Below are 223,278 nucleotides of genomic sequence, written 5' to 3'. Positions count from 1 at the left end.
TGCTGTCGCTGCTCCCGCGGATGACCGGCTCCGACGCCGCGTCGAGCCCCACGCCGACCGTCGTGCTGCCGACGCTCTACCCGACCACCTCGCCCGGTGCGACGCCCGGCGCCGCACCCGCCTGCTCGGCCGACTCCGTCGCCGTCACCGCGGTCACGGACGCCACGAGCTACGCGCCCGGCGAGGATCCGCAGCTCTCGCTCTCGCTGGCCAACATCTCGAGCACCGACTGCGTGATCGACGCGGGCACGAGCAAGCAGGTCTTCACGATCACGAGCGGCTCCGAGCAGATCTGGACCTCCACGGACTGCCAGACCGGCGCGGCCGATCTGCCGGTGCTCCTCCAGGCGGGCCGCTCGGTGATGGGCAGCGCGCTGACGTGGGACCGCACCCGCTCCTCCGCCGACACCTGCTCCGGCGGACGCGAGGCGGTCGAGGCGGGCGGCGCCGCCTACAACCTGTCGGTGTCGGTCGCCGGCATCCCCTCGGGCTCGCCCACTCAGTTCCTGCTCCAGTAGTCCGCCCGGGGGACGTGCCGGGTGCGCGGCGGCGCGTAGCATCGCAGGCATGTGGGGGCTGCTCGGCACGATCCTGTCCGCCTCGACCGGCCGGGCGGGGGTGGTCGCGCGGCGCGCGGCGGCCGTGGCCCTCGCGGTCCCGCTGCTGGTCGGCGGAGCGGCGGCGCAGGCCGTGGCGGCTCCGCAGCCCGTCGCGGGTGTCGTGCGCGCGGATGTGGACGGCTTCCGGTTCTCGGAGTACTCGGCCGACTTCCGTCTCGACCGCGACGAGGAGGGCCGCTCGACGCTGACCACTGTCGAGACCTTCGTCGCCGAGTTCCCGCCGTCGCAGAACCGCGGCATGCAGCGCGCGATCCCGCTCGACTACGAGGGGCACCCGACCGACGTCGACCTGGTGTCCGTCACCGACGGCCACGGGGCGGCGCGGCCGGTCGACACCGAGCGCGAGGACGGCTTCCTCCTGGTCACCAGCGCGGCGGACGAGTTCGTCAGTGGCAGCCAGACCTACGTCTTCACCTACACGCAGCACAACGCGACCCTGCCTGGATCCGGCACGCGCAGCGGCGAGGACGAGTTCTACTGGGACGTCAACGGCACGGGCTGGCGCCAGTCCTTCGACCGCTACGACGTGCGCGTCGAGCTCGCCGGGTCGCTGGCCTCCGCCGCGACGGGGACCGTCAGCTGCTACCGGGGACCGGAGGGCTCGACGACGCCCTGTCCGATCGGCCGCGACGGCGCGGTCGTCACGGCATCGGGGGAGTCGCTGGCTCCGGGGGAGAACGTGACCGTGGCGATCGGCTTCGCTCCCGGGACCTTCACGCCGCGCGACGACCGCTACCTCGCCTCCGGCTGGTCCTGGGTGCAGCTGGGCGGCCTCGCCGCGGTCCTGATCGGCCTCGCGCTCGCCGTGCACCGCCGCCGGACCGTGCTCCGCGACGCTCCCGGCCGCCCGACCGTCGTCGCCGAGTACGACCCGCCCGCGGAGGGGCTGTTCCTCTCCGCCGCGCTGCTGCGGAAGACGTCGAAGGCCCCCGCGGCCGGACTCCTGGACGCCGCCGTCCGCGGTCTCGTGCGCATCGAGGAGACGGGGGAGGGGCGGAAGCAGGAGTACGCCGTGCGGGTGCTCGACCCTGCGACGACGCCGACGCGACGCGCGGGACGCCCGCGGCCCCTCGCCTCCGACGACCGCGAGTTCCTCGACATCGCCCTCGGCCGGGCGCCGGGGACGGTGCGTGAGCTCTCGGGCAAGGACAAGGCGTTCGGCAAGGCCGTCGGACAGTTCCAGACCGCGCTGGGCAACAGGGTGACCGAGGCGGGACTGAAGAAGGCCGGGACGATCGGCGGCAGCGTGCTCGTGATCGTCCCGCTGCTGCTGGGTGTCATGGCCGCCTTCCTGGGCGCGATCCTCCTGATGACCGGCTCCTTCGGCGGAGCGCTCCCGCTCGTGCTGATGCTGGTCGCGATCGTCGCGGCCGTCGTCGGGACGATCCTGGTCTCGAGGGTGCCGCTGACGGCCGCGGGCGCGGAGCTGCGCGACCATCTGCGCGGGCTCGAGCTGTACATCCACCTGGCCGAGGCCGACCGGATCGCGATGCTGCAGTCGCCCCGCGGGGCGGACCGGCGCGCGGTCGGACCGGTCGAGGTGGTCGAGGTGACGGAGCGCCTGCTGCCGTGGGCCGTGCTCTTCGGTCTCGAGAAGGAGTGGTCGGCGGAGCTCGCGTCGGCCTACGAGCGCACCGGCGAGGAGCCGGTCTGGTACTCCGGACCGAACGGCTTCCACGCGGCGGCCTTCGCCGGCAGCGTGTCCTCGTTCTCGTCGTCGACGTCGAGCTACGTCGGATCCTCGTCGAGCTCCTCGAGCGGCGGCGCGGGCGGCGGCGGCAGTTCAGGTGGGGGCGGCGGAGGCGGCGGCGGAGGCGGCGTCTAGGGGCAGGCTGCGACGGGCGGCCGCGGCGGAGCGGACGCGCGCGTGGTCGGGCGGAGCTGTCGGGCAGTGCCCATCGAGCCCGTGTTCGCCTCCGGTGGCGATCCTCGACCATGCGGTGGACGGGGGCGCCGGCGGCTCCGAGCGGTGGACGGGTGCGTGTGCAGCGTGCCGGGGACGCGGCCGTCAGTGCGTGGGCACCCGCTCCGGACGGATGCGCTCGGGAACGGGGACGAGCGCGTGGGTGATCGCGCTCGAGAGGGTGAAGGCGCTGGAGTCGAGGTGCGAGGAGTGCCCGAGTCGTGTCGCTTCGGAGGCGCGCTGCTTCGCTCCGGAGGCGGGCCGGATGTCTCCCGAGAGGCTGATCTCGCCGAACGCGGCGATCCCGGGCCGCAGCGGCGTGTAGGCGTGGGCGGAGGCGATGGCGACCGCGATCGCCAGGTCCGCCGCCGGCTCCATGAGCTTCACGCCGCCGACGGTCGACACGTAGACGTCGCAGCGCCGCAGGGGGATGCCCGCCTGCCGCTCGAGGACCGCGAGGATCATCGCGACCCGGGACGCGTCGACTCCGTTCGTGACGCGGCGGGGGTGCTCGCCGTCGTTCGCGATCACGAGCGCCTGGATCTCGACGGGGAGCGCGCGGCGTCCCTCCATCGCGACCGTGACGCAGATGCCCGGGGTGGGGAAGCGGGTGCGGCTGAGGAACAGACCGCTCGGGTCGGGGATCTCGGCGATGCCCTCGGCGGTCATCTCGAAGCAGCCGACCTCGTCCGTCGGGCCGAAGCGGTTCTTGAGCGAGCGGACGAAGCGCAGCGCCGTCTGCCGGTCGCCCTCGAAGTGGCAGACCACGTCGACCAGGTGCTCGAGCAGGCGCGGCCCCGCGATGGAGCCGTCCTTCGTGACGTGTCCGACGAGCACGAGGGGGAGCGCCCGCTCCTTGCAGACGCGGATGAGGGTCGCGGCGACCTCGCGGACCTGGCTGGGACCGCCGGGCAGGCCGTCGACGGTGTCGCTCGCGACCGTCTGCACCGAGTCGACGATGAGCAGGTCCGGCCGGACCTCGTCGATCTGGCCGAGGACGGTGGCGAGGTCGGTCTCGGCCGCGAGGAAGAGGCTGTCGTGCATCGCGCCGGTGCGCTCGGCCCGCATGCGCACCTGCGCGGCCGACTCCTCCGCGCTGACGTAGAGGACCCGCTGGCCCTCGGCCGCGGCGCGGCTCGCGACCTCGAGCAGGAGGGTCGACTTGCCCACGCCGGGCTCTCCAGAGAGGAGCACGACCGCACCGGAGACGATCCCGCCGCCGAGCACGCGGTCGAGCTCGCCCACGCCGGTGGGGCGGTGCGCCGCCGACGTGGTCTCGATCTCGGTGATGGGCCGCGCGATGCGGCCGGCGGCCGGAGCCACAGCGGCGACCGCGCGGACGAGGCCGGTGCGCTCGGTGCTCTCGATCACGGAGCCCCACTGCTGGCACTCGCCGCAGCGGCCTACCCACTTCGCGGTCGTCCATCCGCACTCCGAGCAGCGGTACGGGGCGGTGCGCGTCTTCGAGGAGGCCATGAGGTCCTTTCGGGGCGGAGGAGGGGGACGAGCGCGACGCTACGGGGGACCCCCGACACCGCCGCTCGTTCGAACGTGTCTTCGACAGTACAGTCCACCACCGACGCCGCGAGCGGGGCGCGCCAGGCCGGGGGAGAGGTCGCGTGGAAGCCGTCTGTTGAGGAGCGTCGTCGCGGGGGAGCGGAGGCGGAGGATCGCGCCTCGGAAGACGACTCCCGAGCGCCGCTCCGTCGGCGTCGGACGTCTGCGGGAGACTGGGGGACATGCCCTCGACAGTGCACGTCCTCAAGTCCGGCCGCCCGCTCGGAGTCAGCTGGTCCGGCCCCGAGGGCGCCGAGCGGGTCGTCGTCCTGGCGCATCCCGCTCCCGGCTCCTCGGACTTCGACCCCGACCCGGAGGCGACCGCGCGCCACGGGGTGCGCCTGCTCTCGTTCGACCGCCCGGGCTACGGCGCCTCCTCCCTCCTGACCGACCTCGACCCCGCCGGAGCGGGCGTCGGCGCCAGCCCCGAGCAGGCCGCCGCCGACATCGCCGAGTACCTCGCGACCGTCGGCATCGCCTCCGTCAGCGTCGCCGGCTGGTCGGCGGGAGGCCGCGTGGCCCTCGCGCTCGCCGCGAACTACCCCGGCCTCGTGGAGCGCGTCGCCGTGATCGGGACGCCCGCTCCCGACGACGCCGTGCCGTGGGTCGGCGACGACAACCGCGCCGAGCTCGCCCGCCTCGCCACCCTCCCTCTCGACGAGGCCGTCCGCTCGCTCACCCGCACCCTCGAGGGCGCCTTCGGCCCGACCCCCGCCCTGGACGCCCTGCTCGGGATGCTCGGCTCCGGCGACGCCGACACCGCGGTGCTCGAGGCCCCCGGAGTCCGCGAGCGGCTCTCGCGCATGCTCGAGCGCGCCGCCGCCCAGGGCGCCCTCGGCATGGCCGCTGATCTCATCGGCTACGGCGTGCAGGAGTGGGGCTTCGCCGTCGAGTCCGCCGAGCCGCCCGCGCTCCTCCTCTACGGCGCCGAGGACGCGGTCGCCGGTCGCCGCCACGCCGAGTGGTACGCCGCCCGGCTGCCCGACTCCCGCCTCGAGGTCGTGCCCGGCCGCGGCCACCTGCTCGCGATCCCGGAGTGGGACCGCGTGCTCGGCTTCCTCCTCCCCGCCTGACGGCGGCCCGTCCGCTCGATTGGCGCGACTTCCGGCCGTCGCGTACACTCGACCCCGGTACCGTGTCCGAGCGGCCGAAGGAGCATGTCTCGAAAACATGTGTGGGCTTGCGTCCACCGTGGGTTCAAATCCCACCGGTACCGCCAACGAGAAGGCCCCCCGCTTCCACGGAAGCAGGGGGCCTTCGTCGTTTCCGGCGTCGTGCGGCGGTCGCGACGTGCGGGTCAGCCGGCGCGGAGCAGCCAGGAGCCGCCGGCGCGCAGGGCCCGGTACAGGCGCCTGACCGCGTGGTCGGCCTCGGCCGAGCCGACGTCCGAGAAGGAGCCCGCCCCGCCCCAGAGCTCGAGCGCGTCGGCGGCCGCCGCCCGCACCTCTCTGCGGGTCGTCGCTCCGGCGAACAGCTCGTCGAGCCGGTCCGCGACGCGGGCCCGCGCGCCGTCCTGTTGCGACCGTGCGACGTCGCGCACCTCGGCGACGGCCGCCGTGATCTCGGCGAGCACTGCGGGGATCGTGCGGTCCATCCTCCTGAGCCTAGGAGCGGGAGCGCGAGCGCTGCGAGGCGGCGTGGGTCAGGAGCGTCGCCACGACTCCGACGAGCACGCCCAGCGCGGTCTCGAGCGCCCGGTCGCGCAGCAGCACGAGCTCGTCGACGGGATGCGCGAGCTCGACCATGAGGATCGCGAGCGGAGTGACGAAGGCGAGGGTCAGGCCGTAGTTGCGGCCGACGACGAGCTCGGCGGTCATCTGGAGGAGCACCACCACCACGATCACGGCGAGCGGGGAGAGCGGCAGGGCCAGGAGCGCGGCCGCGATCAGCACTCCGACGATCGTGCCGAGCATCCGGTGGCCCGCGCGCACGAGCCGGGCGCCGGCGTCTGCTCCCGAGACGGCTGCGACGGCGGAGACCATCGCCCAGTAGGGGTGGCCCAGGCCGGTCGCGGTCGGGACGGTGCCTGCAACCAGGACGACGGCCCCGAAGCGGAGCAGGGCGGCGCGCGTCGCCGGACGGGCCGCCGCCGCGCGGAACGAGGTGCGCCACGGCGTCGGGGCGAGGCGGCGTGCGCGGGGGAGCGCGAGACCGCTCAGGCCGACGACGAGCGAGAAGGCGGCGGAGCCCGCGGCGAGAGCGACGGCGAGCGGGATCCGCGAGGGCTCGGACGGGACGGACGCGCACGCCGTGACGGCGAACACCGGGAACAGCGGGCCGGGCGGGTGCCAGTGCAGGGCGTCGCTGAGATAGGCGGCCGCGACGGTCACGGCGACCACGACGGGGATGATCTGCCAGTCGCGGTGAGGAGAGAGGGAGACGACGGTGCCGAGGGTCACGGTGGTGACGAGGAACGCGGCTGCCGACAGCTGCATCAGCAGGCGCGGCCGGTGCGTGTGCTGGCGACCGTAGAGGGCCGTGAAGGCGCCGAAGGTCGCGTAGAGGGCGAGATCGGTGCGGCCGAGCGCCCAGAGGACGAGCAGCGGGACGGCGATCGAGACGCCGGCGCGCAGGGCGACGCGATGGGCGCCGGCGTGCGGGCCGAAGACGAGGAGCTCGCGGGGGTGGGGCAGAACGGGGGTGGCGGCCATCGGGTCCTCTGATCGGGTCCGAGCGGCGGCGGCCGGAGAAGTGTTTCACGGGTGAAGCAGATATACTTTACGTGTGAATGACTCTGAAAGCCAGCCGGGCGACGCGGTCGACGAGATCAGGGCGGGCTGGGCGGTGCTGCGGCCCGAGCTCGACACCTCCGCCGTCGACGTCGTCGGGCGGGTGATCCGCGCCTCCGCGCTGATCGTCCGGGCGACGGAGGAGCTGCTCGCCGCCCACGGGCTGACCCGCGGCGAGTTCGACGTGCTCTCCACGCTGCGTCGCGCCGGCGCTCCGCAGTCGCCGACGACCCTCCGGACGATCGCCCTCGCCTCCGCTCCCGCGATCACCAAGCGCGTGCACTCGCTGGAGCGTCGGGGCCTGGTGCGGCGCGCCGCGAACCCGGCGGACGGGCGCGGCTCGCTCATCACGCTGACTCGCGAGGGGGAGGAGCTGGTCGACCGGGCCTTCCCCGAGGTGCTCGACGCCGAGCGGGCGCTGCTCTCGGGGGTGCCCGCCGATCTGCGGGCGGAGGCGTCGCGCTCGCTCCGCGCGGTGCTCGCGAGCGTCGAGGCGGCCGCGAGCCGGTGATGCGCGCGGGGACCGCGAGGCGGCGGGCGCTCGCTACCGTGGTCCCATGCGCCTGACCTCGAGCTTCACCGTGCCGACGCGGCCGCCGGTGCTGCAGCTGGTCAAGACGGCGGCCGCCACGGTCGTCACCTGGCTCCTCGCCGGCGTCGTCTTCCCGGGGACGCTGCCCGTCTTCGGTGCGATCGCCGCGCTCCTCGTCGTCGCGCCGAGCATCAACCAGTCGTTCTCCAAGGCCCTCGAGCGCTCGGTCGGCGTCATCATCGGCGTGATCGTCGGATCCGTGATCGGCACGGTGCTCGGCGGCGAGAGCATCATCGTGCTCCTCGCGATCGTGGCCGCGATCGCCGTCGGGTGGGCCGTGCGCCTGACTCCCGCCTCCGCGGTGCAGATCCCGATCAGCGCGATGCTCGTGCTCTCGGTGGGCGCGGTCACGCCGAACTACGCGCTCGACCGCATCCTCGAGACCCTCCTCGGCGCGGCCGTCGGAGTCGTCATCAACGTGCTCATCGTCCCTCCGGTCGTGCTGGCACCGGCCGAGCGGGCGATCGGAGACCTCACCGCTCAGCTCGCCGCTGCCCTCGACGACCTCGGCGACGCCCTCCAGGCCCCCGTCCCGCGACGTCGGCTCGACGAGCTGCTCATCAACGCCCGGCTGCTGCAGACCATGCAGAGCAAGGCGGAGGAGGCGATCGCGACCGGCGAGGAGTCCCTCCGCCTCAACCCGCGCCGCTCCGCCCACCGCGACCGGCTGCTGGCCCTCGACTCCGTCGTCCCGCGGCTGGGGCGCATCGTGACCCGGGTCCGCGGCATGACGCGGACCGTGCACGACCTCTACGACGACGAGCTCGTCGGGGAGCCGACGATCGCCGACATCGCCGTCCAGCTGCACCGGGCCGCCCACGATCTGCGGCTCCTCGTGCAGTCCTCGGTCGACGTTCCCGAGCCGGAGGCGATCACGGACGAGCTGCCCGCTCTCACCGCGCCGCTCGTGATCGCGACTCCGCATCCGCAGCACTGGATCCTGCTGGGGGCGCTCGCCGAGGACCTGCGGCGCATCCGCGAGGAGATCGTCGGCGCGGAGTCCTGACGGGCGGTCGCCGAGTGGCGTCGGCGGGAGGGCTGCTCTTGCTGCGCTCGGCGTCTCGCGCCGCGCGACATGCGGCTCGTGGTGGCCTGCGGTGGTCAGCCGTCCTGCTCGCCGTCCTTCCTCGGTCCGCCGCCCTCGACGAGCTCGCCGTCGCCCGGGTCGGGAGCGACCTGGTGCAGTGCCTCGGGATCGCTCGCCTCGGCGTGGAGCGTCTTGCCCTCGGCGATGAGGGAGTCGTCGTCCACGAGGATCCCGGCCAGCTCGGTGATGCGTCCCCGGAGAGCGCCGATCGGGTCCTCGGTGGGCGCGTCCTCCTCGGAGTGGTCGACCTCCGAGTCGGGGTAGCGGCGGAGGGCGGCCTCGTCCCGGTCGGGCTGCGGCGCCCGCGCGTGCTCGACGCAGAGGCGGGCGACCTCCTCCGCGTGCGCGTGCATCACGGAGTGGGAGGCGTCGGGGATCTCCCAGGCCCGCGCGTGCGGCATCGACCGGGCGATCTCCTCCGCCCACTCGCGCGGCACGAGCCGGTCGAACTCGCCGCGGATGACGAGGGCGGACGCGCGGATCCGGGGGACGGTCTCCTCGATCCGGTAGTGCATCATCTCGGGCAGCACACGGGAGAACCAGCGCGGTCCGCAGAGGAGGTAGGCGCCCGCGGCGAGGATCGCGACCATGAGCGGCTCGCGGACGCTCGACTGGGCGAAGCGGAGCGCGGCGGTCGGGAGGCGGCGCTCGTGCCGGTTCATCACGGGTCCGAGCAGGACGATGGTGGTCAGCTCCGGACGGCGCGCGGCGAGCTCGGCCACCACCTGCGTCCCCATCGAGTGGCCGAGGACGACGGGATCGTCGAGGCCGAGCTCGTCGATGACGGCGCCGACCAGCTCGGCGTAGTCGCCGATGTCCATGCGCCGCGCGTCGATCGGGTGCGGTACGCCGCCGAAGCCCGGCAGGTCGAGAGCGTGCACCGGACCGAACTCGTTGAGTGCGGGCGCGAGGCGCTCGAAGTAGGTGGCCGCGACTCCGATCCCCGGCACGAGGACGAACGTGCGCTCGCCGTCGCGCCCCACCGTACTCACCCGCGCCCAGACGTCGCGGTGGTGCACGCGCTGGACGGAGACGTCGGTGCTGCGGGTGCGGCGGTGAGGATCCCGCCCCCGGGAGCGCGTGGTCGCGAAGACGTCGCGGACTCCGCGCCGCAGAGTCGTGGCGAGAGTGGGGAGGAGGTCGCTCGGGCGGAGCACGGGGCCTCCTTCGATCGGGGGAGTCGGTCGCTGCGAGCCTAGGCGCTCGCCGCCGGGCTCAGATCAGCATGTCGTCCGACCTGTGGAGGATCAGACGGGCCGGCCCGGTGTGGAGGACGCCGTTGGTCAGGGGGGCGGTCCGGACGCCGCCGCGCCTCCGCATAGCCCGGAACGCCCCGAGGGCGAGCACGACGTCCATCCAGGCGCAGGGGTTCGCCGGTCGTCCGCCCTGGAACTCGATCCGCTCCCCGCCCTGCTCGATCGCGAACGTGCGGCCGGCGAGCGCATCGACGTCGGCGCCGCGGACGATGATGTTGCGGCGGGCGTCGGCGGGGTCGAAGGGCCCTGCGCCGAGCTCGGCGGCGATGTGCTCGAGGGTCTCGACCGCGAAGAGCGTGATCGCCGCGGGGCGGTGCGCGCGCTGGGCGAAGAAGCGGTCGCCGACGATGCCGAGGCCTGCGCGGATCTCGATCCGCTCGGGCTGCTCGTTGCCCTCGGACGGCACCGGGCCATCGGCGGGGCGGCCCTCGTAGCGGTGCAGCGGAGAGACGACGAAGCCCACGAGCTCGATCGCGGCGGCCTCCATGAGCCCACGGTACGCCGTGAGGGGGAGCAGCGGCGTCCGCCCGTCGGAGGCTCTGCGGCGCGTTCCGAATTGCCAGGGAGGAAGGGGCGCCCGGGCGCCACAGGAGCGTCCAGGGAGGGAGCCCTCGCTGCCGCCGCCGCCGATTCGCGGAGGGGGCTCCCGGCATGTATAGTCGTACCTCGTTGCGTGCGCCTCTGGCCCACGCGATGGACTGCGCCCGTAGCTCAACGGATAGAGCATCTGACTACGGATCAGAAGGTTGGGGGTTCGAATCCCTCCGGGCGCACTCTGGTTGAGACAGAGCAGAACGGTCCGCTTCGGCGGGCCGTTCTCGTTTTAACGGTCGCTCGTTCCGGTGGCTGTCGGCGTCGGTCTCCCGGTGAGTGCAGGGCGAGGGAACAGCCGGTTCTCCGCCTCGCAGGACGCCTCTTCGCGCCGTCGACGACGTCGACCGTCTTCCGCCCGCATCCGCGATCAGTCCGCGCCCGCGCTCGCCCTCAGTCCTCGCAGGCTCTGCGATCACGTGTCGCGAACACGCAGCTCGGCTCTTCTCGCGCGCCGTTTCCTCCTCCACAGCGCCCATCTCGCGCCGTTCTCCACGGATGCAGCCGTCCCGGCCGCGGTGACGTCGAACCGAGCAATACTCTCCTTCCGTGGGGCTGAACGGTCGCCGCCGACGCAGTGCGCTCGGTCGGCAGAGGAGAGGACATCGGATGAGTCGAACGGAACAGTCGGGGCGGGACGAGCGCGGACGACCCCGAGCGCGGACTGCGCGAGCGCTGGTCGGCACGACGGCGGGCTGCGTGCTCGTGAGCGGGCTGCTGGGCGGAGGCCTCGCGCCGCCGCCCGCCCTCGCCGCCGACGGTCCTCACACGACGATCGAGAACACCCTCCTGCAGGGAGGCGCGACGAACGCCGGCGTGACGACCGTCTCGGCCTGGGTCCAGAAGGGCGAGACGCTCCGGGTGGACCTCCACCCGCTCCAGGCGGGCTCGGGCACCGGCGAGGGCGAGACCGGCGGCGGTACCGCCCGGGTGACGGCTCCGGGCGGAGCCGTCCTCGACGAGCAGGACTTCGCGCCCGGAGCGGCGCCCTCGGTGTCCGCCGGCGGCTCGTTCGTGGCGGACGAGACCGGGGTCTTCCAGATCCGGGTGTCCGACGACGACGTGACGGCGCCGGTGAACCTCGTCTGGAGCATCGGCGTCCAGGACGCGCGGGGCGCGGCGGTCGCGGGCCGGGTGTGGTCCGAGTCCTATGCGATCCAGTCCGGGGCGAAGGAGTCCTACTCCTCGCCCGAGGAGCGGCGCTCCTCCTTCACCCTCCACGCCGTCACGGAGACGGGCGCCCGCTACGAGCTCGGGCTGCGCGGCTACGACGGGGTCGCCTCGACGGTCCAGGCCACGAACAAGGGCAACGTGAAGGTCGGGTCGTCCGATCCGTCCTACCTCTCGGTCCCCATGCCGCAGTCGAGCGAGGCGGGCGGCATCGGGGCGCAGTACGTGCAGGCGTCCGGACGCTCCGGGATCGACGGCCTGCAGACCTACAAGCTCTTCCTGGACCCGCCGTCGTCCGACCTGCCGGAGTCGATCGCTCCGGCCTACCGCGCGCCGACGATCGAGGGCCTCGCCTTCCGCCGGTCGACCGCGGGCTCCGACGCGGGCACGCTGACCGGCGTCCTGGGGACGCAGCCGGGCACCGTCGTCGTGGACGTCGATGCGGACGGGGACGGCTCCTACGACGGCGAGCGCGACGTGCACCTCACCCGGATCGCGGGGACGACCGGTCCCTTCTCGGTCGATTGGGACGGACGGGACGCGAAGGGCGGGACGGTCGACGTGACCGACCCCGACGTCACCTTCCGCGCCTCCATCGGCCGCACGAACGAGTTCCACTTCACGCGGGTCGACGCCGAGACGTCCGCCGGCGGCGTATCCGTCGTGAGGTCGACCGGCGGCGGCGACGACCCGTCGATGGTCCACTGGGACGACTCGCTCCTCGCCGGATCGAACTCGGAGCGGTACTCCGGCACCTCCGCGGTGACGTCCGGCGACGGCGGCACCGACTCGTCCGGCGGGGTGCACCGCTGGGAGGGCGACGACTCCGGGCGAGGCCGCATCCCCAACGCCAACGACTCGGTGCACGGCTCCTACGGCGACCTGCGGGCGATCGACGACTGGGCCTACGGCTCGGACGGTGCGGTCGCGGTCGCACGCCTCGATCCGCTCGCGCCGCACGTGACCATCGCGAAGACCTCGTCGGTCGACTCCGCCACTCCGCTGCTCCGCGGCGCCCGCGTGCCCTACCGGGTGACGCTGACCTCGGACGGGACCGGGGACTACTCCGACGCCGCCGTCATCGACTACCTCGACAAGGGCGTGCTCGACGACGCCGAGCTCGACTCCGGCTCCCTCCGCGCCTCGCAGGGCACGGCCACGATCGATGCGGAGACGGGCCGCATCTCCTGGGCGGCCGGCAGCCTGCCGGTCGGGGCGACGGCTGAGCTGACCTTCGACGTGATCGTGACCGGCGAGGGGGACCGCGCGCTGACGAACACGGCCTGCCTCGCCGATGCGCCCTTCGCTCCCGCCTCGTCCGGCACGGGGACCGACGCGAACCCCTGCGCCACCGTCCCGCACGACATCGGCGAGGGGTCGCTCCTGATCCGGAAGACCGCGTCCCAGGCGAGCGCCGAGCACGGCGGCACGGCGGGCTTCGACATCGTCGTGGCGAACACCGGAACGGTCGACGCGACGGACGTGACCGTGACCGACGTTCCGACGCTCGACCACCTGCTCGAGGCGACCATCGAGAACGGCGCCGGAGGAACGCAGCCGGCCACGGAGCCCGTCACGGGTCTCGACATCCCCGCCGGCGGCCAGGTATCGCTGCACGTCAGCGGCCGGGTCGCCGACGGGTACGACGCCGCGACCCTGCCCAACCGCGTCTCGATCACCCACCAGCCCGAGGGCTTCGACCCGCCGACGGTCGAGAACGCCTGCGCTGACGATGCGACGTCGTCCTGCGCCGAGATCCCGGTACCGCCCGTCGAGGGCAGGCTCTCCATCGAGAAGACGGCGATCGGGAATCAGGTCGACCACGGCGGGCGTGCCGGGTTCCGGATCGTGGTCGCCAACGAGGGGGCTCGGCCGGCGGACGGGGTGACCCTCACCGACGTCCCCGAGCTCGCGCACCTGAGCGACGTCACGATCTCCCGGGACGGCGGCCCGGCGTCGTCCGACCTGACTGTCGAGAACCTGTCTCTGGCACCGGGAGCGTCGACGACGTTCACCGTGACCGGACGGGTCGCCGACGGCGTGGACGCGTGGACCATCCCCAACCGGGCGCGCCTGACCGAGGTCCCGGAGGGCTTCGATCCGACGACCGTCCTGCACCCGTGCGCGGACGACGGTGGAGCCAGCTGCGCCCAGGTGGCGGTGCCTCCGGTCGGACTCGTGCCGACGGTCCTCGCCTCGACGGGAGCGGCGGCCGGGCCCCTCGCGGCCGGAGCCGGCGCTCTGCTCCTGGCCGGCGGCGCCCTGACGGCGCTGCGCCGTCGCTCGACCCGCACCTCGTGAACCGGAGCCCGGGCCGCTGCAGCGCGGCCCGGGCTCCCGGATCCTCTCCTCGAAAGGCACTACTGCATGACCGAGCACGGCCTCCCGTACCGCATCACCGAGCGCTTCCCTCTCCCCGATGGACGCGTCGGTGTCAGCACCTGGTGGTCCGCCGACCCGGAGCAGCTGGAGCAGCAGCTCCGCACGCGGTCCGGGCATCCGCATCCCGAGAGGGAGCCGGTCCGGAGACTGCACCTCGCGACCGCGACGATCGTGCTGATCGAGGAGCGGACCGCGGGAGGCTTCCGCCCGCTCGACCCCCACCTCCGAGCCCGCACCGATCCGCGCTGGCGCCGGGCTCTCCTGCGGTCGCGCAGGTCGGCCCGGCTCCGACGGGTCATCGGCCCGCGGGACCTGCCGAGGACGGATCCGCCGTCGAGCGTCCACCGATCGGTCAACTGAGACCCATCGGTCGGAGCACGAGTTGTGGCACTTTCCGAGCGCCCTGCTTGGGACCTAGTGTCGCATTGTGACTGCCCCCGCCGCTTGGTACCCGGATCCGACAGATCCCACCCTCCTTCGATACTGGGATGGTTCCGCTTGGACTGACCACACGCATCCGCTAGCGGCAGTGCAGCAAGAGGCTCGGGAGTCGCAGAGTTCGGCGTCGCAGCCCTTGTCCCGTCGCGAGCGGCGGGCCGCGGAATCCCAAGAGCAGGCGGAGCGGGAACAGATTCGCGGAGGCGTTGACCGACAGGAGGAGCAGCGCGGCGAATCCTCCGAGGTGACGAGAGAAGGAGCCGCGCCGGTCCGACCTCCTTCCGGCGGGGATACGAGCGAGGCCCGCTCCGGCGGAGACGTGCCGTTCTTCGGGGCTCGGAAGATCGCCAGAGAACTTCAGGCGCGAGTGGCGGAACTCGAAGCATCGATGGACCGCTACGGTCTGCTGGAGCTCGCGGCACTCGACACGGAGAAGAGACGGCGACGAGAGGAGATCGCAGCGGATCAGCGTGCACACGAGGTCGAAGCGGCGCAGGTCGCCGCCGCGGCGCACCGTCGAGAATCGGAACTCGAAGCTGCGCTGACCGCTCTACAGGCCGAAATCGCCGCGCGGAGGACGGAGTTGGCGGATCTGGATCGCGAGATCATCGGGGTCCGTCACTCGATCGAGGTGCAGGAGCTCGGCCTCTACGACTACGAACACCCCGCCGAGTCGTCCGCCGACCTCGCCACTCGATTGGAAGCGCTGCGCTCCGAGATCAAGAGCGCCGTTCGAGAGGAGCGGGCTGCCCACGCGGCGAGCAATTTCACCTTCAACAACTCGCAGGCGCAGGGGCGCAAGTTCGTCGGTGACATGACCAAGATCCTGCTGCGGGCGTACAACGCGGAGGCGGAGAACTGCGTGAAGTCGGTTCGAGCCGGAAATCTTGCAACGGCTCAAGCCCGCCTGAGCAAGGCTTCGGAGATGATCGAGCGTCAGGGCTCGATGGTGTCGCTCACGATCGATCCGCAATACCACCACATGAGGCTCACTGAGATCCAGCTCGCCAACGACTATCTCCAAGCACTTCAGCGGGAGAAGGAACTGGAGCGGGCGCGACGCGAGGAGCTCCGCGAGCAACGCAAAGCGGAGCAGGAGCTGGCCCGTGAACACGAGCGTCTCGATAAGGAACGCGCGCATTACATCGCGACGCTTTCCGCCCTCGAAGCGAACGGAGACGTAGACGGCGCAGCCAGGCTGCGCGCCCGGATCGAGGACGTGGACAGGGCGCTACACGACGTCGACTACCGCGCGGCGAACATTCGAGCAGGGTATGTGTACGTCATCTCCAACGTCGGCGCGTTCGGCGACGAGGTCGTCAAGATCGGTATGACGCGTCGACTCGAGCCGATGGACAGAGTGAACGAACTGGGCGACGCCTCCGTTCCCTTCCGCTTCGACGTACACGCGCTGTTCTTCGCAGACGACGCCGTCGGCATCGAGGCGATGCTGCATCAGACGTTCGCGGACCGACGCGTGAACCGGGTCAACCTTCGCCGGGAATTCTTCTACGTCAAGCCGGAGGAGGTACTGGCGCAACTGAAGATGCATTCCGTCGAGATCGTCGAATTCCGGACCGATGTCGCTTCGGAGGAGTATCGGGCGAGCGTCGCGCTTGCCGCGCCTGCTCGCTGACGCGCGCTCCGCTTATCAGGCGGCAGCGGTGAGGTCGAGGTCCCCATCGTCCGCCGAGCGGTCTCCATGAGCGTCGTCCTCGGCCGGGGGCGCCGAGGCCGCGATGCGCGAGCGCTCGAGCCCGGCGAGGAGCACGGCGAAGGCCTCCTCGAGCTCGGCGGTGTCGCGGAGCAGGACGCGCTCGCCGCTCGTCGGGTCGAGGCGGACCGTCCGGTAGGCCGGGCGGGGGAGATCGGAGACCAGGGTGATGATGCCGAGGACGACGCCGCTGCGGCGGGCGCGCGCGGTCCAGCGGTTGGCGTGGGTGCGGAGAAGGATCATGACCGGGGCCGTCCTCGGTGACGTGGTGCAGGAGCGGGGGGAGGGGGGTGTCGCTGGCGGTGCGGGGATCCTCTCGAAGCTTGCTGCACGAAGGGCCTCCGCTTCCTGTGCTTGACAGCAGAGCCGAGCAGCGGTCACCGGCGCCGGGCGGCCGCCGCGGCGTGCAGGGCCCGCAGGAACTCGGGGACGACCGGGTTTCCGGTGTCGCGGGCGAGCACACCGATCTCACGGCTCGCGCCCGGATCGTCGATCGGGATCTCGCGGACGTCGTCGTCGACCGAGGACGGGCTCGGCGGCAGGATCGTGAGTCCGAGGCCGGCTGCCGCGAGTCCCCGGGCGGCGCGGTAGTCGCCGACCTCGAACGCCGGCACGGGGTCGCGGCCGTCCACGGCGAGCAGGCGCCGGGCCGACTCGTGGAGGCCGTAGCCGGGCGCCAGCATGATCAGGTCGAGGCCGCGGAGGTCCTCCACCGTGACCGAGCGCCGCGAGGCCAGCGGATGACGGGGGTCCACGACCGCGAGAAGAGGCTCCGAGTAGAGGGTCGTCGTGGTGGTTCCGGGGAGATCGGGCGGATCCGCGACGATCGCCAGCTCGGACTCGCCCTCCGCCACGGCCCTCAGGCAGAGGGCTCGGGAGCCGTGACGGAGCCCGAAGCCCACCTGCGGCCAACGTCGGCGGAACCGGCGGATCACATCCGGCACGAAGCTCTCCCCGAGGAGCGTCTGGAAGGCGAGGTCGATCCGGCCGTGCTCCACGTCGCCCGCCTGCCGCACCTCCGCGAGGCCGGCGCGGATCACCGACATGCCGTCCTGAGCGACCTCGGCGAGACGGGTCCCCGCCTCCGTCAGCACCACCCCGCGGCCCTCCCGGCGGACCAGGGGAGTGCCGACCAGGCCGGACAGCCGGGCGAGCGACCGGCTCGCGGTCGGCTGCGGGATCCCGAGCTCGGCGGCCGCCGCCGTGACGCTCCCGGTCTGGGCGACCGCGACGAGCAGGGGCAGGAGGCGGAGGGTCGCGGGCCAGTCGTCGGACACGCCACCACCCTAGATCCGGACATGACCAGAACGCATGAACAGTACGAGAAAGGGCATTAGTGATGCACCCGCAGGCGGTCTACCGTCGGAATCATGAGCACCGCCGCACGCACCCGACCGATGCGCGCAGCGGCACCCTTCTCGCAGCGGCGGCTGACCATCGCCCTCCTCGCCGCCGGGGTCGCGACCTTCGCCGAGCTCTACGCCGTGCAGAGCGTCCTCCCGCAGCTCGCGCGGGAATGGGCCCTCGCCCCGTCCGACGCCGCGCTCACCGTCTCGGCCGCGACCCTCGGACTGGCGCTCTCGGTGCTGCCGTGGGCCTCGGTGGCCGAGCGCATCGGACGGCTCGAATCCATGCGGATCGCGGTCCTCACGTCCGTGGTCCTGGCGCTGCTCGCCTGCGTCGCCCCGACCTTCGAGCTCCTGCTCGTCCTGCGCTTCCTCGGGGGAGCAGCACTGGGTGCCGTCCCGGCGCTCGCCGTCGCGGCGATCCACGACCGGGTCGGAGGCGCCGGAGCGACGGCCGCCGCGACCGCCTACGTCTCCGGGACCACGATCGGCGGTGCCGCCGGACGCCTGCTCGCCGGACCGCTCGCGGCGGCGCTCGGATGGCGCGGAGCCCTGCTCGTCGTGACGGCCGTCTGCGCAGCGGCGGCGATCGTCTTCGCGGTGCTCGCGCCCCGGGGCGGCGGCGCGCGCGAGACTGCTCCCGGCGGCTGGCGAGCAAAGACGGCGCAGGTGCTCCGCGATCCGATGCTCGTCGCGATCGCGCTGCAGACCTTCATCGCGGTCGGCGTGTTCGTCGCGGTCTACAACTACCTGGCGTTCCGGCTCGAGGCGCCCCCGTTCGCACTCGCGCCCGCGCTCGTCTCCCTCCTCTTCGCCGCCTACCTCGCGGGAACCGTCTCCTCCCGGCTCGCGGGGAGATGGGGGCCGCGGATCGGCCCCCGCCTCGTCATGCGGATCGGCGTCGCCCTGATGATCGTCGGACTGCTGGTGATGCTCGCCGAGAACGTCGCCGTGGTGATCGCGGGACTCCTCGTCTTCACGGCCGGCTTCTTCGCCCTGCACGCGACCGGCGCCGCCTGGACGGGAGCGCGCGCGGCTCCGGCACTCCGTGGGCACGCCGGCGCGGTCTACACGATCGCCTTCTACGCGGGCTCGGCCGCCGGCGGCTGGCTCCTCGGCCTGGCCGTCGGAGCCGGAGGCTGGTCGGCGCTGACGGCGGTGACGATCGGCCTGCTGCTGGTCGGAGCGGGGATCGTCAGCCTCCCGTCGCGCACCACCGCGGCCGGGCGCTGAACCCCCGCCTCCGTCGACCGCCCCCCGAGCTCCGCCCGGCACCTCCCCGCAGCGGGCGAGGTGCGACATGATGGCCCGACTGCACGAAGCGGGGGACGGCATGGCGCGGAGCACCGGAGCGGACGGCTCCCCACGCGAGAGCGGTGGGACGGACGAGGGCGGCACCGACCCGCGCTACCACGCGGGCTTCCAGCGCGGCTACGACGGACGCGGCGCCGAGCGGCGCGGCAGCGGAGAGGAGCGCCTCCGCTCCCCGTTCCTGTCGGGCGGCGCCGCGGGCACCGGGCGCTCGGCCGGCCGGAGAGGCGGCGGGTCCGCTCCCGAGCACGAGGACGTGCGATCGGTCGGCGGCCCGACGGGCTCCCGAGTCTCCGGCCGACTCACCGCTCCGGAGCGCGCGAGAGCGGCGGTGCGGGCCGTCCCGACACCCGCGGAGCCGACCGCGCCCCGACCCGCGGAGCCGACAGTCCCACTCCCGACCGAGCCGACCGTCCCGCTCCCCGCCGAACCCGACTCCGCTCCCCGCGACGCGGCACCCGGCTCCGGTGACCGTCGCGACGCGACCGACGCCGACCCCCGCCCCGCCGTCCCCTTTCGCCGCATCGCCGGAGCCCTGGGGGTCGTCGGCGCCGTGAGCGTCCTCGTCGGACTCCTCGCCCTCTGGAACAGCTCCCACAGCTGGTACGACTACTCGCCGTCGCAGAGCGCCTTCGGGCCCGAGCAGTACCTCCGCGTGCTCAGCGACAACGCGATCGGACCGTTCCTCACCGTCGGCCTGATCGCCCTCGGCCTGGCGGTCGTGGTCCCGCTGCTGAGGGCTCCCCGCCGATGAAGCGGGTCCGCCTGCTCTGGGCCGCCGCGATCGCGGTGACCGTCGTCCTCTGGGCCGCAGTGCTCGCGCTCCCGGTCGTGGTCCTCCTGCTGCCGAACCAGTACCAGGGCGATTCGATCACGGTCCCGCCGGAGCTCTACGTGCGGCAGGCGCTCGCGATGGTCGCGCCGCCGCTCCAGACCGCCGCCCTGGTGATGCTGGGAGCGCTGATCGTCGTCGCGGTCGCGCGGCGCCCGCCGGCGAAGGCCCGTACGACGGACGCGGCGAGCGGCTGGGACGACGCCGTGCTCCTCGACCCGGACGGCCGCGAGCAGCGCGGGACGGGCCCCGCAGGCCGCTGAGCATCCGCTGCTCGATCGGAATCCGCCTCCCGGGAGCACCTGCTGCTCCCCGGTCGGAAGCCGCTCCTCCGGACGCACCCGCCCCTCACACCGGCAGCAGCTGGAACCGCTCCCGCGCCGCCCCGCCGGCGACGAGGTCCGCGAGCAGCTCGCCCAGGACCGGACCGAACGTGAAGCCGTGCCCCGAGAACCCGGTCGCCAGAGTCACGCGGCCCACGCGGTCGAGCACGAAGTCCTCGTCGGGCGTGCTGTCGTAGAGGCAGCTGATCGGAGTGGCGCTCGCCGCGTCCACGCCCGGAATCCACTCCGCGACGTAGCCGACGAGGCGGGCGAGCGCTCCGGGCTCGGGCTCGAAGGAGCGCTCGTCCGGATCGACGACGACTCCGGTGCTGTGCTCGCCCACCTTCACCCCGACTCCGGGCGTCGCGAGCCCGTAGACGACGGGCAGGCCGACGCGGTGGTGGGCGAAGCTCGGCCAGGAGTCGAGGGGCAGGTCCGTCGCGAAGTGCGCGGGCTGCTCCTGCGTGACGCGCAGCGGAGGGAGGCGTCGGCCGGCCGCGCGGACGAGGCCGTCCACGAGCGGAGGCGTCCAGGATCCGCCGGCCACGACGACCGCGTCGGCTTCGATGGCGCCGTCGGTGGTCAGCACGCGCACGTCGTCGGCGCGCTCCTCGATGCCCAGCACGCGCGTCCGCGTCCGGAGGACGGCGCCGCGTCCGAGGGCGGAGTCGAGCATCGCGTCGATCGCGGCCGCCGCGTCGAGGCGTCCGCCCTCGGGGTGCAGCAGGACGTCGGTCTCGAAGCGGAGTCCCGGCCAGCGCCGCTGCGCCTCGTCCGCCTCGATCCGCACCACGGGGATCCCGTCGCGCAGGAGGACAGCCTCGACGGCGGCCAGGACGGCGGGGTCGCCGTGGTCGATCGCGCCGACCGGGTGCAGCAGGCGGCGGCCGGTCTCGGCCTCCAGCCGTGCCCAGGCGCGCCCGGCCCGTCCGGTGAGGGCGCGGTAGTCGTCCTCGAGGTAGCCGCGGCGGAAGATGCGCGTCGCGCCGTGGGACGAGCCGCGGTCGTGGCCCCGCTCGAACTGCTCGACGAGCACCACGCGATCGCCGCGCTCGGTGAGGGCGCGGGCTGTCGCCGCTCCGACCAGGCCGGCTCCGACGACGACGACCTCACGGGTCACGGGGTCTCCCGGGAGGCGCGGCGCACGCCGAGCAGGACCACCAGACGGAGGAACCCGACGAGTCCCATGCCGATCAATGCGGCGATCAGCATCAGCACGGCGACACCGGCCACCCAGGTCGTGTCGCCGGTCACCGACTGCGCCGCGAACTCGGTGCAGAACAGCGCCAGCCCGGCGTAGCTCAGGATGAGGACGGTGATCGTCCCGGGACGGCGGAGGCGCTGCGCCGGCGTCCGCCAGAGGGCCGGCGGCTCGAGCCAGCGGCGCAGCAGCCGGATCACGAGGGTGCCGACGAGGCCGAGGAAGCCGGCCGCGATCAGGATGATGCCCGCACCTCCCAGCCCCGACGCCTCGACGCCGGCCAGCTCGAGGGCGATCCCGATCGCGACGCCGACGGCTCCGGCGCCCCCCGCGATCATGGCCGCCCATACTCCGAAGCCGCCGCGGAGGACGCTCTCACGCTCGGGACGTGACGGGTCGGCGTCCATCGGACGCTGCTGACGCGGACGGATCGGCGCAGGGGGAGCCGACGCCGGCGCTGCTGCCGGAGCGGCCGCGGACTCGGACACGCCCCAGACCGGAGCGGCGTCCGGCGTCTGCGACTCGATCACGTTCTCCCGCACCGGCACGTAGCGCAGCGGCGCGTCGATCCGCACCTGCGGCCGCCCGCGCACGACGATCGTCGCCCCCAGGTCGGCCCCGCGCTCCAGCGCGACGGGTCCGAGGAGGAGCCCGACCGCCGGATCGATCCGCCACGCGTCCGACCGGGGAGCCGACCCGTACCACTCCGCCGACACGGCCCCGCCGAGATCGACCGAGATCGGCCGCCCGTCGCTGTAGCTCGTCACCGGCACGAGCGAGCGGCCGGAGTTGCGCACCCGCGCGCCCACCCGCCACCAGTCGTCCCCGGCGTGCGTCAGCCGCACCTCGACGTCGACCAGCGACGCCGGCACCGCCCGCCGCCGTCCGATGACCACCGCGACAACCGCGAGCCCGGCGATGACCAGCCCGCCGAGCAGGCCGACCACTCCGATGAAGATCTCCATGGGAGCAGTCAAGCAGGCGCGGGTCGACGGCGCGGGCGCGACGAGGTGGCCTCCGCGACGCTCGATCCCGGCCGTCGACGCCGTCGCTCCGCGCGGCCGCCACCCCTGTTCCCGACCCTCCGCCCGACCGTCGAGCCCGGAGCGGGTCACTCCGCATACTGAGGAGGCGCGTCGCGTCGACCGCATCGCGGGTCTCGTGGCAGGAGGGGTCGATCATGCGCCACTGGCCTACGTCCCCCGTGCGCCGGCGCCCTCGTCGACGGGCCGGCGCGATCCTCGCTCTGCTGGGGGCCGCGGCGCTCGCCGCCGCAGCCGTCGCACTGTCGGACACGGCGGGAGGAGGCGGACCGGAGGCGGTGTCCTCCTCGGCCGGTGCTTCTGCGGCGTCGAGCAGTCCGGCTGCTCCCGCGCCGAGCAGCCCCTCGGCGGACGTCGAGCCGTCCGCTCCGGAAACGGAGCCGTCAACTCCGTCCCTCGCGACGCTGGCCGCTCTCCCCTCGGTCGAAGGCCCCGCCGCCGTCCCCTACGACCGCGACCTCTTCGGACAGGCGTGGTCGGACGTCGACCGCAACGGCTGCGACACCCGCAACGACGTCCTCGGCCGCGACCTGCTCGCCCCCGTGTTCAAGCCCGGCACCCGCGACTGCAAGGTCCTCACCGGCACCCTGATCGACCCCTACGACGGCGCCTCGGTCGCCTTCGTCTCCGGGACCGACACCTCCCGCCTCGTGCAGATCGACCACGTCGTCGCCCTCGGCTGGGCGTGGCACCACGGCGCCTGGTCGTGGACGGACGAGCAGCGCCTCGCCTTCGCGAACGATCCCGCGAACCTCGTCGCCGCCTCCGAGCAGACCAACCGCGCGAAGAGCGACGCCGGCCCGGGGGAGTGGCTGCCACAGGCCGCGGAGCTGCGCTGCGGGTACGTGGAGCAGTTCGTGGAAGTGCTCAGCGTCTACGGGCTCGGGATCGACGCGCGGGACCGGGCGGCGTCGGAGGCGGTGCTGGCGGGGTGCGGGGAGTGAGGGGCCGGTCCGGCCGTCGCGAGCGGAGCGTCGGCGACGGATGTCGGTTGCGCCGGCCAGAATGGCTGAGCCGAGAGGGGGCCCGATGACCGGGAGCGCGTACGAGGACTTCGACTACGAGGGGGAGCTGCCGATCGTCTGGAGGCGGGCTCTCCCCTGGCTCGAAGGGCACGCGACCGCCGACAGGGCGGAGCTCCGCTCCGTGCTCGCGGAGGCGGACCCCTCGGATCCGAGCGCGCGCTCGGCCGTCGTCGAGCACATCGTCGAGCACAGGTCCGCTTCGACCATGGGCGAGCTCTTCCCGTCCGTCCGGGTCCGCGGCCTGCCCGAGCGCATCGACAGCGTCCGGCTCGCCAACGTCCTCCTGAGGGAAGGACTCGTGGACTTCGAGGCACTGGCGCCGATGCGCGTCCGGGGGCTCATGGTCGTGCGCGGCATGGGCGCCCGCAGCCTCACGGATCTCCTGAGCTGGTACGTCGGAGAGGCTCTCCGGACCGGAGAGGACCGTGCGGCGCCGCTCGCCGAGCAGTCTCCGCCGTCTCGACGTTCCCGTCAGGCGGCCGAGGCCACCCCGCGCACGCGGCTCCTCGATGCGCTCCACCTCGCCTCCGCCTGGAACGAGGCGCTCGGCCTCAGCGACGAGCCGCTCCTCGCCGGTTCCCGGGACACGGCGAACGCTCCGGCCGAAGTCGTCGAGGCGTGGTCTCTGCTCGACTCGCTCACCTCTGCGGACTGGAGCGGAGGAGCGCCGGCAGCGACGCTCGCCGAGCAGCTCGGAGTCCACCTGTCGGAGCTGGACGACCGTCAGCGGGTGATCCTGCTCGAGCGGCACACAGCCGGTCGCCGCGCGACCCTCGACGTTCTCGGGGAGCGGTTCGGCGTCACTCGCGAACGGGTCCGCCAGCTCGAGGTGCGCCTGCGCGCCGCTCTGCCCCTCTGGCTCGAGCGCGATCAGGCGCTGGCCTTCCGCGCCTCCGCGGTGAGGGCCCGCATCGGAGCGCTGTCCCACCTCGACGGGCTGTCCGACGTCCCCGGACTCCTGGACGAGATCGACGACGACGGCACGTCGGCGCTCGCCGTGCTGGACGCCGTCGACGACGGTTTCGAGGGCGACGGCGCCTGGTTCGCCGCGCCCTCTCTCGGGGCCGCACGCGCCGAGACGGCCGTCCGGTTCGCCGACCTCGTCGATCCTCACGGCGGAGCGACCCACGCGGAGGTTGTCGCCTCCTTCGCCGAATGGACGTCGCTCAGCGAGAAGAGGGTCGTCGAGTGGATGGCGATGCTGGGCCACGTCCGCATCGGGGACGTCTGGACGAGTTCGCGTCGGAGGTCGATCGGCGATCTCGCAGTCGTCCTGCTGAGCAGCGAGGGCGAGCCGAGGTCCGTCGACTGGATCGAGGCCGCTTTCGAGGGCGAGCGCGAGGTCCGGTCGATCCGCAACGCCCTCGCAGCCGACGCGCGTCTGGTCCGGGTCGGCCGCGACGACTGGGCGCTCGCCGAGTGGGGCGGAGAGGCCTACACGAGCATCAAGGACGCCATCGCCGCAGAGGTGCGCCGCAACGACGGAGCGGTCGCGCTCGACGCGCTCCTGGAGGATCTACCGGAGCGGTTCTCGATCTCGGCGAACAGCATCAGGACCTACGCCGGAGGCTGGCCCTTCGTCGTCCAGGCCGGAGTGGTGCGCTTCGCGGAACGCAGAGCAGTCGTCCGGACGAAGCCGGGGATGACCAGGAACCTGTACTTCCTCGACGAGGGGCGCATCGCCTTCCGCATCGACGTCACCGGGGAGCACCTGCGGGGGAGCGGGACCATGCTCTCGTCCGGAGTCGCCCTCGCGCTCGGCGTGGCCCCCGGGGAGACCAGGCAGTGGAGCGGGGACGGGTGGGGTCTGACGATCACCTGGGCCCGCACGCAGCCGATGATGAGCACCCTCCGCGCAGGGCTCGCGACCATCGACAGCGCGGCCGGAGACAGCGTGCGGCTCGTCTTCGACGGCGAGCACGTGACCGTGGCCGGCATCGAACGGCCGGACGACCTGCTCGCCGTCATGGGCATCACCACCGCGGACTCCTCGACGATGGCCCGCGCGGTCGGCCTGCCCGAGGAGGCGAGCCGTGAGGAGCTCGAGGCCCGGCTGGAGGATCGGGGCGAGGGGGAGCTCGCGAGCGGGCTGGCTGAGGCCGGCCTGGGCTGAGGGGAGGGCGGCGGGGCGACCGCCTCAGTAGGCGTCCGCGGCGATGAGCCCGTGCTCCGCTACACGAGCCAGTGCTGCGAGAGCCCTCGTGGCCTGCCGCTCGGTCGGGGGCTTCCCCGGAGCAGTGAGGCGCTCGATCTGGGCGCGCTCGATCGGGCTGACGATACCCCGCTCGACGCCCTCGCCTAGGGCAGTCGTCCACACCGCCGACGGGACGTCGAGCACGCGCTGGACAGGATCCGCCTGAGGTGCCGGGTCCAGATCGGACTGGGGGGCCTCTGCGGCAGCATGCGCTCCTCCCACCTCGACCAGCTCGTCGACAAGGGCGGCAGGCAGGACGAACCGTCTCTTCTTGGCCGAGTCCCAGCACGCGACCTGCTTCGCCCACTGCGTCACGTTGATCTGCAGGCGGTAGGGGTCGGTAAGCACTCCGTGCATGGCATGCGCGAGGTCGAGGAGGACAGCCTCAGTGCGTGGTCCGAGCCGTTGCTCGCGCCAGACCCGCTCGAAGTCGAATCGGTAGCCGGGCATCTGTCGTCCGAGCTCGTAGGCGAACTTGGATATGGCGTAGGCGACGATGTTCGCGAGGTAGCCGGTCGAGTACCAGTCCGACTGCATGACCGCGGCGCGTAGCCGGTTGTACATGATGACCTTCGCGATGCTGTGCCGGAAGTACTCGTCGTCCACGGCGTCGGAGGCCTCTTTCCAGAGCCGGTCCGTCTCGGCGGCGAATGCCACGAAATTGCTCTGCGCACCCCTGCTGACCTCGTGGGGCTTCTGGTCCCAGGAGAAGGCGAACTTCGCCCAGTCCGTCTTCGCGATCACCTGGGCCCGGGGGAACTCGAGCTCGAACCGCTTCTGCTCCGGCGCCGAGCGCGCATTCTTCGAGTTCTCGTACTGCCCGCGGGTCCGCTCGTAGAACCAGCCGGTCGTGAACTGTGCACCGTCCTTCGCCGGTGCCTTGACTCGGAGACTGATCTGCTCGAGCTTCACGTGGTACGGGCTGTTCGAGAAGAAGTCGGCCTCGCTGACCTTGTTCTGACTGTTCGCGTAGCGGGAGACCTTCGCAACGAGTTCCTGAGCCTTGACAGGGGCAACCTTGACGAGCTTCATCTGGACGAAGACGCCGTCGAGCGACCTGTCCTTCGCCTGACGCACGAAGTGAGCGAGGGAGGACGTCGTCTGGCCTCCGTTGACGATCTGCCAGTTGTCGATCGCGGTCAGGTACGTCCCCCCGTCGCGCTGCTCGACGGTCACGTCGGAAGCGGTCGTGGTCAGGCCGTTGTTGTAGGCAAGGAACATCTCGGGCTCCTCAGCCAGCGTGGTCTGGATCCCCTTGTTCACCTTCCCCCGCGCACTCAGGAAGGTCCTCACATTCGATTCCAGCAGCTGGCTGCCGAACCGCTGGAAGGCGTCGGCGAGCACGCGGCCGGGGAGGACGGCGAGGTAGCTCTGAGCCTCCGCGCCGTTCTCCGCTCCGACCAGGCAGGGGAGGCCCTCGGGCATCCACTCCGTCAGGTCGAGCCGGATGTCATCCCGGCCGCTCTCCGAGGCGGCCAGCTCCTCGAAGCGGCGCAGATCCCAGATCGAGTAGGACGCAGGCCTGTCGAGGACGACCTCATCGTTGATCGTCGTGACCCTGGCGCTCAGAGTGGCATCGGTCACGAGGAGGAATTTGAAGCGCTGGAATCGGGCCAGATTGTCCCTCAGATACGCGGCATAGTCAGCCTCTCGGGAGCTGGGCTCGAGGTGCTCGGTGAGCCATCCGTCGAGTGCGTGCTCCAGGAAGGCGGCACCAGCGCCGAAGATCTTGTCCGACTCGGACTTCGTCAGCACGGCGCCCGTCGTCCCACGGAACGTCCCGACGATGATCACCAGCGAGTCGTCCGCGGAATCCTCTGCGGAGCCGAGGAGCTCGAGCTTCCTGCCCCGTCGCCCGATGCACCGCAACGGCTCGACCGTGGCATCGAAGACGACCTCGGCGTCCTCGAGACGCTCCACGAGCTCCTCGCCGAAAGCCTGGACTGCGAAGGAGGACGAGCCGGCGGCGCGCAGGGCGATCTGCTCGCGGAGATCTTCCTCGAATGTCATTGGTGCGTACCTCGTGTTGCTGATCAGTGCAGTCGGAGACTGGCGGTGAAGTCGGACAGCGACGTGATGTCCAGGCGGTAGCTGACGCTCCTGACGGCGGCCGGCACCGAGTGCGCGCGGATGCGCGGGAAGCCCTCCAGGACGTCGAAGGCGAGCATCTCGCCGAGGCGGAACCACCAGTCGGCGTAGTACGCATCGTCGCGGTCGAAGCCCAGCGTCTCGACCGCGTCCCGCCACAGCTTCCGGGAGACAGGATCAGCATCGGCGGCCTCTGCGAGCGCGTCGAAGAGCTGAAGGAGATTCCTGGCCTCGCCGTCGTCGGCGTTCGAGCGCTCCATCGGAAGGACCGCGAGCTGGAGAGTCGTGTTCGCGGGCTCGAGCTGCTGAAGACTCGAGATCGTCACCTCCATCGACGGCAGGCGTGCTGACTTCACCTCGACGCAGTGCCCCGAGGGGAAGATGAAGTCCTTGCTGTTGCCGTAGGGGCCGCTCCAGGCGCGGAGAGCGCCCGACAGGGAGTCCGCTTCGTCTGCAAGGCTCTCGAGCATCGAGAGCTCGGCCATCAGTCCGCGGAGCGCATCCTCTCCCAGACGACCCCGGGGCCTGGCGAGGAGGTCCCGGAACGACTCCAGGCTACGCGCGAAGATGTCCACGCTCGCTGAAGCGCCGTCCGCTCTCCCGCTCTCGTCCAGGAGGTACTGGCACAGCGCCAGGAAGGCCGGCTGCACCTCTGAGTCCGACGAGCTGATCCTGAGGTAGCTCGTCGCGGAATGCACGGACTGCGTGAGCTGGACGTTAAATCCTCGACCGCCGTCGATGAAGTAGGCCGGCATAGACGGAAGCTCGAGGACGAGCGCAGGTTTCTGCTGGCTGTTCTGCGCGAAGACGCGCAACCACAGGTGCCGAAGCTTGACTACCTGGCCATCCGTCCCTCTCAATACCGCAGCGAATGCCTCGTCGAGTCTCACTCCTCGTCCCCCGCGAGCTCCTCGTCGTCGGGAAGTCCCAGGTTGAGCCGGGCGAAGACGGTGTTCGCGACGAAGCGAGCGACTCGATGCTTCTTGCTCCCAGCCCGCTCGGCGTCGTCGGGTGAAACAGGAAAAGCCACCACTACAGCGATCAGGGGGTCCTCCGGGGTGAACTGCAAGTCTGACTTGCGATCGCCGCCAGCTTCATGCTTCGACAGCATTTCAGAAGAGGAGTTCTTGTTGATCACAGAGAAGACGAGGAGAAGGGGGCGTACCAGCGCGCCCCTGATAACGTCCTGGTCGGACAGGCGCCTCTTCTTGCCCGAAACGTCGACCTCGAGCCCGTCCTCCAACTCGAGGATGCGAGCCGTGTCCATCGCGTTACGAATATCTGCGCCAGCTGCTACTCGCCGATTCCCGAAGCGCACCGAGCCGCCTGAGGCCGCCTCGAGGTTGTTGCGAATGCTCGGTTTAATCGCCCGGGGCAGTCCGAGCACGTTCGTCGTCTCATCATGCCGGCCTTCAACGAAGCCGACGTCCCAGGTCTCCGAGTTGACTGCATCGGCCAGGTGCGCGGCGAGCTGGGCCTTCCCACCGCTCTTGTTCGTCCTCCCGAAGAAGGTCTCGCTGTCGTGGCCGCGGAAGCGCGAGAAGAATCGCGCAACCACCTCGGCAGGCACGTTCGACCACACCATCGAGGAGCGCGTCTCATCCGGACCGCTGCCCGCATCCTCCTGCAGCGTCTCGGCCAGCTCCCTCGCCGCGTCCAAGTTCCTCTTCCTGTCGAGGGGATCGTTCGACAGCACATGAGACTCGAACGATGCGCCGTCGATGTCGACCTCCCCCTCGATCTGCGCGGCGTGCTTCTGCTTGTTCGCTGCGGTGATGAGGAACGCCTCGGGATGCCGTCGCATCTTCAGGCCGAACTGCTGAGGCGTCATCTTCAAGGAGTTCATCAGCCGCAGCGAGCCCCGCAGGTCGTCGGAGACGTCGGCGACGTACTTGAAGAGATCCACCACTGTGGAGTCGATCCAGACTCGGACAAGGTCCTCGTAGCCCGGACGGTAGCCGAACCACCGCCCCATCTGGAGGAGCGTGTCTGCTGCGGCGGCCTTCCGCACGAAGTAGCTGACCTGGAGCCCCTCGAGGGTGAGACCTCGAGCCAGCACATCGCCTCCGACGAAGATCGTCGGGAGCCGGGACTCGGCCTCCCGATCCTCTCGGGACATCTCGCTCAGCCGCTTGTTGCGCGGGCCCATCGTCCCGCTGTTGACGAGCACGACGCTCACCTCCTCGACGATTTGGAGGAGCAGCGGTCGCAGCTCGGCCCAGGAGGCTTCGTCGGCGAACTCGCCGTCGAAGGTGTCCTTCAGGATCGAGGCGGCTGTCGTCGTGTCGCCCTCCTCCTCCGGCATGGCGTACTCAGCCAGCACCGCCCGCCGGACATCGTCCACGAAGTTCTGGACCTCCGCGGTCACATTCGACTGGACGTCGTTGAAGCGCGAGACGTTGATCATCATCGATGCCGGTCGCACTGATCCATCGCGCCGGCGCCGGATGGCTGTCCCGACGAGGAACGCGCTGATGGCCTCAATCAGCGTGCCGGGGAGCTCGTCGAGCTGCGCCGTCCGCTTGTGAGTGAAGGGCAGCACCTCCAGGCAGTCCTGGACGTCGGTCCTGATCCGCGGGTCGGAGCCCCCCGCGTCGCGACCGAAGTACGCCTCGACGCCCGTGTAGTTCGAGGGGCTCTCCAGGGCCTGGATGAAGTCGCGAGGGAAGAGGTCCTCCTCGACAGAATCGTCGATCAGCACATTCGCGAAGGGCGTCGCCGTGATGCCGAGGTAGGAGCTGCGGCTGGAGGTGGCGAGCAACCGGCGGATGACGCGGTTGACTGCCGCCGCGTCATCCTCGGTCTTGGTGTTGACTGACGCCCAGTCGGCCTCGTCGTCGACGACGACGAGCGGCGCGGTGAGCTTCCCCTGGTGAGCCTGTCCGACGAGGTAGTTGGCGAGGTTCGCGAGCACTCGGGCGTTCTTCTTCACGACGAAGATCGTCGGAGTGTCGCCGCCCAGCGCTACGACCCCGGCGTTCTTGCTCGCCGCGCTGAAGTCGGAGCGGGTCGTCGTGAGTATGTTGCTCTGGATGGACCCGTCGATCGCTCCGACCCCGATGCGCATGTTGGCGTAGCGGGAGTCGATGTTGTCGGCGATGTACACCGAATCGACGCCGGTCATGTCCTTGTCGAGGCGCTGCTGCGTCTGACGGCGGAGGTCCTCCGTGTGTCCGCCGATGACGACGACGATCTTGTAGCCGTAGTCGATGGCCTTGTTGAGGATGCCCAGATAAGTCGCTGTCTTCCCCGACTGGACCTCGCCGATGACAAGTCCGCGACGGGCCCACTCGCCGCCCACTTTGGGATCGCCCATGCGCTCGAGGATGATGTCCGTCTGCTCGTCGAGCTTCCTGATGACGGTCGGGCCCCACTCCCGGTTGACGAGGAGCTGCTGGTACGCGTTCCAGCGCTTCGTCTCAATCGTCTTCTTGCGCTTCTCCAGCCACTCCGTGAAGGTCGTCGGGTCGACGACGACCGGCCCGATGATGATTGTGACCTCGTGGAGCTCCGTCACTCGTGCGATGACGGCGTCGACATCCCCTGGTTGCAGGTGCGGACCGACGATCGGCGCGAACAGGCGCGCCTTCGTCTCGAGCTCGTCCAGCTCGATTGAGTCATCGTTGACGAGCAGACCGGTGAGCATGTCCAGGAGCTTCTTCTTGTCCTTCTCGACGGCGGTGGTCGTCATGCGGGTGCGCTCCAGATCTGAGTGATGAGTCCGTCGAGGTCCTCGACGCGGTCGAAAGGCTCCGTGGCGCGGAGAGTGGAGGCCACCTGCGCCGGAGGAAGGTCGCCGAAGCCGCCCGAACGGCGGAGTGCCGCGAGCTGCGCGAGAACGTCGGCGGTAGCTGCCGCCGGTGCGGTGCTCGTCTGGCCCTTGGCGGCTTCGATGTAGAGATCCGCGGTCGGGAAGGTCTGGGCGAGATCGGTCAGCAGCCGGGAGAGCTGGCGCTTCTGCTCGTCGGTCATCGTCTCCTGCAGGGCCGCGACGAGCGGGTGCTCGGCGTTCACCTGGTAGCGGGAGCCCTCTCGATCGGTGATCTTGTCCCACATCCTGGCGATGGTCTCGCCGGACACGCGCCTTCCTCGGAACGTGTGGACCCGCTTGCTGCGATCGATGACCTTGTCCATGACCCGCCGGAAGTGGAGGCGGAAGGCCTGAGGCGGCTCCGCACGTGACTTCTTGATGTCGAGCTGCCAGAGGTGGTCGACGGTGTTCGGGATGTCGACCATCACGCGGGACTGCTTGGAGAGCTCCTCGCGACGGGAGAGCCCGAACCAGTGGCCGTAGGAGATGAGGCGGCGGTTCCGGTAGATGTAGAAGCCCTGGCGCTCGCGCATCCCGGCGCTCAGATCCCAGCGCTCGCGGTCCTTCTTCGAGAGTGCCGACGGGTGCGGGAGCGTGTAGGCCTGGAACTCGATCCTCTGCCCCTCGATCGTGAGCGGCTCGCGGTGGGACTGCTGCGTCCGAGGGTTCTTCGACAGGAAGGGATCGAGCGCCGGAACGTCGAGGCCGTTGACGCTGATGACGAGGGGGCTGCGCGTTCCGTCGTCGAGGAACCGGTGGAAGGTGAGGGAGAGGTGGCCCCTGAGGTCGGCCAGCCGCTCCGCCATGACGAGATCCGGCCGTGACGCGGCGCCGAGCATGTAGTCGAGCTCCTGCCACACGATCAGCGTCCCCGACGGTCGGGAGAGAAGCGCATCCGCCCGGGGAAGCGACGTGTACTCGTTCTCGGCAAGCACGCTCAGGGACCATTCACCCGACGAGAGGACGTGGTCGATGTCCCACTGGAGAGCCGTCGTCTGAGCGTTCTTCCGGGTGAGCACGGTCAATCGCCGCGCCTGCGAGAGCGATGCGGTCTTGAGGCCGAGGCCGAACCGTCCGAGGTCGTTTCCCGCTCTCGTCGTCGTGCGCGCGCTGCCGGCGAGCTGCAGTGCTGTCCGAGCCTCGTCGGGGCTCATCCCCGCGCCGTCGTCCAGGACGGTGAGGAATGAGGAGTCCACCGGGTCGCCGACGATCTCGACTCGGACCGCCCCAGCGCTGATGCTGTTGTCCACCAGGTCTGCGATAGCCGCGTGGAACGAGTACCCGACGGAGCGCATCGATTCGAGCAGCTCCACGCCGGGAACAAGAATCTCGTGCTGCAAGCCGCCCCCTCGATGAACTCATCGACAGCCTAAGGGCAGGAAAGGACACTGAGTTCTCCGCGGAATGCCGAGGCCGGGTGCGATGAAGCAGGAGATGAGGCGCAAGCTGGTGGGCCTTCGGGCATTCCCGCACCCGTGCAGCCGACTCCTCCGGGAACGGTAAGCTGCTCCTGGCCCGACGGGGCATCGCGCGTGCTCAGCGGGGAACGCTCGCGCGGCGGTGCGCAGCTGCTCCGCTCTGCGCATGTCAGTGGCAAGCCGCACACTGTGTCGGGGTCGAACGAGAGGCAGCACGTGGACTTCAAGATGGGTGAGCTCTTCTGCGGACCGGGCGGGATGGCACTGGGTGCGCATCGCGCTGCGCAGGGGCTCGATGTTGGCCTCGAGCACGTCTGGGCCAACGACTACGACGCGGACACCTGTGAGACCTACCGTCTGAACATCCCCGGCGCCAGCCGGGAGTCCGTGATCCACGGCGACGTCCGCACCCTCGACACCGCTGCGCTCGACCCGATCGACGGCTTCGCCTTCGGATTCCCGTGCAACGACTTCAGCCGTGTCGGCGAGCGCAAGGGGATGATGGGGCGCTTCGGGCCGCTCTACAAGTACGGCGTGAACGTGCTGAACGAGCACTCGCCGTCCTGGTTCGTCGCCGAGAACGTGGGCGACCTGAAGGGCGCGAACGACGGCCACTCCTTCCGTCGGATCCTCCGCGAGCTGGAGGAAGCGGGGGACCAGGGCGGATACGTCCTGACTCCGCACCTGTACAAGTTCGAGCAGTACGGGGTGCCCCAGCGCCGGCACCGCATCCTCATCGTGGGCATCCGGAGGGACCTCGACGTCGAGTTCCGCATCCCGGCGGTGGAGCCCTATGCGCACATCGACAACTCGGCGGGCAATCGGCTCGAGAACCCGCCTATCGGCCCCGACGTGACTCAGAACGAGCTCGCCAAGCAGAAGCCCTGGGTCATCGAGCGGCTCACGCACATCAAGCCGGGGCAGAGCGCGTTCACTGCGGAGCTCCCTGAGCACCTCCGACTCAACGTCACAGGCGCGACGATAAGCCAGATCTACAAGCGTCTCGAGAGGGACAAGCCCTCGTACACCGTCACTGGTTCGGGCGGCGGCGGTACCCACGTCTACCACTGGGATGAGCCGCGAGCGCTGACGAATCGCGAGCGCGCCCGACTCCAGACGTTCCCGGACCAGTACCAGTTCGTCGGGGGAAGGGACAGCGTGCGACGCCAGATCGGCATGGCCGTGCCGGTGGAGGGGGCGGAGGTCGTCTTCTCCGCGCTCTTCAAGTCATTCCTCGGGGTGGACTACGAGACGACGCACACCAACCTTCCCCGCTCTGTCGCGAGCGTCCTGAGCTGAGGCCGGACCGCGGAGTGGGGGCAGAGTCGTGGGCGAGCACGCCCGGCTCCCGCCGGTCCATGCTCGGCAACAAGCGAAGGGACACCCGTCCTGAGCTCGAGGTGCGCCGTCGACTCCATGCCAGGGGGCTCCGCTACAGGGTCGATCACGCTCCGCTGCCGGGACTGCGGCGGCGTGCAGACGTCGTCTTCACCGCTCGTCGGATCGCGGTCTTCATCGATGGCTGCTTCTGGCACAGCTGCCCCGAGCATGCCACGCAACCGAAGCGGAACGACGGCTACTGGACGGCCAAGCTGCAGGCGAACACCGCGCGGGACCGCGACACGGATGAGCGCCTGACTGGAGCGGGATGGCAGGTGCTCCGCTACTGGGAGCACCAGGATCCGGATGAGGTAGCGGCAGATGTGGAGAGCGAATGGCGCAAGGCGGTCCTGCGCGGTGCGCGACTCAATCCAGGTGGAATGCCGTGATCAGGACCTCGATGAGTTCGCGCGCCATCTTCTCGTCGAGCTGGAGGGTCTGACTGCTCTTGGGGCCGGACTTGCGGTCATCTGATCCGAAGGTCGACAGATGGACGTAAGTCCGGCCGTCATCGGACTGGATCTCCTGGAAGGTGCAGTCGACCTCGGTCGGATGAACGGTGACCCGCTGGTCGCCGCGCTCCAGCGATCTGATCCTGGCCATTGTTTGCTCTTCTCCATGCTCATCCGGATGAGGTCGACGACTACTCTCGCACCGACGCGGCAGAATGATGTTGTCCCGCTCTTAGTGACGAAGGCTCGTGTCGGTCCGATGAATGATTGCGCTCACCCGTACACCCCCCCTCTTTGACGCCCCACCCACCCCCGTGTTACGTTCGCTCTCGGACATGTGACTGGTCGTGCAGGCAGGATCCGACGAAACGCGTAATGAGCGTCGTCGGGTCCTTTTTTTGTGCCCGGACGCCTCCTGACGCTCCGCCGGAGCACCGATGACGGTGCCGGAGGGGGCGGGGACGGCGACGGACGGCCGGGCAGCACAGCGCAGGGAAGCGCGCGTCCCCCCACACCCGGAGGAGTACCGATGAGTACCCAGGAGAGCGCGAAGGCGATCCTCGAGCACGTCGGCGGCGCCGCCAACGTGGCGAAGCTGCAGCACTGCTCGACCCGTCTGCGGTTCGCGCTGGCGGACGACGCGAAGGCCGACGTCGAGGCGTTGAAGGCGGTGCCCGGCGTGATCGGCGTCGTCACCGGCCCGCAGACGCAGGTCATCGTCGGCAGCGGCGTCAGCGAGATGTACGCGGCGGTCGAGAAGCTGCGCGGCGGCACCACCGCATCCGCGGAGCAGGCGAAGCAGCCGCGGTCCCTCAAGCGCCTCGGCGCGACGATCATGGACTTCGTGGTCAGCGTGTTCACGCCGATCATCCCGGCCATCGCGGGCGCCGGCATCTTCAAGTCGTTCCTCGTCCTCGCCTCGGCGCTGGGCTGGCTCGACCCGGCCTCCGACAACTTCAAGCTGCTGTCCGCCATCCCGGACGCGGTGTTCGGCTTCCTGCCGCTGCTCGTCGCCTACACGAGCGCGAAGAAGCTGGACGTGAACCGGCCGCTGGCGCTCGGGCTCGTCGGCGTCCTGGTCTTCCCGGCGTTCACGACGCTGCTCAACCAGGAGGGCGGCGTCGCCCTCTTCGGCATCCCGGTGCCGGTCATCGCCTACAACGCGCAGGTGTTCCCGGCCATCCTGGCCGTGCTGCTGCTCTCGGTCGTCGAGCGCTTCTTCACGAAGCACTCGTGGGGCCCGATCCGCACGTTCTACGTGCCGCTGATGTGCCTGGTGATCGTCGCTCCGGCCACGATCTTCCTGCTCGGCCCCCTCGGCTACTGGCTCGGCTCGATGCTCACCGGCGCGATGATCGGCCTCTACGGGGCGCTCGGCTGGGTGGCCGTCGCGCTGCTGGCCGGCGTGCTCCCGCTGATCATCTCGGTCGGCATGCACAAGGCGTTCATCCCGCCGACCATCGCGACGATGGCCAGCGCGGGCAAGGACACCTTCTACCTCGCCTCCTCGCTCGCCCACAACGCGGCGGAGGCGGGCTCCAGCCTCGCGATCGCCCTGCGCACCAAGAGCGCGACCCTCCGCGCCACCGCCTTCTCGGGCGGCCTCTCGGCCCTCTTCGGGATCACCGAGCCGGCGCTCTACGGCGTCACGCTGCAGAACAAGCGCGCCCTGGTCTCCGTCATCACGGGCAGCGTCGTCGGGGGCGCCTACATCGGCGCCACGCAGGTCGCCGCGTTCGCGCTGGTCAGCCCCGGCGTCGCGAGCATCTCGATGTTCATCGACGGGCTGAACCCCTGGAACCTGCTCAACGCCGTGATCGGCCTGCTGATCTCGGTCGCCGTCTCGTTCGTGGTCTCCTTCGTCATCTGGCGCGACGACGCCTCCGCCAGCGTCCAGGCGCTCGGCGACGTGGCGGCCGACGCCGGGAGCCCGCTCGCGCTGCAGGCGCCGCTCACCGGCTCCGTCATCCCCCTCTCGGAGGTGCCGGACCCCGTGTTCTCGGCCGGCGTACTCGGCGAGGGGCTGGCGATCCGCCCCACCGACGGAGCCGTCCGGGCGCCGTTCGCGGGCGAGGTCATCGCGCTGCTCTCCTCCCGCCACGCCGTGGGGCTCCGCCGCGCGGACGGCGTCGAGGTGCTCATCCACGTCGGCATCGACACGGTGCAGCTGGACGGCGCGCCGTTCGAGGCGCACGTCGCGGTCGGCGACCGGGTCGAGGCCGGGCAGCTCCTCCTCACCGCCGACCTGGCCGCGATCACCGCGGCCGGCTACGACACCACGACCCCGGTGCTCGTGACCAACTCCGCCGAGTACACCGTGCTCGTCGAGGCCGCCGAGCGGATCACCGCCGGCGACCGGATCATGACCGTGACGCAGAGAGAGAAGGAGCTCGCCGATGGCGCTTCCTGACGGATTCCGATGGGGCGGCGCCCTCGCCGCCAACCAGGTCGAGGGCGCGTGGCGCGAGGGCGGGCGCGGCCCGGCGGTCAGCGACGTCGCCTCCTACAAGCCGAAGGCGGACCCGAAGGAGTACGCGATCCACCACCGCAACACGGTGGAGAGCATCACGGCGGCGATGTCCGACGACGACACCGAGTACTACCCCAAGCGCCGCGGCATCGACTTCTACCACCGCTACCCCGGCGACCTCGCGCTGTTCGCCGAGATGGGCTTCACCACCCTCCGCGTCTCGATCGCCTGGACCCGCCTCTACCCGACGGGGGAGGAGGCGGAGCCGCTCGAGGAGGGCATCGCCTACTACCTCGCCCTCTTCACCGAGATGCGGCGCCTCGGGATCGAGCCGCTGGTCACGCTCTCGCACTACGACCCGCCGCTCGCGCTCGCGCTGAAGCACAACGGCTGGGTCGACCGCCGCACGATCGGGCTGTTCGAGCGCTTCGCCCGGACCTGCTTCGAGCGCTTCGGCCACCTCGTCGACATGTGGCTGACCTTCAACGAGATCGACGGCATCATCCGCCACCCGTTCACCTCGGGCGGCATCATTGAGGAGACCGTCGAGGGCAGCGTGGAGCAGGCCTGCTACACGGCCCTGCACCACCAGTTCGTCGCCTCCGCCTCGGTCACGAGGACGCTGAAGGAGCTGTGGCCCGAGTCGCGGATGGGCTGCATGCTCACGATGCTGACGACCTACCCCAACACCTGCCACCCCGACGACGTCGCGGCGACGCAGGCGAAGGAGCGGATGCTCTACCTCTGCACCGACGTCCAGGCGGGCGGCGCCTACCCGCGCCTGGCGCTGCGGGCGCTCGAGAGCCGCGGGGTCGAGATCCCGTTCGAGGCGGGCGACGTCGAGCTGCTGCGCGAGCACCCGGTCGACTTCATCTCGTTCAGCTACTACATGTCGATGACGGAGTCCGTGCGCCCGGACGCCGAGCGCACACCCGGCAACACGGTCCTCGGCGTCAAGAACCCGTTCCTCGAGTCGAGCGAGTGGGGCTGGCAGATCGACCCCGTCGGGCTGCGGATCTCGCTGATCGACCTCTACGACCGCTACGGCAAGCCGCTGTTCATCGTCGAGAACGGGCTCGGTATGCGCGACGAGCTGACCGAGGACGGCCGGGTCCACGACCCGTACCGGATCGACTACTTCCGCGCGCACTTCGAGCAGATGATCCAGGCGGTGGACGAGGGCGTGGAGCTGCTCGGCTACGTGAGCTGGGCACCGATCGACCTGATCAGCGCCTCCAGCTCGCAGATCTCGAAGCGCTACGGGTTCGTCTACGTCGACATGGACGACCTCGGCCACGGCAGCACCGAGCGCTACCGGAAGGACTCGTTCTTCTGGTACCAGAAGGTCATCGCCTCCAACGGCGCGGATCTGGGATGATCCTCCTCTGCCCGGAGGCGCCGTCCGGCTCTCCGGGCAGAGGCCCCGCCACCCCCACCCCAGCCCTGACGCGGCCGTCGACGGAGACACGCATGCAGACCATCAAGAAGGTGCTCAACTCGAGCGTCGTCCTCGTCGTCGACGAGCGCGGCGTCGAGCGCGTGCTCCTGGGCAGGGGGATCGGCTTCGGAGCGAAGGCCGGCGAGGCGATCGAGCCCTCGAGCGTCGACCAGGTGTTCGTGGCGCTGGACGACTCGGATCAGCGCAACCTCGTCGAGCTCCTGGCGCAGATCCCGCCGGAGTTCGTCGAGCTCACCCGCGCGGTCGTCGCCGACGCGGAGGAGCAGGGGCTGAAGCTCGACCCGCACGTGTACCTCGCGCTCACCGACCACCTGCACTTCGCGGTGGAGCGGCAGCGGCGCGGGCTCTCGGTCGCCAACCGGCTGGCCTGGGAGATGCGGACGGTCTACCCCGTGCAGTACGCGGTGGGGGAGCGGGCGGTCGAGCGGATGCGCGAGCGCCTGGACGTGGAGCTGCCCGCCGACGAGGCCGCGAACGTCGCGTTCCACCTCGCCAACGCGGAGCTCGGCAAGGTCGGGATCGACTCGCTCCGGATCGTGCAGCTCATCCGCTCGGTGACCGCGATCATCCAGCACTCCAGCGGAGCCGCGCTCGACCGCGACGACCTCCGCTCCGCCCGCTTCGTGGCGCACCTGCAGTACTTCGCCGAGCGCTTCTTCTCGGGCGGCCTGCTCGAGAGCGAGGACGACTTCCTCTTCACCAGCCTCAGCGCCCGCTACCCGCGCGCGATCGCCTCCGCCGAGCGGGTCCGCTCCTTCGTGGCGGCCGAGTACCAGGCCGCCCTGCCCAACGAGGAGGTCGCCTTCCTGGCCCTCCACATCGCGCGCGCCGCTCCGGAGTAGCGCGCTGACCCCGGAGAACCGCATGCACCGCACCACCCCCGCCCGCCCGACGACGCCCGCGAGCGAGCGCCCGTGAGCGGCACGATCCACCTCGTCCGCCACGCCGAGACCCTCTTCAACGTCGCCGGCCAGCTGCAGGGCTGGTGCGACTCGCCCCTGACCGAGCGCGGCGAGCGCCAGGCGGCGGCCCTCGGAGAGCGGATGCGCGACGTGCCGCTCGTCGCGGCGTTCACGAGCGACCTCACCCGCACCCGCACCACGGCGGCGGCGGCGCTCGCCGGGCACCCGTCGCTCGAGGCCGAGCCGATGGTCGAGCTCCGCGAGTGGCACTTCGGCGCCTTCGAGGGGCAGCCGAACGCCTCGCTCTGGGAGCCGGTGTTCGCCGACCACGGCTACTCCTACGTGCCCTCCTCCGCCGACTGGCCGCGGATGACCGACGCCGGGCTCGACTCGGTGCTCGACGCGATCCACCGCCACGACCCCTCCGGCCGGGCCGACAGCGGTGCCACCGTGCGCGCCCGCGTGGAGGCCGCGATCGCGCGGTTCGCGCCGGCGGCGGAGCACGGGGACGTGCTGGTCGTGACCCATGGAGCGGTGCTGGGGAGCATCCTCCGCGCGCTCGACCCCGCGCACCGGCCGCAGCGGGGCTACCCGAACTGCGCGGTCGTGTCGGTGACGGACGGCGTCATCGGCGAGGTCGACGGGAGCTGCGCGACGGCCTGACCCCGCCCCTCCTCCTCCACGGACGCCCCTGTGCGCTCCGGTCGCCGACCGGACGAGCACGGGGGCGTCCGTCGTGCTCGGGACGCCGGCGGCCCGCACCCGAGCCGCCCCGGACCTGCACGCGCGGCCGCCTCGGGACCTGCACGTCCGGTGATCCGGGACCTGCACTTTCGGCCACCTCGGCGCTGTACCGAAGTACAGGAGCCCGTCGCGAGAGCGTCCGTAGCGTCTGAGGAGTCAAGAGAAACGACTTCGAGGAGATGACATGCGAGGGCTTCAGCTCAGCGGCGTGAGCCGTGCATTCGGCGGCCACCGGGTCCTGCACGACGTGGACCTGTCCGTGGGCCGCGGCGAGATCGTCGGCTTCATCGGCGGCAACGGCGCCGGCAAGACCACGACGATGCGGCTGATCCTGGGCCTGCTCACCCCCGACACGGGGACCATCACCTGGGACGGCGCGCCGATCACCGCCGAGGACCGCCGCTCGATCGGCTACATGCCGGAGGAGCGCGGCCTCTACCCGCAGATGCGGGTCCGCGAGCAGGTGATCCACTTCGCTCTGCTCGAGGGGCACGACGCCCGGGGAGCCCGTGAGACCGCCGAGGAGGTGATCGACGCGCTGGGCCTGGCCGAGCGGGCCGACACCCTGGTGCAGGACCTCTCGCTCGGCAACCAGCAGCGCGTGCAGCTGGCCGTGTCCCTGGTGGGCGATCCGTCGCTCCTGGTTCTGGACGAGCCCTTCTCGGGGCTCGACCCGGTCGCCGTGGAGACGATGGCCGGCCTGATCCGGCAGCAGTCCGCCCGCGGCGTCGGCGTGCTCTTCTCCTCCCACCAGCTCGACCTGGTCGAGCGCCTCTGCGACACCGTCTGCGTGCTCGACTCCGGCCGCGTGACCGCGAGCGGAGCGGTGGCCGAGCTGCAGGACGACGGCCGCAGCCGCTGGCAGCTGCAGTTCTCCCGCCCCCTGGACGACCTGCTCGTCGCCGAGCTCGGCGTCACACCGGGACTGTCGGCCGAGCCGGTCCCCGGTGAGCCGGAGTCGCTGCTCGTCTCGATCGAGGGCAGCGGCCGGGACGTCCCCGAGCAGGTGCTCGCGACCCTCACCCGCCACGGCGGCCTCCGGAGCATCCGCACCGCGCAGCGCTCGCTGACCGAGCTGCTGTCCGAGCGGCTCACCGCCGCCACCACCCCTGCGGCCGAGCGCCGCCTCGAGATCCAAGGAGCAGGACGATGACCACCACGCACCCCCGCGCCGCCCACGCCCGGACCGCCGAGAGCTCCGCTCCTCCGACGCCGGCCCGGGGAGCCGCGACGATCGTCCGCCGCGAGATCCTGACCCGCACCGGGAACCGCACGATCCTCACCGCGACCCTCGCGCTGGCCGCGATCGCCGGCCTCGGCGCCGGGATCGGCGGCTGGTTCCTGGTCGACGCGACGAGGGAGGCGGGGACCGTGGTCCTCGACACCCGGATCCTGTTCGCGACCGCGATGATCAGCGCCCTGCTCGCCGCGATGGTCTACTCCTCGTCGAGTCTGGCCTCGGGGGTGGTCGAGGAGAAGTCGTCCCGGATCGTCGAGATCCTGCTGACGAAGATCGGCGTCGCCCCGCTGCTCGCCGGGAAGATGATCGGCGTCGGCCTGGTGACCCTGGCCCAGCTGCTCGTGATCGGCGGCGCCGTCGTCGGCGGGTTCAGCGTGGTCGGCGGGTGGTCGGTCCTCGAGATCGAGCTCGGCCCGAGCCTGGTCTGGTTCCTCGTCTGGTTCCTGCAGGGCTACGTGCTCTTCGCGCTCCTCAGCACCCTGCTCGCCTCGACCGTGTCGAGGCAGGAGGACCTGGGCACCGCCGCCATGCCGCTCTCCGTCGTGCAGATGGCGCTGCTGATCATCGCGCTCTACGTGGTGCCGGCGAACCTCGACGAGGCCTGGGTGCACGCGCTCTCCTTCGTCCCCCTCTTCTCCTCCTACCTGATGCCGATGCGCTTCGGCCTCGACTCGGTCGGCACCCCCGAGATGGTGATCGCCGCCGTCGTCGCCGCGATCACGGTGCCGCTGCTGTTCCGCCTGGTCGTCCGCATCTACCGCAACAACGCGCTCCGCACCGGCTCCCGCGTCTCGCTCCGCGCCTCCCTCAAGGCCGCCGACGCCTCCTAGGCCCGGCTCCCGATATCCACCACCACCACCCCTCGGAAGGACACCACCATGACCACCTCGCGCACCGCCTCGACCCGCCCCTCGCCCCTCAAGAAGCTGCTCGTCAACACCGCCCTCCTCGTCGGGGGAGCGGGCGGCGCCTACCTCGTCGTCACCTACCTCTTCTGATCCGCTCGACCGACCGAAGGACACGATCGTGACTCTCCTCGCGACTCCCGGGCTCCGCCCCGCGACCCCTGGGCACCGCCCCGCGGATCCGGCGGCCCTCCGGGCGGCGGCCTCGACCGAGCGGCTGCTCGGCGGCGGACGCCACCGCGTCGCCGCGATCGACCGCCCCGCCTTCGCCGGCCGGAACGCGTCGTGGACGATGACCCTCGACGACGGCGCCCGCGTCTTCGTCAAGCACGTCTCGCCCCGGACGGCGGGCCCCGCGGCCTTCCGCCGCTCCAGGGACTTCGCCGGCTTCGCCGCCCGGAGCCCCGAGCACGCCCCGGCCGGACCCCGCCTGCTGGCGGCCGACGAGGACGACTCCCTGCTGGTGTTCGAGCACTGCCCCGGCACCAGCCTGGCCCTCCTGCTCGTGGAGGAGCGCGTCCCCGCGGACTTCCCCGAACAGGCCGGCCGGCTCCTGGCCCGGCTGCACGCCGGCCCGGTGGCGGGCCTCACCGCGACCTCGCACCCCAGCCCTCCCGTCGAGATGCTGCGCGTCGGCATCCCGCACACCCGCTACGTCGACCTCACCCTCGCCGAGCTCGCCTTCTGGGGCGACCTGCAGCACGACGAGCAGCTCGTCTCGGCCACGGAGGATCTCCGCGAGTGGGAGAGCGGCAACCGCACGGCCCCGATCCACGGCGACCTCCGCCTCGACCAGTTCCACCTCCGCGACGGGCGCCTCCAGCTGCTCGACTGGGAGGAGTTCGGGATCGGGGATCCGGCCCGCGACCTCGGCACGCTGGCGGGGGAGTGGATCCACCGCGCGGTGCTCGACACCGTGACCACCCGGGAGGGCGCCTCCGCTCCTCCCCTCGCCTTCGACACCGCGGCCGCGGACGCCCGCATCGCGGAGCGGATGGCGGCACTGGTCCCGAGGATCCGGCGGATGTGGCTCGCCTACGCCGCCGAGACCGCCGGCGCGGACGACGCCCTCGCCGTCCGCGCCACCGCCCACCTGGGCTGGCACCTCGTCGACCGCACCCTCGCCCGGGCCTCGATGGTCTCCCGCCTCCCCGGGATCGAGCGGGCCGCCGCCGGCATCGGCCGCCGCGTCCTGCTCGCCCCCTCCGCCTACTCCACCGCCCTCGGATTCGACAGGAGCCCGCGATGACCGCCCTCACCACCCGCTCCGTCCTCGGCGAGGCCGTGATCAGCGTCGACGCCGCCCGGCTGCGGGCCGAGGTCGACGGGACCGTGATCGAGGCCACCGGGCCGATCGAGCTGCGGGCCCGACTCGCCGCCACCGTCTACACCCACCTGCACCTCCGGAACCCGCTGCTCGGCGAGACCGCCGGAGGCGACGGCCAGGACCTCGCCCCCCGGCTGATCGACGCGATCCCGCACCGCACGGTCCTGCAGCCCGCTCCCTCCGGGGTGCTCGGCTCCGCCACTGTGCAGGGGGAGGAGCGCCGGGTCGTCGAGCTGGGCCGCGTCCGGGTCCTCGTGCCCGAGGTCGATCTCGTCCGCTCCGCCGACGGGGCCGTCGCCGGCGTCCGGCTGCCGAGCTGGCGCACCCGCACCACTCCCGGCTACCTCCTCGCCCTCGGCCCGATGGGACTCGATCCCGCCGACCGGGTCGTGCGCCTCTCGCTCGTCGCCGACTCGGCGGAGGACGCGCTCGCCCTGTGGGGCCCGCTCCTGGAGGCGCTCGCCGCCTCCGGAGCCCGCCACCAGGCCAAGGCGCTCTCGGACCCGCGGGCCTTCCCCCGCTCCGACGCCCTCGTCGTCTACCTGCCCGCCGACTCCGCCGACGACGTCGCCCGGAGGATCACTCCGCTGCTCGATGCCCGGCCCTCGCCCCGCACCGCCGTCTCGGCCTTCGCCGAGAGGCTCGCCGACGGCCTCGCCTACGCCGAGGACCCGGCCGACGAGCGCTCCTCCTACCGCGGACTGAGCTTCGGCCAGCACCGCTCCCGCGTCCTCGCCGAAGCGCTCCTGCGCTCCTCGGCCGAGACGATCCCCGCCGCCGACGCCTGGGCCGACGCCGCCCGCGCCGCGCGCATCGACCCGGACCGCCCGGGACTCACCGCCCGCTAGGGCCCCACGAACCTCCCCTCGATCCCGAGGGGACCACCACCTCAGCCCGAGGTACTCCACGAAAGGGACACATCATGACCACCATCTCCACCGACGCCCAGTCCGCCGACCTCACCGCCCTCGCGGGAGCGCATGACACCTTCGCCACCGTCGACGAGCTCGGCTCGGACGCCGCGACCGAGGCGCCCGCCACCACGCCCCTGTGCGTCGGCATCATCGTCGGCGCCACCCTCGGCGCGGGCTGCTGACCCGGCCCTCCTCCCGCCCGGGTGCTCCCGCAGCACCCGCTCCCCGGCCCTCCGGCCGGACCACCCGCACCACTCCCCGCACGACCCGGCGGATCCGCCGCCACCACTCATCCAAGGAGAACACCATGTCGACCATCACCGCCCAGACCGTCCAGCCCGCCGACCTCGCCGAGCTCGCCACCGCCCACGACACCTTCACCGCCGCCGACGAGATCGGCACCGACGCCGCCTCCGAGGCGCCCGCCACCACCCCGTTCTGCGCCGGCGTCATCATCGGCGTCACCCTCACCGCAGGGTGCTGACGGGCACGGGGCGACCGGTCCTCGACCGCGTCGCCCCGGCCCCTCCCGGGCGCGTGCCGTCCGCTCGCGCCGTCCGCCCATCCCCGTCCGCCCTTTCCGCGGGCACGGTCCGCCCGTCCGCCGCCGTCCTCACCGCCGGCCGTGACCCGATCCGCCCTCCCGCCCGCCGCCCTCTGAGGAGACCGCCATGACCACCCCGCCCGGTGCGCAGAGCGCCGCACTCTCCGACCTCTCGCTCGGCCGCTTCGGCTACTCCCGGGTGGCCCTCGTCCTGACCGGCTCCGCCATGACCCAGGTCATGCCCTACTGGATCCAGTGGGCGCGCGCCGCCGCTCCGGCGACCGAGTTCCGCGTGCTCGTCCGCGACTCGGCCTACCGCTTCACCACCCGGCACAACCTGGAGTCGCGACTGCGCGGCCGGATCCAGGACGACCGCTGGGACGACGAGATCGTCGTCGCCCACGTCGACCTCGCCGAGTGGGCCGACCTCATCCTGATCTACCCGGCCACCCTCGACTACGCCTCGCGCCTCGCGCACGGCATCACCGACTCCCCATCGCTGCTCGCGGCCCTCACGACGGAGGCGCCGGTGTGCATCGCTCCGTCGCTCCCGCCGCGGGCGCTCGGCAACCCGGTCGTCGAGTCCACCCTCGCTCTGCTGCGCGAGCCGGCCAACTTCACCGTCATCGACCCCGTGCCCGGGCCGAGCGAGTCCAGCGACACGGCGCTCGCCTGGGTGCCGCCCGCGTTCCCCGCGGTGCTGCGCCACCTGGAGTCGCTGCGCACGGCACCGGCTGCCGCGGAGGAGGCGAGGTCGGCGTGAGCACCACTGCCCCTCCGCGGGCCCTCGTCACCGGGCTGCTCGTCACCGAGCTCTCGGCCGGACCCGACGGGACCACCGTCTGGACCCGCCGCCTCGGAGAGCAGGCGCCGCTGCCGTTCTCGCCGGTGCCCGTCCGCCTCGCAGCGCCCGATCCCCGGATCGTGCCGGGAGGCGCCGACCCGTCGATCCGCCGCTACCGCACCACCGCCCGCGCCCTGCTGCCCGCGCTCCTCCACGAGCTGTCGGAGGAGGCGCTCGTCTCCGTCGGCCGCGAGTGGAAGGGCGCGCTGGACGCGCTCCACGGCGCCCGGCCCGCCGGGGAGCCGCTCCCTCCGCGTCCGCTGCAGCGCGCCCGCGGCTGGCTCGCCGGTGGCTGGGCGCCCGCCGCCGAGGAGCTCGGCGCCGGCGGTCTCCTCGAGCTCGCCGACTGGGCGGAGGCGGTCGTCGCCTCGCCGGCCGCGGTCGTGGTCCACGGCCACCCCGGCCTCGCCCACCTCGTCGTCGACGGGACCCGCGTCGCTCTGCTCACGGGCGAGGACGTCGGGCTCGCCGACCCGGTCTGGGACGCCGCCTGGGTGCTCGGGGAGCTCGCAGAGCTGCACGCCTTCCACCCCGCGCTCCGCCCGGCCCTCGACGCGCTCCGCCGCGGACTCTCGCTCGAGGAGGACCACGACGCCGAGCTGCTGCGCGTCGGCACCGCGTTCCGGCTGGCCCAGCACGCCGTCGACTGGCACCGCTCCGGGGGCGCCAGCAGCGATCAGGCGCGGCTGCTGCTGCGCCTGTCCGCCGCACAGCTGGGGGAGCGGGCGGAATGAGCGCCCGCGACGTCCCGACCCTGTCCGCCGCCCTGCCCTCCGGCGCCCGCGCGCTCGTCGTGCACCGGCCGGAGGTCCGCAACGACTCGGTCGCCCTCGCCGTGCCCGCCGGCATGCGCCACGAGCGCGACGGCGAGGAGGGGATGCTGCACCTGATCGAGCACCTCGTCTACCAGGACAGTGAGGGGGTCGCCGGTCTCGTCCGGCAGACCCGCGTCGCCGAGAGCGGCGGCGTCCTCGGCGGTCACACGCACCTCGACTACTCCGAGTTCTTCGAGACGGGTTCTCCCGGGTCGGCCGCCGTGATCGCGGAGCGGCTCGTCGAGCAGGTCTTCCGCCCCGCCTTCCGGCCGGAGCAGATCGCGGAGCAGATCCGCGCGGTCGCCTCTGAGCGGGCCGCGCGCCTCGCCCCCGCTCCGGGCGGCGTGCTGCCGTGGCCGCACCTGACCGCCCGCTACTGGGCCGACGCCCCGAACGCGCACGACGGCAGCGGCGACCTCGACCTCGAGGGCCGCGCGACCGAGCCCGTCCTGCGCGCGCTGCACAGGCGCCACTACCGCCCGGCCGGCTCCGTGCTGGTCGGCGTCACGGCCGACGACCCCGCCCGGCTCCTGGACCGCCTGGTCGCGGCCCTCGCGGAGACGCCCGATCGCGCGGCAGGACCGGTCGCCGTCCCACCTGGGACGGCCCGCCCCGAGTACCGCGCCGAGCCCGCCGCCCGCCGGCTCGCCGCGACCGCCGCCGCGCCGTCGACCCGCGTCTCCGACGAGCTGCTCGGCGACCTGATCGCCGCCGAGGCGCTCGCTGCGCAGGCCGGACTCGACGCGAGCGCCGGACTCTTCGGCCCGGGCGACACCGTCGCCGACGACCTCTTCGTGCTGGTCGACGACACCGCCGTGCCCGTCGATCCGTGGCACCGCCTCCGCGCCCTCGCGGTGAGCGACGACTCCGCCCTCGAGCACGCCCGGCACCGCGCGGTGCTGCGTGCGGAGCGGCTGGTGCACGACGACGAGCGTCTGGCCCGCACCGTCGCCCGGGATGCCCTGCTGCGCGGTGCGCCCGGCTTCGCGGGCGAGCTCGTCGACTCCCTCGCCGCGCGGCCGCCGCGCCCGCTGCTCGCGGACGCCGCGGCCCGCCTCGCCGAGCAGCCCTTCGCCGCACTGGGCGTTCCCGCCGCCTCCACCCGTCCCGGAAGGAGGAGCCCATGACCGCCGCACCCCCGCTCGCCGTCGTCGACGAGCGCTCCCGCTTCGCCGTCGTCGCCCTCGGCTGGCGCGACCCGGCCGGAGACGACGGGCCCGACCGCGCTGCCCGCCTCCGCTCGGCCGTTCCCCCGGGAGCGGTCTCGCTCGCGTGGACGGCGACGGCCGGGGCGCAGAGCCTCACCGCGGTGCTCCCTCCGGAGGGCGCCGCGGCCTGGACCGCCCTGACGCTCGAGCGCGCCCAGGGAGCCGGGGATCCGGTGCTCGCCGTGGTCGGGCCCGAACGCGCCGTCTGCGAGACGTCCCGGCCCGTCTCCGTGCCCGCCGCGGCTCCGCTGCCGAGCGCTCTGCACCAGTCCCGCGAGCAGGGCTACGAGAGCACGATCGTCACCGGCGCGGACCCGTCCGGCGAGGTCGGCCACGCCGCGACATTCCTGGCGCTGTGCCGCCTCACCGCGGGGGCCGAACCGCTCGTCCCCGCCGCACTGCGCTCCGCCGGCGGCGATGCGGTCGCCCAGGTCGCGCGGGGCCTGCGCTCGAGCCGCCCCTCCCTCACCTGGCAGGTCGTCTCCCCGGCCGGCCAGGGCATCCCGACCCTCGAGACCGTGCTGCGCACCGTCCTCGACGGCCGCGCCGCGCACGGGGAGGGAGCACGCGCCGCGCACGCGTTCGCGCGGGCGAACCTCCTCCGCGCCTGGCGGTCGCCCGAGACGCTCGCGCGCACCCTGGTGGAGTACGAGGTGATGGGCTGGGGCGGCGCCCTGGTGCTCGATCCGGAGTCGGCGCTCGCCGCGGTCGACGAGAGTGCGCTCGAGCGGGCGGTCGCGGGGCTCGTGCGGCCCGTCGCCGACGTGGTCGGCTGGGGCTGAATCCGGCGGGCTCGATCAGCTCCGGCCGGGACGCGTCCCCAGGTCGACGAGCCCGTGCTCGATCGCCGAGACCAGGATCTGCACCCGGTCGCGCACGCCCAGCTTCTCCATCACCTTCACGAACCGCGCCTTCACGGTCGACTCGGTGACGAACAGCTCCTGCGCCATCTCGCGGTTGCTCATCCCGCGGGCGAGCAGGCGGATCACCTCGAGCTCCTTCTCGGTGAGCGCCTCGAGCAGATCGGGGTCCGGCACCGTCTCCGCCGGCACCGACTCCTCGAGCCCCTTCACCACGTGGCGCGTGACCTCGGCGGAGAGCACGGACTCGCCCGCGAGCACCGCGTGCACCGCCGCGATGATCTCCCGCGGCTTCGTGTCCTTGACCAGGTAGCCGGAGGCGCCCGCGCGGAGCAGGTCGACGACGTAGCGGTCCGTGGTGAACGTGCTGAGCCCGAGGATCGCGATGCCCGGGTGCTCGGCGTGGATCCGCTCGGTCGCAGCGACGCCGTTCATGACCGGCATCTGCATGTCCATCAGGATCAGGTCGGGCTGGAGCGTCGCCGCCTGCTGCACCGCGATCCTCCCGTCGGAGGCCTCGCCCACCACCTCGATCGCCGGGTCCTGCGAGAGGTAGTCGCGGAGGATCTCGCGGGTCATCGATTCGTCGTCCACCAGCAGCACGCGGGTCATCGCTCTCGTCCTTCGTCGGTCGCCCCCGCGACGAGCGCACCGGACGCCCGGCCCTCGAGGGGGATGGTCATGGTCGTAGTCCAGCGGCCGCCGCGGGCTCCCGCATCCAGCCGCCCGCCGAAGACGGCGCAGCGGGCCGACATCGCCTCGATCCCGAGGTGCGAGGAGACGATCGGAGCCGCGGAGGCGATCGCGTTGGAGGAGCTCAGCTGCACCTCGCCCCCCGACACCTCGAGCCGGAGCTGCACCTCACCGGCGGTGTCGCCGTGCTTGAGCACGTTCGTGCCCAGCTCCCGGACCGTGCGCCGCAGCACCTGGCGGAGGCTCGCGGGCACCTGCGCCACGGAGCCCGCCACGTCGAGGCGGACTCGGAAGCCCGCGCGCTCGATCGCGTCGGCGACGTTCCGCACGTCGTGGACGAAGCCGACGGCGGTGGTCGTGGCGCCCGAGACCTCCGGGGTCCCGAGCAGGTCGGAGTCGCCGCGGGCGGGAGCGCCTGCCTCGTCCTCGTCCTCGTCCTGGAGGAGCGTCACGAGGCTCCGCAGATCCTGCAGCGCCTGCTGCGCCGCGTCGCCGATGCTCTCGAGGATGCGCTCGGTCTTGGCCGGGTCCTCGACCGAGGTCGCGCGGCGGGCCTGCATGGCGATGATGGTCACCTCGTGCGCGACGATGTCGTGCAGCTCGTGCGCGAGCCGGGTCCGCTCCTCGTTGCGGATCCGCGCCTGCTCCTCCTGGATGCGGTCGGCCCGGCGCTCGCTCCGCTCGCTGCGGCCCCGGAAGGCGTTCAGGCCCAGCCCGGCGGTGCCGCCGAAGAGGACGAACGCGCCCAGGACGTAGACGGCCGTGCCCATGGCGCGGTCGACGAGCAGCACCGCGGGCAGGAGGACGAGGGTGCCGAGCACGAAGACGAGCCCCGCGCGCCAGGGGAGGAGGAAGGTGACGAAGCCGACCACCACGATGGTCGGGAAGATCAGCGCCGCGAGCAGCAGCGGCGGGGCGCCGAGCATCAGGACGACGGCGTAGACGAGGTAGAGCGAGACCGCCGCGGGGATCGCGCCGGCGAGCAGCGCCAGGAGCGGCAGGTAGGGGAGCGCCAGCTCGATCCAGCCGCGGACCGACGTGAGGTCGACGCTGCCGCCCATCAGGTCGATGACGACGAGGAGCGTGAAGGAGCCGAGGAGGAGGGACCGGGTGATCCAGCCGCCGGGCAGCGTCCGCACGTCGTTCGTCCACCGCGTCGTCCCCACCACGGGACCAGGGTACCGAAGCCTTCTCCGAGCCCCGTCGGCCTTCCGTACAAGGGCGGACTGGTCTTTCGTACAGGAGCGGTGCGACGGGGCGTCGCCATGCTGGTGGAGCGGTCGAGCCGATCGCACCCCTCGATCACAGGAGAACGACCATGGCCCCGATCCTCGCCGCCGCCGCACTCGCCCTCGGAGCCGTTCTCGCTCCCGCCGCTGCTCCTGCCGCCGCTCCCGTGCAGGCCGCCTCGTCCGCCGGCGTGCAGACGGTCGCCGCCTCCTACGAGCTGCCGAAGGTGCAGAAGCCGGGCGGCATGGAGTCGATCCAGGACCGCGGCGCCCTCTGCAACCTCTTCGGGATGTGCTGAGCGCAGCTCTCGGACCGGGTCAGCCCTTCAGCGGGTCGTTGCCCCAGTTCATCAGGGAGTAGCGCCACTTCGTCTCGGTGACATCGCCCGAGGGACGCTGCTTCGCGTGCCGGTGCACGTAGCCGACGACCTTCGTCATGTGGGCGTAGTCGTCGTCGCTCAGGTCGGCCTGCTTCGTGCCGAGCAGGTCGACGATGCGGCGCCCGCTCTCGTGGCCGACGGACTCGCCGCCGCCCTCCGGCTTCTGGCCGACCTCCTTCGACTCGTCGGTGCCGAGCCACTCCTCGAGCTCCTTCGCGGTCATGTTCACGGCGTCGTGGAACTCGTCGCGGGTCGTCCGCTTCTCGTCGTCGGTGGGCATCGCGGGGCTCCTCGGGTCGGTCGGTCCGGGTCGGTCGGTGACCTCCAGCGGAGCGTGTCGGAGGGGGAGAGGTCAAGCCCCGTGCGCGGTTCCAGGGCGCGCGTAGCGTCGGAGGAGTCCGCACCAGCCGACCACCGCCGACGTCCGCCGCCGGCAGAGAAGAGGCCCACATGCCCTCCCGCAACACCCTCGTCCGCAGTCTCCACGACCTCGGAGCCGCCGCCTGGTTCGGCGGCTCGCTCATGGGCGCCGTCGGCCTGAACGGCGCCGCGTCCACCTCGTCCGACCCGGCGGAGCGCCTCCGCCTCTCCTCGAACGGCTGGGCCCGCTGGACCCCTGTGCAGCTCGCCGCGATCGCCGCCCACGGCGTCGGCGGCATCGGACTCGTCCTCGCCAACAAGACCCGCCTGGCCAACCAGCAGGAGAGCCGCACGAACACCGTCGTCAAGACCGTCGTGACCGGGCTCGCCGGTGCCGCCTCGGTGATCGCCGCGGTCGCCGGAGCGACGCAGGCCAAGCACGCCGACGAGGGCGCCCCCGGCGTGACCGAGGCGTCGGAGCACAACTCACAGGAGCTGACCACGGCCCTCCGCGTGCAGAAGGTCACCCAGTGGGCCATCCCCGTGCTGACCGCCGTCATCATCGTCCTCGGCGCCCAGCAGGGCGAGCAGCAGCGCCCCGTGAAGGGCCTCTTCGAGACCACGGCGCGGATGTTCCGCAAGTAGTCCCCGCGCTCGCGCGCAGACCGTCGGCCGAGAGTGCCCGCCGTCCCCCGAGGGTGGAGGCGGCTGCTCTCGACCGACGTTCTGCGTGCGGGGTCCGGCTAGCGGCAGTGTCCGCGGCTGCTGCGGGGTCGCCGTGGGGATCGCCGAGGCGGACGCGCCTGTGCTGATCTGCTCGGCGACCACCCCGCCGTGAAGGGTGATGCGGCAGCTGATCCCGCCCTGGTCATCGGAGTATCAAGGCGCCGATCCCGCCGATCAGGGAAGCGGGGGCGGGGCCGACGCCGGTCCTCCTCGGACGGGGGCGGCGCAGTCGTCGAACGTTTGAGGGCCCGACCGAGGCCGAGGAGTGGCGTGGGATCGCCCGGACGCAGGATGGCGGTCCGATTGACCCCGCTATCTCTACATAGGTAGCGTCATCCGTGTGCAGCCACTCCCTCGCCTCACGTCCGCCACCACGGACGTCCTCCGGACCCTCCTCGACGCCGACGGCCCGACCTGGGGCATGGTCGTGATCAAGGCCACCGGGCGACCGGCGGGCAGCGTCTATCCGATCCTGGAGCGGCTCGAGGGAGCGGGCTGGGTGGTCTCGGAGTGGGAGGCCGCGAGCGAGCGGAGCGGCCCGCGTCGCCGGCTCTACGAGCTGACCGCGGAGGGCGCCCCGGCAGCCCGGGCCGCCGTCGAGCGGATGCGGTCGACCGCGCGGACGGCGCCGCGAGCGGCGGAGGCGACCGCATGAGCGCGCTTCTGCGGCTCCTGTCGCTGCTGCTGCCCCCGCTCGCCCGCGAGCGCTACCTCGAGGAGTGGCGGGCCGACCTGGCCGGGGCCGCCGAGCTGGGACTGCCCCGGCGCGGCGTCGTCCTCGGAGCGCTCGCCCTGCTGGTGAGCGTCGACCGCGACCTGCCCGCGCACACCGGCGAAGCGCGGGGCACGCTCCCGCGCCGCCTCGCCCGCCGCGGACTCGCGCTCTTCGCCGCGGCCGCGCTGATGCTCAGCGGCATCGCGCTGACCGGCGGCGGGATCGTCCCCGAGCCGGGTGCCGCCTCCGACACAGCCCTGGCCGCCGTCGGCGCCGTGCAGACCGCGGTGCTCGTCGCCGCCGTCGCGGTCGCGGTCCTCGGCGCGGTCCACCTCCTCGGCGCTGCGGCGTCGGCCCGCACGGTGCTCGCGCGGATCTCCCTGGTCGCCGCCGTCGTCGGCCCGGTGCTCACCGCGGCCGGCCTCCTCCTCCCCGGACCCCTCGCCCTCGTCGGCCTGCCCGTCTCCCTCGCCGGACTCGTCTGCGGGGCGATCGTCCTCGGCGGCTCGAGGACCATCGCCCTCGCACCGCGGACGGCGACCCGCGCTCAGCGCCTCCCCGTCGCCCTCGCGGGCCTCGCGCTCGTGGCGGGCGTCACGGTGGTGGGTGCCGTGGATCTGCTGGTCTGGAATCCGCAGGCGAAGGTCCCCGGCGTAGCCCTGGCGGAGATCTACGCGACCATGTCCGAGCGCGACGGCTTCGAGTTCGGCTCCCACGCGATCTGGGTCACCGGGTGGGCCGCGTTCTGGACGGCCGCCGCGATCGTCGTGACGGTCGGCGCCCTCGTCGGCCGGAGGTCGCCGCTCACTCCGCGGCGGATCGCGGTGCTCATGCTCGCCCTGGTCGCCGGCGCCGTCGTCTTCCGCTTCTTCGCCGGGTTCGGCTTCGGGATGTCGGTCGCCGACACCTTCGTCACCTCCGGCGGCGACGGCTCCCTGGTCTCGGCGATCCTGCCGCCGCTCGGACAGCTCGCGCTCGCCGGCGCCGCGATCGCGGTGGGCTGGGCGCCCCGGGTCGCCCGGCCGGCGGCGGCCTCCGCGGCCTGACAGTGCTCGTGCCGGCGGAGACTTTCGCCCTGGCGGCTCGGGATCCGCGAGAACGGGACTGCCTGCCGACGTACTTCCCTTCGTGGTGAACACGAACGGCCCGTTCCGGCGCGGCCGAGCGCCCTCCGACCTACTCCAACCGGCGCAGGAAGCGGGCCGGCTGGTCGAGGAAGCCGCGCCAGGTCCGCACCAGGTCGAGGTCGTCGTAGCGGCAGGGGCGCAGGCCCGTCTCGTCGAGCTCGTAGAGGTCGGCTCCGGGGAGGGCCGCGAGGATCGGCGAGTGCGTGGACAGGACGACCTGCGAGCCGCCGGCGACCAGATCGCGCAGCTGCCCGATCAGGGCGAGGCAGCCCGACACCGAGAGGGCCGACTCCGGCTCGTCGAGGAGCCACAGCCCGCTGATCCGGGAGCGGTTCGCCACGATGTCGAGGAACGACTCTCCGTGGCTCCGCTCGTGGTACCCGCCGTCGATCCCCACCTCCTCCAGGTAGCTGAAGAAGCCGTGCATCGTCTCGGCGCGGAGGAAGAAGCCGCGCTTGGACGCCCCGGCCCCGCGGACCAGCTGGAGGTGCTCGGCCAGGTCCGACTCCGAGGCGCGGGAGGAGTGCATCGCACCCGTGGATCCGCCCTCCGCGTTCAGCCCGTAGGCGAGGGCGACCGCCTCGAGCAGCGTCGACTTGCCCGAGCCGTTCTCGCCGGTGATCACCGTCACCTGGCCGAGATCCCAGCCCTCGGCCAGCACCTGCCGCACGGGCGCGAGCGTCGCGGGCCACCGCGCGAGGTCGGCGGGGTGCTCGGGTCGGGCCTGCACGCGGCGCACCGGGAGGGTCGAGAACACCCGGTCAGTCAAGCAGGTCGACGCTCCAGCCGGCCTCGGCCAGCGCGCGGGCCGTGTCGACGCGGGGGGAGTAGGGGAGGTCGTCGGCGCCGACCACGCGGTAGTCGGTGTCGCCGGGGCCGACCCAGAGCACGGAGTCGGACGGGCCGGCCCGGTGCAGCGCGGCGCGGACGGCGTCGGCCGGCTCCGCGATCTCGAGCACCTCGCAGCGCTCGACGCGGCGCGCGCCGTCGACCAGGGCGCGGCGGATCCGCGCCGGGTCCTCGAAGCGCGGGTGGTGGTCGGTGACGATCACCAGGTCGGCGCGCTCGGCGGCGGCCCGGCCCATCGGCGCGCGCTTGCTCGGGTCGCGGTCGCCGTCGGCGCCGAGGAGGACGAGCACGCGGCCGGGCGTCACCTCGCGGAGGGCGTCGACAGTGCGCGCGACCGAGTCGGGTGTGTGCGAGAAGTCGAGGAACACCCGCGGCCCGTCGGCGCCGGACACGAGCAGCGTCCGCCCGGGCACAGTGACGTCGATCCCGGAGCCGACCGCTGCGGCCACCCGGTCGCGCGCGTGGCCCGCCTCGATCAGCATCACCAGCGCGAGCGCCGCGTTCGAGGCCATGTGGCGTCCGAGGAGCGGGACGGAGGTGGTCGTCGACCAGCCGTCGCGGGCGGTGAGCCGGAAGCGGGTGCGGTCGACCGCGGTCTCGAGCACGTCGATCCGCCAGTCGGCTCCGTCCCCGGCCGAGAGCGTGACGACCGGGACGGAGGCCTCGCGGGCGACCCGGCGCCCCGCCTCGGTGTCGACGACCACGACGCCGCGGCGGCTCCGCTCGGGCGTGAACAGGCGCTGCTTGGCGCGGAGGTACTCGTCCAGGTCGCCGAAGTCGTCGAGGTGGTCGTGGCTGAGGTTGGTGAAGCCGGCGACGTCGAGCACGATCCCCTCCATCCGCGAGCGCACGAGCGCCTGAGCGCTGACCTCGATCGCCGCCGCCTCGACGCCGTCCTCCGCCATCCGGGCCAGGAGCGCGTGCAGCTCGGAGGCCTCGGGCGTGGTGAGGCGGCTGGCGACGACGTGGTCGGCGCTGCGGCGCTCGGCGGTGGAGCTCAGCCCCGAGACGACGCCCAGCTGCCGGAGCACCGCGTCGAGGAGGTGCACGGTGCTGGTCTTGCCGTTGGTGCCGGTCACGCCGAGGAGCACCGGTCCGCTCCTCGTGCCGTACACCCGCGCCGCGACCGGGCCGAGAGCCGTGCGGGGGTCGTCGCTGAGGAGGACGGGCAGTCCGGAGGCGCGGGCCTCGTCGAGCCCGCCCGCGTCGGTGAGCACGGCGACAGCTCCCGCTGCCGCTGCGTCGGCCGCGAACCGGGCCCCGTGGCTCCTCCTCCCGGGGAGCGCGGCGAAGAGGGCGCCGGGGCCCGCCTCGGTGTGCGCGACGGTCACCGCGGTGATGCGGACGTCGGAGCCGTCGCCGTGGAGGCGGAGCCGATCGCTCGCGAGGTCGGCGAGCGCGACACCGGCGGCGTGGAGCGGTTCGAGGAGCCGGAACACCGGCATGCGGGCCTCCTGCGGGGCGGGCGGGGCGGTGTCGCCGAGGGCCCGCGGGCGCCGCCGGGCGACCGGAGGGGGAGGGCCGGGAGGCCCATGCCCCAGCCTGCGCGCCGCTCCCCCCGATCGGGGAGGCCCTTGCCACCGCCCGCCCGGGCCGCTACCCGCCTCCGCCTACTGCCGCGAGAACGCCTCCTGGTACAGCGCCGCGAGCTCGGGGGAGCTCTCGCCGCTGAGGCCGCAGGTCAGGATCGTGTCGCCGTCGGCCGCGACCAGGTAGTCGACCCCGGTCTCGAAGACGATGGGGGCCCCGTCCACCGCCGTCTCCCTGCCCTGGGTGACCGTGACGCCGTCGCCGACCTCGCCCGCGTAGCGCTCGAGCACGTGCAGGGCGACGGTGCTCCCGTCGATCGAGCGGACCTCGGCCCGGAACGCGAGCTGAGCGGGGGCCAGCGCGGCGGCCGTCACCGGCGAGCACGCGGCCATCGGCCCGCCCGTGCTCGGCAGGATCAGCGTCGAGGTGCTGCCCCCGCCCACGCCGAGCGCGAAGGGCAGCAGGAGGGAGGCGGCGGCCCCGGCGCTCAGCGCGCCGACTCCCACGATCAGCCAGGGGGAGCGGCGGCGGGAGTGCACCGTCCGCGTGCCCTCGCCCGTCGCGGCGGCGATCTGCTCGGCGAGCTCGTCGCGGTCGAGCGCGGGGAGGCTCCGCGCGGGGTCGACCGTGCGGAGGAGGCGGCGGACGTCCTCGTCGTCGGTTCCGGTCATCGGAGTCCCCCTTCGGGCGCGTGCGGGTCGGTGGAGTCGTAGAGCTCGGCGAAGCGGCGCCGCGCGCGATGGAGGCGGATCGAGACGGCGTTCGCCGTGACTCCGAGGACCGCGGCGATCCCGCGGACGTCGAGCTCCTCCCACGCCCAGAGGCGCAGCAGCTCGGCGTCCTGCTCGCGCATCCGGGCGAGCACGAGGCGCACGGTCTCCTCCGCGCCCGACGCCTCGCCCTCGTCGATCTGCACCTGGGGCGGATCGACGACCGCGATCCGCTGGGCGAGCATGACCTGGCGGCGCTGCATCCGCCGGGCGTTCTGCAGCTGGAGCCGGGCGACGCCGATCGCCCACGGCACCGGGTCGTCCTCGGGCACGTCGGCGCTGCGGCGCCAGAGCGCCGAGAGCGTCGCGGCGAGCACGTCGTCGGCGGTGGCGGAGTCGGTGCGCCGCCAGAGGTAGCGGCGGACGGGATCGGCGACCGCGGCGGCGACCGCGGCGAACCGGTCGGGACCCGCGAGGGGAGCTGGCATGTGCCTCATGCTCCCTCCTGTCCGGGATCGGCGCACATCTTTCACCGGCGCGCCGGGCGGGACTCCGCGCTCTCCCAGCAGCGCGGGAGCGCGGGTCGTGGCTCAACGCCGCGAGGCGCCGACGAACTCCAGCCAGCCGGCCACGAACGGCTCGATGTCGTCCACCTCGTCCAGCGCGAGAGCGTCCAGATCGACTCCGCGGCACTCCAGCGTGAGGACGTGCCCGCGCACCCACGCGGCCGCGCGCACGGCCCCGGCTCCCTCCCACACCTCGAAGGGCTCCGGAGCCCCGTCGACCGGGATCTCCGCGATCCGCGTGGGAGCGGGCAGCGCCTCCGGCTGCACGAACGAGACGGGCGCCTCCTCCCGGCAGCAGAGCAGCGCGACGTCGTGCCGCGGATCGCCGAGGGTCGTGCGGATCTCGACGGAGGGCCCCGGCCCGCCCGGGACCGCCTCGTCGGCGAGGAACGAGAGCCCCCGCGGGCCGCCCGTCAGCGTCCACTCCGCCAGCAGCCGCGGACCGTTCCAGCCCGAGACCGCCCAGAGCGGGAGGTCGCCGAACGACCCGCGGATCCGCGCGACCCGCTCGGCGAGGTGCGCGGAGAACTCCTCCTCGCCGAGACGCCGCGCTCCGTCCATGGCCCGATCGTAGGTCGGGTGCCGCGGCACGGCCAGACCCCTCGCTACTGTGAACGTCGACCCCCGCCTCCCTTCCCCGCCGAGGAGCCCCATGCCCATCTGGACCCTGCACGGAGACGGCCGCACCGTCGAGCCCGGCGCCGTCGTCGCCCCCGGCGAGCGGCTCGCCTGGCCGGCGACGATCGCCATCGGCATCCAGCACGTCGTCGCCATGTTCGGAGCGACGTTCCTCGTGCCCGTGCTCACCGGGTTCCCGGTCGCCACGACCCTGCTCTTCTCCGGAGTCGGGACGCTGCTGTTCCTCTTGATCACGCGCAACCGGCTCCCCAGCTACCTCGGCTCGAGCTTCGCGTTCATCGCGCCCGTCACGGCCGCGACCGCCGTCGGAGGGACGGGGTCGGCGCTCGCCGGAGTCGTCGCCGTGGGCCTCCTCCTGGCCGCCGTCGGCGTCCTCGTGCAGGTCGTCGGCCTCGGCTGGATCGACAGGCTGATGCCGCCGGTCGTCGCCGGCGCGATCGTGGCCCTGATCGGGTTCAACCTGGCTCCGACCGCGTACCTCAGCTTCAAGCAGGCACCGATCACCGGGACGATCACGCTCGCCGCGATCATCCTGTCGAGCGTGTTCCTCCGCGGCTTCCTCGGCCGCGTCTCGATCTTCCTCGGCGTGGTCATCGGCTACGTCGTCGCCCTGCTCCGGAACGAGATCGACTACTCCGCGGTCGGTGCGGCCGACTGGTTCGGGCTGCCGCCGTTCACCTTCCCCGACTTCGCCTCCGGATCCACGTGGTCGGGCATCGCGATGTTTCTGCCGGTCGTGCTCGTCCTCATCGCCGAGAACGTCGGACACGTCCGCGGCGTCGCGACGATGACCGACGCCTCCGCCAACGCCAGCACCGGCCGGGCCCTGATCGCGGACGGTATGGCGACCACCCTCTCCGGCGCCTTCGGCGGCTCCGGCACCACGACCTACGGCGAGAACATCGGAGTGATGGCGGCCACCCGCGTGTACTCGACGGCCGCCTACTGGGTCGCCGGCGTCACCGCGATCCTGCTCAGCCTCTCGCCCAAGGTCGGCGCCGTCTTCAACTCGATCCCGGCCGGAGTCCTGGGCGGCGCGACCACCGCGCTCTACGGCCTGATCGGCGTGATCGGCATCAAGATCTGGATCGACAACCGCGTCGACTTCTCGCGCCCGGTCAACCAATACACCGCCGCGGTCTCCCTCGTGATCGCCATCGCCGGCTTCTCGTTCTCCTCCGGTGGCTTCGAGCTCGGCGGCATCGTCCTCGGCGCCGGCGCCGCCCTCGTGATCTACCACCTGGGCAACGCCATCGCCCGCTGGCGCCGCACCGGCGCCGACGACGGCGGCCCCCTCCCCGCCATCGGCCAGCTCGGCGGCGACCCGCAGGACCGCTGACCGCGGCCTGCTCCGTCCTGCCGCTCCCGAGACGCCGCCGTGCCGTCCGGACGCCGCCCTCCCGCGGACGTCCCGGCGCGCACGGCGGCGTCTCGGCACCCGACGGAGCCGTCCCGGCGCGCGCACCGCAGCACCGCCTCCGCTTACCACGTTCGGGTCAGTCCGCAACCCGGTGCGCTCCCAGGCGGCTCCCGCCTAACGTCGAGCGTGACGACCGCAGCAGCGGAACGCCGCACACCGAGTGAGACAGCAAGGAGCACCACCGTGCCGCAGATCATCGAGACCGTCGACGTCAACGTCCCCGTGTCCGTCGCCTACAACCAGTGGACCCAGTTCGAGGAGTTCCCGCGCTTCCTCGACGAGGTCGAGTCGATCCAGCAGGTCACCGACACCCTCACCGTCTGGAAGGTGAAGGTCGGCCCCGTCGAGCGCGAGTTCGAGGCGAACATCACCGAGCAGCACCCCGACGAGCGCGTCGCGTGGAACAGCACCGGCGGCGAGACCGACCACGCCGGCGTCGTCACCTTCCACAAGCTCTCCGACACCGAGACCCGCGTCACCGTGCAGCTCGACTGGGAGCCCAAGGGCTTCCTCGAGACGCTCGGCTCGCTCGTCGGCGCCGGCAGCCACGCCGTGAAGAAGGACCTGAACAACTTCAAGGAGTACATCGAGAAGCAGGGCACCCCCGACGGTGCCTGGCGCGGCGACGTCGAGGCCTGAGCCGTGACCGACGCAGCCACCTCGTCCGAGGGCGAGAAGAAGGCGAACGGTCTCGGCGACGACAAGACCATCCCGCACTCCGAGGACGGGCTGGCGGTGGGGGTCTCCGGAGACTCGCACTTCAACCCCGAGGAGGACGCTCCCGAGGAGCCCTCCGAGAGCTGACGCTCTCCTCCGGGGAGCCCGACCGCTCTCCTCCGCGAGATGCCACTTGTGCACACGACACGCCGCGAGGCGTGCGCACAGGTGGCATCTCGCGGTTGAAGGCTCAGCGCCAGGCCCGGGTGTACTGCGGGGGCACCGGCAGGTCCGCGCCGAGCTCGTGCGCCATCCGCACCGGAGCGTTCGGGTCGCGCAGCAGCTCGCGGGCGAGCAGCACGACGTCGGCGTCGCCGTTCGCGACCACGCCCTCCGCCTGCTCCGCCGTGGTGATGAGTCCCACGGCGCCGACCAGCGCACCGGTCGCCTTCCTCAGGTCGCGCGCGAACGGCACCTGGTAGAGCGGCGCCACCGGGATGCTGGCGTGCACGAGTCCGCCGGTCGACACGTCGAAGAGGTCCACGCCCTCGGCGCGCGCCCACTCCGAGACGGTGATCGTCTCCTCCAGTGTCCAGCCGCCCTCGGCCCAGTCGGTCGCGGAGAAGCGGACGAGCAGCACGAGCTCCCCGATCTCGGCGCGGACCGCGCGGACGACCTCGAGGAGCAGGCGCGCCCGGTTCTCGAGCGAGCCGCCGTAGGAGTCCTCGCGGGTGTTCGAGAGCGGCGACAGGAACTGATGGAGCAGGTACCCGTGCGCGGCGTGCAGCTCGATCACGTCGAAGCCGGCGTCCGCGGCGCGGCGGGCGGAGGCGCGGAACGCCTCGACGAGGCCGGGCAGATCCTCCGCGGCCAGCTCGCGCGGCTCCGCGTAGCCCTCGAACGCGACGGCCGAGGGAGCGACGGTCGGCCAGCCGCCGTCCTCCAGCGGCACGGATCCGCGTCCGCTCCACTCGCGGTAGGTCGACGCCTTCCGGCCTGCGTGGGCGAGCTGCACGCCCGCGAGCGCGCCCTGTCCGTGCACGAAATCGACGATCGGAGCCCAGGCGTCGCGCTGCTCGTCGTTCCACAGCCCGGTGTCCCAGGGGCTGATCCGCCCCTCGGGGACGACGGCAGTGGCCTCCGCGATGACGACGCCCGATCCGCCGCGCGCGAGCCCGCCGAGGTGCACGAGGTGCCACGAGGTGGGCACGCCGTCCTGCGCCTCCACCGAGTACTGGCACATCGGTGCCGCCCAGAGGCGGTTGCGCGCGGTCCTCGAGCGGAGCGTCAGCGGCTGGAACAAGGCGGTGTCGGTCATGTCTCTCCTGTCGTGCTTCTCCGCGGAACGCCGCTTCGGTACGCGATACGCCGGTGAGGGCGTACGGCGGCGGCATCTCGCGGAGGGGGTCACGTGCTCCAACCGGGAGAAGAGCCCGGCTATGCCCGGATCAGCGCGGCCAGGTCGCCCCGGGCGCGTCCTGCCAGACGGTGCTCGGCGGAGCGAGCGACTCCAGCTCCTCGAACAGCGCGTCGGGGATCTCGAGCGCGTCGTCGGCCACGAAGGAGTCGTAGTGCTCGGCGGAGGTGGCGCCGACGACCGTCGTCGTCACGCGGGGGTCGCGCGTCGAGAACTGCAGCGCGGCGGCGGCGAGCGGCACGCCCGCCCGGTCGCAGGCCGCTCCCATCGCCGCGACGGCGTCGACGATCTCGCGCGGCGCCGGCTGGTAGGCGTAGGAGGCGACCGGCTCCGGCCAGCGTGCGAGGGCGCCTCCGCCGTAGACCGCCGCGTTGACCACGATCACGCCGCGGTCCACGGACGCGTCGATCAGCTCCTCGGAGGAGCGGTCGACGAGCGTGAAGCGGTTGTGGGTGATCACGGCGTCGAACAGGCCGGTGTCGACGTAGTGGCGCAGCATCGGCGCGGGTCCGCCCGAGATCCCGATCGAGAGGGCGACGCCCGCCTCCTTCATCGCGACGAGCGCGCGGACCGGGCCGTCCTCGGCGAAGGCCTCGTCGTACGAGATGCGCTCCGGGTCGTGCAGGTAGAGCAGGGGGAGGACGTCCATACCGAGGCGCTCGCGGCTCTCGTCGAGGCTGCGGCGCATCCGCTCGGCCGAGTAGCTGCCGGTGCTCGGGTCGCGGTCGAGCTTGGTGACCACGGTGATCCCCTCGGGGACGCCGCCGCGGGCCAGCAGGGCCTCGCCGATCAGGCGCTCGCTGTGGCCGCCGGCGTACTCGTTGGACGTGTCGACGACGGAGACGGCGCGGGTGGCGGCGTCGGAGTCGAGGACGCGCTCGAGGGCAGGCACCCGGTCGAGGTCGGCGACGCGCTCGGGGCGCCAGGAGGTGCCGAGGGTCAGCCGGGTGACGGTGGCGCCGGACGGGCCGAAGGGCCGGAGGCGGGAGGACTGCGGAGTCATCCGCTCAGCCTGGCAGCGCCGGGGTCCTCCCGCATCCCGCGGCGGATGAACGGTCAGTGGACGGGAGGGCTCTGCCCGACCACGCCGAAGCCCTGAAGCGTCGACGCGAGCGTTCCGGCGGAGAGGTGGGCGATCCGGAAGACGGTGTCGGAGCGGCGCGGCCGCCTCCGAGGTCGACGAGGTGTCGCGCTCGACGGGATCCCTCCGCGGGGCCTTCCGCGGGGCTCGACGACCGGGCGGCGGACCGGCCCGAGGCCGCCCTCACGGCGGGACGCGGGCCGGTGGTGCGGCCTAGGCTCGGCGCGTGACCGTCGATACCGCCGCCGCCGACTCCTCCGCCCGCTCCGCCGCGCTCGATGCTCTCGCCACTCCGGCGCTGGTGCTCGACGAGGCGGTGCTCGACCGCGACATCGCCGCCGTCGCCGCGGCTGCCCGCGAGCGGGGCCTGGCGCTCCGCCCCCACGCGAAGACGCACAAGTCGCTCGAGATCGCCCGCCGCCAGCTCGCCGCGGGGGCCGTCGGCCTCACCGTCGCGACCGTCTCGGAGGCCGAGGTCTTCGCCGCGGGAGGGATCCGCGACCTCTTCATCGCCTACCCGCTCTGGCTCGACGCCGAGCGCGCCGGGCGGCTCCGCCACGTCCTCGCGAGCGCCCGTGTGCGGGTCGGCGTCGACTCGGCGGAGTCGGCCGAGCGCCTGGCCGCGGCCCTGCCCGAGCGCGAGGGGCTTGAGGTCGTCGTCGAGATCGACTCCGGCCACCACCGCAGCGGCGTGCTCCCCGCCGAAGCCGGCGCGATCGCCGCGGCCGCCGTCTCGGCCGGGCTCGACGTCGCCGGCGTCTTCACCTTCCCCGGCCACAGCTACGCGGCCGGCAACGGAGCGGCGGCCGCCCGCGACGAGGCGCGCGCGCTCGCCGAGGCGGTCGCGTCGCTCGCGGCGTCCGGAGTCGAGGCCCGCGTGGTCAGCGGAGGCTCGACCCCGTCGGCCGCGTTCGCCGACTCCTCGGTGCTCACGGAGCTGCGCCCCGGGGTCTCGGCCCTCGGCGACGCCCAGCAGTGGGAGATCGGCACGACGACGCCCGAGGACATCGCCGTCACCGTCCTCGCCACGATCGTGTCCCGCCGCGGCGACCACCTGATCGCCGACGCGGGCAGCAAGGTGCTCTCCTCCGATCGTGGCGCGGCCTCGAGCGGCTTCGGCCGCCTCCCGGAGCACCCGGAGGCGCGCATCCCGGTGCTCTCGGAGCACCATGCGACGATCACCGGTGTCGACCTGCCCGTGGGGACGCGGGTGCGGATCGCGCCGAACCACGTCTGCGTCGCGGTGAACCTGGCCGACGAGTACCGCGTCCTCCTCCGCGACGGCGGCGGCGCCGTCTGGCCCGTCGACGCCCGCGGGCGGAACAGCTAGGCGATCCGCGAGCGCGGGATCCGCAGGCCGAGCAGCGCGCTCGCCGCCAGCAGCACGAAGGCGGAGGCGAAGGCCGCGGTCGGCGATGCGGCGTCGGCGAGAGCGCCTGCGAGCAGCGGCCCGATCACGCCGCCCAGGTCGGACGCGGCCTGGAACACCGAGACCGGCTTGCCGCCGCGCTCGCCCGCGGCGTCACCGACCAGCGCACCCGGGGCCGTGCCCATGAAGGCGGCCGCCGCTCCGTAGACGCAGAGCAGCACGACGAGCAGCCACAGCTCCGAGACGAACGGCATCGCCAGCATCGCCACCGCCGCGACGGAGAATCCGCCGATCAGCGCCGGGCGCCGACCGACCGTGTCGACGAAGCGGCCGGCGGGCGCTAGCGCGATCGTCTGCACCACCGCGGCGATCGCGAACGCGATGCCGGTCCAGGCGGGCTGCCCGCCGAGCCCCTCGACGACGAGCACGGGGACGAGCGTCGCGCGGACTCCCATCGCCGACCAGCCGAGGGCGAAGTTCGCCAGCACCGCGCTCTGGTACCGGCGGTCGCGGGCGACCTCGCGCAGGGGCTTCGTCCTCGCCGCGGCGGACGGTGCCGCGTCGCGCTCCGGCCGCTGCAGCAGGATCAACCCGACGAGCCCCGCGATCGCGAGCGTGCCGGCGTAGAAGAAGAAGGGGGCGGTGAGCGAGATCGCCGTGAGCACGCCGCCCACCGCGGGGCCCGCCATGCCGCCGAGCAGGAAACCGCCCTGGTAGAAGCCGATCGAGCGGCCGCGCCGCTCCGGGCTCGCGGTGCGCAGGAGGAGCGTCATCGCCGCGACGGAGAACATCGCGGAGCCGATGCCGCCGACTCCGCGCAGCAGGAGGAGGTGCGGGTAGTCGGAGGCGAAGCCGACCAGCGCCGAGGAGAGCGCGACGATGCCGATGCCGACGGCGAGCACGACCCGCTCGCCGAACCGGTCGACGAGCGGCCCCACGAACGGATTCGCGACCAGCCGCATCAGCGCGAACGCCGAGACGACCGCGCCGACCGCCGTGTAGTCGACGCCGAAGCTGCGCACGTAGGTCGGCAGCACCGGCACGACGACGCCGAACCCCAGCATCACGAAGAAGGCGACGACCCCCAGCACGAGCACGTCCCGCGGCAGTCGCTCGCTGTCTCGGGAACGCCACGGGAATCGCACCTGTCGACGCTACCCCTTCTCGAGGGCCCGGCCCGCGCCTCGATGTGTCGAGTTCGCGCCGACCGTCCGACACCCTCTCCGCGATGGATACGGTCCCAGGACCCGATGGATCTGCCGGCGAATGAGGAGACGTCATGAAGAGTTCTCTGTGGTTCGGGTCCGGTCTCGCTGTCGTCGCGCTGGCGCTGACGTCGGTCCTCGGGGCGCAGGTGGCCTCGGCCGCTCCGATTCAGCCGAACAAGAACTGCGAGGACGAGTTTCAAGGGGGGTGCGTGAAGTGGTACACCGGCGTCTCGACCTGCGATCACATCGTCGAGACCAGTGCCCCGGAATATCGCGAGAAGGCCTGCGCGGTCTGGGTCACGACGGGGACGATGCACATCGAGCGATGAACGATGGTGGACCGCACGACCGCCTCATCGGCGGTACTCGTATCCGTGCTGCTCCTCGTGGGCTGCACCGAGCCGGGAGGCGATCAGGAGGCCGCTCCCTGTGTCCCGCTCGAGCGCACGTGGAACGACTACGCGCCGGAACTCGATCCCGTTCTGCGTCCACCGTTTCGCGAAGCCCTCGAGGGCTTCGACGAGAGCTCCTCGAACTCGATCGCGTCCGACGCTGCTCGTCTCGCCACGAGCAATCTGCTCTCCGCGATCTCCGGGGATCGACGAGCGAGCGAGTACTTCTGGAACGCCATGGACCTGATCGGCCGTGAGTGCGCCGAGGCGGGAGCCCCGCTGTCGTTCGACCACCACTGTGAGCAGCTGACGACGGGGAGCAGCGCCGACCACGGGCGCCCGCCCTGGGTCGTCGATCCGCCGCCTCAGCCGGAGAGCGGCACGATCGAGCCGACGATCCCGGAGTAGCTCACGTAGTAGAGGACGCCGTCGCGGTGGAGGACGCCGCGGCCGGGGTAGCTCTCGTCCGGTCCGTCGGGCCCGTCGAGGAAGCCCGGAGCCGCGGTGTCGTCGGCGGTGAACCCATCCGCGAGGAGCGCGGCGCTCCGATCCGGCCACTCCGCGTCCGGGACCGCCAGCTGCCCGACCACGACCGACACGTCGCCCTGGCCGCTCCACCGGCAGAGCACCCCGTCCTCGGCGATCTCCTGCACGACGGGGTAGTCGACGTCGTAGACCGTCGCCTCGGGCGAGAGGGCGAGGCCGTCCTCGGCGAGCGACGCCTCCTCCTCGGCCGTGAGCAGGTCCTCGCAGGGGAGCAGGGCGGTGGCCGGGGTCGCGGTGGGCAGCGGAGTCGCGCTGCCGGCGCTCGCGGTCGGCACGGCACTGCTCGGCGTCGGAGCGCTCGAGATCAGCGGTGGAGCTGTCGTCGGGGCCGTCCCCTCGTCGGCGCTTCCCGTGCAGCCGCTCAGCGCGAGCAGCCCCGCCCCGCAGGCGAGCAGCGCACCGGCGCCCCTCGCGGTCGTCGTCCGGATCATCGCGAGCCCCCTCGTCCGCGGCGGCCGCGTCGCCGCCCCCTCGATCCTCTCCTCCGCTCTTGTCGGCTGTCCACCGCCCCCGGCCGGCGCCGGGGGCGACTACCGCTTCGGCCCCGCGCCGATCGCCCAGACCCGCGGCGGCACGGTGCCGTTGACCGCGTGGTCGCCGACGATCCGCGCCTTGAACACCCACGGATTGTGGCTCGCGGCCGTGCGCGCGTTGCGCCAGTGCCGGTCGAGGTTCTTGCGGGTGCTCACCCCGGAGGCGCCCAGCGCGTCGAAGAGGTCGGAGGTCGCCCGGGTGGCCAGCTGCGTCAGGACGATCTGGGCCTGCGCCGTCTCGAGCTCGGCGAGGTCGTTCTGCCGCTCGTCCTCGAGCGGGTCGCCGTCGAGGGCCGCGTCGTGCGCCCGCTGCAGCGCGACCGCCGCGCGCTCCACGATCGCCGCTCCCGCATAGGCGGCGGCCGAGACCTGTCCCACCACCTGCAGGATCTGCGGATCCGCCGCGAACGACTCGGCGTTCCCGTGCGAGAAGATCCGGGTCCGCGCCCGCACTTCGGCCGCGATCTCGCGCTCGGCCCCAGCGATCGAGCCCGCCAGCACGGCCAGCAGCACCGCCTGGTAGAACGCGGTCTGGTAGCGGAACCGGGTCTCGAAGGCGATCACGTCCTCGGCCGCGACCACCGCCTCCGTGAAGGTGCTCGTCCCCGAGCCCGTGGTGCGCTGGCCGAAGCCGTCCCAGTCGTCGGCGTGCTCGACGCCCGCCTGGCGCGCGTCGACGATCGCGATCACCTTCTGCCCGGTGTCGGTGCGCTGGGCGAAGGTGTCGATCCAGTCGGCGAAGACGCTGCCGGTGGAGTAGTACTTCGTGCCGGTCACGGTGAACCGCGTCGGGTCGCCGTCGACCGGAGCGACCTTCGTCTGCACGTCGCCGATCGCGACCGTGCCGACCTCGGTCCAGGCGTTGCCGCCGAGCTCGCCGTCGGCGAAGCGCCGGAGCCAGCGCTCGCGGGTCCCGTCGGTCGCGAGCAGACGGTCCTCGACCAGGGCGAAGTGGCCGCGGAGCGCCTGGGGCAGGTTGGAGTCGGCGGCGGCCAGCTCCGTCAGCAGGCGGAACAGCTGGGGGAGGCTCGCGCCGGCCCCGCCGGACTCCAGCGGCACGCGCACCGCGCCGAACCCGGCCTCCGCCAGCGCTCGGATGTGCGCGACCGGCAGCTCGCGTGCGCTCTCCCGCGCCGCCGCTCCCGCCGCGATCTCGGCGAACAGCGGCCGGAACCGCCCCGCCAGCTCCTCGTAGTCCACCTCGGGCACGGCCCGCACGTCGGTCGCGGTCATCGTCGGCTCCTGTTCCGCTGCGCCCACCCCGGGCGGCTCGTGCTCGACGGTAGGGGAGGAGCCCGGTCCGCGGTCCGCCCGTGACGCCCGGTGTCCCTCCGTGACCTCCGGTGTCCCTCCGTGACGCCCGGATCGGGGAATGCCTCGCCCCCGGGGCTGTTGGCCCAGGGGATGTCCTCCACCACTCCCGTCCCCCCGTCCGACCCCCGCAGCGCCCTCGTCGTCGGTGCGACCGGCATCGGCGGCTCCGCCCTCGTCGACCTGCTCACCGAGCAGGGCTGGCCGGTGACCGCCCTCTCGCGCCGCCCGATCGACGCGCGCCCCGGCGTCACTCCGCTCGCCGCCGACCTGCGCTCCGCCGAGGACCTGGCCCGCGTGCTCGCCGACCAGCGCCCCACGCACGTCTTCTTCACCGCCTGGTCGCGTCAGGCGACGGAGGAGGAGAACATCGCGGTCAACGGCGGCATGGTCCGCGACCTCCTCGCCGCGCTCGCGCACGCTCCCGTCGAGCACGTCGCGCTGGTGACCGGCCTCAAGCACTACCTGGGCCCGTTCGAGGCGTACGGGCAGGGCGCGATGCCCGACACCCCGTTCCACGAGGAGGAGGAGCGCCTCGACGCCCCGAACTTCTACTACGCGCAGGAGGACGAGCTCTTCGCCGCGGCCGGGCGCGCCGGGTTCACCTGGTCGGTGCACCGTTCGCACACGGTCATCGGGCACGCCGTCGGCAACGCGATGAACATGGGGCTGACCCTCGCGGTCGCGGCGTCGATCCACCGTGCCGAGGGCACCCCGTTCGTGTTCCCCGGCTCGCTCACGCAGTGGAACGGACTCACCGACATGACCGACGCGACGATCCTCGCCGAGCAGATGCTCTGGGCGTCGACGTCGGAGGCGGGCCGCGACCAGGCCTTCAACGTGGTCAACGGCGACGTCTTCCGCTGGCGCTGGATGTGGACCCGGATCGCGGAGCACTTCGGCGTCGAGCCGGTCGGCCCGGGGGAGGAGCCGCAGCCGCTCGAGCAGCAGATGGCCGATGCCGAGCCCGTCTGGCGGCGCCTCGTCGACGAGCACGGGCTGATCGAGCCCGACCTCTCCCGCGTCGCCTCCTGGTGGCACACCGACGCCGACCTCGGCCGGAACCTCGAGGTCGTCACCGACATCGGCAAGTCCCGCCTCGCCGGCTTCACGGCGTTCCACCGGACGGTCGACTCGTTCACGGCGCTCTTCGACCGCTACCGCGCGGAGCGCCTGATCCCCTAGCGGTTCGCTGCGGCACCCCTCGCGATGAGCACGTCCGGCGAGAGCTGGTGGCGCACGAAGCGGAGGGTGAAGCTGCGGCGGTCTCCTCCGGCGACCCGCTCGGCGAGGACGCGGATGCCGAGGACGGCGACGACGCGCCACTGCTCGGTCTCGTGGGCGACGACGGCGCAGAAGAGGTCGCCCGGGCGCACCTCGTCGACGGTGGTGGTGAGGCTGTTCGTTCCGTGGGTCATCTGGCCGCTCCTGGTTCCGGCGGACCTCGCGGACGGCGCTTCGGGTGCGCCGCGCAGCCGTCCGCCGGTCGCTCGAGAGGGGGGCCCGAGCGGCCGGCGGCCGGTCATGCGTGCGACAGCAGGGACGAGCCCGCCGGAACGACCCCGTGCCGCAGGAGCAGTGTAGGACTGCGACCCTGACCGTGGCGCGGAATGTCAACCACTTGCGAGCGCGCTCCCGGGGTTCTCACGCCCGGAGACGACGGAACCCGCCTCCCGGGCGGGAAGGCGGGTCGTGTCGGTGTGCGGCGGCGGCGCCTGATCGGGAGCGGCTCCGGCGCGGAGGGTCAGGCGGCGGGCTCGGCGCGGCGCAGCGGGACGGCGGCGTTGCTCGTCGGCTCGGGCACGATGCGGAGGCCGGCGCCGCTGTTGGCGCGCTCCATGAGGGCCTCGACCCACTCCGGGTTGATCGTGGGCTGGCGGCTGCCCTTGAACTCGAACTGGATCGGGATGGTCGGGTGCATCCACACGCCGCGGCGGCCGGTGCCGGCCTGGGGGCTCGCGTCGAGGGTGAGCAGGAAGCGCTCGTCGCGGCGGAACTTGTTGATGATGACGATCTGGAGGTGGGCGAGGGCGCGGTCCTCGACCTCGATGGCGGCGGGGGGAGTGCCGTACAGGATGTTGCCCATGGTGTGCTCCGATCTGACGTGCGAGTGGCTGACGTCCGTCACTCTATATCGCTAGAAAGACTTCCTACTAGTTGAGCTAGCTACTTACGTCGCGGAGTGCGTTTTCTGTCCATCGCCGCCGGACGACTCGATTCTCCGACGGATCCGGGGCGCGGCAGAAGACCCCCGGAGTGAACTCCCGGGGACACGCGGTCGCGGCCGAGCGGACGCCGGTCAGGCGCGGCGCTGCTCCAGCACGCCGTCGGCGTACTCGCCGATCGGCTCGCCCGCGAGCTCCTGGGCGGCGTCGACCGTCTCGGAGTCGGCCGGGCGCTCGACGATGTCGCGCATCGTCTGCAGGAAGCGGATGACGGTCCCGGCCTCGGAGGGGTTGAGCGTCTCGGCCGCCTCGAGCATGCGGCGGTGCATCTCGTCGAGCGTCTCGCGCACCTCGCGGTGGGAGGTGGGGGTGGCGACGATGCGGATGGCCCGGCGGTCGCTCGGGTGCGGCTCCCGGACCACGTGCCCGCTCTTGACCAGCCGGTCGATCAGCACGGTCGTGGAGGCGGAGGAGATGCCGAGGTAGGAGGCCAGGTCCTTCGGGCTGACGTGCACGCCCTTCTGCTGGCGGCGCATGAGGAACTGCACGGCCAGCAGGTCGTTCTCGCCCATGCCCATGGATCCGCGGGTCCGGCGGCGCATCGCGGCCTCCGCCGTGCGGAAGGCGCGCATCGCGGCGAGGACCTCCACCGCTCCGGGCTCGGTCGCCTCACCCGAGAACCAGAAGGCCCCGGGTCGCTTCAGCGTGACCTCATCCATGAAGAACAGTCTAGACAGTCTCGTAGCAAGAACATCTAGACAAGCCAACCTCCCCCGAGGTGCTTGCCTGAAGGGGCGGCGACCACTACGAAGGGACTACTAGTTAGACGAGCTAGTGACTCATTCGCGAAGGGAGCTGCCCGTGCTGGACGAACTCGACCGCCTGCAGCCGCTCCCCGCCGACGTCGTGGATCCGCTCGTCGGCTCCACCCTGGCCGGTCGCTACCTCGTGCTCGAGCGGGTGGGGGAGGGTGGCAGCGCCGTCGTCTACCGCGCCCGCGACCTCCGCCTCGCCCGCCAGGTCGCGGTCAAGGTCCACCGCGACGTCCCGGACACCCCCAACGAGCGGGCGCGTCGCGAGCGCGAGATCCGCTTCCTGATCGACTCGCGTCACGCCTCCGTGGTGGACGTCCTCGACCAGGGCGAGATCCCCGGCGAGGAGGGCGACCTCGCGTTCCTCGTCCTCGAGTACTTCGACCGCAGCGACCCGGCGGCCGACTGGTTCGGCTCCGGCGATCAGCGGCTCATCGCGGAGGTCGGCGCTCAGGTGGCCGATGCTCTCGCGCACCTGCACGCGCAGGGCGTCCTCCACCGCGACGTGAAGCCCGAGAACGTCCTCGTCCGCTCGCGCGCCACCGCAACCGGCTTCTCCGCGCACGAGGCCAAGCTCAGCGACTTCGGGATCGCCCGCTCGGTCGACGACGCCCGGCTCACCCGCTCCGACGTGCTGGTGGGCACCGCCGCGTACCTCAGCCCCGAGAGCCTCGGCTCCGGCCCGGTCGGACCGGCGTCCGACGTCTACTCGCTCGGGCTGGTCCTGCTCGAGGCCGTCTCGGGCCGCAGGGCCTACACCGGCACGACGCTCGAGATCTCGATCCAGCGCCTCCACCACGCGCCCGTCGTCCCGGAGACGGTCCCGGCGGAGTGGCGCGAGCTGCTGACCGCGATGACCGCTCTCGATCCGGCCGACCGCCCCTCCGCCGAGGAGGTGGCACGCCGGCTCTGGGCGCGCCTGGCCGGCGGCCCCGCCGCAGCCCCCTCCCGCAGCGGAGTCACGGGCACGGTCGCCCTCGTCGCCGCGGGCCTGGTCGGCGCGGTGACGGCCCTCTCGCTCACCGGCTGGCTGGGCTGAGCGCCCCGAGCGGTCCTCGTCCGCTCAGGTTCCTCGCGAGCGTGCTCCCGTAGGCTCCGGGCGACCCTCGACCGACCCCGAGCCGCGTCGCCGCGGACCGAACGGAGCCGATCCCATGAGCCCGCGCCGCCTCTTCCGCCTGCTGTCGATCGTCGAGGCGGCGACCTGGACTCTCCTGATCGTCGGGATGCTGCTGAAGTACGCGGCCGGAGCCGGCGACTGGCCGGTGAGCGTCGCCGGGCCGATCCACGGGTTCGCGTTCCTCGCCTACGGAGCCGCGGCCCTGGTGCTCGCGGTGAACCAGCGGTGGTCGGCGGGCGCGACGGCGCTCGCGGTCGTCAGCGCGGTCGTGCCCTACGCGACGGTCCCGCTGGAGCGCGGCTTCGAGCGCCGCGGCCTGCTGGAGGGCCCGTGGCGGACGCACGCCACGGACGACCCGCGCGACCGGCGCGTGACGAGCCGGCTCCTCCGCTGGGCGCTCGCGCGGCCCGTGCTCGCCGGGGCGCTGGTCCTGGCTCTGGTCGCCGTCGTCTTCGCGGCGCTGCTGGTGGTCGGCCCGCCCGGGGGCGGCGAGGCCTGATCCCGCGCGCGGCGTGCCTCAGACGGGGCGCGTCTCCGCGTCGATGAGGATCTCGGCGGCGCGACGCGCGTGCAGGGCGGCCTCCGGGGTTCCGGCGATGGCCGCGGTGGTCTGGGCGCCCTCGGCGAGGATCGCGAGCTGCGCGGCGAGCTCGGCGCCGCCACCCGCCTCCTCAGCGAGGGTCGCGAGGAAGCGCTGGAACGTCTCCTTGTGGTCGCGCGCCATCTCGGCGACCATCGGGTTCGACGAGCCGAGCTCCCCGAAGGCGTTGATGAAGCCGCAGCCGCGGAACGAGTCCTCGGAGAACCAGTCGAAGAGGAAGTCGTAGATCGCGAGCAGCTTGCCGCGAGGTCCGTCCGCCGCGGCGACCCGGGTGGTCACGCCGAGGGTCCACTGCTCGTGCCGGCCGTGCAGGACGGCGACCACCACCGACTCCTTGCTCGGGAACTCCGAGTAGAGGCGCTTCAACGAGACGCCCGCGGCCGTGCGGAGCTCGTCCATCCCGACGGACTGGATGCCGCGCTCGTAGTAGAGCCGGTCGGCGGCCGCGAGGATCGCCTCGCGGGGAGGGCGCTCGTCGAGGATCGGGGACATCCCTCCATGGTAGGCGGTACCAGAACGGGCGTTCTCGGTCGGCTGCCGCGCTCTCCGCAGGGGGTCCGGGGATCGGACGCTGCTGCTAGCGTCGCGCTCGGGTGCGCAGGCGCCCGGGGACGGGAGGCGGACGCATGGTCGTCGCGATGCAGGCCGAGGGATTCGACGGGCCGGAGGCGCTGCGCGCCGTCGAGGTCGATCCGGGGGAGCCGGCGCCCGGCAGGGTGCGGATCGCGGTGCGCGCCGCGGGCGTGAACCCGGCCGACGCGAAGCTCCTGCGCGGGATGTTCGGGCGCGGGCGGGTGCCGGTCCGGCCGGGCAGCGAGGTCTCCGGAGTCGTGACCGCGGTCGGCGAGGGGGCCGAGGGGCCGCTCGGCCAGATCCGCGTGGGCGACGAGGTCGTGGCGTTCCGGGTCTCCGGCGGCTACTCCGCCGAGCTGGTCGCGCCCGCGAGCGCGGTCCTGCCCAAGCCCGCCGGGCTCGGCTGGGCGGCGGCCGCGGGCCTGCTGCTGGCCGGGACGACCGCCGAGCACCTCGTCGAGGCCACCCGCGTCTCCTCCGGGGTCACCGTCCTGGTGCACGGGGCGAGCGGAGCCGTCGGCTCGCTCGCGGTGCAGCTCGCGGTCGCCCGCGGAGCACGGGTGCTGGGCACCACGAGCGAGCGCGGCGAGGAGGTCGTCCGCCGCTTCGGCGCGGAGCCGGTCCGCTACGGCGCCGGGCTGGAGGAGCGCGTGCGCGCCCTGGCCCCCGGCGGCGTCGACGTCGCGCTGGACACGGCGGGCACCGACGAGGCGCTGGACGCCTCGGTGGCTCTCGTCGCCGACCGCTCGCGCATCGCCACCGTCGCCGGCTTCGAGCACGCCGCCCGCCTCGGCGGGATCCTGATGCTCGGCGGCGGACCGGGAGCCGATCCCGGCACCGCGCTCCGCGACGCCGCCCGGCCGGGCCTGCTCGACCGCGCCGGTCGCGGGGAGCTCGAGGTCGTGCTCGGGCCCTCCTTCCCGCTGACCGAGGCGGCCGCCGCGCTCGCCCTCGTCGAGTCGGGCCGCGCGCGCGGCAAGACGGTCCTGCTCCCCTGAACGAGACGTCCTCCCTCGACCTGCCGGCCCTCGGGCCCTTCGACTCAGCCGGCGCCGCGAGCCTCCTCCGCAACCACGCCCTCCCCGGAGTGGAGCGGGTCTCGGCCGACGGCCGGCGCCTGGAGCGCCTGCTCACCCTCGACGGGGCGCCGCGGCCGATCGCGCTCGAGGTGACGGAGACCGGGCTGCGGGTGGAGGCGGAGCCGGACGTGCTGACGCCGGCGGCCGCGGTCGTCCGAGCCTGGTTCGACCTCGACTCCGACGTGGTGGCGATCGGCGCCGAGCTCTCGCGGGACCCGCTGCTCGCCCGCTCCGTCGCGGCCCGGCCGGGGCTGCGCGCGACGCAGTACCCGGAGGCGTTCGAGGCGGCGGTCATGGCGGTCCTCGGCCAGCAGGTGTCCGTCGCCGCGGCCCGGACCTTCGGCGGACGCACCGCCGCGGCCTTCGGCGCCCCGGGGGAGCGCGGTCTCCTGGCCTTCCCCGCACCCGCCGCCCTGCTCGCGCCGGAGTTCGAGGCGCTGCGCTCAGCGATCGGGATCACCAACGCCCGGGCGCGGACGGTCCGGGCCGTCGCCGAGGCCTTCGCCGCCGGACCCGTGCTCGACCGCGCGGGCGACCTGCCGGAGCAGCGGCGCGCGCTTCTCGCGATCCCGGGCATCGGGCCGTGGACGGCCGACTACCTCGCGCTCCGGTTCCTCGGCGATCCGGACGCCTTCCCCGCCGGCGACCTGGTGCTGCGGAAGGCGCTCGGCCGGGTGAGCACGGTGGAGGCGGAGGCGGCGTCGCAGGCGTGGCGGCCGCACCGGGCGCACGCGGCGTTCCACCTGTGGGCGAGCACCGGAGCGGTCTGAGCGGACGGACGACCCGAGTCGAGAGTCCGCGCCCGGACCGGCGGCCGGGACCGGTCGCCGACGGATCAGGTCAGGTACTCGACGTCGTCGTACAGGATCGGCGCGTCCTCGGCGTCCGGATCCTCGACCGGGACGTCCTCGTGCTCGAGGATGACCGCGACGCCCGGGGAGACCAGCACGCAGACCTCCCGCTCGCCGGCGACCGTGAAGCTCACCATGTCGCCGCGGTTGCGCACGGCCTCGACCAGGCGCTTCTCGAGCTCCTCGGTGTCGAGGGAGACGGCGAGGAGGAAGCGGCGGCCGTCGATGCTGAGCGTGGTGCGCCGCATCGTCGCCTCGGGCTCGGGAGGCGTGCCGCGTCCGCCGCGGCCCGGCGTGACCGCCTTGACCCGCAGCGACGAGGCGTGCATCCGGATGACGGCGTTCACGAGCCCGCCTCCGGGCGCGACTCGTGGTGGCGGCGGCCGCCGGAGCGGCGGTCCTCCTTCATCTCGGACTCGAAGAGGTGGCGGCGTCCGCCGGCGAGCTCGTCGCGCGCGGCGCGCTCCTGCTCCCGGAACGCGGCGTAGTAGGTGTCGTCGTAGTCCTCGACGATCTGGAAGGTCCAGCGCCCCTCGATGACGTTGCGGCCGACGAGCTCGGCCTCGATCCGCTCGGCGGTCGCGGCGTGGCCGGCCTCGCGCAGCGCGTCGACGGCCTCGCCCAGAGCGAGGTCGGCCGCGCCGGTGAGCCGGTGGAAGCCGTAGAGCAGACCGCGGGCGTGCTCGACCGTCTCGAGCGCCTCCGAGAGCTTCCCGAGCGCCGCCACGGTGGCGTCGTCGAGACCCTCCGGGCGCAGGTGCGCGGAGTCGGGGTGGTCGTGTGAGCTGCTCATCCAGGTGAGCTTAGGCCGACCTAAATGCTCTGTGACCCCCTTGCGCCGCCGCCGGGAATGGTTCGTGCCCGGAGCGGCAGGGCGGTCAGGTGCACGTCGCGGAGCGCTCCGTCGTCGGCGACGGCGGTCAGGAAGGTGCAGGCCGGCTGGCGCCTCCGATCCGTCGGGGAGCCCGGATTGAGCAGGCGGAGACCCGCCGGGGAGACGGTGTCCCAGGGGATGTGGCTGTGCCCGAAGACGAGCACGTCGGCACCCGGATGAGCGGCGTCGGCGCGGGTCTCGCGGCCGGTCGCCGCTCCGGTCTCGTGCACCACGCGGACGTCGAGGCCGGCGACGCGGGCGCGCGCGACCTCGGGCAGGCGGGCGCGCAGCGGCTCCGGATCGTTGTTGCCCCACACGGCCAGCAGGAGCGCCGCCCGCTCCTCCAGCGCGTCCAGCGTCGCCTCGTCGACCCAGTCGCCCGCGTGCACGACCAGGTCGGCCTCGTCGACCGCGCGCCACACCTCGTCCGGGAGGGCCTTCGCCCGCTTCGGGAGGTGCGTGTCGGCGAGCAGGAGGAGGCGGACCGGACCGTCGACCTCGGGTGGAGAGCCGTCGGGGCCGGGCTGGAGCAGGGGCATCAGCGGGCGGGGCCGGGCGTCGGCTCCACTCCGCCGTCGGCGCCGGGCTCGTTCGCGGTCCCGGAGCTGCGGAGGCGGGCGTCGAGCGCCTCGAGGTCGGCGGCGAACCAGAGGTGGTCGCCGCGGTTCGACTCGACGACGAAGGCCTGCAGCGCGCTCGACTCCGCCACCGGCCCGCTGACGTCGCCGAGGATCACCAGCCGCTTGCCGTACGAGACGAACTTCTGCACGAACTCGCCGGCGATGCCGGAGCGCAGGCGGAGGAACTCGGGGTCGAGCCGGCCGACGGGCACCACGATCGTCTCGACGTCGCCGCCGTAGGTCTCGCCGATCAGCGCGATCGCGTCGTCCGGGGTCGAGAGCGCGCCTCCGTCGTCGTCGACGAGCAGGAGGGGGACGCCCTGGCGGGTCTCGGTTCTCATCGGGCCAGCCAATCACGTCGGCCGGGGAGAGGCGAGCGGTGCCGTCCGGGCCTCCGCTCGGGGCGTCCCCTCCTGCGCCGGTCGTGCTTGCGGGGACACGCCGATCAGGCGTCCGGACGGGCTGCCCGCACCGCCGCTACGAGCCCGGCAGCTCGACGCGGCGCTTGAAGCCCACGTGCGAGTCGACGAAGCCCAGGCGCAGGTAGAAGCGGTGGGCGTCGGTGCGGGCGGCGTCCGAGGTCAGCTGGACGAGCGGCGTGCGGAGCTCGATCGCAGCGACGTCCAGCACCCAGCGCATCAGGGCCGTGCCGATCCCCGCCGACCGCTCGGCGCTCGCCACCCGGACCGCTTCGACGAGCAGGCGGGAGCTGCCGCGGCGCGCCATCCCGGGGATCACGGTCAGCTGCAGCGTGCCGACCACGGCTCCGGCGCCGTCCACCGCGACCACGAGATCGTTGCCCGGGTCCTGCGCGATGCTCCGGAAGGCGGCCTCGTAGGCGGCCCCGTCCTCCTCGGCGGCGACGTCTCCGCGCCCGGCGCTGATCGGGTCGTCGGAGAGGAGCCGGACGATCGCGGGGAGGTCGTCGAGCACCGCACGCCGGAGGAGGAGGCTCCTCTCCCCGGGGCCGGCGTCGCAGGGGAGGGTCAGGTCGGCGATCATGCCCTCATCCTCCCTCTGCTCCACGGCGGGAGCGGTCGTCGGAGGCGGGCAGGACGCGGCTGAGAGCGGCAGGGGGATCCTGGTGCCCGGTCCGCACGTCCACGCGCCGCGTGCCGCAGCCGGCGCAGCGGACGTACACGACGACGCCCTCGCTGGTCCGGTGGGCCGACTCGGTCGTCCAGCCGTGCTCGTGCGGATCGACGGCGGGGGCGAGCGGCTCGGAGGGGTGCGGGGAGGGTGTGGAGGTGCGCATGGGAGCCACTGTGCTGTCATGGTCTTATGCAGCTCAACCCTTACGGCGAGTACGCGGTCCTGCTCGCCGCCTCCCTCGCGAACGACTGGCCGTCCGACCGCGCGGGCATCGAGGCTCGAACGCGCGAATACGGCATGACGATGGCCTTCGAGTCCGGCCCGGACGACCACGCCCGGACGCGCGACGTGATCGACGAGTGGCTGGAAGTGGTCGACGCGCCGACTCCGAGCGACCGGGCGACGTCGCTGAACCGCCAGATGGCCGCGATCGCCGCGTATCCGCGCCTGACCGACCACGACGACGAGGGCTGGCACCTGCACTACCGCGACCAGGACCAGTCCCTGGCGCACGTCCTCCACGCCGTCATCGCGGTCGGCACGGCGCTGCACCTGACGACCCGGGGGATGAGCCGCCTCCTGCGGTGCGAGGCCGGTCGGGCGCCGGGCGACCACTGCAGGAACGTCGTCGTCGACGTGACGCGGAACGGCCGGCAGCGGTACTGCTCCGTCCGCTGCGCGAACCGGGCCGCGGTCCGGCGGCACCGCCTGCGGCACGCGGAGTGAGTCCGTGCGGCCCCGTCACTCCGCCGCGTCGCCGCCCGGCTTCATCCAGAACGGGGAGTAGTGGTAGCCGTCGAGGTCGTCGAACTGGCGCTGGTACATGAAGGAGTAGTCGTCGGTGTCGCCGATCCGGCCTCCCGCGGCGGCGGCCCGCTCGACGAGCTCGTCGACGGCCTCGCGGCTGTCGAGGTCGAACGAGACGGTCACCTTCGAGGGGGTGCCGGGGGCGCCGATCAGCTCCTCGGTGGCGCCGACGCTCTCGTACATCGCGCGGCTCGCCAGCATGACGGACGTGTCGGGACCGATCCCGAAGCAGGAGACGTCCTCGCGGGACATCTCGGAGTTCAGGGTCCAGCCGAGCGCGGTGTAGAAGGCGGTGGCGCGCTCGACGTCGTCGACCGGGCAGGTGATGAAGAGGCTCATGCGCTCACCCTCGCCACCTGCGGGCGGGCCGTCAAGAGCTCCGCGAGGGAACTCCGGACGGCCCGCCGGGACTCAGCGGAACGACCGCAGCCGCAGGCTGTTCAGCACGACGAAGACGCTCGAGAACGCCATCGCGGCGCCGGCCACGAGCGGCCCCAGGAGTCCGGCCATCGCGAGCGGGATCGCGGCCACGTTGTAGGCGAAGGCCCAGAAGAGGTTGCCCCGGATGACCGCGAGGGTGCGGCGCCCGAGGCGCAGGGCGTCGGGCACCCGGCCGAGGTCGTCGCCGACGAGGGTGATGTCGCTCGCCTCGATCGCCGCGTCCGATCCGGCGCCCATCGCGATCCCCACGTCCGCGGCGGCCAGCGCGGCGGCGTCGTTCACACCGTCGCCGACGAAGGCGACGTGGCGGCCCTCCGCACGGAGGCGCTCGATCACGGCGAGCTTCTCCTCCGGCAGCACCTCGGCGACGACCTCGTCGATGCCGACGGCCGAGGCGACGGCCTGCGCCGCCCGCGGGTTGTCGCCGGTCAGCACCATCACCCGCAGGCCCCGCTCGCGCAGGGCGCGGACGGTGCGGGACGCCTCCGGCCTCGGCTCGTCGCGGAGGACCGCGAAGCCGCGCAGCGCCCCCTCCCAGCCGACGCCGACGACGGTGCCGCCCTCGGCGGTCGCTCGCTCGGCGCGCTCGGCGAGACCGCCCGGCGCGAAGCCCCACTGCTCCTCCAGCCAGCGCAGCCGGCCGGCGACGACCAGGCGGCCCTCGACCCGGGCGCGCACGCCGAACCCGGTGCTGGAGCGGAATCCGGTCGCCTCGGGGACGTCGAGGTGCGCGGCCCCGGCCACGATCGCTGCGGCGAGCGGATGCTCCGACCCGCGCTCGACGGCGGCGAGCATCCGCAGGCTCTCGTCGCCGCTGGACTCGACGACCTGGAACGCGCCCGTGGTGAGCGTGCCGGTCTTGTCGAGCACGACCGTGTCGATCCGGCGCCCGGCCTCGAGCACCTCCGGCCCGCGGAGGAGGATCCCGAGCTGGGAGCCGCGGCCGGTGCCGACGAGGACGGCGGTCGGGGTGGCCAGGCCCAGCGCGCACGGGCACGCGACGACGAGGACGGCGACGGCGGGAGAGACGGCGGCGGCGAGGTCGGCGCCGGCGATCAGCCAGCCGGCGAGAGTTGCCAGGGCGAGAACCACCACGACCGGCACGAAGACGGAGGAGACGCGGTCGGCGAGCCGCTGGACGCGCGCCTTGCCGGCCTGCGCGTCCGAGACGAGGCGGCCCATCCGCGCGAGCGTGGTCTCGGAGCCGACGCGGTCGACGCGGACGGTGAGCAGGCCGTGCGCGTTGAGCACTCCGCCGGTCACGGTCGAGCCGGGGCCGACCTCGACCGGCACGCTCTCGCCGGTGAGCATGCTCGCGTCGATCGCGCTCGAGCCCTCGAGCACGGTGCCGTCGGCGGCGACGGTCTCGCCGGGGCGCACGCGGAGGAGGTCGCCGACGGCGAGCGAGGACGCGGGCACGCGCTCCTCCTGCCCGTCGGCGGCGATGCGCACGGCGTCCTTCGCGCCGAGGCGGAGGAGCGCCCGGAGCGCCGCACCGGCGTCGCGCTTCGACCGCGCCTCCAGGTAGCGGCCGGCCAGCACGAGGACGGGGACGGCGGCGGCGACCTCGAGGTAGATCTCGTCGTGGCCGGAGCGGCTGCCCAGCAGCTCGAACGGCATGCTCATGCCGGGCCGCCCGGCGTCGCCGAGGAACAGAGCCCAGACCGACCAGGCGAAGGAGGCGCCGACCCCGAGGCTGATCAGGGTGTCCATGGTGGTGGAGCCGTGCCGCAGCGCCCGCCAGGCGTTGCGGTGGAAGGGCAGCGCGCCCCAGACCGCGACCGGTGAGGCGAGGGCGAGGCACAGCCACTGCCAGTTCGCGAACTGCAGCGGCGGGATCATCGAGAGCAGGACCACCGGCACGGCGAGCAGCGCGGAGACGCGGAGCCGCGTGCGCAGGGCGCGCCGCTCGCGGTCGTCGTCGCTCTGCTCCTCCTGCTCCTCCGCGGGAGCCGCCTCGCCGGTGGAGGGGACCGTCGCGCTGTAGCCCGCGGCCTCGACGGCGGCGATCGCGTCGGCCGGAGTCGTGCCGCGCGGGAGGGTCAGCGTCGCGCGCTCGAGGGCGAGGTTGACGGTCGCGTGGACGCCGGGGAGCGCGTCGAGGCGCTTCTCGACCCGCGCGACGCAGGAGGCGCAGGTCATCCCTCCGATGGCGAGCTCGAGCGGGGTGCCGGTGGTCTCGGCCACGTCAGCTCAGGGGAGCGAGGCGGTAGCCCGCGTCGGCGACGGCGGCGGCGATCTCCTCGCGGCCGAGCGGCCGGGAGGAGCCGACCGTGACGGTCGAGACCCCGTCGGGGGCGAGGGACACGTCGACCGCCGAGACCTCGGGGTAGGCGGCGAGCTCCTCGGTGACGCTGCGGACGCAGTGCTCGCAGGTCATGCCCGCGACGCCGAAGCTCTGCACGGACGCGGCCGACAGGGAGCCCTGCGCCGCGTGGCCGGCGTCGGAGCGGCCGGCGTCGCCGTGGCCGCCGCACGCGCAGGCGCCGCCTCCGCCGCAGCCGCAGCCTCCCGTCGATCCGCTCGCGGTCAGGCCGAGGTCGATCCTGGTGCTCATGGGTCCTCCTGTGTCGTGCGTCCGGTCCGATCCGGTCGATCGGCCCGGTGGGCGTCCGGTCGGCATGTCGGTCGCGGCATACCCCCGGGGGGTACTTCATGGTAAGCCCGCCGAGCCCTCTCGGCAAGGCGGGAGGGCGGAGGAGGGATGATCTCAGGGGCGGCTCGGAGCCGCGCGAGGAAGGAGGGGCGCATGGATCCCGCATCGACGCCGCACTGGGGCGAGCCCCCGCCGCGCACGCCGCAGGCGGTCCCGCTGCCCCCGCGCACGCGGTTCGAGCCGACGGCGCTGCTCGCCGCGCCCCTGCCCGCCCCGGCCGCCGTCCGGGCCCGGGTCCGTCAGGCCTCCCCGGAGCGGCAGCGCCGGCTGGCGGCGCTCGCCGCGGTCACCGAGGGGTTCGCCGTCCTGCGCACTCCCGAGCTCGCCCGGGCGCTGCGCCGGATCGCGGCACCCGCCTCCGCCGCTCCGGCCGCCGCCGCCGCGGTGCTGGCCGTCGGCCGCGACGGACTCGAACTCGCCGCCGAGCGCGCGGACGCCCTGCGCATCGCCGAGTGGGATCGGATCGTCTCGGTGGGCGTCGGCACCTCGCCCTCGGGTGCCCACCGGGTCCGCGCACTGGTCCTGGCGGTCCTCGCCCCGCCGCCCGCCTCCGCCGTCCTGCGTGCGGCGAGGCGGCGCCCGCGCACCGTCCTCGTGCCCCTGGTCGTCGCCGCCCCGGCCGCCCTCGGCTGGCGCGTGGCCGACGACCGCACGTTCCTCCTCGCTCTCGACCGCCTCCAGCGCGCCCTCGAGGAGCGTGCCCGGTGAAGGCGCGGTTCCGCTTCGCCCTCGCGGCCGTCGCCGTGCTCGGCCTGGGCCTGGCGCTGCGGTTCGTGCTCACGGGGCTGCTCGCCGACCTCGCCGGCGGAGTGGCCTACGTCGTCCTGGTGGCGCTGCTGATCGCGGTGCTCCTGCCGCGCATCCCGGGCGTGACGGCTGCCGGGATCGCGCTGGCCTGGTCGATCGCGATGGAGCAGCTGCAGGCGATCGGAGTCGCAGCGCGCCTGGTCGAGCTGTGGGCGCCGCTCCGCCTCGTCGTCGGCACCACCTTCTCCTGGCTCGACATCGCGGCCTACGTCCTCGGCGCGGTCGTCGCCGCGGCCGTGCACCTCGCCGTCGCTCCGCGCGAGCAGTCCGCCTGACGGGAGTCCGCGCCCGGCGTCTCCTGTTCGCCCGTCGGCCGGGCTGCCGCGAGGCGTCCCGGCGTCCGCCGAGGCGCCGGCCTGGCCCACCGGACCGCCGAGGTGTTCGTGCGCTCCCCGAGGCGCCGCCGTCCCCGCGGTGCCTCGCCGGCGGACGCGGTGTCTCGCCGCGGGAGCGACGCCGACCGGAGGAGCGACGCCGACCGGAGGAGCGACGCCGACCGCCGGAGCGGCGCGGTCCCTCCGCCCCCGCGCCCCTGATTAGGGTGAAGCCATGAGCGAGCCGGCACTCCCCGAGACGACGGCCCCGCGGGCCTCGGCCCCGCACGACCACCGCCGCGACCGGCGCATCCCCGAGCCGGTCGACCGGTTCGCCACCGGCGAGGAGTACCCCGAGTACCGCGTCGACCTGGAGCGGATCCGCTTCTCGCCGTACTTCGCCCGACTCTCCGCGGTGACCCAGGTCATCTCGCCCTCGGGCGTCGGCCAGGTCGTGCACAACCGGCTCACGCACTCGATCAAGGTCACCGCGGTCGCCCGCGCGATCGCGATGCAGCTGACCACCACCGATCCCGCCCAGCGCGAGCTGGTCGAGCGGCTCGGCGGCTGCGACCCGGTGGTCGTGCAGGCCGCGGCCAGCGCGCACGACCTCGGCCACCCTCCGTTCGGCCACCTCGGCGAGCAGGCGCTCGACCGGCTCGCGCGCGAGCGGCTGGGGCTCGCGGAGGGCTTCGAGGGCAACGCGCAGTCGTTCCGGATCCTCTCCGAGCTCGACGTCTGCGAGACGGTGGAGGTGGGGTTGAACCTCACCGCCGCCTCCCGTGCCGCCGTGCTCAAGTACCCGTGGGGGCGGACGGTCCACCGCCCCGGCATCGACTCCGCCGACCCGACCGAGCTGCCCCGCGGCTCGACCGCCAGCCGGTGGGAGACCGCACCGCCGAAGTTCTCGGCGTACACGCTCGACCTCGACGACCTGCTCGACGCCCGCTCCGGCTTCGCCGCGATCGCCCCCTGGCAGCAGACCCTCGAGTGCTCGGTGATGGACGTCGCCGACGACATCGCCTACTCGCTGCACGACCTCGACGACTTCTACCGCGCGGGAGTGCTGCAGCAGGCGGCCGTCGCCGTGGAGTTCCGCGCGTTCCTCCGCGAGCAGAACGCGCTCGCCGCCCTCGACGCCGAGGAGCTGTGGGCGCGCGCCCCCGGGCACTCGCTCGAGATGCTCCGCCGGAGGCTCGTGGCCCGCGACCCGTGGATCGCGAGCGACGAGCACTTCCGCGCCTCCGTGGAGCGGGTGTCGACCGAGCTGGTCGAGGGGCTCCTCGCGCTCCCGTTCGACGGATCGACGCGTACCGAGCGCGCGATCGAGGCCTTCGTCTCCTCCTGGATCGGCCGCCTGCAGCGCTCCGTGGTGGTGCTCGCCGAGCCGAACGTCCGCTCGGGCCACCTCTCCCTCCTCCCCGACGCCTGGCACGACGTGGCCGTGCTGAAGTTCGTGCATACGCGCTTCGTGATCGACCGGCCGGACTTCGCCACCTACCAGCGCGGCCAGTCGCAGGTGCTCGAGACGCTGGTGACCCACCTCGACGCCTGGCTCGAGGACCCGCGCGACGGCTCGCGGGCTCCGCAGAAGCTGCTCGACCTGATCGAGCTCGCGACCGACGGCTACTTCCGCCTGCGCGCCGACCACCCCGACTGGCTCCCGTCGGACGAGCGCGGCCGGCCGACCTCCGACCCGGCCGCGCTGCAGCGGCTCGGCCGGGGGCGCGGTGTGGTCGACTACGTCGCGACCCTGACCGACGAGCAGGCGATGGCGCTCGCCGCCCGCCTCCGCGGCGATCGCGAGCCGTGGGCGATGGGGACCTGACGCCCCGGCGGGTGGGTTGACACCGCGCGTCGCGTGTGGCCTCGGCGGCTCCTCGCCCGTCGTTCCGGGGGAGGAGCCCCCGCCCGGCCGCCGAGGACGCGTTCCGCGACCGCCCAGCGGGCGTCCAGGAAGCGCAGCCTGAACGACAGCGTAAAATCACGGAGGCACATGCCAGGATCGACAACTCGACAGGGAGTTCCGTTGGACGGAAACGCAACGACCACGCACCGCAACGTCGCATTGCTGTCCGTCGCGACCACGCTGGCTCCGCGCGTGACCACCTCGGCCGAGATCGAGGCGCGGCTCGCTCCGGCGCTCAAGCGCCTGCGGCTCCCCACCGGGCTCCTCCAGCGCGTCGCCGGAGTGCACGAGCGCCGCAACTGGGGCTCCGAGCAGGGCTTCGACGGAGCGGCGATCGACGCGGGCAAGCGCGCTCTCGCCGAGGCCGGCGTCCGCGCCGACCAGATCGGCCTGATCATCAACACGTCGGTGACCCGCAAGCACCTCGAGCCCTCGGTCGCCGTGCGCCTGCACCACGGGCTCGGCCTGCCCTCGTCGGCCATCAACTTCGACATCGCGAACGCGTGCCTCGGCTTCGTCAACGGCATGACCCTCGCCGCGCAGCTGATCGACTCCGGCCAGATCCGCTACGCGCTCATCATCGACGGCGAGGACGCCGACGAGATCCAGGTCAACACCATCGAGCGCCTGAGCCGCGAGGGCGTCAAGCGCAAGGACTTCATGAGCGAGTTCGCGAGCCTGACCCTCGGCTCCGGCGCCGCGGCGGCCGTCCTCGGCCCGGCCGACGAGCACCCCAAGGGCCACCGCATCCTCGGCGGCATCACCCGCGCGGCCACGCAGTTCAACGAGCTCTGCGTCGGCAGCGTCGACGGCATGTTCACGGATGCGAAGGCGCTGCTCAAGGGCGGCATGGAGCTCGTCCTCTCGGCGTGGAAGGAGGCCACCCGCGACTGGAACTGGAGCGGGATGGACCGCTACATCACGCACCAGGTGTCGGACGTGCACACCGACGCCCTGGTGAAGGCGGTCGGCATCGACCGCAGCCGCGTCCCCACGACCTACCCCACCCTCGGCAACGTCGGCCCGGCGTCGATCCCGATCACCCTGGCCCAGGAGGCCGAGACCCTGCAGCCGGGCAACCGGGTGCTGCTCATCGGAGTGGGCTCGGGCATCAACACCGCGATGCTCGAGATCGCCTGGTGACCGCGCCCCACCCGGCCGAGCGGATCCGCGGAGCGCTCGGCTCCACGGCCGCCGCGCAGCTGCCCCCGGCCGGGCTCGACGGGCTCGATCCCGCGTGGTCGCGCCTCGTCGACGCTCCGGACGCCCAGGGCGTGCCGCGCCGCTGGCACCTGCTCGACACGGGCGAGGCCCTCGGCACGGAGCCCGTCGGCACCGTCCTCTGCGTGCACGGCAATCCCACCTGGTCCTACCTCTGGCGCCGCCTCGCGGCCGCCACGCTCGAGTCGGCCCGCAGCGGAGGCCCCGCCTGGCGGGTGGTCGCTGTCGACCAGCTCGAGATGGGCTTCTCCGAGCGGACCGGCGCCCTGCACACGCTCGCCGACCGCGTGCGCGAGCTCTCCGACCTCACCGACGTGCTCGGCCTCGACGACGTGGTCACCCTCGGCCACGACTGGGGCGGAGTCGTCTCGCTGGGCTGGGCGGTCGACCACCCGGAGCAGCTGCGCGCCACGATGCTCCTGAACACCGCGATCCACCAGAGCGCCGACGAGCCGATCCCGGCCCCGCTCCGGCTCGCGCTCGCCTCGGGTGTGCTCGGCGCCTCGACGGTCGGCACGCCGGCCTTCCTCGAGACGACCCTCGCGCTGGGGCACCCGGCGCTGCCCTCCGCGGTGAAGGAGGGGTACCGCGCGCCCTACCGGTCCGCGTCGCGCCGCGGCGGAGTGGGCGGCTTCGTCGCCGACATCCCGGTCGACTCCGCCCACCCGAGCGACCCGGAGCTGCAGCGCATCGCCGAGGGCGTCAGCGCCCTGACGACGCCGGCCCTGATGCTCTGGGGCCCGCTGGACCCGATCTTCTCCGACCGCTACCTCGACGACCTCGTCGACCGCCTCCCGCACGCGCAGGTCCACCGCTACGAGGGAGCGGGCCACCTGGTGGCCGAGGACGTCGACTACTCGTCCGCCGTCCTCACCTGGCTGGGCGACCTCTCCGACGGCGAGGAGCCGTTCGGCGGCGACCCCGCCCCCGACGTCCGCCGCCCGACCGCGCCGGTCGAGCCGCTCTGGGCGCACCTCGACCGCAACGCGCAGGACGACTCGCTCGCTCTGGTCGAGATGGCGCCTCCCGGAGGCGGCGGGCCCCGCTCGGTCTCGTGGCGCCTGCTCTCGCAGCGGGTCCGCGAGCTCGCCGCCGGGCTCCGCGCCTCCGGCGTCTCCCCGGGCGACCGCGTCTCGCTCCTCGTGCCGCCCGGTGCCGACCTGACGGCGCTGCTCTACGCGTGCCTGCGCATCGGAGCCGTCGTGGTCGTCGCCGACGCGGGCCTGGGCCTGCGCGGTCTCACCCGCGCGGTCCGCGGTGCCTGGCCGGATCTGGTGGTCGGCGCCCTGCCCGGCCTCGCCGTCGCGCGGGCCCTCCGCTGGCCCGGCGGCCGGGTCTCGACGCAGACCCTGCCCCGCGCCTCCGCCTCGGCCCTCGGGGTCGACACGTCGCTCGGGCAGCTGATCGAGCTCGGCCGCGCCGAGCTGGCCGCCGACCCGGAGGCGCTGGGCGAGGCGCCCGCCGCCGACGCCGTGGCCGCGATCCTGTTCACCTCCGGCTCGACCGGCCCCGCCAAGGGCGTCGTCTACACGCACCGGCAGCTCGCCGGCGTCCGCGACGCGCTCGCCCGCCAGTACGGGATCGGACCGGGCACCGGCCTCGTCGCGGGCTTCGCGCCGTTCGCCCTGCTCGGTCCCGCGCTGGGCACGCGCTCCGCCACTCCGGACATGGACGTCACCGCGCCCCGGACGCTCACCGCGGCCGCCGTCGCCGCGGCCGCCGCCCGGGTCGACGCGACCGTGCTGTTCCTCTCGCCGGCCGCACTGGCCAACGTCGTGGCCACCGCCGGCGCGCTCGACGCCGACGACCACCGGGCCCTCGCCGGCGTGCGCACCTTCCTCTCGGCCGGCGCCCCCGTCTCGGCGGGACTGCTCGGCGAGGCGCAGGCGCTCATGCCGAACGCCTCCGCCCGCACTCCCTACGGCATGACCGAGGGGCTGCTGCTCACCGACGCGTCGCTGGAGGGCATCCGCGAGGCCGCCTCCGACGACGATCCGCGCGGAGGCGTCTGCGTGGGCGTGCCCGCCGCGGGCGTCCGGCTGCGGATCGCCCCGCTCGACGCCGGCGGCCGCGCCGCGGACGAGCCGGAGGAGATCACCGGCACGACCGGCGAGATCGTCGTCTCGGCCGGTCACGTCGAGGACCACTACGAGCGCCTCTGGCTCACCGACCGCGCCGCCCGCGTCGGCGCCGTCCCGGGCGAGCGCTGGCACCGCACCGGGGACGTCGGGCGGATCGACTCCGCCGGCCGCCTCTGGGTCGAGGGCAGGATGCCGCACGTCGTCGTCACGCCGGACGGCGTCGTCACGCCGGTCGGACCGGAGCAGCGGATCGAGGCGCGCGTCGCCTCGGTCGCCCGCGCCGCGATCGTCGGAGCCGGCCCGCGCGGAGTCGCGCAGCTGGTCGCCGTGGTCGAGCTGCGCTCGGGCGCGCGCCGCGTGGTGCTGGCCGAGGAGGCCCTCGCCGCCGAGGTGCGCGCGGCCGTCGCCCGGCCCGTCGCCGCGGTGCTCGTCGTCCCGGCGCTGCCCACCGACATCCGCCACAACTCCAAGATCGACCGGGCCGCGCTGTCGCGCTGGGCCGAGGGCGTGCTCGCCGGCGGCCGGATGGTGGCGCCGTGAGGGTCCTGGTCACCGGCGCGAGCGGCCTGCTCGGCGGTGCGGTGGCCGCGGGCCTCGTCGCCCAGGGGCACGAGGTCCGCACCTTCCAGCGCCGGCCCTCCGGGGTCGCGGGCGTCGAGGAGGCGCGGGGCTCGCTGACCGATCCGCGCGCGGTCGAGGAGGCGGTCGACGCGGCCGAGGGCGTCGTGCACCTCGCCGCGAAGGTCTCTCTCGCCGGCGATCCTGGCGACTTCGACCGCGTGAACATCGACGGCACCCGGCGTCTGCTCGCCGCCGCCGCCCGCGCCGGCGTGAGCCGCTTCGTCCAGATCTCGTCGCCCTCCGTCGCCCACTCCGGCTCCTCGATCACCGGCGACGACGCCGAGCCCGCCGATCCGGACCGGGCCCGCGGCGACTACGCGCGCACCAAGGCCCGCGCCGAGCTGCTGGCCCTCGCTGCCGACGCCCCCGGCTTCGCGGTGGTCGCCGTGCGCCCGCACCTGGTCTGGGGTCCGGGCGACACCCAGCTCGTCGCCCGCATCGTCGAGCGGGCGCGCGCCGGCCGGCTGCCGCTCCTCGGGCACGGCCAGGCGCTGATCGACTCCACCTACATCGACAACGCCGCCTCGGCGATCGTCGCCGCTCTCGGGCGGGCGGAGGAGGTGCACGGCCGCTCCTACGTCGTCACCAACGGCGAGCCGCGCCCGGTCGCCGAGCTGCTCGCCGGGATCTGCCGCGCCTCGGGCGTCGAGCCGCCGCGCTGGTCCGTCCCCGCCTCCGTCGCCCGCGCTGCGGGCTCGCTCGTCGAGCGCGTGTGGGCCGTGCGGCCCGGCGCCGACGAGCCGCCGATGACCCGCTTCCTCGCCGAGCAGCTCTCGACCGCGCACTGGTTCGACCAGCGCCGCACGCGCGCCGATCTGCAGTGGAGCCCGTCGGTCACCCTCGACGAGGGACTGGCCCGTCTGTCCGCCGCCCGCTGAGGCGCCGGCTCCCGAGACAGAGGAACGGACGGGACCCCGTCGCCGAGGCGAGGGGTCCCGTCCGTCCGGGGGCTCCCGCGACGGATCGCGGGAGGGGAGCCGAGGTCAGTCGGCGAGGATGAGGTACAGCGCGCGACGGGTCTCGTCGAGCTTGGCGGACGCGGCGGCGCGCTGCGCCTCGGTCGCTCCGCGGAACTGCTGCACGACGCCCATCAGCTTGCCGACGTTCTCCATGAAGGCGCGATCGGCGTCGCTCGCGCCGGGGGTGGCCTCCCAGGCCGCGTCGAGCTCGTCGGCGTGCTCGCGCACGTAGGTGCCGCCCGCGTCCGTGAGCTGGTACTCGGTGCCGCGGCCCTCGCCGACGGCCGTGATGAGGCCCTCGTCGACGAGCTGCTGGAGGGTGGGGTAGACGGAGCCGGGGCTGGGACGCCACGATCCGTTCGTCTTCTCGGCGATGGCCTTGATCAGGCCGTAGCCGTTCGAGGACTTCTCGGAGAGGAGGGAGAGGAGGGCCGCGCGGACGTCACCGCGTCGGGCGCGTCCTCCGCCGCGGCCGAAGGGGCCGCCGAAGCCGGGGCCGAAGCCCGGGCCGAAGCCGAAGCCGGGCCCGAAGCCGCGGCCGTGACCGCCGGGTCCGCGGCGCTGTCCGCGGCCGGGGTGCTCGTGGCGGGAGGAGTGGTCGCCGTCGCAGGAGTCGCGGCGGTCGTCGGAGAAGAAGGTCCTGGAGTTCATGGGTGTGCTGCTCTCTGTCGTGAGGGGATCCCTTTCGATCGGATCCGGTCGCCCGTCGGGAGCGGCTGCTCCCGATCTGTCGGCGATGCAATAACGATATATCGGTGACGGATCGGATGTCAACACCTGAACTGCCCGTAGCCTGGGAGCTCCCCGTCGATCGAGAGGTCCCGCATGCCGCTTCCCGACTCCGAGCTCGAGGCGTACCTCGACTCCTCCCTCCTCGCCGGGGACGTCCTCACCGGCCGCGCGAGCAACCTCGGCAACCTCCGCCGCCTCGCCGCCCGCGAGCCCGCGCACCTCTACGGCGTGGACGTGGCCGAGCACTGGACGCTCGAGAGCCTGCTCGCCCTGATGGGGGAGCGCGTGGGGATCAGCACCGACCCCTCCTTCGAGAGCGGGCAGGACCGGATCGACGCCCGCCTGACGGTCGCGGGGCTCGCCCGCTACCGCGACCGGTTCGCCGCCGCTGTCCGCGAGGGGGCGCTCCTCCTGTTCGCCACCGCGCACCCCGCGACCCTGATGGACGTCTACCGCCGCTTCGCTGCTGCCGCGACGGAGCGGGGCGCTCGCGTGATCGACGTGAACGCGCTCCCGTTCGCCGCCCCCGACGGCATCCGCGTGCCTCTCGCGGACGAGCACCAGGTCCTGTGGTGCACCGGCGGGGTCACCTGCGTCTACCGCGGGGGAGGGCTGCAGCACACGCACTCGCCGGAGCCGATGGACGCGCTGCTCGACCGCCTCGACGAGCTCGGCGTCCGCCCCGACCTGGTCGTCGCCGACCACGGCTTCGCGGGCGCGGCCGGCCGGCGGGGGCTGCCGGTCATCGCGATCGCCGACTGCAACGACCCGGCGGTGTTCGTCGCCGAGGCGCAGGGCTCGATCGAGGTGGTCGTCCCGATCGACGACGGGCTGGCCGTCCACCTCTACGAGCCGGTGATCGACTTCGTCCTCCGCGCCCTCTCGGAGCCCGCGCGCACCTGACGGCTCGTAGAATCGCCTTCGGCTCGTCGCGATCCCGGATCCGACGGGCCGACCGTTTTCGCGAGTCCCCGCACTCGCCCACCACTGCAGACGGAGCATCCGTGACCCAGCCCCACGACGGCCTCCTCCCGCGCTTCGCCGTCGGCGTCGACATCGGGGGGACGTCGATCAAGGCGTCCCTCGTCGACGTCACCACCGGCGAGCGGGCGGCTCGGCGCTTCGCGGTCGCGAATCCGCTGGGCAAGGAGCCCGAGGACTTCGCCGAGGCGATCGCCGGCATCGTCCGCGACGTCTCGCCGATCGCGGGCACGCCCGTGGGCGTCGGCTTCCCTGGGATCGTCCGCGGCGGCGTCGTCCGCCAGACCACCCACGTCTCGCAGCGCTGGGTCGGGCTCGACGCGCAGGCCCTCCTCTCGGAGGCGACCGGGGTCGACGTCGTCGTCGTCAACGACGCGGACGCGGCAGGAGTCGCCGAGCGCGAGTTCGGGGCCATGCGCGGACGCGAGGGCCTCCTCCTGCTGACCACCCTCGGCACCGGCATCGGGACGGCGCTCGTCCACGAGGGCGTGGTGATCCCCAACTCCGAGCTCGGGCACCTGCACATCGACGGTCCCGACTTCGAGCCGAAGGTCGGCTTCTCGGCCGTCCGCCGCGAGGGCATCACCCTCGAGGAGTGGGCGGGTCGCCTCAGCGTCTACTACCGGCACCTCGAGAAGCTGTTCTCGCCGCAGCTGTTCGTGATCGGCGGCGCGGCGGCGCACGTCTTCGACGAGTTCGCCCGCTTCCTCGACATCGGCACCGAGATCGTCCCCGCCCGCTTCGGCAACGACGCCGGATTCACGGGCGCCGCGATGGTCGCCGTCTCGCCCGACCGCCTGGCGCCCTGGTACCGCTCCACTCGCGGCGCCCGCCTCGACCCCGGGGCCCCCGCCATCGCCGACTGACATCATCCCTGCACCGAGGGAGCCCCGACCCGTCGAGGTGACCCGGCGGAGCGGGGTCCGTCGACGGTTCGGGGTTCGTTCAGTGAGCCGACAGGCTGCGGTAGACGGCGTCCAGCCGGGCGGCGGCGGCCGGCCAGGAGTGGGCGGCCGCCCAGTCGACGCCGCCGCGGCCGAGACTCGCCAGCTCACCGGGCGTGCCCAGCAGGGTCAGGATCGCCTCGGCCCACGCCGCGGGGGAGTCGGAGTCGAGCAGCACGCCGCTCCCGCCGTCGCGCACCGCGTCCACCAGGCCAGTCGTCCTGCGCGCGAGCACGGGAGTGCCGCTGCCGGCCGCCTCGAGCGCGATCAGCCCGAAGGTCTCGGCCGCCGAGGGCACGAGCGCCAGCTGCGCACTCCGGAGCCGCTCCGCCACCCGGTCGCGGTCGGCGGCCCCCTCGATCAGCACGCGGTCTCCCAGCGGAGCCGCCACGGCGCGCACCGCGTCGAGGTACGACTCCCGGCCCGGTGCCGCCCCGCCCACCAGCCGCAGCACCGGCCGCTCCGCCGGCGCCATCGCCGCGAGCGCCTCGACCGCCAGCAGCTGCCCCTTGAGCGGCTGCACCCGGCCGATCAGGACGACTCCGGAGCGCTCGCCGCCGCCCGGGCGGAACCGCGCGTCGACTCCGGGCGGCACCACGACGACCCGGTCCGGATCCGCGCCGTACCCGCTGACGACGTCCTCCCGCTCCGAGGCGCCCGCCACCACGATCGCATCGGCGGAGGCGAGCACGGCGCGCTCCGCGTCGATCCGCTGCTGCGGCTCCGCGACGTCGCCCGGGGCGAGCCGGGCGTTCTTCGCGAGCGAGCCCGAGTGCATCGAGTGCACGTGCGGCCTGCCGGTGAGTGCCCCCGCGAGGCCCGACACCCAGTAGTGCGAGTGCACGACGTCGGCTCCCTCCGCGGCGCGCGCGAACTCCGGCGCCGCGGCCGCCAGCGCGTACTTGTCGCCCGCCGGCACCGGCACGCCGACCACTCGCACACCCGGCGCGAGCATCCGGACGCCCTCGCCGCGGGTCAGCACCTCGATCTCCCAGCCGAGCGCAGCCAGCTCCGGGAGCACCGCCGCGAGGTACACGTTCATCCCGCCCGCGTCGCCCGTCGACGGCTGCTCGAGCGGGGAGGTGTGCGCCGAGACGACGGCCAGACGGGGCATCCCTCCATCGTAGGGACGGCCGTGCGTCCTCCACGGATCCCGGCCCGCGGCTCGCAGCGCCTCCGGAATCGGGTTGAATAGACGGATGCGCTCGTTCGAGCGCGGAGAGCGTGAGGTCCATGGCCCGCCAGAGTCCCCCCGGTGAGGTGCTGCCGTCGGCCGCACCCGGGCCGGTGACCGCCGGCCACGAGCCCTTCTCCGAGCAGGACATCCGCGCCCTCGTCGGAACCGCCGCCGTCGAGAAGGGCACCGCTTACGCGGACGAGGGCCGCGTGCGCGAGCTGCAGTGGTTCGGCGGCCGCACCCGCCTCTTCGGCCAGGTCCGCGGATCCGGGCGCTCGCCGTACGCCGTGAGCGTGCAGCTCCGCGACGAGGGCGAGCACTGGACCCTCCTCGGCGGCGCCTGCAGCTGCCCGGTCAAGCACGAGTGCAAGCACGTCGCCGCCGTCCTGATCGAGGCCCTGCGCCGCGAGCGCGAGGGCGGAGTGGCCGGTCCCTTCCCGGGCGAGGCCGCGGTCGACGCCGTCCCGGAGTGGCGCAGCGCGCTCGCCCCGCTCCTCGCCGGCGCGGAGCGCTCGCACACCGGCATCCCGCTCGGCCTGCAGTTCGAGCTGCTGCCCGGCGAGCCCGTGCGTCGCCCGCCCGGCCGCTACAACTCCTACCGGCCGCCGCCCGAGCCGCGCCCGCGCCTGGGCGTGCGCCCGGTGCGGATGGGCGACCGCGATCGCTGGGTCCGCACCGGCACCAGCTGGCGCGACCTCGGCTACCTGCACTACAGCCACGACTATGACGAGCGCCAGATCGACGTGATCCGCGAGATGCAGGGCCTGCTCTCCGGGCACAGCGCCTCCAGCTACTACTCGCCCGACACCTGGCTCTACCTCGACCAGTGCCGGAGCGAGGCGATCTGGGCGGCCCTGCACGGCGCCGTCCGCGCGGGCATCGGCCTGGTGATGGGCGACCGCGACCAGACGCCGCTGAAGATCCTCGACACGACGGCGACCGCCTCCATCGACGTCACGCGCACCGCCGCCGGCCTCGAGCTGCGCTCGCTCGTCGCGATCGGCGACCACCCGGCGCCCGAGGAGTTCGGCTTCATCGGCGACCCGGCCGTCGGCCTCTACACGTGGGAGGGCGGCGACGAGATGCGCGCCCGCCCGGTCACGCTCATCCCGTTCGCCGCGCCGCTGCTGTCCTCCGCGCGCACGTTCCTCTGGAGCCGCGAGGCCATCCGCATCCCGGTGGCCGAGGAGTCGGCGTTCCTCACCGAGCACTACCAGCGGCTGCACCGGCTGTTCGACATCGTCTCCCGTGACGGCTCCTTCGAGGCGCCGGCGGTGCCCGAGCCGCGCCTCGGCCTCACCCTCGAGCACACCGACGGCGCGGGCCTGCGCGGCTCGTGGTGGTGGCGCTACGGAGTGGAGGGAGCGCGCGGCGGCGTGGACGCCGAGCGGCTCCCGCTGCGGGTCGGCGAGGACGCGGGCTACCGCGACCCCGAGGCCGAGCAGCGGATCCTCGACTCCCTCGTGGGAGCGGGTCTCGACCCGGAGTCGACGCCCGCCCTGGTGTCCCCGTCGAGCAGGCGCCTGCGCCCCACCTTCGACCTGCGCGGCATGCAGACCGTCGGCTTCCTCACCGGCGAGGTCGAGCGGCTCCGCGAGCTCGGCACCGTCGAGATCGAGGAGATCGGCGAGCGCGTCGAGTACCGCGAGGCGCAGACCGCCCCCGTGGTCGCCGTGCAGACCGTCGCCCAGCCCGACAGCCGCGACTGGTTCAACCTCGAGATCTCCGTCACCGTCAACGACGAGGCGGTCCCGCTGGCCGAGATCTTCCTCGCGCTCGCCCGCGGCGACGAGTACATGGTGCTGCCCAGCGGCGTCTACTTCGCCCTCGACGACGAGCGGTTCGGCCGCCTCCGCGAGCTGATCGCCGAGGCCCGCGAGCTCTCGGACGACCCCGGCGAGACCCTGCGGATCAGCCGGTTCCAGTCCTCCCTCTGGGACGAGCTGGTCGAGCTGGGCGTCGTGGAGGCCCAGGCCGCCGCCTGGCGCCGCTCCGTGGAGGGGCTCTCCGGCTTCACCGCGACCGGTGCGCTGGAGTCGCGGGTCCTGCCCGAGGGCTTCGCCGTGGAGCTGCGGCCCTACCAGCAGCTCGGCTACGACTGGCTCTCGTTCCTCTACGACAACCAGCTCGGCGGCGTGCTCGCCGACGACATGGGCCTGGGCAAGACCGTGCAGTCCCTCGCCCTGGTCACCCGGGTGATGCAGGAGCAGCGCGCCGCGGCCGCGGAGGCGGGCACCTCGCCGCGCCCGTTCCTCGTCGTCGCGCCCACCAGCGTGGTGCCCAACTGGGTCGGCGAGGCCAAGCGCTTCGCTCCGGACCTCCGCGTCGTCGGGATCGACGAGACGTCGAAGAAGAAGCGGAAGGCGCTCTCCAGCGTCATCGGCGAGGCCGAGCTGGTCGTCACCTCCTACGCCCTGTTCCGGCTCGACTACGAGTCGTACTCGGGAATCCAGTGGTCGGGGCTCCTCCTCGACGAGGCGCAGTTCGTCAAGAACCGCCAGTCGGCGACGCACCAGCTCGCGCGCCGGCTCGACGTGCCCTTCAAGCTCGCCATCACGGGAACGCCGATGGAGAACAACGTGATGGAGCTCTGGTCGCTGCTGTCGATCGTCGCTCCGGGCCTGTTCCCCTCGCCCGCCGGGTTCGTCGAGTTCTACCAGAAGCCGATCGAGCGCGAGGCCGACAGCGAGAAGCTCTCGCAGCTGCGGCGGCGCATCCGCCCGCTGATGCTGCGGCGCACCAAGGAGCTCGTCGCCAAGGAGCTGCCGCCCAAGCAGGAGCAGACCCTCGAGGTCGAGCTCGGCCCGAAGCAGCGGAAGGTCTACGACACGTACCTGGCGCGGGAGCGGCAGCGCGTGCTGGGCCTGATCGGCGACTTCGAGAAGAACCGCTTCGCGATCTTCCGCGCGCTGACCGTGCTGCGCCAGGTCGCGCTCGACGCGGCACTGGTCGACGAGGCGCACGAGAGCGTGCCCTCGACCAAGCTCGACCTGCTCGACGAGCTGCTGGGCGACGCCCTCGGCGAGGGGCACCGCGTGCTGGTGTTCAGCCAGTTCACGCGGTTCCTCGGCCGGGTCCGCGGCCGGCTGGACGCGGCGGGCATCGAGTACGCCTACCTCGACGGAGCGACGAAGAAGCGCGACGAGGTCATCGAGCGGTTCCGCTCGGGCGCGGCGGGCGTGTTCCTGATCTCGCTCAAGGCCGGCGGCTTCGGGCTCAACCTCACCGAGGCCGACTACTGCATCCTGCTCGACCCGTGGTGGAACCCCGCCACCGAGTCGCAGGCGGTCGACCGCGCGCACCGCATCGGCCAGACCCGCTCGGTCATGGTCTACCGCCTGGTCGCGAAGGACACGATCGAGGAGAAGGTGATGGCCCTCAAGGAGGCGAAGGCCGCGCTCTTCGCCGCGGTCATGTCGGACGACGGCGCGGCGGCCACCGGCGGGATCACCGCCGAGGACGTGCGCGAGCTGCTGGGCTGAGCGCCGCCGCTACTCGCGCACCTGCTCCAGCAGGGTCGTGACGGCGGCGCGGGTGTCGGCCGCGAGTCGTCCGAGGCGGTGCGCGGCACGGATCGACACCGGCCGGTACGGGTGCACGAGCCGCCGGGCCGCCGTGCAGGGCAGCGCGAACGCCGCGACGACGCCCGCGTCGATCCCGTCGAGTCCGCCGTCGTCCCGGCCGAAGACGAGCTCCCGGCCCTCGCGCGCGAGAGCCTCCGGCAGGTCGGCCTCGCCGATCGGGAGGCGCAGCACGGCGAGCAGGCCGGCCGCCTGCACCCGGCGCGGCAGCGGGCGTCCGAGGCGTCCCGCCGCGTGCACCGTGAAGAAGTCGGCCTGCCGCTCGAGGATGCCCGTGACCGTCTCGGCGAGGCGCTCCATCTCGGGGTGCAGCGAGAGCCGGGCGAGCCGGCGGTAGCCGTGCACCGCGACCCGGGCGTCCACCGCGAGGGCCAGCGCGACGGGGCCGGCGAGGGAGGCCGCGGCGCGGTCGAGGAGCGGGCGCGACCTCACCGTCGGCTCCGGCGGGCGGATGTCGATGCCGCGGATCTGCGGCGAGGCCGCGAGCACGTCGCCCAGGGCGTCGGCGATCCGGTGCCGCTCGGCGGCCCAGACGGACGCGAACGCGCGGACCTGCTCGTCGGGGTGGGCGCGCGCGAGGGGGAGCACCCGGGCCACGGTGGCGTGCTCGATCGCCCGCAGGTACGCGGTGGCGACGATGGCCTCGCGGTCCAGCGGCACCTCCTCGAACTCGCGCACCGAGAAGTACTCGCGCAGGGCGCCGTGCGCGCTGCGGTGGTGGTCCTCGAGGTCGAACGGTTCCGCGATGCCCACGTCGTGCTCCTCCGCTAGTCCGGTCCCTCCATCCTGGGCCCCCGGTGCGAGAGGCGGAAGAGCACGCGCCCATCCCTGGGACACTGGGAGCCGGTCGTCAGGCGGCCGGGGGAGCGGGGCGGGATGAGCGGGGCCCGGACCTCGGCGATCGGCGCCGTCCTCCTCGCCGCCGTCTGCTTCGGCACGACGGGGACCGCCCAGGCCCTCGGAGCGGCGGGCGTGGATCCGCTCCTCCTCGGGGCGGCCCGCATCGTCCTCGGCGGCGCCCTGCTGGCCGCTCTCCTCGGCGTGGAGGCTCTGCGCCGGCGGAGCCGCTCCCGCCCGACCCGCGCCGTCGTGCTGCTCGTCGTGCTCGGAGCGGTCGGCGTCGCCGCGTACCAGCCCGCCTTCTTCACCGGCACCGCGCAGAACGGAGTCGCGGTCGGCACGATCGTCGCCCTCGGCTCCGCTCCCGCCTTCACCGGCCTGTTGGAGTGGCTCGTCCTGCGGACGACGCCGAGCCCGCGCTGGTTCGCCTCGACCGCGCTCGCCGCGGTCGGCGTGGTGCTCCTCAGCGGCGGCGGATCCGGCGGCGTGACACTCCCCGGCCTCGCCGCGTCGGCCGGTGCCGGCGCCTCCTACGCGCTCTACGCCGTCTGCGGCAAGCTGCTGCTCGAGCGCGGGCTGAGCCCCGTCGCCGCCATGGGAGCCCAGTTCGGGGCCGCGGCGCTGCTGGCGCTCCCGTTCCTGCTGCTGGGCGATCCGTCGCGGCTCTCCGGCTCGATCCCGGCCGTGCTCTGGCTCGGAGTGGTGACGGTCGCCGTGGCCTACACCTTCTTCGCGCGCGGCCTGCGAGTGCTTCCCGCGGCGACCGTCTCGACGCTCACCCTCCTGGAGCCGGCGACCGCGACTCTCCTCGGCGTGGCGGTGCTGGGCGAGCGGCTGACCGCGGGAGCTGTTCTGGGCATCGCGGTGCTGGTGGCGGCGGTGCTGCTGCTGGCGGTGCGGGGGCGCGGCCGCTCCGGTGCGCGGAGAGAGGCGCCGGCGCGCTCCGCGGAGTAGCGTCGACTCCCACCGACCCGACGACGAGGCGGAGCGCATGACCAACCCGTGGCTGGCCCGCCCTGGCAGCGGTCGGCGGCGCGCGCTGGTCGAGGAGTCGTGGGAGCGCGCACGGCGGCGGCGCCTCGATCCGGACCGGCTGACGGCACCGCTCTCGTTCTCGGGAGACGACCTCCGCGAGTACCGCACCGGGCATCCGCTCGCCTCGGTCCTCCCTGTCATCCGCCGCCTGTTGGTGCGCGACGCCGACGAGGACAGCGGCGTGCTGGTCGCGGTGGGCGACGCGCTCGGGCGGCTGCTCTGGATCGACGGGGACCAGCACCTCAAGAGCCTCGCCGAGGGGATGTCGTTCGTCGAGGGCGCGGCGTGGGCCGAGCCCGACGTCGGGACGTCCGCGCCGGGGACGGCTCTTGTGCTCGATCACGGCGTGCAGATCCACGGCGCCGAGCACTTCGCCTCGCTCGTGCACCCGTGGAGCTGCACCGCCGTCCCCGTGCACGACCCCGAGACGCACGAGATCCTCGGAGTGATCGACATCACCGGCGGCGCCGACGTCGTCGCCCCGCAGACCCTCCCGCTGATGGAGGCGACCGCCGCCGCCGTCGAGAGCGAGCTGATGGTGCAGCGGCTCCTCCGCCCGCGGCGGCCCGCTGCACGGAGCACAGCGGCGGCCCGGGCGCCGAGCCTGCGGGTCCTCGGGCGCGAGACGGGCCTGGTGACGGCCGCCGGAGCGACGCTCGAGCTGAGCACCCGGCACGCCGAGATCCTGACCCTGCTCGCCTGGCACCGGGCCGGGCTCTCGGCCGAGCAGCTCGCCCTCCTGCTCCACGGCCGGGACGACGCGGTGGTCACCGTCCGCGCCGAGATGGTGCGGCTGCGCCGCGCGCTCGAGCCGACCCTCCCGCGCCTGGTGCCCCTCTCGCGCCCCTACCGCCTGGCGAGCCCGGTCGACCTCGACGCCCGCCAGGTGCTCGGCCTGCTCGACCGCGGCTCCCACCGCCTCGCCCTGGACGCCTACCGGGGTGCGCCGCTGCCCTCGTCCGAGGCGCCGGGGATCCGGGCGATCGCCGGCGAGCTGCGCCTGCGGGTGCGGGCGAGCGTCCTCGCCGATGCGGCGCCCGCGACCCTCCTCGCCTGGGCGGAGGGCCCGGACGGCCGCGACGACGCGGAGGTGTGGCGGGAGCTCCTGCGCGTCCTCCCGCCCCGCTCGCCCCGCCGTGCCGGTGTCGCCGCGCACCTCGAGACGATCGAGGCGGAGCAGCGCTGAGCCGTCCCGGTCGCTCCCGGGAGTCCCGCCGGAGCCGTGAGGCCGCGGAGCCGTCTCGCTAGCCTCGACGCATGAGCACCCTCGCACCACCTCCCCGGGCCCTCGCGAGCGGAGTCGCGGGGGGTCTGCTCCTGATGGCGGTCTTCACGATGTGGTGGGCGAGCGACACCACGGTCGGCTGGCCGGCACCGGCGGCGACGACCGCCGTGACCCTCTGCGCGCTCGCGGCCGTGGTCTTCGCCGTGCAGGCCGTCCGCCTCCTCGTCGCCCGGCGGAGGATGGCGGTGGAGCTCACCGACGCCGACCGCGCGGCGAAGCCGAACGGTCTGCTGTTCGGGGCGGTCTTCGCCGCGGAGGGCGTGCTGATCGGTGTCGCGGTGGGCGTCCTCACCGGCACCGGGCTCGACCGGTTCCTCGTGCCGGCCATCGCCGTGATCGTGGGCCTGCACTTCTACCCGATGGCGAGGATCTTCGGCCGGACCCTCGACCTCTGGCTCGCCACCTGGACGACGCTGGTCGGAGCGATCGGAGTCGTCGTGGTCCTCGTCGACGGCTCCGCCTGGCCGCAGGTGTGGTCCTGGGTCGGCGCGGGGGCCGCAGCGGCCACGGTGACCTACGGCGTCTACATGAGCCGGATCGCCCAGCGCCTGCTCGCGAGCGTCTGAGGTCCGGGCCGCGGGGCCCTCCTCCTCGGGCGGCCGCGTCTCCGCCCGGCCGGTCCGGTCTCCGTCCTCGCCGCTCCCGCCGGTGCGTCGGCCCGTGCAACGTCGTGCAACCCCCCGCGACGTAGCGTCAGGACCGGGCGCCCACCCCGCGCCCACGACAACGACGTCGATGGAGGTCCACATGACGCTGTACGCCGACCAGGTCGCCGAGCAGGCACCGCAGGAGCCGGGTTCCACGGTCTACGCGAATCCGGGCACGGAGGGATCCGTCGCCTCCTTCCGCTCGCGCTACGACCACTACATCGGAGGCGAGTACGTCGCCCCCGCGAGCGGCCAGTACTTCGAGAACATCACCCCGATCACCGGGAAGCCCTTCTGCGAGATCGCCCGCGGCACCGCCGCCGACGTCGACCGCGCCGTCGAGGCGGGCTGGAAAGCGTTCGCGAGCTGGGGGAAGACCAGCCCCGCCGAGCGCTCGAACATGCTCCTGAAGATCGCCGACCGCATGGAGGCGAACCTCGAGCTGCTCGCCGTCGCCGAGACGTGGGAGAACGGCAAGCCCGTGCGCGAGACCCTCGCCGCCGACATCCCCCTCGCCATCGACCACTTCCGCTACTTCGCCGGAGCGATCCGCGCGCAGGAGGGAGGCGTCTCCGAGATCGACCACGACACGATCGCGTACCACTTCCACGAGCCGCTGGGCGTGGTCGGGCAGATCATCCCCTGGAACTTCCCGATCCTGATGGCCGTGTGGAAGCTCGCGCCGGCGCTCGCCGCAGGCAACTGCGTAGTGCTGAAGCCGGCCGAGCAGACGCCGGCGTCCATCCACGTGCTGCTCGACCTGATCGGCGACCTCATCCCCGCCGGCGTGCTCAACGTTGTCAACGGATTCGGGTTCGAAGCGGGCGCCCCGCTCGCCTCCCACCCGCGCATCCGCAAGATCGCCTTCACCGGCGAGACGACCACCGGCCGCCTGATCATGCAGTACGCCAGTGAGAACCTCATCCCGGTGACGCTGGAGCTGGGCGGCAAGAGCCCCAACGTGTTCTTCGCCGACGTCGCCGCGGAACGCGACTCCTTCTACGACAAGGCGCTCGAGGGCTTCTCGTTCTTCGCCCTCAACCAGGGCGAGGTCTGCACCTGCCCGTCGCGGGCGCTCGTGCAGCGCTCGATCTACGACGACTTCGTCGGAGACGGCCTCGAGCGGGTCAAGCGGATCAAACAGGGCAACCCGCTCGACACCGCCACGATGATCGGCGCCCAGGCCTCGAACGACCAGCTCGAGAAGATCCTCTCCTACATGGACATCGGCAAGCAGGAGGGAGCGAAGCTGCTCATCGGCGGCGACCGCGCCGACCTCGGCGGCGAGCTCAGCGGCGGCTACTACGTCAACCCGACCGTGTTCGAGGGCCGCAACTCGATGCGCATCTTCCAGGAAGAGATCTTCGGACCCGTCCTCGCCCTCACCTCCTTCGACGACTTCGACGACGCGATCGGCATCGCCAACGACACCCTCTACGGCCTCGGCGCCGGAGTGTGGAGCCGCAACGGCGCCCAGCTCTACCGCGCCGGCCGGGCCATCGAAGCCGGCCGCGTCTGGACGAACACCTACCACCAGTACCCCGCGCACGCGGCGTTCGGCGGCTACAAGCAGTCGGGCATCGGACGCGAGAACCACAAGGTGATGCTCGACCACTACCAGCAGACGAAGAACCTCCTCGTCTCCTACGCGGAAGGACCGATGGGCTTCTTCTGAGTCGGTTCGCACGGGCTCCTCGTTCCTCGTCGCCCGTGCCGCGGTCGGCTCGCCGACGTGGCCGGGTGGGGAGGAGCGGGGAGCGTTCGCACCGAGACGGATCCGCTGGCACGCGGATCCGCCGTTCGGTGCTGGTTCGCACGGGCTCCTCGTTCCTCGTCGCCCGTGCCGCGGTCGGCTCGCCGACGTGGCCGGGTGGGGAGGAGCGGGGAGCGTCCGCACCGAGACGGATCCGCTGGCACGCGGATCCGTCGTTCGGTGCTGGGCCCTGCGGGCGAGGCATCTGGCGACGCGCGGAAGGACGGTGCTCGGCCCTGCGGGCGAGGCACCTGACGACGGGCCGCCCGCTCGTGCTGATCGAGTAGTCCGCGCAGCGGCGTATCGAGATGCCGCCCGGAGGAGCGTCCGCCGTCAGCGGTCGGGCGCACACAGACATTCCGCACCACGAGCGAAGGAGCACCACCCATGACCTCCACGAGGGTCGACGTCACTGCGGAGGCGGCAAGCATGCTCCACCGGATGACGGCGCTGCACGGGCCGCTCATGTTCCACCAGTCGGGCGGATGCTGCGACGGCAGCTCCCCGATGTGCTTCCCCGCCGGGATGTTCCGCACCGGCGCCTCGGACGTGCTCGTCGAATCGCTCCGGCTCGACGGCCTGGACCCGATCGACTTCTGGATGTCCCGCTCCCAGTTCGAGTACTGGAAGCACACCCACCTCACCGTCGACCTCGTCGACGGGCGGGGCAGCGGATTCAGCGTCGAAGCACCCGAGGGCAAGCGCTTCATGATCCGCAGCCGGCTGCTCACCGACGACGAGCTCGTCGAGTTCGGGCTCCTCCCCGCCGGAGCCGTCGGGCCCTGAGCCGGCTTCCCTGACCCGTTCCCCCTGACCCGTTCCCGTCGCAGATCCTCCCCGACCGGCGACATCCCGGTCCAGCGGTGTCAGCCGCCCGGAGCAGGAGCGGGCGGCGCCTTCCCCGTGCTCAGCTGCACGCCCACCACCGATCCCTTGTCCACGCGGGTGCCCGCGGCCGGACCGGTGCCCGCCACGGTGTTCATCGGCTGCGTCGAGTCGACCTGCGACGTCGCTCCGGGAGTGAGCCCTGCGGCGGTCAGCGCCTGCGCGGCGGAGTCGCTGGTCCGGCCCGACAGGTCCGGCACGGTGACCTGCGGCGCCGCGACGAGCGACTGGTCGGCCTGCGGGAAGTCGGAGCCGCCGTAGCGGGAGTCGATCGCCGTCATCAACGGCTTCCAGATCCGGTGGCGTGCCGAGGGCGCCCAGCCGCTGTCGAAGTCGATCGAGTCGAGGTTCATCCTCGACCCGTCCGCGCGTGCCGAGATGCTGCCGACCCAGACCGCGAGGGAGGTCTCGGTCGAGGCCCCGATGGCCCAGGTGTCGGCGGAGTTGTCGGTGGTGCCCGTCTTGGTGATGTGCTGGATGCCGTTCTTCGGATCGTCCTCGACGCCCGTGCCCTCGGCGGTCACCTTGAGCATCGTGTACTGCATCGCCGACGCGACCCTCGACGACACCGCCCGGCTGCAGGTCGTCTCCACCGGCTCGATCTCGCGGCCGTCGGCTCCGACGATCGCCGTGATCGCGACGGGGGTGCAGGTCGTGCCGTTCTCGGCGATGCCGGAGTAGGCGGTCGCCATGGTGAGCGGTGCGATCTCGTTGGTGCCGAGGACCGCTCCCGGCGACTGCACGAGCGCGGTCCCGTCCGCGCGGTGCACTCCGAAGGCCTCGGCCTGCTTGCGGATCTCGCACTGGTCGAGCAGGTGCGACATCCCGGTGAAGCCCGTGTTCAGCGAGTAGATCGTCGAGTACAGCGCCGTCTGGGTGTCGGTGTAGCCGCCGTCGCCGGCGTTCTTGGGGTTGTAGGAGTCGTAGTCCCAGGTGCCCTCGCAGCTGTCGGCGAAGCCGGTCCAGTTCTTCTGCTTCGAGTCGAACTGCTCGAGCAGGGTGTGCCCGCGGTCGAGCCACTCGGCGAGCGTGAACACCTTGTAGGCGGAGCCGGTCTGGAAGCCGTTGCCGCCGCCCGCGGACGCGTCGACGTTGAGGTTGATCGCCGAGAACTCCGGCCCGCTCGCGATCACGTCCGGGTCCTGGCTGTAGCGCTTGTTCTGCACCATCGTGAGGATGCGCCCGGTGCCGTTCTGGACGGCGACCGCCGTCGCCCCGACGTCGAAGCGCGGATCGGAGGAGGGGACCTGCTCGTCCATCAGCTCCTGCGCGGTCCTCTGCAGGTCGAGATCGATCGTCGTGTAGACCTTGATGCCGCCCTGCTTGATCGCCGCGTAGCGCTCGTCGTCGGTCGCTCCGAGCGCCGGGTCGTCACGGAGGACGTGGGTCACGTAGTCGCAGAAGTAGGCCGCGCTGCCGGCCGTCTGGCAGCCGGTGGACGGCGGGGTGATGTCGGGGGTGATCGCCTCGGCGGCCGCGGCGTCGTGCGCGGCCTGGTCGATGCTCCCCGTCTCGAGCATCCGGTCGAGGATGTAGTCGCGCCGCTCCCGGGTCTGCGCGTAGCCGGTCGCTTCGCCGTTGGCCGTGTCGTCCGGCCGGTCGAAGCGGAACTTCTCGGGGTTGTTCACGATGGCCAGGAGCGAGGCGGACTGCGCGAGGGAGAGGTCGGCCGCCGGGATGCCGTAGTAGTACTCCGCCGCGGCCTCGATGCCGTAGACGGTGCCTCCGAACAGCGCGATGTTGAGGTAGCCGAGGAGGATGTCGTCCTTCGAGGACACCTTCTCGAGCCCGATCGCGAGCCGCATCTCCTTGAGCTTGCGCTCGGCCGTGGTCGCCGTCGCCTCCGCGTACGCGCGGTCGCGGTCCGCCTCGTCCGGGATCGACTCGGCCTTCTGCACCAGCACGTTCTTCACGTACTGCTGCGTGATCGACGAGCCGCCCTGGGTGTCGCCGTCGAGGAGGTAGGTGCTGGCGATGGCGCGGAGGGTGCCCTGCAGGTCGATCCCGCCGTGGTCGTAGAAGCGCGGGTCCTCGCTCGCGACGAGCGCGTCCTTCACGGAGTCGGCGATCCGGTCGGCCGGCACCTCGATCCGGTTCTGGTCGTAGAAGGAGGCCAGCAGTGTCGGATCGTCCGGGTCGCCCGCGTAGACGTCGCTCTTCTGCATCAGGCGCCCGACCTCGAGGTAGCTCGGGAGTGACTGGAACGCCGAGATGGTGCCGGAGGTCGCCGCGCCGGTGAGCGCGGCGGCGGGGGCGACCACGAGCGAGGCGAGCAGACCCGCCAGGACGCTGACGATCACGAATCCGAACAGCGCGCCGAGAGCCCCGTGGACGGTTCGACGGGGCTGGAAGACGGGGACGTTCGGTCGCTTCAGGATGGATCCTCTCGCTCCACCAGCACCCTAGGCGAGGCCTGCGACATCCCCGACGAGGCGCGCCACGGCCGCGCCGGACGCCCGTCCGCCCGGAGTCGGCGCGACGGCGCCCGCGCAGGCCCGGCGCCTGCGACAGCAGAAGGGGCCGACCCCGGAGGGATCGGCCCCTTCACGGGACGGGCGACGTCTCTACTCGATCAGGTCGCCGTTCAGGTCCGAGATGTCGTTCGGATTGGCCGGAGCCTTGCCCGTGCTCACCTGGAGGGGGATCACCCCGCCGGCGACCGCCGTCTCCTCCGCGCTCGGCGTCGTCGACACGACGGAGCCCTCCGGGATCGTCGCGGAGTCGACCGACTCGTGCATCCCGACGACGAAACCGGCGGCGGTGAGGATCGCCGTGGCGCTCTCGACCGTCTCGCCCGTGACGTCGGGGACCTCGGAGTTCGCCGCCGATCGCGGCGAGTACGCGAGCATCGAGGCAGGCGGTGCCGTGAAGTCGTCGCCGCCGTACTTCTCGTCGAGCGCCGTCATGATCGGCTTCCAGATGGCGTGCCGGGCGTTGGAGGCGCGGATGGTCCCCTTCTCGCCCGTCAGGCTGATGAAGCGCAGGTTCTGCTTGGTGTTGTCGGCGAAGCCGTTGATGCTGCCGACCCAGACCGCCAGGGAGGCGGCCTTGCTGGCGCCCGCCGTCCACACGTCGGCTGCCTCGTCGGTGGTGCCCGTCTTGCCGATGTGCTCGATCCCGTCGAAGGGGTTCGAGGCGTAGGCCGTTCCGGAGGTCATCACCCGCTGCATCGCGTACTGCATCCCTCGGGCGACCTCGGGCGACACGGAGGGCGTGCACGCCGATGCCGGGGCGGCGACGGCGTTGCCCTCGCTGTCGGTGATCCGATCGATGACGATCGCCGAGCAGGTCGTGCCGTCGTTCGCGATCCCGGCGTAGGCGTTGGCCACCGTCAGGGGAGCGATCTCGTTCGTCCCGAGGACCGAGGCCGGCCCGTTGGCGAGCTCGCGGCCGTCGGCGCGGTGCATCCCGAACGACTCGGCGGTGGTGCGGATGTCGCAGAGGTCGAGCTGCTGCGCCATTCCCATGAAGCCGGTGTTGATCGAGTTCGTGGTCGCGCCGAGCGCGCTCATCGAGCTCGCGTCCTCCGACGGGTCGTCGTTGCGAGGCGAGAACTTGCCGTAGTAGCCGCCGTCGCCCTCGACGTTGCACTTCTGGGGGTAGGAGCTGAAGCCGGAGGTGGGGGAGGCGAACGACTCGTTGACGGTGTGCCCCGCCTTCAGCCACTGCGCCAGCGTGAACACCTTGTAGGTCGATCCGGTCTGCACGCCGGAGCCGCCGCCCATGCTGAGGTCGACGTTGAGGTTGATCGCGCTGTAGCCGGGGTTCGCGGCGAGGAACTGCTCGTCCTGGCTGTACTGCGTGTTCTGCACCATGGAGAGCACGCGGCCCGTCTTCGCCTCGACGGAGGCGGCCGTCGCGCCGACCTGGAAGCGCGGGTCGACGGAGGGGATGTAGGCGTTGAGCGCCGCCTGCGAGACCTGCTGGATGTCGAGGTCGAGGGTCGTCACGACGTCGAAGCCGCCCTGGCGGATGCGCTGATAGCGCTCGTCGTCGGTCGCCCCGAAGACGGAGTCGTTGCGGAGGACGTTCAGCACGTAGTCGCAGAAGTACGCGGCGTTGCCGGCGGTGGTGCAGCCGGTCGAGGGCTCCGTGATGTTCGGGGTGATCGGCTCGGCGACGGCGGCGTCGTGCGCGGCCTGGTCGATCCGGCCGTGCTTGAGCTCCTCCGACAGGATGTAGTCGCGGCGCTCCTTGGTGGCGGCGTAGCCGTTGGCGGCGCCGTTCGCCTCGTCGCCCGGGTTGTCGAAGCGGAACTTCGCCGGGTTGTTCACGATCGCCAGCAGCGCGGCCGCCTGCGAGGTCGAGAGCTGGCTCGCGGGGATGCCGTAGTAGTAGTTCGCCGCGGCCTCGATGCCGTAGACGGTGCCCCCGAAGAGGGCGATGTTGAGGTAGCCGAGCAGGATGTCGTCCTTCGACGCCTCCTTCTCGAGTCCGATCGCGAGGCGCATCTCCTTGAGCTTGCGCTCGGGGGTCGGGTCCGTCGCCTCCTGGTAGGCCTTGTCGCGCGCGGCCTCGTCGGTGATCGACTCCGCCTTCTGCACCAGGACGTTCTTGACGTACTGCTGCGTGATCGACGACCCGCCCTGCAGGTCGTCGCCCGTCAGCGTGACGGCGATGGCCCGGAGCGTGCCCTGGAGGTCGATGCCGCCGTGCTCGTAGAAGCGCGGGTCCTCGCCGGCGACGGCGGCGTCCTTCGCGGACTGCGCGACGTCGTCCCAGCCGACCTCCACGCGGTTCTGGTCGTAGACGGAGGCGAGGAGGGTCGTTCCGTCGCTCGCGTAGACGTTGGTGCGCTGCATCAGCTGGCCCACGTCGAGGTAGCCCGGCAGGTTCTGGAACATGCCGATCGTGTTGCTCGTCGCCAGGCCCGTCAGCGCGAGAGCCGGCGTGACGCCGACGGTGATCAGGACGCCCGCCACGGCGCTCATCCCGATGAACCCCATGACCGCCCGCAGCGACATCCCGAGCGGCCGGACGGAGCGGCGGGATGCAGTGGGAAGTGCCATGGAGCGGTCGTCCTTTCGACGCGGCGCGGGGCCGCGGAGATGTGAGGGAGGGTGGCGAGAAGCCTCGCGAGCAGTCGCGCGATCCCCCGAGTTCATGGTACGTGACGGGTGCGCCCGCGGGGCGTCCTCCTCCCGGTGGAGATGAGGAGCTGGCGGGTGATGCGCAGGAGCGGGCGCGTCCGGAGTGCTGACCAGGGGTCGATGCATCCGTATCGTGGGGGGAGCGCCGCTCCGAGGGGCGCTGCAGCACCCGTTCCACCCACCGCTCCGGGGCCCCGGGCGGCCGGCCCCGGCAGAAAGCGCACACCATGGCACGCATCCACGACGACGTGACCCAGCTCGTCGGCAGGACCCCTCTCGTCCGCATCAACCGGCTGGAGGGCGCCGACCAGGCGACGGTCCTCGCCAAGCTCGAGTTCTACAACCCCGCGAACAGCGTGAAGGACCGCATCGGCGTCGCCATCATCGACGCGGCCGAGGCCTCCGGCGAGCTGCACCCCGGCGGGACGATCGTCGAGGGCACGAGCGGCAACACCGGCATCGCGCTCGCGATGGTGGGCGCCGCCCGCGGCTACAAGGTCGTCCTCACGATGCCCGAGACGATGTCCGTCGAGCGCCGGGTCCTCCTCCGCGCCTACGGAGCCGAGATCGTGCTCACCCCCGGCAGCGAGGGCATGCGCGGAGCGGTCGAGCGCGCCCGCGCGATCGTCGACGAGACCCCCGGCGCGATCCTCGCCCGCCAGTTCGAGAACGCCGCCAACCCCGAGGTGCACCGCCGCACCACCGCGGAGGAGGTCTGGGAGGACACCGACGGCGCGGTCGACGTCTTCGTGGCCGGCATCGGAACCGGCGGCACCATCACCGGAGTCGGCCAGGTGCTCAAGGAGCGCAAGCCCGGCGTGCAGATCATCGGAGTGGAGCCGATCGACTCCCCGCTCCTCACCCAGGGCACCGCCGGTCCGCACAAGATCCAGGGCATCGGCGCCAACTTCGTCCCCGCGATCCTCGACCGCGAGGTCTACGACGAGATCATCGACGTGACGCTCGACGACTCCGTGCGGGTGGCCCGCGAGATGGCCGCGCAGGAGGGGATCCTCGGCGGCATCTCCTCCGGCTCGATCATGTGGGCCGCGCTCGAGGTCGCGAAGCGCCCCGAGAACGCGGGGAAGACCATCGTCGCCATCGTCTGCGACTTCGGCGAGCGGTACATCTCGACCGTCCTGTACGAGGACCTCCGCAGCTGAGCCCCTCGAGACGAGCCGGGACGCCCCGCTCCGGACGCGACGGTCGGCCGGAGCGCCGCGTCCCGTCCGGACCGGAGCGTCCCGGGCTCCTCGCCCTGCTCCGCGAGGACGTCCGCACCGCCCGGGAGCGCGACCCCGCCGCCCGGAGCGCGGTGGAGGTCGTCCTCTCCTACCCGGGAGTGCACGCGGTCTGGGTGCACCGCGTCGCGCACGCCTGGTGGCGGCGCGGCCTCCGCCTGCCCGCTCGGCTGCTCAGCCAGGCGGCGCGCGCGGCGACCGGGGTGGAGATCCACCCCGGTGCGACCATCGGCCGACGCCTGTTCATCGACCACGGCATGGGCGTCGTCATCGGCGAGACCGCGCGGATCGGCGACGACTGCATGCTCTACCACTCCGTCACGCTGGGCGGGAGGTCGGCCCGGCGCGAGCGTCGGCACCCCACGCTCGGCGACCGGGTGGTCGTCGGCGCCGGCGCGGTCGTCCTGGGCCCGCTCGTGCTCGGATCCGACGTCAGCGTGGGCGCGAACGCCGTCGTGGTGAAGGACGCGCCCGACGGGGCGGTGCTCGTCGGCATCCCGGCCCGCGATCTGCGCGATCAGGGCGGGGAGGAGGACCCGCTCGCCGGGTCCGGCCGCTCCACCGGACCGGCGGGACGCGTCTAGCCGGCGACGCTCAGTCGTCGCCCCGCGGCGAGATGTCGCGCGGGGCGCTCTTGATCTGCGCGAAGGCGTCCAGCGCGTGCGCCCGCGTCTCCTTGAGGTCGACAAGGGGCGCCGGGTAGCCGTCCGCGCCTCCGGTCAGCGTGTCCCCGAGCGTCCACGGCTCGTGCACGGCGGCGCCCTCGACTCCGCCGAGCTCCGGCACGTTGTGGCGGATGTACTCGCCGGCCGGGTCGAACTTCCTCGACTGCGTGACCGGGTTGAAGACCCGGAAGAACGGCGACGCATCGGCTCCCGAGCCCGCGACCCACTGCCAGTTCGCGGCGTTGCTCGCCGGGTCCGCGTCCACCAGGGTGTCCCAGAACCACTCCTCGCCCACCCGCCAGTCGACCAGCAGGTTCTTGATCAGGAACGACGCGGTCACCATCCGGACCCGGTTGTGCATGTAGCCGGTGCTCCAGAGCTCGCGCATGCCGGCGTCCACCAGGGGGTAGCCGGTGCGCCCCTGGTGCCAGGCGTCGATCGCCTCCTGGCCTGGGCGTCCCCACGGGAAGGAGTCGAACCGGGTGTCGAAGTTCGCGGTCGCCAGATCCGGCCAGTGGAACAGCAGGTGGTAGCAGAACTCGCGCCAGAGCACCTCGGAGAGGAACCGGTCGCTGCCGTCGCCGCGGTGCAGGCCCTTCGCGTGCGCCTCCTCCAGGGCGTGCCACACCTGGAAGGGGCTGATCTCGCCCCACCTCAGGTGCGGGGAGAGGTTCGAGGTGGCGTCCTCCGCCGGCCGGTCGCGACCGTCGGCGTAGTCGTCGAGCTGCTCCGCGAGGAACGCGCGCAGCCGGTCGGCCGCCGCCTTCTCGCCGGGGACCCAGCGCTCGCGCAGCCCTCCCGCCCAGTCGGGACGCGTGGGCAGCAGCTCCCAGTCGTCGAGGGAGTCGGAGGCGATCTCTCCCGTGACGCCGTCGAGCGAGCGGGGGCGGGGGAGCGGCGCGCGCGGCGTCGGCTTGGCGCGGCAGGCGCGGGCGAAGGGCGTGTAGACGGAGTAGGGGCCGCCAGCGCCGGTCTGCACGGTCCACGGCTCGAACATCAGCGAGCCCTGGTGGCTCTCGGCCTCGAGGCCGCCGTTGCGGAGCGATTCCTTCACCGCCGCGTCGACGGTGCGCTCGGCCCTCCCGTAGCGGCGGTTCCAGTGCACGGCTCCGGCGCCGATCTCCTCGGCGAGCTGGAGGACGACGGCCTCGGCCGGCCCGCGGCGCAGGATCAGCGGGGCGCCGTGCTCGCGCAGGTCGGCGGCGAGGGCTGCGAGGCTGCCGTGCAGCCACCAGCGGGAGGCGCCCCCGAGCGGACGGATGCCCGCCGACTCCTCGTCGAGCACGTAGCAGACCGCGACGGGGTTGCCACGGTCGATCGCGGCGCGCAGGGCGGGGTTGTCGGCCAGGCGCAGATCGTCGCGGAGCCAGACGAGGGTGGGGGAGGTGTCACTCATGGTGACCCCCATGATCCGCGAGTCCCGCGCCGCGGCGAAGACCTGGCCGGTCGCTGCGGCCCGTGCTAGCGGGGACGGATCAGGAGGAGGCGATGCCGTCGCGGAGCTTGTCGCAGAGCGCGGTCAGCTGCTTCAGCTCGTTTTCGTCGAGGACGCCGCCGACCTGCTCCGAGATGGTCCTCATGTGGGTGAGCGCGACGCGGCGGAAGAGCGCGTAGCCCTCGTCGGTGATCGCGATGATCGTGCCGCGGGCGTCCGCCGGATCCTCGCTCTTCTCGACGCAGCCGCGGGCGGCGAGCCGGTCGATCAGCCTGCTGACGCTGGGCTGCGTCAGGAGGACGTGCCGGTTCAGGTCGCGCAGCCGTGCGCGCCGACCGGGCTGCCGGGTGAGGTTGAAGAGCACGTCGTACTCGTTCATCGAGATCTCCCGCGAGGGGAACTCGGTGCTCAGGGTGCGCATCACCTGGACCTGGGCGCGGAAGAGCGACTCCCAGGCGGCGACGGCCTCTCTCGACCCCACTGGTCCTCCTTCTCGGCGCTCAGGAAGCGGTTCCCTGACATCCAGACGCCGTACAGCCTACGCCGGGGTGCTGGGAGGAGGGGAGCCGGAGGAGGGTGGCCGGGGGAACGACAGAAGGCCGGCCGCTGAGGCGAGCGGCCGGCCTTCATTCCCTTGCACCAAGAGTGTCCTGCAATCACTTCTCGCGCTTCCCGCCACAGCAAACGGTCGACGCACTTGAACTATATAACGACCCGGTAACGACGCAACCCTCTCTTTCCTGAATCCTCCCTGAGCCGCCCCGCCCCGCCCGTCGCCGCGCCCGCCCGCGCTCCGCACGACTCTCTCCTGACCCAGGACGCCCCGTCTGCTGCCTTCCGACGTTCGCACCGAACCGCAGCCCATCCCTGACCGTCCGCGGACACGACGAGCACCCTCTGCCCGCGTCCCCCGCCGACGCGGCCCGGCCCCGTCGTCCTGCCCCGCGAGGCGCGCCCGCCCCCCACGCCCTCGGCCACACAGCAGGCCGCCGAGCAGCCCTTTCCAGGGTAGGGGCGGTGCGCGCACATCCCCGGAGGTCGGGAGGACGTTCCGCCCTCGAGGCGAACGCGGGAAACGCGTGTCAGCGTTTCCCGCTAGCCGGTCGCGACCCGCTCTCCGAATCGCGACCACCGGTGAAGCCGACCGCGGTGAGGAGAGCGCAAGCGCTCTCCTCACAATTCAGAACAGATCCGGCGACGGCGTCGACGCGTAGCGGATGGCGACGTCGGCGTGGCGGTCGAAGCGGTAGCCGACTCCGCGGACGGTGCGCACGATCTCCTCGTAGCGGCCGAGCTTGGCGCGGAGGCGGCGGACGTGGACGTCGATGGTGCGCTCGTTCGGCGCGTCGTCGTCCGCGGCGCCCCAGAGGGAGGCGATGAGCTCGGCGCGCTCGATGGTGCGGCCCTCGCGGAGCACGAGGTACTGGAGGAGCTCGAACTCCTTGTAGGTGAGGGGGGTGGTCTCCTCGTCGAGGATGACGCGCTTGCGGGAGATGTCGATGACGACGCCGCCGGGTGCACGGTCGGGGTCGGGCTCGGCGTCGGAGCGGCGCTTGGCGACGGCGGCCGGGTCCTGCAGCGCGAGGCGGACCACGTCCACGTCGCGGCCGCCGGCGCCCTGCGGGGCGAGGGCGACGGAGGCGTAGGTCTCGGCGTCGGGGGCGAGCTGCGCCGTGACGCGCTTGAGCTCCTCGACCAGGCGGCCGAGGTCGACTCCGGCGGCGCGGGCCTTGGCCTCGTCGATGCCGACGTAGAGGGCGAAGCCGCGGGCCTCGGTGCCCTGGGGGACGGCGCGGAGGCGGGGTGCTGCGGGCGCGGCGTCGGCGACCGGCTGGAGGCGGGGCGCCTCGGTGGAGGTGGCGGCGGTGACGGTGCGGGTGTGGAGGAGGGTCATGACGAGTCCTTGGCTGGGCGGATCCGGGACGAGTGTCCGAGGGAGCGGATCCGGGTGTGCGCGATCGAGCCGGCCCGCGGTGCGCGGTGGCGGCAGAGACGGATGCGGGGCATCCAGGGGATCGTCCGCGCCTCGGACGCTCAGCCGATCGTGACGATCAGCGGGCGGAGGCGGTGCGGGGATCCGGCGAGGTCAGTTCCTCATGCACACATTCGACAGCACATGACGGGGCCACCGGCCATCATCATGCCGGCATTCCCGGTGGCCTCGAGGGAGGTCAGGGCGTGCAGGGTGTCAGTCATGTCCGTCAGTAAAGCGGAGGCCGGTGCACGGCGTCAACACTTCCGTGGGGATGGACGGCGCGTCGGGGGTGGTTCCGGTGCTCGGAAGGAGGCGCGAGTCGTGACGGGGGATCGCGATGCGGCCGCTGCGCGGGCTGCTCGATCAGCAGGACGGGCGGTGCCGGACGGTCTCGCTGAGGGGGTGTCGAGACCCTCGCTGCGCCGGCCGACCGGCACGGCTCAGCGGGGCTCCCTGTTCCGGGGCGCGACGCGAGGCCCGCTCGTCCGGGGGCCGGTGGGCTCAGCCCGCGAGGCCGTAGAGGCGGTCGCCCGCGTCGCCGAGGCCGGGGACGATATAGCCGAGCTCGTTGAGCTTCTCGTCGAGGGAGCCGAGGACGATGGTCACATCGCGGTCGCCGAAGGCTTTCTCGACGGCGGCCAGGCCCTCGGGGGCGGCGAGCAGGCAGACGGCGGTGACGTCGACCGCTCCCCGGTCGAAGAGGAACTGGATGGCCGCGACGAGCGAGCCGCCGGTCGCGAGCATCGGGTCGAGGACGAAGCACTGGCGGTTCGACAGGTCGTCGGGCAGGCGCTCCGCGTACGTGGTCGGCTCGAGCGTCTCCTCGTTGCGCGCCATGCCCAGGAAGCCGACCTCGGCGGTCGGGATGAGCTTGACCATGCCCTCGAGCATCCCGAGGCCGGCCCGGAGGATCGGGACGACCAGCGGCTGCGGGTCGCTGAGCGCGAGGCCGGTGGTCTGCGTCACGGGGGTCTCGATGGTGACGGTGCGGGTGCGGACGCCGCGGGTGGCTTCGTAGGCGAGGAGCGTCATCAGCTCCTCGGCGAGCTGCCGGAAGGTGGGGGAGGGGGTGCGCTTGTCACGCAGCACGGTGAGCTTGTGGGTGATCAGCGGGTGGTCGGCTACGTGGACGCGCATAAGCTCAATCTACTGGCCGGAGCGGCGCCCCACCGGCCGCAGCGGGCCGCCGCAGGAGGGGGAGCGATGCGCGACAGCGATCTCCGCGTCCCCCGCCGCTCCGAGGAGTGGATGGGCCTGGCGCTCGACGAGGCGCGGCGGGCCGCGGGCTGGGGCGACGTCCCCGTGGGCGCGGTGGTCCTCGACTCGGAGGGTGCGGTGCTCGGGCTCGGGCGCAACGAGCGCGAGCTGCGGCGGGATCCGACGGCGCACGCCGAGGTGGTCGCGATACGCGCGGCGGCCGAGGCCCGCGGCGACTGGCATCTCGAGGGCTGCACGCTGGTGGTCACGCTCGAGCCGTGCGTGCTCTGCGCCGGAGCGATCCTGGCGGCGCGGATCGACCGCGTCGTCTTCGGTGCGTGGGACGAGAAGGCGGGCGCCTCCGGATCCGTGCACGACCTCCTCCGCGACCGCCGGCACAACCACGTGGTCGAGGTGTACCCCGGGGTCCGCGCCGCGGAGTGCTCGCGGCTCCTGCTCGACTTCTTCGCCGACCGGCGCTGACGCCGAGCGCCGCCGAACCCCTCAGCTCGGAGCGCCCAGCCACTCCGTCAGCGCGAGCCGCGTCGCCGAGTGCATCCGCTCGAAGCGCTCCGCTGCGACGTCGTCGGCGAGCACGGCGGCGTCGTAGCCCGCCGCTCCCGCCCACTCCCCGTCGCCCTCGAGCCACTGCGCGGCCATCGTGCCGGTCAGCTCTGGGTGGAACTGCACGCCGAGGAGCCAGTCCTCCACGGCGAACGCCTGCACCTCGCCCGCCGGCGACGACGCCAGCAGCGCCGCTCCGCTCGGCAGCGCGAAGGTGTCGCCGTGCCACTGCATCACGTCGACGCCGGCGAGGTGCCGGAGCGGGGAGCCGGCGCCCTCCTCCGTGAGCACGACCGGGCGGAAGCCGACCTCGCGGGCCGATCCGGGATGGACGGACTCGCCCAGGGCGGTCGCGATCAGCTGCGCTCCGAAGCAGACGCCGAGCGTGGGACGGCGGTGGTGCATCCGGTCCTGCAGGAGCGCGATCTCGGGGCTGATGAAGGGGTGCCGCGAGGTCTCGTAGACGCCGGCGCTGGAGCCCAGCGTGACGACGAGGTCGGGGGCGAGGATGTCGATCGCGTCGAGGTCCGTCCCTGCGACGGCGTCGACGGCGAACCCCCGCTCGGTCAGCATCGGCTCGAGCGCGCCGAGCCCGGCACCGCGCTCGTTGACGATCGCCAGGGCCCGGCGCATCTCAGGCGCTCCCGTGCGGCGCGGCCGGCGGGGAGGCGGCGGGCGGAGCGGAGGCGGCCGGAGCGACCGCAGCGGCCGTCCCTTCCGCCTCCGTCACGGCCGGACGGGCCGCCGCCGATCCTGCGCGTCCACGGTCGACGTCGGGCTCGAGGTAGATCGTGGTGGCGGCGGGAACGGCCTCGCGGATCCGCTTCTCCGCGGCGTCGATCCCGGCGGCCACGTGCTCGAGGGTCTCGGCGGCCGGGAAGGCGAGCTTCGCGGCCACGAGGATCTCGTCCGGTCCGAGGTAGAGGGTGCGCATGTGGATGACGCGCTCGACGTCGCGACCGGCCTCGAGCGCGGCGCGGATCGAGGCGGCGTCGGCGGGGGTCGCCCCCTCTCCGACCAGCAGGCTCTTCGTCTCGACGCCCAGCACGATCGCCACCACGATCAGCAGGGTGCCGATCATGATCGTTCCGATCGCGTCGTAGACCGAGTCGCCGGTGATCACTGTCAGCCCGACTCCGAGCAGCGCGAACGTCAGGCCGGTGAGCGCGGCGACGTCCTCGAGGAGCACGACCGGCAGCTCCGGCGCCTTCGCCCGGCGGATGAACTGGAACCAGGACTGCGAGCCGCGGACCCGGTTCGACTCCTTCACTCCGGTGCGCAGCGAGTAGCCCTCGAGGCAGATCGAGATCACGAGGACCAGGATCGGCAGCCAGGCGTTCTCGAGCTCGTGCGGCTCGGCGATCTTCTCGATGCCCTCGTAGAGGGAGAAGACGCCGCCGACGGAGAACAGGATGATCGACACCACGAAGGCGTAGACGTAGCGCTCGCGCCCGTAGCCGAACGGGTGCTCCTCGTCGGCGGCCTTCCGCGACTTGCGGCCGCCGAGCAGCAGGAGCAGCTGATTGCCGGAGTCGGCGAGCGAGTGCACGCCCTCGGCGAGCATGGAGGCGGATCCGGAGAAGAACCAGGCGACGAACTTCGTCAGGGCGATGCCGAGGTTGGCCGCGAGCGCCGCGATGATCGCGGTGCCGCCTCCGGATGCGCTCACGTGGTCTCCTCGGGCTCGCCGCTGGATGGTCGGGCCATCCTACGAGGCGCCGGACCGCCCCTGGACCCCCTTGCCGCGGGCTCTTCGTAGGATGAGCGGCGTGACCGATGCGCCCGTCCTGCTCCCGTCCATCGCCGTCCTCGGCCTCGGCTCGATGGGGGGCGCGATCCTCCAGGGCCTGCTGGCTCCCGGCGTGCGCGTCGAGGGGGGCGTGCGGGTGACCAACCGCGACTCCGCGAAGGCCGCCGCGTGGGACGGCCACCCGGTGGTCACCGCCTTCGCCACCGCGGACGACCCGGAGGCCAACCGGCGTGCGGTCGAGGGCGCGGCGATCGTGCTCGTGGCCGTCAAGCCGCACATGGTGCCGGACCTGCTCGACGAGATCGCCGACGCGCTCGCCCCGGGCGCGGTCGTCGTCTCCGTCGCCGCCGGCGTGACCGCGGCCACGTTCGAGCGGCACCTGCCCGCGTCCGTCGCCGTGCTCCGCTCGATGCCGAACACTCCCGCGGTCGTGGGCCGCGCCGTCACCGGCCTCAGCGCGGGCACGCGGTCCGGCGACGAGGACCTGGCGCTCGTGCGCCGCCTGTTCGAGACGGTCGGCGAGGTGGTCGAGGTGCCGGAGTCGCAGCTCGACGCGCTCTCGACGATCTCCGGCTCGGGGCCCGCCTACGTGTTCCTGCTGATCGAGGAGCTCATCGCGGCCGCTGTCGCGAAGGGCTTCAGTCCGGAGCAGGCGTCGACGATGGTGGTCGGCACGTTCCGCGGCGCGGCCGAGCTGCTCGCGGACTCCGGCGAGGAGCCGGCGGAGCTGCGCCGGCGGGTCACGAGCCCGAAGGGCACCACCGAGCGGGCCGTCGCGGTCCTGCAGGAGGCCGACCTCGCCGCCCTCTTCACGCGGGCGACCGACGCCGCGCTGGCCCGCGCTCGCGAGCTCGCCGCCTCCTGACTCCGCCCTCCTCTCCGCGAGATGCCGCTCGGGTACGCGACACCCCGGAGCGGGCGTACCGGAGCGGCATCCCGCAGAGGAGGAGGAGGGAGGGGGCGCGAGTCAGGAGCCGAGGGCCGCGAAGCGCTCGATGTCGCTGGGGGTGCCGCTGACCACGATGAGGTCGTGGTTCGAGACGACGGTCTGCTCGGTCGCGTAGGTGAAGGGCTTGCCCGGGCTCTTGACGCCGACGACGGTCACGCGGTGCTTGCGGCGCACGCCCGACTCCGTGAGCGTCAGCCCCCGGATCGGCTTGGGCGGGTACATCTTCGCGAGCACGAAGTCGTCGTCGAACTCGATGAAGTCGAGCATGCGGCCCGAGACCAGGTGCGCGACGCGCTCGCCCGCCTCCGCCTCGGGGTAGATCACGTGGTTCGCGCCGATCCGCTCGAGGATCTTGCCGTGCGAGCGCGAGATCGCCTTCGCCCAGATCTGCGGGATCTTGAGGTCGACGAGGTTCGCAGTGATCAGCACGGACGCCTCGATGGAGGAGCCGACCGCGACGACGGCGACCTGGAAGTCCTGCGCGCCGATCTGCGCGAGGGCGTCGAGCGAGCGGGCGTCGGCCTGCACCGCGTGGGTGACCCGCTCCGACCACTTCTGCACGAGACCGGCGTCGGCGTCGATGGCGAGGACCTCGCGGTCGAGGCGGTCGAGCTGGCCGGCCGTGGCGGCTCCGAAGCGCCCGAGGCCGATCACCAGCACCGGGGCGTCGTACCTGATGCGGTCAACCAACGATGGGCCTCTCTTCCGGTCGTCTGAACAACTGCCTCCGCTGGCTCGCGGCGAGCGCGGCGGCGAGAGTCACGGTACCAACGCGGCCCATGAACATCGTCAGCGCCAGGATGTAGACCCCGGACGGCGGCAGCTCCGCGGTGAGCCCCGTCGAGAGCCCGGAGGTCGCGAAGGCCGAGATCACGTCGAAGAGCACGTGGTCGAGCGAGGCCTTGGTGATGTGCAGGATCAGGACGCTCGACACGGCGACCGTCGTCGCGCCCCACAGCACGACCGAGACGGCCAGGCGGAGGACGTCGTTCGGGATCCGGCGGCCGAACGCCTCCATGTCGTTGTTGCCGCGGGCCTCGGCGAAGGCGGCCAGGAACAGGATCGCGAGGGTCGTGACCTTGATCCCGCCGGCCGTGGAGGCCGATCCTCCGCCGATGAACATCAGCATGTCCGTCACGAGCAGGCTCGAGCCGTTGAGGTCGGGGACCGAGATCGTCGAGAAGCCGCCCGACCGCGTCATCGTCGAGAGGAAGAAGGACTGGAAGACGGTGTCTCCCGCATCGAGGCTGCCGAAGGTCCTCGGATTGTCGAACTCGAGCACGATGTAGAGGACGGCCCCGGCGACGAGCAGGATCACGGAGGTGACCAGCGTCAGCTTCACGTGCACCGACCACTTGCGCGGGCGCCGCCAGCCGCGGGAGAAGGCGTAGATGACGGGGAAGCCGATCGAGCCGAGGAAGACGCCGAGCATCAGGATGCCGAGGAACCAGTAGTCGTCCTCGAAGGGGGTGAGTCCCGCGGCGTTCGGGGCGAAGCCGGTGTTCGTGAACGCCATCGCGGAGTAGTAGAAGGAGTGCCAGACGGCTTCGCCGATCGGGATCCCGTCGATCAGCATCCGCGGGAACAGCAGGAGCGCGACGATGATCTCGATCGCGGCGGCGCTGATCGCGACGGTGGCGAGCAGCCCGCCGATCTCGCCCAGGCGCACGGCCTGGCCCTCGGCGACGGGGCCGGAGTGGATCCGCAGAGGGTTCGAGTCGCTGGCGACCATGAGCTTCGCCCGGAGCCCGAGGCGGCGCGAGATCGCCAGGCCCATGATCGAGGCGAGCGTCAGCACTCCCAGAGCGCCGATGTTCACGCCGACGAAGATGATCGAGTGGCCGAACGCCGACCAGTGCGTCGCCATGTCGACCGTCGCGAGGCCGGTCACGCAGATCACCGACATCGCGGTGAAGAAGGCGTCGTGCAGCGGAGTGACGGTGCCCGTGGTGCTCGACACCGGCAGCGAGAACAGCAGGGTGAACACGAGCACGAGCGCCGAGAAGATGAGGATCGCGAAGCGGGACGGCGAGCGTCCGGCGAAGTCGTCGATGAGGTCGCGGGCCCGCTCGAAACCCGACCAGGGGGAGACGGGCGAGACGCCCACGGGGCTGCGGAACTGCTGCCGAACCACCACGGCGGATCCTCCACTCGATCGCGGCCATGCTACCCGCTCGGTGCCGGGCCCCCGGGGCGCTGACTAGCCTGGGCGCATGGCTGACATCTTCGGGGTGATCGCGGACGGGACCCGCCGGGACATCCTCGCCCTGCTGCTCGAGCAGCGGCGGGACGGCTCGGCCGAGGGCATGAGCGTGTCGCGGATCGTGGCGCGCCTCGAGCTGAGCCAGCCGACCGTCTCGAAGCACCTCAAGGTGCTGCGCGAGACCGGCCTCGTCACGGTGCGCGAGAGCGGACAGCACCGCTTCTACGCGCTCGAGTACGCGCCGCTGGCGGAGGTCGAGGACTGGCTGCTGCCCTTCCTCGCCGAGGACGAGGCGGCCGGCGCCCTGCTCGACGCTCCGACCGCGGCCCGGGCGGAGTCGCTGGGCCGGGCGCTCGCCGAGCGCACCCACCAGGTCAGCACCGTGGTGCAGGACATCCAGCGGGGCGTCAGCGAGGGAGCGACGAAGGTCGCGGAGGCGCTGCGCATCCGCAAGTGAGGGGCGCCGAGGAGCCGGAAACGGTGGAGCCCCGGGTCGTGTAAGCTCGCGGGAACCAGTTTTTCGTAAGCGGCCGCCCGTCGGGCGGTCGACCCCCTGAACGTTGTGAGGTCTTCGTGGGTTCTGTCATCAAGAAGCGTCGCAAGCGTATGGCGAAGAAGAAGCACCGCAAGCTGCTTCGCAAGACTCGCCACCAGCGTCGCAACAAGAAGTAGGCTCGCGCCTCTTCCCACTCGAGCGTCCGCCCTTCCGGGGTCGGGCGCTCGTCTGCGTTCACGGATCATCCCGGCGGCGCTCGCCGTCTCGGCGCCCGTCGCCGGGGCCGCCGTACACTGACCGCATGGTGGACGTGGAGCTGACGCTCGTGGGCAAGCCGGGCTGTCATCTCTGCGACGACGCGCGGACCGTGGTCGAGCAGGTGGTCGCCGATCTGGGCGGCGAGGCGTCGGTCGCCGTCTCGGAGGTGTCGATCCTCGACGATCCCGAGCTGCACGAGCGCTTCGTCGAGGAGATCCCGGTGGTGCTGATCGACGGGCGCGTGCACACCTTCTGGCGGGTCGATCCCGCGCGGCTCCGGCGGGCCCTCCTCGATCGCGGGTGAGCTTCGACCGGGCCGTCCGGACGGAAGCACGACCGCGACGTCCCTCTGACGGGGGACGGGACGGCTCGCGAAAGCTCGCCTCTCGCCCTTACCCTCGTGAGGGGGGAGTGCGCTCCTCCGTGCGCGGACGCAGATCGTCGCCCGTGGAGGAAGGAACCGCCATGCCGTCATCCCGCCGACTCGCCCTGCCCGCCGCCGCTCTCGCGGCGCTCGTGCTCGGCCTGGCCCTCCCCGGAGCGGCCGTCGCGGCACCCTCCGCCTCGACGGTCTCGACCACGGTCGAGCAGCCGGCCGCGACGACCATCCCCGGCGTGCCGGAGGATCCCGAGCAGCCGGGCGACGGCGGCTCCGACCCCGTTCCCGGCGTCCCCGAGGAGCCGTCCGTTCCCGGAGTGCCCGAGGAGCCGGCAGAACCCGAGCAGCCCGCGCCCGTCGACCCCGCGCCCGTCGACCCCGCGCCCGTGGACCCCGCGCCGGTCGATCCGGCACCGGTCGACCCCGCGCCCCAGCAGCCGAGCCAGCCCTCCACCGGCGGCGGATCCACTGGCGGCGGCTCGACCGGCGGCGGCCAGCAGGGCGGCTCCGGCGGCGGTCAGCCCTCCACCGGCGGCGGATCGTCCTCCGGCGGCTCCGGCTCCGGCGGCGGCACCACCGGCGGAGCGACGTCCGGCGGCACCTCCGGCGGCGGCACCACAACCGGCACCACCACGTCCGGCAGCGCCGGCTCCTCCGGTGCGGGCGCCGTCACTCCGGCGGCGTCGGCCCCCGGACGCACCGAGCTCGGCACCTCGACCGAGGGCGCGAAGCCGGCGGCCGGTGCCGCGACCGCGGACGTCTTCCTCACCCGCGAGCTCGCCGTGCAGCCGGAGGCGCTCACCGTCGAGCTCGCCCGCTTCTACGGCGTCGGCTTCTCGTACACCGGCTTCGCCAGCGGCGAGGCCGTCTCCGCGGTCCTCCGCGACCCGAACGGCACCAAGACCCCGCTGACCCTCGAGGCGGGCAGCGGCACCGCGACCGTGCCGACCGCGCTGATCACCAAGTCGGGCGCCTTCACGGTCGACCTCACGGGCGACCAGGGCTCCGCCGCCAAGGTCGTCTTCCGGCTCGCGCCCTCCACCGGCAACGGCCTCCTGCTCGAGCCGCGCGAGCTCGGCGACGGCAGCACCGAGGCGCCCCGCGGCGCCGTCTGGGGCTTCGACGCCGACGAGGAGGTCGCCGTGGGCGCCTTCGAGACCTCCGGGTCCCGCGCCGACCTGGCCGCCGGCGACGTCGCCGTGCAGTCCGACTCCATCGGCTGGGCCGAGCTGGCGCTGGGCGACGCGGTCATCGCCGACCCCGACCCCTCCGTCTACTGCGTCGTCGCCTTCGGCCGCGAGTCGCACCGCACGGCAGCTGTGACCGTCTCCTACCGTGACAGCGACACCACGGCCGCACCATGGGAGGCGCAGCAGGTCTGCGGCACCGCGATCAGCGCCGCGCGCACCGCCTTCCTCAGCACGGCCGCCTCGGCGGGACCGGCCGGCATCACGCCGACCACCGCGCTGATGATCGGCGGCGGCGCGGTCGCCGCGTCGCTCGTCGCCTGCGCGGCCGTCCTGGTCGTGATGCGCCGCCGGCGCATGAACACGGACCTCTTCATCGGCGGACCGCTGCCGCGCACGCAGAGCGACTGACGCGTCCGGAGGACGAGGGAAGGCCCGCGGGACGCGATCCCGCGGGCCTTCCCTCGTCCTCTCCCGGCGCTCAGCCGGCCGCGGTGAAGCGGAGGAGGATCGTCCGCGCCTCCGGCCGCAGCTGGAAGTCGGGCCACACGTCCGGACCGCACGCGCGGGAGCCCAGGCCGTGCTGGGCGGCGTCGATCACGAGGACCGCGCGCTCCGATTCCGGCAGCTCGTGCGGGTGCGCGGCGGCCGTGATCTCCTGCGGCGTGTGCCGCGCCAGGGTGAAGCCGGGAAGGCGCCCGTGCAGGTCGCGCGCGGCTTCGATGCGGAGCCGGGGCGAGCCCGCCTCCGTCAGCGTCAGCTCGCGCACGCTGCTGCGGTGACCGCTCTCCTGCGGGCGGGCGTACGGAGTCGTCAGCCGGTCCATCTCCGCCGTGAAGCGCCCCACCCGCGCGGCCCGGAGGCTGTCGGGGTAGGACTCGAGTGGGCCGGTGCCGAACCACTCCGCGCCGTCGATCGACGCGGGCAGGTCGATCCGGATGCCCAGCCGCGGCCAGACGGAGTCCCAGCCCCGGGTCGGCACGAGGTCGACGCGGAGGACCGTGCTCTCCCCGTCGACGCTCCAGCGCTCCTCCATCAGGAGTCCCGCGTCGAAGTCCGCGGCCGAGAAGCGGGTCACGCGGCGGAGCCCGGCGGAGGCGTCCACCTCCTGCACGCGGCCGACCAGGCGGTCGAGTCCGGCCTCGCGCCAGCGGGCGGCGGAGGAGGGGGCCGGCAGCCCGCGGCCGTCGCCGTCGTACGGGTCGCCGGTGACGTAGCCGGGGAAGCCCGCGCCCTCGTCGTTGTCGGTCGGGGCGCGCCAGAGCTCGGCGCGCGGTCCGTCGACGGGCAGGCCGGCGAGGAAGGCGAGCCGGCCGTCGCGGAACCGCGCGACTCCGAGCGCGCCGCCCTCGAGGGGCGGAGCGGCGCGGACGGCGCGGGTCCACGCGGGCACCGCCGACGGCGCGGCGAGGAGGTGCTGACCGGTGGAGAGCACATGGCCCTCCTCCGCCCAGGCGGTCGAGGCGTCGAGGACCGCGTCGACGGTGAGCCAGGTCTCGCCGCCGGGGCGCACCTCGAGCGGGGGGAGCTCCACGTGCACGGCGTCGCCGGCCGCGATGACCGGGGCGTCGAGCACTCCCTCCGCGGTGACCCGCCCGTCCCGCTCGACCCGCCACGCGAAGCGCAGATCGGCGGTGGAGGCGTCGTGCCGGCGGTTCTCGATGACGACGCCGTCGCCGCGGACCGTGAGGCGCACCGGAGCGACGATCTGCTTCCACTCGAAGAGGCCCGGGCTGGGCGTGCCGTCGGAGAGCACCATGCCGTCCATCACGAAGTTGCCGTCGTGCACCACCTCGCCGAAGTCGCCGCCGTACGCGTAGTACTCGACGCCCTCCGGCGTGCGCGCCCGCAGGCCGTGGTCGCGCCACTCCCAGACGAAGCCGCCGTGCAGCCGCGGGAAGCGGTCGACGAGGTCCTCGTACTGGTCGATCGCTCCCGGGCCGTTGCCCATCGCGTGCACGTACTCGCAGAGCAGGAAGGGCTTGGAGCGCTGCCGAGCGGACTCGCCGGGGGAGCAGCCGAGCAGCGGAGTGAGCGAGCCGTCGGTGCCGATCCGCTCGGTCTCGGGGATCGAGGAGTACATCCGCGAGTACACGTCGGTGTACGCGCCGGTGTAGTCGCCCTCGTAGTGGACGGGGCGCTCGGGGTCGCGGCCGTGCACCCAGGCGGACATCGCGGCCAGGTTCGCGCCGGTGCCCGCCTCGTTGCCGAGGGACCAGAGCACGATGCTCGGGTGGTTCTTGTCGCGCTCGACGGTCCGCTCGATGCGGTCGAGGTAGGCCTCTCGCCAGGCGGGGTCGTCGCTGGGGTTGCCCGCCCAGCCGACCCGCTCGAAGCCGTGGGTCTCGAGGTCGCACTCGAGGACCACCCAGAAGCCGAGCTCGTCGGCGAGGTCGAGCAGACGGGGATGCGGCGGGTAGTGGCTGGTGCGGATGGCGTTCACGTTGAAGCGCTTCATCATCGCGAGGTCCTCGCGGGCGGAGTCCTCGTCGAACGCTCGACCGCGGTCGGGGTGCGTCTCGTGGCGGTTGACTCCGTGGAAGACGACGCGCTCGCCGTTGACCAGGAAGCGGTCGCCGCGGATCTCGACCGTGCGGAAGCCGAGCCGCAGCGAGACCGTCTCGCCGGCGGAGGCGAGCGTCGCGTCGTAGAGGCGCGGAGCCTCCGCCGACCACGGCTCGACCTCGGGGACCTCGATCGCGGCGATCTCCTCCGCCGAGGCCCAGACCGTCTCGATCCCGAGCCCGGGCACGCGCAGCGTCAGCGGGAACGCGTCGGCCGCGGCGGTCACCTCCGCCTCGATGCGGCCCGCGCCACCGGCGAAGGAGGAGCGCAGCCACACGTCCTCGATCCCGCCGACGGGGCGCGCGAGCAGGTGCACCGAGCGGAAGATCCCCGGCAGCCACCACTGGTCCTGGTCCTCCACGTAGCTCGAGGCCGACCACTGGTGCACGCGGACCACGACGAGGTTCTCGCCCGGGCGGACGACGCCGGTGACGTCGAACTCCTGCGCGAGCCGGCTGCCGGAGCCGATGCCGATCTCGACGCCGTTGACCCAGACGCGGTACCGCGACTCGACCCCGTCGAAGCGCAGGACGACCGCCTCGGCGGAGTCCCACTCCTCCGGGACCACGACGGTGCGGCGGTAGTCGCCCGTCGGGTTCGCGTCCGGCACGAACGGCGGCTCGGTCGGGAACGGGAACTGCACGTTCGTGTAGGCCGGCAGTCCGTAGCGCCCGTCGCCCTGCAGCACCCAGTGCGAGGGCACCGGTATCAGGTCCCAGCCGGAGTCGTCGAACGACTCGTCCCCGACGGCGTCCACGCCCTCGCCCTCCGGCAGCACGCCGGCGCCGCCCGGGGTCCCCGGAGCGGCGGGGAGCAGGCGGAAGCGCCACTCCCCGTCCAGCGGGAGCGCCGGGGCGTCGGTGTGCAGCCACGAGCGGGGGGCCCGGCGGCGACCGGAGCCCGGTCCGGTGTCCGTCAGGTAGTGGGAGGTCGTCGGGGGAGTCGTCACTTCACGGAGCCTTCCGTCAGGCCGCCGCGCCAGAAGCGCTGCAGCACGATCATGGCGATGGCGAGCGGGATGATCGACAGCAGGACGCCGCCGGTCGTCAGCTCGTAGAACTCGGGCAGGCGGTCGACCTGTCCGAGCCAGTTGTTCAGTCCCAGTGTGATCGGGAACAGGTTCGTGTCCGAGAGCATCACCAGGGGCAGGAAGTAGTTGTTCCAGATCCCGACCAGCTGGAAGAGGAACACGGTGACCAGCGCGGGAGTCAGGATGCGCAGCCCGAGCGTGTGGAAGATCCGCAGCTCCCCGGCGCCGTCGATGCGCGCCGCCTCGATGATCGCGGTGTCCACGGTCGCCTGAGCGTAGATCCGGCAGAGGAACAGCCCGAACGGCGAGACGAGCGAGGGGATCAGCACGCTCCAGTAGGTGTTCGCGATGCCCATCTGGCTGAAGAGCAGGAACAGCGGCAGAGCGGTCGCGGTGCCCGGCACCAGGACGCCCGCGAGGATCGTCCCGAACACGAGCCTGCTGCCGCGGAACTCGTACTTGGCCAGCGCGTAGCCGCCCGCCGCGGCGAGGTAGGTCGCGAGCAGGGCGCCCACTCCGGCGTAGAGGACCGAGTTGAGGAACCAGCGGACGAAGATGCCGTCGCCGTAGGTCAGCACCTGCGTCAGGTTGTCCCAGAGCGCGAACGTCGGGGCGAACCAGAAGCCGTAGGTGGCGAAGAGGTCCTCGGTCGTCTTGGTCGCCGCGACGACGACCCAGTAGACGGGAATGAGGAAGTAGACCGCCACGACGACGAGGATCGCGGTGACGATGATGGTCGAGGCGCGGTTGCGGCCGGCCGAGCGGTCGGGCCCGCGTCCGGCCTTCACGGGGCGGTCGGCGGTGACGACTCCGGTGGTCGTGGTCGGCGGGGTCTCGGTGCGGCTCATGACGACCTCCTGTTCGAGATCGAGAGGAACGTGAAGGAGAGCAGGAACGCGACCAGCGCGATCAGGACGGCCTGGGCGGCGGCGACGTTGTAGTCGTTGTAGGCGAAGGCCGTGGTGTACGCGCTGAGGTTCGGCGTGTACTGGCTGTCGATCGCCGGAGCGACCGTCTTCAGCACCTGCGCCTCGGCGAACAGCTGGAGCGTTCCGATGATCGAGAAGATCGTCGTCAGCACCAGCGCGGGGCGGATGAGCGGCAGCTGGATGCTGCGGGCGACGCGCCAGGTGGAGGCGCCGTCGACCTTCGCCGCCTCGTAGAGCTCGACCGGGATCGCCTTGAGCTGGGCGACGATGATCAGCATGTTGTAGCCGGTGTAGCTCCAGAGCGAGATGTTCGCGATCGACCAGAGCACCGTGTCCGCACCGAGGAAGTCGGGCTGGAGCCCGACCACGTTCGCCGCGTCGATGAGCGGGCTGAGGCCGGGCACGTAGAGGAACGACCACAGGATCGTCGCGATAACTCCGGGTACTCCGTAGGGGAGGAAGTAGGCCGCCCGGAAGAAGCCGGGGAACTTCGCCGACGCCGACTCGAGCATCAGCGCGAGGACGGTGCAGAGGGCGATCATCACCGGCACCTGGACGATGCCGAAGAGGAACATCCGCCCGATGGAGGCGATGAAGTTGCCGTCGGCGAGGGCCTGCGCGTAGTTGTCGAAGCCCGCGAACCCGCTGGTGACCCCGGCCTCGCCGAAGAGGCCGGAGCGCGTCACCTTCGTGAAGCTGGAGCCGACGGCGACGACGATCGGGACGATGAACGTGAGGACGAACAGGGCCAGGAAGGGTCCGAGGAGGATCCACGGGGCGCGGGCGACCGCGCGGCTGCGCCGGGGCGCGCCCGGCGTCCGCGTGGTGGCCGCGACCGCGGCGGCGGCGGGGGAGGTCGTGGTGGTCATGCGGAGGCCCTCCTGATGCTCAGGCCCTTGTTCTCGAAGACCGTGATGATCTGCTGCTCCGCCTCGGCGACCGCGTCCACGAGCGGAAGCCCGGACGCCTTCTTCCGGAAGCCGTCGCTGAGGATGTTGAAGGACTGCTGCGTGACGGGCCACCAGGACCAGTCCGGGTTCTGCTCCTTCGATGCGGGCACGAGGACGTCCTCGTTGTAGTTCTGCCCGCTGAAGAAGTCGCTCGGACCCTTGCGGGCCGTGCCGATCTCGCCGACCGCGGGAGACCAGCCGATGCCGCTGTTGGCGATCATCGCGTCGATGCCCTCCTGCGTGGTGGTCATCCAGACGGCGAACTCGATCGCCTCCTCCGGGTGCTTGCTGCTCGAGAACACCGCCGCGGTCGATCCGCCGAGGAAGCTCGAGCCGAAGCCGGTGTCGCCCCAGACGGGCATGGGAGCCGCGCGCCACTTGCCCGAGCCTCCGCTGACCCCCTCGATCAGGGCGTCGCCCCAGCTGCCGGTGGCGCAGGAGGCGATCCCGCCCTTCGCCGCGGCCGCGAACCACGCGGGGGAGTAGGCGCCGTAGCCGGTCTGCACCAGGTCCTGGTCGATGGCCGTGTCGAAGAAGGAGGCGACGCGCGTCGTGGCGTCGTCGGTCATGTCGATGACCCAGCCGTCCTCCTCCGGGCGCAGCCACTGCGCACCGGCCTGCGTCGCGAACGCGGCGAAGACCGAGGCGTCGGCGAGCGGGAAGCAGTCGATGTAGGAGCCGGCTCCGCGCAGCTCCGTCGCCACCGCGGCCCAGTCGTCCCAGGTCGTCGGCGGCTCCGCACCCACCTTCCCGAACACCTCGGGCTGGTAGAAGAGCGCCATCGGGCCGCTGTCCTGCGGGATGCCGTAGACGCCGCCCGTGTAGCTGACCTGGCCCCAGAGCGTGGGGTCGTACAGGTCGCGGTACTGCTCGACGCCGTACCGGGTGAGGTCGACCAGGCCGTTGACGAGCATGAACTCGGGGACGGAGCGGATCTCGACCTGGCCGAGGTCCGGCCCGCCGCCCGCGGCGAGGGCCGAGTAGAGCTTCTGGTACCCGCCCGCGTTGCCGCCGGGGATCCAGACGGCCTCGACCTGGATCTCGGGGTGCGAGGCGTTCCAGACGTCGCAGACCTTCTGCAGGTCCTTCAGCCAGCCCCAGTACTGCAGGCGGACCGGGCCGGTGGCCGGGGCGATCGTCGGCGCCGTGTTGACCGAGACGGTGCCCGGTGTCGCGCAGGCCGTCAGGCTCCCGAGTGCCGCGGTGCCGAGACCGGCGGCGATGAGCTGTCTCCGGGTGAACGGATGCATCTTCCCTCACTTCGTCGTGGTGGAGAGCCGGGGAGTCTCACCCGGCGATGATCGGGACGCTACCACGAATTCGAGTAGGTACTCGAAATTGGCGGCACTGCTCCTCCGCCGCCGCTACGCTGGCCGTTCGAGGGGCACGGCGAGGCGCCTCCCGTGCTGAGGAGGGGTCGATGGCGGAGGCGAGGAGGCGACGCGGCCCGTACGCGAAGTCGGCCGAGCGCCGCCGCGCCATCATCGAGGCCGCCCACCAGGTCTTCGCCGCGCGGGGCTACGCCCGCGGCTCCCTCCAGGAGGTCGCCGACCGCGTCGGGCTCAGCCAGACGAGCCTCCTGCACTACTTCCCGTCGAAGACCGACCTGCTCTTCGCGGTCCTCGAGCACCGCGACCTGATCACGGGCGACGGTTCCTCGCCGCCGGACCCGGAGGAGGGGCTGGTCGCCGGCATCCTGCGGCAGACCCGCTACAACGAGACGGCGCCCGGAGTGATCGAGCTGTACGCCGTGCTCTGCGGCGAGTCGACGACGCAGGAGCACCCGGGGCGCGACTTCTTCGCCGCGCGGTTCCGCCGCCTCCGCAGCGAGTACGCGGCCGAGCTGCGCGAGCTCCAGGCCGCCGGGCGCCTGCGCGAGGGGTCCGATCCGGAGCGGGTGGCGGCGTCGATCATCGCGCTCTGGGACGGCGTGCAGCTGCAGTGGCTGCTCGAGCGCGACGCGGTGGACATGGTGGCGTGCCTGGCCGACTACCTCGACCTCGTGGTGCTGCCGGCTCCCTAGCCGCCGGCGCGAGGGAACCCCGGCCCGTCGAGGGGACCCGCCGTCCGCGGCGGTCTCGATGGTCCGGGGTTCCCGCGACCGTGGTGCGCGCCTAGGGCAGCAGGCGGGTCGGGCCGCGGAACAGGTAGGTGACCTCGCGGAGGTTCGCCTGGTTCAGCATCAGCATGATCACGCGCGAGAGGCCCATGCCGAAGCCGCCGTGCGGCGGGACGCCGTAGCGGAAGAAGTCGAGGTAGAACTCGAGCTCCTCCGGGTCGAGGCCCTTCTCGCGGGCCTGCTCGACGAGGACGTCGACGCGGTGCTCGCGCTGCGCTCCGGTCGAGATCTCGACGCCGTTGTAGATGAGGTCGTAGCTGTTGGTGATCGTCCCGTCGCCCTCGCGGCGCATGTGGTAGAACGGCCGGATGCTCGACGCGTAGTCGGTGAGGAACACGAAGTCGTGCCCGAACTCCTCCTGCACGTAGGCCGCGATGCGGCGCTCGCCCTCGGGGTCCATGTCGTCGTCGGCGCGGGGCACCTCGTAGCCGCGCTCGGCGACGATGCGCTTGGCCTCGGCGAGCGGGATGCGCGGGAACGGCGTGGTCGGGACGGTCAGGTCGATGTCGAAGAGCGCCTTGACCTCGGCGCCGTGCTTCTCGACGACGGCGGTGAGGCCGGCGACCATCAGCTGCTCGTGCAGCTCCATGACGTCCTCGTGCGAGTCGATCCAGGAGACCTCGGCGTCGACGCTCGTGAACTCGGTCGCGTGACGCGAGGTGAAGCTCGGGTCGGCGCGGAAGGCGGGGCCGACCTCGAAGACCTTGCCGAAGCCGGCGGGCTGCGCCATCTGCTTGAAGAACTGGGGGCTCTGCGCCAGATAGGCCTTCGTCTCGAAGTACTCGACCTCGAAGAGCTCGGCCCGCGACTCCGAGGCGCTCGCCATGAGCTTCGGGGTGTGGATCTCGATGAAGTCGTGCTCGATCCAGTACGTGCGCAGCGCGTGCTCGAACGTGGTCTGCACACGGGCGATGAGGTTCTGCTCGGGACGGCGCAGGTCGAGGAAGCGCCAGTCCATGCGCTTGTCGATGCCGGAGTCGGGCGCGATCGGCGCCTCCGGGATCGACGCGGCGACGACCTCGAGCGTCTCGAGCTTGACCTCGATGCCGCCGAGCTTCACGCGCTCGTCGTGCTTGAGCGCGCCGGTGACGGTGATGAAGGAGCCCTGGGCGAGGCCGGAGATCTCCTCGGTGATCGCGAGGCGCGCAGCCGACGCGTCGTCGCCCTCGACGGCCTCGCGCACGGCCGGGTTCACCAGCTGCACGGCACCCGACTCGTCGCGCAGGACGACGAACTGCACCTTCTTCTGGTCGCGCACGGTCTCGACCCAGCCGGACACGCGGACGGGTCCGTCCTCGAGCGCGGCGAGCTTCTTGACAGTGGTTCGGGGGAGGCGGGTCTCGTCGGTCACGGTAGGGGAGTCTACTCGGGGGCCGCCGGGCGGGCGCGGAGCAGGAGCACGCGCCGGCCCGCGGCCTCCGGCGCGGCACGAAAGGGGGTGCAGTCGGTCCCCCTGCGTGCTCCGGCGTCGGGCTAGCATCGCGGAGCGAGCGCGCGGGCTCGAGAGGATCCGAGGGGGATGTGCCATGGCGGGACCGGGATTCGCGGTCATCGACTTCGAGACGACGGGGGTCCGTCCCGAGCGGGGCGACCGCGTCATCGAGGTCGCTGTCGTCCATCTCGATGCGGAGGGGCGCTTCGAGGCGGCGTTCGAGACGCTCGTGAACCCGGACCGCGATCTCGGCGCGCAGAGGATCCACGGCATCTCGGCGCGCGAGATACTCGACGCACCGTCCTTCGCCGCGATCGCCTCCGATCTGCTGGTACATCTCGACGGCCGGGTGGTCGTCGCCCACAATGCGAGCTTCGAGCGGCGGTTCCTGACAGCGGAACTGGCCCGACTCGGCGTCGAGACGACACTCTCGAGCGAGATGCTGCTGTGCACGATGCAGCTCGCACGCGAGTTCCTGCCGGGTGCGGGGCGCTCGCTCGCCGACTGCTGCGCCGCGTTCGACATCCCGCTGGAGAACGCTCACCGAGCGGTCGTCGATGCGACCGCCACGGGCCGCCTGCTCGCGGAGTACATCGCCGTCTCCGGTGGTCGCGACCGCTGGGACGATCACCTGAGAGAGGCACTCGCCTACGGCTGGCCTCCTGTTCCGCGGAGGCGCACACTGTGGACGCCCCGACCCGCGACCGCCGTGGCTCCCGCCTCCTTCCTGGAGCGCGTCGTCCAGCGGATGCCCGACCACTCCGGACCCGTGGAGCACGGCGAGTACCTCGCCCTCCTGGACCGCTGCCTCCTGGACCGCGTCATCTCGGCGCACGAGGAGCGCGAACTGGTCACCGCGGCCGACGACCTCGGAATCGGTCGTGCGGTCGTGCGCGTCCTCCACGACCGCTACTTCGACGACCTGACCGCGGTCGCCTGGTCGGACGGCGTCCTCGCCGACGACGAGCTGATGGACCTCGCGACTATCGCCGATCTGCTCGGCATCGATCACGAGCGGCTCGTCGCGGCCACGGAGCCGCGGGACGCCGTCGAACAGCCCGCGCCCGTCGTCGACCGCTTCTCGCTCGAGCCGGGCGACCTCGTCGTCCTGACCGGGGAGATGCGCCGGACCCGCCAGGAGTGGACGACCGTCCTCGAGGACTGCGGGTTGATCGCCCACCCCGGAGTGACGAAGAAGGTCAAGCTGGTCGTCGCCGCCGATCCCGACTCCCTGTCCGGCAAGGCGAGGAAGGCCCGCGACTACGGGATCCCCGTCGTGAGCGAGGACGGCCTCGCCGCCCTCCTGCGCGCATGAGCACCGCACTGATCACCGGCGCGTCCTCCGGCATCGGCCTCGCCTTCGCCCGGGCGTTCGCGCGGCGCGGCTGGAGCCTCGTCCTCGTCGCCCGCAGCGAGCAGCGCCTCCAGGAGGCGGCGGCCGGACTGCGCGGCCTCGGCGCCGCGGCGGTCGAGGTCCTGCCCGCGGACCTCGGCGACCGCGAGCAGGTCGAGCGCGTGCGCGCGCGGCTCGTCGATCCGGCCCGACCGGTCCGCGTCCTCGTCAACAACGCCGGCTTCGGGATCGACGGGACCTTCGCCGAGCCGGACGTCGCCGCCCAGGACCACGCCTTCGAGGTGATGGTGCGCTCGGTCGCCGTGCTCTCGGGTGCGGCGGCGGAGGCGATGACCACCCGCGGCCGCGGCGCGATCCTCACGGTGTCGAGCGTCGCGGGCTTCGTGCACCTCGGCCCCTACTCCGCGGTGAAGGCGTGGGCGACCGCCTTCGCGCAGTCGCTGGCCGTCGAGCTGCGCGGCACCGGCGTCCGCTCGGCCGCGCTCTGCCCGGGCTGGGTGCGCACCGAGTTCCACGAGCGGGCGGCGATGGACACCTCCTCCATCCCCTCCTTCCTCTGGCTCGATGCGGACGCGGTGGTGGAGGAGTTCCTCCGCGACGTCGCGCGCGGTTCCGTCGTCTCGGTGCCGTCGGTGCGCTTCGGAGTCCCGATGGCCGTGGTGCGGCACCTGCCCGGACCGCTCGTGCGGCGGCTGTCGGCGGCGGTCTCGGCGCGGCGCTGAGGCTCCGCTCAGGTCCGGCTCAGGCGACCCTTTTCCCGGCGTTCCCCCACGCCGCGTTCCGTACACTTGACGCTCGTGGTTGCCGATCAGATCCATCTCGTGCGGCACGGCGAGGTGTTCAACCCCGACCGGGTCCTCTACGGGCGACTCCCGAACTTCCGGCTCTCGGATCTGGGCCACCGCATGGCCCGCTCCGCCGCCGACGACCTGCTCGAGCGCCGGCGCCACGTCACGGCGCTGATCGCCTCGCCGCTCCAGCGCACGCAGGAGTCCGCGCAGCCGATCTCGCAGGCGTTCGAGCTCGAGATCCGCACCGATGAGCGGGTGATCGAGCCGAGCAACCGCTTCGAGGGGAAGTCCCTCGCCGCGCGCAGCTCCGCCTTGCGGAACCCCAAGCACTGGCCCTGGCTCCGCAACCCCTTCGAGCCCAGCTGGGGCGAGCCGTACCTCTCCATCTCGGCGCGGATGTACGCGGCGATCGAGTCGGCGTGGGAGAGCACGGAGGAGGGCGACGCCGCGATCGTCAGCCACCAGCTCCCCATCTGGACGGTCCACCGCGCCCTCGCCGGCGAGCGCCTCTTCCACGATCCGCGCAAGCGCCGCTGCGCGCTCTCGAGCATCACGACCCTCGAGCGGCGCGGGGACGGCTTCGTCGAGGTCGGCTACTCCGACCCGGCCGCCGGCCTGCAGGGCCTGGCCACCGACGTGGGAGCGGTCTGATGCGCCGGACGGGGCGGCTCCGCGCAGCGGGCGTCCTCGCGCTGGCCGCCGCGCTCGCGCTGACGGGCTGCTCCGAGGATCCGCTCGCCGACCAGTACCGCAACGGCAGCAACAAGGGCTACATCTCGGGGGACGGCACCGTCACCGAGATCGCCGCCGCCGACCGGGACGACCCCATCGTCTTCTCCGGCACCGACGAGACCGGCGCCACCATCGACTCCGCCGACCTCGCCGGGCAGGTCGTCGTCGTCAACTTCTGGTACGCCAGCTGCGCCCCGTGCCGCGCCGAGGCCGCGGACCTCGAGACGGTGAACACGGAGTTCGCCGACAAGGGCGTGTCGTTCGTCGGCGTCAACGTGCGCGATCAGGCCCCTACCGCGGCCGCCTTCGCCGAGACCTTCGGGCTCGGCTACCCCTCCATCGTCGACACCGACTCGTCGGTGCAGCTCGCCTTCACCGGCACCGTCCCGCCGAACGCCGTGCCCACGACGCTCGTCCTCGACAGGGAGGGGCGCGTCGCGTCGCGCATCCTCGGCCAGCTCCAGGAGGCGTCGATCCTCTCGACCCTCGTGGGCGACACGCTCGCCGAGGAGGAGTAGCGGCGTGGGCGACATCGTCGTCAGCGGTCAGCTCCTGCTGGCCGTGCCGATCGCGCTCCTGGCCGGGCTCGTGTCCTTCGCGTCGCCCTGCGTGCTCCCGCTGGTGCCCGGCTACCTCGCCTACGTCGGCGGATTCACCGACGCCGACGAGCGGGCGGCCCGCGGACGCCGCCGGGTCGTGCTGGGGGTCCTCCTCTTCGTGCTCGGATTCTCGCTGGTGTTCGTCCTCTACGGGGCGGCGGCGGGCACGGTCGGCTTCTGGCTGCGCCAGTACACCGACCTGATCACCCGCGTCCTCGGGCTCGTCGTGATCGCGATGGGGCTCGTCTTCATCGGGCAGTTCTCGTTCCTCCAGCGCACGCTCCGGCCCGGGATCCGTCCCGCCACCGGGCTGATCGGAGCGCCGCTGCTCGGCATCGTCTTCGGCGTCGGCTGGACGCCCTGCCTCGGCCCGACGCTGAGCTCGATCCTCGCCCTCAGCTACGGCGTGGGCTCGCCCTGGCGCGGCGCCCTCCTCGCCCTGGTCTACTGCCTCGGACTCGGCATCCCCTTCCTCCTCGTCGCCTTCGGCTTCAGCTGGGTGACCAGCACGCTCGCCTTCGTGAAGCGCCACATCCGCGTGGTCAACGTCCTCGGCGGCGCCGCCCTCGTCCTGATCGGAGTCCTGATGGTCACGGGCATCTGGAACACCCTCGTCTACGGATCCCTCTCGGCGGTGATCGATGGCTTCCAGCCGGCGATCTGACTCCGAGGAGAGCACGCGCCGCCCCGACGAGGCCGCGCAGCGGAGGACGGACGCCTCCTTCCGCCCCGCCGACCACTACGACTCCGACGGCACCGTCACGCAGCCGGCGCTCGGGTTCACCGGCTGGCTCCGCTGGATGTGGCGCCAGCTCACCAGCATGCGCACGGCGCTGTTCCTCCTGCTGCTGCTGGCGATCGCGGCGGTCCCCGGATCGCTCGTGCCGCAGCGCTCCTCCGACCCCAACGGCGTGACCCAGTACTTCGTCGACAACCCCGACCTCGCGCCCCTTCTCGACAGGGTGCAGGCGTTCGACACCTACACCTCCGCCTGGTTCTCGAGCATCTACCTGCTGCTGTTCATCTCCCTGATCGGCTGCATCGTCCCGCGCACGCGCCACCACTTCCAGGCGATGCGGTCGCGGCCGCCGCGCACCCCGGCACGCCTGCAGCGCCTCGCCGGCTACACCGTCCGCGAGGTCGAGGGCGCGACGGAGGAGGAGGCCGTCGCCTCCGCCCACTCCGTCCTGCGCCGGGCGGGCTACCGTGTCGAGCGCTACGACGACCCGCGCGGCCGCTGGTCGAGCGTCTCGGCCGAGCGCGGCTACCTCCGCGAGACCGGCAACCTGGTCTTCCACTCCGCCCTGGTCGGCATCCTCGTCGCCGTCGGAGTGGGCGGCGGGTTCGGCTACAGCGGGCAGCGCGTGCTGGTCGAGGGCTCCCAGGGGTTCGCGAACAACCTCGCGGCCTACGACTCCTTCAACCCCGGTCGCTTCTTCGACAGCAGCCAGCTCGACCCGTACCAGCTGACCCTCGACAGCCTCGACGTGAAGTACGAGGAGCAGAACCAGTCGGCGCTCGGCCAGCCCGTCGATTTCACCGCGAACGTCACGACCTCCGAGCGCGGCGGGGGCACCGAGGACCGCACGATCAAGGTCAACGACCCGCTGGCGATCGGCGGCACGAACGTCTACCTCCTCGGCAACGGCTACGCGCCGACGATCACGGTCCGGGATCCCTCCGGCCGGGCGATCTTCACCGACTCGGTGCCGTTCCTCCCGCAGGACGCGAACCTGACCTCCGTCGGCGTCGTCAAGGTGCCGGACGGGCTCTCCGAGCAGCTGGGCCTCACCGGATTCTTCTACCCGACGCAGGACACGCTGGCCTCCGGGGCGTCGACCTCGATCTTCCCCGACCTGCAGTACCCCGTGCTCTCGCTGAACGTCTTCGCGGGTGACCTCGGCCTCGACGGGGGAGTGCCCACATCCGTCTACGTGCTCAACACCGACTCGCTGACCCGGCTCACCGGCGGCACCACCGGCGTCGCGCCGATCACCCTCAAGCCCGGCGACACGGCCGAGCTCCCGAACGGGCTCGGCAGCGTGACCTTCGACAACACGGGCGCCGACCCGACGCGGATCGGCACCGACAGCGTCAAGCGCTTCGCCTCGTTCGACATCCACCACGACGCGACCCAGGGCTGGGTGCTGCTCTTCGCGATCCTCGTGCTCGCCGGACTCCTCACCTCGCTGTTCGTCCCGCGGCGCCGCGTGTGGGTGAAGGCGACCGCCCAGGACGACGGCGGCCTCCTCCTCGAGTACGCGGGACTCGCCCGCGGCGAGGACCCCCAGCTGGTGCGCGCCGTTCGGACGATCGCCGACCGGCACGCCCCGCTCGACTGACCCGCCTCCCGGACGCCCCTCCACAGCCGTCGCCCGGCTGGGCAGGGGCCGAGTCTGTGCAAGCGCGAAGGGGCGGGCGGGGCGGCGAGCGATTACCCTGAGGAGGTGATCGCGACCCTCTCGCAGTACTCGGTGCTGTGCCTCTCCTCCGCCATGGGCATCTACGCCATGGCGTTCGTCTTCTTCGCGATCGACCTCGCCCGCCGCGCCTCCCTGGCCGACGGCGAGTCGATCGAGGTCGTACAGGAGGCGGAGCGCGTCGCCTCCGCGGCCGCCGCCGACCGCGCGGCCAGCGGCAAGGCCACCGTCGCCGCCGCAGGCTCCGGACGCACCGCGACGCTCTCCCGCATCGGCAGCCGCGTCGAGGACGAGGTCTACCGCGCCCCCGCCCGCTCGAAGACCATGCGCATCGGGTTCTCGCTCACGCTCCTCGGCTTCGTGCTCCACCTCGGCGCGACCGTCCTCCGCGGCGTCGCCGCCGGCCGCGTCCCCTGGGCGAACATGTACGAGTTCTCGATGACCGGGACGCTCATCATCATCGGCGTCTTCCTCGCCGTCCAGCTGCGCTGGGACCTCCGCTTCCTCGGAGCGTTCATCACCGGCCTCGTCCTGGTGCTCCTCGGCATCGCGACCGTCAACTACTACGTCGCCGTCGTCCCGCTCCCGCCGGCACTCCAGTCCTACTGGCTGGTCATCCACGTGCTCGTCGCGATCCTCGGCACCGCGTTCTTCGCCCTCGGCTTCGCGCTCTCGGTCACCCAGCTCCTCCAGGCCCGCCGCGAATCCTCCGGCGACAGCCCCCGCTCGGTCCTCCGCTTCCTGCGCACCCTGCCCAGCTCCCTCACCCTCGAGAACCTCGCCTACCGCGTCACGATCCTCGGCTTCATCCTCTGGACCTTCACGCTCATCGCCGGCGCCGTCTGGGCCGAGAAGGCCTGGGGCCGCTACTGGGGCTGGGACACCAAGGAGGTCTGGACCTTCATCATCTGGACCATCTACGCCGGCTACATCCACGCCCGCGCCACCCGCGGCTGGCGCGGCACCCCCTCCGCCTGGCTCGCCATCGTCGGCTTCGCCGCCGTCATGTTCAACTTCGGCGTCGTCAACGTGTTCTTCAAGGGACTCCATGCCTACTCCGGCCTCGACACCGGCATGTAATCGGGTCGGCGGGGCCTGGTGGGGCCCCTCGCGGCGTTGTCGGCGACGAACGTAGCGCCGCTACGCCCGACGCCTCCGCCTTGCGATCGACCCCACCACGCCCCGCCGACCGCCCACCAGGACGCGCACTGGGGACGGCTCCGCTTCGCGTTCGCCGCGGGGGAGTGCTCCGCTTCGCGGTCGCGGTGGTGGGTGGACTCCGCTTCGCGGTCGGGTCAGCGTGGGCTCCGCGGTCGCCGAGGTGGGTGGGCTCCGCTTCGCGATCGCCGTGGGGGTGCGGTCGCCGTGGGGGAGCGGTCGCCGTGGGGGAGCGCTCCGCTGCGCGGTCGGGTTCTGGGGAGCTGCGCTTCGCGGGAGGGCGGGGGGACGGCGGTCGACGGGACATGCTGATCGAGTAGTGAGCAGCGCGAGTATCGAGATCCCCTGACACGAACGCTCGGAGCGAGCCTGTCGAGTTCCCGCGTACGGAAGCGCCGGGTCGGTGCGTGCTGATCGAGGAACGGGCGTGTCGGGGCCGGGGGCACGGACGGGCTTCGGGTGGCCCCGCGCGGGTCAGACGGCGGTGACGACGTCGATGAGGTGGGGGGCGAAAGGGGCGTCGAGGGCGAGGACGACGCGGGTGCGGGCGTCGGAGGGATGGACGCCGCGGTAAATGCCGCGGAGGTCGGCGACGGTCTGGCCGCGGCCGGGGCCGTGGGTGGCGTCGACAGTGACGTGGACGCGCGGGGCGGAGGTGAGGGCGACGGCGTCGACGGCGATCGCGGCGGCCATGGGGTCGTGCATGGCAGCGGTGCGCTCACCGAAGTGGCCGACGTAGAAGTCGAAGTAGAAGTCGAGCGCCTGCCCGATGGCCTGCGCGAGGGGATCGGGCGACGCGAGCAGGACGGCGCGGTCCTCCTCCGTCAGCAGGTGCCGCATGGTCACGTCCAGGGGCACGAGCGTCAGATCCCAGTCGGCCGCGACGACCTCGGCGGCGGCCGCAGGGTCGTGCCAGATGTTGGCCTCCGCCACGGCGGTCACGTTGCCGGGGACCAGCGCGGCTCCGCCCATCACGGTCACCGAGTGGACGAGGGACGCGATCTCCGGGTGCGCGCGGAGGGCGAGCGCGAGATTCGTCAGCGGGCCGATCGCGACCAGCCGCAGCTCGCCCTCGTGCTCGCGGGCGAGACGGAGGAGGAGGTCGGCCGGATCCTCGTCGACCGGCGCGCCGCCCTCGGGCAGCGCGACCCCGCCGATGCCGTCGTCGCCGTGCACGTGCGGAGATCCGCCGGCGTAGTCCTCCTCGAGGAAGTGGTGCGCCCCCACGGCGACCGGCACGTCGTCGCGGCCGGCCAGCGCCAGCAGGCCGAGGCTGTTGACCGCGGCCCGGCGGGCGTCGGTGTTGCCGCTGACCGTGCTGATCCCGACGAGGCGGGCCCGGGGCGAGCGGAGGAGGTACGCCAGAGCGAGCGAGTCGTCGATGCCGGTGTCGCAGTCGAGGAAGACGGGGACGGTCGATGCGCTCACGGGGCTCCGATGCTCGAGGGTGGGGGACGCGTCGGGCACCGGCGGCCGACGCTCCCATTCTGCCGCCCCTCCGACACGGCGCCCGCCGCCGACGATCAGAGCAGCGCGTAGGAGTCGCGGAGCCGCGCCCGCCACCAGGCGAGCCGCTCCGGTGACACGGCGTGACGGGAGAGGAGCTCCTCCGAGACCTCCACGCGGCCGACGGGGATCCCGCCGTCCACCGGCCGCAGCGGCCGCTCCGTGACGTCCGCGGCGAGGAGGGACGCGGTGCCGAGTCCGCAGTCGAAGGGCAGCTCGGGGAGCGCCGCGGCCAGGGCGGCGCCCATGGCGAGTCCGACCGAGCTGTCGATCGCGCTCGAGACCACCGCCGGCAGCCCCGCCTCGGCGACGAGGGCCAGCGCCCGGCGCGTCCCCCCGAGCGGCTGGGCCTTCACGACCAGCAGGTCCGCGGCTCCGGCCCGGGCGACGGCGAGTGGATCGGCGGCCTTGCGGACGCTCTCGTCGGCGGCGATCGGGATGCCCATGTACTTCACCCGGTAGCGCAGCTCCGCCAGCTCGTCGACGCTCGCGCACGGCTGCTCGACGTACTCGAGGTCGGACTCCGCGAGGGCGTGGACGGCGTGCTCGGCCTCGTCGAGGTTCCAGCCGCCGTTCGCGTCCACGCGGATCCGGCCCTCCGGACCGAGCAGGCGGCGGACCTCGACGACCCGGGCCACGTCGTCGGCCAGCGTCTGGCCGCGCTCGGCGACCTTCACCTTCGCCGTGCGGCAGCCGTGGTAGCTCGCGAGCACGGCGGCGACCTCGTGCGGTGCGACGGCCGGGATGGTCGCGTTCACCGGGATGCGGTCGCGCAGCGGTGCCGGCTGCTCGCTCCAGCCGTAGTCGATCGCCGCCCGGAGCCACGCCGCCGACTCCTCCGCGCCGTACTCGAGGAAGGGCGAGAACTCGGTCCAGCCCTCGGGGCCGCGCACGAGCGCGATCTCGCGGTTGTCGACGCCGCGGAAGCGGGTGCGGAGCGGCAGAGCGACGACGCGGAGTCCCGCGTCGATCTCGCCGAGGGAGGGGAGCGGGGAGGCGGGCACGACGTCGTCCATCCGGCCATTGTCCACCGGCCGGGGCCACGCGGTGGCCACCCGGGCGCAGGAGGTCGGCGACGCGCGCGCAAGCCCCCGGGGTCCCTCCTCCGAGCGACCGCCGAGGTGCCAGACTGACGAGGCTGCCGTTGGAGTCCGGAGGAGTGCGATGAGCCAGATGCCGATGAGCCCGCCGCCCGCGCCCGCCCCGGGCCCGACGCAGGGCTCCGTCCCCTCCCACCGCCCGCTCGGCAGGGGCGCCTGGATCGCGCTGGGCACGAGCCTCCTCGTGGGCGTCGTCTACACCGGCGTGCTCGGCACGCTCGTCGCCGTCGGAGTGGGCGGCGCGCTCGACTCCGCCGCCGGCAGCGCGTCGACGAGCGCTCCGTCCGAGCCGTTCGGCGACCCGACGGACGACCCGTTCGGCAGCGGGGACCCGTCCGATCCGCTCTACGACTACCCCGGCTACCAGGACGGCGACGCCGCGACGATCCTCGGCCAGCCGTCCGCGGAGGACGTGCGCGCGAGTGCCGAGAAGGCCGTCGCGGCCGTCGAGGGCGCCGTCCCCGAGGAGTGGACCTCGGCCGACGACGAGTACTACGAGCAGTCGCAGAACGCCTACGGCGGGCCCTCCCTCCTCTACGACTACATCTCGGCGACCGAGTACGCCGCCGCCGACGTCTCGACCGACGCCGACAGGCATGCGGCGGTCGACCGCTTCACCGCAGCGCTCTCGCCCCTCGGCTTCGACGACGTCGAGGTGGCCGACACCCCCGAGGAGTGGTCGGAGGCGGGCTACGAGCTCGACGGCGACCTCTCGGACGAGGAGGCCTCGGCCGCGCTCTGGATCGTCACCGCGCGCTCCTCCGCCGACCTCGTGCCCGCTATCGAGCTGGGCCTCGTCGACCTCGACGCCGATCCGACCGGCCTGGTCGCCGACATGCTCGACGGAGTCGGCCTCTCGCCGGACCCGCAGGGCGCGTTCCTGGCGGGGTACGCGAACGGGGTCCTGCAGGACGAGGACCGCGGCGAGTTCACCGACCGCCTCGAGGAGTACGGCGGAGTCGCCACGACCTGACCGGGCGCTACAAGCAAGCCCGTCCGCCCGCAAGCCCGAATCGGCGCACCGCCCGCGCCCTACGGTGAGGGGATGGCTGCACCCCGCTCGACCAGGCCCCTGCGCGACTACGCCGCGATCGGAGACGGTCGCACGGTCGCCCTGATCGCGAAGGACGGCGGCGTCGACTGGATGCCCGTCCCGGACCTCGGCTCCACCCCCGCCTTCGCCGCCCTGATCGACGCCGAGTCCGGCGGCTGCGTCGAGCTCGCCCCCGAGGAGCCCGCCGAGGTCTCGCGCGCCTACATCCGCGACACGAACGTCCTCGAGACCACCTTCACCACCGAGTCGGGCACCGTCCGCGTGACGGACGCGCTCGTCACCGGGATCGCGGGCCGCCTCCCGTGGGCCGAGCTCGCGCGCCGCGTGGACGGTGTCGACGGCGAGGTGCGGATGCGCTGGGCCGTGCGTCCCGGAACGGGACTCGGCCGGTTCTCCCCGTGGATCCAGAACGCCGACGGCCGCTCGCTCATCCGCGCCGGAGACATCACCATCGGCGTCACCGGGCAGGAGCACGGGCCCGACGGCGACGACGCGCCCTCCGGCGCCGGCGACGAGCTGACGGGCTCCTTCGTCGTGACCGCGGGGAAGGACGCCGTGCGGCACGTCCTGGTCGTGTCGGCCACGCACGACGAGCCGCTGCACTTCCCGGTCGCGAAGAACGTCGACCGCGGCATCGACCGCACCATCCGCAGCTGGCAGGACTGGTCGGAGGAGTTCTCCTACGACGGCCCGTGGTCCGAGGCCGTCCAGCGCAGCGCCCTCGCGCTCAAGCTGCTGATCTACTCGCCCACAGGAGCCATCGCCGCGGCCGCGACCACGTCGCTCCCGGAGTCGCCCAACGGCGGCAAGAACTGGGACTACCGCTTCGCCTGGGTGCGCGACGCCGCGTACACGATGCACGCGCTGGTGCGCTTCGGCCTGCGCGAGGAGACGCACGCCGCGCTGTCCTGGCTCCTCCGCACGATCAAGGAGCACGGGCCGGACCTGCACATCTTCTACGGACTCGACGGCTCCATGCCGACCGTCCTGGAGGAGTTCGACGTCCCGGGCTACGCCGGCATCGGCCCGGTCGTCGCCGGCAACGCAGCGCAGAGCCAGCTGCAGCTGGGCGTCTTCGGCGACCTCTTCGACATCTGCCGCATCTACGTCGACGAGGGCAACGTCCTCGACATCCAGACCGGTCGGCTCCTCGCCCGCGTCGCCGACACCACCTGCGACCTGTGGCGGAACCGCGATGCAGGAATGTGGGAGCTGGAGGAGGAGCAGCACTACACCTCCTCGAAGATGGGCTGCTGGCAGGCGCTCGACGCGGCCGTGCACCTGGCGGAGCTCGGCCAGGTCGCGGGCAGCCCCGACCGATGGCGCTTCGAGCGCGACCGCATCCGGGAGTGGATCGAGGAGCACTGCTGGTCCGAGGAGCTCGGCTCCTACGTGATGTACCCGGGCAGCGAGGAGCTGGACGCCTCGGTGCTCCTGCACGCGCCCAGCGGCTACGAGCGCGGCGAGCGGATGATCTCCACCATCGACGCCCTGGTGAAGGAGCTCGGCCGCGGCGCGCTGCTGTTCCGCTACTCCGGCATGGAGGGCGAGGAGCACCCGTTCGTGGCCTGCTCGTTCTGGCTCGCGTCCGCCCTGGCCTGCGTCGGTCGGCACGACGAGTCGGTCGCCCTGATGGACGAGCTCGTCGCCACGGTCCCGAACGACGTCGGGATCATGTCCGAGATGATCGCGGTCGACGACCTGGCCTTCTGGGGCAACCTGCCACAGGGGCTCAGCCACCTCGCGCTGATCAACGCGGCCATCACCATCGAGGAGCTGGCGCCGGAGAAGGTCGGCCGCGCGTAACCCCGCCGACGGCGTCCGCGCAACCCGTTGAGGGCCGGCTCCGAGGGGCGTAGACCGGTACCACCCCCTCGCACCGCACCCACAAGGAGCACCTCAGCATGGATCTCGGGATCACCGGCCGCACCGCCCTCGTCACCGGAGGCGACTCCGGCATCGGCCTGGCCACGGCGCAGCTCCTCCTCGCCGAGGGCGCGACCGTCGTGATCACCGACAAGGACCAGGCGGAGCTGGACCGGGCGGCGGCCGGGCTCGACGCTCCGGAGGGCCGCCTGCACGCCTTCGCCGCCGACGTCACCAGCACGGAGCAGCTCGTCGAGCTGCATCGCCGCGTGGCCGGAGCGGTCGGCGCGATCGACATCCTCGTGCAGTGCGCCGGAGTCACAGGGGCGCAGGGCCTCTTCCACGAGATCGACGACGAGGGCTGGACCAGCACCCTTGAGGTCGACCTGCTCGGTCCCGTGCGGCTCGTGCGCGAGTTCCTGCCCGACCTCCGCACCGGAGGCTGGGGCCGGCTCGTGCTCACCGCCTCCGAGGACGCCGTGCAGCCCTACGACGACGAACTGCCCTACTGCGCCGCGAAGGCGGGCGTTCTCGCCTTCGCCAAGGGCCTCTCGCGCTCCTACGCGCAGGAGGGCCTGCTCGTGAACACGGTCTCGCCCGCGTTCATCCGCACTCCGATGACCGACGCGATGATGTCCAAGCGCGCCGAGCAGAGGGGCACCTCGGTCGACGAGGCGATCTCGTCCTTCCTCGACGAGGAGCGGCCGTACATGGAGCTGAAGCGCCGGGGCGAGGCCGAGGAGGTCGCAGCCGTGATCGCCTTCCTCTGCTCCGACCGCGCCTCGTTCGTGAACGGCTCGAACTACCGCGTCGACTCCGGATCCGTCGCCACGATCTGATCCCTGCAACCACGGGCCCCGCCCAGCGCGCGCACCCCGCGCGTGCGGGCGCCGTCCAGCCGAAGAAGCCAGACTCGGGGCGGGACACCGCACCCGGCACTGCAAGAGAAAGGAACGGTCCATGACCACCACCCTCGAACGCCACGTCGAAGCCCCCGCGGGCTCCGGTGCCAAGACCAGCCGCCGCCAGAACGCCGAGAAGGGCTTCAAGGCCTCCAAGGAGCTGCTCGACAGCCTCCAGATCGTCCTCGTCGACCTGATCGAGCTCCACGTCCAGGGCAAGCAGGCCCACTGGAACGTCGTGGGCAAGAACTTCCGCGACCTCCACCTCCAGCTCGACGAGATCATCGAGGCCGCGCGCGAGTTCAGCGACGACATCGCCGAGCGCATGCGCGCCCTCCACGGGATCCCGGACGGCCGCAGCGACACCGTCGCCGCGACCACCACCCTCCCCGAGTACCCGCACGGCGAGATCGACACGGCCGAGACCGTCGACCTGGTCACGATCCGCCTCGAGAACACCGCCGCCACCATGCGCGAGGTCCACGACCAGGTGGACGAGGAGGACCCGACCAGCGCGGATCTCCTCCACGCGATCATCCAGAGCCTCGAGCAGTACGCCTGGATGGTGTCGGCCGAGAACCGCACCACCTCCGCCGCCAAGTAGGGGCGAGCACCGGCAAGGGGACTCCGCGTCAGCGGGGTCCCCTTCCGTCTGCCCGAGCGGTGTCGAGTCGCCGTGCAGTCCGGATCAGTAGGGTCGTGACATGAGCACGCAGGTCTCCGAACTGTTCGACGCGCACCGCTGGGCGGCCGTCGACGGCTTCGACGCACTCGAGGACATCACCTACCACCACGACCGCTCCGGCCGCATCGCGCGGGTCGCGTTCGACCGGCCCGAGGTCCGCAACGCGTTCCGGCCGCGCACGGTCGACGAGCTGTTCCGCGCCCTCGAGGACGCCCGGACGAACCCGCGCATCGGCGTCGTCATCCTCACCGGCAACGGCCCGAGCCCGCGCGACGGAGGCTGGGCGTTCTGCTCGGGAGGAGACCAGCGGATCCGCGGCCGCGACGGCTACCGGTACTCCGACGGCGAGACCGCCGAGGGCATCGACTCCGCGCGGAACGGCCGCCTGCACATCCTCGAGGTGCAGCGCCTCATCCGCTTCATGCCGAAGGTCGTCATCGCGGCCGTCCCCGGCTGGGCCGCGGGAGGCGGGCACTCGCTGCACGTGGTCTGCGACCTCACCCTCGCCTCCGCCGAGCACGGGCGATTCAAGCAGACGGACGCCGACGTCGGCTCCTTCGACGCGGGCTACGGCTCGGCGTACTTCGCCCGCCAGATCGGGCAGAAGGCCGCGCGCGAGGTGTTCTTCCTCGCGCGGGAGTACTCCGCGCAGCGCGCCTACGAGATGGGCGCCGTGAACGCGGTCGTCCCGCACGCCGAGCTCGAGACGACCGCGGTGGAGTGGGCCGAGACGATCCTCACCAAGTCGCCCACGGCCATCCGGATGCTGAAGTACGCGTTCAACGCCGTGGACGACGGCCTCGTGGGCCAGCAGCTCTTCGCGGGCGAGACCACGCGCCTCGCCTACGGCACCGACGAGGCCGTCGAGGGACGAGACTCCTTCCTCGAGAAGCGCGAGCCCGACTGGTCGCCGTTCCCGTGGCAGTTCTGAGCCGGAGGGCACGCAGGTGACCCGCCCGCTCGCCGGTGTCGACGCGACGGTCGAGGCCGTCCTCCTCGCTCTTCGCGCGGCCCTGGACGGCAGCGGCCCGGCGATCCGCGTCTCCGCCCCCGGCGCTGCGACCGCCTCCGAGGATGCCGTCGTGCCGCAGCGCGTCGCCGCCGTCGTCGAGACCTCGGGGTCGTCGGGGCCGCCCAAGCGGGTCGCGCTCTCGACAGCGGCCCTGCTCACCAGCGCCTCCACGACCCTCGCCGAGCTCGGCGGGCCGGGACGCTGGCTGCTCTGCCTGCCGACGCACTACGTCGCGGGACTGCAGGTGCTCGTCCGCTCGCTGGCCGCGGAGGCCGACCCGGTCGTCCTCCCGGCCGGCGGCTTCGACGCGGCGGCCTTCCTCGCTCTCGCTCGGACGATGCCGGCGGGGGAGCGGCGGTACTCCTCGCTGGTCCCCGTGCAGCTCGCGCGGCTGCTGGACCTCGCCGAGCGCGATCCGGCCGCGGCCGAGGCGCTCCGCTCGTTCGACGCGCTCCTGATCGGCGGCCAGGCGACGCCGCAGCCGCTGCGGGACCGCGCCGCCGCCCTCGGTGCGCGCATCCGCCTGACCTACGGATCGAGCGAGACGTCCGGCGGCTGCGTCTACGACGGCGTCCCGCTCCACGACGTGCGGATGCGCGTCGAGAACGGGCAGGTGCTGCTCGGCGGCCCGACCCTCGCGGAGGGCTACCTCGACGCCGACGGCGCGATCGACCACGAGCGCAGCGCCTCCGCCTTCCTCGAGCTCGACGGGGAGCGCTGGTACCGCACGGGCGACGCGGGGTCGATCGTCGACGGGCGCCTCCGGGTGACCGGTCGGCTCGACCGCGTGATCGTGTCGGGCGGGGAGAAGGTGTCGCTCGACGCCGTCGAGGCCGTGCTCCGCGAGGGGCCCGTCCCCGACGCGGTCGTCGTGCGGCGGGCGGACGAGCAGTGGGGCGAGGTCCCGGTCGTCGTCACGGCGGAGGAGGCTCCCGCGCTCACCGACCTGCGCACCCTGATCGCCGACCGCCTCGGGCGCGCCGCCGCTCCTGCGGTCGTGCTGCCCGTCGGCCGCATCCCCCTCCTCGCCTCCGGGAAGCCCGACCGCCGCGCCCTCGAGGTGCTCGCCGAGCAGGGCTGACCGGCTCCGAGCGTCGACGGGCCGGTGGGTAGGATTCCCTCCGTGTCGAGTACGAGTCGCAAGAAGAAGTCCTCCAGCGGCCGCCCCGGGGGCAGCCCGCGAACGATCGTCGTGAAGCCCGCCGGTCCCCGCGAGTGGATCGCCGGCGCCCGCCTCCGCACCCTCCCGCTGGCCGTCGCCCCCGTGCTCATCGGCACCGGAGCGACCCAGGTCGTCGACGAGGGCTGGCACTGGGTGCGCGCCCTGCTCTGCCTGGCCGTCTCGCTCGCCCTGCAGATCGCCGTCAACTACGCCAACGACTACTCCGACGGCGTGCGCGGCACCGACGCCAACCGCGTCGGACCCTCGCGGCTGACCGGCTCCGGAGCGGCGAAGCCCCGCCAGGTGCTCACCGTCGCCCTGGTCTTCTTCGGGATCGCGGCCGTCGCCGGCCTCGTGCTCACCGCCCTCTCAGGGCAGTGGTGGTTCCTGATCGTCGGCGCGGCGGCGATCGCGGCCGGCTGGTTCTACACCGGCGGACGCCGCCCCTACGGCTACCTCGGGCTCGGCGAGCTCTTCGTCTTCGTGTTCTTCGGCCTGGTCGCCACCGTCGGCACCACGTTCGTGCAGATCGGCCGCACCAACCAGGAGTCGTGGCTCGGCGCCGTGGCGGCGGGCCTGTTCGCCTGCGCCGTGCTCATGGTCAACAACATCCGCGACATCCCGACCGACCGCCTCTCGGGCAAGCGGACCCTCGCGGTCCTCGCGGGACCGGCCGTGTCCCGCGCGATCTACACGGGCTTCGTACTGATCCCGTTCGGCATCGCGGTGATCCTCGCGCTGTTCTACCCGCTGGCATGGCTGACGCTCTTCGTGCTTCTGATGATCCTGCCGGCCATCCTGATCACCCTGACGGCGAAGACGGCGAAGGAGCTCATCCTGGCGCTGCAGTTGACCAGCCTGGGCGGGCTCGCCTACGCGGTCATCCTCGGGGCGGCGCTGGCGTTCTAGAGCGGCGGCTCGCACCAGGCGGGCTCGGGTGGGCCGGATTCGGGTGAGATCGGCTGTTGCGGGCCGGGCCTGGTGCGAGCGGGGTCAGCGCGTCAGAGGGGAGGCCTCGCCGGCGGGAGCGCCCGGCTCAGCGGTCGTCGCGGGTCGCGTCGACCGCGGCGTCCTCGACGTCGTCGTCGGTCGGGGCGCGCGGGACGTCCTTGCGGCGCTCGTAGATCGCCTCCGCGATGCGCTCGCGGGGCTTCCTCAGCAGGATGTAGGAGAGGGACAGGCTCGCGATCGCGGCGACGAAGCCCGCGGTGACCGCTGCCGTCAGCTCCGAGTCGACGAAGGTGCGCGCCGGCAGGTACACCAGCACGAAGACGCCGGCGAACATCGCCAGGCGCAGGAGCGAGTAGACGACGACCGCGCGGCTCAGTTTCACCGGGACAGTGTACGTCGGCCCCTGCACGCGCTTCCGTGAGCACCGTGGGAGCCTCCTGTCCAGCGTCCGTGCGGACCCTCCCCGACGGGGGTGCCGGACGTAGACTCGTGTCCATGATCCGCCTCGTCATCGGCCTGCTCGTGGCCCTCGCCGTCTTCACGGTCTACACCGTGATCGACGTCGCGATGAGCAACCGTCACGCCGTGCGGGCGATCCCGAAGTGGTCCTGGATCCTGGTGGTGCTGATCCTCCCGGTCATCGGTGCGGGACTGTGGTTCTGGATCGGCCGTCCCCGCAAGCAGCGCGCCGCCGGCCGCCGCTACACCGCTCCGGACGACGACCCCGACTTCCTCGGCACCCTCCGCACCGAGCGCGACCCCGAGGAGGAGCGCCTGCAGGCAGAGCGCATCGCCCAGCTCGAGCGCGACCTCGCCGAGATGGACGAGCAGGGCGAGGCCGACGGCCCCGGCCGCCGGGATGCCTGAGCACCGGCCGGTCGCCCCCTCCACCCGATTCGCGGTCGACCTCCTCACCCGCTTCGTCGCGCTCGGCGTCCGCGACGTCGTCGTCGCTCCGGGCTCCCGCTCGCAGGCGCTCGCCCTGGTGGCGGCCGAGCTCGAGACCCGCGGCGACATCCGGCTGCACGTGCGGATCGACGAGCGCTCCGCGGGGTTCCTGGCGCTGGGCCTCGCCCTCGAATCCCGGATGCCGGCGCTCGTGATCACGACCTCCGGCACGGCGACCGCGAACCTGCACCCGGCCGTGCTCGAGGCGGACGCCTCGGACGTGCCGATGATCGTGCTGACCGCCGACCGGCCCGACGAGCTGCGCGGCATCCGCTCGAACCAGACGGCCGAGCAGCGCGAGCTGTACGGGCGTGCCGTGCGGCTGTTCGAGGACGTCGCTGCTCCGGACGACGGCTCCCGGCCCGAGGACGCGCGGGCGCTCGCCGATCGTGCCGTCACCGCGGCGCGACGCGGGCCGGTCCACCTGAACCTCTCCTTCCGCGACCCGCTCTCCTCCGCTCTGCCCGACATGGAGCGGATCGGACCGGTCTCGTCGCCCGCTGTCGGATCCGGGATCCCGCGTGCCGTCGTGACCGCCGGTCCCGGTGAGCCGCTCACGGTCGTCATCGCCGGGGACAAGGCGGGCGCCGCGGCCGAGGAGATCGCTCGCGCCGGCGACTGGCCGCTGCTGGCCGAGGTCTCCTCCGGCGCCCGCTTCGGACCGCAGCTCGTCGTCGCCTGGCGGCGCCTGCTCGGCGAGCCCGACTTCGGCGGACGCATCCGCCGGGCGATCGTGCTCGGACACCCGACGCTCTCCCGCGAGGTCCCCGAGCTGCTGCGGCGCGAGGACGTCGAGGTGATCGTCGTGGACGCCGTGCGCGAGCAGTTCTACAACCCCGGCCGGCGTGCCCGCCGCGTCGGAGGCGTCGACGTGGTCCGGCCCGTGGGGTCGCCGCGTCCTGAGCGCGGCGAGCGCGCCTGGGCCGGATCCTGGGTGTCCGCGAGCCGCGCCCTGACGGTCGACCCCGACGAGCTGGACGAGGTGCCCGACGCGGGGTCGATGTCGGTCGAGGACCGCCGCGGCTACGCGCGCAACGCCCTCGCCGCGATCAGGGCACCGCTCACCCGCGACTTCGTCGTCGCCGCGGTCTGGAAGGTCACCTGGCCGCACGACCGGCTGCTGTTCGGAGCGTCGCGGCTGATCCGCGTCGCCGACGGGACCCTGCCGGGCAAGCGGATATCCGTCCTGGCGAACCGCGGCCTCGCCGGCATCGACGGCACGATCTCGACGGCTCTCGGGATCGCGGTGGCTTCGCAGGCGACCGAGCAGGGAGCCGGCGGAGTCACCCGCGCGGTCCTCGGCGATCTCACTCTGCTCCACGAGGCCGGCGGCCTCCTCCTCCCGCCCGGAGAGCGACGCCCGCGCGTGCAGCTCGTCGTCGTGAACGACGGGGGCGGCACGATCTTCGACGGACTCGAGGTCGCATCGAGCTCGCATCCCGATGCGTTCGACCGCGTGCAGTTCACCCCGCAGAACGCCGATCTGGAGGCTCTCGCGCGCGCCTACGGGTGGGGCCACCGTCGTGCGGCGACGCGCGGCGAGCTGGAGCAGGCGCTGACCTCGCCGGGCGACGGGCCGGGCATCGTGGAGATCCGGCTCGAGCGCTGAGTCCGCACGGGTCCGGTCGGTCGGTCCTCCACAGGTCGTCGTCGGACGCTGTTCTCCCGGGGACGCCTCGTTCGAGCTCCGCAGCTCGTCTGCTGCTGCTTCGCTGGAGGCATGGCTGATGCGGAGACCGTGCGAGGAGAGGTCCTCGCCCTCGGCGACCGGGCGTCGGCGCTCGCGAGGAGCGCCTCCCCGGTGCTCCTGACCGCGGCGGAGGCGCTGCACGCGGGACACCGCGCGGCGCTGACCTGTCCCGACGCGTTCGCCCGAGGCTCCTCGACGGACAGCAAGGATGCGACGGACCTCGTCGAACGGTCGATCCGAGCGGAGTTCGCCGTCGCCCTCGGGGTCTCCGAGCGCACCGCCGCCAGGGAGCTGCTGCACGCCTCGCTCCTGATGGAGGAGCTGCCGCGGACCCGCTCCGCGCTCGCCGACGCCAGTATGCGCTGGGAGGCCGGCCAGCTCGTCTGCTCCGTCGCGGCGACCCTCCCGGCAGCGGCGCGCGCGGCCTACGACGACCGGGCCGTCGACCTCGCGGAGACGCTGACTCCGGGGCAGCTGCGCCACGCCCTCGCGCGGGTGCGGGAGGAGCTGCACGACGAGCCCCTCGCCGAGCGGCACGCTCGCGCCCGCGAGGACCGCCGGGTGTGGATGACAGCCGGGATCGACGGCATGGCGACGGTCTGCGCGCACGTCCCCGCGCCCGAGGCCGTCGGAGCGCTCGCCCGGCTCGACCGCATCGCGAGGGATCTGCGGGACGGCGCCGAAGGGGACCGCGATCTGCGGACGCTGGCGCAGCTCCGGGCCGACGCGTGGGCCGACCTGCTCTGCCACGGGGACGTGGCGGGGACCACTCCGGAGGGAGCCGCGGCGCCCTCGATCGGGCTGCGGGCCGAGGTGAGAGTCACCGTGGCGGCGAGCACCGCCGCGGGTGACGACGAGGCGGCCGCCGAGCTCGACGGCTACGGGCCGATCCCCGCCGAGGCGGTGCGAGCGCTCATCGACGACGCCGCCGCCTTCACTCCCGTGCTGACCGACGAGGAGACCGGCGCGGTCGTCTCCGTCGGGCGCCGCCACCGCCTCCCGCCGCCGAGGATGAGGCTGCTGGTCCGCCTCCGCGACCAGACCTGCCGCTTCCCGGGCTGCACCCGGCCGGCGTCCTCGACGGAGACCGACCACAGCGTCGAATGGCGGAACGGGGGAGAGACGACTCCCGACAACCTCGCCTCCCTGTGCGTCGCCCACCACCACGTGCGCCACGGCGACCGGTGGACGTATCTGCTCCATCCGGACGGCACAGCGGACTGGACCACACCGACCGGCCGCCGCGTGACGACCCGGCCGCCGGCGCTGCCCGGGCGACCGCCGGTGGGCGCAGGACGACGGCCGGGTGCTCCCCGGCTCGACGGGGACCCGGCGGGGTAGGCGCCGGGTAGCCGACGGCTTCAACGACTCCCGACGTGCGTCAGGCCAGCGCGTCGGTGATCGGGCGGAACTTCATGCGGGTCTCGGCGAGCTCGGACTCGGGAACGCTGTCGGCCACGATGCCGGCGCCCGCCCAGGCCGTGACCGCGCCCTCGGCCGTGACCTCGGCGCTGCGGAGTCCGACAGCCCACTCGCCGTCGCCGTTGCCGTCGATCCAGCCGACGGGTCCTGCGTACCGACCGCGGTCGAAGGGCTCCAGGTGCTCGATGAGCGCAAGGGCGTCGGCGGTCGGAGTGCCGGCCACTGCCGCGGTCGGGTGAAGAGCATCGACGAGATCGAGCGCGCTGGAGGAGTCGCCCAGAGTTCCTCGCACGTCCGTCGCGAGGTGCCAGAGATTCGGCAGGCGGAGCGTGAACGGGGCGGCGCCCGCCGTCAGCTCCCGTGTGTGGGGCTCGAGTTCCCGGACCAGACTGGCGAGAGCGAAAGCGTGCTCCGAGCGGTCCTTCGGACTCTCGAGCAGAGCGGCCTCCACGTCCGCGTCGGCGAGGGGATCCTCGCCTCGTGCGGCCGTGCCGGCCAACACCCTCGCCGAGATCTCGCCCCGATCGACCGCGACCAGCGTCTCCGGACTGGCGCCGAGGAATCCGTCCACGGCGAAGCCCCAGCAGTCCGGGTACCGCTCGGTGAGCGCAGCCAGCATCCGGCGCAGGTCCGCCCCCGGCGGGAGCCGTCCCTTCAGATCGCGCGCGATCACGACCTTGGACAGCTCACCCGCCCGGATCGTCTCCACCGCGGCAGCGACCGCCGCGCGGTACCCGTCCGGCGGCAGCGCACCGGGCGAGAGCGGCACGTGGTACTCCGCCCCCAGCGGCTCCTCGCTCGGCGTATACGGTCTCTCCGCCTCGCCGATCGTGATCCGCGTCAGCCATGACCGGCCGTCGCGCGTCCCGATCACGGTGCGCGGCACGATCAGCACGCTCGTCGCCTCGGATCGGCTCGAGAAAGCGAAGGTCCCGAACGCGACCAGCCCCGTCCCGGGCAGTCCGACCCGGTCCTCCACCGTCGCCGCGTCGCAGAGCCGACGCCAGGCCGCCGCCGCATCCCGCAGCCGTTCCGGGCCCGAGAACTCGAGGCGCAGGGCCTCGCCGCGTCCGCTGATGCCGGCGCCGTCGCGCTGCCAGAGGAGGGGCCGCCTCGGGTCGGAGTGGGAGAGGAGCGACTGCGGAGAGTCGAGTGGAGTCGTCTCCGCACGCAGCAGGGGGGTTCCAGCGCCGATGAGCGTCACCTCAGCAGGGTACGCCCGCGCCAGAGGATGGGACGTCCCATGCCGCGGGGCTCGGGGCGGAGGGCTCCGTTGCTACCGTGATCCGGTCCGGGGCCGCCGCGCGAGGCGGAGCGGGGCGGTCCCGGCGCTTCCCCAGGGGGGAGCGCGCCGACCGGCGCGGGACGGCGGATGCACAGCCGCCGTCCCGCGTCTCGCCGTAGACTTGCGGATCGTGACGAAGGCAGACCTCACCAAACGGCCCGACGAGGTCGCCTCGATGTTCGACACCGTGGCTCCCGCTTACGACCTGGTGAACGGACTCCTCTCGGTGGGGAACGACCGGCTCTGGCGGATCGCGACCACTCGCGCCGTCAACCCTGCTCCCGGTGAGCGCATCCTCGACATCGCGGCCGGCACCGGAACGTCGAGCGCGTCGCTGGCGCGGTCGGGCGCCCAGGTCGTCGCAGCCGACTTCTCCCCGGGGATGATCGCCGTCGGCCGTCGCCGTCAGGCGGGCAACGACCGGATCGAGTTCGTCCAGGCCGACGCGATGGACCTCCCGTTCGAGGACGAGTCGTTCGACGCCGTGACCATCTCGTTCGGTCTGCGCAACGTGGCCGAGCCGAGGACGGCGCTCGCCGAGTTCCTGCGTGTGCTGAAGCCCGGCGGCCGGGTCGTGATCTGCGAGTTCTCGACTCCGCCGATCGCTCCGCTGGCCGCCGCGTACGACTTCTACCTGTCGACGGTCATGCCCGCCGTCGTGCGCCTCGCGTCGTCGAACAATCCTGCGTACGACTATCTCGGCGATTCCATCCGGGCCTGGCCGGAGCAGAGCGTCGTCGCCGCCTGGCTCCGCGCGGCGGGCTTCGAGCGCGTGGCCTACCGCGATCTGACCGCTGGCATCGTGGCGCTGCACCGCGGCGTCAAGCCGATCGCGGCGACCCGATGACGACCGGGGTCCGCACAGGCCGAGACGTTAGGGTTTCCCTGTGAACGCCACTGCGCCCGTCGCCCGTCGCAGCCCGTCTCTGACGGCGCAGCTCGGCCTCTCCGAGCGCATCTTCTCCTCCTCGTCGGACCGGGCTCTCGCCCGCGCGATCGACGCGGGTCTGGAGCAGGTCGAGGAGGGTCTCGTCCGGCAGCTGTCCTTCGCGGACGCTGTGGCCGATGTCTCCACCCGGTACCTCCTCGAGGCGGGCGGCAAGCGTGTGCGCCCGATGCTCACCCTCCTGGCCGCGTCGCTGGGCCGCGGCAACACGCCGCAGGTCCTGCTCGGTGCGCAGGCGATCGAGATCACGCATCTCGCATCGCTCTACCACGACGACGTCATGGACGAGGCGGAGAAGCGCCGCGGCGTCCCGTCGGCGCAGACCGTGTGGGGCAACAACGTGGCCATCCTGACGGGCGATCTGCTCTTCGCCCGCGCGAACCAGCTGATGGTCGAGCTCGGAGACAAGGCGATCCGGCTCCAGGCCGACACGTTCGAGCGGCTCGTCCTCGGGCAGCTGCACGAGACGGTCGGCCCGACCGACGGCGAGGACCCGGTCGAGCACTACCTGTCCGTCCTGGCCGACAAGACCGGGTCCCTGATCGCCGCGGCGGGCCGCACGGGAGTCGCGTTCTCGGAGGCTCCGGAGGAGTACGAGGAGGCCATGCGCGTCTTCGGCGAGAAGATCGGCGTCGCCTTCCAGATCGTCGACGACGTCATCGACCTCTCTCCCCAGCCGGAGGAGACCGGCAAGAACCCCGGCACGGACATCCGCGCCGGCGTGTCGACGCTGCCGATCCTGCGCCTGCGCGAGCGCGCCTCCTCCGATAGGGACGCCGCGGCTCTCCTCGCCCGCATCGAGAGCTATGTGAGCCGCTCGAACGACGCCATCGCGCACACGGAGGAGCAGAGCGCCGACATCTCGGACGCCATCGCTCAGCTGCGCGATCACGACGTCACCGCGCAGACCCTCGCCGAGGCCCACCGGTGGGCCGACGAGGCCGTCGCCGCCCTCGCTCCGCTGCCCGACGGCTCCGTCCGCAAGGCGCTGACGCGCTTCGCCGACACCGTCGTCGAGCGCAACGGCTGACCCCGATCGTCGCGGCGCGCCCTGCGCCGCAGGAGAGAGACCGGTTGTGCGCTGCGGCGCCCCGGCAGGAGGAACGCAATGACCAAGCTCAGGCTGGCCATCGTCGGCGCGGGTCCCGCGGGCATCTACGCCGCCGACCTCATGATCAAGGCCGAGAAGAAGTACGACGTCTCGATCGATCTGTTCGAGCACCTGCCCGCGCCCTACGGCCTGGTCCGCTACGGCGTCGCGCCCGATCACCCGCGCATCAAGGGGATCATCACCGCGCTGCGGGAGGTGCTCGACCGGGGCGACATCCGCATCTTCGGCAACGTGCACTTCGGGACCGACATCACGCTCGAGGATCTCAAGCGGCACTACCACGCCGTGATCTTCGCGACCGGCGCCGTTCGGGACGCTCCGCTCGACGTCCCGGGTGTCGAGCTCGAGGGCTCCTACGGTGCGGCCGACTTCGTCAGCTGGTTCGACGGCCACCCCGACGTGTCGCGCACCTGGCCGCTGGAGGCGTCCTCCGTCGCCGTCATCGGCAACGGCAACGTGGCGCTCGACGTCTCGCGGATGCTGGCGAAGCACGCCGAGGACCTCCTGCCCACCGAGGTCCCGCCGAACGTCTACGAGGGGCTGAAGGCTTCTCCCGTCACCGACGTGCACGTCTTCGGGCGCCGCGGACCCGCTCAGGTGAAGTTCACGCCGCTGGAGCTGCGCGAGCTGGGCGAGCTGCGCGACGTCGACATGATCGTCGCCGACGAGGACTTCGACCTCGATCCCGCTTCGGAGGCCGCCATCGCGACCAACAAGCAGGTCATGGTCATCAACCGGGTGCTCAACCAGTGGCGCACCCGTGAGGTCGGGAGCGCCTCGCGTCGTCTCCACCTGCACTTCTGGGCGAAGCCGCTCGAGTTCGTGGACGACGGATCCGGTCGGGTCGGCGCGATCCGGTACGAGCGCACCGAGCCGGACGGCGAGGGCGGAGTGCGCGGCACGGGTGAGATCCGCGAGGTCCCGGTCCAGGCCGTGTACCGCGCGGTCGGCTACTTCGGCTCGCCGCTCGACGGCCTCCCGTTCGACGAGATGCGCGGCGTGATCCCGAACCGCGAGGGCCAGGTCCTGGACGACGAGGACCAGCAGGTCCACGGCGTGTACGCGACCGGCTGGATCAAGCGCGGACCGGTGGGCCTCATCGGGCACACCAAGTCCGACGCCATGGAGACCGTCGCGCACGTGCTCAACGACCAGGCGTCCTGGTGGACGCCCGAGCACCCCGAGGAGGCGGCCGTGGTCGCCCTGCTCGAGGAGCGGGAGATCGCCTACACGGATCTCGACGGCTGGCACCGGCTGGACGAGCACGAGATGGCGCTCGGCGAGCCCGAGGGCCGTGCGCGCGTGAAGGTCGTTCCTCGCGAGGACATGATCGCGATCTCGCGGGCGGAGCCGGTCGCGCTCTGACGCGTGCTCTCCGAACGGCCCTCCGGTGCACTCCGGGGGGCCGTTCGTCGTTCCGGCGCGGACGCCGCGCACCTCCTCTAGGATTCGGGCACCGCTCTGGACGGAGACAGCATGACCACGGCCTCGCCCCACGACGTCATCCGGGTGCGCGGTGCGCGCCAGAACAACCTCCGGGGGATCGACGTCGACATCCCGAAGCGGAGGATCACCGTGTTCACCGGGGTCTCGGGCTCCGGCAAGTCGTCGCTCGTCTTCGGCACCATCGCGGCCGAGTCCCAGCGCCTCATCAACGAGACCTACTCCGCCTTCGTGCAGCAGTTCATGGGGTCGCCGGCCCGCCCGGACGTGGAGTCGCTCGACGGACTGTCGGCCACGATCGTCGTCGACCAGGAGCGGATGGGGTCGAACGGCCGGTCCACGGTCGGCACGGCGACCGACGCGTACACGATGCTGCGGATCCTCTTCAGCGGGATCGGCGATCCGCACGCGGGCACGAGCGGTGCGTTCTCCTTCAACCTGCCGGAGGGGATGTGCCCGCGGTGCGAGGGGACGGGCCGGGTGTCGAGCATCGACCTCGACGCGCTGATCGACCGCTCGAAGTCGCTCGAGGGCGGCGCTCTCGACGCGATCCCCAACTTCGTCGTCGGCGGCTGGTACTGGAAGGGCCTCGCCGAGTCGGGCCTCTATCCGGCCGATGTGCCGATCGCCGACTTCACGCCCGAGCAGATGGACGCGTTCCTCCACCGTCCGGCCACGAAGATGGCCATCGCCGGGATGACGATGACCTACGAGGGCCTCCTGGTGAAGGTCACCCGCCTCTACCTGGCGAAGGAGGCGGCGCAGCCGCACATCCGCGCCTTCGCCGAGCGGGTGGCCACCTTCGCCGCCTGTCCCGAGTGCGGAGGCGGCCGGCTCACCCGCGCGGCACTGGAGTCGCGCATCGGGGGCCGGAACATCGCCGAGTGCGCCGCGCTGCAGGCGACCGACCTCGCCGCGTGGCTCCGCGGGCTGCAGGCGCCGTCCGTCGCTCCTATCGTCGAGACCCTCCTCGGGACGCTCGACGCCCTCGTCCAGGTCGGGCTGGGCTACCTGTCGCTCGATCGGGAGTCGGGCACCCTCTCGGGCGGTGAGGCGCAGCGGGTCAAGATGGTGCGGCATCTGGGATCGAGCCTCACGGACGTCACGTACGTCTTCGACGAGCCGACGGCGGGTCTGCATCCGCACGACGTCTCGCGGATGATCGAGCTGCTGCGCCGCCTGCGGGACAAGGGCAACACCGTCCTGGTGGTCGAGCACAAGCCGGAGATCATCGAGATCGCCGATCACGTGGTCGACCTCGGTCCGAGGGCCGGTGCGCACGGCGGCGAGCTGCGGTTCGAGGGGACGGTGGCGCAGCTGCGCACGTCCGACACCCTGACGGGCCGTCATCTCGGTCACCGCGTCCCGCTGAAGGAGGCCGTGCGCCGTCCGACCGGGGCGGTGGAGATCCGCGGGGCCTCCACGCACAACCTCCGCGGCGTCGACGTGGACGTCCCGCTGGGCGTGCTGACCGTCGTCACCGGAGTCGCCGGCTCGGGCAAGTCGTCGCTCCTGCACGGCTCGCTCGCGGGTCGGCCGGGCGTGGTGGTGGCCGACCAGTCGCCGATCCGCGGCTCGCGGCGCAGCAATCCGGCGACCTACACCGGGGTCCTCGACGCGATCCGGGCGGCCTTCGCGAAGGCGAACGATGTGAGACCGGCGCTCTTCAGCGCGAACTCGGCAGGCGCCTGCCCCGTCTGCAAGGGGGCCGGGATGATCTTCACCGAGCTGGGCCCCGCCGCGACGGTCTCGTCGGTCTGCGAGGAGTGCGACGGCAAGCGGTTCACCGCTGAGGTGCTCGAGTACCGCCTCCGCGGGAGGAACATCCACGAGGTGCTCTCGATGCCGATCGTCGACGCCGCGGAGTTCTTCGCGAGCGGACCGGCGCACACGGTGCTCGCCCGTCTCGTCGACGTCGGTCTCGGCTACCTCACGCTCGGACAGCCGTTGAACACGCTGTCCGGGGGCGAGCGCCAGCGCCTCAAGCTCGCGATCAACATGGCCTCGTCCGGATCCGTCTACCTGCTCGACGAGCCGACCACGGGCCTGCACCTCGCGGACGTCGACACACTGCTCGGACTGCTCGACCGGCTGGTCGACTCCGGGAACTCGGTCGTGGTGATCGAGCACCACCGCGCCCTGATGGCGCACGCGGACTGGATCATCGACGTGGGGCCCGGAGCCGGGCACGACGGAGGGACGATCGTCTTCGAGGGGACTCCGGCCGGGCTCGCGGCGGCGGACACGCTGACCGGACGCGCCCTCGCCGAGTACGCGCGCTGAGGCGCACGGAGCCGCGACGTCCGCGGGTCAGCGCGAGAACGGGCCGGACAGGGCCGCCCACTGCAGGAGCATGATCGTCTTCGCGTCGACGATCTGCACGCCGATCTGGGTCAGCGCCTCGTCGAACGAGAGCTCGAGGACCTCGATGTCCTCGCCCTCGTCGGCGAGTCCCGCGAACGCTCCGCTGCGGGTCCCCGCGCGGTAGCGCCCGGCGTAGAAGTGCAGCTTCTCGGTGACCGAGCCGGGGCTCATGAACGCGTCGAACACGTGCTCGAGCCGGCCGACCTCGAGTCCGGTCTCCTCGGACGCCTCGCGGCGGGCGCCCTCCTCGGGCCCGTCCTCGTCCAGGAGACCGGCGGGCACTTCGAGGAGCATCCCGTCGAGGTCGCCGTTCACGTACGCGGGGTAGCGGAACTGCCGGATCAGGACGACGGTGCGCGCGTCGGCGTCGTAGAGCAGGACCGCCGCGCCGTTCCCCCGGTCGTAGGTCTCGCGCTGCTCGCTCGTCCAGCTGCCGTCGCGGTGCCGGTAGTCGAAGCGGGTGGTGCGGAGGACGTACCAGTCGCTCGAGAGGAGGGTGACCTCCTTCACGACCACGTCGGGGTTCCCGACGAGGTCGAGCCCGTCCCTGTCGAGTCCGGTGCGGCCCCGCCGGTCGGGCTCGTCGATTCCGGCGGTCACGCGCGTGCTCCCGTGTGCGTCATTCCTCAGCGGAAGTTGACGAACTGGAGGTCGAGCTCGAGGTCGGCCCCGCGCAGGAGCGCCATGGTCGCCTGGAGGTCGTCGCGGCTCTTCGAGGAGACGCGGAGCTCGTCGCCCTGGATCTGCGACTTGACCGACTTCGGCGCCTCGTCGCGGATGAGCTTGTTGATCTTCTTCGCGTGCTCCTGGTCGATGCCCTCCTTGAGGGTGGCCTCGATCCGGTACTCCTTGCCGGACGCGAAGGGCTCGCCCGCGTCGAGGCTCTTGAGGCTGATGCCGCGCTTGATCAGCTTCGACTGGAAGACGTCGAGGATGGCGTTCGCCCGCTCCTCGGTGTTGGCCTTGATCAGGATCTTCTCGCCGCTCCAGGCGATCGAGGCGCCGACGTTCTTGAAGTCGTAGCGCTGCTCGACCTCCTTGTGGGCCTGGTTCAGGGCGTTGTCCGCCTCCATCTTGTCGATCTTGCTGACGACGTCGAACGTTGAATCTGCCATGGCTCCGAGTTTAGCTTTCAGGCGTGGCGGAGCCCGGCCCCAGGCGCGGCTGGTACCTCTGAGGGGTGCGCCGCCTCCCCGTTCTCGTCCTCGTCCCGCTCGCCGGCCTCCTCCTGGCCGGCTGCGGCCAGCGGCCGCCCGCGCTGACGCTTGAGGAGGGCCTGTCCACCGTGCCTCCCGCGGCGACCGCTCCCGTCGCGGCCGACCCCGTCGTGCTGGAGGATCCCGAGCAGGCCGCGGCGACGCCGGTGCGACTGCTCGCCGACGAGGCGTGGCTGGGCTCGGCGTCCGAGGGGAGCGGCATCCCGCTGCGTGCGCTCACCGCCTACGCGGGCACGGCCCTCCTCACGGCGTCGGTCGACCCCGACTGCCGGTTGGACTGGGCGACCCTGGCCGGCATCGGCTACGTCGAGAGCAGGCACGGCACGATCGACGGCGGCGAGCTGGGCGAGGACGGGCGGCCGACGGAGCCGATCTACGGTCCGCGCCTGGACGGAACGCGCTTCGACCGGGTCCCCGACAACGACGGCGGGGCTCTGGACGGCGACGCCGAGGTCGACCGGGCGATGGGTCCGCTGCAGATAATCCCCGCGACGTGGATGGCGTGGGCGTCGAGCGGATGGGATCCGCAGAACGTGGACCAGCAGGCGGTGACCGCCGCCCGGTACCTCTGCGACGCCGGCGGCGACCTCTCGACGGAGTCGGGATGGCGGGCGGCGATCGCGGCCTACAACCCGGCCGGGAGCTACGCGGGGAAGGTCGCGGAGGCGGCGTCCCGCTACGCGGCGGAGGCGGACTGAGGCCTCGCGGCACCGATTTCCGATCCGCCGGTCGCGTGGGTATCCTTGCTGAGCGCCTCCGGTTGTGAACACGCGGTCGGGTGCGCCACGGCGAGTTACCCTAGCGGCCAAAGGGATCTGACTGTAAATCAGACGGCGTAGCCTTCGGGGGTTCGAATCCCTCACTCGCCACCGAGCAGGAACACCCAGCAGACGCCCCGGCATCACGAGATGCGCGGGGCGTTCCGCATGTCGGGGGATCGCCGTTCCGGCGGAGTGCCTTTCCGGGGGAGCACCGGTCCGGCGGATCGCCGGGCCCGGCGTCTTCGTCCCGTCGCACCCCGCACGCCGTCGGCCCGGCCTCCGCGGTCGCCCGGCCCGCGCTGTCGGCCCGGCCCGCGCCGTCGCCTCAGCCCCGCGCCTCCTGCTCCAGGAACGCCGCGAGGGAGAGCGGCGGCCGTCCGGTCAGCCGCTCGACGTCGGACGAGACGTGCTCCAGCTGTCCGGCGGCGATCGCGGAGTAGGTGCTGACCCAGGCGTCCAGCTGCCAGCCCGGTGCGTTCCAGCGGCGGCGTGACGCGTACGCCTCCTCGAGGGTCTCGTCGACGTACACGGCGGGGCGGCCCGCCGCCGTCAGGGTCGCCGCGACCTCGTCGAGGGTGAGGGCCTCGGGCCCGGTCAGCTCGTAGGCGGCTCCGCGGTGCTCGGAGGGGGAGCGGAGGACCGCGGCGGCGGCGCGGGCCACGTCCTCGCGCGCGACGACGGCGGCACGGCCCGATCCCGCGGGTCCGCGGATCGCGCCGTCGTCGCCGAGCATCGCGGGCAGGAAGTCGAGGTAGAGGTTGTCGCGGAGGAACGTCCAGCCCATGCCCGAGCGGCGGATCGCGTCCTCGGTGGCCGCGTGGTCTCGGGCGAGGGTGAAGACCGCGTCGGGTGCGGCTCCGGCGAAGGAGGTGTAGACGACGTGCTCGACACCCGCGGCGGCGGCTGCACCGACGAACGCGAGGTGCTCGGCGCGGCGCTCCTCGTTCTCGGAGGCGGAGACCATCAGGAGGAGGCGCACGCCCTCGAGCGAGTCGCCCGCGTCGGCGAAGGAGGAGCGCACCACCTCGGCCCCGGGGAGCCCGGGCGCGCGGGACGGGTCGCGGACCAGCAGGCGGAGGGCGTGACCGGCGTCGGCGAGCTCGCGCGCGACGCGACCGCCCACGGCTCCGGTGGCTCCGGTGAGGGCGATAGGGGTGCTCATCCCCCCATGATGGGCCCGATCCCTAGGCTGGGGCCATGAGCGACAACGCCCCCCTCCTCGCCATCGCCCGCTCGATCGCCGTCGAGGCGGCGCACCTCGCCCGCCAGCGGCGGCAGGACGGTGTCGAGATCGCCGCGTCGAAGTCGTCCCCGGAGGACGTGGTGACGGCCGCGGACCGGGAGGTCGAGGAGCTGATCCGCAGGCGCCTGGCCGAGGCGCGTCCGGACGACGGCTTCCTCGGCGAGGAGTCGGGGTCGGGGGGCGGCACGAGCGGGCTGACCTGGGTCGTCGATCCGATCGACGGGACCGTCAACTACCTCTACGGCATCCCCTCCTACGCGGTCAGCATCGCTGTGGTGGAGGGGGAGCCGGATCCCGCGACCTGGACCGCGCTCGCCGGCGCGGTCGTGAACGGAGCGACGGGCGAGGTGACCACGGCCAGCCGAGGCGGGGGAGCCGAGCGGGACGGAGTCGCGCTGCAGGTCTCGGCTCCCTCCTCCCTCTCGCTCGCGCTGGTCGGCACCGGCTTCGGCTACGACGCGGGCCGCCGGATGCGCCAGGGCGCCGTGGTGCAGGAGCTCCTGGGCTCGGTCCGCGACATCCGCCGCATCGGCTCGGCGGCGCTCGACCTGTGCTCGGTGGCCACCGGGCAGCTGAACGCGTACTACGAGCGGGGCCTGAACCCGTGGGACCTCGCTGCGGGCGCCCTCATCGCCGAGGAGGCGGGCGCGCGGGTCGCGGGACTCGACGGCGCGCCCTTCGGCTCCGGCCTGCTCATCGCGGCACCGGATCCTCTCTTCGCCGAGCTGGAGGATCTGCTGCGCCGCCTGCGCGCGGACGAGGTGTAACCGCTCTCCCAGGCCGGGCCGACAGGGATTCCATGCGCCGAGAGGCGGATCGGCGCAGGATCCCGCCGGGGCTCGCCGCGCGTCGTGCCCCGATCGCGCCTGTGCGCGGCGGCCTCTGGCCGGATCCCGCCGGCCGTGGTTATCCTTTATAAATTCGTGATGTTCGCACAGGCTGCGCTCACGGAGCCGAGCGGTGCCTCTCCCTGGAGGCCCGCTCGTCCCTTGCCCCCGACGGAAGACATCGATTTCGTGAGCCCCGATTCGCCCGCCCCCGCTGCCCCTGCATCGACCCCCGGCGAATCGACTCCACCCCTCTCCCGTCGCGAGCTCCGCGAGCGCGAGCGCGCTCTGGCCCTCGCCTCCGACGTCTCGCTGGCGAGCGGCTCCGACGACCTCCTCGCGGCTCCCACGGCGGAGCAGCTGCGCGAGGCGGAGCGCCGCGTCGCCTCGGTCCGCAGCGCCCCGGCGCCCGTCCCCGCACCGCGCGCGACGCCGCTCCGGCCCGTGCGCCGGGCCCGGGTCGGCGGACTCGTCGCCCTCTCCTTCGTCGCGGCCATCGTGGCGGCGACCTCTCTGCCGGCCACATCGCTCCTGACCGCGGAGGACGTGCAGGCGCAGAGCCTCTCGACCCCCTTCGGCGCCGACGCCCGCCGCGGCGCGCAGTCGTTCGTCGCCGGCGAGGTCAGCGCCGAGACGGTCGCCCGCGACGGGTTCGGCGTGCAGGAGCGCAAGACGCAGACCAACGTCGCCGACATCGTCCGCACCTCCGACACCGGCTTCACGAACGACCCGAACGCGTCGATCCAGTGGCCCTTCGCCGTCGGCGTGCCGGTGGGCGACCGCTTCGGCTACCGCAACTGCGCGGGCTGCTCGGTGAACCACGGCGGCACCGACTTCAACCCGGGCGACGGCTCGCCCATCCAGGCGATCGCCGACGGCATCGTGCGCACGGTCATCGACGGCGAGGGCTCGCTCGGCGTGCACGTGATCGTCGACCACGAGATCGACGGGCAGCTCGTCTCGAGCGTGTACGCGCACATGCAGCACGGCTCGGCGGCCGTGTCCGAGGGCGACCCGGTGAAGGTCGGTCAGCTCCTCGGCCTGGTGGGCACGACCGGCATGTCGACCGGCCCGCACCTGCACTTCGAGATCCGCCTCGACGGCGTGACGAAGGTCGACTCCTACCTCTGGCTCAAGGCCAACGCCGGGCGCTGACCCGGCGGCGGGACGCGGGAGCCGCCGGGCGGACCCCGCGGCCCGCTACTCCGCGTGCAGCCAGACCGTGGTGTCGGCGGGCAGCGCCGGCTCGTGCAGCTCCTCCGAGGACAGCACCACGGAGCCGACGGGCAGCTCGACCGGAGCCTCGCCGAGGTTCGCGATCACCGTGACGGCTCCGTTGCGGAACGCCACGACGTCCTCCGGGTAGCCCTCGAGCCATTCGACGGCGCCGGAGCCCAGGTCCTCGGCGCGGCGCACCGCGAGCAGGGACCGGTACAGCTCGAGCGTCGAGCCCGCGACACCGCGCTGGCGGTCGCGCGCGAGCGGCGTCCAGTCGCCGGGCTGCGGCAGCCAGGAGTCGCCGGTGCCGCTGAAGCCGTACGCGGGTGCGTCCGCCTCCCACGGGATCGGCACCCGGCAGCCGTCACGGCCGTAGCGCTCGCCGCCCGTGCGGAACCAGGTCGGGTCCTGACGCGCCGAGTCCGGCAGGTCGATCGCCTCGGGGAGCCCGAGCTCCTCGCCCTGGTAGACGTAGGCGGAGCCGGGGAGCGCGAGCATGAGGGCGGTCGCGGCACGAGCGCGGCGCAGCCCCAGGACGGGGTCGGGGAGTCCGGGCGTGCGCGGGCCGATGCCGTAGCCCTGCGGGTTGTCGGACGTCAGGGCCAGGCGGCTCGCGTGGCGCACGACGTCGTGGTTCGACAGCACCCACGTCGACGGGGCGCCGACGGCGGCGAAGGCCTCGACGGAGGAGTCGATGATGTCGCGGAGGGCGGGTGCGCTCCACGGGGTCTCGAGGTAGGCGAAGTTGAAGGCCTGGTGCATCTCGTCGGGGCGGACCCAGCGGGCGAGCTTGGAGAGGGGCTGCACCCACGCCTCGGCGCAGAGCACGCGGTCGTCCGGGTACTCGGCGAGCAGGGAGTGCCAGTCGCGGTAGATCTCGTGGACGCCGTCCTGCGCCCAGTAGGGGGCGGTGGCGGGCTCCTCGCCGTCGGCGGGAGCGACTCCGCCCATCGACCCGCTGTCGGCGGGCGGCGTGTAGTCGGGCAGCCCCTCGGCCTTGATCATCCCGTGCGCGACGTCGACGCGGAAGCCGTCGACGCCGCGGTCGAGCCAGAAGCGGAGGACCTCCCGGAAGCGCTCGCGCACCCACTCGTTCGTCCAGTCGAAGTCGGGCTGCGAGGTGTCGAAGAGGTGCAGGTACCACTGGCCGGCCGAGCCGTCGGGCTCCATGACGCGGGTCCACGCGGGGCCGCCGAAGACCGACTCCCAGTTGTTCGGGGGCAGCTCGCCCGACTCGCCCCGGCCGTCACGGAACAGGTAGCGCGCCCGCTCGGCGCTGCCCGCGGGAGCGGCGAGCGCCTCCTGGAACCAGCGGTGGGCGCTGGAGGAGTGGTTGGGGACGAGGTCGACGATGATCCGGATGCCCAGGGCGTGAGCGCGGGCGAGCATCGCGTCGAAGTCGGCGAGGGTGCCGAAGAGCGGATCGACGTCGCAGTAGTCGGCGACGTCGTAGCCCGCGTCCTTCTGCGGCGAGGTCATGAAGGGCGAGAGCCAGATCGCGTCGACGCCGAGCTCGGCGAGGCTCTCGAGGCGCGAGGCGATGCCGGGCAGGTCGCCGATGCCGTCGCCGTCCGCGTCCGCGAAGGAGCGCGGGTAGATCTGGTAGATGACGGCGGTGCGCCACCACTCGGCTGCCCGGCGGTGCTCGGCCTCGGAGTCGGGGCCGGGGGAGTTCTCGGGCGCGCCGGAGAGAGCGGAGTCCAGGGTCATGGGGTCGAGTTTATCGGGCGGCTCAGGGGCGCCGGGGGCACGCCCTCCGCCGTCCCGTACAGTCGACGGGTGATCGATGAGACGCCGGACGAGGCCCGAGCCCGACGCCGACGGGCGCTGCTGTGGGTGGTGCCGCTGCTGGTGCTGCTGGTCGGCGGCCTGGTCGCCGTCACTCTCGCGATCGGCGGATTCGCGCTGCGCAGCATGACCGGCGCCTCCGCCGTGCAGCTCGTCCTCGTCGCCTAGGCGGTCGCGGCCGGGCCGTCCTCGTCCTCGGGCGGGGGCGCGGAGGAGGTGCGCGCCCGCTCCTCGGACGCGTGGGCGGTCTCGGGCCCGGTCGCGCGGGCCTGCTCGTCGGCGCGGGTGACCGCCTCCGCGAGCTCGTCGGCGACGAGGTACCCGGGAGAGACGGCCTCGGCCCGGTAGGCCGCCCGGCCGACCATGTGCGCCGAGACGGGCACGGTCAGCAGCTGGAAGCCGATCACCAGCACGATGGTCCCCGCGGCGGCGAAGCCGGGGTTCCGGATGGCGACCGCGAGCATCACGCAGATCAGTCCGAGCACCTGCGGCTTCGTGCCCGCGTGCATCCGGGAGAGCAGGTCGTCGAACCGCATCAAGCCGATCGCGGCCAGCAGCGAGAGCAGGGCGCCGACCAGCAGCAGCACAGCGGTGAGCACGTCGAAGAACAGGTCCATGTCAGTCCTCCTCGCGGTTGGCCATGAACTTGGCGACGCTGATCGACCCGAAGACGGCGAACAGCGCGAGCCCGAGCGCGACGGGCAGGGTCCGCGCGTGGTGGTTGACCGCCATCTCGGCGCCGATCCCGCAGATGATCGCCGCGACGAGCACGTCGGCCGCGACGACCCGGTCGAGCACGGACGGACCGCGGAGGATCCGCACGAGCGCGAGCAGGCAGGCGGCGCCGAAGACCGGCACCAGAATCCAGATCAGCCAGTCGATCACCGGACCACCCCCGATCCGGCCTCGATCGGCCGATTCACGCGCTGCACGTCCTCGCGGGAGCCGATGGCCCGGACGATGCGCGCTTCCGTCCGGAGGACCGTCCGGCGCACCTCGTCGATCCGCTCGCCCTCGTCGTGGGTCACGCCGAGCACGTGCAGGTAGAGGACGTTCAGCTTCGGGTCCACGTCGATCACCAGGGAGCCGGGGACGAGCGAGACGGCCTCCGTCGTCCAGACGAGCATCCCCTCCGAGCGGCTGCGCAGGTGCACGGCGACGATGGCGTTGTGCACCGGGACCGGCAGGGTCAGGATCTGCCAGGACACCCGCACCGAGGCCACCGCGATGTCGGCCAGCAGGCGCAGGAGGAAGAGGAGCACGAACCACGGGTTGATGCGGTTCGAGAACTCGACCGGCGGCAGGTAGAACACCCGGGTGATCAACAGGGCGACCAGGAAGCCGGTGACGATCGACAGCACCGAGACGTCGTCCCAGAGCAGCACCCAGATCCCGACGAGGGTCACGAACATCGCGACGCGGTTCCAGATGTCGACGCGGCGGCGGGGGCTCATCGCGGCCCCTCCTCTCCGAAGGACGAGTCGCGGTAGACGGTCGCGATGTAGGTCGCGGGGTCGGCGACCGCGCTCGCCGCTCGCTCGCTCGCGTCGTAGAGGGGACCGGCGCCGACGGTCAGCACGACGCCGACGACGACCATCCCCGCGGTGGCGAGCACCATCATCGGCGGCGAGTGGCGGGTGCGGATGCTGCCCGTGTCGTGGGGGTCCTCCTGCAGCTGGTCGATCAGGGGGGACTCGTAGCCGGGCACCTCCTCCTGGCGGCGCCAGAACACCATGTTCCAGACGCGCGCGACGGCGTAGAGGGTCAGGAGTGAGGTCACGGCCCCGGCGGCGATGACGGCCCAGATCAGCCACGACGGCTGGTCGACGGCCGACTCCGTGCCGGCGACGAAGAGCCCCACCTTGCCGAGGAAGCCGGTGAACGGCGGGATCCCGCCGAGGTTCATCGCGGGGATGAAGTAGAGCAGCGCCAGCAGCGGCGAGGCCTTGAGCAGCCCGCCGAGGCGCAGGATCGAGGTGGTGCCGCCGACGCGCTCGATCAGGCCGGTCGCGAGGAAGAGCGTCGTCTGCACGGTGATGTGGTGGATGACGTAGAAGATCGTGGCCGCGTAGCCGGCCGGGGTGCCCACGGCGATCCCGAAGACCATGTAGCCGATGTGCGAGACCAGCGTGAAGGACAGCATCCGCTTGATGTCGGCCTGCGCGACCGCACCGAGGATGCCGACGATCAGCGTCAGCAGCGCCACCACCAGCAGCACTTCGCTCAGCCTCCCTCCCGGGAAGAGCAGGGTCTCGGTGCGGATCAGCGCGTACACGCCGACCTTGGTGAGGAGTCCGGCGAAGACGGCGGTGACCGGCGCCGGAGCCGTGGGGTACGAGTCCGGGAGCCAGAACGACAGGGGGAACACGGCCGCCTTGATCCCGAAGCCGAGCAGCAGCACCACGTGGAGCACCAGCTGCACGTCGGCGGGGAGCTCGGCGATGCGGATCGAGAGCTGCGCCATGTTGACCGTGCCGGTGGCGCCGTAGAGCAGGCCGATGGCCGAGAGGAAGAACACGCTCGAGACCAGGCTGACGACCACGTAGGTCGTGCCGGCGCGGATCCGCGGCGCGGTGCCGCCCAGGGTGATCAGCACGTAGCTCGCGGCCAGCAGGATCTCGAAGCCGACGTAGAGGTTGAACAGGTCGCCCGCGACGAAGGCGTTGAGGATGCCCGCCGAGAGGATCAGGTAGGTCGGGTGGAAGATCGTGACCGGCGTCTCGCGGTTGCCGTCGACGAGGCCCTGGCCGACCGAGAACAGCAGGACGCCCAGCAGGGTGATCGAGGTGATCACGAGCATCAGCGCGGCGAGCGGATCGACGACCAGCACGATGCCCCACGGCGGCTCCCAGCCGCCCACGTAGACGGCGCTGCCGCCTCCGTCGCCGGTGAGGACCAGCACGAGCATCACCGAGGAGATCACCAGAACGCTCGAGAGCGTCACGATGTTCACGGTGATCTGCGCGCGCCGGTGGCGTCCGAGGATCAGCGCGACGGCCGCTCCCAGGAGGGGGAGGGTGACGACGAGCGGGATCAGGGCGTTCATCGGTCCTCCTTCCTGTCGTCGGTCATGGCGCTCTCCCCGTGCTTGGCGGCGGTGCCCTCGTCGCTGGACTCGAGCAGGACGTCGAGCGCCCGGTCGTCGGCGGTGGTCTGGGCCGAGATGCCCGCCGCGTCCTCGCGGACGGAGGCGTCGGTCTCGTCGTCCTCCACCTGGTCGGCGTTGGCGAGGCGCCAGCGCCGGTAGATCATCGCGAGGAGGAAGGCGGACACCCCGAAGGTGATCACGATCGCGGTGAGGATCAGCGCCTGCGGCAGCGGGTCGGCCATCTCGGCGGCGATCTGCTCGTAGGAGCGCCCGTCGTCGGTGACGAACGGCGCGATGCCCGAGCGGCCGGCCATCAGCAGGATGAGGATGTTGGTCGCGTTCCCGACGAGCAGGAACCCGATCAGGATGCGGGTGAGGCTGCGCTCGAGCATCTGGTAGACGCCCGCCGCGTACATCACCGCCATCACGACGACGAGGACGAGGGTGATGCTCATGCGCCGTCCCCCCTGCCCGGTCCGCCGACGACCGTGGAGCCGGTGGGGAGCGAGGTCTCGAGCCCGTCGACCGTGCCCTGGCCGGGGCCGGGGGTGCTGTCCGTCGAGTGCGTGACGCCGTCGCCCGAGGGGGAGCCCTGCTCGGCCTCCTCGCCGTGGCGGTCGACCTCGCCGCCGAGGCTGCGGAGGATGTCGAGGGCGAGGCCGATCACGATCAGGTACACCCCGATGTCGAAGAGGGTGGACGTGCCCAGGTGGAGCTCGCCCAGCACCGGCACCTCGAGGTCGAGCCAGCTCGACTCGAGGACCTGGAGGCCGAAGGCGAGGGAGGAGACGGCGGTGCCGACGGCGAAGAAGAGGCCGAGTCCGAGGACCTTGCCCGCGTCGATCGGCGCGGCCTCGCCGAGCTCGAAGCGGCCGCCGGCGAGGTAGCGCGCGACGAGGGCGAGACCGGCGAGCAGGCCGCCCGCGAAGCCTCCGCCCGGGGTGTTGTGTCCGGTGAAGAGCAGGTAGACCGACACGATCATCGCGGGGTGGAAGAGCAGGCGCACCAGCACCTCGAGCACGATCGAGCGGTTCTCCGGCCGGAGCGTGCGCCCGGCGACGAGCCAGGAGCCGCGGTCGCCGTCGCGCTCGGCGTCGGCGGAGGAGGCGGTCAGGTCCATCGCGCGCTCGCGGCGGTCGTCGGCGCTCTGCGACTCGAGGCGGGGAGCGCCTCCGGCCCGGCTGGAGAGGAAGATCAGGCTCGCGACGCCGGTGGCGACCACGACGAGGACCGAGATCTCGCCCATCGTGTCCCAGGCGCGGATGTCGACGAGCAGGACGTTGACGATGTTGCGGCCCTTGCCCTCCTCGTAGGCGAGGCGGGGCAGCTCGGCCGAGATCGGCGTCGCGGTCCGGGCGCCGAGGGCGATGGTGGCGGCGAGGGCCATGACCGCTCCGACCGCGATGCCGATGACGGCGCGCAGGCGCTTGCGCATCGGCTGGTGCTTCGCGGCGATGCGGGTCGGGAGGCGGCGCAGCACCAGGACGAAGACCACGAGGGTCACCGTCTCGATCAGCGCCTGGGTGAGGGCGAGGTCCGGTGCACCCTGGAGGGCGAAGAGGGCCACCATCCCGTAGCCGGTGGCGCCGGCCAGCAGCACGGCGGCGACCCGGTTGCGGGCGATCGCGCACAGCACCGCCGCGAGGATCATCACGGCCGCGACCGCGAGCTGGCCCGGGCTGTCCCAGAAGACGAGATCGCCCGGCCAGGTGCGGTTGAGGGCGGCCGCACCGCCGACGCCGAGGACGAAGACCGCGAAGATCACCGTCAGGTAGCGGGGGAGCGAGCCGCGCTGGACGGACTCGGTGACCGTGCTGGCGACTCGGTCGAGCCAGCGGACGGTGGCCCAGTAGCCCTCGGCCGAGTCGATCCGGTTGGGCAGCATCGACTGGGCGCGCGCGACGGCGACGCGCTTGGCGAAGAGCAGGAGTCCGACGGCGATCACGAGGGCGCTGAGTGCCAGCGCGGGCTCGAAGCCGTGCCAGAGCGCGAGGTGGTAGCCGCCGTGGTCGGAGGCCTCCGCGGCGGCGGCGAGCTCCGGGTCGGCGTCCGGGGCGGCGTAGGGGAGGGTGTCCGCGTAGACGGCGACGAGCGGGTCGAGCACGGAGGCGGCGATCCCGCCGATCATGCTGGCGGCGGCCAGCAGCACCGGGGCGGCGGTGAAGGTCCACGGCTCGGCGTGCAGGTGCGTGTCCTCGAGCCCCTTCTTGCGGGCGAAGGCGCCCCAGAAGAAGCGCGCGGAGTAGGCCACGGTGAGGATCGAGCCGAGGACGAGGCCGAGCAGCGCGACCCAGGCCCAGAACGAGCCCTGCTCGATCGCCGAGATCAGGCTCGTGAACACGGCCTCCTTGGCGACGAAGCCCAGCAGCGGCGGGATGCCCGCCATCGACAGCACGCCGACGAGGGCGGCGCCCGCGAGCACCGGCGCCTGCCGTCCCAGGCCGCTGAGCTTGCGGAGGTCGCGCGTGCCGGCGCGGTGGTCGACGATGCCGACGGTGAGGAAGAGCAGCGCCTTGAAGAGAGCGTGGGCGACGAGCAGGGTCAGTCCGGCCAGCGCGGCGTCGCGCGATCCGAAGCCGACGGCGACGGTCAGGAAGCCGAGCTGGCTGACGGTGCCGTAGGCCAGCACGAGCTTGAGGTCGTACTGCCGGAGCGAGCGCCAGCCGCCGACGAGCATGGTCCAGACTCCGACGCTCACCACCACGGGCAGCCAGACGGAGTCGTCGGCGAAGCCCGGCGCGAGGCGCGCGACGAGGTAGATGCCCGCCTTCACCATCGCGGCGGCGTGCAGGTAGGCGCTGACCGGGGTGGGAGCGGCCATCGCGGCCGGCAGCCAGAAGTGGAACGGCACCAGGGCCGACTTCGAGAACGCGCCGAGCAGCACCAGCACCAGCGCCGTCGACACGATCGGGCCGGAGGGGGCGGCGGCGACGATCCCGGAGAGGCTGGTGGTACCGGCCTGCACGATCAGGACGATGATCCCGACCAGCATCGCCAGCCCGCCGAGAGTCGTGACCAGGAGCGCCTGGAGACCGGCACCCCGGCTCTCCTTGCGCCCGCTGTAGTGGCCGATGAGGAGGTAGGAGAGGACGCTCGTCGCCTCCCAGAAGACGAAGAGGATGATCACGTCGTCGGCCGTGACCAGCCCGTACATCACTCCGGCGAACGCGGACAGGAGCGCTGCGAACCGGCCCAGCGAGGGCTCGTCGCGGCTGAAGTACGTCGCGCAGTAGGCGAGGACCAGGGCGCCGACTCCGCTGACCACGAGGGCGAGGACGATCGAGAGCGCGTCCAGGCGGAAGGAGAGGGCGATGTCGAGCGCGGGGATCCACGGCACGGACTCGCGGATCTCGCCGCCGTCGAGGATCGTCGGCAGGGCGGTCGCGGTGGCGACGAAGCTCGCGGCCGGGATCAGCGCCAGCGCGTAGAACGTCTTCGGCCCGAACCGGTCCACCAGCCAGGGGGTCACCACGGCGATCGCGAACGAGATCACGAGGATGAGGAGCATCACATGTTCCTCCCAAGGTGTACCCAGCGCATACGTCGGTCAAGAATATCGGAGCGCCCTCCCGCGGAACCTGAGTGCGCGGAGGCTTGACGGCCCCGTCGTGGTCCGCCAGGGCCCTACCGTGGGGAGCATGGCCCGCTCGCTCCTCCCCGACCAGCTCTGCCGACTCCGCGTCCACGACCTCGCGACGGGGGAGTCGACGACCGTCTTCGAGTCCGACTCCGTCCTCGTGGAGGCGCCGAACTGGACTCCGGACGGCTCCGCCCTGATCGTGAACGGCGACGGCGGCCTCTTCCGACTGCCGCTCGAGGGGACGCCCGTGCTCGAGCCGATCCCGCTCGACGGGGTGCCGGCCGAGCTCAACAACGACCACGTGCTCGCCCCGTCCGGCGGGCTCGCCTACGTCTCGGCGCGCGACGGGCACCTCTACGCGGTCGAGCTCGACGGCTCCGCCCCCGCCCGCCGCCTGACCGCCGAGCGCGAGGGCGCGCGCTTCAAGCACTACCTGCACGGCGTCTCGCCCGACGGCGCGACCCTCGCGCTGATCGGCGGCGGCGACGCCTCCGGGCGGTGGCGGACCGACGTGTACACGATGCCGGCCGGAGGAGGCGCGCTCACCGCCCTGACCGACGACGAGCCGGCGGACGACGGCGTCGACGTCTCGGCTGACGGCCGCACCCTCGTCTTCAACTCCGAGCGGGCCGGAGGAGGTGCGCAGCTGTTCCGGATCGGCCTCGACGGCTCCGCGCTCTCCCGCCTGGTCGAGTCGGGCACGGTCGACTGGTTCCCGCACGAGTCGCCCGACGGCGCTCACCTGCTCTACCTCGCCTATCCGGAGGGGACGGCCGGGCACCCCGAGAACGTCGACGTCGAGCTGCGGCTGCTCGACCTCCCCGGGCGCGCGACGCTCGAGCCCGGCCGCGTGCTGGAGCGCCTCCACGGCGGGCAGGGGACGATCAACGTCTCCGGCTGGGCGCCGGACTCGACGCGCTTCGCCTACGCCGACTACCCGCGGCGCTGAGAGCCTGAGTCCTTGCCGCGCATGCGCGGGAGGGGGATCGATCACGGCGGGGAGCGGGTCTTGAATCGGGGGATGAGCATCGACAGCGCATCCTCCTCCTCCGTCACCCGCTCGCCGCTCGGCGACTCCGGCATCGACGTCTTCCCGCTCTCCCTCGGCGGCAACGTCTTCGGCTGGACCGCGGGGCGGCAGACCTCCTTCGACGTCCTCGACGGCTACACGGCCGCGGGCGGCGACTTCATCGACACCGCCGACGCCTACTCCGCCTGGGTCCCGGGCAACACGGGCGGCGAGTCCGAGACGATCATCGGCGAGTGGCTCGCGCAGCGCTCGGGGGACCGGGACGACGTGGTGATCGCGACGAAGGCGGGCCGCCACCCGCAGTTCACCGGCCTCGCGCCCGACACCGTGCGCGCGGCCGCCCGCGCCTCCCTCGAGCGCCTCGCGACCGACCGGATCGACCTCTACTACGCCCACTTCGACGACGAGGCCGTGCCGATGGCCGACATCGCCGCCGTGTTCTCCGAGCTCGTGGACCAGGGCCTGGTCCGCGCGATCGGAGTGTCGAACTTCAGCGCCGAGCGCGTCGCGGAGTGGCTGCGCATCGCGGGCGAGGAGGGCCTGCACGCGCCCGTCGCGCTGCAGCCGCACTACAACCTCGTGGAGCGCGGGATCGAGGCCGACCTGCTGCCCCTCGCCCGCGAGGCGGGGCTGGCCTTCGTCCCCTACTCCGCCCTGGCGTCAGGATTCCTGACCGGCAAGTACCGCGACGGATCGACGCCCGAGGGTCCGCGCGCCGACGGCGCCTCCCGCTACCTCGACGGCCGCGGCCGCCGGGTGCTGGCGGCGCTCGATGCGGCGGCGGAGGCGCACGGCGCCGAGGTGGCGACGGTGGCGCTCGCGTGGCTCCGCTCGCAGCCCGGAGTGGTCGCGCCGATCGCCAGCGCCCGCGTGATGGAGCAGCTGCCGGCGCTGATCGCCTCGGCCTCCCTCGAGCTGAGCGCCGAGGAGCTCGCCGCGCTCGACGAGGCGAGCCGGGCGTAGCCGCAGACGGGCGGCCGCGGGGGCGCGTCCCCCGCGGTCATCGACGCTCCGCGGAGGTGCTATCGTCTAACGGTGCCAAATCGCGGGCACGCCCCGAGAGGGGCTGTCAGACCCGCAGGTGCGCCCCCTTAGCTCATTGGTAGAGCACTTCCTTGGTAAGGAAGAGGTAGTGGGTCCGATTCCCACAGGGGGCTCCGTTCCCCGCAGGCCAGGCCTGCGAAGAACGCGCGGCGGGGTAGCTCAGGTGGTTAGAGCACACGGCTCATAATCGTGGTGTCGCGGGTTCAAGTCCCGCTCCCGCTACAGCGAGAAGGCCCCGGTTCGCGCGTCGAGCCGGGGCCTTCGGCGTTCCCGGGCGAGGTCCTGCCCGTGGGAGAGGTCTCAGACCGCGCAGCCCGCGAAGAGCACGTCGTCCGAGGAGACCAGGTCCTCCAGGGTCAGCAGGCGGTCGAGGTCGTGGCCGGCGGCCAGGGCGTTGGCGCGCTCCGGTGCGGTCTGGGGGGCGAGGCGCCCCTCCATGACCCCGCCGAGGGCGCGGACGGCGCAGGCGGCGACCACTCCCTCCGGGGTGCCGCCGATGCCGAGGACGAGGTCGACGCGGCCCGCGGGATCGGCCGCCTCGATCGCGACCGACACGTCGCCCTCGCCGCGCAGCTCGAGCGCGACCCCGGCCGCGCGCAGAGCCGCGATGAGCCCGGAGTGACGCGGCTTGTCGAGCACGACGACGACCAGCTCCGCGACGGGCTTCCCGAGCGCCGCCGCCAGCCGTGCGGCGTTCTCGGCGGGAGGGAGGTCGAGCGAGACGGCGCCCCGGCCCGCTGCAGAGCAGACCAGCTTGTCCATGTAGAACACGTCGCGCGGGTCGAACAGCGTGCCGCGCGGGGCGAGCGCGATCACGCTCACCGAGCCGGGGAGCCCCTCCGCCGTGAGCCGGGTGCCGTCGAGCGGATCGACCGCCACGTCGCAGGAGGGAGCGGAGGCGCGGCCGAGGCGCTCGCCGTTCGCGAGCATCGGGGCCTCGTCCTTCTCGCCCTCGCCGATCACGACGACGCCGTCGAACGGAGCGTCGGCCAGCACGGCGCGCATCGCCGCGACCGACGCCTCGTCCGCCGCGATCTTGTCGCCGCGCCCGTACCAGCCGCGCGCCGCCTCGGCCGCCGCGCGCACGGCGGCGGCCACCGCCTCCTGCAGCTCGGCCGGGTAGGCGGGCGACGCGATCAGCCGCAGGCCGCTCATGCGCGCGCGGGCTGGGCGGTCGCGGTGCGGACCAGCCGCTCCAGGGTGCGCAGGCCGTCGGAGGAGAGCACCGACTCCAGGTGCCCCTGCACCGACGCGACGTGCTCGCCGCGCAGGGCGTTGACCACTCCCGTCTCCGGGTCGACCGAGACCTCGAGCCCCAGCCGGGGCGTGCGCGCGACGCCGGGGGCGACGGAGGAGAAGGTGTTGTAGAAGCCGATCGCGGCGTCCTCGCCGAACACGTCCACCGCCAGGCGCACGCCCTGGCGGGGCGCGGGCAGCGGCTCGACCGGGAGGCCCGCCAGCAGCGACAGCATCTGGTGGCTGAGGCAGACGGCGAGCATCGGCCGCTCCGCCTCGAGGCGCGTGGTCATCAGCGAGCGTAGGTGCGCGATCCGCGGCTCGGACTCGTCGCGGGGGTCGCCCGGGCCGGGGCCGAAGACGACGAGGTCGTCGCTCAGCACGTCGGCGACCTCCGACCAGCGCTCGACCCGGGCGTCCATCCCGAGGTGGCGCAGCTGGTGGGCGAGCATCGTCGTGAACTGGTCCTCGTTGTCGACGATCAGCGCGGTGTGCCCGGCGAGGCCGGCGATGTGCTCGGGCGCCTGGGGTCGGAGCCAGAACGAGGCGAGCCGCTCGTTGCGCGCCTCGAGCGCCTCCTGCACGCCCGGCTGCGCGTTCAGGTCGATGGCCGGCGGCACCTCGCGGTGCGGCAGCAGGCCCAGGGCGGAGAGGACGCCCGACGCCTTCGCCCGCGTCTCGGCGACCTCGCCCTCGGGGGTGGAGTGGCGCACGAGCGTCGCGCCGGCCGGCACGGTGAGGCGGCCGTCCGCGCGGAGGTAGGCGGTGCGGATGAGGATGGGGGCGTCGACCGTGTAGCCGTGCTCCTCCGGCTCGAAGAGGGCGAGCACGCCGGAGTAGTAGCCGCGCGGCTCCTTCTCGTACTCGGCGATCACGGCGCACGCGTTCTCCATCGGCGAGCCGGTGACCGTGGGCGCGAACATCGTCAGCCGCAGGACCTCGCGCACGTCGAGTCCGGTGCGGCCCTCGAGCAGGTACTCGGTGTGGCTGAGCCGCGACATCTGCTTGAGGAACGGCCCGAGGATGCGTCCGCCGTCCGGGCAGACCGCGCTCATCATCTTCATCTCCTCGTCCACGACCATGAAGAGCTCCTCGCTCTCCTTGACGTCGGCGAGGAACGCGAGCACCTCCTCCCCGGTGGGTCCGGCCGCGGGGTGGCGGAAGGTGCCGCTGATCGGGTTCATCATCGCGACGCCGTCGCGCACCGAGACGTGGCGCTCGGGGGTCGCGCCGACGGCGGTGACCGTCTGCGCGCCGTCGACGCCGGGGGTGTGGATCGCGAAGGTCCAGTACGCGCCGGACTCGTCGGTGAGCAGGCGGCGGAACCAGGCCAGGACCGCCTCGACGGGCGGCGCGTCGGTCTGCGCGACGAAGGCGCGGTTGATGACGAAGTTGGCGCCCTCGCCGCGGCCGATCTCGTCCTCGATCACCCGGCGGACGATGTCGGCGTACTCGTCGTCCGGCACGTCGAAGCCGCGCTCCTCGACCGGGATCTCCCGCTCGGGCAGGAGCCGCAGCACCTCGGCCAGGGGGACGCTCTCGCGCTCGCGCACCACGAGGTTGCGCAGCGGGGCTCCGTCGTCCTTCGCCGCGAAGCCGCGCTCGCGCACCTGCCGGTAGGGCACGAGGGTCAGCACGTCGTCGCCGTCGAGCGGGATGTCGGCCAGGCCCTCGACGTCGAGCACGTCGCCCGTGAACACGTCGACGGCGTCGCGGCCCTGGCGGAGGACCACCGCGAACGGCAGCGTCCCGTCGGAGGCGAGGATGCGGGAGAGGAGCGAGGTCATCGTGGTCCTTGTATCGGGTCGTGCCCCACCCGGGCCCTGACATGCAGAACGACCGCCCGGAGGAGGCGGTCGCGTGCGAGGGGTCTGCGCGTCGGTCCGCCTAGGAGGCGGGCCACCAGGGGCTTCGGATCGACGTGCGCACGCGGCGAGTCTAGGGGAGAGCCGGGCGGCGGCCAAGCGGTGTCAGGCGGCCGGCCGCTCGGTCGGCTCGCCCCGCAGGGTCCGGAGCAGGAGGGTCGCGCCGGCCGTCGCGGCGGGGGTGGCGACGACCGCGCCCCCGGGGACGAGGAACGCCAGGTAGACGGCGATGCCGAAGCCGAGCGAGACCGCGCGGTGCTCGCCGAGGAGGCGGCGGCGGTCGCGGAGGGAGAGCCCCCGGGCGTCGCCCGCGAACCCGGTCAGCTCGAGCGCGAGGGCCCTCCCGCCGACCAGGGCGCCCGCGACGAGGCCGACGATCGAGCCGACCAGCGGCACCAGGCCCAGCAGCACCAGGACCACGCCGATCCCGAGGGAGGTGGCGACCAGCACGGCGGAGTCGCGGAGGCCGCGGCCGACCCCCTGCCAGAAGGTGCTCTCGCGCTCGTCGGGCACGCCGCCGAGGTCGTCCTCGACCCGCCGCCAGATCCGCTCGTAGAAGGGGTCGCCGACCAGCAGGGTCACCGCGGCGAAGAGGACCACGCCGAGGGCGAGCACGGCGCCGACCACCGCGATCGAGAGCACCAGGCGGACGGTGGCGGCCGTGCCCTCGTCCCAGCCGCCGGCGAACGGGGTGAGCGCGGTCACCGCGTCCTGCACCCGCGTGAGCACCAGGACCAGCACGCCGACGAAGACCAGACCGACGATCAGGGGCGGGATCGCGCCGAGGAGCATCGCCCGCGGCGAGCGGACCCAGGTGCGGAAGCCGCGGAGGAAGAGCCGGGCACCGAGGCCGAGATCGCGGAGGACGCTCATCCCCCGATCCTCGCAGGTGGGTCCGGGTCGGGGGTCCGGCAGAACGCCCGACTGCACGGGACGTGGAACCTCAGACCCGCTCGAACGGAGCGAGCAGCCCCGCCATCGCCTTCGTCCGCGGCGCGGCGTACTCGTCGCGCCGCGAGGTGCTGACGCCCATCGCGACGAGCCCCTCCACCAGGCGCACCGCCGAGGCGACGCCGTCGATCACGGGCACGCCCAGCTCCCGTGAGAGGTCGCGGCACAGGTCGGCCATGCCCGCGCAGCCCAGCACGATCGAGTCGGACCCGTCGACGGCCAGCGCTTCGGCGCACTCCGCCAGGATCGCGCGGCGGGCGTCGGAGCGGGGGGCGTCGAGTTCGAGCACGGGGATGTCGCAGGCGCGCACCTGACGGCAGGCGTCGCCGAACCCGGCGCGGCGGGCGATGTCCCAGGCGCGGCCGCTCGTGCGCGAGAGCGTGGTGACCACGCTGAAGCCCCGGCCGACGAGCGCGGCCATGTGCATGGCGGCCTCGGCGATCCCCACGACCGGGCCGCTCGCGATCTCGCGCGCGGCATCGACACCCGGGTCGCCGAAGCACGCGACGACCGCGCCGTCGCTGCCGGCCGCCTCCGCCCGGGCGATCTCGTGCAGGACGCCGGGCACGGCGAGCGCCTCGTCGTAGTGGCTCTCGATCGATGCCGGACCCATCGGCGGGGTGACGGCCGTGATGTCGGTGCCGAGCGAGGCGACGGAGCGGGCGGCCCGGCCGATCGCCGCGGTCATCGCAGTGCTGGTGTTCGGGTTGACGACGGTGATGCGCATGGTGGTTCCTCGCTTCGGGTGCCGGGAGGGGGAGGGGCCCGCCCGGCCGCCGGTCCGCGGGATGCGGAGCGGCCGGGGCGGATCCCTCCTCCGTGCCGGCCGGATCAGACGGTCGAGCCGTCGCTGACGTTCTCGAGGTCCTCGTCGAGGCGCCCGATCCGCGGCGCGCGCCGCTCGAGCACAGCCATCGTGACGAACCCGAGCCCGCAGCCGAGGAACCAGCTGTAGTCGCCGAGCCAGGTGAACTCCGCGCCTCCCGCCTCCGCGATCCAGCGCGGCACGAGCACCGAGGCGACGGAGGGGACTCCGCCGATCACGGTCGCCCAGACGGCGTTGGGGTTGAAGCCGCGCGAGAACCAGTAGCGGCCCTTCTCGCTCATCGTGTAGAGGTCGTCCACCCAGACGCGCTGGCGGCTGATCAGGTAGTAGCCCGCGATGAGGACGCCGAACAGCGGTCCGATCAGCGCGCCGAGGATGCCGAGCGTGTAGTGGATGGCGGTGTCGTTCGAGTACCAGTTCCACGGGGTGAGCAGCACCGAGCCGACGGCGGCGATCATGCCGCCCATCCGCCAGCTGATCTTCTTCGGGTTGACGTTCGAGAAGTCGAACGCGGGGGAGATGAAGTTGGCGACGATGTTGATGCCGATCGTCGCGATGACGAACGTGAGCCCGCCCAAGAGCACGGCGAACCAGGTGTCGATCCGCTCGACGGTCTCGATCGGGTCGGTGATCAGCTCGCCGAAGACCGGCACGGTCGCCGACGCGGTGATCACGGTGAGGAGGGAGAAGAAGAGGAAGTTGATCGGGAGGCCGAGCAGGTTGCCGCGCTTCACGGCGCCGTAGCTGCGGGCGTACCGGGAGAAGTCGCCGAAGTTGAGCATCGGGCCCGAGAAGTAGGAGACGACCAGGGCGACGGCCGAGATCATCACCGGCACCGCGGCGGCGAGGTCGAGCGGCTCGCCGGAGCCGAGGGTGAGCGAGATGTTCTCCCAGCCCGCCTGCGACACCAGGTAGACGGCCAGCACGAGCATCACCACGTAGACCGCCGGTCCCGCCCAGTCGATGAAGCGGCGGATCGACTCCATGCCCCGCCAGAACAGCGCGGCCTGCGCGACCCAGAGGATCGCGTAGGAGAGGTAGCCCAGGGCCGAGAGGCCGAGGAACGACGCCTCGGGCGTGTTCAGGGCGGCCGTGCCCGGGAAGAACTTGAGGAAGACGATGTTCAGCGACTGCGCCGCCAGGTAGGTCTGCACGCCGTACCAGGCGATCGCGATCAGTCCGCGGATGATCGCCGGGATGTTCGCGCCGCGGATGCCGAAGATCGCCCGGTTGATGACGGGGTAGGGCACGCCGGTGACCTGGCTGGGCTTGGCGACGAGGTTGCAGAAGACCTGCACGATCACGATGCCCACCACCAGGGCGACGAGCACCTGCCAGCCGGCCAGGCCCAGTGCGAAGAGCGAGCCCGCGGTCACGTACCCGCCGACGCTGTGCACGTCCGACATCCAGAACGCGAAGATGTTGTAGCTCGACCAGCGCTGCTTCCGGAGCGGGGCGAGGTCCTCGTTGGAGAGGCGGTCGTCGTAGCCGGCGCTCGCCGCGGCGGCGGGATCCGGATCGACGGGGGGAGCGGTGACTCGGGGTGCGATGACGCGGTCGGACATGGGTGGATCCACCTCTCGGGCGGTCGTGCGCAGAGCGGCACGGAGCGGATGTGTCAGGGTGGTCGGGACGTCCGGCCGAGGAGGCGGGGCGTCGCGGAGAGCGTTCCGAGTGAAGTGATCACTTCACGCGGGCCACGCTACGAGTCGGGAGGCCGCCGCTCGTTTCGGCTCCGTTACGGCTGTGTGACGATCCGCGAGAGGGGACGGGCCATGCCCTCCGACGACACCGCGCCCGACGAGGCGGCCGCCCGGGCGATCGCGGACGGGGCCGGACTCGGCGCCCGGCTGCGGGAGCTGCGGCTCTCGGCGGGCCTGTCGCTGAAGGCACTCGCCGGGCGACTCGGCATCTCCGTGAGCGCCGTCTCGCAGATCGAGCGCGGAGCCATGCAGCCCTCGGTCGGCCGGCTGATCGCCCTCGTGGACGCGCTGGGGGTCCCGCTGTCCGCCGTGTTCGACCAGGGCGCGTCGGCGCCGGTCGAGACCGCGGTCGTCCGGGCGCGCGAGTCGGCGCCCGTGGCGCTCGAGGGCGGAGTGCTGTTCCGCCGTCTGGCGCCGCGTCCGCTGGACGCCGTCGACTTCTTCGAGTCGACCTACCCGCCGGGCTCGACCTCGACGGCGCACCGGCAGCTGCTCCGCCACGACGGGTTCGAGATGGGGACGGTGACGCTCGGAGAGCTGACGGTCGAGTTCGAGGACGAGTCGGTCATCCTCGGGCCGGGCGACGCCATCACGTTCCCGTGCGAGCGGCCGCACCGCATGGTCAACACGGGCTCGACCACGGCGATCGCGACCTGGCTGATCGTCCACCGCTGACACCGCGCCGGTGCTTCGTGCCGGACCCCTGGCGGCACCACCTGCGTATGGGACCCTGGTCCTCGCTCCTCCACAACGGGCGGACGACCGTCTCCTGTCCACACCCCGGTCGGGATCGGGGCGCGGCGGGCCCTCGGTGTCGGTACCGCCTGGTGGGCTGGTCTCCTCGACCGAGGGGTGCGGAACGTGGAGGAGCGGATGGACGGCAGGAACGACGAGGGGTGCCCGCGCTGGTGTACGGGTGAGCACGACGAGCTGGTCGCAGTGGCGGAGCGGCTGCACCGCTCCGCGGCGAGCTCGGTCCCGGTGGTGCTCTGGGCGGGCCAAGACGGGGCCGCGGGCGCGACGGTGCACGTCTCCCTATGCCGCCCGGGGGAGTCGGGGGAGGACAGGCTCCGCCTGGAGGCCGACGGGCTCGGCGAGGTCGACCTCGATCTCAGCTCGGGGTCGCGGCTGGCCGGCGCGGTGCTCCGGCTACTCGGCGCCTCGTGAGGTGCGCGGCGGATCGGGCGGCAGGAGGTCCGTCAGCTCGATCTCGAGCGCCTCGCAGAGCGCGAGGAGGGTGTGCAGCGTGGGGTTCGCAGGCGAGCCGGGCTTCGACTCGCCCTTCTCGAACTTCTGGTAGGTGTAGCCCGCGAGCCCGGCCGCGTGGGCGATCCGCTCCTGGCTGGCGCCCTTGGCGATGCGGGCCCGGTGCATGTTGGTGCCGAGCTCGCGGGCGTAGGTCGCCCAGTCGCGCTCGGGAGTGGGTGTCGACATGCCCGCCAGCTTCGGAGAAGTTCGGCCACGGGTCAGCCATACACGGATGGGAAATTCCCGGTGGTCATACCCGGGTGACCACCGGCGGCGCCTCCGGAGCCCCGAGGGCCCCGCGACGGCAGCGCCTAGTATGGCCGGGTGCCAGTGAACCCCGAACTCGTCGGGCGCGTCTTCGCGCCCACGGAGCCCTACCAGGTGGGGCGCGAGAAGGTGCGCGAGTTCGCCCGCGCCGTCTCCGCGACCTCCCCCCTGCACCACGACGTCGAGGCCGCCCGCGCCGCCGGGCACCCCGACCTCGTCGCTCCGCCCACCTTCGCCGTCGTCGTGCAGGAGTTCACGCTCCAGCAGCTGCTCGCCGAGCCCGACGGCAGGATCGACTTCAGCCGCGTCGTGCACGGAGACCAGCGCTTCGTGCTGTCCCGTCCGGTCGTCGCCGGCGACGAGCTGACCGCGACCCTCTCGGTCGCCGCCATCAAGAAGCTCGGCGCCCACTCGATGGTCACCACCGAGTCCCGCATGGTCGACGCGAGCGGCGAGCACGTCGTCACCGCGATCTCGACCCTCGTGGTCAGGGGAGACGAATGAGCACCGCACTGCCCGCTCTCGCCGAGCTGAGCGTCGGCCAGGTCGTCGCCGAGAGCCGCTTCCCGATCGACCGCGGCACCCTGGTGCGCTACGCGGGCGCCTCGGGCGACTTCAACCCCATCCACTACCGCGACGACGTCGCCGCCGAGGTCGGCCTGCCCGGCGTGCTCGCGCACGGCATGCTCACGATGGGCACCGCGGTGCAGGTCGTCGTCGACTGGGTCGGGGACCCCGGACGCGTGGTCGACTACCAGGTGCGCTTCACCCGCCCCGTCGTGGTGCACCCGCGCGACGGCGCCGCGATCGACGTGGTCGCCAGGATCGGTGCTGTGAACGCCGAGGAGGGCTGGGTCCGCGTCGACCTCGCCGTCTCGGTCGAGGGCCAGTCCGTCCTCGGCAAGGCCCAGGCACGGGTCCGACTCGCGTGACCTCCGCGCCGCTGCTCTCCGCCCTGACCACCCTCCGCGTCGGCGGACCCGCCGAGCGCCTCGTCGAGCCCGCCACCGAGGCGGAGCTGGTCGAGACGCTCGTCGGCCTGTGGTCGGACGACGAGCCGTGGCTGCTGCTCGGCGGCGGCTCCAACCTCCTCGTGGGCGACGACGGGGTCGAGGGCACGGTCGTGCGCGTGCGCACCACCGGCGTCGAGCGGCTCCCCTCCGACGAGCCGGGGCGCGTGCTCCTGCGGGTCCAGGCGGGCGAGTCGTGGGACGGCCTCGTCGCGACGACCGTGGAGCGCGGCTGGGCGGGCCTCGAGGCCCTCAGCGGCATCCCCGGCACGGTCGGTGCGTCGCCCGTGCAGAACATCGGCGCCTACGGCCAGGAGCTCTCGGACACGCTGGTCGCGGTCGACTTCCTCGACGAGGGCGCCCGCGAGCCCGTCCGGCTGACGGCGGAGGAGCTGCAGTTCGCCTACCGCACCTCCGTGATCAAGCAGGGCCGCCGGGGCGCGGTGCTGGCCGTCGAGTTCGCGCTCGAGGAGGTCGGCGCCGAGGGCGACGGCACTCCCGTCGCCTACGGTCAGCTGGCGTCGGCGCTCGGAGTCGCGCTCGGCGACCGCGTACCGCTCGCGCGGGTGCGCGAGACCGTGCTGGCGCTGCGTGCGGGCAAGGGCATGGTCCTCGATCCGGAGGACCCGGACACCGCGAGCGCCGGCTCCTTCTTCACCAACCCCCTCGTCACGAGCGCGTTCGCCGACTCCCTGCCGCCCGAGGCGCCGCGCTGGCCGGTCGAGCCGACGGCGGAGGCGCCCGTCATCACCCCGCTCGCCGCGGTCGAGGCAGGAGCGCCCGTCGGGCTGCCCGTGCCTCCCCGCGCCGACGGCCTGGTGAAGCTCAGCGCCGCGTGGCTGATCGAGCACGCCGGCGTCTCGCGCGGTTTCGCCCTGCCCGGCTCGCGGGCCGCCGTGTCGAGCAAGCACACCCTCGCCCTGACCAACCGCGGAGGAGCGACGGCCGAACAGGTCGCCGAGCTCGCCCGGTACGTCCAGGGCCGCGTCCTGGCGGAGTTCGGCGTGCTGCTGCACCCCGAGCCCGTCGTGGTCGGCACCGCGGTCTGAGTCCGCGCGGTCTGCGCGCGCAGGCCCCGCGCTCGCGGGGACGCGCGCCCTCCGGCCGCGGCCTCCTCCGGCTCAGCTGTCGCGGCGGATCCAGCGGAAGCCGAAGCGGCAGGCGACGAGCCCCACGACGAGCCAGATACCGAGCACCAGCGCGACGCCGCCGAGGTCCCACGACCCGTTCACCTCCGCCTCCTCGAACCCGCTCGGCAGGAACACGGCGCGCATGCCCTGCGCGATCCACTTGAGCGGGAAGACGCTCGCCGTGTTCTGCAGCCAGTCCGGCAGCGTCGTGAACGACAGGTACGACCCCGAGATGAACTGCAGCACGAGCAGCGGCGGCACGATCACGGCGGTCGCGCTCTTGCCCGAGCGGGGCAGCGCGGAGACGGCGATGCCGAGGATGGCCGACGTCGCGACTCCTGCCAGGTAGACCCAGGCGAAGGTCGCCCAGCGCCCGCTGTCGGTGGGCAGCTCGACCGAGAACACCGTCGCCGCGACGAGGAGCAGCAGGGCCGTCTGCGCGAGGCTCGTCACGAGCACCTGGCCGAACTTGCCGATGAAGTAGCTGAAGACCGGCAGCGGTGCCCCCGCGAGGCGCTTGAGCGTGCCGTCGCCGCGCTCGACCGCGATGTCGACGCCCAGGTTCTGGACGCCCGAGAGCAGGATCCCGGCCGCGGCGAGGCCCGGCACGTAGTACTCGGCCATCGGGATGCCCGGGTCCTGCGGGTTCGCCTGCATCACCGCGGTGTCGCCGAACGCGACCGAGAAGATCGTCAGGAGCAGCACCGGGAAGAGGAAGGTGAAGAACACCTGGTCCGGAGCGCGGAAGTACGAGCGGATCTCGTAGCGGGCGCGGGCGAGTCCGAGGCGGACGGTGCGTCCCGGGCCAGTGGAGAGGGTGCGGGGGCGGGTGGCGACGGCGGTCACGCGGGCTCTCCGATCAGGTCGACCGCGTCGCGGTCCTCGCGGATGAGGTCGAGGTAGATGTCCTCGAGGCTGGGGCGGACGACCTCGAGCGCCGTCGGCTCCCCGATCCGGGCGTGCAGCTCGGCGACGGTCCGGGCGGGCTCGGTGGTGCGCAGCCGGTGCAGCACGCCGTCCTCGCGCCACTGCACGATCGGGACGCGCGCCTCGTCCCCTCCGATCGCGCTCATCGGGCCGATGGCCAGGAGCCGCCCGCCGGAGATCACGGCGGCGCGGTCGCCGAGGCGGGCGGCCTCGTCGAGGTAGTGGGTGGTGAGCAGGATGGTCGTGCCCTCGCTCTTGAGCAGAGCGATCAGGTCCCAGAAGGAGTGGCGGGCCTCGGGGTCGAATCCCGTGGTGGGCTCGTCGAGGAACACCAGCTCGGGACGGCCGATGATGCCGAGGGCGACGTCGACACGGCGGCGCTGGCCGCCGGAGAGGCGCCCGATGCGCGAGCGGGCCTTGGACGTCAGCCCGACGGCCTCGATGGTCTCGTCGACGTCGCGCGGTCGCGGATAGAGGCTGGCGAAGTGCGCGATCTGCTCGCGGACCGTCGCGTTGCCGGACTCGCCGCTGGACTGCAGGACGATCCCCAGACGCGCCTTCCACGCCAGGTCGCCGTGGCGCGGGTCGACCCCGAGCACCGACACCTCGCCGCCGGAGCGGTCGCGGTAGCCCTCGAGGATCTCGATGGTCGTCGACTTCCCGGCGCCGTTCGGGCCGAGGAGCGCGAAGGTCTCGCCCCGGTGGATGTCGAAGGAGACTCCCGCGACCGCCGGAGCGCCCCCGTAGTCCTTCCGCAGGTCGCGGACTCGGACGGCGTGGTCTTCGCTCATGGTCACAGCGTGCCCTGTCGCACCCCTCCGGCGACAGTGATCCCCGATTTCCGCCTCCCTCTTGCCCTCCCCGCCCCGAGATGCCAGGCACCCCTCACCTGTCGGACAGGCGCGTCGCAGTACCCGCCGGTCACCGTGAGGCACGGTCGAGCGGCGACCGGCGATCCGCGTGTCGGCGGATCGTCGTCCGCGCTGCGCATCCCGCTCTCTGCGACGCACCTCGTCGTCGAGCCGGCCGCGGCCTATCGACGACGCAGGAGGAGAGGGGCTAGACGGTGCCGAAGAGCCGCTGCAAGCGGCGCACGCCCTCGAGGAGCGCGTCGTCGCCGAGGGCGTAGGACAGGCGGAGGTAGCCGCTCGGTCCGAAGGCCTCCCCGGGGACGGTGGCGACCTCGGCCTGCTCGAGGATGAGGTCGGCGAGCTCGAGGGAGGTCGTCGGGGTGGTGCCGTTCCACTCGCGGTTCAGCAGCCCGTTCACGTCGGGGTAGACGTAGAACGCGCCGCCGGGGGTGGGGCACTCGATCCCGTCGATCGCGTTCAGCTCGGCGACGATGGTGCGGCGGCGGCGGTCGAAGGCCAGGCGCATCTCCTCGGCCGGCTCCTGCGGGCCGGTGAGGGCGGCGATCGCGGCGCGCTGCGAGATGTTCGAGACGTTGCTCGAGAGGTGCGACTGGAGGTTCGAGGCGCCCTTGATCGCGTCGGCCGGGCCGACCATCCATCCGACGCGCCAGCCGGTCATCGCGTAGGTCTTCGCGACGCCGTTGACGAGGATCGTCCGGTCGCGCAGGGCCGGCACCGCCTCGACGATCGAGGTCGCGTGCTCGAGCGGGCTCGCGTCGTCCTGGTCGCCGGTGGAGTAGACGAGGTTCTGGTAGATCTCGTCGGCGATGATCCAGAGGCCGTGCTCCTCGGCCCACTCGCCGATCTCGCGGGTCTGCTCGGCCGAGTAGACGGCGCCGGTGGGGTTGGAGGGGGAGACGAACAGGAGCACCTTGGTGCGCTCGGTGCGCGCGGCCTCCAGCTGCTCGACCGTGACCAGGTAGCCCTGGTCGGCGCCCGCGAACACGTCCACCTGCACGCCGCCGGCGAGCTTGATCGCCTCGGGGTAGGTGGTCCAGTACGGGGTCGGCACCAGCACCTCGTCGCCGTCGTCGAGGAGGGTCTGGAAGGCCTGGTAGACGGCCTGCTTGCCGCCGTTGGTGACCACGACCTGCGAGGGGTCGACGGCCCATCCGGAGTCGCGCGCCGTCTTCTCCGCGATGGCCGCGCGGAGGTCGGGGAGGCCCGCCGCGGGGGTGTAGCGGTAGTTCCCCGGGTCGAGCACGGCGGCCGAGGCGGCCTCGACGATGTGCTCGGGAGTGAGGAAGTCGGGCTCGCCGGCGGCGTAGGAGACGACCGGGCGGCCCTGGGCCTGGAGGGCCTTCGCCTTGGCGTCGACCTTCAGAGTGGCGGACTCGGCGATGGCGGCGATGCGGGCGGAGATGCGCGTGGTGGAGGACACGACGGCCAGCGTATCCTGCGCGCGCACGGGGCTCCGAGGCCCCCCGCCGCTCGGCTGGACACGCCCAGCGGGTCCACGTACACTCGTCCGAGGTAGTCGATCTCTGCCCTCATCCACAGCGCCCGCGAGGGTCGTGGCGGTGGGGCGGCGGGTCGGTCTCCTCCTCGGATGCTCGCAACGGCATCCATAGGGCGGTGGCTCAATTGGTAGAGCAGCGGTCTCCAAAACCGCAGGTTGCAGGTTCGAGCCCTGTCCGCCCTGCACATCGATGCCCGTCGCACGCGGTCCCCGCGACGCTGCGGTCATCGGTCCAGGGCCGCCCATGACGGGCGGTCGGCCACACCGGAGGTTCCGGTGCGGGAAAGGTGCGTGCAGGTGGCCGGGAAAGCAGTCGACGAGCCGAGCGAGGACGTCGTCGCGATCGCCAATCAGCAGCGAGCCGCGCGGCGCAACCCGTTCGCGCGCATCGCCCTCTTCATCCGGCAGGTCATCGCCGAGCTGAAGAAGGTCGTGACGCCCACCCGCAAGGAGCTGGGCAATTACGTCGTGGTCGTGCTGATCTTCGTCGTCATCATGATGGCGCTGGTGTCCTTCCTCGACTGGGTGTTCGCCCTGGCCGTGACGTACGTGTTCGGCACACCCGCCGCCTGACCCGAGAGCATCCGGGCCGCGCGAGCGGAGGGTGCCGGCGACAGCGGGACGCGCCCCGAGGGGCGCGACCGATCGATCGAGAGAGAGTTGTGACGAGTGTCTGACAGAAACCGCGACGACGTCGACTGGGCGACGGCTGCCGAGCAGTCGTCGGAGGTCGAGGAGGAGCAGGAGGGCGACGTCCAGTCGCAGGCTGAGGACGCCGTCGAGCCCGCCGAGCAGGGTGCGCTGAGCATCATCGACGAGAACGAGTCCGAGGACGACCTCGCCTCCGACCTCGAGGCAGCGCTGGACGCCATCGGCTCGGTCGACGACCCCGAGGCCGACTCCGCGGTCGACGAGGCCGCGCACATCGACACCGTCGAGGAGGCCGAAGCGGCCCTCGAGGCCGTCGAGGACGAGGCCGAGGTCGCCGCCGAGGACGCCGAGTCCGCCGGTGAGGACCTCGCCGACATCGACCCGTACGAGGCCTTCCGCACCGAGCTGCGCGGCAAGCCGGGCAAGTGGTACGTCATCCACTCCTACGCCGGCTTCGAGAAGCGCGTGAAGTCGAACATCGAGAACCGCAAGGTCTCGCTCGAGGCCGAGGACTACATCTTCGAGGTCCAGGTCCCGATGGAGGACGTGGTCGAGATCAAGAACGGCCAGCGCAAGATGGTCACCCGCGTGCGCATCCCCGGCTACGTGCTGGTGCGCATGGACCTCAACGAGGACTCGTGGTCGGTCGTCCGCCACACGCCGGGCGTCACCGGCTTCGTGGGCAACGCCCACAACCCGACCCCGCTGCGCTTCGAGGAGGCCTTCACGATGCTGAAGAGCCTCGTCGAGATCAAGGACGTCGCCCCCTCGAAGACCTCCGGCGCCAAGGGCCAGAAGCAGGCCCAGCGCGTGCTGCCCGCCGAGGTCGACTTCGAGATCGGCGAGACCATCACCATCAAGGAGGGCTCGTTCGCGGGTCTTCCCGGCTCGATCAGCGAGATCAAGCCCGAGAGCGGCAAGCTCACCGTGCTCGTCTCGCTCTTCGAGCGCGAGACCCCGGTCGAGCTGTCGTTCGACCAGGTCACCAAGCTCTGACGCGTCGCCTCCGCGCCGCCTGAACGCCCCCTCCGCACGTCGGAGGGGGCGTTCGCCGTTCCGGGCGGCGCCCCCTCCGGCACCGCCCCACGCGCCCCCGGGCGTCGGCCCCTCCTCCGCCCTGTCGGGGGTGGCCCCGCTCGTGTAAGCTCGTACGGGTTTTCGTGTCGGCGCCCGCCTCTGTGCGCGCCGGACGACCCTCCTCCACCGCGATCCGGCACCGTCGGATGCGCGGGAGAGCGGCCGGGAGCCCCCGACCGCTCGAACCCTGAGAAAAGGAATCAGAATGGCCCCCAAGAAGAAGGTCACCGGCCTGATCAAGCTCCAGATCAAGGCCGGCGCGGCCAACCCCGCGCCCCCGATCGGTCCGGCGCTCGGTCAGCACGGCGTCAACATCATGGAGTTCTGCAAGGCGTACAACGCGCAGACCGAGTCGCAGCGCGGCAACGTCATCCCCGTCGAGATCACCGTCTACGAGGACCGCTCGTTCACCTTCGTGCTGAAGACCCCGCCCGCGGCGGAGCTCATCAAGAAGGCCGCCGGCGTCGCCAAGGGCTCCTCGACCCCGCACACCGTGAAGGTCGCGAAGCTCACCCAGGCGCAGGTCCGCGAGATCGCCGAGGCGAAGCAGGTCGACCTGAACGCCAACGACATCGACGCCGCCGCGAAGATCATCGCCGGCACCGCCCGCTCGATGGGCATCACGGTCGAGTAGCGCGACGCGCTGCTCGACGGCGGGAGCGACGCACCCACCGGCGCGGACCCACCGCGGAAGCCTCGAGAACCCGACGGCGGCCCCTCAGCGGGGTCGCACGCCCGGTCCGGATACGCTTCCGCGGGACCTCCCCGCCTCCCGCGAGCAGCAGTCACGGCCGCGATCGCGGCACCACCAGAACTCCATCACCCCCGTGGGAGAGCCCGCCAGGCTCTAGAACCACATTCTCGTTTCAAGGAGAAACAACATGGCACAGAAGTCGAAGGCCTACCGGGCCGCCGCGGCCAAGCTCGAAGAGGGCAAGTTCTACACGGCCGACGAGGCCGTCGCGCTCGCCCGCGAGACCGGTTCCGCCAAGTTCAACAGCACCGTCGAGGTCGCCCTCAAGCTCGGTGTCGACCCCCGCAAGGCCGACCAGATGGTCCGCGGCACGGTCATCCTGCCCCACGGCACGGGCAAGACCGCCCGCGTCATCGTGTTCGCGACCGGTCCGGCCGCCGAGGCCGCGCTGGCCGCCGGTGCCGACGAGGTCGGCGGCGCCGAGCTCATCGAGAAGGTCGCGGGCGGGTACACCTCGTTCGACTCCGCCGTCTCGACCCCGGAGCTCATGGGCCAGGTCGGCCGTCTCGGAAAGGTGCTCGGCCCCCGCGGCCTCATGCCCAACCCGAAGACCGGCACCGTGACCCCGGACGTGGCGAAGGCCGTGACCGAGATCAAGGGCGGAAAGATCGAGTTCCGCGTCGACAAGCACGCCAACGTGCACCTCGTCGTGGGCAAGGCCGCGTTCACCGAGGAGCAGCTCCAGGAGAACTTCAAGACCGCGCTCGACGAGATCCTCCGCCTCAAGCCGTCCTCCTCGAAGGGCCGCTACATCCAGAAGGCCGCCGTCTCGACGACCTTCGGCCCCGGCATCCCGCTGGACGTCAACGTCCTGGCCTGAGCCGAGCACGCACTGACGTGAGGAGGGGGTCCGCTTCGGCGGGCCCCCTCCTTCGTCGTCCCGGCATACTGGACCGGTGATCCGCCGCTCCGCTCCGCCACGCCTCCCGTGACCGTCCGCCGGGCGTCCCCCGCCGACGCCGAGGCCCTGGCCGAGCTGGCCGCCGCGACCTTCCCGCTGGCCTGCCCGCCGCACACCATCGCGGAGGCGAAGGCCGAGTTCGTGCGCACCGTGCTCTCGGTCGAGCGCTTCCGCGACCACCTCGCCGATCCGCTCCGCTCGCTCCTGGTCGACGACGACTCCGGCGCGCTGACCGGCTACGCGATGCTCGTGCGCGGGGAGCCCGCCGACGCCGACGTCGTCGCGGCGATCCGGCTGCGTCCGACCGTCGAGCTCAGCAAGTTCTACCTCCTGCCCGGCCGGCACGGCTCCGGAGCGGCGGCCGCGCTGATGGCCGCGACCCTCGAGGAGGCGCGGGCACACGGTGCCGCGGGCGTCTGGCTCGGCGTCAACGAGGAGAACGCGCGTGCTCAGCGGTTCTACTCCAAGCACGGCTTCGCGGTCGTCGGCCGCAAGCGCTTCCTTGTCGGCGACCGCTGGGAGGACGACTTCGTCCTCGAGCGCTCTCTCGCCTGACCCTCCCCGCGAGACGCCACCCGGGTACGCGGCACGCTCCGTGTGGCGTACCGGAGCGGCCTCTCGCGGAGATCAGCCCTCGGAGACGGTGAGGACGATCTTGCCGCGGGTGTGGCCCGTCTCGAGCTGCTCGTGCGCCTCGCAGGCGCGGGCGAGGGGGAAGATGCCGTCGATGAAGACGCGGACGTCGCCCGACTCGAGCAGGCGCGAGACCACGCCGAGGGTCGCCCCGTCGGGAGCGACGCGGTAGGTGGAGGCGCGGACGCCCGCAGCGGCCGCCTCCTCGAAGAACCCGGGCCAGCTCCCGGTGGGCGCGTTCACGATCAGGCCCCCGGGGCGGAGGACCCTCAGCGAGCGCGAGCCCGTGTCGTCGTGGACGTTGCCGACCAGATCGATGACCACGTCGACGCCCGACAGCAGCTCGTCGAAGCGCTCGGCGGTGTGGTCGATCACCTGCGCGGCGCCGAGCTCGTGCAGCCACTGCAGGTTGCGGGTCGAGCCGGTCGCGATCACCGAGGCGCCGAAGTAGGCGGCGAACTGCACCGCGAAGTGGCCGACTCCGCCCGACCCGGCGTGGATGAGGATCCGCTGACCCTCGTGCGCCTTGGCGAGCTCGACGACCATGCCCCAGGCGGTGAGCGCCGCGAGCGGGACGCCGGCCGCCTCCACGTGCGAGAGCGTCGACGGCTTCCGCGCGATGGAGACGCTCGGCACGCTGACGTACTCCGCGTAGGAGCCCGAGTAGCGCGGCACCATGACGAAGCCGTAGACCTCGTCGCCCGGCCGCAGCGGATGCGCCGGGTAGGGACTCGAGACGACGACGCCCGAGAAGTCGTGGCCGAGGACCGCCGGGTAGGAGGCGATCTGCGAGGCGACCCCCTGGCCCGCCCGCGTCTTCGCGTCGAGCGGATTCACGCCGGCCGCGACCACCTTCACCGTGAACTCGGCGTTGATGGCGGAGGGGGTCGGCACGGTCGCCAGGTGCAGGGCGGAGGCGTCGCCCGGCGCGTCGATCACCGCCGCCGTCATCGTGTCGGGGAGGACGACCTCCTCCGGGATCTCGCCGATCGCGAGGCCGTGCCCGAGCGCGCTGGTGTGCATCGTCGCCTTTCCTGTCGCTGAGGCGTGCGGGTGGAGCGTGCCGAGGACGTCGCCCCCGATCCCCGCATCCGACGCCGCGACCAGTCAATCGAGGCAATGAGTCGGCGCTGTTACGGGGGTGTCACCCTCGGGAGAAGATTGGCGCGCGGAGCCGCTGGCGCCCGGTCTGGCACGATGAGGGGATGCGACGCCGACGTACCCTGCTGGTCGGCGGTGCCCTCCTGGTCCTGGCCGGGCTCGTGGTCCTCCTGGCCGCCCGGATCAGCATCGGCACCAGCCGCTGGGTCTACGTCAGCGAGATGGGCGCGCCGGACCTGCCGACGGCGGGCGCCTTCGAGGCCGCCCTTCTGCTCGTGGCGGCCGGCGGCGCGCTGATCGCCGCGGGCGCCTGGCCGGTGCGCGCCCGCCTGCTGCCCGCCCTCCGCCCGGCGGGCGCCATCCTCCTGGCGGCCGCCTGCTTCGCGCTCGCCTCGCAGGTGACCTGCACGGCGGGCTGCCCGCTGCCGGTCGGGCCGGCCTTCCGCTGGCAGGACCTCATCCACACCTCGGCCGCCGTGCTCGGCTTCGGGGCCGCCTGCGCTGCGATGCTCCAGCTGGCGACCGTGCGGGGGCGCCCTGCGGTCGCGCGGCTCTCGCTCGCCGCCGGGATCTCGGTGGCGGTCGTCGCCGGAACGGGTGGGATCCTGTCGCTCCTGCGCGTGTGGCTGCGGCTCGGCGGCACGCTCGAGTTCGTGGCGACGGCGATCGCAGTGCTCTGGCTCGCGTTCGTCGGCCTGGTGCTCGCGCTCGAGGACCTCAGCGCCGAGCGAGCCAGCCGCGGACGTGCCCGCGGATCCGGTCCTGCTGAGCGGCGAAGCCCTCGTCCCGCGACGGCACCCGCTCGCAGTCCGCATCCGGAAGAGCCCTAGCCCACGCCTCCGCGACCTCGACCGGGTGCACGGGGTCGCGCTCGGCCGCGATCACCAGGGTGCGCGCGATGACCTCGCCCAGCTCTCCGGAGTCGCGGTAGGCGGCGTTCCGCGGGATCTGGGCGAGCCGGACGGCGCGCTCGGCCGCGCGCGGGGAGCGGAACTGCAGCGTCAGCGCCTCCGCCGACGCGGGGGACACCTCGGCGGCGCGCGCGAACAGGCCCGAGGCGCGGAATATCCGCTCGCCGCGCTTCGCGCCGCGGTCGTGCAGCAGCTGCGCGATGACGGGGAACACGGTGAGGTTCTCGGGCAGCGGCTCGGCGGTGAAGGCGGGACGCACGAAAACGGCGCGGTCGATCGGCAGCACGCGTCGGACCGCGAGGCGCAGGGCGATCGCGGCGCCCATCGAGATGCCGAGCACCGTGAGCGGCTTGTGCGCGGCTCCGGCGCGCACGACCTCCTCCGTCACCTCGTCGGCGAGCGCCTCGAGGGCGAAGTCGCCGGGCGCGCCGAGCAGCTCGGAGGCGCCGTGGGCGCGGACGTCCGGAGCGATGACCTCGCTGCCGGCGGGGAGGGCGGAGCGCAGCAGCCCCAGCGGCTGGGAGCGGTCGCCGCCCAGGCCGTGCAGGAGGAGGACCGTCACCGGGCGCGCGTCCGCTCGTGCAGCTCGGCCATCAGCATCCCCGCCAGCCGCACGAGGATGTGGATCTCGTCCTCGTCGCGGTCGACCCAGCGGGAGTTCGGCTCGCCCTCGATCGGCACGAAGTCGCGGTGCTGCTCCCAGACGACGAGCGTGCGCTCGGCGCCGAGGACGTACTGCTGCCAGAAGACCTGCCGCAGGTAGTGGCGCGGGATGCTCCGCCACGGCTTCGTCGTGGTCTTGATCTCGCAGAGCTCGAGCCGGCCGTCCTCGCGGAGGCCGATGCCGTCGGGCGTGGCGAGGTGGCGCCGCTCCTGGCTCGCGTGGAAGAGGGTGCTGCTGGGCTCGATCGCGTGCTCGCTCCGCACCCAGGCGGCGATCTCGGGCTCGCGGGCGCGGCCGTGGTCGGTGAAGGCGTTGCCGCCGAAGCCGGTGCCGTAGAGCTTGTCGAGCGCTGCCTTGCCGATCGCGGCGGGGGAGGAGAGGCGGGCGACGTCGGTCGCCGTGATGCCGCGCGAGCGGGCGCGGAGCCAGGCGACGCGGTCCGAGGAGTCGGCGACGACCCTCCGGAGGTGCGGGGGCTCGGCGTCCGTGAAGACGGGCTGCGTCTCCCAGGGGAAGGAGAGCTGCAGGTCGGGCACCGATTCATTCTCTGCCCCCTGCGGCGCCCGGTCGAATCGGCACGCCGACCCGCGGCGTCTCACCGGGGCGCGACGGCTCGCGCCGGCGGCTCAGGCGTCGAGGAAGGCGTCGACGTGCGCGGGGGAGAGGAGGTGGCGCCGGACCATCAGGGCGGCGCCGCGGACGCCTCCGCCCTGGGCCGCGGCCTGCACGATGTCGAGCGCGCGGGTCGCCAGGGGGAGGGAGCGGCGGTAGACGACCTCGCGGACCCCGGCGAGGACCTCGTGGCTGGCCTGGGCGATGCTGCCGCCGACGACGATGACGGACGGGTTCAGGAGGTTCACGCAGGTGGCGAGCACCTCGCCGATGTCGCGGCCCGCGGCGCGCGTGAGCTCGACGGTGGTGGGGTCCCCGCCGGTCAGCAGGGTGACGACGTCGGAGGTGCTGGCGGCGTCGATCCCGGACTCGGTCAGGCGGCGGGCGATCGCCGAGCCGCTCGCGATCGCCTCGAGGTCGGCCTCGCCGCGGTCGCCGGGGACCTGCACGTGGCCCAGGTCTCCCGCCGCTCCGAGGGCTCCGCGCTGCAGGGCCCCGCCGCTGACGATCCCGGCTCCGATGCCGGTGGAGACCTTCACGTAGAGGAGGTCGTCGACGTCGGCGTAGTGGTCGGCGTGCTCGCCGAGCGCCAGCAGGTTCACGTCGTTGTCGACGAGGACGGGCACGGGGAGGCGGCGGCCGACGAACTCCGGGATGTCGAAGCGGTCCCAGCCGGGCATGATCGGCGGCTTCACCGGGCGGCCCGTCGCGTGCTCGACGGGTCCGGGGACGCCGACGCCGACTCCCGCGAGCGGGCCGGCCGCCGGAGTCCGGCCGAGCAGGGCCGCGGCGACGTCGAGGGCGTGGCCGAGGACGGCGAGGGGGCCGTCGGCGATGGCGATGCTCTCGCGGCGGCGGGCGAGGACCGTGCCGTCGAGGTCGGTCAGGGCGACGACGGCGTGCGCGGCACCCAGGTCGACGGCGAGGAGGCTGCGCGCCCGCGGGTCGAAGGCCACGCGGGCGGCGGGACGGCCGCCGGAGGAGGGGGCGTCGTCCTGCCGGGCGACCAGGCCGGAGGCGGTGAGGACGTCGAGCTGGGCGGAGACGGCCGCACGCGGCAGGCCCGTCTCGGCGACCACGTCGGCCCGCGTCCGGGGCGCCCCGTCGGCCAGCAGGAGCAGCAGCTCGCCGACCGCGCTGACGGTGATGCGGCGGCGCGGGGACATGGCCAGAGTCAACCACAGCGCCCGTGCTTCTGTGCGGCGGGTGCCCGACTTGGCGGGCGCGCAGGGCTAGTTTTGCTTGTCCGTGAGCAAAAGTCCGCGTAGGGTTCGAGGCACACCTTCCGATGCGATCAGGAGCCCCACCGGTGGCCACACCCCCAGACCTCTCTGTCCAGCTGTACTCGGTGCGCGAGCCGCTCGCGGCCGATCTGCCCGCCACCCTCGACCGCCTCGCGGCGATCGGCTTCACCACGGTCGAGCTCTTCGGGTTCGTCGACCTGGCCGACGCCTACCGCGCGGCGCTCCCGGCCAGCGGACTGCGCGCTCCCAGCGCCCACGCGCGCCTCCTCGGCCCGCAGGGCGACGCCACCGTCGACGAGATCCTCGACACGGCCGCCTCGCTCGGCGTCGAGACCGTGATCGACCCCTTCGTCGACCCGACCCGCTGGACCACCGCGGACGACGTCGCCCGCATAGCCGACGAGCTGAACGCGCTGGTCGACTCCGCCGCGGCCCGCGGCCTGGTGCTCGGCTACCACAACCACGCCTTCGAGTTCGAGAACCGCGTCGACGGCCGCAGCGCCTTCGAGCACCTCGCGGGCCTGCTCGACCCGCGCATGGTCCTCGAGCTCGACACCTACTGGGCGGCCGTCGGCGGCGACGACCCGGTCGAGGTGCTCGGACGCCTCGGCGACCAGGTGCGTTTCCTGCACGTGAAGGACGGCCCGATCTCGGCCGACACCCAGGAGCAGCTGCCCGCGGGCGAGGGCGCGATGGACGTCCCGGCGATCCTCGCCGCCGCTCCGCAGGCCCTGCCCGTGCTGGAGTTCGACGCCTACGCCGGCGACATCTTCGAGGGCCTGGAGTCGGCCCACCGCTACGTCTCGGGGCTCGGCGCATGAGCGGCACCGGCCGCGTGGGCGTCGGCGTCATCGGCGCCGGCAACATCAGCACCCAGTACCTGACCAACCTCACCGTCTTCCCCGACCTCGAGGTGCTCTTCGTCGCCGACATCGACCTCGAGCGGGCGAGGACCCAGGCCGAGGCCTTCGGCGTCCCCGCCTCCGGCACCGTCGAGGAGCTCCTCGCGCACGAGGGCATCGAGATCGTCGTGAACCTCACGATCCCGGCCGCGCACGTCGAGGTCGCGCGCCGCGCGGTCGAGGCGGGCAAGCACGTGTGGACCGAGAAGCCCTTCTCGCTCGACCGCGACAGCGGGATCGAGCTGCTCGCGCTGGCGAAGGACAAGGGGCTGCGCGTCGCGACCGCTCCCGACACCTTCCTGGGCGCGGGCCTCCAGAGGGCGCAGCGCGTGATCGAGAGCGGAGCCATCGGCACGCCGCTCTCCGCCCTCACCCTCTTCCAGGGCCCCGGCCCCGAGTCGTGGCACCCGAACCCGGAGTTCTTCTTCGCCGAGGGCGGCGGACCGCTGCTCGACATGGGCCCGTACTACATCACCACGCTCGTGCAGAACCTCGGCCCCGTCGAGAGCGTCACCGCCGTCTCGTCCCAGGCCCGCGCCACCCGCGTGGTGGGCTCCGGCCCGAAGGAGGGCACCGAGTTCCCGGTGACCATCCCGACGCACATCGGCGGGCTGCTCCGCTTCGAGTCCGGGGCCTCGGCCCAGGGCGTGTGGAGCTTCGAGTCGAGCCTGCCGCGCACCGGCTTCGTCGAGATCAACGGCTCCGAGGGCACCCTCGTCCTCCCCGACCCGAACCAGCACGACGGAGAGATCACCCTGCACCGCCGCGGGTCCGCCGAGCCTGAGGTCATCGCGGCGACCGGCTCGACCGCCTCCCGCGGCACCGGCGTGCTCGAGCTCGCCCGCGCGATCCGGGCCGACCGCCCCGAGGCCGCCTCCGGAGACCTCGCGTATCACGTCACCGACGTGATGCTCTCGCTCCTCGAGGCCGCCGAGACCGGCGAGAAGGTCCTCGTCACCAGCTCCGTGACGCCCCGCCCCGCACTGCCCGAGAGCTGGGACCCGACCGAAGCGACCCTCTCCTGATGCCCGCGCCCCTGCGCGTCGGCGTGCTCGGCGGCGGCTTCATGGCGGCCGTGCACAGCCGCGCGGCCCGCAGCGCCGGAGCGGTGCTCGCGGGAGTCGCCTCCTCCACCCCGGAGAAGGGCGAGCGGGCGGCGGCCGAGCTCGGCGTCGAGCGCGCCTACCCGGACGCCCGGGCCCTGATCGAGGACGAGAGCATCGACCTCGTGCACGTCTGCACCCCGAACGCCACGCACGCCGCACTCGCGCTCGCGGCGATCGAGGCGGGCAAGCACGTGGTCTGCGAGAAGCCGCTCGCCGCGACGCTTCGGGAGGCGGAGTCGCTCGCTGCGGCCGCGTCCTCCGCCGGCGTGGTGGCGACCGTCCCGTTCGCCTACCGCTTCCACCCGATGGTGCGCGAGGCCCGTGCCCGCGTCGCCTCCGGCGAGACCGGCCGTCTGGTCACGGTCCGCGGGAGCTACCTCCAGGACTGGCTGCTGGGCGCCTCCGACGACAACTGGCGCGTCGACCCGGCCGCCGGCGGCCGCTCGCGCGCCTTCGGCGACATCGGCTCGCACCTGGTCGACCTGCTGGAGTTCGTCACCGGCGACCGGATCGACTCGCTCGCCGCGATCACGAGCACCGTCCACGCCGAGCGCGGCGGCCGCCCGGTGAGCACCGAGGACGTGGCCGGCCTGATCGTCCGGCTCGAGGGCGGCGCCGTCGGCACGCTCCTCGTCTCGCAGGTCACCGCGGGCCACCGCAACGAGCTGGTGCTCGAGGTGTCCGGGCTGGAGGAGTCGCTGCGCTTCGAGCAGGAGCTCCCCGAGACGCTGTGGGTCGGCCGGCGCGACAGCGCCCTGCTGGTGCCGCGCGACGCCTCGATCCTCGCGCCCGATGCGGCCCGGCTCTCGATCGTGCCGAGCGGTCATCCGATGGGCTATCAGGACGCCTTCACGGCGTTCGCCCGCGACACCTACGCCGCCGTGGCGGGCGCCGACGTGGAGGGTCTGCCGACCTTCACCGACGGCCTCCGCGCGGCGCGCATCACCGAGGCCGTGCTCGACGCGGCCGAGACAGGCGCCTGGGTGACCGTGCCCGCCGCCGACGACCGGACGGAGATCGCCGCATGAGCGACGAGAAGACCTACCCCGCCACCCACCCCGTGACGCTGTTCACCGGGCAGTGGGCCGATCTGCCCTTCGAGGAGGTCGCCCGACTCGCCGCCGAGTGGGGCTACGACGGACTCGAGATCGCGGCCTCGGGCGACCACCTCGACCTCAAGCGCGCGGACGAGGACGACGCCTACGCCGCCTCGCGTCTGGAGATCCTCGACCGCTACGGCCTCGAGGTCTTCGCCATCTCGAACCACCTCACCGGCCAGGCCGTCTGCGACGACCCGATCGACTTCCGCCACAAGGCACTCGTGCGCGACTACACCTGGGGCGACGGCGACGCGGAGGGGGTGCGGGAGCGCGCCGCCGAGGACATGAAGCGCTCGGCGCGGGTCGCCCGCAAGCTCGGCGTGGACGTGGTCGTCGGCTTCACCGGCTCGAAGATCTGGCCCTACGTGGCGCAGTTCCCGCCGGTGCCGGCCTCCGTCATCGACGAGGGGTACGAGGACTTCGCGACGCGCTGGAACCCGATCCTCGACGAGTTCGACGCGAACGGCGTGGTCTACGCGCACGAGGTGCACCCGTCCGAGATCGCCTACGACTACTGGTCGAGCGTGCGCACCCTCGAGGCGATCGGGCACCGCCCGGCCTTCGGCTTCAACTGGGATCCGTCGCACATGATGTGGCAGGACATCGACCCGGTCGGCTTCATCGTCGACTTCAAGGACCGGATCTACCACGTCGACTGCAAGGACACCCGCCTGCGCCCGAAGAACGGCCGCGCCGGCGTGCTCGGCTCGCACCTGCCGTGGGGCGAACCGCGCCGCGGCTGGGACTTCGTCTCGACGGGGCACGGCGACGTCCCGTGGGAGGACGCGTTCCGCGCGCTGGAGTCGATCGGCTACTCCGGCCCGATCTCCATCGAGTGGGAGGACGCCGGGATGGACCGCCTCCACGGCGCGAAGGAGGCCGTCGGCTTCATCCGCTCGCTGCTCTGGAGGACCCCGACCGCGTCGTTCGACGCCGCGTTCTCGAACCAGTAGCCGCGCGGCTCCCCTCGGCGGGATCCCGCTCCGGTCCGCAGGCCACGTCGCCCGCGCCGGATCGGGGTCATGCAGGCGGGGGTGGGGTCAGTCGGCGGCCTTGGCGGCGCGCTCGGACTTGATGCGGGCCTGCTCGCGGCGGACCTCCGCGTAGCGGTTCTGCTCGACGCGCAGCCACTCGGGGACCTCGTCGAGCAGGGCCTGGATCTCGGGAGTGGTCAGCGCCTCGGTGACGCCGCCGCGGGCGAGCCCCGAGATGGAGACGTTCAGCCGGGAGGCGATGACGGAGCGGGGGTGCGGCCCCTCCTCTCGCAGCTGCACGAGCCAGGCGGGCGGGTTCGCGGCGAGCTCGTCGTACTGCTCGCGCGTGATCGCCGACTCCTGGAACTCCTCCGGGGTCGCGGGCAGGTAGACCTGCAGCTTCTTCGCCGCGGTCGCAGCCTTCATCGTCTGTGTCGCCTTGGCCATGCGGCAACCCTACCGGCGCGGCGCGGACCACCTACCCTGAGGGGATGAGCGAGCAGCCCGAGACCGTCGACCCGCAGGCCGCTCCCGAGGCGGAGGGGCGTCCGGAGGGCGAGGCGGACGCGGCGGCTGTCGACGCGTCGGCCGGATCGGGTGCGGTCGGCGCCGGAGCCGAGTCGGACGACACGGACGGCGCCTCCGAGGACGGCGACTCCGACGACCTCGACTCCGACGATCTCGACTCCGACGATCTCGACGCCGAGGACAGCGACTCCGACGCCGCCGACTCCGACGCCGGGGACGCCGTCCCCGCCGGCCCCGTGCTCGCCGTCGCCCTCGTGCCCGGCGTCACCCCCACCAAGTGGACCCGCGTCTGGGGCCAGCGCCGCTCCGATCTCCCGCTGCGCATCACCGTCGTCGCCGAGCGCGATCAGGAGCAGGCGCTGCTCGACGGCCGCGCGCAGCTGTCGTTCGTCCGCGGCGACGTCTCCTCCTCCGCCCTCAGCTCCATCCATCTCTACGACGAGCAGCCCGTCGCCGTCGTCGGCCGCGAGCACGCCCTGGCCGCCGCGGACGAGCTCGAGGTCGCCGAGCTGGCCGGCGAGCACCTCCTCCAGGATCCGGAGGACGTGCCGGAGTGGGCCGCGGTCGCCGAGGAGCTCGCGGACGGCTCGCGGCGCCCGCTGCCGCGCATGGCCGGCCTCGACGACGCGGTCGAGCAGGTCGCGGCCGGCGTGGGCGTGCTGATCGTGCCGCAGTCGGTGGCGCGCGTGCACAGCCGCAAGGACGTCACCGCGGTGCCGGTGACCGGCGTCGCTCCCTCCTCCGTCCGCCTCGCCTGGGTGACGGACGACAAGGGCGACGACGTCGAGGACTTCATCGGAGTCGTCCGCGGCCGCAGCGCGAACACCACGCGCGGAACCGCCGCGACGCCGAAGGTCGAGTCGCGGGCGAAGGCCGCCAAGGCGAAGGCGCGGGAGGCGCGCGAGAAGGCGGAGAGGGCCGGCGGCGGCAAGAAGAAGCCGGCCCGCGCCAAGGCGTCCGCGCCGGCGGTGCGGCGCACCCGCAAGCCCCGCGGCCGCTGACCGTGGCCGACGACGCCGGCTGGTCGCTCCGCCCCGCGACCGCGGAGGACGCGGCAGCGATCGCCGAGCTGCGCGCGGTCGTCATGCGCCCGTCGCTCGAGACGCTCGACCGCTACGACGAGCACCGCGTGCGGCACCGCTTCCTCGACGGCTACCGGCCCGAGCTCACCCGGGTGATCGAGCTCGACGGCGCCTTCGCCGGGAGCATCGCCGCGCGGGTCGAGCCGGACGCGGTCTGGATCGAGCACTTCTACCTGGCGCCGCACGCACAGGGACGCGGAGTCGGCGGCGCCGTCCTGCGCCGGGTGATGGCGGAGGAGGCACGGCCGGGTCTGCCCTTCCGGCTCGACGTGCTGAAGCGCAGCGACGCCCGCCGCCTCTACGAGCGGCACGGCTTCCGGTTCGAGCGCGCTCTGGAGTGGGACGACATCCTCGTCGCGCCGCCTGTCTCCTGACCCCTGATCGGGGAGGACGACGGGGCGCGGGCCGCCGCTAGCATGAGCGCGATCCCCTCCGCCGGGTCGGCCGCAGGGCGACCTCCTCCTGGAAGCAGGCATTCCGCCGTGTCCCCGCTCGTTCTGAGGTCCGCCGCCTCCGCGGTCCTCGTCGCCGCCCTGGCGATCACCTCCAGCCCGCTCGCCTCCGCCGCATCGGCGGCCGCGCCGTCGGCCGCCCCCGTCGCCGCATTCGGCGCCGCCTCCGATGCGCCCCGCTCGATCGTGCTCCCCGAGGGGCAGCCGCTCTGGCAGCCCAGCGCCGAGTCCCCCCTGCCCGCCGTGCCGGATGAGGCGCCGAGCGCCGCCCGTGCGAGCGCTGCGGCGTCGATCAGCGGCCGTGTCGTGGTCGAGGAGGCCGACGGCTCGATCGCGACCACCACTCCCCGCGGCGCCCTCCTGAACGTCGAGGTCTGGTCGAGCGAGGCGGGGCTCCTCGGGAACCACTCCGTCGCCGGCGACCTCACCTTCAGCATCGACGGGCTCACCGCCGGGCAGACCTACTACCTGCTGATCAAGGACAACGCCGACCTGTACGCCGACCTCTGGTCCGGCGGCAGCGCCGTCGCCCGCAGCGCCGAGCCGCTTCAGGCCCCGGCGGCCGGCGTGCAGCTGCGCACCGCACGGCTGGGGTCGCTCGAGGGACGCCTGAGCGGCGTCGCGGGCGACCAGCGCGTCGACATCTGGTACCGCGACCCGGGAACCGACGGCTACTTCCGCACCGGCGAGCTCGACCTGATCACGGGCGGCGACAACCCGTACTCGTTCCAGCAGGTCGTCCCCGGCGACTACCTCGTCCGGGCGTCGAGCCGCGACGACGTGATCGACGACAGCTACTGGGACCACGTCCTCCGCTCGGGCGACGCGGGCGACGTGCGCGTCCCGGTGGGCGGATCGGCCGCCGGGATCGACCTCTCGCTGAGCAGCGACTACCAGCAGTACACCGGCCGCCTCGCCGGATCGGACCGCTACGCGACCTCGGTGGAGGCGACGGGCTACTTCTCCCCGGGCATCCCGGTGCTCTACGTGGCCAGCGGGGCGAACTGGCCGGATGCGCTGAGCGCCGGCCCGGCCGCCGCCGCACTCGGAGGCGCGCTCCTGCTCACCGATCCCGACCGCCTGCCTCGGGTCGTCTCCGACGAGATCCGCCGCCTCCGCCCGGAGCGGGTCGTGGTCGTCGGCAGCGAGCTGAGCGTGAGCCCCGGGGTCCTCTCCGCGATCCGCTCGATCGTCGGCGGCACCGAGCGGATCGGCGGGACGGACCGCTACGACACCTCCCGCCGGATCGTCGCGGACGCCTTCGGCACCGGCCCCTACTCGAACATGTTCGTCGCGACCGGCACGAACTTCCCCGACGCCCTGTCGGCCGCGCCGATCGCCGGCTGGCGTGCGCAGCCCGTGCTGCTGGTCGACGGTGCGACCTCGGGCGCCGACTCCGCGACCGAGACCGCAGTGCGCGACCTGGCGCCGGAGCACGTGGAGTTCCTCGGCGGCGACCCCTCGATCCGGGACGCGTACGTGGCGGACTTCGCGCGTCGCGGCCTCGCCCCCTCGGTCTCGAGGATCGCCGGCCGCGACCGCTACGAGACCAGCGTCGAGCTGAACAGCGCCTACCCCCAGTCGCTGCTGCAGGACAGCGTCTTCCTCGCCGCGGGGTCCTCCTTCGCCGACGCCCTCTCGGGAGCGACGACGGCGGCGGCCCTGGGCTCGTCCGTGCTGCTGACCGAGCGCGACTGCGTGCACGACTCGACGCTGCGCTTCCTGGCCTCCAACTCGAAGAACTACGCGTTCCTGCTCGGCGGGGAGCCGACGCTCACCGAGGACGTGGCGAACCTCCGCAACTGCGAGTACGACTTCTGACGACGCGTGCTCCCGGGGTCCGGGGCTAGGGTGCGAGCATGCCCACGAGCGATGAGACCTGGACCCTGGCCGAGCACGACGTACCGGTGTACCGCAGCGGTGAGGGCGGCCGCGCGCTGATCCTGATCCACGAGGTCTGGGGGGTCGACGGGCACATCCGCTCGGTCGCCGACCGCTACGCGGCCGAGGGCTACAGCGTCGTCGCCCCCGAGCTCCTGGCCGACAGCGGCCTGCTCGAGCAGCTCGACGAGGAGCAGCGCGCCGACTACGACCACCCGGTGCGGCGCCTGCCGCGCCAGGTCGAGCTGCGCACCTTCTTCGCCCCCGTCTTCACTCCGGAGCACGCGACGCGCACCGTCGCGATCCTCCGCGCCCTCGTCGAGCGGCTCCTGCGCCAGGAGGGCGCGACCAGCGTCTCCGTCACCGGGTTCTGCTACGGCGGCACCTTCTCGTGGGCGCTCGCGCTGGCCGAGCCGCGGCTGGCGGCGGCCGTGCCGTTCTACGGGCACGTCACCGCGTCCGCCGAGGAGCTCGGCGCGCTGCAGGTGCCGGTGCTGGCGTTCCTGGGCGATCAGGACGCTCCCCTCGTCGAGCAGGTGCCGCGCATCCGCGAGGCGACCGAGGGCAAGGACGTCGAGGTCGTCGTCTACCCGGGAGCGGGCCACGCCTTCTTCAACGACGCGAACGAGCAGACCTACCAGGCCGAGGCGGCGACCGACGCCTGGCCGCGGGCGCTCGCGTTCCTCGGAGCGCACGCGGGCTGAGCGGGCTGTGCGGGATCAGCGGGTGAGGATCCACGCCACCAGGTAGCTGCGCGAGTCGGCGCTGTCGATCGAGGAGTCCGGCAGGCGCTCCGCCCGCGCGAGAGCCGCGGCCGGGTCGCTGGTCGCCTGCAGCATCAGCACGTAGTCGGCGAGCGGCGCGCCTGGGGCTCCGGCCACGAGCTCGTCGACCCGCGAGGGGTCGGGGAGGAACGCGGTCGACGGCGGCATCGGGATCAGCTCGATCCCCAGCAGCGCCGAGGGTGTCGCGTCGAAGAAGGTGGCGTAGTCGCGCTTGCCGCCCCAGTTGATCGCGACGAACGGCGCTTCGAAGCCGACCGGCGTCTCCGGGCTCAGCCAGAGGTCTGCGGCCGCCTGCGTCTCGAGGGAGAGCAGCCAGCGCGCCTCCTCGAGCAGCGGCGCGTTCCCGGAGGCGGCGGCCCAGAGGGCGAGGCCGCTCCAGGCGTTGACCGCCTCGGACACCGACTCCTGGTCGTTGCCGTCCCGGGCCGGCGCGAGCCCCGAGGCCCAGGAGTGGCCGCGGTACGCGTCGAACACGCGCAGCCGCGGGAACTCGGCGGTGTCGACGGGAGAGGCGAGATCCAGGGCGAGCAGGTCCGCGACGGTCCGGTACCGCTCGAGGAGGGACGGGTCCTCGGCGGCCAGCATCCCGACGGCGGAGAGCAGGTAGCCGTAGTGGAAGTGGTGGTCGTTGAACGCGTCGGACCCGAACGACGGCGCGGAGCCGACGACGCCTCCGAGCACGGGGTCGTAGACGACGCACTTCACGGCACCCGGTGCGCAGCCGCGCGGGTCGAGCCACTGGTCGAGCTCGGCGGCGATCCGGTCGTGCAGGTCGGCCGCCACCTCCTCCAGGCCGAGGTCGACGGCGAGACGGTGCAGAGCAGCGGCGCGGTAGAGCTCCTTGCCGGCTCCGTAGGTGTCGGGCGCGGCGAAGCGGGTGGCCGCGGCGTCGAGTGGCACCTGCGTCCGGAGCGTCGTCTTCTCCTCGGCCGTGAGGGAGCCGAGATCGAGCGCCCCCGACTCGACGATAGTGGGGGCGGCGCGGGAGAACGACGTTCCCGCACGGAGCCCCACCCGGCCGTAGAGCGTGTCGTAGCCGATCGCCCCCTCGGCCCCGAGGCCGAAGAACGTCTCGGCGCCGCCCTCGGTCCGCAGCGCGTAGGTCGTGGTGGTGGTGCTCGCCGTGACGTCGTGGGAGACGCTCGCGCCCTCGAGGGGCACTGCACGACGCCGAAGCTCGTCGATCCGCGCCCTGCTCGCTCCCGGAGGCACCGCGAAGAGGAGCAGCGTGCCGTCCAGCGTCATCCGGGGGAACGCATCGAGGGCGGCGGCGGGCGCCACCAGCCCGTACCGCTGTCCGCCCGCGGTGACCAGGAGCAGGCCGCCGGCTGCGCGCTCGGGAGCGGTGGCGCCTCCGATCAGCACCGTCTGGGCGCTCTCGGTCCGGTAGGAGGCGTAGGGCCAGCCCTCGGCTGCGACGAGCTCACCGGCACCCGCGAGGCTCCAGTGCGCGACGAGGTCGTCGAACGCGGAGAGCGCCACCGCGCTCGAGGGGACCGTCACGGTGAGATCGTCCCGGGCGAGGGCGTAGACGGTCCGCGGAGCCGCCTCCACGATCGGGAGGCCGACGGTGAAGCCGTCGGCGCGCGGCGTGACGGTGAGGATCCCCGTGTAGAGCGGGAGATCCTCCCCGAACACCGGTCCGGACACCCACGAGTTCGTCGGCGGCCGCACCCCTTCGGCGAGCCGCGGCGTCCCCGCGTAGGGGCCGGGGACCTGCGGCAGCTCCCGCGCGTGCACGGACGCTGCCACGGCCCAGTCGGACACGGAGCGGTCGGACGTGCATCCGGTGAGGCCCGCGAGCGCGAGCGCGAGGGCGAGAGCGAGGGCCGCCCCCGCCCCGCGCCTCACCGCGCGAACCCGCCGGGCGTGAAGAGCCTGCCGAGCTGGGCGACCAGCCAGCCGCCGAAGCCGTCGCCGTCGTCGCGGAGCCGCACCTCCGCCGCGACGGGAGCTCCGACCACGGTGTAGTCCTGCGTCGTGATCTCGTCGGTGCGCGCGCGGATGACGGTCGTCGCCCGCCCCTCGTGGAACCGCTCCACCTCGACGTCGTAGATCTCGGCGTCGACGGTCGTCCCGTCCGGCATCGCCACGGCGACGGTGCCGCCGATGGGGACCCGCGAGTAGTCCCGGGCGCCGAGAACGAACTCGCTCTCGAGGTGGATCGAGTCCGAGATCGCGACGACCGCGATCATCTGGTCCTCCTCGACGAAGGAGCCGATCTCGGCGTCGACCGACGTGACCACGCCGTCCAGCGCCGCCGTGAAGACCATCAGGCCGCCCTCCTCGATCCGGTAGCCGACATCGGCGCTGGTGAACGTCTTCGTCTGCATGTCGGACTCGAGGACGGTGCTCTGCAGGCTGAAGAGCACGTCGCCCTTCTCCACCGCGTCGCCGCGGGAGATCGTGAGGTCCTGGATCGTGCCCGCGTAGGGCGTCCCCAGCGAGTACTCGTCGGTGACGAGCTGGGCGCTCGCCGCCCGCACGGTGAGCGAGGAGTTGTTCGCGTAGACCAGGCCGGCGGCGGCGACGCCGAGCGCGAGGGCGCACGAGGCGAGGAAGCCGAGCCAGCGCAGCGCGGTCATGCCGCACCCACGGCGAGTCCGTGGCGTCCCGCGGCGGCGGGGCCGCTCGGAGCGACCACCTCGGCCCGGGCGGCGCGCTTCAGGAGGACGTGCTCGCGCGCCGCGATCACCGCGAACGCTCCGAGCGTGAGGGTGTTCAGGACGTTCCAGGCGAGCGCCACCGAGTACTCCGCGGTCCACTCCGCCTTGAGGAAGCCGACGACGGAGGTCGCGGCCAGGAACACCAGGAAGACCATCTGCACCTTGATGAAGTTGAAGGGCGAGGCGGCCTGCCCGGTCGCGCCCGTCGAGGTCCAGGCCGGCTTCCGGCCCGCGAGAGCGAGGAAGAACGCCTTCGTGTACATCGGGAAGGTGACGGTCGACAGCAGCAGCGTCTCCCACCGGAACGAGCCGATGATGAACAGCGCGAGCCCGATCTGCAGCACGTAGAACCCGCAGTAGAAGAGGATCCACTCGACGAGCGGCACCTCGAGGCTGACCGGCGTGATGTTCAGGTAGATCTGCAGCGGGGGCAGCACGATCAGGCCCAGCGGCACGATCCCGGTGAAGTAGAACGTGACGGTCATGAAGTACTGCACGCGCTGGTCGGTCGTGAGCCGGCGCTTCGGCGAGAACGGGTTGTGCTTGAGCAGGATCTCGAACCCGCCGACGGCCCAGCGGACCTGCTGGCGGACGAAGGCCTCGATCGTCTCGGGCGTGCGCCCGACCGCGAGGGTCATCGGCACGAAGATCGAGCGCCAGCCGCGCTCGTGCACGAAGATCGACGTCCAGATGTCCTCGGACTGCGAGCCCTCGTACATCCCGCCGATGTCGTCGAGGGCCTTGCGGCGGAAGACGGCGTTGGTGCCCACGCAGAAGGCGGAGTTGTACTTGTTCTTGCCCGGCTGGGTGAGGGCGTAGAAGACGATCTGCATGTAGGCGGAGCCGCGCGAGATGAAGTTGTGCGCGTTCCCGTAGACCTGCGGGGCCTGCACGAAGGCGACGTCGTCGTGGGCGAAGAAGGGGAGAGTCTCCTCCAGGAACTCCGGCACGGTCACGAAGTCGGCGTCGATCATCACGGCGAAGTCCGAGTCGGTCAGACGGAGCGCGTGGTTCACGTTGCCGGCCTTGGCACCCACGCGGTCCTCGCGCACCACGTAGCGGACGCCCAGGCGCTCGGCGATCGCGGCGACCTGCGGGTCGTCCCCGTCGTCGAGGAGCCACGTCACGTGGGTGCCCCGCATGTCGCGGGCAGCACGGGCCGTCTCCTCGATGATCGCCGGGTCCTCCCTGTAGGTCGTGATGAAGACGTCGACGGTGATGCGGCGGCGGCCGAGGTAGAGGTCCTCGCCGATCGGGATGCCGTCGACCGGGCTCCCGTAGAGCGTCGCTCGAGCGGAGTGGAAGGCGGAGTCGCGCGGGTCGTAGGTGCTCGACAGGGCGGTCCACATCGTGAGCGCGGCCTGGCCGATCAGGTACAGCTCGCAGATGATGACGATGGCGAACGGGAGGGGGTCGCCGATGTTGCGCGGGTTGAGCAGGAAGGCGCCGTAGAGCAGAGCGCCGGCGCCGGAGAGGAGCACGATCATGATGAGCGAGGGCGACTGCTGCTTGGCGCGGCTGGTGACGGCACGGGGGCTGGCGACGCGCTGCTGGCGCGTCAGGAGCGGGCGGATCTCGCGTGGAGCGGGAGGACCAGGGCGGGCGGGGGTGCTGGGGTTCACGGGTGAGCTCTTCGGGTAGGTGGAAGCGGGGGCCCGGAGCGTCGTCGGTCGGGGGTGCCGGACGGCGCGCCGGAGGAGCGCCTGTGCGCGCGTTCGGCTCAGGTCGCTGATGCGCCGCGGTCCGTCGGGTACGGCGCGGGCGTCGGGGCCGCGGTCCCGTCGGGTACGGTGTCGCGGTGCGGAGGCCGCCCGTCATCGGGGATGTCGGCGGCGGTCCCCATGTTCGACCTGGGAGAGTGCCGGGACAAGAGCCGGAAGAGGACGTGTCCGCTAGCGGACACCCCGTTCCGACACCGCGGCTCCGCGGCGCTGAGCTCGCCGACGGCCGGCGTCAGCGCGGTCGGACCGGCAGCCAGCCCCGCCGAGACGCGAGCACGCCCGCCTGGAAGCGGCTCTCGGCGCCGAGCAGATCGAAGAGACCGGCGATGTGCCGACGGCAGGTGCGCACGCTGAGGTCCAGCCGTGCCGCGAGCGCCTCGTCGGTGAGCCCGGCGGCGAGGCCCTGCAGGATCGACCGCTGCACCGCGGAGAGGGAGGGCTCCTCCTCGGCACCTGCCGCGTGCAGGGGCGCTGCGAACTCCCACGCCGCGTCGAACACGCGCGCCAGGGTCGCCGCGAGCTCGGGGGAGCGGACGACCAGGGCGGCGCGGTCGTCCTCGTCGCGGGAGCGGGCGACGATCGCGAGGGAGCGGTCGAAGACCACCAGCCGGAAGGGCAGCGTCGGGAGGGTCCGGAACCGCGCGCCCAGCGGCTCGAGCTCCGCGACCGAGCGCCGGAGGGCCGCGTTGTCGCGGCGGCGGTCGTGGTACAGCGTCCGCCTCGCGATGCCGCGCCCGAGCAGCTCGCGGTCGACGGCGTCGCTCGCCTCGTGCCGCTCCACGCTGCTGGTGCCGGGAGCGGCGATCAGCACCTCCTCCGAGGCTCCGCGCTGCAGGTCGAGGAGCAGCCGGAGGACGGTCGCCGGGTCCTCGATCACCTCCACCTGCTCCGCGGCGGCGAGGGCGCTGCGGGCGCTCCGGTAGGCGGGGACGAGGGCCATCAGCTCGCTGCGGCGGCGGGTGATCCCGGTCTGCAGCTCGAGGAGGCGCCGCTCGTCGTCGGCGATCAGCTCGGCCAGGGCGATGTCCGGCGCGGCCGTGGCGAGCGACTCCGCGCCCGCGTGCAGCGGAGCGAGCAGCCGGAGCCCGATCAGCTCGTCGCGCGCCTCGCGGAGGCCGTCGACGGTGACGCCGAGCTCGTCCGACGCGCTCTCGAGCGACCAGTCTCCGCGCACGGACGCGTGCAGGTACAGCGCGATCGCGTTCTCGCTCAGCACCGGCGGCCCCCCCCGTTCTCCCGACCCTCCCGAGTGTAGGAGGCGCGCACTCAGCGCCGCCGCGCGAGAACCGCGACGACGGCGAGCTCACCGGCGAGGACCAGCGCCACCGCTCCGAACACGGCCGGGCCGACCAGCGCGGCGAGCGGAGTGAGACCGGCGTTCGCGAGGAGGGGGGCGAGGAGACCGATCACGACGCCGGTGCGGCGGGCGGGGGGCTGCCGGCGGGCGACGGCGACGACGCTCAGCGAGGTCGCGGCGGCGGCCGCGAGCACGAGCACGAGGACAGCCGCGGGGTGCGGCTCCCCGAGCAGGAGCAGCGCGGCCAGCGCGGCCCAGGCGAGGGCGCCTCCGGTGGCGACGGGGCCGAGGTGCGGGGTGGCGGCGGGTGCAGTGGCGGTCATGGTCCGTCCTCTCGTCGTGGTCCTCCGAGCCTCGCGGAGGCCCGTCGGCGGCACCAGATCAGCATCCGGGCACGGCAGCATCCGGACATGCGGCGGACCCCCGGCTCCGCGCGGGGCGGAGGGTCGGGGGCCCACGGGACGTCCGGGCAGGCTCCGGCCGTGGCAGCATCCGGTCAGCCGGCCTCGCGCAGCCTCCCGCCGGCGAGGTGGAGGCTGCGCTGCGCACGGCGCGACGGCAGAGTGGTGGGTGTCGTCGGCTCCTGCTCTCCGGGCGCCCGCTCTTCCCGGGGCGGTGCCCGCGGTCGTAGGCTCGCGCTCATCCGCAACGGGAGGGGCCGACGATGACCGCCACGAGAGAGACCTCCGCCCCGCCCGAGCTCAAGCGGGTGCTCGGCCCCAAGCTGCTGCTGCTGTTCGTGGTCGGCGACATCCTCGGGACCGGGATCTACGCCCTCGCCGGGCAGGTCGCGGCCGAGGTGGGCGGGGCCGCGTGGCTCCCCTTCGTGATCGCGTTCGTCGTCGCCACGCTCACCGCCTGCTCCTACCTGGAGCTGGTGACGAAGTACCCGCAGGCGGCGGGCGCCGCGCTCTACGCGCACAAGGCGTTCGGGATCCACTTCGTCACGTTCCTCGTCTGCTTCACCGTGATGGCGAGCGGGATCACCTCGGCCTCCGCCGCCTCGGGCGCCTTCGCGAGCAACTTCGCGATCGGCTTCGGGCTCGGGGACGGCGCGGGGACGCGGCTGAGCATCGCGCTGGTGTTCATGGTCTGCATCGCCCTGGTGAACCTGCGCGGTGTCGCCGAGAGCGTCGGGCTGAACGTGGTGCTCACCCTGATCGAGCTCTCGGGCCTGCTGCTGGTGATCTTCGTGTGCTTCTTCGCGGTGTTCGGCGGGCAGGCCGACTTCTCGCGGGTGGTCGCGTTCGAGGCGCCGGAGGACAAGTCGCTGCTGCTCGCGGTGAGCACCGCGACCTCGCTGGCGTTCTTCGCGATGGTCGGATTCGAGGACTCCGTGAACATGGCGGAGGAGACGAAGGAGCCCAGCCGCATCTTCCCGCGCGTGATGCTCACGGGTCTCGGCATCACCGCCGTGGTCTACGTGCTCGTATCCACGCTCGCCGTCGCGATCGTCCCCGTGGGGGAGCTGGCCGGCAACGACACTCCGCTCGTCACGGTCGTCGAGGCCGCGGCGCCCGACTTCCCGATCTCGACGCTCCTGCCCTTCATCTCGCTCTTCGCCGTGGCCAACAGCGCGCTGATCAACATGATGATGGCCAGCCGCCTGCTCTACGGGATGAGCCGCCAGGGCGTGCTGCCGCCGTTCCTGCAGAACGTGCTGCGCGGACGGCGCACGCCGTGGGCCGCGATCCTCTTCACGACGGTGATCGCCCTGCTCCTCACCGCCTACGTGTCGCGCGACCCCTCCGACCCCATCGCGGTGCTCCTGGGCGGGACCACGTCGCTCCTCCTGCTGGCGGTCTTCGCCGTCGTCAACGTCTCCGTGCTGGTGCTGCGGCGGCAGCCGGTCGAGCACCGTCACTTCCGGACCCCCACCGTGCTGCCGGTGCTGGGCACGATCGCCTGCGTCTACCTGGTGCTGCCGATCACCTCGGGACGCGACACCGCCCAGTACGGCATCGCGGGGGTGCTGCTCGTGATCGGCGTCCTGCTCTGGGTGGCGACCTTCATCGACCGGCGGGTCCGCGGCTACGCGCGCACCGCGGCGATCGCTCCGGAGGAGCTCGACGCCGATCCCGCGGAGGACGCATCGGGAGCGCACAGCGACGGCATCGGCCGGTCATAGCCGATCCATAGGGAACTCCCGATACTGGAGTCATGAGCACCCCGGCCCCCTCGAAGCACCTCGCCCCCGCGCAGCGCACCCGCCTGAAGCGGGCCGACGGGACGCCGATCCGCGTCCTCGTCGTCGACGACGAGAGCACCCTCACCGACCTGCTCCAGATGGCTCTGCGCTACGAGGGCTGGGAGGTGCGCACCGCCGCCGAGGGCCGCGCCGCGATCACGATCACCCGCGAGTTCCGGCCCGACGTGATCGTGCTCGACGTGATGCTCCCCGACATCGACGGCCTCCAGGTCCTGCAGCGGGTCCGCGCGGACGGCAGCGAGACCCCGGTCCTCTTCCTCACCGCGAAGGACGCGCTCGACGACCGGATCGCCGGGCTCACCGCCGGCGGCGACGACTACGTCACCAAGCCCTTCTCCCTCGAGGAGCTGGTCGCCCGTATGCGCGGGCTCATCCGCCGCAGCACCCTGCTCGCCAACGACGCGGACGACCCCGAGGTCGTCGTGGGGGACCTGGTGCTGAACGAGGACAGCCACGAGGTCCGCCGGGGCGGCGACGAGATCGAACTGACCGCCACCGAGTTCGAGCTGCTGCGCTTCCTGATGCGGAATCCGCGCCGCGTGCTCAGCAAGGCCCAGATCCTCGACCGGGTCTGGTCGTACGACTTCGGCGGCAAGTCGAGCGTGGTCGAGATCTACATCTCGTACCTGCGCAAGAAGATCGACGCCGGCCGCTCGCCGATGATCCACACCGTGCGCGGCGCCGGCTACCTCCTGAAGCCCGCCGACCAGTGAGCCGCACCGGCCGCCCGTCGCTCGGCGACTTCGCGACCCGCTCCGCCCTCCGCAGCTCCCGCCGCGGCCGGCGCGCGCCGTGGACTCTGCGGCGGCGGATGGTCGTCGCCGTGGTCGCGCTCGTCGCGGTGACGGCGGGCGTCGTGGGAGCGGTCAGCGTGCTCTCCGCCCGCTCGATCCTCTACGGCAGCACGGACGCGTCGCTCAGCCAGTCGGTCACGCGCCTCCAGGACTTCGACGGGCCGAGCCGCTTCGGCGGGTCGAGCGCGATCGAGCAGGCCACGACCTGCCCGAGCGGATCCTTCGGCGGCGGCCCGAGCCAGAACCTCAGCACCATCACCGCCGTCCAGGGCTCGGACGGCTCCTTCATCGGCGCCTACGTCGACGCCGACGGGGTCTGCCGGCAGTTCTCGGACCCGGCCGACTCGGTGCTCGCGGCGGCCGTCGCCGCAGGGGGCGAGGAGGCGACCATCGAGCTGCCCGGGAGCCTCGGGACCTACCGCGTGCGCGCGGCGGCGGTCGAGGGCTCCGTCGTCGTCGTCGGCGTCCCCCTGGGCGAGGTCGCCGAGACGCTCGCCTCCCTCACCTGGGTGGTCGTCGTGGTGGTGCTGCTGGCGATGCTGCTGGTCGCCCTCGTCGCCACCGCGATCATCCGCGTGGCCCTGCGGCCCCTGGAGCGGGTGGAGGCGACGGCGACCCGCGTGGCCGAGCTGCCGCTGGACCGCGGCGCCGTCGAGCTGGTCGAGCGGGTCCCGGAGGAGGACGCCGACACCCGCACCGAGGTCGGCCGCGTCGGCGCCGCCTTCAACCGCATGCTCGACCACGTCACCGGTGCGCTGGAGTCGCGGCAGGCGAGCGAGGACAAGGTGCGGCAGTTCGTCGCCGACGCCTCGCACGAGCTGCGGACCCCCCTCGCGGCGATCCGCGGCTACGCGGAGCTGCCCCGGCGCGGCGGGACCGAGCTGCCGGAGTCGGCCGCCTACTCCCTCGATCGGATCGAGTCCGCCGCCACCCGGATGACCTCGCTGGTCGAGGACCTCCTCCTGCTCGCCCGCCTCGACGAGGGCCGCGACCTCGAGAAGGAGCCCGTCGACCTGACGCTGCTCGTGATCGAGGCGCTCTCGGACGCGCACGCCGCGGGCCCCGACCACGAGTGGGACCTCGAGCTCCCCGAGGAGCCGATCGAGATCCGCGGCGACGGCTTCCGGCTGCACCAGGTGGTCGCCAATCTGCTGCGGAACGCGACCGTGCACACGCCCCCCGGCACCCGGGTCGTGGCGGCGCTCGCCGAGGAGGTGTCGGAGGGGCGGCCGATCGCGGTCGTCACGGTCACCGATTCCGGCCCGGGCATCGCGCCGGAGCTGGTGCCGGTGCTGTTCGAGCGCTTCGCCCGCGGCGACTCCTCCCGAGCGCGCACGACCGGATCGACGGGGCTGGGCCTGGCGATCGTGGCGGCGGTCGTCGACGCCCACGGCGGGCGCGTCCTCGTCGCGTCCGAGCAGGGGCGGACGAGCTTCCGCGTCGAGCTGCCGGCGGGCTGAGGGCCGGGGCGGCGGTCTCCCGCCGCCCGCCCTACACCGAGACGCCCAGCCGGCGGCGCGCGTCGTCGAGGGTCCGCACCACGGCGACCACCTCGTCGAGCGGGTGCAGCGGCGACTCGGTGCGCCCCTCCGTCACGTACTGCGCGACGTGCAGCGCCTCCCAGGCGAGGCCCTCGCCGCCCTGGAGCGGCGTCTCGTCGATCCACGATCCGCTCTCGGAGCCGCGGGTGAGCGTCACGCCGCCCGGCGTCCAGAACGACGGGTGCACGTCGATCCGCCCCGCCCGCCCCGCGACGCTCGCCGCGTGGCGGGTGTCGGCCAGCACGGTCGAGGTGGCCACCGACTGCACCCCGTGCGCATGGCTGCCGACGATCGTCGCGGTCGCGTCGACGCCCGTCGAGGTCATGCTGCCGGCGACGACGGTGCTCTGCGGGGTGCCCGCCACCATCGAGACGAAGGAGGAGGCGTAGACGCCGACGTCCAGCAGGCCGCCGCCCGCGAGCGCCGGGTCGAAGATCCGGCTGGAGGGGTCGAAGTCGAAGGCGGCGCCGAAGTCGGCCGAGACGACGGCGGGAGCGCCGACCGCCCCGTCGGCGAGCAGCTGCCGCACGACGTCCATGTGCGGCAGGTAGCGCATCCACATCGCCTCCATCGCGAAGACTCCGGCGTCGCGCGCGGCGTGCACGATCATCTCGGCCTCGCCCGGGGTCGGCGCGAACGGCTTCTCGACCAGGATGTGCTTGCCCGCGGCGATGGCGAGCAGTGCCTGGCGGGCGTGCTCCGAGTGCGGGGAGGCGATGTAGACCACGTCGACCTCCGGATCCTCGACCACGGCCTCGTAGCCGGCCGAGGCCCGCTCGATCCCGAACCGGCTCGCGAACCGCTCCGCGCGCTCCAGCGAGCGGGAGCCCACCGAGACCACGCGCTGCCGGGTGTGCTTCTGCAGCGCCTCGACGAACGAGCCGGCGATCGAGCCGGGCGCGATCACCCCCCAGCGCAGGACGGGGGAGTCGAGGAGGGAGGGGAGTCGGGGCTCGGGGAGCGTCAGTGCCATGCGTCCACGCTAGGGCCCCGTGCCCGGCGGGGGCGAGGGGGTGCGCGGCGGTCCCCTAGGGTGTGACGGCACGCGCAGTCGCGGGCGGAGGAGGACGTCATGCCCGAGTGGTACACCCTGGGCGTCGTCGCCCTCGTGATCGTCGTGGTGGTCGTCGCGATCGTGCGCTTCCGATTCAACCCGGTGCTGGCGCTGGCCGTCGGAGCCGCCGCGATCGGCCTGCTCACCGGGCTCGGCCCCGTCGACACCGTCTCCACGATGACCACCGGCTTCGGCGAGGTGATGATGGAGGCGGGCCTCCTGATCGGCTGGGGCGTGCTCATCGGCGCGATGCTCAACGAGATGGGCGCCGTCGTCCGGCTCGTCGAGGGCCTGCTGCGCGTCTTCGGCCGCCGCGGGATCCCCTACGCGCTGGGCCTCTCCTTCGCCACCTACCTGCAGACGATCTTCGTCGACGCGCTGATCGTGATCGCGGCCCCGCTCGCGCGCCGGATCGCGCCGCGGCTGGGGCGCGCGGGCACCGGCATCGTCGCCGTGACCTTCGCCGTCGGGCTCGAGACGGGCATCGTGATGATGGTGCCCGGCTTCGCCGCGGTCGCGCTCGCGGGGCTGCTCGGAGTGCCGCTGGGCGTGATGATGCTCGGCGGATTCGCGGTGGTGGCGCCGACGGTCGTGGTCACGATCCTGCTGATGTCGCTCGCGTTCCGCCTCGGCTTCTGGGACCCGGCGCGCGACGAGCAGCTGGTCGTGCGCGACGACACGACCGGGCTCGCGACGGTGGGGGCGTCGCCCGCCGCGGACGGCGGACGGCTGCCGTCGTTCGGAGCGCGGGGGAGCGGCGGGGCGTCCTCGAGCGGAGTCGGAGCGGCATCGGGCGGCTCGTCGGGCTCGTCCGTCGAGGACGCGGCGGGTCCCGCCGAGGCGCAGGACGCCCACTCCGCCCGCGAGCGCCCGCTCCTGCTCCTCTTCGCGCCCATGCTCCTCGCCCTCCTGCTCATCGCCGCGCAGGCGGTGCTCACCGTCTCCGGGATCGAGCTGCCGGTGCTGCAGTTCCTCGGGAACCCCGTCATCGCGCTCCTCCTCGCCGTGATCGGCACCGGAGTGGTCGGCCGGTCCACCGTGGGAACCGCGCGGATGGAGAAGGCGGTCGCCAAGGGCTTCCAGGACGGCGGGCAGATCTTCCTGCTCACCGGCGTCGGCGGGGCGCTCGCCGCGGTGATCGCGCAGGGCGACCTCGGCGAGATCCTGAAGGGCTACTTCTCGACCTCGGCGACCGCGCCGCTGCTGCTCGTCTGGGTGATGGCGGCCGTGCTGCACATCGCGGTCGGCTCGGTCACCCTCTCGGCGATCACGGCGGCCGGAGTCGTCGCACCGGTCGCCGCGACACTCGGCCTCGACCCGCTGCTGATCGCACTCGCCGCGGGCTCCGGCGCGCTGTTCTGCATCCACGTCACCTCGAACACCTTCTGGCTGCTGCAGAGCTTCCTCGGCCAGTCGGTCCGCGGCGCCCTCAAGTCCGTGACCGTCGGTGTCTCCCTCGCCTCCGTCCTCGCGCTCGGCGCCACGCTCGTCCTCTCCCTCTTCCTCTGACCGGGCCCTGCTTCCTCCTCTCGCCGGATGCCACTCGGGCACCCGAGTCGCCGGGCGAGGCGTTCAGAACAGGCATCTCGCGGAGGTGACCCGGCCGACACGTGACGGAAACATGGAGCCTCTATCTTCCTGAGAGGGTTCACATCCGATTCGGAGATCCAGACGCCGACGGGGGCCCGATCCGTTCCGTCACGCCTCGACAAGGGAAGAACTCCGCTTGAGATCTCGAACCGCCCTCGCCTCCGGATGCGCCGCGCTCGCGCTCGCCGCCGGCGGCCTCCTGGTCGCCCCACCGGCGACCGCCACGACGACAGCACCCGCCGACTACACCCGCGTGGACATCGTGCGTCCGCCGTCCGCTCCGATCGCGGTGCCGACCAGCTACCCGCAGCAGACCCCGCTGACCGAGGTGCCCGTCGACCCGACCGACGCCTCGCTCCTGCGCGGAGTCACCCCCTACGACGCCATCGCGCCGCAGCTGAACGCGCTCGCCGCCCGCTCCGACCGGGTCTCGACCCAGGTGGTCGGGAAGTCCGGCCTCGGCCGCGACATCTACCTGGTCACCGTCACCGCCCCCGAGACCGAGGCCGAGACGGCGCAGCAGGCCGAGTGGCGCGACCGGCTCAAGTACGAGCCCGCCGCCGCGGCCGCCGACGCCGACCTGATGGACGGCTACAAGGTGCCGGTCTGGTTCAACGGCAACATCCACGGCAACGAGTGGGAGGGCAGCGACGCGATCCTCGAGTACATCGAGGGCGTCGCCACCGCCGAGGACGCGGAGACCGAGGCGCTGCTCGAGGGCAACCGCCTCTACTTCACCGTCACCAACAACCCCGACGGCCGCGCCCTCGGCCAGCGCGCCGTCGCCGCGGGCTACGACCCGAACCGCGACATGATCACCGGAGCCACCAGCGAGGCGGCCGTGATCCGCGACCTCTCGAGCGTGCTCCAGCCCACGTACTTCATCGACATCCACGGCTACACCGGGATCCTCCAGGTCGAGCCCTGCGGCCCGCCGCACGGCGAGAACTACGAGTACGACCTCTTCCTCCCGCACGCGTACGCGACCGCGCTGGAGATCGAGCGCCGCGTCGTCGAGGCCGACGTGCCCGGCAACACCTACCTCGCCGAGGACGGCAGCGCCACGACGGACAACACCGGGAAGATCCTCATCCCCTACCGCGACATCCGCGCGGGCTGGGACGACTGGCCCCCCATCTTCGCCCCGCAGTACGTCGCCTTCCAAGGCGCGATCACCAACACGGTGGAGCTTCCGCTCGGCCGCACGGCCAACAGCACTCCGGAGGAGATCGCCCAGGGCCAGGCCAACGCGGACATCGACGTCGAGGTCGCCGGGATCGTCATGGACGCCTCCGTCGACTACATCGAGGCCAACCGCGACGCGCTCCTGAGCAACCAGGTCAGCATCTTCGAGCGCGGCGTCACCGGCGCCCCCGCCGTCGAGATCCCCGCCGACGTCTCCGCGGCCGACCTGCCCGCGGGCGTGCCGACCGAGTGGACCGAGATCTGGGACGAGACCGACGTCTACACGACCGAGTACCCGCGCGCCTACGTCATCCCCGTCGACGGCACGCAGCGCTCCGTCTCGGACGCCGAGACCCTCGTCGCGCAGCTGCTCGCCCACGGCGTCGAGGTGTCGCGGACCACGGCCGCCACGAGCGTCGGAGGAGTCTCCTACCCCGCGGGCACCTACCTGGTCGACATGCACCAGTCGGTCCGCGGCCTCGCCAACGTCCTCCTCGCCGACGGCAGCGACATCTCGAGCCGTGTGCCCGAGATGTACGACGTCTCGGCCTGGAGCCTCTCGCTCCTCTGGGGCGCCGACGTGCAGGCGATCGGCTCCACCACCGATGCCCTCCCAGCCGTCGGCCTGGAGCCGGTGACCGCCGTCGCTCCGGTCGGCTCCGTCCCGGCAGGCGCCGACTACCTCGCCTTCGAGCCGCGCGGCGTCCTGGAGTACCAGGCCGTCAACGCGCTGCTGGCCGACGGCGTCGCTCTCGAGCAGTTCGAGGACGGCACCATCGCCCTGCGTGCCGACGCCGCCGGGCTCGCGGCCGCCGAGGGAGCCGCCGCCGTCTTCGGCGTCGACTTCACGGCGACCACCGCCGACCGCGTGCGCGCCGAGGACGGGAAGGCGCTCGACGCCCTCCGCGTCGCCTACTCCGGTACGAACGAGGACCGCGACGCGCTGGCCAAGCTCGGCTTCGCCGACGCGGTCGCCGTCGACGCGGCCGCGCTCACCGCGGGCACCGCGACCCTCGAGAGCGCCGACGTGCTCTACGTGGGACGCGCCCTCTCCTTCACCCCGGAGCAGGCCGCAGGCCGCACCGTGGTCGAGGAGTTCCTCGCGGCGGGCGGCGACGTCGTCGGCCGCGGTGGCGCTGGAGCGGCCTTCGTGTCCGACTTCGGCCTGGCCGAGCTGACTGCGCAGACCGGCACGAGCGGCTCCAACGGCATCGTCTCGGTCGAGACGCCCGGCGGCGGAGTCCTCGGCGACTACCCGCAGGACACCGCGTTCGTCTCGCCGGCACTGTGGTTCGCCGGCTTCGACGAGTCGGTCGCGGTCGAGCAGAGCTACTCGGAGGACGGCACGTTCGTCGCCGGGCACTGGGTCGACTCCGACGGGCAGTCCCGGAGCGACGCGGCCGGGCAGGCCTCGGCCGTCTCGTTCTCGACGGAGTCGGGCACCGAGGGCTTCCTCTTCGGCACCTCGCCGGTGTTCCGCAACCACCCGGTCGGAGCGTTCAGCGACGTCGCCCGGGCGCTGCTCGCCGTGGCGCCGGAGGGCGCCGCCGTCGAGCTGCCGGGGACTTCGGAGCCCACGCCGACGCCGGAGCCGACCGGCTCACCGGAGCCGACCGCGACTCCCGAGCCGACGGCGACGCCCGAGCCCACCGCGACGCCCGAGCCCACCGCGACGCCCGAGCCGACCGTGAGCCCCGAGCCCACGTCGACCCCCGAGCCCACGTCGACCCCGGAGCCCACGTCGACCCCGGAGCCCACCGTCGTGCCGACGGCCGGACCGACCGCCACGGCCGCGCCGATCACCGCACCGACCGGCCCCGGCGGCCTCCCCTCCACCGGAGTGGAGACCGGCTCCTGGCTGCTGCTCTCGGGAGGTGCTGTCGCCCTCGGCCTCGGCTCGCTCCTGATCGCCCGCAGCCGTCGCCGTGAGGACCAGGAGGCCTAGCCTCCGCCTTCGGGGAGGGATCGGGCGCCCGCCGCCCGGTCCCTCCCCGTTCCCGTTC

At 72.9% G+C, this 223,278-nt stretch carries 211 protein-coding genes, 6 tRNA genes and 1 pseudogene (1 of these 218 only partly in view); 126 read left to right on the top strand and 92 right to left on the bottom strand.

Annotation, left to right across the window (positions count from 1 at the left end):
• Positions 1-518: the 3' portion of a hypothetical protein gene (locus tag C5C29_RS03285; protein WP_104224088.1), read on the top strand. It extends 100 nt beyond the left edge of the window; only the last 518 of its 618 coding nucleotides appear in the window; its start codon lies beyond the left edge, outside the window; its stop codon occupies positions 516-518.
• 49 nt (positions 519-567) lie between these two features.
• A complete protein-coding gene (locus C5C29_RS03280; RefSeq protein WP_104224087.1) occupies positions 568-2,445 on the top strand; it encodes a DUF2207 domain-containing protein in 1,878 nt (625 codons plus the stop codon).
• 183 nt (positions 2,446-2,628) lie between these two features.
• Here C5C29_RS03280 and radA read toward each other — a convergent pair whose 3' ends face one another.
• A complete protein-coding gene (gene radA, locus C5C29_RS03275; protein ID WP_104224086.1) occupies positions 2,629-3,999 on the bottom strand; it encodes a DNA repair protein RadA in 1,371 nt (456 codons plus the stop codon).
• Positions 4,000-4,262: 263 nt separating this feature from the next.
• Between radA and C5C29_RS03270 the strand changes: the two genes are divergently transcribed.
• Positions 4,263-5,153, top strand: coding sequence for an alpha/beta fold hydrolase (locus tag C5C29_RS03270; RefSeq protein ID WP_104307943.1), 891 nt, complete (start codon positions 4,263-4,265; stop codon positions 5,151-5,153).
• Between the two features lie 56 nt (positions 5,154-5,209).
• A tRNA-Ser gene (locus tag C5C29_RS03265) sits at positions 5,210-5,299 on the top strand.
• Between the two features lie 78 nt (positions 5,300-5,377).
• On the opposite strand, the gene C5C29_RS03260 is transcribed toward C5C29_RS03265, so the two are convergent.
• Both C5C29_RS03260 and C5C29_RS03255 read right to left on the bottom strand, forming a co-directional pair.
• Positions 5,378-5,674 carry a hypothetical protein gene (locus C5C29_RS03260; protein ID WP_104307942.1) on the bottom strand — a complete coding sequence of 99 codons (297 nt, stop codon included), beginning with the start codon at positions 5,672-5,674 and terminating at the stop codon, positions 5,378-5,380.
• Between the two features lie 10 nt (positions 5,675-5,684).
• The gene (locus C5C29_RS03255; protein WP_104307941.1) at positions 5,685-6,731 is read right to left on the bottom strand and encodes an FUSC family protein; all 1,047 of its coding nucleotides are present in this window, start codon (positions 6,729-6,731) and stop codon (positions 5,685-5,687) included.
• Between the two features lie 73 nt (positions 6,732-6,804).
• Here C5C29_RS03255 and C5C29_RS03250 point away from each other — a divergent pair, with 73 nt between their 5' ends.
• Positions 6,805-7,320 (top strand): MarR family winged helix-turn-helix transcriptional regulator, encoded by a 516-nt coding sequence (locus C5C29_RS03250; RefSeq protein WP_104307940.1) that lies wholly within the window; start codon positions 6,805-6,807, stop codon positions 7,318-7,320.
• Between the two features lie 46 nt (positions 7,321-7,366).
• Positions 7,367-8,407, top strand: coding sequence for an aromatic acid exporter family protein (locus tag C5C29_RS03245; protein WP_104225996.1), 1,041 nt, complete (start codon positions 7,367-7,369; stop codon positions 8,405-8,407).
• 95 nt (positions 8,408-8,502) lie between these two features.
• Here the strand turns inward: C5C29_RS03245 and C5C29_RS03240 are convergent, their stop codons facing one another.
• Both C5C29_RS03240 and C5C29_RS03235 read right to left on the bottom strand, forming a co-directional pair.
• Complete coding sequence (locus C5C29_RS03240) at positions 8,503-9,645, bottom strand: alpha/beta fold hydrolase (protein ID WP_181128728.1); 1,143 nt, start codon at positions 9,643-9,645, stop codon at positions 8,503-8,505.
• 58 nt (positions 9,646-9,703) lie between these two features.
• Positions 9,704-10,231, bottom strand: coding sequence for an MOSC domain-containing protein (locus tag C5C29_RS03235; protein WP_104307938.1), 528 nt, complete (start codon positions 10,229-10,231; stop codon positions 9,704-9,706).
• A 213-nt stretch (positions 10,232-10,444) separates the two neighbouring features.
• On the opposite strand from C5C29_RS03235, the gene C5C29_RS03230 reads away from it, so the two are divergent.
• The 5 genes and pseudogenes from C5C29_RS03230 (at position 10,445) to C5C29_RS03215 (ending at position 15,961) form a co-directional block, all read left to right on the top strand.
• A tRNA-Arg gene (locus tag C5C29_RS03230) sits at positions 10,445-10,517 on the top strand.
• Between the two features lie 427 nt (positions 10,518-10,944).
• Positions 10,945-13,806 (top strand): DUF11 domain-containing protein, encoded by a 2,862-nt coding sequence (locus C5C29_RS03225; protein WP_146083451.1) that lies wholly within the window; start codon positions 10,945-10,947, stop codon positions 13,804-13,806.
• Positions 13,807-13,872: 66 nt separating this feature from the next.
• Positions 13,873-14,247, top strand: coding sequence for a hypothetical protein (locus C5C29_RS03220; protein WP_104224077.1), 375 nt, complete (start codon positions 13,873-13,875; stop codon positions 14,245-14,247).
• 67 nt (positions 14,248-14,314) lie between these two features.
• Positions 14,315-14,410: pseudogene (locus C5C29_RS17630) on the top strand (DUF2510 domain-containing protein); the annotation flags it as partial.
• Between the two features lie 6 nt (positions 14,411-14,416).
• The gene (locus C5C29_RS03215; RefSeq protein WP_374953266.1) at positions 14,417-15,961 is read left to right on the top strand and encodes a DUF4041 domain-containing protein; all 1,545 of its coding nucleotides are present in this window, start codon (positions 14,417-14,419) and stop codon (positions 15,959-15,961) included.
• Between the two features lie 15 nt (positions 15,962-15,976).
• On the opposite strand, the gene C5C29_RS03210 is transcribed toward C5C29_RS03215, so the two are convergent.
• Positions 15,977-16,282: a hypothetical protein gene (locus tag C5C29_RS03210; RefSeq protein ID WP_104307936.1), complete on the bottom strand. Its 306-nt coding sequence runs from the start codon at positions 16,280-16,282 to the stop codon at positions 15,977-15,979.
• 134 nt (positions 16,283-16,416) lie between these two features.
• A complete protein-coding gene (locus C5C29_RS03205; protein ID WP_104307935.1) occupies positions 16,417-17,316 on the bottom strand; it encodes a LysR family transcriptional regulator in 900 nt (299 codons plus the stop codon).
• Between the two features lie 93 nt (positions 17,317-17,409).
• Between C5C29_RS03205 and C5C29_RS03200 the strand changes: the two genes are divergently transcribed.
• The 3 genes from C5C29_RS03200 to C5C29_RS03190 all read left to right on the top strand — a co-directional run bounded on the left by C5C29_RS03200 (position 17,410) and on the right by C5C29_RS03190 (position 19,791).
• The gene (locus C5C29_RS03200) at positions 17,410-18,618 is read left to right on the top strand and encodes an MFS transporter (protein ID WP_104307934.1); all 1,209 of its coding nucleotides are present in this window, start codon (positions 17,410-17,412) and stop codon (positions 18,616-18,618) included.
• Positions 18,619-18,685: 67 nt separating this feature from the next.
• The gene (locus tag C5C29_RS03195) at positions 18,686-19,450 is read left to right on the top strand and encodes a hypothetical protein (RefSeq protein ID WP_146083450.1); all 765 of its coding nucleotides are present in this window, start codon (positions 18,686-18,688) and stop codon (positions 19,448-19,450) included.
• Positions 19,447-19,791, top strand: coding sequence for a hypothetical protein (locus tag C5C29_RS03190; RefSeq protein ID WP_104233489.1), 345 nt, complete (start codon positions 19,447-19,449; stop codon positions 19,789-19,791). Before C5C29_RS03195 ends, C5C29_RS03190 begins: the two co-directional genes overlap by 4 nt.
• An 85-nt stretch (positions 19,792-19,876) precedes the next feature.
• Here the strand turns inward: C5C29_RS03190 and C5C29_RS03185 are convergent, their stop codons facing one another.
• Both C5C29_RS03185 and C5C29_RS17370 read right to left on the bottom strand, forming a co-directional pair.
• Positions 19,877-20,971: an FAD-dependent oxidoreductase gene (locus C5C29_RS03185; protein ID WP_104307932.1), complete on the bottom strand. Its 1,095-nt coding sequence runs from the start codon at positions 20,969-20,971 to the stop codon at positions 19,877-19,879.
• Complete coding sequence (locus tag C5C29_RS17370) at positions 20,968-22,017, bottom strand: hypothetical protein (protein WP_104248237.1); 1,050 nt, start codon at positions 22,015-22,017, stop codon at positions 20,968-20,970. Before C5C29_RS17370 ends, C5C29_RS03185 begins: the two co-directional genes overlap by 4 nt.
• 215 nt (positions 22,018-22,232) lie before the next feature.
• Between C5C29_RS17370 and C5C29_RS03175 the strand changes: the two genes are divergently transcribed.
• Together C5C29_RS03175 and C5C29_RS03170 are read left to right on the top strand one after the other, a co-directional pair.
• Positions 22,233-23,039, top strand: a complete 807-nt coding sequence (locus tag C5C29_RS03175; protein ID WP_104307931.1) for an HNH endonuclease family protein — start codon at positions 22,233-22,235, stop codon at positions 23,037-23,039.
• Positions 23,040-23,124: 85 nt separating this feature from the next.
• A complete protein-coding gene (locus C5C29_RS03170) occupies positions 23,125-25,233 on the top strand; it encodes a sigma factor-like helix-turn-helix DNA-binding protein (protein WP_181128726.1) in 2,109 nt (702 codons plus the stop codon).
• A 24-nt stretch (positions 25,234-25,257) separates the two neighbouring features.
• Here the strand turns inward: C5C29_RS03170 and C5C29_RS03165 are convergent, their stop codons facing one another.
• From C5C29_RS03165 to C5C29_RS03150, 4 genes are read right to left on the bottom strand one after another with little or no spacing between them, the layout of a single operon-like run.
• On the bottom strand, positions 25,258-27,324 hold the full coding sequence (locus C5C29_RS03165; protein ID WP_104224066.1) for an AIPR family protein: 2,067 nt from the start codon (positions 27,322-27,324) through the stop codon (positions 25,258-25,260).
• Positions 27,325-27,347: 23 nt separating this feature from the next.
• Positions 27,348-28,292: a PD-(D/E)XK motif protein gene (locus tag C5C29_RS03160; protein ID WP_104307929.1), complete on the bottom strand. Its 945-nt coding sequence runs from the start codon at positions 28,290-28,292 to the stop codon at positions 27,348-27,350.
• A complete protein-coding gene (locus tag C5C29_RS03155) occupies positions 28,289-31,093 on the bottom strand; it encodes a Z1 domain-containing protein (RefSeq protein ID WP_104224064.1) in 2,805 nt (934 codons plus the stop codon). Before C5C29_RS03155 ends, C5C29_RS03160 begins: the two co-directional genes overlap by 4 nt.
• Entirely contained in the window at positions 31,090-32,553 is a 1,464-nt protein-coding gene (locus tag C5C29_RS03150) for an ATP-binding protein (protein WP_104224063.1), read from the bottom strand. Before C5C29_RS03150 ends, C5C29_RS03155 begins: the two co-directional genes overlap by 4 nt.
• A 294-nt stretch (positions 32,554-32,847) precedes the next feature.
• Here C5C29_RS03150 and C5C29_RS03145 point away from each other — a divergent pair, with 294 nt between their 5' ends.
• Together C5C29_RS03145 and C5C29_RS03140 are read left to right on the top strand one after the other, a co-directional pair.
• Positions 32,848-33,930: a DNA cytosine methyltransferase gene (locus C5C29_RS03145; protein ID WP_104224062.1), complete on the top strand. Its 1,083-nt coding sequence runs from the start codon at positions 32,848-32,850 to the stop codon at positions 33,928-33,930.
• Positions 33,931-33,989: 59 nt separating this feature from the next.
• A complete protein-coding gene (locus C5C29_RS03140) occupies positions 33,990-34,400 on the top strand; it encodes a very short patch repair endonuclease (protein WP_104224061.1) in 411 nt (136 codons plus the stop codon).
• Here C5C29_RS03140 and C5C29_RS03135 read toward each other — a convergent pair.
• A complete protein-coding gene (locus tag C5C29_RS03135; RefSeq protein ID WP_104224060.1) occupies positions 34,378-34,614 on the bottom strand; it encodes a hypothetical protein in 237 nt (78 codons plus the stop codon). The genes C5C29_RS03140 and C5C29_RS03135 overlap by 23 nt on opposite strands.
• 378 nt (positions 34,615-34,992) lie before the next feature.
• Between C5C29_RS03135 and C5C29_RS03130 the strand changes: the two genes are divergently transcribed.
• The 14 genes from C5C29_RS03130 (at position 34,993) to C5C29_RS03075 (ending at position 48,617) form a co-directional block, all read left to right on the top strand.
• A complete protein-coding gene (locus C5C29_RS03130) occupies positions 34,993-36,873 on the top strand; it encodes a beta-glucoside-specific PTS transporter subunit IIABC (protein ID WP_104307928.1) in 1,881 nt (626 codons plus the stop codon).
• Positions 36,860-38,311, top strand: coding sequence for a glycoside hydrolase family 1 protein (locus C5C29_RS03125; protein ID WP_104256263.1), 1,452 nt, complete (start codon positions 36,860-36,862; stop codon positions 38,309-38,311). The genes C5C29_RS03130 and C5C29_RS03125 overlap by 14 nt, the downstream gene beginning before the upstream one ends.
• A 92-nt stretch (positions 38,312-38,403) precedes the next feature.
• Positions 38,404-39,234 carry a PRD domain-containing protein gene (locus C5C29_RS03120; RefSeq protein ID WP_104225973.1) on the top strand — a complete coding sequence of 277 codons (831 nt, stop codon included), beginning with the start codon at positions 38,404-38,406 and terminating at the stop codon, positions 39,232-39,234.
• A 72-nt stretch (positions 39,235-39,306) separates the two neighbouring features.
• Positions 39,307-39,957: a histidine phosphatase family protein gene (locus C5C29_RS03115; RefSeq protein WP_104307927.1), complete on the top strand. Its 651-nt coding sequence runs from the start codon at positions 39,307-39,309 to the stop codon at positions 39,955-39,957.
• A gap of 289 nt (positions 39,958-40,246) precedes the next feature.
• Positions 40,247-41,191: an ABC transporter ATP-binding protein gene (locus tag C5C29_RS03110; RefSeq protein ID WP_258063493.1), complete on the top strand. Its 945-nt coding sequence runs from the start codon at positions 40,247-40,249 to the stop codon at positions 41,189-41,191.
• Positions 41,188-42,108, top strand: coding sequence for an ABC transporter permease (locus C5C29_RS03105; protein ID WP_104225970.1), 921 nt, complete (start codon positions 41,188-41,190; stop codon positions 42,106-42,108). The genes C5C29_RS03110 and C5C29_RS03105 overlap by 4 nt, the downstream gene beginning before the upstream one ends.
• 196 nt (positions 42,109-42,304) lie before the next feature.
• Positions 42,305-43,432, top strand: a complete 1,128-nt coding sequence (gene lxmK, locus C5C29_RS03100) for a class V lanthionine synthetase subunit LxmK (RefSeq protein ID WP_258059357.1) — start codon at positions 42,305-42,307, stop codon at positions 43,430-43,432.
• Positions 43,429-44,358: a T3SS effector HopA1 family protein gene (locus tag C5C29_RS17015; RefSeq protein ID WP_181128722.1), complete on the top strand. Its 930-nt coding sequence runs from the start codon at positions 43,429-43,431 to the stop codon at positions 44,356-44,358. Before lxmK ends, C5C29_RS17015 begins: the two co-directional genes overlap by 4 nt.
• 74 nt (positions 44,359-44,432) lie before the next feature.
• Positions 44,433-44,606, top strand: a complete 174-nt coding sequence (locus tag C5C29_RS17010; protein ID WP_181027122.1) for a hypothetical protein — start codon at positions 44,433-44,435, stop codon at positions 44,604-44,606.
• A gap of 125 nt (positions 44,607-44,731) precedes the next feature.
• Positions 44,732-44,908: a hypothetical protein gene (locus tag C5C29_RS17005; RefSeq protein WP_181028725.1), complete on the top strand. Its 177-nt coding sequence runs from the start codon at positions 44,732-44,734 to the stop codon at positions 44,906-44,908.
• 187 nt (positions 44,909-45,095) lie between these two features.
• Complete coding sequence (locus tag C5C29_RS03090) at positions 45,096-45,731, top strand: flavoprotein (RefSeq protein ID WP_104225100.1); 636 nt, start codon at positions 45,096-45,098, stop codon at positions 45,729-45,731.
• Positions 45,728-46,546, top strand: coding sequence for a hypothetical protein (locus C5C29_RS03085; protein ID WP_104225099.1), 819 nt, complete (start codon positions 45,728-45,730; stop codon positions 46,544-46,546). Before C5C29_RS03090 ends, C5C29_RS03085 begins: the two co-directional genes overlap by 4 nt.
• Positions 46,543-47,754 (top strand): pitrilysin family protein, encoded by a 1,212-nt coding sequence (locus tag C5C29_RS03080; protein WP_104225098.1) that lies wholly within the window; start codon positions 46,543-46,545, stop codon positions 47,752-47,754. The genes C5C29_RS03085 and C5C29_RS03080 overlap by 4 nt, the downstream gene beginning before the upstream one ends.
• Positions 47,751-48,617 carry a hypothetical protein gene (locus tag C5C29_RS03075; RefSeq protein WP_104307925.1) on the top strand — a complete coding sequence of 289 codons (867 nt, stop codon included), beginning with the start codon at positions 47,751-47,753 and terminating at the stop codon, positions 48,615-48,617. Before C5C29_RS03080 ends, C5C29_RS03075 begins: the two co-directional genes overlap by 4 nt.
• A gap of 15 nt (positions 48,618-48,632) precedes the next feature.
• On the opposite strand, the gene C5C29_RS03070 is transcribed toward C5C29_RS03075, so the two are convergent.
• Positions 48,633-49,307 carry a response regulator transcription factor gene (locus C5C29_RS03070; RefSeq protein WP_104225096.1) on the bottom strand — a complete coding sequence of 225 codons (675 nt, stop codon included), beginning with the start codon at positions 49,305-49,307 and terminating at the stop codon, positions 48,633-48,635.
• Positions 49,304-50,557, bottom strand: a complete 1,254-nt coding sequence (locus C5C29_RS03065; protein ID WP_258069454.1) for a sensor histidine kinase — start codon at positions 50,555-50,557, stop codon at positions 49,304-49,306. The genes C5C29_RS03070 and C5C29_RS03065 overlap by 4 nt, the downstream gene beginning before the upstream one ends.
• A 149-nt stretch (positions 50,558-50,706) precedes the next feature.
• Here C5C29_RS03065 and C5C29_RS03060 point away from each other — a divergent pair, with 149 nt between their 5' ends.
• Positions 50,707-50,916, top strand: coding sequence for a hypothetical protein (locus C5C29_RS03060; RefSeq protein ID WP_104225965.1), 210 nt, complete (start codon positions 50,707-50,709; stop codon positions 50,914-50,916).
• Between the two features lie 19 nt (positions 50,917-50,935).
• On the opposite strand, the gene C5C29_RS03055 is transcribed toward C5C29_RS03060, so the two are convergent.
• The gene (locus tag C5C29_RS03055; RefSeq protein ID WP_104246984.1) at positions 50,936-51,277 is read right to left on the bottom strand and encodes a DUF3140 domain-containing protein; all 342 of its coding nucleotides are present in this window, start codon (positions 51,275-51,277) and stop codon (positions 50,936-50,938) included.
• Positions 51,278-51,447: 170 nt separating this feature from the next.
• Here C5C29_RS03055 and C5C29_RS03050 point away from each other — a divergent pair, with 170 nt between their 5' ends.
• From C5C29_RS03050 to C5C29_RS03040, 3 genes are all read left to right on the top strand, one after another.
• Positions 51,448-52,002 carry a hypothetical protein gene (locus C5C29_RS03050; RefSeq protein ID WP_104225963.1) on the top strand — a complete coding sequence of 185 codons (555 nt, stop codon included), beginning with the start codon at positions 51,448-51,450 and terminating at the stop codon, positions 52,000-52,002.
• A 421-nt stretch (positions 52,003-52,423) separates the two neighbouring features.
• The gene (locus tag C5C29_RS03045; protein ID WP_104225092.1) at positions 52,424-52,738 is read left to right on the top strand and encodes a PadR family transcriptional regulator; all 315 of its coding nucleotides are present in this window, start codon (positions 52,424-52,426) and stop codon (positions 52,736-52,738) included.
• Positions 52,735-53,844, top strand: a complete 1,110-nt coding sequence (locus C5C29_RS03040) for a hypothetical protein (RefSeq protein ID WP_104225091.1) — start codon at positions 52,735-52,737, stop codon at positions 53,842-53,844. Before C5C29_RS03045 ends, C5C29_RS03040 begins: the two co-directional genes overlap by 4 nt.
• 130 nt (positions 53,845-53,974) lie before the next feature.
• Here C5C29_RS03040 and C5C29_RS03035 read toward each other — a convergent pair whose 3' ends face one another.
• The 5 genes from C5C29_RS03035 to C5C29_RS03015 form a co-directional block, all read right to left on the bottom strand.
• Positions 53,975-54,682 carry an AAA family ATPase gene (locus tag C5C29_RS03035; RefSeq protein ID WP_104268547.1) on the bottom strand — a complete coding sequence of 236 codons (708 nt, stop codon included), beginning with the start codon at positions 54,680-54,682 and terminating at the stop codon, positions 53,975-53,977.
• Positions 54,683-54,686: 4 nt separating this feature from the next.
• The gene (locus tag C5C29_RS03030) at positions 54,687-56,219 is read right to left on the bottom strand and encodes a Mur ligase family protein (RefSeq protein ID WP_104225090.1); all 1,533 of its coding nucleotides are present in this window, start codon (positions 56,217-56,219) and stop codon (positions 54,687-54,689) included.
• A 165-nt stretch (positions 56,220-56,384) separates the two neighbouring features.
• Positions 56,385-56,975 (bottom strand): hypothetical protein, encoded by a 591-nt coding sequence (locus tag C5C29_RS03025; RefSeq protein WP_104224153.1) that lies wholly within the window; start codon positions 56,973-56,975, stop codon positions 56,385-56,387.
• Positions 56,972-57,502 carry an RNA polymerase sigma factor gene (locus C5C29_RS03020; RefSeq protein WP_181027124.1) on the bottom strand — a complete coding sequence of 177 codons (531 nt, stop codon included), beginning with the start codon at positions 57,500-57,502 and terminating at the stop codon, positions 56,972-56,974. The genes C5C29_RS03025 and C5C29_RS03020 overlap by 4 nt, the downstream gene beginning before the upstream one ends.
• 102 nt (positions 57,503-57,604) lie before the next feature.
• Positions 57,605-58,141, bottom strand: a complete 537-nt coding sequence (locus C5C29_RS03015) for a hypothetical protein (protein ID WP_104224155.1) — start codon at positions 58,139-58,141, stop codon at positions 57,605-57,607.
• A 91-nt stretch (positions 58,142-58,232) separates the two neighbouring features.
• Between C5C29_RS03015 and C5C29_RS03010 the strand changes: the two genes are divergently transcribed.
• The 3 genes from C5C29_RS03010 to C5C29_RS17000 all read left to right on the top strand — a co-directional run bounded on the left by C5C29_RS03010 (position 58,233) and on the right by C5C29_RS17000 (position 60,443).
• Entirely contained in the window at positions 58,233-59,558 is a 1,326-nt protein-coding gene (locus tag C5C29_RS03010; RefSeq protein ID WP_104224156.1) for a uracil-xanthine permease family protein, read from the top strand.
• Between the two features lie 264 nt (positions 59,559-59,822).
• Positions 59,823-60,278, top strand: a complete 456-nt coding sequence (locus C5C29_RS03005; RefSeq protein ID WP_104224157.1) for an SRPBCC family protein — start codon at positions 59,823-59,825, stop codon at positions 60,276-60,278.
• Between the two features lie 3 nt (positions 60,279-60,281).
• Positions 60,282-60,443 (top strand): hypothetical protein, encoded by a 162-nt coding sequence (locus tag C5C29_RS17000; RefSeq protein WP_181065517.1) that lies wholly within the window; start codon positions 60,282-60,284, stop codon positions 60,441-60,443.
• A 103-nt stretch (positions 60,444-60,546) separates the two neighbouring features.
• On the opposite strand, the gene C5C29_RS03000 is transcribed toward C5C29_RS17000, so the two are convergent.
• Both C5C29_RS03000 and C5C29_RS02995 read right to left on the bottom strand, forming a co-directional pair.
• Positions 60,547-61,614 (bottom strand): NADH:flavin oxidoreductase/NADH oxidase, encoded by a 1,068-nt coding sequence (locus C5C29_RS03000; RefSeq protein ID WP_104224158.1) that lies wholly within the window; start codon positions 61,612-61,614, stop codon positions 60,547-60,549.
• Between the two features lie 130 nt (positions 61,615-61,744).
• A complete protein-coding gene (locus tag C5C29_RS02995) occupies positions 61,745-62,716 on the bottom strand; it encodes an aldo/keto reductase (protein ID WP_104224159.1) in 972 nt (323 codons plus the stop codon).
• 304 nt (positions 62,717-63,020) lie between these two features.
• On the opposite strand from C5C29_RS02995, the gene C5C29_RS02990 reads away from it, so the two are divergent.
• Entirely contained in the window at positions 63,021-64,124 is a 1,104-nt protein-coding gene (locus C5C29_RS02990) for an alanine racemase (protein ID WP_104224160.1), read from the top strand.
• Here C5C29_RS02990 and C5C29_RS02985 read toward each other — a convergent pair.
• Positions 64,121-65,308 (bottom strand): MFS transporter, encoded by a 1,188-nt coding sequence (locus tag C5C29_RS02985; RefSeq protein WP_244229579.1) that lies wholly within the window; start codon positions 65,306-65,308, stop codon positions 64,121-64,123. The genes C5C29_RS02990 and C5C29_RS02985 overlap by 4 nt on opposite strands.
• A gap of 134 nt (positions 65,309-65,442) precedes the next feature.
• Here C5C29_RS02985 and C5C29_RS02980 point away from each other — a divergent pair, with 134 nt between their 5' ends.
• Together C5C29_RS02980 and C5C29_RS02975 are read left to right on the top strand one after the other, a co-directional pair.
• A complete protein-coding gene (locus C5C29_RS02980; RefSeq protein WP_104224161.1) occupies positions 65,443-65,700 on the top strand; it encodes a hypothetical protein in 258 nt (85 codons plus the stop codon).
• A gap of 3 nt (positions 65,701-65,703) precedes the next feature.
• The gene (locus C5C29_RS02975) at positions 65,704-66,171 is read left to right on the top strand and encodes a hypothetical protein (protein WP_104224162.1); all 468 of its coding nucleotides are present in this window, start codon (positions 65,704-65,706) and stop codon (positions 66,169-66,171) included.
• Here the strand turns inward: C5C29_RS02975 and C5C29_RS02970 are convergent.
• Both C5C29_RS02970 and C5C29_RS02965 read right to left on the bottom strand, forming a co-directional pair.
• Positions 66,129-66,740 (bottom strand): hypothetical protein, encoded by a 612-nt coding sequence (locus C5C29_RS02970; RefSeq protein WP_104224163.1) that lies wholly within the window; start codon positions 66,738-66,740, stop codon positions 66,129-66,131. The genes C5C29_RS02975 and C5C29_RS02970 overlap by 43 nt on opposite strands.
• Before the next feature lie 99 nt (positions 66,741-66,839).
• Entirely contained in the window at positions 66,840-68,075 is a 1,236-nt protein-coding gene (locus C5C29_RS02965) for an acyl-CoA dehydrogenase family protein (RefSeq protein ID WP_104224164.1), read from the bottom strand.
• A 171-nt stretch (positions 68,076-68,246) separates the two neighbouring features.
• Between C5C29_RS02965 and C5C29_RS02960 the strand changes: the two genes are divergently transcribed.
• Positions 68,247-69,338 carry an SDR family oxidoreductase gene (locus C5C29_RS02960; protein WP_104224165.1) on the top strand — a complete coding sequence of 364 codons (1,092 nt, stop codon included), beginning with the start codon at positions 68,247-68,249 and terminating at the stop codon, positions 69,336-69,338.
• Here C5C29_RS02960 and C5C29_RS02955 read toward each other — a convergent pair.
• The 3 genes from C5C29_RS02955 to C5C29_RS02945 all read right to left on the bottom strand — a co-directional run bounded on the left by C5C29_RS02955 (position 69,335) and on the right by C5C29_RS02945 (position 71,037).
• Positions 69,335-69,571, bottom strand: a complete 237-nt coding sequence (locus C5C29_RS02955; protein ID WP_104224166.1) for a hypothetical protein — start codon at positions 69,569-69,571, stop codon at positions 69,335-69,337. The two genes, C5C29_RS02960 and C5C29_RS02955, sit on opposite strands and share 4 nt — an antisense overlap.
• 326 nt (positions 69,572-69,897) lie before the next feature.
• On the bottom strand, positions 69,898-70,239 hold the full coding sequence (locus tag C5C29_RS02950; protein WP_104224199.1) for an ATP-dependent DNA ligase: 342 nt from the start codon (positions 70,237-70,239) through the stop codon (positions 69,898-69,900).
• 213 nt (positions 70,240-70,452) lie between these two features.
• Entirely contained in the window at positions 70,453-71,037 is a 585-nt protein-coding gene (locus C5C29_RS02945) for a MarR family winged helix-turn-helix transcriptional regulator (RefSeq protein WP_104224167.1), read from the bottom strand.
• 142 nt (positions 71,038-71,179) lie between these two features.
• On the opposite strand from C5C29_RS02945, the gene C5C29_RS02940 reads away from it, so the two are divergent.
• Together C5C29_RS02940 and C5C29_RS02935 are read left to right on the top strand one after the other, a co-directional pair.
• Positions 71,180-72,169, top strand: a complete 990-nt coding sequence (locus tag C5C29_RS02940; RefSeq protein WP_181065516.1) for a serine/threonine-protein kinase — start codon at positions 71,180-71,182, stop codon at positions 72,167-72,169.
• Between the two features lie 115 nt (positions 72,170-72,284).
• Entirely contained in the window at positions 72,285-72,749 is a 465-nt protein-coding gene (locus C5C29_RS02935; RefSeq protein ID WP_104224169.1) for a DUF3817 domain-containing protein, read from the top strand.
• Positions 72,750-72,767: 18 nt separating this feature from the next.
• Here the strand turns inward: C5C29_RS02935 and C5C29_RS02930 are convergent, their stop codons facing one another.
• The gene (locus C5C29_RS02930; protein WP_104224170.1) at positions 72,768-73,343 is read right to left on the bottom strand and encodes a TetR/AcrR family transcriptional regulator; all 576 of its coding nucleotides are present in this window, start codon (positions 73,341-73,343) and stop codon (positions 72,768-72,770) included.
• Positions 73,344-73,477: 134 nt separating this feature from the next.
• Here C5C29_RS02930 and C5C29_RS02925 point away from each other — a divergent pair, with 134 nt between their 5' ends.
• Both C5C29_RS02925 and C5C29_RS02920 read left to right on the top strand, forming a co-directional pair.
• On the top strand, positions 73,478-74,422 hold the full coding sequence (locus C5C29_RS02925; protein ID WP_258062321.1) for an NADP-dependent oxidoreductase: 945 nt from the start codon (positions 73,478-73,480) through the stop codon (positions 74,420-74,422).
• On the top strand, positions 74,419-75,273 hold the full coding sequence (locus C5C29_RS02920) for an AlkA N-terminal domain-containing protein (protein ID WP_308470856.1): 855 nt from the start codon (positions 74,419-74,421) through the stop codon (positions 75,271-75,273). The genes C5C29_RS02925 and C5C29_RS02920 overlap by 4 nt, the downstream gene beginning before the upstream one ends.
• A 65-nt stretch (positions 75,274-75,338) precedes the next feature.
• Here the strand turns inward: C5C29_RS02920 and C5C29_RS02915 are convergent, their stop codons facing one another.
• The 6 genes from C5C29_RS02915 to C5C29_RS02890 form a co-directional block, all read right to left on the bottom strand.
• Positions 75,339-75,701: a hypothetical protein gene (locus tag C5C29_RS02915; RefSeq protein WP_104224172.1), complete on the bottom strand. Its 363-nt coding sequence runs from the start codon at positions 75,699-75,701 to the stop codon at positions 75,339-75,341.
• Positions 75,698-76,147 carry a hypothetical protein gene (locus tag C5C29_RS02910; protein ID WP_104224173.1) on the bottom strand — a complete coding sequence of 150 codons (450 nt, stop codon included), beginning with the start codon at positions 76,145-76,147 and terminating at the stop codon, positions 75,698-75,700. The genes C5C29_RS02915 and C5C29_RS02910 overlap by 4 nt, the downstream gene beginning before the upstream one ends.
• Positions 76,148-76,167: 20 nt before the next feature.
• Positions 76,168-76,767 carry a metallophosphoesterase gene (locus tag C5C29_RS02905; RefSeq protein ID WP_104224174.1) on the bottom strand — a complete coding sequence of 200 codons (600 nt, stop codon included), beginning with the start codon at positions 76,765-76,767 and terminating at the stop codon, positions 76,168-76,170.
• Positions 76,767-77,189: a DUF4180 domain-containing protein gene (locus C5C29_RS02900; protein WP_104224175.1), complete on the bottom strand. Its 423-nt coding sequence runs from the start codon at positions 77,187-77,189 to the stop codon at positions 76,767-76,769. The genes C5C29_RS02905 and C5C29_RS02900 overlap by 1 nt, the downstream gene beginning before the upstream one ends.
• 136 nt (positions 77,190-77,325) lie before the next feature.
• Positions 77,326-77,850 carry a GNAT family N-acetyltransferase gene (locus tag C5C29_RS02895; protein WP_104224176.1) on the bottom strand — a complete coding sequence of 175 codons (525 nt, stop codon included), beginning with the start codon at positions 77,848-77,850 and terminating at the stop codon, positions 77,326-77,328.
• Positions 77,851-77,854: 4 nt separating this feature from the next.
• Positions 77,855-78,103 (bottom strand): hypothetical protein, encoded by a 249-nt coding sequence (locus tag C5C29_RS02890; protein ID WP_104224177.1) that lies wholly within the window; start codon positions 78,101-78,103, stop codon positions 77,855-77,857.
• 26 nt (positions 78,104-78,129) lie between these two features.
• Here C5C29_RS02890 and C5C29_RS02885 point away from each other — a divergent pair, with 26 nt between their 5' ends.
• On the top strand, positions 78,130-78,666 hold the full coding sequence (locus tag C5C29_RS02885; protein WP_104224178.1) for a CGNR zinc finger domain-containing protein: 537 nt from the start codon (positions 78,130-78,132) through the stop codon (positions 78,664-78,666).
• A 15-nt stretch (positions 78,667-78,681) separates the two neighbouring features.
• On the opposite strand, the gene C5C29_RS02880 is transcribed toward C5C29_RS02885, so the two are convergent.
• The 3 genes from C5C29_RS02880 to C5C29_RS17365 all read right to left on the bottom strand — a co-directional run bounded on the left by C5C29_RS02880 (position 78,682) and on the right by C5C29_RS17365 (position 81,745).
• Positions 78,682-79,086, bottom strand: a complete 405-nt coding sequence (locus C5C29_RS02880) for a VOC family protein (protein ID WP_104224179.1) — start codon at positions 79,084-79,086, stop codon at positions 78,682-78,684.
• A 72-nt stretch (positions 79,087-79,158) separates the two neighbouring features.
• Complete coding sequence (locus C5C29_RS02875) at positions 79,159-81,375, bottom strand: cation-translocating P-type ATPase (protein ID WP_258062322.1); 2,217 nt, start codon at positions 81,373-81,375, stop codon at positions 79,159-79,161.
• Position 81,376: 1 nt separating this feature from the next.
• On the bottom strand, positions 81,377-81,745 hold the full coding sequence (locus C5C29_RS17365; RefSeq protein ID WP_104224180.1) for a heavy-metal-associated domain-containing protein: 369 nt from the start codon (positions 81,743-81,745) through the stop codon (positions 81,377-81,379).
• 192 nt (positions 81,746-81,937) lie between these two features.
• Here C5C29_RS17365 and C5C29_RS16995 point away from each other — a divergent pair, with 192 nt between their 5' ends.
• The 6 genes from C5C29_RS16995 to C5C29_RS02845 all read left to right on the top strand — a co-directional run bounded on the left by C5C29_RS16995 (position 81,938) and on the right by C5C29_RS02845 (position 89,675).
• Positions 81,938-82,552, top strand: a complete 615-nt coding sequence (locus tag C5C29_RS16995) for a hypothetical protein (protein WP_181065515.1) — start codon at positions 81,938-81,940, stop codon at positions 82,550-82,552.
• Complete coding sequence (locus C5C29_RS16990) at positions 82,549-82,926, top strand: DUF2809 domain-containing protein (RefSeq protein ID WP_104262387.1); 378 nt, start codon at positions 82,549-82,551, stop codon at positions 82,924-82,926. Before C5C29_RS16995 ends, C5C29_RS16990 begins: the two co-directional genes overlap by 4 nt.
• Positions 82,927-83,200: 274 nt before the next feature.
• Positions 83,201-84,793, top strand: coding sequence for a deoxyguanosinetriphosphate triphosphohydrolase family protein (locus tag C5C29_RS02860; RefSeq protein WP_104224182.1), 1,593 nt, complete (start codon positions 83,201-83,203; stop codon positions 84,791-84,793).
• A 168-nt stretch (positions 84,794-84,961) separates the two neighbouring features.
• The gene (locus C5C29_RS02855) at positions 84,962-86,017 is read left to right on the top strand and encodes a 3-oxoacyl-ACP synthase III (RefSeq protein WP_104224183.1); all 1,056 of its coding nucleotides are present in this window, start codon (positions 84,962-84,964) and stop codon (positions 86,015-86,017) included.
• Positions 86,014-88,716: an alpha/beta fold hydrolase gene (locus C5C29_RS02850; RefSeq protein WP_258062323.1), complete on the top strand. Its 2,703-nt coding sequence runs from the start codon at positions 86,014-86,016 to the stop codon at positions 88,714-88,716. The genes C5C29_RS02855 and C5C29_RS02850 overlap by 4 nt, the downstream gene beginning before the upstream one ends.
• On the top strand, positions 88,713-89,675 hold the full coding sequence (locus C5C29_RS02845; RefSeq protein WP_104224184.1) for an NAD(P)-dependent oxidoreductase: 963 nt from the start codon (positions 88,713-88,715) through the stop codon (positions 89,673-89,675). Before C5C29_RS02850 ends, C5C29_RS02845 begins: the two co-directional genes overlap by 4 nt.
• Positions 89,676-89,780: 105 nt before the next feature.
• Here C5C29_RS02845 and C5C29_RS02840 read toward each other — a convergent pair whose 3' ends face one another.
• Positions 89,781-90,407 (bottom strand): PadR family transcriptional regulator, encoded by a 627-nt coding sequence (locus tag C5C29_RS02840; RefSeq protein WP_104224185.1) that lies wholly within the window; start codon positions 90,405-90,407, stop codon positions 89,781-89,783.
• Between the two features lie 174 nt (positions 90,408-90,581).
• On the opposite strand from C5C29_RS02840, the gene C5C29_RS02835 reads away from it, so the two are divergent.
• Positions 90,582-91,391, top strand: a complete 810-nt coding sequence (locus C5C29_RS02835) for a phosphatase (protein ID WP_104224186.1) — start codon at positions 90,582-90,584, stop codon at positions 91,389-91,391.
• Between the two features lie 101 nt (positions 91,392-91,492).
• Complete coding sequence (locus C5C29_RS02830; protein ID WP_258062325.1) at positions 91,493-92,335, top strand: ROK family protein; 843 nt, start codon at positions 91,493-91,495, stop codon at positions 92,333-92,335.
• 79 nt (positions 92,336-92,414) lie between these two features.
• Here C5C29_RS02830 and C5C29_RS02825 read toward each other — a convergent pair whose 3' ends face one another.
• The gene (locus C5C29_RS02825) at positions 92,415-93,527 is read right to left on the bottom strand and encodes a glycosyltransferase (protein ID WP_104224187.1); all 1,113 of its coding nucleotides are present in this window, start codon (positions 93,525-93,527) and stop codon (positions 92,415-92,417) included.
• 119 nt (positions 93,528-93,646) lie between these two features.
• Between C5C29_RS02825 and C5C29_RS02820 the strand changes: the two genes are divergently transcribed.
• Positions 93,647-97,072, top strand: a complete 3,426-nt coding sequence (locus tag C5C29_RS02820) for a DEAD/DEAH box helicase (RefSeq protein ID WP_104224188.1) — start codon at positions 93,647-93,649, stop codon at positions 97,070-97,072.
• Positions 97,073-97,081: 9 nt separating this feature from the next.
• Here the strand turns inward: C5C29_RS02820 and C5C29_RS02815 are convergent, their stop codons facing one another.
• Positions 97,082-97,924: a hypothetical protein gene (locus C5C29_RS02815; protein ID WP_104224189.1), complete on the bottom strand. Its 843-nt coding sequence runs from the start codon at positions 97,922-97,924 to the stop codon at positions 97,082-97,084.
• A gap of 123 nt (positions 97,925-98,047) precedes the next feature.
• Here C5C29_RS02815 and C5C29_RS02810 point away from each other — a divergent pair, with 123 nt between their 5' ends.
• The 5 genes from C5C29_RS02810 to C5C29_RS02790 all read left to right on the top strand — a co-directional run bounded on the left by C5C29_RS02810 (position 98,048) and on the right by C5C29_RS02790 (position 103,517).
• On the top strand, positions 98,048-98,965 hold the full coding sequence (locus C5C29_RS02810; protein WP_104224190.1) for a DMT family transporter: 918 nt from the start codon (positions 98,048-98,050) through the stop codon (positions 98,963-98,965).
• Positions 98,966-99,002: 37 nt separating this feature from the next.
• A complete protein-coding gene (locus C5C29_RS02805) occupies positions 99,003-100,232 on the top strand; it encodes a GAF domain-containing protein (protein WP_104224191.1) in 1,230 nt (409 codons plus the stop codon).
• A gap of 71 nt (positions 100,233-100,303) precedes the next feature.
• Positions 100,304-100,897 carry a hypothetical protein gene (locus C5C29_RS02800; protein WP_146076477.1) on the top strand — a complete coding sequence of 198 codons (594 nt, stop codon included), beginning with the start codon at positions 100,304-100,306 and terminating at the stop codon, positions 100,895-100,897.
• Positions 100,898-101,078: 181 nt separating this feature from the next.
• Positions 101,079-102,653 (top strand): aldehyde dehydrogenase family protein, encoded by a 1,575-nt coding sequence (locus tag C5C29_RS02795; RefSeq protein ID WP_104224193.1) that lies wholly within the window; start codon positions 101,079-101,081, stop codon positions 102,651-102,653.
• Between the two features lie 465 nt (positions 102,654-103,118).
• Complete coding sequence (locus C5C29_RS02790; RefSeq protein ID WP_104224194.1) at positions 103,119-103,517, top strand: DUF779 domain-containing protein; 399 nt, start codon at positions 103,119-103,121, stop codon at positions 103,515-103,517.
• An 80-nt stretch (positions 103,518-103,597) separates the two neighbouring features.
• Here C5C29_RS02790 and C5C29_RS02785 read toward each other — a convergent pair whose 3' ends face one another.
• Together C5C29_RS02785 and C5C29_RS02780 are read right to left on the bottom strand one after the other, a co-directional pair.
• On the bottom strand, positions 103,598-105,916 hold the full coding sequence (locus tag C5C29_RS02785) for a transglycosylase domain-containing protein (RefSeq protein WP_104224195.1): 2,319 nt from the start codon (positions 105,914-105,916) through the stop codon (positions 103,598-103,600).
• A gap of 264 nt (positions 105,917-106,180) precedes the next feature.
• Positions 106,181-108,625, bottom strand: coding sequence for a penicillin-binding protein (locus C5C29_RS02780; protein WP_159939720.1), 2,445 nt, complete (start codon positions 108,623-108,625; stop codon positions 106,181-106,183).
• Between the two features lie 308 nt (positions 108,626-108,933).
• On the opposite strand from C5C29_RS02780, the gene cysK reads away from it, so the two are divergent.
• A complete protein-coding gene (gene cysK / locus C5C29_RS02775) occupies positions 108,934-109,869 on the top strand; it encodes a cysteine synthase A (RefSeq protein ID WP_104224197.1) in 936 nt (311 codons plus the stop codon).
• Positions 109,870-109,964: 95 nt separating this feature from the next.
• A complete protein-coding gene (epsC, locus tag C5C29_RS02770; protein WP_104224204.1) occupies positions 109,965-110,531 on the top strand; it encodes a serine O-acetyltransferase EpsC in 567 nt (188 codons plus the stop codon).
• Between the two features lie 10 nt (positions 110,532-110,541).
• Here epsC and C5C29_RS02765 read toward each other — a convergent pair whose 3' ends face one another.
• The 4 genes from C5C29_RS02765 to upp form a co-directional block, all read right to left on the bottom strand.
• Positions 110,542-112,008 (bottom strand): deoxyribodipyrimidine photo-lyase, encoded by a 1,467-nt coding sequence (locus C5C29_RS02765; RefSeq protein WP_104224205.1) that lies wholly within the window; start codon positions 112,006-112,008, stop codon positions 110,542-110,544.
• 79 nt (positions 112,009-112,087) lie between these two features.
• Complete coding sequence (locus C5C29_RS02760) at positions 112,088-112,468, bottom strand: MarR family winged helix-turn-helix transcriptional regulator (RefSeq protein ID WP_104224206.1); 381 nt, start codon at positions 112,466-112,468, stop codon at positions 112,088-112,090.
• Positions 112,469-113,227: 759 nt separating this feature from the next.
• Positions 113,228-113,941 carry a winged helix-turn-helix domain-containing protein gene (locus C5C29_RS02755; protein ID WP_104224849.1) on the bottom strand — a complete coding sequence of 238 codons (714 nt, stop codon included), beginning with the start codon at positions 113,939-113,941 and terminating at the stop codon, positions 113,228-113,230.
• Positions 113,942-114,523: 582 nt separating this feature from the next.
• Entirely contained in the window at positions 114,524-115,159 is a 636-nt protein-coding gene (gene upp, locus C5C29_RS02750; RefSeq protein WP_104224850.1) for a uracil phosphoribosyltransferase, read from the bottom strand.
• 66 nt (positions 115,160-115,225) lie between these two features.
• Here upp and C5C29_RS02745 point away from each other — a divergent pair, with 66 nt between their 5' ends.
• Positions 115,226-115,702: a nucleoside deaminase gene (locus C5C29_RS02745; RefSeq protein WP_219812140.1), complete on the top strand. Its 477-nt coding sequence runs from the start codon at positions 115,226-115,228 to the stop codon at positions 115,700-115,702.
• Between the two features lie 21 nt (positions 115,703-115,723).
• Here the strand turns inward: C5C29_RS02745 and C5C29_RS02740 are convergent, their stop codons facing one another.
• Both C5C29_RS02740 and C5C29_RS02735 read right to left on the bottom strand, forming a co-directional pair.
• Positions 115,724-116,416, bottom strand: coding sequence for a gamma-glutamyl-gamma-aminobutyrate hydrolase family protein (locus C5C29_RS02740; RefSeq protein ID WP_104224851.1), 693 nt, complete (start codon positions 116,414-116,416; stop codon positions 115,724-115,726).
• Between the two features lies 1 nt (position 116,417).
• Entirely contained in the window at positions 116,418-117,452 is a 1,035-nt protein-coding gene (locus tag C5C29_RS02735) for a cation diffusion facilitator family transporter (RefSeq protein ID WP_104224852.1), read from the bottom strand.
• Positions 117,453-117,606: 154 nt separating this feature from the next.
• Between C5C29_RS02735 and proC the strand changes: the two genes are divergently transcribed.
• Positions 117,607-118,398, top strand: a complete 792-nt coding sequence (proC, locus tag C5C29_RS02730; RefSeq protein WP_374953311.1) for a pyrroline-5-carboxylate reductase — start codon at positions 117,607-117,609, stop codon at positions 118,396-118,398.
• 102 nt (positions 118,399-118,500) lie between these two features.
• Here proC and C5C29_RS02725 read toward each other — a convergent pair whose 3' ends face one another.
• Together C5C29_RS02725 and C5C29_RS02720 are read right to left on the bottom strand one after the other, a co-directional pair.
• Positions 118,501-119,172: a TrkA family potassium uptake protein gene (locus C5C29_RS02725; protein ID WP_068255410.1), complete on the bottom strand. Its 672-nt coding sequence runs from the start codon at positions 119,170-119,172 to the stop codon at positions 118,501-118,503.
• Complete coding sequence (locus C5C29_RS02720; RefSeq protein ID WP_244229642.1) at positions 119,165-120,535, bottom strand: TrkH family potassium uptake protein; 1,371 nt, start codon at positions 120,533-120,535, stop codon at positions 119,165-119,167. The genes C5C29_RS02725 and C5C29_RS02720 overlap by 8 nt, the downstream gene beginning before the upstream one ends.
• Positions 120,536-120,695: 160 nt before the next feature.
• On the opposite strand from C5C29_RS02720, the gene C5C29_RS02715 reads away from it, so the two are divergent.
• The 4 genes from C5C29_RS02715 (at position 120,696) to C5C29_RS16985 (ending at position 123,416) form a co-directional block, all read left to right on the top strand.
• Positions 120,696-121,142, top strand: a complete 447-nt coding sequence (locus C5C29_RS02715; protein WP_104224854.1) for a helix-turn-helix transcriptional regulator — start codon at positions 120,696-120,698, stop codon at positions 121,140-121,142.
• Positions 121,143-121,258: 116 nt separating this feature from the next.
• Positions 121,259-121,357, top strand: a complete 99-nt coding sequence (locus C5C29_RS02710) for a 30S ribosomal protein bS22 (RefSeq protein ID WP_003792170.1) — start codon at positions 121,259-121,261, stop codon at positions 121,355-121,357.
• A 125-nt stretch (positions 121,358-121,482) separates the two neighbouring features.
• Positions 121,483-121,743: a glutaredoxin family protein gene (locus C5C29_RS02705; RefSeq protein ID WP_104224855.1), complete on the top strand. Its 261-nt coding sequence runs from the start codon at positions 121,483-121,485 to the stop codon at positions 121,741-121,743.
• Between the two features lie 161 nt (positions 121,744-121,904).
• Positions 121,905-123,416, top strand: coding sequence for a hypothetical protein (locus tag C5C29_RS16985; protein WP_181127442.1), 1,512 nt, complete (start codon positions 121,905-121,907; stop codon positions 123,414-123,416).
• Positions 123,417-123,486: 70 nt separating this feature from the next.
• On the opposite strand, the gene C5C29_RS02685 is transcribed toward C5C29_RS16985, so the two are convergent.
• The 4 genes from C5C29_RS02685 to C5C29_RS02670 are packed head-to-tail and all read right to left on the bottom strand — an operon-like array spanning position 123,487 to position 129,729.
• The gene (locus C5C29_RS02685; RefSeq protein ID WP_219813758.1) at positions 123,487-126,519 is read right to left on the bottom strand and encodes a glycoside hydrolase family 2 TIM barrel-domain containing protein; all 3,033 of its coding nucleotides are present in this window, start codon (positions 126,517-126,519) and stop codon (positions 123,487-123,489) included.
• Positions 126,516-127,448 (bottom strand): carbohydrate ABC transporter permease, encoded by a 933-nt coding sequence (locus C5C29_RS02680; RefSeq protein WP_104225919.1) that lies wholly within the window; start codon positions 127,446-127,448, stop codon positions 126,516-126,518. Before C5C29_RS02680 ends, C5C29_RS02685 begins: the two co-directional genes overlap by 4 nt.
• Entirely contained in the window at positions 127,445-128,398 is a 954-nt protein-coding gene (locus tag C5C29_RS02675) for a carbohydrate ABC transporter permease (RefSeq protein ID WP_104225918.1), read from the bottom strand. Before C5C29_RS02675 ends, C5C29_RS02680 begins: the two co-directional genes overlap by 4 nt.
• Positions 128,395-129,729: an ABC transporter substrate-binding protein gene (locus tag C5C29_RS02670; RefSeq protein ID WP_104307922.1), complete on the bottom strand. Its 1,335-nt coding sequence runs from the start codon at positions 129,727-129,729 to the stop codon at positions 128,395-128,397. The genes C5C29_RS02675 and C5C29_RS02670 overlap by 4 nt, the downstream gene beginning before the upstream one ends.
• 170 nt (positions 129,730-129,899) lie before the next feature.
• Between C5C29_RS02670 and C5C29_RS02665 the strand changes: the two genes are divergently transcribed.
• A complete protein-coding gene (locus tag C5C29_RS02665; RefSeq protein ID WP_258062382.1) occupies positions 129,900-130,502 on the top strand; it encodes a TetR/AcrR family transcriptional regulator in 603 nt (200 codons plus the stop codon).
• A 91-nt stretch (positions 130,503-130,593) separates the two neighbouring features.
• Here the strand turns inward: C5C29_RS02665 and aspS are convergent, their stop codons facing one another.
• Positions 130,594-131,949 (bottom strand): aspartate--tRNA(Asn) ligase, encoded by a 1,356-nt coding sequence (gene aspS, locus C5C29_RS02660; protein ID WP_244229585.1) that lies wholly within the window; start codon positions 131,947-131,949, stop codon positions 130,594-130,596.
• 175 nt (positions 131,950-132,124) lie between these two features.
• Between aspS and C5C29_RS02655 the strand changes: the two genes are divergently transcribed.
• From C5C29_RS02655 to ccsB, 7 genes are all read left to right on the top strand, one after another.
• The gene (locus C5C29_RS02655) at positions 132,125-133,345 is read left to right on the top strand and encodes an exonuclease domain-containing protein (RefSeq protein ID WP_104224862.1); all 1,221 of its coding nucleotides are present in this window, start codon (positions 132,125-132,127) and stop codon (positions 133,343-133,345) included.
• Positions 133,342-134,106 carry an SDR family oxidoreductase gene (locus tag C5C29_RS02650; RefSeq protein ID WP_104224863.1) on the top strand — a complete coding sequence of 255 codons (765 nt, stop codon included), beginning with the start codon at positions 133,342-133,344 and terminating at the stop codon, positions 134,104-134,106. The genes C5C29_RS02655 and C5C29_RS02650 overlap by 4 nt, the downstream gene beginning before the upstream one ends.
• 75 nt (positions 134,107-134,181) lie before the next feature.
• Positions 134,182-134,826: a histidine phosphatase family protein gene (locus tag C5C29_RS02645; protein ID WP_104224864.1), complete on the top strand. Its 645-nt coding sequence runs from the start codon at positions 134,182-134,184 to the stop codon at positions 134,824-134,826.
• Complete coding sequence (locus C5C29_RS02640; protein ID WP_104224865.1) at positions 134,826-135,425, top strand: TlpA disulfide reductase family protein; 600 nt, start codon at positions 134,826-134,828, stop codon at positions 135,423-135,425. Before C5C29_RS02645 ends, C5C29_RS02640 begins: the two co-directional genes overlap by 1 nt.
• A gap of 4 nt (positions 135,426-135,429) precedes the next feature.
• The gene (locus C5C29_RS02635; protein ID WP_258060562.1) at positions 135,430-136,170 is read left to right on the top strand and encodes a cytochrome c biogenesis CcdA family protein; all 741 of its coding nucleotides are present in this window, start codon (positions 135,430-135,432) and stop codon (positions 136,168-136,170) included.
• A complete protein-coding gene (locus C5C29_RS02630) occupies positions 136,148-137,848 on the top strand; it encodes a cytochrome c biogenesis protein ResB (RefSeq protein WP_104224866.1) in 1,701 nt (566 codons plus the stop codon). Before C5C29_RS02635 ends, C5C29_RS02630 begins: the two co-directional genes overlap by 23 nt.
• A gap of 153 nt (positions 137,849-138,001) precedes the next feature.
• Positions 138,002-139,006: a c-type cytochrome biogenesis protein CcsB gene (ccsB, locus tag C5C29_RS02625; protein ID WP_104224871.1), complete on the top strand. Its 1,005-nt coding sequence runs from the start codon at positions 138,002-138,004 to the stop codon at positions 139,004-139,006.
• 552 nt (positions 139,007-139,558) lie between these two features.
• Here the strand turns inward: ccsB and C5C29_RS02620 are convergent.
• Complete coding sequence (locus C5C29_RS02620; RefSeq protein WP_104223592.1) at positions 139,559-140,512, bottom strand: nucleoside hydrolase; 954 nt, start codon at positions 140,510-140,512, stop codon at positions 139,559-139,561.
• 95 nt (positions 140,513-140,607) lie between these two features.
• On the bottom strand, positions 140,608-141,606 hold the full coding sequence (locus tag C5C29_RS02615) for an o-succinylbenzoate synthase (protein WP_104307921.1): 999 nt from the start codon (positions 141,604-141,606) through the stop codon (positions 140,608-140,610).
• Positions 141,607-141,754: 148 nt separating this feature from the next.
• Here C5C29_RS02615 and C5C29_RS16980 point away from each other — a divergent pair, with 148 nt between their 5' ends.
• The 7 genes from C5C29_RS16980 to C5C29_RS02580 all read left to right on the top strand — a co-directional run bounded on the left by C5C29_RS16980 (position 141,755) and on the right by C5C29_RS02580 (position 149,280).
• Entirely contained in the window at positions 141,755-142,663 is a 909-nt protein-coding gene (locus C5C29_RS16980; protein WP_181074938.1) for a hypothetical protein, read from the top strand.
• A gap of 72 nt (positions 142,664-142,735) precedes the next feature.
• Positions 142,736-144,550, top strand: coding sequence for a glycoside hydrolase family 15 protein (locus C5C29_RS02605; RefSeq protein ID WP_104223594.1), 1,815 nt, complete (start codon positions 142,736-142,738; stop codon positions 144,548-144,550).
• A 98-nt stretch (positions 144,551-144,648) separates the two neighbouring features.
• Positions 144,649-145,449: an SDR family NAD(P)-dependent oxidoreductase gene (locus C5C29_RS02600; RefSeq protein ID WP_104223595.1), complete on the top strand. Its 801-nt coding sequence runs from the start codon at positions 144,649-144,651 to the stop codon at positions 145,447-145,449.
• A gap of 121 nt (positions 145,450-145,570) precedes the next feature.
• Positions 145,571-146,116 (top strand): Dps family protein, encoded by a 546-nt coding sequence (locus C5C29_RS02595; protein WP_104223596.1) that lies wholly within the window; start codon positions 145,571-145,573, stop codon positions 146,114-146,116.
• 100 nt (positions 146,117-146,216) lie between these two features.
• Positions 146,217-147,128 carry a 1,4-dihydroxy-2-naphthoyl-CoA synthase gene (locus C5C29_RS02590; RefSeq protein WP_068255374.1) on the top strand — a complete coding sequence of 304 codons (912 nt, stop codon included), beginning with the start codon at positions 146,217-146,219 and terminating at the stop codon, positions 147,126-147,128.
• Between the two features lie 16 nt (positions 147,129-147,144).
• A complete protein-coding gene (locus C5C29_RS02585; protein WP_104223597.1) occupies positions 147,145-148,290 on the top strand; it encodes an AMP-binding protein in 1,146 nt (381 codons plus the stop codon).
• A gap of 42 nt (positions 148,291-148,332) precedes the next feature.
• Positions 148,333-149,280 carry a 1,4-dihydroxy-2-naphthoate polyprenyltransferase gene (locus tag C5C29_RS02580; RefSeq protein WP_374953057.1) on the top strand — a complete coding sequence of 316 codons (948 nt, stop codon included), beginning with the start codon at positions 148,333-148,335 and terminating at the stop codon, positions 149,278-149,280.
• Between the two features lie 127 nt (positions 149,281-149,407).
• Here the strand turns inward: C5C29_RS02580 and C5C29_RS02575 are convergent, their stop codons facing one another.
• On the bottom strand, positions 149,408-149,704 hold the full coding sequence (locus C5C29_RS02575) for a DUF4229 domain-containing protein (protein ID WP_104239140.1): 297 nt from the start codon (positions 149,702-149,704) through the stop codon (positions 149,408-149,410).
• A gap of 113 nt (positions 149,705-149,817) precedes the next feature.
• On the opposite strand from C5C29_RS02575, the gene C5C29_RS02570 reads away from it, so the two are divergent.
• From C5C29_RS02570 to C5C29_RS02560, 3 genes are all read left to right on the top strand, one after another.
• Positions 149,818-150,189 carry a PLD nuclease N-terminal domain-containing protein gene (locus C5C29_RS02570; protein ID WP_104223654.1) on the top strand — a complete coding sequence of 124 codons (372 nt, stop codon included), beginning with the start codon at positions 149,818-149,820 and terminating at the stop codon, positions 150,187-150,189.
• On the top strand, positions 150,182-151,879 hold the full coding sequence (menD, locus tag C5C29_RS02565; RefSeq protein ID WP_104223600.1) for a 2-succinyl-5-enolpyruvyl-6-hydroxy-3-cyclohexene-1-carboxylic-acid synthase: 1,698 nt from the start codon (positions 150,182-150,184) through the stop codon (positions 151,877-151,879). Before C5C29_RS02570 ends, menD begins: the two co-directional genes overlap by 8 nt.
• 111 nt (positions 151,880-151,990) lie before the next feature.
• Positions 151,991-153,301: an HNH endonuclease signature motif containing protein gene (locus C5C29_RS02560; protein WP_104223601.1), complete on the top strand. Its 1,311-nt coding sequence runs from the start codon at positions 151,991-151,993 to the stop codon at positions 153,299-153,301.
• Between the two features lie 40 nt (positions 153,302-153,341).
• Here C5C29_RS02560 and C5C29_RS02555 read toward each other — a convergent pair whose 3' ends face one another.
• Entirely contained in the window at positions 153,342-154,586 is a 1,245-nt protein-coding gene (locus tag C5C29_RS02555) for an isochorismate synthase MenF (protein ID WP_374953261.1), read from the bottom strand.
• A gap of 211 nt (positions 154,587-154,797) precedes the next feature.
• Between C5C29_RS02555 and ubiE the strand changes: the two genes are divergently transcribed.
• The 4 genes from ubiE to C5C29_RS02535 all read left to right on the top strand — a co-directional run bounded on the left by ubiE (position 154,798) and on the right by C5C29_RS02535 (position 160,450).
• Entirely contained in the window at positions 154,798-155,514 is a 717-nt protein-coding gene (gene ubiE / locus C5C29_RS02550; protein ID WP_104226060.1) for a bifunctional demethylmenaquinone methyltransferase/2-methoxy-6-polyprenyl-1,4-benzoquinol methylase UbiE, read from the top strand.
• Positions 155,515-155,554: 40 nt separating this feature from the next.
• Positions 155,555-156,643 (top strand): polyprenyl synthetase family protein, encoded by a 1,089-nt coding sequence (locus tag C5C29_RS02545; protein ID WP_104223602.1) that lies wholly within the window; start codon positions 155,555-155,557, stop codon positions 156,641-156,643.
• 78 nt (positions 156,644-156,721) lie between these two features.
• Complete coding sequence (locus C5C29_RS02540) at positions 156,722-158,089, top strand: FAD-dependent oxidoreductase (protein WP_104223603.1); 1,368 nt, start codon at positions 156,722-156,724, stop codon at positions 158,087-158,089.
• A gap of 111 nt (positions 158,090-158,200) precedes the next feature.
• Positions 158,201-160,450 carry an excinuclease ABC subunit UvrA gene (locus C5C29_RS02535; RefSeq protein ID WP_104223604.1) on the top strand — a complete coding sequence of 750 codons (2,250 nt, stop codon included), beginning with the start codon at positions 158,201-158,203 and terminating at the stop codon, positions 160,448-160,450.
• 27 nt (positions 160,451-160,477) lie between these two features.
• Here the strand turns inward: C5C29_RS02535 and C5C29_RS02530 are convergent, their stop codons facing one another.
• Complete coding sequence (locus C5C29_RS02530; protein ID WP_104223605.1) at positions 160,478-161,131, bottom strand: NUDIX domain-containing protein; 654 nt, start codon at positions 161,129-161,131, stop codon at positions 160,478-160,480.
• A gap of 26 nt (positions 161,132-161,157) precedes the next feature.
• Positions 161,158-161,646 (bottom strand): YajQ family cyclic di-GMP-binding protein, encoded by a 489-nt coding sequence (locus C5C29_RS02525; protein ID WP_104223606.1) that lies wholly within the window; start codon positions 161,644-161,646, stop codon positions 161,158-161,160.
• A 65-nt stretch (positions 161,647-161,711) separates the two neighbouring features.
• On the opposite strand from C5C29_RS02525, the gene C5C29_RS02520 reads away from it, so the two are divergent.
• Together C5C29_RS02520 and C5C29_RS02515 are read left to right on the top strand one after the other, a co-directional pair.
• Entirely contained in the window at positions 161,712-162,446 is a 735-nt protein-coding gene (locus C5C29_RS02520; protein WP_104223607.1) for a hypothetical protein, read from the top strand.
• A gap of 89 nt (positions 162,447-162,535) precedes the next feature.
• Positions 162,536-162,617: transfer RNA gene (locus C5C29_RS02515), tRNA-Tyr, on the top strand.
• A gap of 217 nt (positions 162,618-162,834) precedes the next feature.
• Here the strand turns inward: C5C29_RS02515 and C5C29_RS02510 are convergent.
• Complete coding sequence (locus C5C29_RS02510) at positions 162,835-163,671, bottom strand: NAD(P)H-binding protein (protein WP_104223608.1); 837 nt, start codon at positions 163,669-163,671, stop codon at positions 162,835-162,837.
• A gap of 35 nt (positions 163,672-163,706) precedes the next feature.
• On the opposite strand from C5C29_RS02510, the gene C5C29_RS02505 reads away from it, so the two are divergent.
• Positions 163,707-164,519 carry an inositol monophosphatase family protein gene (locus C5C29_RS02505; RefSeq protein WP_104223609.1) on the top strand — a complete coding sequence of 271 codons (813 nt, stop codon included), beginning with the start codon at positions 163,707-163,709 and terminating at the stop codon, positions 164,517-164,519.
• Positions 164,520-164,768: 249 nt separating this feature from the next.
• Positions 164,769-165,734, top strand: a complete 966-nt coding sequence (locus C5C29_RS02500; protein WP_181074939.1) for a M23 family metallopeptidase — start codon at positions 164,769-164,771, stop codon at positions 165,732-165,734.
• Between the two features lie 45 nt (positions 165,735-165,779).
• On the opposite strand, the gene C5C29_RS02495 is transcribed toward C5C29_RS02500, so the two are convergent.
• Positions 165,780-167,507 carry a glycoside hydrolase family 13 protein gene (locus C5C29_RS02495; RefSeq protein WP_104223611.1) on the bottom strand — a complete coding sequence of 576 codons (1,728 nt, stop codon included), beginning with the start codon at positions 167,505-167,507 and terminating at the stop codon, positions 165,780-165,782.
• Between the two features lie 69 nt (positions 167,508-167,576).
• Between C5C29_RS02495 and C5C29_RS16975 the strand changes: the two genes are divergently transcribed.
• Positions 167,577-167,753: a hypothetical protein gene (locus C5C29_RS16975; protein ID WP_159939698.1), complete on the top strand. Its 177-nt coding sequence runs from the start codon at positions 167,577-167,579 to the stop codon at positions 167,751-167,753.
• On the opposite strand, the gene mnhG is transcribed toward C5C29_RS16975, so the two are convergent.
• Genes mnhG through C5C29_RS02465 form a run of 6 tightly spaced genes read right to left on the bottom strand, consistent with a single transcriptional unit; the run spans position 167,750 to position 174,181 of the window.
• Positions 167,750-168,202 (bottom strand): monovalent cation/H(+) antiporter subunit G, encoded by a 453-nt coding sequence (mnhG, locus tag C5C29_RS02490; protein ID WP_244229587.1) that lies wholly within the window; start codon positions 168,200-168,202, stop codon positions 167,750-167,752. The two genes, C5C29_RS16975 and mnhG, sit on opposite strands and share 4 nt — an antisense overlap.
• Position 168,203: 1 nt before the next feature.
• On the bottom strand, positions 168,204-168,470 hold the full coding sequence (locus C5C29_RS02485; protein WP_308470855.1) for a monovalent cation/H+ antiporter complex subunit F: 267 nt from the start codon (positions 168,468-168,470) through the stop codon (positions 168,204-168,206).
• The gene (locus C5C29_RS02480; RefSeq protein WP_104223612.1) at positions 168,467-169,039 is read right to left on the bottom strand and encodes a Na+/H+ antiporter subunit E; all 573 of its coding nucleotides are present in this window, start codon (positions 169,037-169,039) and stop codon (positions 168,467-168,469) included. The genes C5C29_RS02485 and C5C29_RS02480 overlap by 4 nt, the downstream gene beginning before the upstream one ends.
• Positions 169,036-170,631, bottom strand: coding sequence for a Na+/H+ antiporter subunit D (locus tag C5C29_RS02475; protein WP_104223613.1), 1,596 nt, complete (start codon positions 170,629-170,631; stop codon positions 169,036-169,038). Before C5C29_RS02475 ends, C5C29_RS02480 begins: the two co-directional genes overlap by 4 nt.
• Positions 170,628-171,128 carry a Na(+)/H(+) antiporter subunit C gene (locus C5C29_RS02470; protein WP_104223614.1) on the bottom strand — a complete coding sequence of 167 codons (501 nt, stop codon included), beginning with the start codon at positions 171,126-171,128 and terminating at the stop codon, positions 170,628-170,630. The genes C5C29_RS02475 and C5C29_RS02470 overlap by 4 nt, the downstream gene beginning before the upstream one ends.
• Positions 171,125-174,181 (bottom strand): Na+/H+ antiporter subunit A, encoded by a 3,057-nt coding sequence (locus C5C29_RS02465; protein ID WP_104223615.1) that lies wholly within the window; start codon positions 174,179-174,181, stop codon positions 171,125-171,127. Before C5C29_RS02465 ends, C5C29_RS02470 begins: the two co-directional genes overlap by 4 nt.
• 130 nt (positions 174,182-174,311) lie before the next feature.
• On the opposite strand from C5C29_RS02465, the gene C5C29_RS02460 reads away from it, so the two are divergent.
• The 4 genes from C5C29_RS02460 to C5C29_RS02445 all read left to right on the top strand — a co-directional run bounded on the left by C5C29_RS02460 (position 174,312) and on the right by C5C29_RS02445 (position 176,549).
• Entirely contained in the window at positions 174,312-175,202 is an 891-nt protein-coding gene (locus C5C29_RS02460) for a PD40 domain-containing protein (protein ID WP_104223616.1), read from the top strand.
• 72 nt (positions 175,203-175,274) lie between these two features.
• Complete coding sequence (locus C5C29_RS02455; protein ID WP_104223617.1) at positions 175,275-176,246, top strand: aldo/keto reductase; 972 nt, start codon at positions 175,275-175,277, stop codon at positions 176,244-176,246.
• Between the two features lie 122 nt (positions 176,247-176,368).
• Positions 176,369-176,440: transfer RNA gene (locus C5C29_RS02450), tRNA-Thr, on the top strand.
• A gap of 35 nt (positions 176,441-176,475) precedes the next feature.
• Positions 176,476-176,549 (top strand) — tRNA-Met (locus C5C29_RS02445).
• A gap of 78 nt (positions 176,550-176,627) precedes the next feature.
• Here C5C29_RS02445 and C5C29_RS02440 read toward each other — a convergent pair.
• The 5 genes from C5C29_RS02440 to C5C29_RS02420 all read right to left on the bottom strand — a co-directional run bounded on the left by C5C29_RS02440 (position 176,628) and on the right by C5C29_RS02420 (position 182,770).
• Positions 176,628-177,482: a fructose-bisphosphatase class II family protein gene (locus C5C29_RS02440; RefSeq protein ID WP_104223618.1), complete on the bottom strand. Its 855-nt coding sequence runs from the start codon at positions 177,480-177,482 to the stop codon at positions 176,628-176,630.
• Positions 177,479-179,350: an anthranilate synthase family protein gene (locus tag C5C29_RS02435; RefSeq protein WP_104223619.1), complete on the bottom strand. Its 1,872-nt coding sequence runs from the start codon at positions 179,348-179,350 to the stop codon at positions 177,479-177,481. The genes C5C29_RS02440 and C5C29_RS02435 overlap by 4 nt, the downstream gene beginning before the upstream one ends.
• 183 nt (positions 179,351-179,533) lie before the next feature.
• Positions 179,534-180,301 (bottom strand): EI24 domain-containing protein, encoded by a 768-nt coding sequence (locus tag C5C29_RS02430; RefSeq protein WP_104223620.1) that lies wholly within the window; start codon positions 180,299-180,301, stop codon positions 179,534-179,536.
• Positions 180,302-180,371: 70 nt separating this feature from the next.
• Positions 180,372-181,106, bottom strand: coding sequence for an aspartate/glutamate racemase family protein (locus tag C5C29_RS02425; RefSeq protein ID WP_104223621.1), 735 nt, complete (start codon positions 181,104-181,106; stop codon positions 180,372-180,374).
• A 104-nt stretch (positions 181,107-181,210) separates the two neighbouring features.
• The gene (locus tag C5C29_RS02420) at positions 181,211-182,770 is read right to left on the bottom strand and encodes an NCS1 family nucleobase:cation symporter-1 (RefSeq protein WP_104223622.1); all 1,560 of its coding nucleotides are present in this window, start codon (positions 182,768-182,770) and stop codon (positions 181,211-181,213) included.
• A 210-nt stretch (positions 182,771-182,980) separates the two neighbouring features.
• Here C5C29_RS02420 and C5C29_RS02415 point away from each other — a divergent pair, with 210 nt between their 5' ends.
• Together C5C29_RS02415 and C5C29_RS02410 are read left to right on the top strand one after the other, a co-directional pair.
• Entirely contained in the window at positions 182,981-183,583 is a 603-nt protein-coding gene (locus C5C29_RS02415; protein WP_104223623.1) for a helix-turn-helix domain-containing protein, read from the top strand.
• 198 nt (positions 183,584-183,781) lie between these two features.
• The gene (locus C5C29_RS02410; RefSeq protein WP_104223624.1) at positions 183,782-184,075 is read left to right on the top strand and encodes a DUF6907 domain-containing protein; all 294 of its coding nucleotides are present in this window, start codon (positions 183,782-183,784) and stop codon (positions 184,073-184,075) included.
• Here C5C29_RS02410 and C5C29_RS02405 read toward each other — a convergent pair.
• The gene (locus C5C29_RS02405) at positions 184,058-184,342 is read right to left on the bottom strand and encodes a helix-turn-helix domain-containing protein (RefSeq protein WP_104223625.1); all 285 of its coding nucleotides are present in this window, start codon (positions 184,340-184,342) and stop codon (positions 184,058-184,060) included. The two genes, C5C29_RS02410 and C5C29_RS02405, sit on opposite strands and share 18 nt — an antisense overlap.
• A 138-nt stretch (positions 184,343-184,480) precedes the next feature.
• Between C5C29_RS02405 and C5C29_RS02400 the strand changes: the two genes are divergently transcribed.
• Genes C5C29_RS02400 through C5C29_RS02390 form a run of 3 tightly spaced genes read left to right on the top strand, consistent with a single transcriptional unit; the run spans position 184,481 to position 186,482 of the window.
• The gene (locus C5C29_RS02400) at positions 184,481-184,927 is read left to right on the top strand and encodes a MaoC family dehydratase N-terminal domain-containing protein (protein WP_104223626.1); all 447 of its coding nucleotides are present in this window, start codon (positions 184,481-184,483) and stop codon (positions 184,925-184,927) included.
• Complete coding sequence (locus C5C29_RS02395; RefSeq protein WP_104223627.1) at positions 184,924-185,355, top strand: MaoC/PaaZ C-terminal domain-containing protein; 432 nt, start codon at positions 184,924-184,926, stop codon at positions 185,353-185,355. The genes C5C29_RS02400 and C5C29_RS02395 overlap by 4 nt, the downstream gene beginning before the upstream one ends.
• Positions 185,352-186,482: a UDP-N-acetylmuramate dehydrogenase gene (locus C5C29_RS02390; protein WP_104223628.1), complete on the top strand. Its 1,131-nt coding sequence runs from the start codon at positions 185,352-185,354 to the stop codon at positions 186,480-186,482. Before C5C29_RS02395 ends, C5C29_RS02390 begins: the two co-directional genes overlap by 4 nt.
• A gap of 72 nt (positions 186,483-186,554) precedes the next feature.
• Here C5C29_RS02390 and C5C29_RS02385 read toward each other — a convergent pair whose 3' ends face one another.
• The 3 genes from C5C29_RS02385 to C5C29_RS02375 all read right to left on the bottom strand — a co-directional run bounded on the left by C5C29_RS02385 (position 186,555) and on the right by C5C29_RS02375 (position 189,791).
• On the bottom strand, positions 186,555-187,409 hold the full coding sequence (locus C5C29_RS02385) for an ABC transporter permease (RefSeq protein WP_104223629.1): 855 nt from the start codon (positions 187,407-187,409) through the stop codon (positions 186,555-186,557).
• Positions 187,406-188,281 carry an ABC transporter ATP-binding protein gene (locus C5C29_RS02380; RefSeq protein WP_104223630.1) on the bottom strand — a complete coding sequence of 292 codons (876 nt, stop codon included), beginning with the start codon at positions 188,279-188,281 and terminating at the stop codon, positions 187,406-187,408. Before C5C29_RS02380 ends, C5C29_RS02385 begins: the two co-directional genes overlap by 4 nt.
• A 268-nt stretch (positions 188,282-188,549) precedes the next feature.
• On the bottom strand, positions 188,550-189,791 hold the full coding sequence (locus C5C29_RS02375) for a pyridoxal phosphate-dependent aminotransferase (RefSeq protein WP_374953262.1): 1,242 nt from the start codon (positions 189,789-189,791) through the stop codon (positions 188,550-188,552).
• 179 nt (positions 189,792-189,970) lie between these two features.
• Between C5C29_RS02375 and C5C29_RS02370 the strand changes: the two genes are divergently transcribed.
• The 6 genes from C5C29_RS02370 (at position 189,971) to C5C29_RS02345 (ending at position 193,798) form a co-directional block, all read left to right on the top strand.
• Positions 189,971-190,043, top strand: a tRNA-Trp gene (locus tag C5C29_RS02370).
• Between the two features lie 114 nt (positions 190,044-190,157).
• Complete coding sequence (secE, locus tag C5C29_RS02365; protein ID WP_068208793.1) at positions 190,158-190,433, top strand: preprotein translocase subunit SecE; 276 nt, start codon at positions 190,158-190,160, stop codon at positions 190,431-190,433.
• A gap of 96 nt (positions 190,434-190,529) precedes the next feature.
• Positions 190,530-191,507, top strand: coding sequence for a transcription termination/antitermination protein NusG (gene nusG / locus C5C29_RS02360; RefSeq protein WP_104223631.1), 978 nt, complete (start codon positions 190,530-190,532; stop codon positions 191,505-191,507).
• A gap of 286 nt (positions 191,508-191,793) precedes the next feature.
• Positions 191,794-192,222 (top strand): 50S ribosomal protein L11, encoded by a 429-nt coding sequence (rplK, locus tag C5C29_RS02355; protein WP_104223632.1) that lies wholly within the window; start codon positions 191,794-191,796, stop codon positions 192,220-192,222.
• A 247-nt stretch (positions 192,223-192,469) separates the two neighbouring features.
• Positions 192,470-193,162, top strand: a complete 693-nt coding sequence (gene rplA / locus C5C29_RS02350; protein ID WP_104223633.1) for a 50S ribosomal protein L1 — start codon at positions 192,470-192,472, stop codon at positions 193,160-193,162.
• Positions 193,163-193,270: 108 nt separating this feature from the next.
• A complete protein-coding gene (locus tag C5C29_RS02345; RefSeq protein ID WP_104223634.1) occupies positions 193,271-193,798 on the top strand; it encodes a GNAT family N-acetyltransferase in 528 nt (175 codons plus the stop codon).
• Between the two features lie 72 nt (positions 193,799-193,870).
• Here the strand turns inward: C5C29_RS02345 and C5C29_RS02340 are convergent, their stop codons facing one another.
• A complete protein-coding gene (locus C5C29_RS02340) occupies positions 193,871-194,899 on the bottom strand; it encodes an NADP-dependent oxidoreductase (protein WP_374952914.1) in 1,029 nt (342 codons plus the stop codon).
• A 182-nt stretch (positions 194,900-195,081) separates the two neighbouring features.
• On the opposite strand from C5C29_RS02340, the gene C5C29_RS02335 reads away from it, so the two are divergent.
• Entirely contained in the window at positions 195,082-195,807 is a 726-nt protein-coding gene (locus C5C29_RS02335) for a DUF998 domain-containing protein (RefSeq protein WP_104223635.1), read from the top strand.
• Here the strand turns inward: C5C29_RS02335 and C5C29_RS02330 are convergent.
• From C5C29_RS02330 to C5C29_RS02320, 3 genes are all read right to left on the bottom strand, one after another.
• Positions 195,695-196,450, bottom strand: coding sequence for an alpha/beta fold hydrolase (locus tag C5C29_RS02330; RefSeq protein WP_181065521.1), 756 nt, complete (start codon positions 196,448-196,450; stop codon positions 195,695-195,697). The two genes, C5C29_RS02335 and C5C29_RS02330, sit on opposite strands and share 113 nt — an antisense overlap.
• Positions 196,447-197,079 (bottom strand): YqaJ viral recombinase family protein, encoded by a 633-nt coding sequence (locus tag C5C29_RS02325; RefSeq protein WP_104223661.1) that lies wholly within the window; start codon positions 197,077-197,079, stop codon positions 196,447-196,449. The genes C5C29_RS02330 and C5C29_RS02325 overlap by 4 nt, the downstream gene beginning before the upstream one ends.
• Positions 197,080-197,178: 99 nt before the next feature.
• Positions 197,179-198,330, bottom strand: a complete 1,152-nt coding sequence (locus C5C29_RS02320) for an ROK family transcriptional regulator (RefSeq protein WP_104223637.1) — start codon at positions 198,328-198,330, stop codon at positions 197,179-197,181.
• Positions 198,331-198,473: 143 nt separating this feature from the next.
• Between C5C29_RS02320 and C5C29_RS02315 the strand changes: the two genes are divergently transcribed.
• From C5C29_RS02315 to C5C29_RS02300, 4 genes are read left to right on the top strand one after another with little or no spacing between them, the layout of a single operon-like run.
• Positions 198,474-199,229: a sugar phosphate isomerase/epimerase gene (locus C5C29_RS02315; RefSeq protein ID WP_258059739.1), complete on the top strand. Its 756-nt coding sequence runs from the start codon at positions 198,474-198,476 to the stop codon at positions 199,227-199,229.
• Entirely contained in the window at positions 199,226-200,335 is a 1,110-nt protein-coding gene (locus C5C29_RS02310; RefSeq protein WP_104307920.1) for a Gfo/Idh/MocA family protein, read from the top strand. Before C5C29_RS02315 ends, C5C29_RS02310 begins: the two co-directional genes overlap by 4 nt.
• Positions 200,335-201,444 carry a Gfo/Idh/MocA family protein gene (locus C5C29_RS02305; RefSeq protein ID WP_104266757.1) on the top strand — a complete coding sequence of 370 codons (1,110 nt, stop codon included), beginning with the start codon at positions 200,335-200,337 and terminating at the stop codon, positions 201,442-201,444. The genes C5C29_RS02310 and C5C29_RS02305 overlap by 1 nt, the downstream gene beginning before the upstream one ends.
• Positions 201,441-202,469: a sugar phosphate isomerase/epimerase gene (locus C5C29_RS02300; RefSeq protein WP_181128719.1), complete on the top strand. Its 1,029-nt coding sequence runs from the start codon at positions 201,441-201,443 to the stop codon at positions 202,467-202,469. Before C5C29_RS02305 ends, C5C29_RS02300 begins: the two co-directional genes overlap by 4 nt.
• Positions 202,470-202,556: 87 nt before the next feature.
• Here the strand turns inward: C5C29_RS02300 and C5C29_RS02295 are convergent, their stop codons facing one another.
• Positions 202,557-202,937 (bottom strand): DUF5997 family protein, encoded by a 381-nt coding sequence (locus C5C29_RS02295; protein WP_104223641.1) that lies wholly within the window; start codon positions 202,935-202,937, stop codon positions 202,557-202,559.
• Positions 202,938-202,981: 44 nt separating this feature from the next.
• Between C5C29_RS02295 and C5C29_RS02290 the strand changes: the two genes are divergently transcribed.
• The 4 genes from C5C29_RS02290 to C5C29_RS02275 all read left to right on the top strand — a co-directional run bounded on the left by C5C29_RS02290 (position 202,982) and on the right by C5C29_RS02275 (position 207,137).
• Positions 202,982-204,019: a LysR substrate-binding domain-containing protein gene (locus C5C29_RS02290; RefSeq protein WP_104266758.1), complete on the top strand. Its 1,038-nt coding sequence runs from the start codon at positions 202,982-202,984 to the stop codon at positions 204,017-204,019.
• 2 nt (positions 204,020-204,021) lie between these two features.
• Positions 204,022-204,474 (top strand): GNAT family N-acetyltransferase, encoded by a 453-nt coding sequence (locus C5C29_RS02285; RefSeq protein ID WP_258061255.1) that lies wholly within the window; start codon positions 204,022-204,024, stop codon positions 204,472-204,474.
• Between the two features lie 108 nt (positions 204,475-204,582).
• Positions 204,583-206,373, top strand: coding sequence for a cell wall-binding repeat-containing protein (locus tag C5C29_RS02280; RefSeq protein WP_104307919.1), 1,791 nt, complete (start codon positions 204,583-204,585; stop codon positions 206,371-206,373).
• Positions 206,374-206,411: 38 nt separating this feature from the next.
• Positions 206,412-207,137, top strand: coding sequence for a dienelactone hydrolase family protein (locus C5C29_RS02275; protein WP_104223644.1), 726 nt, complete (start codon positions 206,412-206,414; stop codon positions 207,135-207,137).
• A gap of 15 nt (positions 207,138-207,152) precedes the next feature.
• Here C5C29_RS02275 and C5C29_RS02270 read toward each other — a convergent pair whose 3' ends face one another.
• The 5 genes from C5C29_RS02270 to C5C29_RS02250 all read right to left on the bottom strand — a co-directional run bounded on the left by C5C29_RS02270 (position 207,153) and on the right by C5C29_RS02250 (position 213,225).
• Positions 207,153-209,069, bottom strand: a complete 1,917-nt coding sequence (locus C5C29_RS02270) for a glycosyl hydrolase (protein WP_104307918.1) — start codon at positions 209,067-209,069, stop codon at positions 207,153-207,155.
• On the bottom strand, positions 209,066-209,803 hold the full coding sequence (locus C5C29_RS16970) for a biotin/lipoyl-binding protein (RefSeq protein WP_104247768.1): 738 nt from the start codon (positions 209,801-209,803) through the stop codon (positions 209,066-209,068). The genes C5C29_RS02270 and C5C29_RS16970 overlap by 4 nt, the downstream gene beginning before the upstream one ends.
• On the bottom strand, positions 209,800-211,506 hold the full coding sequence (locus C5C29_RS02260) for a glycosyltransferase family 2 protein (RefSeq protein WP_104223646.1): 1,707 nt from the start codon (positions 211,504-211,506) through the stop codon (positions 209,800-209,802). Before C5C29_RS02260 ends, C5C29_RS16970 begins: the two co-directional genes overlap by 4 nt.
• 331 nt (positions 211,507-211,837) lie before the next feature.
• Entirely contained in the window at positions 211,838-212,821 is a 984-nt protein-coding gene (locus C5C29_RS02255) for a LuxR C-terminal-related transcriptional regulator (RefSeq protein ID WP_104223647.1), read from the bottom strand.
• A 50-nt stretch (positions 212,822-212,871) separates the two neighbouring features.
• Positions 212,872-213,225 carry a hypothetical protein gene (locus C5C29_RS02250; protein WP_104223648.1) on the bottom strand — a complete coding sequence of 118 codons (354 nt, stop codon included), beginning with the start codon at positions 213,223-213,225 and terminating at the stop codon, positions 212,872-212,874.
• Between the two features lie 341 nt (positions 213,226-213,566).
• On the opposite strand from C5C29_RS02250, the gene C5C29_RS02245 reads away from it, so the two are divergent.
• From C5C29_RS02245 to C5C29_RS02235, 3 genes are read left to right on the top strand one after another with little or no spacing between them, the layout of a single operon-like run.
• Positions 213,567-215,030, top strand: coding sequence for an APC family permease (locus C5C29_RS02245; RefSeq protein WP_104223649.1), 1,464 nt, complete (start codon positions 213,567-213,569; stop codon positions 215,028-215,030).
• Between the two features lie 32 nt (positions 215,031-215,062).
• Complete coding sequence (locus C5C29_RS02240) at positions 215,063-215,824, top strand: response regulator transcription factor (RefSeq protein WP_104223650.1); 762 nt, start codon at positions 215,063-215,065, stop codon at positions 215,822-215,824.
• Positions 215,821-217,365, top strand: coding sequence for a cell wall metabolism sensor histidine kinase WalK (locus C5C29_RS02235; RefSeq protein WP_219812924.1), 1,545 nt, complete (start codon positions 215,821-215,823; stop codon positions 217,363-217,365). The genes C5C29_RS02240 and C5C29_RS02235 overlap by 4 nt, the downstream gene beginning before the upstream one ends.
• Positions 217,366-217,396: 31 nt before the next feature.
• Here C5C29_RS02235 and C5C29_RS02230 read toward each other — a convergent pair whose 3' ends face one another.
• Positions 217,397-218,419 (bottom strand): Gfo/Idh/MocA family protein, encoded by a 1,023-nt coding sequence (locus C5C29_RS02230; RefSeq protein ID WP_104223651.1) that lies wholly within the window; start codon positions 218,417-218,419, stop codon positions 217,397-217,399.
• Positions 218,420-218,518: 99 nt separating this feature from the next.
• Here C5C29_RS02230 and C5C29_RS02225 point away from each other — a divergent pair, with 99 nt between their 5' ends.
• A complete protein-coding gene (locus C5C29_RS02225; protein ID WP_104223652.1) occupies positions 218,519-220,009 on the top strand; it encodes a GntP family permease in 1,491 nt (496 codons plus the stop codon).
• A 217-nt stretch (positions 220,010-220,226) separates the two neighbouring features.
• A complete protein-coding gene (locus C5C29_RS02220) occupies positions 220,227-223,220 on the top strand; it encodes a M14 family zinc carboxypeptidase (protein WP_104223653.1) in 2,994 nt (997 codons plus the stop codon).
• Positions 223,221-223,278 lie beyond the last annotated feature (58 nt).

The sequence above is a fragment of the Rathayibacter sp. AY1H2 genome (assembly GCF_002931985.1).
Taxonomy (GTDB): Bacteria; Actinomycetota; Actinomycetes; order Actinomycetales; family Microbacteriaceae; genus Rathayibacter.
Note: the sequence above shows the minus strand (reverse complement) of the source record. Positions and strands in the feature narration are given on the sequence as shown.

What these genes read in the sequence shown, in the direction of transcription:
- C5C29_RS03025 (WP_104224153.1), bottom strand. Translation starts at nt 56,975, where the DNA reads ATGACCGGAACCGACGACGAGGACGTCCGCCGCCTCCTCCGCACGGTC.
- C5C29_RS02950 (WP_104224199.1), bottom strand. Translation starts at nt 70,239, where the DNA reads ATGGGCAACATCCTGTACGGCACTCCCCCCGCCGCCATCGAGGTCGAG.
- C5C29_RS02535 (WP_104223604.1), top strand. Translation starts at nt 158,201, where the DNA reads ATGACCACGGCCTCGCCCCACGACGTCATCCGGGTGCGCGGTGCGCGC.
- C5C29_RS02665 (WP_258062382.1), top strand. Translation starts at nt 129,900, where the DNA reads ATGGCGGAGGCGAGGAGGCGACGCGGCCCGTACGCGAAGTCGGCCGAG.
- C5C29_RS02840 (WP_104224185.1), bottom strand. Translation starts at nt 90,407, where the DNA reads ATGAACTCCAGGACCTTCTTCTCCGACGACCGCCGCGACTCCTGCGAC.
- C5C29_RS02410 (WP_104223624.1), top strand. Translation starts at nt 183,782, where the DNA reads ATGGACGGCAGGAACGACGAGGGGTGCCCGCGCTGGTGTACGGGTGAG.
- C5C29_RS03235 (WP_104307938.1), bottom strand. Translation starts at nt 10,231, where the DNA reads ATGGAGGCCGCCGCGATCGAGCTCGTGGGCTTCGTCGTCTCTCCGCTG.
- C5C29_RS03050 (WP_104225963.1), top strand. Translation starts at nt 51,448, where the DNA reads ATGCCCTCCCGCAACACCCTCGTCCGCAGTCTCCACGACCTCGGAGCC.
- C5C29_RS02790 (WP_104224194.1), top strand. Translation starts at nt 103,119, where the DNA reads ATGACCTCCACGAGGGTCGACGTCACTGCGGAGGCGGCAAGCATGCTC.
- C5C29_RS03060 (WP_104225965.1), top strand. Translation starts at nt 50,707, where the DNA reads ATGGCCCCGATCCTCGCCGCCGCCGCACTCGCCCTCGGAGCCGTTCTC.
- C5C29_RS02305 (WP_104266757.1), top strand. Translation starts at nt 200,335, where the DNA reads ATGCCCGCGCCCCTGCGCGTCGGCGTGCTCGGCGGCGGCTTCATGGCG.
- C5C29_RS02335 (WP_104223635.1), top strand. Translation starts at nt 195,082, where the DNA reads ATGCGACGCCGACGTACCCTGCTGGTCGGCGGTGCCCTCCTGGTCCTG.
- C5C29_RS02505 (WP_104223609.1), top strand. Translation starts at nt 163,707, where the DNA reads ATGAGCGACAACGCCCCCCTCCTCGCCATCGCCCGCTCGATCGCCGTC.
- C5C29_RS02995 (WP_104224159.1), bottom strand. Translation starts at nt 62,716, where the DNA reads ATGACTCCGCAGTCCTCCCGCCTCCGGCCCTTCGGCCCGTCCGGCGCC.
- C5C29_RS03075 (WP_104307925.1), top strand. Translation starts at nt 47,751, where the DNA reads ATGACCGCCGCACCCCCGCTCGCCGTCGTCGACGAGCGCTCCCGCTTC.
- C5C29_RS02245 (WP_104223649.1), top strand. Translation starts at nt 213,567, where the DNA reads ATGACCGCCACGAGAGAGACCTCCGCCCCGCCCGAGCTCAAGCGGGTG.
- C5C29_RS03155 (WP_104224064.1), bottom strand. Translation starts at nt 31,093, where the DNA reads ATGACGACCACCGCCGTCGAGAAGGACAAGAAGAAGCTCCTGGACATG.
- C5C29_RS03130 (WP_104307928.1), top strand. Translation starts at nt 34,993, where the DNA reads ATGAGTACCCAGGAGAGCGCGAAGGCGATCCTCGAGCACGTCGGCGGC.
- C5C29_RS16970 (WP_104247768.1), bottom strand. Translation starts at nt 209,803, where the DNA reads ATGACCGCGCTGCGCTGGCTCGGCTTCCTCGCCTCGTGCGCCCTCGCG.
- C5C29_RS02570 (WP_104223654.1), top strand. Translation starts at nt 149,818, where the DNA reads ATGATCCGCCTCGTCATCGGCCTGCTCGTGGCCCTCGCCGTCTTCACG.
- C5C29_RS03165 (WP_104224066.1), bottom strand. Translation starts at nt 27,324, where the DNA reads ATGACATTCGAGGAAGATCTCCGCGAGCAGATCGCCCTGCGCGCCGCC.
- C5C29_RS02795 (WP_104224193.1), top strand. Translation starts at nt 101,079, where the DNA reads ATGACGCTGTACGCCGACCAGGTCGCCGAGCAGGCACCGCAGGAGCCG.
- C5C29_RS02740 (WP_104224851.1), bottom strand. Translation starts at nt 116,416, where the DNA reads ATGCGCCGGGCCCTGGCGATCGTCAACGAGCGCGGTGCCGGGCTCGGC.
- C5C29_RS02560 (WP_104223601.1), top strand. Translation starts at nt 151,991, where the DNA reads ATGGCTGATGCGGAGACCGTGCGAGGAGAGGTCCTCGCCCTCGGCGAC.
- C5C29_RS02805 (WP_104224191.1), top strand. Translation starts at nt 99,003, where the DNA reads ATGACCAACCCGTGGCTGGCCCGCCCTGGCAGCGGTCGGCGGCGCGCG.
- C5C29_RS16985 (WP_181127442.1), top strand. Translation starts at nt 121,905, where the DNA reads ATGCCGTCATCCCGCCGACTCGCCCTGCCCGCCGCCGCTCTCGCGGCG.
- C5C29_RS02910 (WP_104224173.1), bottom strand. Translation starts at nt 76,147, where the DNA reads ATGAGCAGCTCACACGACCACCCCGACTCCGCGCACCTGCGCCCGGAG.
- C5C29_RS17015 (WP_181128722.1), top strand. Translation starts at nt 43,429, where the DNA reads ATGACCGCCCTCACCACCCGCTCCGTCCTCGGCGAGGCCGTGATCAGC.
- C5C29_RS02455 (WP_104223617.1), top strand. Translation starts at nt 175,275, where the DNA reads ATGAGCATCGACAGCGCATCCTCCTCCTCCGTCACCCGCTCGCCGCTC.
- C5C29_RS02960 (WP_104224165.1), top strand. Translation starts at nt 68,247, where the DNA reads ATGTCCTCCACCACTCCCGTCCCCCCGTCCGACCCCCGCAGCGCCCTC.
- C5C29_RS02975 (WP_104224162.1), top strand. Translation starts at nt 65,704, where the DNA reads ATGGTGGACCGCACGACCGCCTCATCGGCGGTACTCGTATCCGTGCTG.
- C5C29_RS02470 (WP_104223614.1), bottom strand. Translation starts at nt 171,128, where the DNA reads ATGAGCATCACCCTCGTCCTCGTCGTCGTGATGGCGGTGATGTACGCG.
- C5C29_RS03210 (WP_104307936.1), bottom strand. Translation starts at nt 16,282, where the DNA reads ATGATCCTTCTCCGCACCCACGCCAACCGCTGGACCGCGCGCGCCCGC.
- C5C29_RS02525 (WP_104223606.1), bottom strand. Translation starts at nt 161,646, where the DNA reads ATGGCAGATTCAACGTTCGACGTCGTCAGCAAGATCGACAAGATGGAG.
- C5C29_RS02925 (WP_258062321.1), top strand. Translation starts at nt 73,478, where the DNA reads ATGGTCGTCGCGATGCAGGCCGAGGGATTCGACGGGCCGGAGGCGCTG.
- C5C29_RS03125 (WP_104256263.1), top strand. Translation starts at nt 36,860, where the DNA reads ATGGCGCTTCCTGACGGATTCCGATGGGGCGGCGCCCTCGCCGCCAAC.
- C5C29_RS03080 (WP_104225098.1), top strand. Translation starts at nt 46,543, where the DNA reads ATGAGCGCCCGCGACGTCCCGACCCTGTCCGCCGCCCTGCCCTCCGGC.
- C5C29_RS02655 (WP_104224862.1), top strand. Translation starts at nt 132,125, where the DNA reads ATGGCGGGACCGGGATTCGCGGTCATCGACTTCGAGACGACGGGGGTC.
- C5C29_RS02745 (WP_219812140.1), top strand. Translation starts at nt 115,226, where the DNA reads ATGCGCGACAGCGATCTCCGCGTCCCCCGCCGCTCCGAGGAGTGGATG.
- C5C29_RS02540 (WP_104223603.1), top strand. Translation starts at nt 156,722, where the DNA reads ATGACCAAGCTCAGGCTGGCCATCGTCGGCGCGGGTCCCGCGGGCATC.
- C5C29_RS03170 (WP_181128726.1), top strand. Translation starts at nt 23,125, where the DNA reads ATGACCGGGAGCGCGTACGAGGACTTCGACTACGAGGGGGAGCTGCCG.
- proC (WP_374953311.1), top strand. Translation starts at nt 117,607, where the DNA reads ATGGGGGGCGCGATCCTCCAGGGCCTGCTGGCTCCCGGCGTGCGCGTC.
- C5C29_RS02980 (WP_104224161.1), top strand. Translation starts at nt 65,443, where the DNA reads ATGAAGAGTTCTCTGTGGTTCGGGTCCGGTCTCGCTGTCGTCGCGCTG.
- C5C29_RS03015 (WP_104224155.1), bottom strand. Translation starts at nt 58,141, where the DNA reads ATGGACGGAGCGCGGCGTCTCGGCGAGGAGGAGTTCTCCGCGCACCTC.
- C5C29_RS02900 (WP_104224175.1), bottom strand. Translation starts at nt 77,189, where the DNA reads ATGAGAACCGAGACCCGCCAGGGCGTCCCCCTCCTGCTCGTCGACGAC.
- C5C29_RS03270 (WP_104307943.1), top strand. Translation starts at nt 4,263, where the DNA reads ATGCCCTCGACAGTGCACGTCCTCAAGTCCGGCCGCCCGCTCGGAGTC.
- C5C29_RS02380 (WP_104223630.1), bottom strand. Translation starts at nt 188,281, where the DNA reads ATGAGCGAAGACCACGCCGTCCGAGTCCGCGACCTGCGGAAGGACTAC.
- C5C29_RS03200 (WP_104307934.1), top strand. Translation starts at nt 17,410, where the DNA reads ATGAGCACCGCCGCACGCACCCGACCGATGCGCGCAGCGGCACCCTTC.
- C5C29_RS02435 (WP_104223619.1), bottom strand. Translation starts at nt 179,350, where the DNA reads ATGACCTCGCTCCTCTCCCGCATCCTCGCCTCCGACGGGACGCTGCCG.
- C5C29_RS02425 (WP_104223621.1), bottom strand. Translation starts at nt 181,106, where the DNA reads ATGCGCATCACCGTCGTCAACCCGAACACCAGCACTGCGATGACCGCG.
- C5C29_RS02715 (WP_104224854.1), top strand. Translation starts at nt 120,696, where the DNA reads ATGGCTGACATCTTCGGGGTGATCGCGGACGGGACCCGCCGGGACATC.
- C5C29_RS03030 (WP_104225090.1), bottom strand. Translation starts at nt 56,219, where the DNA reads ATGCCGGTGTTCCGGCTCCTCGAACCGCTCCACGCCGCCGGTGTCGCG.
- C5C29_RS02965 (WP_104224164.1), bottom strand. Translation starts at nt 68,075, where the DNA reads ATGACCGCGACCGACGTGCGGGCCGTGCCCGAGGTGGACTACGAGGAG.
- C5C29_RS02415 (WP_104223623.1), top strand. Translation starts at nt 182,981, where the DNA reads ATGCCCTCCGACGACACCGCGCCCGACGAGGCGGCCGCCCGGGCGATC.
- C5C29_RS17010 (WP_181027122.1), top strand. Translation starts at nt 44,433, where the DNA reads ATGACCACCATCTCCACCGACGCCCAGTCCGCCGACCTCACCGCCCTC.
- C5C29_RS03195 (WP_146083450.1), top strand. Translation starts at nt 18,686, where the DNA reads ATGATGGCCCGACTGCACGAAGCGGGGGACGGCATGGCGCGGAGCACC.
- C5C29_RS17365 (WP_104224180.1), bottom strand. Translation starts at nt 81,745, where the DNA reads ATGAGCACCAGGATCGACCTCGGCCTGACCGCGAGCGGATCGACGGGA.
- C5C29_RS02465 (WP_104223615.1), bottom strand. Translation starts at nt 174,181, where the DNA reads ATGCTCCTCATCCTCGTGATCTCGTTCGCGATCGCCGTGGTGACCCCC.
- C5C29_RS02595 (WP_104223596.1), top strand. Translation starts at nt 145,571, where the DNA reads ATGACCACCACCCTCGAACGCCACGTCGAAGCCCCCGCGGGCTCCGGT.
- C5C29_RS03020 (WP_181027124.1), bottom strand. Translation starts at nt 57,502, where the DNA reads ATGCCAGCTCCCCTCGCGGGTCCCGACCGGTTCGCCGCGGTCGCCGCC.
- C5C29_RS03105 (WP_104225970.1), top strand. Translation starts at nt 41,188, where the DNA reads ATGACCACCACGCACCCCCGCGCCGCCCACGCCCGGACCGCCGAGAGC.
- C5C29_RS03010 (WP_104224156.1), top strand. Translation starts at nt 58,233, where the DNA reads ATGCCCATCTGGACCCTGCACGGAGACGGCCGCACCGTCGAGCCCGGC.
- C5C29_RS02970 (WP_104224163.1), bottom strand. Translation starts at nt 66,740, where the DNA reads ATGATCCGGACGACGACCGCGAGGGGCGCCGGTGCGCTGCTCGCCTGC.
- C5C29_RS02420 (WP_104223622.1), bottom strand. Translation starts at nt 182,770, where the DNA reads ATGTCCGACCGCGTCATCGCACCCCGAGTCACCGCTCCCCCCGTCGAT.
- C5C29_RS02930 (WP_104224170.1), bottom strand. Translation starts at nt 73,343, where the DNA reads ATGTCCCCGATCCTCGACGAGCGCCCTCCCCGCGAGGCGATCCTCGCG.
- C5C29_RS02440 (WP_104223618.1), bottom strand. Translation starts at nt 177,482, where the DNA reads ATGAGCGGCCTGCGGCTGATCGCGTCGCCCGCCTACCCGGCCGAGCTG.
- ccsB (WP_104224871.1), top strand. Translation starts at nt 138,002, where the DNA reads ATGGGCATCTACGCCATGGCGTTCGTCTTCTTCGCGATCGACCTCGCC.
- C5C29_RS02395 (WP_104223627.1), top strand. Translation starts at nt 184,924, where the DNA reads ATGAGCACCGCACTGCCCGCTCTCGCCGAGCTGAGCGTCGGCCAGGTC.
- C5C29_RS02230 (WP_104223651.1), bottom strand. Translation starts at nt 218,419, where the DNA reads ATGGCACTGACGCTCCCCGAGCCCCGACTCCCCTCCCTCCTCGACTCC.
- C5C29_RS02755 (WP_104224849.1), bottom strand. Translation starts at nt 113,941, where the DNA reads ATGACCCTCCTCCACACCCGCACCGTCACCGCCGCCACCTCCACCGAG.
- C5C29_RS03220 (WP_104224077.1), top strand. Translation starts at nt 13,873, where the DNA reads ATGACCGAGCACGGCCTCCCGTACCGCATCACCGAGCGCTTCCCTCTC.
- mnhG (WP_244229587.1), bottom strand. Translation starts at nt 168,202, where the DNA reads ATGGACCTGTTCTTCGACGTGCTCACCGCTGTGCTGCTGCTGGTCGGC.
- radA (WP_104224086.1), bottom strand. Translation starts at nt 3,999, where the DNA reads ATGGCCTCCTCGAAGACGCGCACCGCCCCGTACCGCTGCTCGGAGTGC.
- C5C29_RS03225 (WP_146083451.1), top strand. Translation starts at nt 10,945, where the DNA reads ATGAGTCGAACGGAACAGTCGGGGCGGGACGAGCGCGGACGACCCCGA.
- C5C29_RS02630 (WP_104224866.1), top strand. Translation starts at nt 136,148, where the DNA reads ATGGCTTCCAGCCGGCGATCTGACTCCGAGGAGAGCACGCGCCGCCCC.
- C5C29_RS02800 (WP_146076477.1), top strand. Translation starts at nt 100,304, where the DNA reads ATGAGCACCCTCGCACCACCTCCCCGGGCCCTCGCGAGCGGAGTCGCG.
- rplA (WP_104223633.1), top strand. Translation starts at nt 192,470, where the DNA reads ATGGCACAGAAGTCGAAGGCCTACCGGGCCGCCGCGGCCAAGCTCGAA.
- C5C29_RS02590 (WP_068255374.1), top strand. Translation starts at nt 146,217, where the DNA reads ATGAGCACGCAGGTCTCCGAACTGTTCGACGCGCACCGCTGGGCGGCC.
- C5C29_RS02320 (WP_104223637.1), bottom strand. Translation starts at nt 198,330, where the DNA reads ATGTCCCCGCGCCGCCGCATCACCGTCAGCGCGGTCGGCGAGCTGCTG.
- C5C29_RS17005 (WP_181028725.1), top strand. Translation starts at nt 44,732, where the DNA reads ATGTCGACCATCACCGCCCAGACCGTCCAGCCCGCCGACCTCGCCGAG.
- C5C29_RS02670 (WP_104307922.1), bottom strand. Translation starts at nt 129,729, where the DNA reads ATGCATCCGTTCACCCGGAGACAGCTCATCGCCGCCGGTCTCGGCACC.
- C5C29_RS02825 (WP_104224187.1), bottom strand. Translation starts at nt 93,527, where the DNA reads ATGCCCCGTCTGGCCGTCGTCTCGGCGCACACCTCCCCGCTCGAGCAG.
- C5C29_RS02820 (WP_104224188.1), top strand. Translation starts at nt 93,647, where the DNA reads ATGGCCCGCCAGAGTCCCCCCGGTGAGGTGCTGCCGTCGGCCGCACCC.
- C5C29_RS03190 (WP_104233489.1), top strand. Translation starts at nt 19,447, where the DNA reads ATGAAGCGGGTCCGCCTGCTCTGGGCCGCCGCGATCGCGGTGACCGTC.
- C5C29_RS03055 (WP_104246984.1), bottom strand. Translation starts at nt 51,277, where the DNA reads ATGCCCACCGACGACGAGAAGCGGACGACCCGCGACGAGTTCCACGAC.
- C5C29_RS02860 (WP_104224182.1), top strand. Translation starts at nt 83,201, where the DNA reads ATGAGCGAGCCGGCACTCCCCGAGACGACGGCCCCGCGGGCCTCGGCC.
- C5C29_RS02495 (WP_104223611.1), bottom strand. Translation starts at nt 167,507, where the DNA reads ATGACCCTGGACTCCGCTCTCTCCGGCGCGCCCGAGAACTCCCCCGGC.
- C5C29_RS03070 (WP_104225096.1), bottom strand. Translation starts at nt 49,307, where the DNA reads ATGACCCGCGTGCTGCTGGTGGACGACGAATCGATGACCCGCGAGATC.
- C5C29_RS02600 (WP_104223595.1), top strand. Translation starts at nt 144,649, where the DNA reads ATGGATCTCGGGATCACCGGCCGCACCGCCCTCGTCACCGGAGGCGAC.
- C5C29_RS02885 (WP_104224178.1), top strand. Translation starts at nt 78,130, where the DNA reads ATGCAGCTCAACCCTTACGGCGAGTACGCGGTCCTGCTCGCCGCCTCC.
- rplK (WP_104223632.1), top strand. Translation starts at nt 191,794, where the DNA reads ATGGCCCCCAAGAAGAAGGTCACCGGCCTGATCAAGCTCCAGATCAAG.
- C5C29_RS02895 (WP_104224176.1), bottom strand. Translation starts at nt 77,850, where the DNA reads ATGATCGCCGACCTGACCCTCCCCTGCGACGCCGGCCCCGGGGAGAGG.
- C5C29_RS02480 (WP_104223612.1), bottom strand. Translation starts at nt 169,039, where the DNA reads ATGAGCCCCCGCCGCCGCGTCGACATCTGGAACCGCGTCGCGATGTTC.
- menD (WP_104223600.1), top strand. Translation starts at nt 150,182, where the DNA reads ATGCCTGAGCACCGGCCGGTCGCCCCCTCCACCCGATTCGCGGTCGAC.
- C5C29_RS02240 (WP_104223650.1), top strand. Translation starts at nt 215,063, where the DNA reads ATGAGCACCCCGGCCCCCTCGAAGCACCTCGCCCCCGCGCAGCGCACC.
- C5C29_RS02890 (WP_104224177.1), bottom strand. Translation starts at nt 78,103, where the DNA reads ATGCGCACCTCCACACCCTCCCCGCACCCCTCCGAGCCGCTCGCCCCC.
- C5C29_RS02705 (WP_104224855.1), top strand. Translation starts at nt 121,483, where the DNA reads ATGGTGGACGTGGAGCTGACGCTCGTGGGCAAGCCGGGCTGTCATCTC.
- C5C29_RS02935 (WP_104224169.1), top strand. Translation starts at nt 72,285, where the DNA reads ATGAGCCCGCGCCGCCTCTTCCGCCTGCTGTCGATCGTCGAGGCGGCG.
- C5C29_RS03255 (WP_104307941.1), bottom strand. Translation starts at nt 6,731, where the DNA reads ATGGCCGCCACCCCCGTTCTGCCCCACCCCCGCGAGCTCCTCGTCTTC.
- C5C29_RS02275 (WP_104223644.1), top strand. Translation starts at nt 206,412, where the DNA reads ATGCCCACGAGCGATGAGACCTGGACCCTGGCCGAGCACGACGTACCG.
- C5C29_RS02955 (WP_104224166.1), bottom strand. Translation starts at nt 69,571, where the DNA reads ATGACCCACGGAACGAACAGCCTCACCACCACCGTCGACGAGGTGCGC.
- C5C29_RS02605 (WP_104223594.1), top strand. Translation starts at nt 142,736, where the DNA reads ATGGCTGCACCCCGCTCGACCAGGCCCCTGCGCGACTACGCCGCGATC.
- C5C29_RS02310 (WP_104307920.1), top strand. Translation starts at nt 199,226, where the DNA reads ATGAGCGGCACCGGCCGCGTGGGCGTCGGCGTCATCGGCGCCGGCAAC.
- C5C29_RS03140 (WP_104224061.1), top strand. Translation starts at nt 33,990, where the DNA reads ATGCTCGGCAACAAGCGAAGGGACACCCGTCCTGAGCTCGAGGTGCGC.
- C5C29_RS02855 (WP_104224183.1), top strand. Translation starts at nt 84,962, where the DNA reads ATGCCAGGATCGACAACTCGACAGGGAGTTCCGTTGGACGGAAACGCA.
- C5C29_RS16995 (WP_181065515.1), top strand. Translation starts at nt 81,938, where the DNA reads ATGGATCCCGCATCGACGCCGCACTGGGGCGAGCCCCCGCCGCGCACG.
- C5C29_RS02765 (WP_104224205.1), bottom strand. Translation starts at nt 112,008, where the DNA reads ATGAGTGACACCTCCCCCACCCTCGTCTGGCTCCGCGACGATCTGCGC.
- C5C29_RS02460 (WP_104223616.1), top strand. Translation starts at nt 174,312, where the DNA reads ATGGCCCGCTCGCTCCTCCCCGACCAGCTCTGCCGACTCCGCGTCCAC.
- C5C29_RS02835 (WP_104224186.1), top strand. Translation starts at nt 90,582, where the DNA reads ATGCCGCTTCCCGACTCCGAGCTCGAGGCGTACCTCGACTCCTCCCTC.
- C5C29_RS03245 (WP_104225996.1), top strand. Translation starts at nt 7,367, where the DNA reads ATGCGCCTGACCTCGAGCTTCACCGTGCCGACGCGGCCGCCGGTGCTG.
- upp (WP_104224850.1), bottom strand. Translation starts at nt 115,159, where the DNA reads ATGCGCGTCCACGTAGCCGACCACCCGCTGATCACCCACAAGCTCACC.
- C5C29_RS02905 (WP_104224174.1), bottom strand. Translation starts at nt 76,767, where the DNA reads ATGCCCCTGCTCCAGCCCGGCCCCGACGGCTCTCCACCCGAGGTCGAC.
- C5C29_RS02340 (WP_374952914.1), bottom strand. Translation starts at nt 194,899, where the DNA reads ATGCACACCAGCGCGCTCGGGCACGGCCTCGCGATCGGCGAGATCCCG.
- C5C29_RS02615 (WP_104307921.1), bottom strand. Translation starts at nt 141,606, where the DNA reads ATGGACGACGTCGTGCCCGCCTCCCCGCTCCCCTCCCTCGGCGAGATC.
- C5C29_RS03280 (WP_104224087.1), top strand. Translation starts at nt 568, where the DNA reads ATGTGGGGGCTGCTCGGCACGATCCTGTCCGCCTCGACCGGCCGGGCG.
- C5C29_RS03000 (WP_104224158.1), bottom strand. Translation starts at nt 61,614, where the DNA reads ATGACCGACACCGCCTTGTTCCAGCCGCTGACGCTCCGCTCGAGGACC.
- C5C29_RS02945 (WP_104224167.1), bottom strand. Translation starts at nt 71,037, where the DNA reads ATGGATGAGGTCACGCTGAAGCGACCCGGGGCCTTCTGGTTCTCGGGT.
- C5C29_RS03135 (WP_104224060.1), bottom strand. Translation starts at nt 34,614, where the DNA reads ATGGCCAGGATCAGATCGCTGGAGCGCGGCGACCAGCGGGTCACCGTT.
- cysK (WP_104224197.1), top strand. Translation starts at nt 108,934, where the DNA reads ATGGCACGCATCCACGACGACGTGACCCAGCTCGTCGGCAGGACCCCT.
- C5C29_RS02510 (WP_104223608.1), bottom strand. Translation starts at nt 163,671, where the DNA reads ATGAGCACCCCTATCGCCCTCACCGGAGCCACCGGAGCCGTGGGCGGT.
- C5C29_RS02880 (WP_104224179.1), bottom strand. Translation starts at nt 79,086, where the DNA reads ATGAGCCTCTTCATCACCTGCCCGGTCGACGACGTCGAGCGCGCCACC.
- C5C29_RS16980 (WP_181074938.1), top strand. Translation starts at nt 141,755, where the DNA reads ATGAGCCAGATGCCGATGAGCCCGCCGCCCGCGCCCGCCCCGGGCCCG.
- C5C29_RS02290 (WP_104266758.1), top strand. Translation starts at nt 202,982, where the DNA reads ATGAGCGAGCAGCCCGAGACCGTCGACCCGCAGGCCGCTCCCGAGGCG.
- C5C29_RS02405 (WP_104223625.1), bottom strand. Translation starts at nt 184,342, where the DNA reads ATGTCGACACCCACTCCCGAGCGCGACTGGGCGACCTACGCCCGCGAG.
- C5C29_RS02475 (WP_104223613.1), bottom strand. Translation starts at nt 170,631, where the DNA reads ATGAACGCCCTGATCCCGCTCGTCGTCACCCTCCCCCTCCTGGGAGCG.
- C5C29_RS03120 (WP_104225973.1), top strand. Translation starts at nt 38,404, where the DNA reads ATGCAGACCATCAAGAAGGTGCTCAACTCGAGCGTCGTCCTCGTCGTC.
- C5C29_RS02675 (WP_104225918.1), bottom strand. Translation starts at nt 128,398, where the DNA reads ATGACCACCACGACCTCCCCCGCCGCCGCCGCGGTCGCGGCCACCACG.
- C5C29_RS02300 (WP_181128719.1), top strand. Translation starts at nt 201,441, where the DNA reads ATGAGCGACGAGAAGACCTACCCCGCCACCCACCCCGTGACGCTGTTC.
- C5C29_RS02780 (WP_159939720.1), bottom strand. Translation starts at nt 108,625, where the DNA reads ATGGCACTTCCCACTGCATCCCGCCGCTCCGTCCGGCCGCTCGGGATG.
- C5C29_RS02430 (WP_104223620.1), bottom strand. Translation starts at nt 180,301, where the DNA reads ATGAGCGTCCTCCGCGATCTCGGCCTCGGTGCCCGGCTCTTCCTCCGC.
- C5C29_RS03175 (WP_104307931.1), top strand. Translation starts at nt 22,233, where the DNA reads ATGCGCCACTGGCCTACGTCCCCCGTGCGCCGGCGCCCTCGTCGACGG.
- C5C29_RS02225 (WP_104223652.1), top strand. Translation starts at nt 218,519, where the DNA reads ATGCCCGAGTGGTACACCCTGGGCGTCGTCGCCCTCGTGATCGTCGTG.
- C5C29_RS02650 (WP_104224863.1), top strand. Translation starts at nt 133,342, where the DNA reads ATGAGCACCGCACTGATCACCGGCGCGTCCTCCGGCATCGGCCTCGCC.
- C5C29_RS03260 (WP_104307942.1), bottom strand. Translation starts at nt 5,674, where the DNA reads ATGGACCGCACGATCCCCGCAGTGCTCGCCGAGATCACGGCGGCCGTC.
- C5C29_RS02810 (WP_104224190.1), top strand. Translation starts at nt 98,048, where the DNA reads ATGAGCGGGGCCCGGACCTCGGCGATCGGCGCCGTCCTCCTCGCCGCC.
- C5C29_RS02250 (WP_104223648.1), bottom strand. Translation starts at nt 213,225, where the DNA reads ATGACCGCCACTGCACCCGCCGCCACCCCGCACCTCGGCCCCGTCGCC.
- C5C29_RS03040 (WP_104225091.1), top strand. Translation starts at nt 52,735, where the DNA reads ATGAGCGCGCTTCTGCGGCTCCTGTCGCTGCTGCTGCCCCCGCTCGCC.
- C5C29_RS17370 (WP_104248237.1), bottom strand. Translation starts at nt 22,017, where the DNA reads ATGGAGATCTTCATCGGAGTGGTCGGCCTGCTCGGCGGGCTGGTCATC.
- C5C29_RS02760 (WP_104224206.1), bottom strand. Translation starts at nt 112,468, where the DNA reads ATGCGCACCCTGAGCACCGAGTTCCCCTCGCGGGAGATCTCGATGAAC.
- C5C29_RS02680 (WP_104225919.1), bottom strand. Translation starts at nt 127,448, where the DNA reads ATGAGCCGCACCGAGACCCCGCCGACCACGACCACCGGAGTCGTCACC.
- C5C29_RS02295 (WP_104223641.1), bottom strand. Translation starts at nt 202,937, where the DNA reads ATGGCCAAGGCGACACAGACGATGAAGGCTGCGACCGCGGCGAAGAAG.
- C5C29_RS03090 (WP_104225100.1), top strand. Translation starts at nt 45,096, where the DNA reads ATGACCACCCCGCCCGGTGCGCAGAGCGCCGCACTCTCCGACCTCTCG.
- C5C29_RS02640 (WP_104224865.1), top strand. Translation starts at nt 134,826, where the DNA reads ATGCGCCGGACGGGGCGGCTCCGCGCAGCGGGCGTCCTCGCGCTGGCC.